The sequence below is a fragment of the Pseudomonas phenolilytica genome, assembly GCF_021432765.1.
GTDB classification, from domain to species: Bacteria; Pseudomonadota; Gammaproteobacteria; order Pseudomonadales; family Pseudomonadaceae; genus Stutzerimonas; species Stutzerimonas phenolilytica.
Window position 1 is genome coordinate 2,380,001 of the sequence record NZ_CP058908.1, and the last position, 227,929, is coordinate 2,607,929.

At 62.8% G+C, this 227,929-nt stretch carries 206 protein-coding genes, 1 tRNA gene, 2 rRNA genes and 1 pseudogene (2 of these 210 cut by a window edge); 122 read left to right on the forward strand and 88 right to left on the reverse strand.

All coding sequences use genetic code 11. The features are described from left to right. A 23S ribosomal RNA gene (locus tag HU825_RS11520) occupies positions 1-2,001 on the forward strand; it begins 890 nt to the left of the window's first position. Positions 2,002-2,130: 129 nt separating this feature from the next. After that, positions 2,131-2,246: ribosomal RNA gene (rrf, locus tag HU825_RS11525) — 5S ribosomal RNA — on the forward strand. A gap of 986 nt (positions 2,247-3,232) precedes the next feature. On the opposite strand, the gene HU825_RS11530 is transcribed toward rrf, so the two are convergent. The 11 genes from HU825_RS11530 to HU825_RS11580 all read right to left on the reverse strand — a co-directional run bounded on the left by HU825_RS11530 (position 3,233) and on the right by HU825_RS11580 (position 16,807). After that, positions 3,233-4,333: a polysaccharide biosynthesis/export family protein gene (locus HU825_RS11530; RefSeq protein ID WP_008566939.1), complete on the reverse strand. Its 1,101-nt coding sequence runs from the start codon at positions 4,331-4,333 to the stop codon at positions 3,233-3,235. 364 nt (positions 4,334-4,697) lie between these two features. Further along, positions 4,698-5,465, reverse strand: a complete 768-nt coding sequence (locus HU825_RS11535; protein WP_043299536.1) for a WecB/TagA/CpsF family glycosyltransferase — start codon at positions 5,463-5,465, stop codon at positions 4,698-4,700. Then, positions 5,455-6,333 (reverse strand): glycosyltransferase family 2 protein, encoded by an 879-nt coding sequence (locus HU825_RS11540; RefSeq protein ID WP_043299537.1) that lies wholly within the window; start codon positions 6,331-6,333, stop codon positions 5,455-5,457. Before HU825_RS11540 ends, HU825_RS11535 begins: the two co-directional genes overlap by 11 nt. Continuing rightward, a complete protein-coding gene (locus tag HU825_RS11545; RefSeq protein ID WP_043299538.1) occupies positions 6,293-7,546 on the reverse strand; it encodes a hypothetical protein in 1,254 nt (417 codons plus the stop codon). Before HU825_RS11545 ends, HU825_RS11540 begins: the two co-directional genes overlap by 41 nt. A gap of 44 nt (positions 7,547-7,590) precedes the next feature. Continuing rightward, positions 7,591-8,841 carry a Coenzyme F420 hydrogenase/dehydrogenase, beta subunit C-terminal domain gene (locus tag HU825_RS11550; protein WP_043299539.1) on the reverse strand — a complete coding sequence of 417 codons (1,251 nt, stop codon included), beginning with the start codon at positions 8,839-8,841 and terminating at the stop codon, positions 7,591-7,593. A 61-nt stretch (positions 8,842-8,902) separates the two neighbouring features. Further along, on the reverse strand, positions 8,903-10,132 hold the full coding sequence (locus HU825_RS11555; RefSeq protein WP_234302065.1) for an oligosaccharide flippase family protein: 1,230 nt from the start codon (positions 10,130-10,132) through the stop codon (positions 8,903-8,905). 2 nt (positions 10,133-10,134) lie between these two features. Then, entirely contained in the window at positions 10,135-11,322 is a 1,188-nt protein-coding gene (locus HU825_RS11560; RefSeq protein WP_077682513.1) for a polysaccharide pyruvyl transferase family protein, read from the reverse strand. 20 nt (positions 11,323-11,342) lie between these two features. Next, positions 11,343-12,416, reverse strand: coding sequence for a glycoside hydrolase family 5 protein (locus HU825_RS11565; RefSeq protein WP_077682514.1), 1,074 nt, complete (start codon positions 12,414-12,416; stop codon positions 11,343-11,345). Positions 12,417-12,546: 130 nt separating this feature from the next. Continuing rightward, positions 12,547-14,760, reverse strand: coding sequence for a polysaccharide biosynthesis tyrosine autokinase (locus tag HU825_RS11570; RefSeq protein ID WP_077682515.1), 2,214 nt, complete (start codon positions 14,758-14,760; stop codon positions 12,547-12,549). Positions 14,761-14,775: 15 nt separating this feature from the next. After that, positions 14,776-15,213 carry a low molecular weight protein-tyrosine-phosphatase gene (locus HU825_RS11575; RefSeq protein WP_234302066.1) on the reverse strand — a complete coding sequence of 146 codons (438 nt, stop codon included), beginning with the start codon at positions 15,211-15,213 and terminating at the stop codon, positions 14,776-14,778. 160 nt (positions 15,214-15,373) lie between these two features. Then, complete coding sequence (locus HU825_RS11580) at positions 15,374-16,807, reverse strand: undecaprenyl-phosphate glucose phosphotransferase (RefSeq protein WP_234302067.1); 1,434 nt, start codon at positions 16,805-16,807, stop codon at positions 15,374-15,376. A 378-nt stretch (positions 16,808-17,185) separates the two neighbouring features. Here HU825_RS11580 and yegS point away from each other — a divergent pair, with 378 nt between their 5' ends. From yegS to HU825_RS11595, 3 genes are all read left to right on the forward strand, one after another. Then, complete coding sequence (yegS, locus tag HU825_RS11585; RefSeq protein WP_156716469.1) at positions 17,186-18,085, forward strand: lipid kinase YegS; 900 nt, start codon at positions 17,186-17,188, stop codon at positions 18,083-18,085. A 122-nt stretch (positions 18,086-18,207) separates the two neighbouring features. Then, the gene (locus HU825_RS11590) at positions 18,208-19,140 is read left to right on the forward strand and encodes a chemotaxis protein CheV (RefSeq protein ID WP_043299547.1); all 933 of its coding nucleotides are present in this window, start codon (positions 18,208-18,210) and stop codon (positions 19,138-19,140) included. Positions 19,141-19,186: 46 nt separating this feature from the next. Continuing rightward, complete coding sequence (locus tag HU825_RS11595) at positions 19,187-19,987, forward strand: MOSC domain-containing protein (RefSeq protein ID WP_234302068.1); 801 nt, start codon at positions 19,187-19,189, stop codon at positions 19,985-19,987. Positions 19,988-20,026: 39 nt separating this feature from the next. Here HU825_RS11595 and HU825_RS11600 read toward each other — a convergent pair whose 3' ends face one another. Next, positions 20,027-21,949: a transglycosylase SLT domain-containing protein gene (locus HU825_RS11600; RefSeq protein ID WP_234302069.1), complete on the reverse strand. Its 1,923-nt coding sequence runs from the start codon at positions 21,947-21,949 to the stop codon at positions 20,027-20,029. Positions 21,950-22,161: 212 nt separating this feature from the next. On the opposite strand from HU825_RS11600, the gene HU825_RS11605 reads away from it, so the two are divergent. Further along, positions 22,162-24,075 (forward strand): ATP-binding cassette domain-containing protein, encoded by a 1,914-nt coding sequence (locus tag HU825_RS11605; RefSeq protein ID WP_234302070.1) that lies wholly within the window; start codon positions 22,162-22,164, stop codon positions 24,073-24,075. A 133-nt stretch (positions 24,076-24,208) separates the two neighbouring features. Beyond that, the gene (locus tag HU825_RS11610) at positions 24,209-24,901 is read left to right on the forward strand and encodes a DUF6901 family protein (RefSeq protein WP_234302071.1); all 693 of its coding nucleotides are present in this window, start codon (positions 24,209-24,211) and stop codon (positions 24,899-24,901) included. 30 nt (positions 24,902-24,931) lie between these two features. Here HU825_RS11610 and HU825_RS11615 read toward each other — a convergent pair whose 3' ends face one another. Then, the gene (locus HU825_RS11615; protein WP_008566959.1) at positions 24,932-25,372 is read right to left on the reverse strand and encodes a universal stress protein; all 441 of its coding nucleotides are present in this window, start codon (positions 25,370-25,372) and stop codon (positions 24,932-24,934) included. 197 nt (positions 25,373-25,569) lie between these two features. Between HU825_RS11615 and HU825_RS11620 the strand changes: the two genes are divergently transcribed. The 3 genes from HU825_RS11620 to HU825_RS11630 are packed head-to-tail and all read left to right on the forward strand — an operon-like array spanning position 25,570 to position 27,359. Continuing rightward, positions 25,570-26,037 carry a hypothetical protein gene (locus tag HU825_RS11620; protein ID WP_054095185.1) on the forward strand — a complete coding sequence of 156 codons (468 nt, stop codon included), beginning with the start codon at positions 25,570-25,572 and terminating at the stop codon, positions 26,035-26,037. A 30-nt stretch (positions 26,038-26,067) separates the two neighbouring features. Further along, complete coding sequence (locus HU825_RS11625; protein WP_054095186.1) at positions 26,068-26,850, forward strand: class II glutamine amidotransferase; 783 nt, start codon at positions 26,068-26,070, stop codon at positions 26,848-26,850. Next, entirely contained in the window at positions 26,844-27,359 is a 516-nt protein-coding gene (locus tag HU825_RS11630) for a DUF2937 family protein (protein WP_213663015.1), read from the forward strand. Before HU825_RS11625 ends, HU825_RS11630 begins: the two co-directional genes overlap by 7 nt. A gap of 40 nt (positions 27,360-27,399) precedes the next feature. Here the strand turns inward: HU825_RS11630 and HU825_RS11635 are convergent, their stop codons facing one another. From HU825_RS11635 to HU825_RS11650, 4 genes are all read right to left on the reverse strand, one after another. Then, positions 27,400-28,578, reverse strand: a complete 1,179-nt coding sequence (locus HU825_RS11635) for a vWA domain-containing protein (RefSeq protein ID WP_234302072.1) — start codon at positions 28,576-28,578, stop codon at positions 27,400-27,402. A gap of 46 nt (positions 28,579-28,624) precedes the next feature. Further along, positions 28,625-29,023, reverse strand: a complete 399-nt coding sequence (locus HU825_RS11640; RefSeq protein ID WP_043299556.1) for a GFA family protein — start codon at positions 29,021-29,023, stop codon at positions 28,625-28,627. Positions 29,024-29,075: 52 nt separating this feature from the next. Further along, positions 29,076-29,924, reverse strand: coding sequence for an AAA family ATPase (locus HU825_RS11645; RefSeq protein WP_043299557.1), 849 nt, complete (start codon positions 29,922-29,924; stop codon positions 29,076-29,078). 141 nt (positions 29,925-30,065) lie between these two features. Then, the gene (locus tag HU825_RS11650) at positions 30,066-31,136 is read right to left on the reverse strand and encodes a DUF748 domain-containing protein (RefSeq protein WP_234302073.1); all 1,071 of its coding nucleotides are present in this window, start codon (positions 31,134-31,136) and stop codon (positions 30,066-30,068) included. A gap of 125 nt (positions 31,137-31,261) precedes the next feature. Here HU825_RS11650 and cysK point away from each other — a divergent pair, with 125 nt between their 5' ends. Continuing rightward, positions 31,262-32,236, forward strand: coding sequence for a cysteine synthase A (gene cysK, locus HU825_RS11655; protein ID WP_008566970.1), 975 nt, complete (start codon positions 31,262-31,264; stop codon positions 32,234-32,236). 61 nt (positions 32,237-32,297) lie between these two features. Here cysK and HU825_RS11660 read toward each other — a convergent pair whose 3' ends face one another. Continuing rightward, positions 32,298-33,212: a DMT family transporter gene (locus tag HU825_RS11660; RefSeq protein WP_054095189.1), complete on the reverse strand. Its 915-nt coding sequence runs from the start codon at positions 33,210-33,212 to the stop codon at positions 32,298-32,300. A gap of 156 nt (positions 33,213-33,368) precedes the next feature. Here HU825_RS11660 and aceK point away from each other — a divergent pair, with 156 nt between their 5' ends. Next, the gene (aceK, locus tag HU825_RS11665) at positions 33,369-35,087 is read left to right on the forward strand and encodes a bifunctional isocitrate dehydrogenase kinase/phosphatase (protein WP_043299560.1); all 1,719 of its coding nucleotides are present in this window, start codon (positions 33,369-33,371) and stop codon (positions 35,085-35,087) included. Between the two features lie 194 nt (positions 35,088-35,281). Beyond that, positions 35,282-35,407, forward strand: coding sequence for a PA1414 family protein (locus HU825_RS18780; RefSeq protein WP_284692194.1), 126 nt, complete (start codon positions 35,282-35,284; stop codon positions 35,405-35,407). Positions 35,408-35,423: 16 nt separating this feature from the next. On the opposite strand, the gene HU825_RS11670 is transcribed toward HU825_RS18780, so the two are convergent. After that, positions 35,424-36,101: a glutathione S-transferase gene (locus tag HU825_RS11670; protein ID WP_043299561.1), complete on the reverse strand. Its 678-nt coding sequence runs from the start codon at positions 36,099-36,101 to the stop codon at positions 35,424-35,426. Between the two features lie 87 nt (positions 36,102-36,188). Between HU825_RS11670 and HU825_RS11675 the strand changes: the two genes are divergently transcribed. Further along, positions 36,189-36,770: a tRNA-uridine aminocarboxypropyltransferase gene (locus HU825_RS11675; protein ID WP_234302074.1), complete on the forward strand. Its 582-nt coding sequence runs from the start codon at positions 36,189-36,191 to the stop codon at positions 36,768-36,770. A gap of 52 nt (positions 36,771-36,822) precedes the next feature. Here the strand turns inward: HU825_RS11675 and HU825_RS11680 are convergent, their stop codons facing one another. Genes HU825_RS11680 through HU825_RS11690 form a run of 3 tightly spaced genes read right to left on the reverse strand, consistent with a single transcriptional unit; the run spans position 36,823 to position 41,759 of the window. After that, positions 36,823-38,175 (reverse strand): HlyD family type I secretion periplasmic adaptor subunit, encoded by a 1,353-nt coding sequence (locus tag HU825_RS11680; protein WP_234302075.1) that lies wholly within the window; start codon positions 38,173-38,175, stop codon positions 36,823-36,825. A 49-nt stretch (positions 38,176-38,224) separates the two neighbouring features. Next, a complete protein-coding gene (locus HU825_RS11685) occupies positions 38,225-40,375 on the reverse strand; it encodes a type I secretion system permease/ATPase (RefSeq protein WP_234303393.1) in 2,151 nt (716 codons plus the stop codon). A gap of 31 nt (positions 40,376-40,406) precedes the next feature. Then, positions 40,407-41,759 (reverse strand): TolC family outer membrane protein, encoded by a 1,353-nt coding sequence (locus tag HU825_RS11690; RefSeq protein WP_043299569.1) that lies wholly within the window; start codon positions 41,757-41,759, stop codon positions 40,407-40,409. A gap of 427 nt (positions 41,760-42,186) precedes the next feature. On the opposite strand from HU825_RS11690, the gene HU825_RS11695 reads away from it, so the two are divergent. Continuing rightward, positions 42,187-49,650 (forward strand): retention module-containing protein, encoded by a 7,464-nt coding sequence (locus HU825_RS11695; RefSeq protein WP_234302076.1) that lies wholly within the window; start codon positions 42,187-42,189, stop codon positions 49,648-49,650. A 58-nt stretch (positions 49,651-49,708) separates the two neighbouring features. Then, complete coding sequence (locus HU825_RS11700; protein ID WP_234302077.1) at positions 49,709-50,053, forward strand: tryptophan synthase subunit beta; 345 nt, start codon at positions 49,709-49,711, stop codon at positions 50,051-50,053. An 87-nt stretch (positions 50,054-50,140) separates the two neighbouring features. Here HU825_RS11700 and HU825_RS11705 read toward each other — a convergent pair whose 3' ends face one another. From HU825_RS11705 to HU825_RS11720, 4 genes are read right to left on the reverse strand one after another with little or no spacing between them, the layout of a single operon-like run. Beyond that, on the reverse strand, positions 50,141-52,078 hold the full coding sequence (locus HU825_RS11705; protein ID WP_234302078.1) for an EAL domain-containing protein: 1,938 nt from the start codon (positions 52,076-52,078) through the stop codon (positions 50,141-50,143). Between the two features lie 25 nt (positions 52,079-52,103). Then, positions 52,104-52,814, reverse strand: coding sequence for a cysteine protease LapG (gene lapG, locus HU825_RS11710; RefSeq protein ID WP_234302079.1), 711 nt, complete (start codon positions 52,812-52,814; stop codon positions 52,104-52,106). 44 nt (positions 52,815-52,858) lie between these two features. Next, positions 52,859-53,278, reverse strand: coding sequence for a YbaN family protein (locus tag HU825_RS11715; RefSeq protein ID WP_008570124.1), 420 nt, complete (start codon positions 53,276-53,278; stop codon positions 52,859-52,861). A 16-nt stretch (positions 53,279-53,294) separates the two neighbouring features. Further along, complete coding sequence (locus HU825_RS11720; protein WP_043296699.1) at positions 53,295-53,882, reverse strand: UPF0149 family protein; 588 nt, start codon at positions 53,880-53,882, stop codon at positions 53,295-53,297. Between the two features lie 154 nt (positions 53,883-54,036). Here HU825_RS11720 and recQ point away from each other — a divergent pair, with 154 nt between their 5' ends. Then, positions 54,037-56,163, forward strand: a complete 2,127-nt coding sequence (gene recQ, locus HU825_RS11725) for a DNA helicase RecQ (protein ID WP_234302080.1) — start codon at positions 54,037-54,039, stop codon at positions 56,161-56,163. 174 nt (positions 56,164-56,337) lie between these two features. Beyond that, positions 56,338-56,778, forward strand: coding sequence for a MarR family transcriptional regulator (locus tag HU825_RS11730; RefSeq protein WP_043296698.1), 441 nt, complete (start codon positions 56,338-56,340; stop codon positions 56,776-56,778). Here HU825_RS11730 and HU825_RS11735 read toward each other — a convergent pair. Continuing rightward, positions 56,775-58,958: a patatin-like phospholipase family protein gene (locus HU825_RS11735; protein WP_234302081.1), complete on the reverse strand. Its 2,184-nt coding sequence runs from the start codon at positions 58,956-58,958 to the stop codon at positions 56,775-56,777. The two genes, HU825_RS11730 and HU825_RS11735, sit on opposite strands and share 4 nt — an antisense overlap. A gap of 70 nt (positions 58,959-59,028) precedes the next feature. Here HU825_RS11735 and HU825_RS11740 point away from each other — a divergent pair, with 70 nt between their 5' ends. Continuing rightward, positions 59,029-59,310, forward strand: coding sequence for an Rdx family protein (locus HU825_RS11740; protein ID WP_043296696.1), 282 nt, complete (start codon positions 59,029-59,031; stop codon positions 59,308-59,310). Between the two features lie 3 nt (positions 59,311-59,313). Here HU825_RS11740 and HU825_RS11745 read toward each other — a convergent pair whose 3' ends face one another. From HU825_RS11745 to HU825_RS11755, 3 genes are all read right to left on the reverse strand, one after another. Next, on the reverse strand, positions 59,314-60,174 hold the full coding sequence (locus tag HU825_RS11745; RefSeq protein WP_234302082.1) for a DMT family transporter: 861 nt from the start codon (positions 60,172-60,174) through the stop codon (positions 59,314-59,316). 107 nt (positions 60,175-60,281) lie between these two features. Next, positions 60,282-61,028 carry a helix-turn-helix transcriptional regulator gene (locus HU825_RS11750; protein ID WP_156716703.1) on the reverse strand — a complete coding sequence of 249 codons (747 nt, stop codon included), beginning with the start codon at positions 61,026-61,028 and terminating at the stop codon, positions 60,282-60,284. 29 nt (positions 61,029-61,057) lie between these two features. Continuing rightward, positions 61,058-62,446 carry an adenylate/guanylate cyclase domain-containing protein gene (locus HU825_RS11755; protein WP_234302083.1) on the reverse strand — a complete coding sequence of 463 codons (1,389 nt, stop codon included), beginning with the start codon at positions 62,444-62,446 and terminating at the stop codon, positions 61,058-61,060. Positions 62,447-62,757: 311 nt separating this feature from the next. Here HU825_RS11755 and HU825_RS11760 point away from each other — a divergent pair, with 311 nt between their 5' ends. Continuing rightward, entirely contained in the window at positions 62,758-63,687 is a 930-nt protein-coding gene (locus HU825_RS11760; RefSeq protein WP_234302084.1) for a DUF808 domain-containing protein, read from the forward strand. Here the strand turns inward: HU825_RS11760 and HU825_RS11765 are convergent, their stop codons facing one another. Next, positions 63,688-65,139 carry a TrkH family potassium uptake protein gene (locus HU825_RS11765; RefSeq protein ID WP_043296692.1) on the reverse strand — a complete coding sequence of 484 codons (1,452 nt, stop codon included), beginning with the start codon at positions 65,137-65,139 and terminating at the stop codon, positions 63,688-63,690. Positions 65,140-65,315: 176 nt separating this feature from the next. Between HU825_RS11765 and HU825_RS11770 the strand changes: the two genes are divergently transcribed. Both HU825_RS11770 and HU825_RS11775 read left to right on the forward strand, forming a co-directional pair. Next, entirely contained in the window at positions 65,316-65,687 is a 372-nt protein-coding gene (locus tag HU825_RS11770) for a YkgJ family cysteine cluster protein (protein WP_008570111.1), read from the forward strand. A gap of 76 nt (positions 65,688-65,763) precedes the next feature. Continuing rightward, positions 65,764-66,327, forward strand: a complete 564-nt coding sequence (locus tag HU825_RS11775; RefSeq protein WP_043296691.1) for a nitroreductase family protein — start codon at positions 65,764-65,766, stop codon at positions 66,325-66,327. On the opposite strand, the gene HU825_RS11780 is transcribed toward HU825_RS11775, so the two are convergent. The 6 genes from HU825_RS11780 to ispZ all read right to left on the reverse strand — a co-directional run bounded on the left by HU825_RS11780 (position 66,328) and on the right by ispZ (position 70,265). Continuing rightward, positions 66,328-67,647 carry a sensor histidine kinase gene (locus HU825_RS11780; protein ID WP_234302085.1) on the reverse strand — a complete coding sequence of 440 codons (1,320 nt, stop codon included), beginning with the start codon at positions 67,645-67,647 and terminating at the stop codon, positions 66,328-66,330. A gap of 66 nt (positions 67,648-67,713) precedes the next feature. Further along, positions 67,714-68,136 (reverse strand): Spy/CpxP family protein refolding chaperone, encoded by a 423-nt coding sequence (locus tag HU825_RS11785; protein WP_054095199.1) that lies wholly within the window; start codon positions 68,134-68,136, stop codon positions 67,714-67,716. Positions 68,137-68,280: 144 nt separating this feature from the next. Further along, a complete protein-coding gene (locus tag HU825_RS11790) occupies positions 68,281-68,958 on the reverse strand; it encodes a response regulator transcription factor (protein WP_077683892.1) in 678 nt (225 codons plus the stop codon). Positions 68,959-68,965: 7 nt separating this feature from the next. Continuing rightward, positions 68,966-69,310, reverse strand: coding sequence for an SH3 domain-containing protein (locus HU825_RS11795; RefSeq protein ID WP_234302086.1), 345 nt, complete (start codon positions 69,308-69,310; stop codon positions 68,966-68,968). A gap of 65 nt (positions 69,311-69,375) precedes the next feature. After that, positions 69,376-69,675: a YciI family protein gene (locus tag HU825_RS11800; protein WP_043296687.1), complete on the reverse strand. Its 300-nt coding sequence runs from the start codon at positions 69,673-69,675 to the stop codon at positions 69,376-69,378. A 2-nt stretch (positions 69,676-69,677) separates the two neighbouring features. Then, positions 69,678-70,265, reverse strand: a complete 588-nt coding sequence (ispZ, locus tag HU825_RS11805) for a septation protein IspZ (protein ID WP_234302087.1) — start codon at positions 70,263-70,265, stop codon at positions 69,678-69,680. 244 nt (positions 70,266-70,509) lie between these two features. On the opposite strand from ispZ, the gene HU825_RS11810 reads away from it, so the two are divergent. The 9 genes from HU825_RS11810 to HU825_RS11850 all read left to right on the forward strand — a co-directional run bounded on the left by HU825_RS11810 (position 70,510) and on the right by HU825_RS11850 (position 78,927). Then, positions 70,510-71,376 carry a PHP domain-containing protein gene (locus HU825_RS11810; protein WP_155552811.1) on the forward strand — a complete coding sequence of 289 codons (867 nt, stop codon included), beginning with the start codon at positions 70,510-70,512 and terminating at the stop codon, positions 71,374-71,376. Positions 71,377-71,389: 13 nt separating this feature from the next. Then, a complete protein-coding gene (locus HU825_RS11815) occupies positions 71,390-72,013 on the forward strand; it encodes an L-threonylcarbamoyladenylate synthase (protein ID WP_234302088.1) in 624 nt (207 codons plus the stop codon). Positions 72,014-72,089: 76 nt separating this feature from the next. Beyond that, the gene (locus HU825_RS11820) at positions 72,090-73,265 is read left to right on the forward strand and encodes a tryptophan--tRNA ligase (protein WP_232249141.1); all 1,176 of its coding nucleotides are present in this window, start codon (positions 72,090-72,092) and stop codon (positions 73,263-73,265) included. Between the two features lie 142 nt (positions 73,266-73,407). Beyond that, entirely contained in the window at positions 73,408-74,106 is a 699-nt protein-coding gene (locus HU825_RS11825; protein ID WP_234303394.1) for a segregation and condensation protein A, read from the forward strand. A 19-nt stretch (positions 74,107-74,125) separates the two neighbouring features. Next, complete coding sequence (scpB, locus tag HU825_RS11830) at positions 74,126-74,887, forward strand: SMC-Scp complex subunit ScpB (RefSeq protein ID WP_003289453.1); 762 nt, start codon at positions 74,126-74,128, stop codon at positions 74,885-74,887. A gap of 165 nt (positions 74,888-75,052) precedes the next feature. Continuing rightward, positions 75,053-75,976, forward strand: coding sequence for an ABC transporter ATP-binding protein (locus HU825_RS11835; protein ID WP_077683897.1), 924 nt, complete (start codon positions 75,053-75,055; stop codon positions 75,974-75,976). Then, positions 75,973-76,704, forward strand: coding sequence for an ABC transporter permease subunit (locus HU825_RS11840; protein WP_234302089.1), 732 nt, complete (start codon positions 75,973-75,975; stop codon positions 76,702-76,704). Before HU825_RS11835 ends, HU825_RS11840 begins: the two co-directional genes overlap by 4 nt. A gap of 9 nt (positions 76,705-76,713) precedes the next feature. After that, positions 76,714-78,549, forward strand: coding sequence for a GldG family protein (locus HU825_RS11845; RefSeq protein WP_156716488.1), 1,836 nt, complete (start codon positions 76,714-76,716; stop codon positions 78,547-78,549). Between the two features lie 168 nt (positions 78,550-78,717). Next, entirely contained in the window at positions 78,718-78,927 is a 210-nt protein-coding gene (locus tag HU825_RS11850; RefSeq protein ID WP_003289458.1) for a cold-shock protein, read from the forward strand. 77 nt (positions 78,928-79,004) lie between these two features. Here the strand turns inward: HU825_RS11850 and HU825_RS11855 are convergent, their stop codons facing one another. Genes HU825_RS11855 through dapE form a run of 3 tightly spaced genes read right to left on the reverse strand, consistent with a single transcriptional unit; the run spans position 79,005 to position 81,348 of the window. Next, the gene (locus HU825_RS11855; protein ID WP_234302090.1) at positions 79,005-79,376 is read right to left on the reverse strand and encodes a hypothetical protein; all 372 of its coding nucleotides are present in this window, start codon (positions 79,374-79,376) and stop codon (positions 79,005-79,007) included. Positions 79,377-79,402: 26 nt separating this feature from the next. Then, entirely contained in the window at positions 79,403-80,206 is an 804-nt protein-coding gene (locus HU825_RS11860) for a putative RNA methyltransferase (protein ID WP_234302091.1), read from the reverse strand. Then, positions 80,200-81,348 (reverse strand): succinyl-diaminopimelate desuccinylase, encoded by a 1,149-nt coding sequence (dapE, locus tag HU825_RS11865; protein ID WP_043296679.1) that lies wholly within the window; start codon positions 81,346-81,348, stop codon positions 80,200-80,202. Before dapE ends, HU825_RS11860 begins: the two co-directional genes overlap by 7 nt. Positions 81,349-81,476: 128 nt before the next feature. Here dapE and tcdA point away from each other — a divergent pair, with 128 nt between their 5' ends. The 3 genes from tcdA (at position 81,477) to HU825_RS11880 (ending at position 85,023) form a co-directional block, all read left to right on the forward strand. Further along, entirely contained in the window at positions 81,477-82,286 is an 810-nt protein-coding gene (tcdA, locus tag HU825_RS11870) for a tRNA cyclic N6-threonylcarbamoyladenosine(37) synthase TcdA (protein WP_138299623.1), read from the forward strand. Positions 82,287-82,482: 196 nt separating this feature from the next. Beyond that, entirely contained in the window at positions 82,483-83,811 is a 1,329-nt protein-coding gene (locus tag HU825_RS11875) for an OprO/OprP family phosphate-selective porin (RefSeq protein ID WP_008570089.1), read from the forward strand. 84 nt (positions 83,812-83,895) lie between these two features. Beyond that, positions 83,896-85,023 carry a GNAT family N-acetyltransferase gene (locus HU825_RS11880; protein WP_234302092.1) on the forward strand — a complete coding sequence of 376 codons (1,128 nt, stop codon included), beginning with the start codon at positions 83,896-83,898 and terminating at the stop codon, positions 85,021-85,023. A 42-nt stretch (positions 85,024-85,065) separates the two neighbouring features. Here HU825_RS11880 and HU825_RS11885 read toward each other — a convergent pair whose 3' ends face one another. From HU825_RS11885 to HU825_RS11895, 3 genes are all read right to left on the reverse strand, one after another. Then, positions 85,066-85,485 (reverse strand): DUF6306 domain-containing protein, encoded by a 420-nt coding sequence (locus HU825_RS11885; RefSeq protein ID WP_003289468.1) that lies wholly within the window; start codon positions 85,483-85,485, stop codon positions 85,066-85,068. Positions 85,486-85,590: 105 nt separating this feature from the next. After that, positions 85,591-86,145 (reverse strand): peptidylprolyl isomerase A, encoded by a 555-nt coding sequence (locus HU825_RS11890; RefSeq protein WP_003289470.1) that lies wholly within the window; start codon positions 86,143-86,145, stop codon positions 85,591-85,593. Between the two features lie 29 nt (positions 86,146-86,174). Continuing rightward, positions 86,175-87,080 (reverse strand): LysR family transcriptional regulator, encoded by a 906-nt coding sequence (locus tag HU825_RS11895; RefSeq protein ID WP_054095214.1) that lies wholly within the window; start codon positions 87,078-87,080, stop codon positions 86,175-86,177. Positions 87,081-87,142: 62 nt separating this feature from the next. Here HU825_RS11895 and HU825_RS11900 point away from each other — a divergent pair, with 62 nt between their 5' ends. Beyond that, positions 87,143-87,463 (forward strand): hypothetical protein, encoded by a 321-nt coding sequence (locus HU825_RS11900; protein ID WP_008570086.1) that lies wholly within the window; start codon positions 87,143-87,145, stop codon positions 87,461-87,463. A gap of 16 nt (positions 87,464-87,479) precedes the next feature. Here the strand turns inward: HU825_RS11900 and HU825_RS11905 are convergent, their stop codons facing one another. Beyond that, positions 87,480-87,911, reverse strand: coding sequence for an anti-virulence regulator CigR family protein (locus HU825_RS11905; protein ID WP_077683905.1), 432 nt, complete (start codon positions 87,909-87,911; stop codon positions 87,480-87,482). Between the two features lie 147 nt (positions 87,912-88,058). Between HU825_RS11905 and HU825_RS11910 the strand changes: the two genes are divergently transcribed. Next, positions 88,059-89,393 carry a DEAD/DEAH box helicase gene (locus HU825_RS11910; protein ID WP_008570083.1) on the forward strand — a complete coding sequence of 445 codons (1,335 nt, stop codon included), beginning with the start codon at positions 88,059-88,061 and terminating at the stop codon, positions 89,391-89,393. Between the two features lie 16 nt (positions 89,394-89,409). Here the strand turns inward: HU825_RS11910 and HU825_RS11915 are convergent, their stop codons facing one another. Next, positions 89,410-89,691 carry a hypothetical protein gene (locus HU825_RS11915; protein WP_043296672.1) on the reverse strand — a complete coding sequence of 94 codons (282 nt, stop codon included), beginning with the start codon at positions 89,689-89,691 and terminating at the stop codon, positions 89,410-89,412. Positions 89,692-89,848: 157 nt separating this feature from the next. Here HU825_RS11915 and HU825_RS11920 point away from each other — a divergent pair, with 157 nt between their 5' ends. Then, positions 89,849-90,235, forward strand: coding sequence for a transcriptional regulator (locus HU825_RS11920; RefSeq protein WP_234302093.1), 387 nt, complete (start codon positions 89,849-89,851; stop codon positions 90,233-90,235). Between the two features lie 2 nt (positions 90,236-90,237). Here the strand turns inward: HU825_RS11920 and HU825_RS11925 are convergent, their stop codons facing one another. The 4 genes from HU825_RS11925 to HU825_RS11940 all read right to left on the reverse strand — a co-directional run bounded on the left by HU825_RS11925 (position 90,238) and on the right by HU825_RS11940 (position 94,690). Next, on the reverse strand, positions 90,238-91,989 hold the full coding sequence (locus tag HU825_RS11925) for a S8/S53 family peptidase (protein WP_234302094.1): 1,752 nt from the start codon (positions 91,987-91,989) through the stop codon (positions 90,238-90,240). Between the two features lie 2 nt (positions 91,990-91,991). Then, positions 91,992-92,954 carry an L-histidine N(alpha)-methyltransferase gene (gene egtD / locus HU825_RS11930; RefSeq protein ID WP_054095221.1) on the reverse strand — a complete coding sequence of 321 codons (963 nt, stop codon included), beginning with the start codon at positions 92,952-92,954 and terminating at the stop codon, positions 91,992-91,994. Between the two features lie 2 nt (positions 92,955-92,956). Next, positions 92,957-94,252, reverse strand: coding sequence for an ergothioneine biosynthesis protein EgtB (gene egtB, locus HU825_RS11935; protein WP_234302095.1), 1,296 nt, complete (start codon positions 94,250-94,252; stop codon positions 92,957-92,959). A gap of 132 nt (positions 94,253-94,384) precedes the next feature. Next, positions 94,385-94,690, reverse strand: coding sequence for a hypothetical protein (locus HU825_RS11940; protein WP_003289481.1), 306 nt, complete (start codon positions 94,688-94,690; stop codon positions 94,385-94,387). A 117-nt stretch (positions 94,691-94,807) separates the two neighbouring features. Here HU825_RS11940 and HU825_RS11945 point away from each other — a divergent pair, with 117 nt between their 5' ends. After that, positions 94,808-99,124 carry a DEAD/DEAH box helicase gene (locus HU825_RS11945; protein WP_234302096.1) on the forward strand — a complete coding sequence of 1,439 codons (4,317 nt, stop codon included), beginning with the start codon at positions 94,808-94,810 and terminating at the stop codon, positions 99,122-99,124. Here the strand turns inward: HU825_RS11945 and HU825_RS11950 are convergent. Beyond that, positions 99,099-99,977: a DUF6279 family lipoprotein gene (locus tag HU825_RS11950; RefSeq protein WP_234302097.1), complete on the reverse strand. Its 879-nt coding sequence runs from the start codon at positions 99,975-99,977 to the stop codon at positions 99,099-99,101. The genes HU825_RS11945 and HU825_RS11950 overlap by 26 nt on opposite strands. Before the next feature lie 155 nt (positions 99,978-100,132). Here HU825_RS11950 and HU825_RS11955 point away from each other — a divergent pair, with 155 nt between their 5' ends. Then, a complete protein-coding gene (locus HU825_RS11955; RefSeq protein ID WP_037020703.1) occupies positions 100,133-100,321 on the forward strand; it encodes a hypothetical protein in 189 nt (62 codons plus the stop codon). Positions 100,322-100,328: 7 nt separating this feature from the next. On the opposite strand, the gene HU825_RS11960 is transcribed toward HU825_RS11955, so the two are convergent. From HU825_RS11960 to HU825_RS11975, 4 genes are all read right to left on the reverse strand, one after another. After that, a complete protein-coding gene (locus HU825_RS11960) occupies positions 100,329-100,889 on the reverse strand; it encodes a hypothetical protein (protein ID WP_234302098.1) in 561 nt (186 codons plus the stop codon). Between the two features lie 73 nt (positions 100,890-100,962). Beyond that, positions 100,963-101,730, reverse strand: a complete 768-nt coding sequence (locus tag HU825_RS11965) for a type 2 periplasmic-binding domain-containing protein (protein ID WP_156716496.1) — start codon at positions 101,728-101,730, stop codon at positions 100,963-100,965. Between the two features lie 158 nt (positions 101,731-101,888). Further along, entirely contained in the window at positions 101,889-102,614 is a 726-nt protein-coding gene (locus HU825_RS11970) for an RNA pseudouridine synthase (RefSeq protein WP_077683912.1), read from the reverse strand. A gap of 88 nt (positions 102,615-102,702) precedes the next feature. Then, a complete protein-coding gene (locus HU825_RS11975) occupies positions 102,703-102,879 on the reverse strand; it encodes a hypothetical protein (RefSeq protein WP_008570070.1) in 177 nt (58 codons plus the stop codon). A 157-nt stretch (positions 102,880-103,036) separates the two neighbouring features. Here HU825_RS11975 and HU825_RS11980 point away from each other — a divergent pair, with 157 nt between their 5' ends. From HU825_RS11980 to HU825_RS11990, 3 genes are all read left to right on the forward strand, one after another. Next, complete coding sequence (locus HU825_RS11980; protein WP_234302099.1) at positions 103,037-104,182, forward strand: PQQ-dependent sugar dehydrogenase; 1,146 nt, start codon at positions 103,037-103,039, stop codon at positions 104,180-104,182. Positions 104,183-104,281: 99 nt separating this feature from the next. Further along, positions 104,282-106,615, forward strand: a complete 2,334-nt coding sequence (locus HU825_RS11985; RefSeq protein WP_234302100.1) for a membrane-bound PQQ-dependent dehydrogenase, glucose/quinate/shikimate family — start codon at positions 104,282-104,284, stop codon at positions 106,613-106,615. A gap of 49 nt (positions 106,616-106,664) precedes the next feature. Further along, positions 106,665-107,501 carry a CvfB family protein gene (locus HU825_RS11990; protein ID WP_234302101.1) on the forward strand — a complete coding sequence of 279 codons (837 nt, stop codon included), beginning with the start codon at positions 106,665-106,667 and terminating at the stop codon, positions 107,499-107,501. 10 nt (positions 107,502-107,511) lie between these two features. Here the strand turns inward: HU825_RS11990 and HU825_RS11995 are convergent, their stop codons facing one another. Both HU825_RS11995 and HU825_RS12000 read right to left on the reverse strand, forming a co-directional pair. After that, on the reverse strand, positions 107,512-108,096 hold the full coding sequence (locus tag HU825_RS11995) for a DUF488 domain-containing protein (RefSeq protein WP_234302102.1): 585 nt from the start codon (positions 108,094-108,096) through the stop codon (positions 107,512-107,514). 7 nt (positions 108,097-108,103) lie between these two features. Further along, the gene (locus tag HU825_RS12000) at positions 108,104-108,313 is read right to left on the reverse strand and encodes a hypervirulence associated TUDOR domain-containing protein (RefSeq protein ID WP_008570065.1); all 210 of its coding nucleotides are present in this window, start codon (positions 108,311-108,313) and stop codon (positions 108,104-108,106) included. A gap of 510 nt (positions 108,314-108,823) precedes the next feature. On the opposite strand from HU825_RS12000, the gene HU825_RS12005 reads away from it, so the two are divergent. The 5 genes from HU825_RS12005 (at position 108,824) to HU825_RS12025 (ending at position 113,399) form a co-directional block, all read left to right on the forward strand. Next, a complete protein-coding gene (locus tag HU825_RS12005; RefSeq protein ID WP_234302103.1) occupies positions 108,824-110,914 on the forward strand; it encodes a glycoside hydrolase family 5 protein in 2,091 nt (696 codons plus the stop codon). Between the two features lie 424 nt (positions 110,915-111,338). Continuing rightward, entirely contained in the window at positions 111,339-112,070 is a 732-nt protein-coding gene (locus tag HU825_RS12010) for a hypothetical protein (RefSeq protein WP_234302104.1), read from the forward strand. After that, on the forward strand, positions 112,067-112,492 hold the full coding sequence (locus HU825_RS12015) for a phage holin family protein (protein ID WP_043296656.1): 426 nt from the start codon (positions 112,067-112,069) through the stop codon (positions 112,490-112,492). Before HU825_RS12010 ends, HU825_RS12015 begins: the two co-directional genes overlap by 4 nt. Next, positions 112,492-113,256: a DUF3618 domain-containing protein gene (locus HU825_RS12020; RefSeq protein ID WP_043296655.1), complete on the forward strand. Its 765-nt coding sequence runs from the start codon at positions 112,492-112,494 to the stop codon at positions 113,254-113,256. The genes HU825_RS12015 and HU825_RS12020 overlap by 1 nt, the downstream gene beginning before the upstream one ends. Positions 113,257-113,323: 67 nt before the next feature. Continuing rightward, a tRNA-Thr gene (locus tag HU825_RS12025) sits at positions 113,324-113,399 on the forward strand. A gap of 75 nt (positions 113,400-113,474) precedes the next feature. Here HU825_RS12025 and HU825_RS12030 read toward each other — a convergent pair. The 8 genes from HU825_RS12030 to HU825_RS12065 form a co-directional block, all read right to left on the reverse strand. Beyond that, positions 113,475-114,071: a putative adenosine monophosphate-protein transferase Fic gene (locus HU825_RS12030; protein WP_234302105.1), complete on the reverse strand. Its 597-nt coding sequence runs from the start codon at positions 114,069-114,071 to the stop codon at positions 113,475-113,477. Beyond that, the gene (locus tag HU825_RS12035) at positions 114,071-114,241 is read right to left on the reverse strand and encodes a YhfG family protein (RefSeq protein WP_083674913.1); all 171 of its coding nucleotides are present in this window, start codon (positions 114,239-114,241) and stop codon (positions 114,071-114,073) included. The genes HU825_RS12030 and HU825_RS12035 overlap by 1 nt, the downstream gene beginning before the upstream one ends. A gap of 50 nt (positions 114,242-114,291) precedes the next feature. Then, positions 114,292-115,290 carry a phage integrase gene (locus HU825_RS12040; RefSeq protein ID WP_200631131.1) on the reverse strand — a complete coding sequence of 333 codons (999 nt, stop codon included), beginning with the start codon at positions 115,288-115,290 and terminating at the stop codon, positions 114,292-114,294. Then, positions 115,287-116,567, reverse strand: a complete 1,281-nt coding sequence (locus HU825_RS12045; protein WP_234302106.1) for a hypothetical protein — start codon at positions 116,565-116,567, stop codon at positions 115,287-115,289. Before HU825_RS12045 ends, HU825_RS12040 begins: the two co-directional genes overlap by 4 nt. A 67-nt stretch (positions 116,568-116,634) precedes the next feature. After that, entirely contained in the window at positions 116,635-116,916 is a 282-nt protein-coding gene (locus HU825_RS12050; protein ID WP_234303395.1) for a hypothetical protein, read from the reverse strand. A gap of 108 nt (positions 116,917-117,024) precedes the next feature. Further along, on the reverse strand, positions 117,025-117,414 hold the full coding sequence (locus tag HU825_RS12055) for a hypothetical protein (RefSeq protein ID WP_234302107.1): 390 nt from the start codon (positions 117,412-117,414) through the stop codon (positions 117,025-117,027). Next, positions 117,407-117,661: a hypothetical protein gene (locus tag HU825_RS12060; protein WP_008570048.1), complete on the reverse strand. Its 255-nt coding sequence runs from the start codon at positions 117,659-117,661 to the stop codon at positions 117,407-117,409. Before HU825_RS12060 ends, HU825_RS12055 begins: the two co-directional genes overlap by 8 nt. After that, on the reverse strand, positions 117,654-117,932 hold the full coding sequence (locus HU825_RS12065) for a MerR family transcriptional regulator (RefSeq protein ID WP_234302108.1): 279 nt from the start codon (positions 117,930-117,932) through the stop codon (positions 117,654-117,656). Before HU825_RS12065 ends, HU825_RS12060 begins: the two co-directional genes overlap by 8 nt. 473 nt (positions 117,933-118,405) lie before the next feature. On the opposite strand from HU825_RS12065, the gene HU825_RS12070 reads away from it, so the two are divergent. The 3 genes from HU825_RS12070 to HU825_RS12080 all read left to right on the forward strand — a co-directional run bounded on the left by HU825_RS12070 (position 118,406) and on the right by HU825_RS12080 (position 120,560). After that, the gene (locus HU825_RS12070) at positions 118,406-118,969 is read left to right on the forward strand and encodes a hypothetical protein (protein WP_234302109.1); all 564 of its coding nucleotides are present in this window, start codon (positions 118,406-118,408) and stop codon (positions 118,967-118,969) included. A gap of 187 nt (positions 118,970-119,156) precedes the next feature. Next, positions 119,157-119,606, forward strand: coding sequence for a hypothetical protein (locus HU825_RS12075; RefSeq protein ID WP_234302110.1), 450 nt, complete (start codon positions 119,157-119,159; stop codon positions 119,604-119,606). 135 nt (positions 119,607-119,741) lie between these two features. Further along, positions 119,742-120,560: a hypothetical protein gene (locus HU825_RS12080; RefSeq protein ID WP_234302111.1), complete on the forward strand. Its 819-nt coding sequence runs from the start codon at positions 119,742-119,744 to the stop codon at positions 120,558-120,560. 106 nt (positions 120,561-120,666) lie between these two features. Here the strand turns inward: HU825_RS12080 and HU825_RS12085 are convergent, their stop codons facing one another. From HU825_RS12085 to HU825_RS12110, 6 genes are all read right to left on the reverse strand, one after another. Then, on the reverse strand, positions 120,667-121,077 hold the full coding sequence (locus HU825_RS12085; RefSeq protein ID WP_234302112.1) for a DUF4279 domain-containing protein: 411 nt from the start codon (positions 121,075-121,077) through the stop codon (positions 120,667-120,669). 539 nt (positions 121,078-121,616) lie between these two features. Continuing rightward, complete coding sequence (locus HU825_RS12090) at positions 121,617-122,093, reverse strand: nuclear transport factor 2 family protein (protein WP_043296654.1); 477 nt, start codon at positions 122,091-122,093, stop codon at positions 121,617-121,619. A 61-nt stretch (positions 122,094-122,154) separates the two neighbouring features. Further along, positions 122,155-124,203: a pyridoxamine 5'-phosphate oxidase family protein gene (locus HU825_RS12095; RefSeq protein ID WP_234302113.1), complete on the reverse strand. Its 2,049-nt coding sequence runs from the start codon at positions 124,201-124,203 to the stop codon at positions 122,155-122,157. A gap of 50 nt (positions 124,204-124,253) precedes the next feature. After that, positions 124,254-124,880 (reverse strand): glutathione S-transferase family protein, encoded by a 627-nt coding sequence (locus tag HU825_RS12100; protein ID WP_234302114.1) that lies wholly within the window; start codon positions 124,878-124,880, stop codon positions 124,254-124,256. Between the two features lie 165 nt (positions 124,881-125,045). Continuing rightward, positions 125,046-125,951, reverse strand: coding sequence for a LysR family transcriptional regulator (locus HU825_RS12105; protein WP_077683921.1), 906 nt, complete (start codon positions 125,949-125,951; stop codon positions 125,046-125,048). A gap of 2 nt (positions 125,952-125,953) precedes the next feature. Beyond that, positions 125,954-126,850, reverse strand: coding sequence for a LysR family transcriptional regulator (locus HU825_RS12110; protein WP_234302115.1), 897 nt, complete (start codon positions 126,848-126,850; stop codon positions 125,954-125,956). Between the two features lie 257 nt (positions 126,851-127,107). On the opposite strand from HU825_RS12110, the gene HU825_RS12115 reads away from it, so the two are divergent. Then, on the forward strand, positions 127,108-128,535 hold the full coding sequence (locus HU825_RS12115; RefSeq protein ID WP_234303396.1) for a sensor domain-containing diguanylate cyclase: 1,428 nt from the start codon (positions 127,108-127,110) through the stop codon (positions 128,533-128,535). Between the two features lie 52 nt (positions 128,536-128,587). Here HU825_RS12115 and HU825_RS12120 read toward each other — a convergent pair whose 3' ends face one another. Next, positions 128,588-129,367 carry an IclR family transcriptional regulator gene (locus HU825_RS12120; protein ID WP_234302116.1) on the reverse strand — a complete coding sequence of 260 codons (780 nt, stop codon included), beginning with the start codon at positions 129,365-129,367 and terminating at the stop codon, positions 128,588-128,590. Between the two features lie 98 nt (positions 129,368-129,465). Here HU825_RS12120 and hmgA point away from each other — a divergent pair, with 98 nt between their 5' ends. Both hmgA and fahA read left to right on the forward strand, forming a co-directional pair. Further along, positions 129,466-130,770 (forward strand): homogentisate 1,2-dioxygenase, encoded by a 1,305-nt coding sequence (gene hmgA / locus HU825_RS12125; RefSeq protein WP_156716514.1) that lies wholly within the window; start codon positions 129,466-129,468, stop codon positions 130,768-130,770. Between the two features lies 1 nt (position 130,771). After that, positions 130,772-132,091, forward strand: coding sequence for a fumarylacetoacetase (gene fahA, locus HU825_RS12130; protein ID WP_234302117.1), 1,320 nt, complete (start codon positions 130,772-130,774; stop codon positions 132,089-132,091). Positions 132,092-132,176: 85 nt separating this feature from the next. On the opposite strand, the gene HU825_RS12135 is transcribed toward fahA, so the two are convergent. Then, the gene (locus tag HU825_RS12135) at positions 132,177-132,854 is read right to left on the reverse strand and encodes a TIGR04211 family SH3 domain-containing protein (RefSeq protein WP_008570026.1); all 678 of its coding nucleotides are present in this window, start codon (positions 132,852-132,854) and stop codon (positions 132,177-132,179) included. A gap of 403 nt (positions 132,855-133,257) precedes the next feature. On the opposite strand from HU825_RS12135, the gene ihfB reads away from it, so the two are divergent. The 21 genes from ihfB to HU825_RS12240 all read left to right on the forward strand — a co-directional run bounded on the left by ihfB (position 133,258) and on the right by HU825_RS12240 (position 156,751). Beyond that, entirely contained in the window at positions 133,258-133,542 is a 285-nt protein-coding gene (ihfB, locus tag HU825_RS12140) for an integration host factor subunit beta (RefSeq protein ID WP_003291410.1), read from the forward strand. 149 nt (positions 133,543-133,691) lie between these two features. Beyond that, the gene (locus HU825_RS12145; protein WP_234302118.1) at positions 133,692-134,960 is read left to right on the forward strand and encodes a Wzz/FepE/Etk N-terminal domain-containing protein; all 1,269 of its coding nucleotides are present in this window, start codon (positions 133,692-133,694) and stop codon (positions 134,958-134,960) included. A gap of 294 nt (positions 134,961-135,254) precedes the next feature. Then, on the forward strand, positions 135,255-136,541 hold the full coding sequence (locus HU825_RS12150) for a Wzz/FepE/Etk N-terminal domain-containing protein (protein WP_234303397.1): 1,287 nt from the start codon (positions 135,255-135,257) through the stop codon (positions 136,539-136,541). A gap of 565 nt (positions 136,542-137,106) precedes the next feature. Continuing rightward, positions 137,107-138,378 carry a lipopolysaccharide biosynthesis protein gene (locus HU825_RS12155; protein ID WP_234302119.1) on the forward strand — a complete coding sequence of 424 codons (1,272 nt, stop codon included), beginning with the start codon at positions 137,107-137,109 and terminating at the stop codon, positions 138,376-138,378. Between the two features lie 17 nt (positions 138,379-138,395). Beyond that, entirely contained in the window at positions 138,396-139,394 is a 999-nt protein-coding gene (pseB, locus tag HU825_RS12160; RefSeq protein ID WP_234302120.1) for a UDP-N-acetylglucosamine 4,6-dehydratase (inverting), read from the forward strand. Positions 139,395-139,396: 2 nt separating this feature from the next. Beyond that, entirely contained in the window at positions 139,397-140,554 is a 1,158-nt protein-coding gene (gene pseC, locus HU825_RS12165) for a UDP-4-amino-4,6-dideoxy-N-acetyl-beta-L-altrosamine transaminase (RefSeq protein WP_234302121.1), read from the forward strand. A gap of 5 nt (positions 140,555-140,559) precedes the next feature. Beyond that, entirely contained in the window at positions 140,560-142,170 is a 1,611-nt protein-coding gene (locus tag HU825_RS12170) for an aldo/keto reductase (RefSeq protein ID WP_234303398.1), read from the forward strand. Between the two features lie 5 nt (positions 142,171-142,175). Beyond that, complete coding sequence (locus tag HU825_RS12175) at positions 142,176-142,976, forward strand: SDR family NAD(P)-dependent oxidoreductase (RefSeq protein ID WP_234302122.1); 801 nt, start codon at positions 142,176-142,178, stop codon at positions 142,974-142,976. Positions 142,977-142,980: 4 nt separating this feature from the next. Further along, positions 142,981-144,108, forward strand: a complete 1,128-nt coding sequence (pseG, locus tag HU825_RS12180) for a UDP-2,4-diacetamido-2,4,6-trideoxy-beta-L-altropyranose hydrolase (protein ID WP_234302123.1) — start codon at positions 142,981-142,983, stop codon at positions 144,106-144,108. Further along, a complete protein-coding gene (gene pseH / locus HU825_RS12185) occupies positions 144,105-144,620 on the forward strand; it encodes a UDP-4-amino-4,6-dideoxy-N-acetyl-beta-L-altrosamine N-acetyltransferase (protein ID WP_337957717.1) in 516 nt (171 codons plus the stop codon). The genes pseG and pseH overlap by 4 nt, the downstream gene beginning before the upstream one ends. Before the next feature lie 11 nt (positions 144,621-144,631). After that, the gene (gene pseI / locus HU825_RS12190) at positions 144,632-145,702 is read left to right on the forward strand and encodes a pseudaminic acid synthase (RefSeq protein WP_234302124.1); all 1,071 of its coding nucleotides are present in this window, start codon (positions 144,632-144,634) and stop codon (positions 145,700-145,702) included. Further along, positions 145,695-147,092 (forward strand): capsular polysaccharide export protein, LipB/KpsS family, encoded by a 1,398-nt coding sequence (locus tag HU825_RS12195; protein ID WP_234302125.1) that lies wholly within the window; start codon positions 145,695-145,697, stop codon positions 147,090-147,092. Before pseI ends, HU825_RS12195 begins: the two co-directional genes overlap by 8 nt. Continuing rightward, positions 147,089-148,345 (forward strand): hypothetical protein, encoded by a 1,257-nt coding sequence (locus HU825_RS12200; RefSeq protein ID WP_234302126.1) that lies wholly within the window; start codon positions 147,089-147,091, stop codon positions 148,343-148,345. The genes HU825_RS12195 and HU825_RS12200 overlap by 4 nt, the downstream gene beginning before the upstream one ends. Further along, complete coding sequence (gene gmd / locus HU825_RS12205; RefSeq protein WP_234302127.1) at positions 148,327-149,445, forward strand: GDP-mannose 4,6-dehydratase; 1,119 nt, start codon at positions 148,327-148,329, stop codon at positions 149,443-149,445. Before HU825_RS12200 ends, gmd begins: the two co-directional genes overlap by 19 nt. A gap of 2 nt (positions 149,446-149,447) precedes the next feature. Then, positions 149,448-150,425 (forward strand): GDP-L-fucose synthase, encoded by a 978-nt coding sequence (gene fcl / locus HU825_RS12210; RefSeq protein WP_284692195.1) that lies wholly within the window; start codon positions 149,448-149,450, stop codon positions 150,423-150,425. A gap of 16 nt (positions 150,426-150,441) precedes the next feature. Further along, positions 150,442-150,933, forward strand: a complete 492-nt coding sequence (locus HU825_RS12215) for a GDP-mannose mannosyl hydrolase (protein WP_234302128.1) — start codon at positions 150,442-150,444, stop codon at positions 150,931-150,933. A gap of 1 nt (position 150,934) precedes the next feature. Then, positions 150,935-152,344 (forward strand): mannose-1-phosphate guanylyltransferase/mannose-6-phosphate isomerase, encoded by a 1,410-nt coding sequence (locus HU825_RS12220; RefSeq protein WP_273526409.1) that lies wholly within the window; start codon positions 150,935-150,937, stop codon positions 152,342-152,344. Between the two features lie 9 nt (positions 152,345-152,353). Then, positions 152,354-153,106, forward strand: a complete 753-nt coding sequence (locus tag HU825_RS12225) for a glycosyltransferase family 2 protein (protein WP_234302129.1) — start codon at positions 152,354-152,356, stop codon at positions 153,104-153,106. After that, a complete protein-coding gene (locus HU825_RS12230) occupies positions 153,103-154,047 on the forward strand; it encodes a UDP-glucose 4-epimerase family protein (RefSeq protein ID WP_234302130.1) in 945 nt (314 codons plus the stop codon). Before HU825_RS12225 ends, HU825_RS12230 begins: the two co-directional genes overlap by 4 nt. Positions 154,048-154,067: 20 nt before the next feature. Continuing rightward, positions 154,068-154,619, forward strand: coding sequence for a sugar transferase (locus tag HU825_RS12235; RefSeq protein ID WP_234302131.1), 552 nt, complete (start codon positions 154,068-154,070; stop codon positions 154,617-154,619). 128 nt (positions 154,620-154,747) lie between these two features. Continuing rightward, entirely contained in the window at positions 154,748-156,751 is a 2,004-nt protein-coding gene (locus HU825_RS12240) for a polysaccharide biosynthesis protein (protein ID WP_234303402.1), read from the forward strand. 360 nt (positions 156,752-157,111) lie between these two features. Here the strand turns inward: HU825_RS12240 and HU825_RS12245 are convergent, their stop codons facing one another. Both HU825_RS12245 and HU825_RS12250 read right to left on the reverse strand, forming a co-directional pair. Then, complete coding sequence (locus HU825_RS12245; RefSeq protein ID WP_138299673.1) at positions 157,112-157,519, reverse strand: PA2817 family protein; 408 nt, start codon at positions 157,517-157,519, stop codon at positions 157,112-157,114. Positions 157,520-157,655: 136 nt separating this feature from the next. Continuing rightward, a complete protein-coding gene (locus HU825_RS12250; protein ID WP_234302132.1) occupies positions 157,656-160,103 on the reverse strand; it encodes an acyl-CoA dehydrogenase in 2,448 nt (815 codons plus the stop codon). A 149-nt stretch (positions 160,104-160,252) separates the two neighbouring features. Between HU825_RS12250 and HU825_RS12255 the strand changes: the two genes are divergently transcribed. The 5 genes from HU825_RS12255 (at position 160,253) to HU825_RS12275 (ending at position 164,440) form a co-directional block, all read left to right on the forward strand. Continuing rightward, positions 160,253-161,128, forward strand: a complete 876-nt coding sequence (locus HU825_RS12255; protein ID WP_003290446.1) for a YihY/virulence factor BrkB family protein — start codon at positions 160,253-160,255, stop codon at positions 161,126-161,128. A 164-nt stretch (positions 161,129-161,292) separates the two neighbouring features. After that, positions 161,293-162,408, forward strand: coding sequence for an N-acetylglucosaminyl phosphatidylglycerol synthase (locus HU825_RS12260; RefSeq protein ID WP_003290444.1), 1,116 nt, complete (start codon positions 161,293-161,295; stop codon positions 162,406-162,408). Beyond that, positions 162,401-163,162, forward strand: coding sequence for an N-acetylglucosaminyl phosphatidylglycerol deacetylase (locus tag HU825_RS12265; protein ID WP_167137596.1), 762 nt, complete (start codon positions 162,401-162,403; stop codon positions 163,160-163,162). Before HU825_RS12260 ends, HU825_RS12265 begins: the two co-directional genes overlap by 8 nt. Further along, the gene (locus HU825_RS12270) at positions 163,159-164,157 is read left to right on the forward strand and encodes a glucosaminyl phosphatidylglycerol flippase (RefSeq protein WP_043296628.1); all 999 of its coding nucleotides are present in this window, start codon (positions 163,159-163,161) and stop codon (positions 164,155-164,157) included. The genes HU825_RS12265 and HU825_RS12270 overlap by 4 nt, the downstream gene beginning before the upstream one ends. 91 nt (positions 164,158-164,248) lie before the next feature. Beyond that, entirely contained in the window at positions 164,249-164,440 is a 192-nt protein-coding gene (locus HU825_RS12275; protein WP_003290440.1) for a CsbD family protein, read from the forward strand. Positions 164,441-164,501: 61 nt separating this feature from the next. Here HU825_RS12275 and fdxA read toward each other — a convergent pair whose 3' ends face one another. The 3 genes from fdxA to qhpR form a co-directional block, all read right to left on the reverse strand. After that, positions 164,502-164,825 (reverse strand): ferredoxin FdxA, encoded by a 324-nt coding sequence (fdxA, locus tag HU825_RS12280; RefSeq protein WP_008570000.1) that lies wholly within the window; start codon positions 164,823-164,825, stop codon positions 164,502-164,504. Positions 164,826-164,956: 131 nt separating this feature from the next. Beyond that, a complete protein-coding gene (gene mutS, locus HU825_RS12285; RefSeq protein WP_234303403.1) occupies positions 164,957-167,524 on the reverse strand; it encodes a DNA mismatch repair protein MutS in 2,568 nt (855 codons plus the stop codon). Between the two features lie 285 nt (positions 167,525-167,809). Then, entirely contained in the window at positions 167,810-168,898 is a 1,089-nt protein-coding gene (gene qhpR, locus HU825_RS12290) for an AraC-like transcriptional regulator QhpR (RefSeq protein ID WP_054094656.1), read from the reverse strand. Positions 168,899-169,186: 288 nt separating this feature from the next. On the opposite strand from qhpR, the gene exaC reads away from it, so the two are divergent. The 7 genes from exaC to recX all read left to right on the forward strand — a co-directional run bounded on the left by exaC (position 169,187) and on the right by recX (position 176,830). Continuing rightward, positions 169,187-170,707 (forward strand): acetaldehyde dehydrogenase ExaC, encoded by a 1,521-nt coding sequence (exaC, locus tag HU825_RS12295; protein WP_043296601.1) that lies wholly within the window; start codon positions 169,187-169,189, stop codon positions 170,705-170,707. A gap of 135 nt (positions 170,708-170,842) precedes the next feature. After that, positions 170,843-172,126, forward strand: a complete 1,284-nt coding sequence (gene eutH, locus HU825_RS12300) for an ethanolamine utilization protein EutH (protein ID WP_054095341.1) — start codon at positions 170,843-170,845, stop codon at positions 172,124-172,126. A 122-nt stretch (positions 172,127-172,248) separates the two neighbouring features. Continuing rightward, entirely contained in the window at positions 172,249-173,643 is a 1,395-nt protein-coding gene (locus tag HU825_RS12305) for an ethanolamine ammonia-lyase subunit EutB (protein ID WP_043296598.1), read from the forward strand. Between the two features lie 26 nt (positions 173,644-173,669). Further along, positions 173,670-174,479 carry an ethanolamine ammonia-lyase subunit EutC gene (gene eutC, locus HU825_RS12310; RefSeq protein ID WP_043296596.1) on the forward strand — a complete coding sequence of 270 codons (810 nt, stop codon included), beginning with the start codon at positions 173,670-173,672 and terminating at the stop codon, positions 174,477-174,479. 240 nt (positions 174,480-174,719) lie between these two features. Further along, entirely contained in the window at positions 174,720-175,217 is a 498-nt protein-coding gene (locus HU825_RS12315; protein WP_043296584.1) for a CinA family protein, read from the forward strand. Positions 175,218-175,301: 84 nt separating this feature from the next. Then, positions 175,302-176,360, forward strand: coding sequence for a recombinase RecA (recA, locus tag HU825_RS12320; protein WP_008566840.1), 1,059 nt, complete (start codon positions 175,302-175,304; stop codon positions 176,358-176,360). A 5-nt stretch (positions 176,361-176,365) separates the two neighbouring features. Next, the gene (gene recX / locus HU825_RS12325) at positions 176,366-176,830 is read left to right on the forward strand and encodes a recombination regulator RecX (RefSeq protein WP_156716538.1); all 465 of its coding nucleotides are present in this window, start codon (positions 176,366-176,368) and stop codon (positions 176,828-176,830) included. Positions 176,831-176,934: 104 nt separating this feature from the next. Here the strand turns inward: recX and HU825_RS12330 are convergent, their stop codons facing one another. Then, the gene (locus HU825_RS12330; protein WP_054095332.1) at positions 176,935-178,026 is read right to left on the reverse strand and encodes an LOG family protein; all 1,092 of its coding nucleotides are present in this window, start codon (positions 178,024-178,026) and stop codon (positions 176,935-176,937) included. Between the two features lie 123 nt (positions 178,027-178,149). After that, on the reverse strand, positions 178,150-179,559 hold the full coding sequence (locus HU825_RS12335; protein WP_077683968.1) for an MBL fold metallo-hydrolase RNA specificity domain-containing protein: 1,410 nt from the start codon (positions 179,557-179,559) through the stop codon (positions 178,150-178,152). Between the two features lie 129 nt (positions 179,560-179,688). Here HU825_RS12335 and HU825_RS12340 point away from each other — a divergent pair, with 129 nt between their 5' ends. Next, positions 179,689-182,094, forward strand: a complete 2,406-nt coding sequence (locus tag HU825_RS12340) for a phosphoketolase family protein (protein WP_234302133.1) — start codon at positions 179,689-179,691, stop codon at positions 182,092-182,094. 22 nt (positions 182,095-182,116) lie between these two features. Here HU825_RS12340 and HU825_RS12345 read toward each other — a convergent pair whose 3' ends face one another. Then, complete coding sequence (locus HU825_RS12345; RefSeq protein ID WP_177325149.1) at positions 182,117-182,515, reverse strand: PA3611 family quorum-sensing-regulated virulence factor; 399 nt, start codon at positions 182,513-182,515, stop codon at positions 182,117-182,119. 174 nt (positions 182,516-182,689) lie between these two features. Here HU825_RS12345 and HU825_RS12350 point away from each other — a divergent pair, with 174 nt between their 5' ends. Then, complete coding sequence (locus HU825_RS12350) at positions 182,690-183,406, forward strand: tRNA-uridine aminocarboxypropyltransferase (protein WP_043296573.1); 717 nt, start codon at positions 182,690-182,692, stop codon at positions 183,404-183,406. A gap of 9 nt (positions 183,407-183,415) precedes the next feature. Here the strand turns inward: HU825_RS12350 and HU825_RS12355 are convergent, their stop codons facing one another. Further along, a complete protein-coding gene (locus HU825_RS12355) occupies positions 183,416-184,309 on the reverse strand; it encodes a DMT family transporter (protein WP_043296571.1) in 894 nt (297 codons plus the stop codon). Between the two features lie 163 nt (positions 184,310-184,472). Between HU825_RS12355 and erdR the strand changes: the two genes are divergently transcribed. Continuing rightward, positions 184,473-185,123 carry a response regulator transcription factor ErdR gene (gene erdR, locus HU825_RS12360; RefSeq protein ID WP_043296569.1) on the forward strand — a complete coding sequence of 217 codons (651 nt, stop codon included), beginning with the start codon at positions 184,473-184,475 and terminating at the stop codon, positions 185,121-185,123. Between the two features lie 24 nt (positions 185,124-185,147). On the opposite strand, the gene HU825_RS12365 is transcribed toward erdR, so the two are convergent. Further along, positions 185,148-186,074, reverse strand: a complete 927-nt coding sequence (locus tag HU825_RS12365) for a LysR family transcriptional regulator (RefSeq protein WP_054095326.1) — start codon at positions 186,072-186,074, stop codon at positions 185,148-185,150. A 118-nt stretch (positions 186,075-186,192) separates the two neighbouring features. Here HU825_RS12365 and fpr point away from each other — a divergent pair, with 118 nt between their 5' ends. Then, positions 186,193-186,969, forward strand: coding sequence for a ferredoxin-NADP reductase (gene fpr, locus HU825_RS12370; protein WP_008566852.1), 777 nt, complete (start codon positions 186,193-186,195; stop codon positions 186,967-186,969). 82 nt (positions 186,970-187,051) lie between these two features. On the opposite strand, the gene HU825_RS12375 is transcribed toward fpr, so the two are convergent. Together HU825_RS12375 and HU825_RS12380 are read right to left on the reverse strand one after the other, a co-directional pair. Then, complete coding sequence (locus HU825_RS12375) at positions 187,052-187,537, reverse strand: YchJ family protein (protein ID WP_043296566.1); 486 nt, start codon at positions 187,535-187,537, stop codon at positions 187,052-187,054. Positions 187,538-187,539: 2 nt separating this feature from the next. After that, on the reverse strand, positions 187,540-188,031 hold the full coding sequence (locus tag HU825_RS12380; protein WP_043296564.1) for a DUF6231 family protein: 492 nt from the start codon (positions 188,029-188,031) through the stop codon (positions 187,540-187,542). Between the two features lie 409 nt (positions 188,032-188,440). Between HU825_RS12380 and HU825_RS12385 the strand changes: the two are divergent. Further along, positions 188,441-188,794 (forward strand): annotated as a pseudogene (locus HU825_RS12385) (OmpA family protein); the annotation flags it as partial. An 82-nt stretch (positions 188,795-188,876) separates the two neighbouring features. Here HU825_RS12385 and HU825_RS12390 read toward each other — a convergent pair. Beyond that, positions 188,877-189,341, reverse strand: coding sequence for a CopD family protein (locus tag HU825_RS12390; RefSeq protein WP_008566856.1), 465 nt, complete (start codon positions 189,339-189,341; stop codon positions 188,877-188,879). Positions 189,342-189,427: 86 nt separating this feature from the next. On the opposite strand from HU825_RS12390, the gene dinG reads away from it, so the two are divergent. The 4 genes from dinG (at position 189,428) to pdxH (ending at position 194,458) form a co-directional block, all read left to right on the forward strand. Continuing rightward, positions 189,428-191,572 (forward strand): ATP-dependent DNA helicase DinG, encoded by a 2,145-nt coding sequence (gene dinG, locus HU825_RS12395; protein ID WP_008566857.1) that lies wholly within the window; start codon positions 189,428-189,430, stop codon positions 191,570-191,572. Positions 191,573-191,655: 83 nt separating this feature from the next. Then, positions 191,656-192,804 (forward strand): serine hydrolase domain-containing protein, encoded by a 1,149-nt coding sequence (locus HU825_RS12400; RefSeq protein WP_156716540.1) that lies wholly within the window; start codon positions 191,656-191,658, stop codon positions 192,802-192,804. Positions 192,805-192,937: 133 nt separating this feature from the next. Beyond that, positions 192,938-193,624 carry an OmpA family protein gene (locus tag HU825_RS12405; RefSeq protein ID WP_234302134.1) on the forward strand — a complete coding sequence of 229 codons (687 nt, stop codon included), beginning with the start codon at positions 192,938-192,940 and terminating at the stop codon, positions 193,622-193,624. A gap of 186 nt (positions 193,625-193,810) precedes the next feature. Then, positions 193,811-194,458 (forward strand): pyridoxamine 5'-phosphate oxidase, encoded by a 648-nt coding sequence (gene pdxH, locus HU825_RS12410; protein ID WP_234302135.1) that lies wholly within the window; start codon positions 193,811-193,813, stop codon positions 194,456-194,458. A 51-nt stretch (positions 194,459-194,509) separates the two neighbouring features. Here the strand turns inward: pdxH and HU825_RS12415 are convergent, their stop codons facing one another. Next, positions 194,510-194,758, reverse strand: coding sequence for a hypothetical protein (locus HU825_RS12415; RefSeq protein WP_234303404.1), 249 nt, complete (start codon positions 194,756-194,758; stop codon positions 194,510-194,512). 119 nt (positions 194,759-194,877) lie between these two features. Here HU825_RS12415 and HU825_RS12420 point away from each other — a divergent pair, with 119 nt between their 5' ends. The 7 genes from HU825_RS12420 (at position 194,878) to HU825_RS12450 (ending at position 201,253) form a co-directional block, all read left to right on the forward strand. Next, positions 194,878-195,339, forward strand: coding sequence for an outer membrane lipoprotein (locus tag HU825_RS12420; RefSeq protein WP_043296552.1), 462 nt, complete (start codon positions 194,878-194,880; stop codon positions 195,337-195,339). A gap of 194 nt (positions 195,340-195,533) precedes the next feature. Continuing rightward, positions 195,534-198,326, forward strand: a complete 2,793-nt coding sequence (locus HU825_RS12425; RefSeq protein WP_234302136.1) for a monovalent cation/H+ antiporter subunit A — start codon at positions 195,534-195,536, stop codon at positions 198,324-198,326. Continuing rightward, the gene (locus HU825_RS12430) at positions 198,326-198,655 is read left to right on the forward strand and encodes a Na+/H+ antiporter subunit C (RefSeq protein ID WP_008566867.1); all 330 of its coding nucleotides are present in this window, start codon (positions 198,326-198,328) and stop codon (positions 198,653-198,655) included. The genes HU825_RS12425 and HU825_RS12430 overlap by 1 nt, the downstream gene beginning before the upstream one ends. Next, positions 198,652-200,160: a monovalent cation/H+ antiporter subunit D gene (locus tag HU825_RS12435; RefSeq protein WP_234302137.1), complete on the forward strand. Its 1,509-nt coding sequence runs from the start codon at positions 198,652-198,654 to the stop codon at positions 200,158-200,160. The genes HU825_RS12430 and HU825_RS12435 overlap by 4 nt, the downstream gene beginning before the upstream one ends. After that, the gene (locus tag HU825_RS12440) at positions 200,157-200,660 is read left to right on the forward strand and encodes a Na+/H+ antiporter subunit E (protein ID WP_234302138.1); all 504 of its coding nucleotides are present in this window, start codon (positions 200,157-200,159) and stop codon (positions 200,658-200,660) included. The genes HU825_RS12435 and HU825_RS12440 overlap by 4 nt, the downstream gene beginning before the upstream one ends. After that, the gene (locus tag HU825_RS12445) at positions 200,645-200,914 is read left to right on the forward strand and encodes a K+/H+ antiporter subunit F (protein ID WP_054095318.1); all 270 of its coding nucleotides are present in this window, start codon (positions 200,645-200,647) and stop codon (positions 200,912-200,914) included. The genes HU825_RS12440 and HU825_RS12445 overlap by 16 nt, the downstream gene beginning before the upstream one ends. Positions 200,915-200,923: 9 nt before the next feature. Then, positions 200,924-201,253 (forward strand): Na+/H+ antiporter subunit G, encoded by a 330-nt coding sequence (locus HU825_RS12450; RefSeq protein WP_043296540.1) that lies wholly within the window; start codon positions 200,924-200,926, stop codon positions 201,251-201,253. Positions 201,254-201,277: 24 nt separating this feature from the next. On the opposite strand, the gene HU825_RS12455 is transcribed toward HU825_RS12450, so the two are convergent. After that, entirely contained in the window at positions 201,278-203,980 is a 2,703-nt protein-coding gene (locus tag HU825_RS12455; protein WP_234302139.1) for a [protein-PII] uridylyltransferase, read from the reverse strand. A 33-nt stretch (positions 203,981-204,013) separates the two neighbouring features. Next, positions 204,014-204,796 (reverse strand): type I methionyl aminopeptidase, encoded by a 783-nt coding sequence (map, locus tag HU825_RS12460; protein ID WP_234302140.1) that lies wholly within the window; start codon positions 204,794-204,796, stop codon positions 204,014-204,016. Positions 204,797-205,068: 272 nt separating this feature from the next. Between map and rpsB the strand changes: the two genes are divergently transcribed. The 20 genes from rpsB to kdsA all read left to right on the forward strand — a co-directional run. Further along, entirely contained in the window at positions 205,069-205,809 is a 741-nt protein-coding gene (gene rpsB, locus HU825_RS12465; RefSeq protein ID WP_008566876.1) for a 30S ribosomal protein S2, read from the forward strand. A 124-nt stretch (positions 205,810-205,933) separates the two neighbouring features. Next, entirely contained in the window at positions 205,934-206,797 is an 864-nt protein-coding gene (tsf, locus tag HU825_RS12470) for a translation elongation factor Ts (protein WP_054095316.1), read from the forward strand. A 193-nt stretch (positions 206,798-206,990) separates the two neighbouring features. Continuing rightward, positions 206,991-207,734: a UMP kinase gene (gene pyrH / locus HU825_RS12475; protein WP_043296530.1), complete on the forward strand. Its 744-nt coding sequence runs from the start codon at positions 206,991-206,993 to the stop codon at positions 207,732-207,734. Continuing rightward, positions 207,731-208,288, forward strand: coding sequence for a ribosome recycling factor (gene frr, locus HU825_RS12480; protein ID WP_043296528.1), 558 nt, complete (start codon positions 207,731-207,733; stop codon positions 208,286-208,288). The genes pyrH and frr overlap by 4 nt, the downstream gene beginning before the upstream one ends. A gap of 135 nt (positions 208,289-208,423) precedes the next feature. Beyond that, on the forward strand, positions 208,424-209,185 hold the full coding sequence (gene uppS, locus HU825_RS12485; RefSeq protein WP_043296526.1) for a polyprenyl diphosphate synthase: 762 nt from the start codon (positions 208,424-208,426) through the stop codon (positions 209,183-209,185). Beyond that, a complete protein-coding gene (locus HU825_RS12490) occupies positions 209,179-209,994 on the forward strand; it encodes a phosphatidate cytidylyltransferase (protein ID WP_043296524.1) in 816 nt (271 codons plus the stop codon). The genes uppS and HU825_RS12490 overlap by 7 nt, the downstream gene beginning before the upstream one ends. Continuing rightward, positions 209,979-211,181 carry a 1-deoxy-D-xylulose-5-phosphate reductoisomerase gene (gene ispC / locus HU825_RS12495; protein ID WP_043296522.1) on the forward strand — a complete coding sequence of 401 codons (1,203 nt, stop codon included), beginning with the start codon at positions 209,979-209,981 and terminating at the stop codon, positions 211,179-211,181. The genes HU825_RS12490 and ispC overlap by 16 nt, the downstream gene beginning before the upstream one ends. Before the next feature lie 13 nt (positions 211,182-211,194). Beyond that, on the forward strand, positions 211,195-212,547 hold the full coding sequence (rseP, locus tag HU825_RS12500) for an RIP metalloprotease RseP (RefSeq protein WP_234302141.1): 1,353 nt from the start codon (positions 211,195-211,197) through the stop codon (positions 212,545-212,547). Positions 212,548-212,616: 69 nt separating this feature from the next. Then, positions 212,617-215,004: an outer membrane protein assembly factor BamA gene (gene bamA, locus HU825_RS12505; protein WP_043296517.1), complete on the forward strand. Its 2,388-nt coding sequence runs from the start codon at positions 212,617-212,619 to the stop codon at positions 215,002-215,004. A gap of 46 nt (positions 215,005-215,050) precedes the next feature. Further along, positions 215,051-215,554, forward strand: a complete 504-nt coding sequence (locus tag HU825_RS12510) for an OmpH/Skp family outer membrane protein (RefSeq protein WP_003290720.1) — start codon at positions 215,051-215,053, stop codon at positions 215,552-215,554. Beyond that, entirely contained in the window at positions 215,554-216,615 is a 1,062-nt protein-coding gene (lpxD, locus tag HU825_RS12515) for a UDP-3-O-(3-hydroxymyristoyl)glucosamine N-acyltransferase (protein ID WP_156113655.1), read from the forward strand. The genes HU825_RS12510 and lpxD overlap by 1 nt, the downstream gene beginning before the upstream one ends. 101 nt (positions 216,616-216,716) lie before the next feature. Beyond that, a complete protein-coding gene (gene fabZ, locus HU825_RS12520) occupies positions 216,717-217,157 on the forward strand; it encodes a 3-hydroxyacyl-ACP dehydratase FabZ (RefSeq protein WP_043296514.1) in 441 nt (146 codons plus the stop codon). Then, a complete protein-coding gene (lpxA, locus tag HU825_RS12525; RefSeq protein ID WP_008566889.1) occupies positions 217,154-217,930 on the forward strand; it encodes an acyl-ACP--UDP-N-acetylglucosamine O-acyltransferase in 777 nt (258 codons plus the stop codon). Before fabZ ends, lpxA begins: the two co-directional genes overlap by 4 nt. Before the next feature lies 1 nt (position 217,931). Beyond that, positions 217,932-219,065 (forward strand): lipid-A-disaccharide synthase, encoded by a 1,134-nt coding sequence (gene lpxB / locus HU825_RS12530; RefSeq protein WP_054095312.1) that lies wholly within the window; start codon positions 217,932-217,934, stop codon positions 219,063-219,065. Beyond that, positions 219,065-219,706, forward strand: a complete 642-nt coding sequence (gene rnhB / locus HU825_RS12535; RefSeq protein WP_043296511.1) for a ribonuclease HII — start codon at positions 219,065-219,067, stop codon at positions 219,704-219,706. The genes lpxB and rnhB overlap by 1 nt, the downstream gene beginning before the upstream one ends. A 100-nt stretch (positions 219,707-219,806) precedes the next feature. Beyond that, positions 219,807-223,328 carry a DNA polymerase III subunit alpha gene (dnaE, locus tag HU825_RS12540; protein ID WP_054095311.1) on the forward strand — a complete coding sequence of 1,174 codons (3,522 nt, stop codon included), beginning with the start codon at positions 219,807-219,809 and terminating at the stop codon, positions 223,326-223,328. A 188-nt stretch (positions 223,329-223,516) separates the two neighbouring features. Next, complete coding sequence (locus HU825_RS12545; protein WP_043296507.1) at positions 223,517-224,467, forward strand: acetyl-CoA carboxylase carboxyltransferase subunit alpha; 951 nt, start codon at positions 223,517-223,519, stop codon at positions 224,465-224,467. 101 nt (positions 224,468-224,568) lie between these two features. Further along, complete coding sequence (tilS, locus tag HU825_RS12550) at positions 224,569-225,876, forward strand: tRNA lysidine(34) synthetase TilS (RefSeq protein ID WP_054095342.1); 1,308 nt, start codon at positions 224,569-224,571, stop codon at positions 225,874-225,876. 152 nt (positions 225,877-226,028) lie between these two features. After that, the gene (locus HU825_RS12555) at positions 226,029-227,660 is read left to right on the forward strand and encodes a CTP synthase (RefSeq protein ID WP_043296505.1); all 1,632 of its coding nucleotides are present in this window, start codon (positions 226,029-226,031) and stop codon (positions 227,658-227,660) included. After that, positions 227,657-227,929, forward strand: the 5' end (the start) of a protein-coding gene (kdsA, locus tag HU825_RS12560) for a 3-deoxy-8-phosphooctulonate synthase (RefSeq protein ID WP_043296503.1). The gene runs 573 nt beyond the window's last position; the window shows 273 of its 846 coding nt (coding positions 1-273); its start codon is at positions 227,657-227,659; the stop codon falls past the right edge of the window. Before HU825_RS12555 ends, kdsA begins: the two co-directional genes overlap by 4 nt.

The following is a 227,929-nucleotide window of genomic DNA, read 5'->3' on the forward strand; positions in this document are numbered from 1 at the left end:
ACCGATGCAAACTCCGAATACCGGCAAGTGTCAGCACGGGAGACACACGGCGGGTGCTAACGTCCGTCGTGAAAAGGGAAACAACCCAGACCGTCAGCTAAGGTCCCAAAGTCATGGTTAAGTGGGAAACGATGTGGGAAGGCTTAGACAGCTAGGAGGTTGGCTTAGAAGCAGCCATCCTTTAAAGAAAGCGTAATAGCTCACTAGTCGAGTCGGCCTGCGCGGAAGATGTAACGGGGCTCAAACCATGCACCGAAGCTACGGGTTCAACGCAAGTTGAGCGGTAGAGGAGCGTTCTGTAAGCCTGTGAAGGTGAGTTGAGAAGCTTGCTGGAGGTATCAGAAGTGCGAATGCTGACATGAGTAACGACAATGCGAGTGAAAAACTCGCACGCCGAAAGACCAAGGGTTCCTGCGCAACGTTAATCGACGCAGGGTGAGTCGGTCCCTAAGGCGAGGCTGAAGAGCGTAGTCGATGGGAAACGGGTTAATATTCCCGTACTTCTAGTTACTGCGATGGGGGGACGGAGAAGGCTAGGCCAGCAAGGCGTTGGTTGTCCTTGTTTAAGGTGGTAGGCAGAGATCTTAGGTAAATCCGGGGTCTTAATGCCGAGAGCTGATGACGAGCTTTCTTTTAGAAAGCGAAGTGGTTGATGCCATGCTTCCAGGAAAAGCCTCTAAGCTTCAGGTAACTAGGAACCGTACCCCAAACCGACACAGGTGGTTGGGTAGAGAATACCAAGGCGCTTGAGAGAACTCGGGTGAAGGAACTAGGCAAAATGGCACCGTAACTTCGGGAGAAGGTGCGCCGGTGAGGGTGAATGATTTACTCAGTAAGCCCATGCCGGTCGAAGATACCAGGCCGCTGCGACTGTTTATTAAAAACACAGCACTCTGCAAACACGAAAGTGGACGTATAGGGTGTGACGCCTGCCCGGTGCCGGAAGGTTAATTGATGGGGTTAGCGCAAGCGAAGCTCTTGATCGAAGCCCCGGTAAACGGCGGCCGTAACTATAACGGTCCTAAGGTAGCGAAATTCCTTGTCGGGTAAGTTCCGACCTGCACGAATGGCGTAACGATGGCGGCGCTGTCTCCACCCGAGACTCAGTGAAATTGAAATCGCTGTGAAGATGCAGTGTATCCGCGGCTAGACGGAAAGACCCCGTGAACCTTTACTATAGCTTTGCACTGGACTTTGAATTTGCTTGTGTAGGATAGGTGGGAGGCTTTGAAGCGTGGACGCCAGTTCGCGTGGAGCCATCCTTGAAATACCACCCTGGCAACTTTGAGGTTCTAACTCTGGTCCGTTATCCGGATCGAGGACAGTGTATGGTGGGTAGTTTGACTGGGGCGGTCTCCTCCTAAAGAGTAACGGAGGAGTACGAAGGTGCGCTCAGACCGGTCGGAAATCGGTCGCAGAGTATAAAGGCAAAAGCGCGCTTGACTGCGAGACAGACACGTCGAGCAGGTACGAAAGTAGGTCTTAGTGATCCGGTGGTTCTGTATGGAAGGGCCATCGCTCAACGGATAAAAGGTACTCCGGGGATAACAGGCTGATACCGCCCAAGAGTTCATATCGACGGCGGTGTTTGGCACCTCGATGTCGGCTCATCACATCCTGGGGCTGAAGCCGGTCCCAAGGGTATGGCTGTTCGCCATTTAAAGTGGTACGCGAGCTGGGTTTAGAACGTCGTGAGACAGTTCGGTCCCTATCTGCCGTGGACGTTTGAGATTTGAGAGGGGCTGCTCCTAGTACGAGAGGACCGGAGTGGACGAACCTCTGGTGTTCCGGTTGTCACGCCAGTGGCACTGCCGGGTAGCTATGTTCGGAAGAGATAACCGCTGAAAGCATCTAAGCGGGAAACTCGCCTCAAGATGAGATCTCACTGGAGCCTTGAGCTCCCTGAAGGGCCGTCGAAGACTACGACGTTGATAGGCTGGGTGTGTAAGCGTTGTGAGGCGTTGAGCTAACCAGTACTAATTGCCCGTGAGGCTTGACCATATAACACCCAAACAATTTGGCTGTTAGACGGTAAGTCGACAAACAAACCGAAAATTTGCAAGAATTCGCGTTACCAGCATCACATACCCAACTCGCTGCAGCGGCTAAACCGAGGCAGCAACCGAATTGCTTGACGACCATAGAGCGTTGGAACCACCTGATCCCATCCCGAACTCAGTAGTGAAACGACGCATCGCCGATGGTAGTGTGGGGTCTCCCCATGTGAGAGTAGGTCATCGTCAAGCTTCTATCCCAAACCCCCGATCCGCTTGCGCGGTTCGGGGGTTTGTCTTTGTGCGGAAGAAATTACCTGCGATGCAGCACTAGGTTGACCAGGTGAACGTTGGAGGCGAACAGCTACCGAGTTGGCGCAGTCGTGGGCGGCCCTGCAAGTCCGTACGGATGGGACGTTTTGCGAGTAGTCCTAAAGATGCTTGGAATGCCAAGCAACCCACCACGGTACGCGGGGCGGCGATCCAGCTTGGCTAGCCGGCCGATAGCATTCGATTAGAATGACTTCTTTATCTGGATAGCGTGCATGTCGACCGCAGGCTGCGTAGAGTGACCACTCCATTGGCGAGTTTTCCCAGCAGATGCCGCGACGGCTCATGTTCCGTCGATATCAACACAGCTGTCGTCGAAACAGGCAGTTGGCGTATTGCCCTAATCGGATGAAACAGGATTTGGCGGCTTGCCTCGTCGCTCATGTGCCATATCCAAAAGTGTTGATAACCTTTTTCTGCATCCGACGGAAAGCGCCCAGGCGACCACTTGCTTGGATGCGATCTACTACCGCCGCCAGGTAAAGCCAGCAGCCCTGCGTCAAGATATAAGTAATTTGGCGGACCACACCTACTGGGACCTTTTAGCGTGAGCTCGCGGTTCAGTTGGTAGGAATTGCGTAGCCTGGCTGTAGGCCGAGCTTGCAGGATCCAGCTTCACGTATCAACCGACGCCCGCGGAAGCGGGCGATGCTTACGCCATCCGCCCATAGTCCGAACTACTCCGGCTGCCAGTGGGATGTTGGCCACGGCGGCATCGAATGCGATGCCCGTAGCAGCAAGAGCGCGCCGAAGGTCGAACAGACCACTTCCACCGGCTCTCGCTCACTCGATTGGGTTCCAGCACAAGGGACTCAGCTATGACCTACGAGAGGCGGATAACTGGCTTACTGAATAAAAAAGCCGCAGATCAACCAAGTTGATCTGCGGCTTTGGGGTTCAACCAGCCCTTACTTGGACAGGTTGTACTCGGCTGCAGCGCCGGTGCCAATCACGCTGGCCGAAGGTAGCAGCTGGCTGATGAAGCGGTTCCAGCGGGTGATATTCGCTGGGCCGACGAACACCACGTCCTGGGGCTGGAGCGGGAAGTGCTTCGCCAGGGCAAACGCGGTAGGCGACTTGGCATTCAGCTGAAATACCTTGGCTGGTTCTTTGGCCATGTCTTCTGCGCCGCGAATGACATACAGCGCCTCGCCGTCGGCGGTTTCCTGAGCGATGCCGCCTGCGGTGCCGATCGCATCCATCAGATTCATGCTGGTTGCCTTGAAGGAAAGAGCCTGTGGCTGCCTGACTTCGCCCAACACGTAGATTTTGCGCTGGTCGTTGTAGGGCAGGTGGAGCTGATCGCCATCCTTCAAGTAAACCTGATGCAGCCAGGAGTCCGGGCGATTGAGTGAGTCGACGTCCAGCATGTACTCGCGACCGTCACGCTTGAGCATCAGGCCGGTGAGGTCGGCGGTTTCGGTGTCGACGCCGGCCTGGCCGATTGCCTGAACGATCGTCATCGGCGCGGTGGTCACCGGAACTTCACCAGCGGTGTCGAATGCACCGGAAACGATTACGCGCTGGCTGCCAAAGCGCAGGATGGAGACGTCGACCTGCGGGCTGTCGATGTAGTTGGTCAGGCGCCGGGCGATGGTCGAGCGCAGCTCTTCGATGGTCTTGCCTGCCGCTTCGACGTTGCCGATATAGGGGTAGAACAGTGTGCCGTCCGGCCGGACGAGGCGGCCGTTGGCGTCGAGTTGCTGCTGCGGACCGGACGGGGCGGTCAGTTCAGGATGGTCCCAGACGGTGATATAGAGCAGATCGTTCGGGCCGATGCGATACGCCGATGGTTTGTAGCTCAGCAGTTCCTGCTTGCTCGACGTACCCGCGTCAGAGGCGAGGTCCCCCTTAAGCATCTCGGGAGTGATTCGGATCAGATGCACGGTGCCGTGTTCCGCTTCGGCGCCTTCGGTGAACTCATCCGGATCGAGATACTGGCCAGGCGCGAAGGCACAGCCCTGAAGCGCCAGGGCGGAAGTCAATGCAAGAGCGGTAAATGCTTTCATGGGTATGTTCATCCTTGACGGAGTGGTTTTTGTTCAAAGAGTGAGACGGCATGTTTCACTGGTCTGGGTAAGGCATCGCGTTCGTTCTGCCTGGCAAAGACGACAGCCAAAATTTCTCTCCTTCTGACCGTTCCTTCCTCGCCGGGTGCGCAGCGAAGAAAGGGTCTGTTTCTGAGTAGCCTCCGCGCTACCAGCGTCGGCGGTTGAAGGGCAGGAATCCCGGATATCTCGGGCGTTAGAAAGCGCTCAAACGACAATGTCGAAACGCCATTCCTGCCATTCGCTTCAGTACGGATAGACCGTCTCGCTTTAGTCTGGTTCAAATCACTTTCGTGTCGTTACGCCAGATTTTTCGATGTTTTCGCTACAGATCCTGATTTATCGGCGCGGCCCGTTGAGTACGATTGCTTTTCTCCCTGCGATAGGCCGGGACGATGAACAGCGCATCGTGAACGTAGCGCCGGACCAGCCGGCGAGGCTCGGAAAGCATGCGGTGCAGCCATTCCAACTTGCAGTTCTGCATCCAGCGCGGCGCCCGCTTGATACTGCCGGTGGCGAAGGAAATGGACGCGCCGATGCAGAAGCCCATGCCTGTACGCTCATGACTTTCGATGGAGCTGGCCAGAATCTCTTGGCGCGGCGCCCCGACGGCATAGAAGACCAGCTCGGAAGGATGTTGGCGGATAAACTCCAGGCAGCGCCTGACTTCATCGGGTCGGTCGATGAAGCCCATCGGCGGGTTGTGGTGATAAACCGTGATTCCCGGATAGAGGTTTCGCAGCTTGGTGCATTCCTCGTTCGACGCGCCGACCAGGACAATCCGCAGCCGCTCGCTATCGGCCCAGCGAAGCAGGTCGATGGTCAGATCGCTGCCCGGAATCACCTCTTCCACGGCCACGCCCAAGCGCTGCAGCAGTGGCATCAGCACGCGGCTATCGCACAGTCGCAGCCGGGCTTTCGAATAGGCTGCGCGCAGTGCCGCGTTGTGCTGCAGCTGAGCAAGGTGGTCCACGTTGGGCGTCACCACGAACGAGTAAGGCTGTTTCACCCCCTCGCGGACAGCGGCGAGCAGAGCCGCCTTGCTACCGGTGTAGAAGGACACGCCGAAGGCATGGTTCGTATCATTCGACACGCATCGTTACTCCCTTGAAAGCGCCCTTGATGCCCGACCATGCGAGGCCGGGATGGTTGAATTCCTTCATGACGGTTATCGCCGACAGGAAACACGCGGAGGCCAGCGCGAACGGCGCGCCGTAGAAGCGTTTGTTGAAGCGCGTGGCCGCGCGATTGCGGTAGTAGTGGTAGAACGCCGAGCGCCCGCCCGAACTGAGCGAGCCGTAATGGAACAACCGGCTCTGCGGTACGACCTGGATGGAGACGCCGAACTTCTTGGCGTGGTATTGCCAGTCCACTTCCTCGGAGTACATGAAGTAGGCCTCGTCCATCATGCCGATGCGCGCGAGCAGGGCCGCGGAGAACGCCAGGCTGCACCCCATCAGATAATCGGGCTTCTCCTGGGTTTGCTGCATGGCTTCCAGGGTCTGGTCCTTGCCGAGCAGCTTCGCCTTGCCCAGCAGTGGATAGAGCTTGCCGCCGCCGTAACACTCCAGACGGCCGCTATCGGCGCTGAGGATCACCGAGCCGACGAACTGGTTGTCGTTCTGCTTCAGCGCCTGCAGCAATGGCGCAAAGGCATCGGAGTCAACGTAGGTGTCATTGTTGACGATCCAGAAATACTCGGGCTGTAGGTTCTCCAGCGCCCAGCGCAGGCCATAGTTGTTGCCGCCGGCGTAGCCGTTGTTCTGCGGGTTGGCGAGGACCGTGACGTTCTGCAGCCCCCGGTCTTCGCGCCACTGAGTGAAGGCTGCGAAGGAGCCGTCCTGCGAGTCATTGTCGATGACCACCACATGGTCGACCGCCGGGCAGTGCGCGAGCAGACTCTCTACGCAACTGATCGTTTCAGTAGCAGCTTTGTAGTTGAGAATAAGTGCGACGTTCATGGATTCGTTCCTGGCTGCGGAGGTGGCGAGCTTTCAAGGCGTGGATGACAAAGAGCATGGCGATGACGGGTTGCCCGTACTCCATCAGGCCATTGAGCGGCCAGATGACGAAGTACGCGAGCATGACGGGGTAGATGAAACTCATGTCCGGACTGATGTTCTTGGCGATCCGGCGATAGATCATCAGCGTCAGCGGAATCACCAGGAAGGTCAGAAAGCCGAAGCGGAATAGCGTGCCGATGATTCCGACGTCGGAAAGGAAGAAGTGTTCCCCGAAGTAGGGGATGAAACCGTCCTGCCACATCAGCGATAGCGAGCCGCTGGGCAGCCAGTTGACGATATCCAGATGGTTCATGATCGCCGCGATGGTGATCGAGCGCGCACCGTCCTCCACGCTTTCCAGCGAGCTGTCGTAGAACTCGACGTTGAGGCCCAGTAGTTCGAGCAGGCTTGGATAGAAGTAGAACGGCGACAACAGGATGGTCAGCGACGCGGCCCAGATGATCGCCTTCGCGCGCAGGCAGAACAGCGTGAATGCCAAGCAGAGCACGATCAGCTGGCGGGTCTGGGTGGCGAATACCAGCGTCAGCAGCAGCAGGGCGGCCAGCACCAGATACAGCGTCTTGCTGCGCGCGGCGCCGGAGATCGGCGAGGCGCCCTTGGACCAGATCTGGATGCAATAGAAGTAACCGAAGCAGATGAGGAAGGGGCCGATGGATGAGCGGTCCGGGCGGTCATCCGAGCGCACTTCCGGACGCATGTCGGGAATCACGCCGAATTTGAAGCACCACGAGAAGAAGGCGGCGAACAAGGCGGCATAGATGAAGGCGCGTTCGAACTGCAGCGTGCTGACCCGTTTGGAAAGAAACAGCACGGGTGCGAAGCCCAGGCAGAACAGCACGCGCCGCTCTTCGATCAAACCGTAGACGATCGGTTGCCCATAGGTGAAGTAGGCAAATACCGCCGGCAATACCCAGAACACCACCATGCTGTACAGGCAGTAGTACATCAGGACGCGGAATTCGCGCGGTGCCTCTTCTGCCGAAGCGAGCACCAGCAACAGCGCGAAGATGATGCAGATCGCCAGGTACAGCTCGTTCACCCCCTTCAGACCGTAGGGGTTGTGCGGGCTGTCGCCGAACACGGAGAAATGCAGCACGATCACCAGGAACAGCAGCGGGAAATAGAAGAAGCGCGAAGTGAATGTGTTCATCAACCTGAATCCTTAGGTTTGAGGTCCCTGTCCGCAGGGCTGCTTCATGCGGACTCCAAAGTCCGCCGCTTGATCTTCTTGCGCCGTACCAGCAGGCCGGTGAACGCCTTGAAGCTCTGGTAGAGACCGATTTCTCTGATCCCCTTGCCCAGCTCGAACCCCTTGTAGCTGGGCGTCTTGAGCATCAGCAGCTTCATGGCCCACAACCGCGGCAGGATCGTGGTGCGCCGGTAATACTGGAACGGCTGGATCGCGAAGATGCCGGCCGTATCGAAAGCTTCCGCTTGGACAACGCCATTGGCCTCGGCGTTGCGAAACAATTCGCGCCCCTTGTCGGTGCGGATCAGAATCAGCGAATTGCCGTCGCGCTCCTCGAACGACGGGTAGCCTTTTTCGTCGCCTTCCCAGCCGTCCGCACAGACGATATCGGCGAACTCGCCGATGCCGTCCGGGCAGATCTTGCAGCGGGTCTGCAGATGGCGGTTAAGCACCTTTCCCCAGGAATCGTTGTAGGTCATGGTGCGCGCGTCGCCGTTCTTCAGCGTCGCCTTGGTCAACCCCGGCCAGCCGTCGCCGCGATAGCGGAAGCTGGTAACGTCGTCGCGCTCGACACCCAGCTGATCCAGAACCTGCTCGGTACCGTGCAGGCTCGGCGTGCCGGCGCACATGAACGACACCACGTAGGGGATGTTCTGTTTCAGGCGCGGGTCGTGCGCCTGCATCTGGCGTACCGCGGCCACGTCGCAGGGCTTGCCGATAAACAGGTACTTCTCAGTGGACATCGCCACCCACTTCAGCGCCTGAGCCGGCGAGGCCGGCGCGTAGCGCGAACCCGACGAGGCGATGATGTTCTGCCGCGAGCGGCTGATGGTGGCGACGTTCTCCAGCGGATCGGTTTGCGACGCCTGGATCTGGATCACCCCGTCGACCAGTTTCTGCTCCAGGCAGTATTGCGCCAGTGCCGAAATCACCCCGCCGGAAGAGCCGGCCTGACGCACTTCGTTGTCCAGCGCGTGGCCCTTGAGCGTCTCGAGGATTTCGCCCCATACCGGGTGATAGTTGGCCGTTTTGTATGGGCGGATATCGAGGTTGAGCGCCGGGCAGGACTTGGCGAAGGCGCTGCTGGCCTCCTCGCTGGCAATCGACTTGCCCGCGTAGGCCTTGTTCAGCACCGGGCGGTGGTAGCCATCGGCGTTCAGCCGGATCTGTACGGCATCGTCCGAGGCAACCGAGCTGCACATGCCGCAGCCGCTGCACAGGTCGTTCTTCAGGACGCGATTCAACAAAGCTTTCATACCAGCCTTCCCTTGAGCTGCGGGACGCGCGCGAAGCGGTCCCGGTGTTTGACGATGCCGGTCATGCGTTGCGCTGCCTGCGGTAGATGTTCTGCACCGCATAACCGTAAATGAGGGTCAGCACCGCCATGCCCAGAGTGGACACCCAAGGTGCTGCTTGTATCCCGTGGCCGGGAATGAAAATCCAGTAACAGGCGACCGTGATCACCCCGGAGAAGATGATTCCGAAGGTGCGCAGGAAGCCGGTGCCCATCGCCATCAGCTGCACACCGAGGCCCGCGGCGACGAAACGGGCGAAGGTGAAGCAGGCGAAGGCCAGCCACAGCGTGTTGAGCTCGGCGTAGCTGGCGCCGAGGAAGTAATCGGTGAACAGCGGACCGATGAAATAGAAGGCGAGGGCGAATATCAGGCCCATCGCGACGTACTCGCCGAGGATGCGCGCGCCGTAGCGCACCAGTTCGCGGCTCTGGTTGTGCAGCCGGTAGGCGAAGCGCGGGATATGTACGCTGGCCAGCAGCACGCTGAACGGTACCGCGCCCTGCAGCAGGCGCGAGCCGGCAAAGTAGATACCTGCAGCCTCGCGTCCGGCCAGGTGGTTCACGAGGATGACGTCCAGTTGCGCGAAGATGTTGGTAGCGCCACTGTCCACGGCAAAGCTGGTCGAACTCTTGAAACGTTCGGCCAGCACCTGCCAGGAATTGCGCACGATGCCTGCCAGATGGGCGATCTTCGCCAGCGCGCGCAACGCGCCGGCCGCATAGATCAGGCGCGAGACCAGGAACGCCAGGCCGATTGCGACCACATCGTTACGCAGCACGATGGCCAGCCCGATCAGCACGAAATGAATCAGTGCGGTGACGACCACAATGCGCGTCTCGCGCTGGAACTGACCGATGCTGCGAAACACCGTCAGCGCCAGATCGCCATACGACGAGGCCAGCGTGCCGAGCAGGAACAGCACCGAGGCCACGCGCTCGGCCATGCTCAGGTCCAGCACGAACAGAATCACCGGCAACAGGAGCACGCACGCCGGCAGCACCAGCAGCGTCTTCGCCGCCAGGCTGGCCGACATGATCGCTCCGGCACGCTCGCGCTCGGCGCCGATGTCGCGCAGCGCGCGCATGCCGAAGCCGTAGTCGGTCACCAGCGCGACGATGGTCGACCAGGTGATCACGATCGAGATGAACCCGAAGTCGGTGGGGCCGAGCGTCCGTGCCAGGATCAACAGCGTGCCCAGCTGCACGGCAGTCCGGGCCGCCGTGGTGACTCCCATCAGGGCGTGGTCGCGCATGCTTATCTCTGGTACGCGGGCTGGCCCTGGTTCAGCGAAACCAGGATTTGCTCGAGCCCGAGGCTGTAGGCATCGAGCTTGCGGCGGATGATCGCGCCGCTGGCGGCGACTTCCGCTTTCAGCTGCTCGCGGTTGTCCAGGTACTCCAGCACCGCTTCCAGTGCGCTGGCGGTCGACTCGGTCTTGAGGTCCACCACGCGGTGGTAGTCGAGCGACTGGTAGAGTCCGGAGAATTTGCGGCTATAGGCCAGCGGCACCACCGGCACGCCGGCAGAGAAGGCGGCGATGGTTGCGTGCATGCGCGCGCCGACGAAGAAGTCCAGCCCGCTGATGTACGACTTTGCCTCGATCGGCCCCTTGAAGCGCGGCGCCAGTTTCAGCTCCGGATAACGCTGCTGCAGTTGCAGGGATACCGTGTAGTCGTCTTCGGCGGGAAAGCCGATGGGGATCACGTGCGGCACCAGATGCACCTCATGGCCGCGTGCCAGCAGCGCGCGGATCAGCTCATCGGTGAGCTGCTTGTAATCGGCACGCAGGCCGAACTGGTTGGCGCTGCCTTCGTAGCCGCCGTGATGTAGCAGCGCCGAAACGCTGATGCCGATGGCCAGCCGGTCCGGCTGACGCTCGCGCACCTGGCGCTCGAAGGGAAGGTGGAAGGCGACGTCGATCACCTCGTCACGGTTAACGATGCCGAGCTGCTTGAGCACATCGAACGACTGGTGATCGCGGGCGAACACCAGCGTGCTCTTCTTCATTACCCAGGCCGACGCCTTGGTGCCCCAGCCCGACTTGAACGGGCCGATGGTCTGCGGCGAGAGGATCAGCGGCACCCGTGCACCCAACGCCATGCCCTTGCTCACCAGCAGCTTGATCAGCCGCTTGGCACCGTAGATATCGGAGAAGCTGTCGCCCTCGCCGATATCGAAGATCGCGTCGCACGAGGCGATCGCCCGGTACAGGCCGTGCGGGTTCTTCAGCAGGTTCTGCTCGTTGAACTCGATGAATTCGTACTTGAAGCGCTCGGTCGACGGCGGGTAATCGCAGGGGCCCGACGAACCGATGATGAGGAATTCAGGGGTGATGCCACATTTACGCGCCGCCTCGTCGATCAGCAGCATGTTGGAAATGCTCAGCGCGCCGACGCCGAGATTGCCGGAAGAGAACGAGTGCCAAAGCAGTCCGAATTTCATGTTGATCACTCCAGAAAAAGTCAGGGCCGGTTAGCGGGCGCGGGGCCGATGGCCGTGCAATCGTTAGCGAGGTGCTTGCGCATGAGCGCCATCTGCGGGCGGTCCTGGCCGTTGCGCGGCTCGACCGCCAGCTTGTAGCGGCCCCAGCCAGGGCCGCCGGCCCAGTAGGCGCTGGGTATGCAGTGTTGGTTGAGGTAGGCGAGCAGGTTGTCCATGGCCACCGCCGCCTCGGGGTTGTCGTCGGGAATCCCGTATTCGCCGAGAAAGCCCTTCTGGCCGTGCTTCTGCAGCCACTCGACGAATGGCTGGGCGCGTTTCACGCCGAGCATCGGGTCGATGTTGCGGCTCTTGCCCGGCAGGTACTTACCGGAGAAGTCCTCGTCGAAATACAGGTGCGCCTCGTAGACGATGCGCCCGGCGGGGTCGTCGATCAGCAGGTTGGCGTTCACCAGCGGCCAGTGGTAGGCGCTGGCCCAGCGCTCGCCCTCGATGAAGATCAGTGTCTGCCCGTCCACCTCGCGGATGGCATCGACCGCCGCCTGCGCCGCGCCGGGCCAGAGCCCGACGGTGCCATGCGGTTCGTTCATGATGTCGTAGCCGTACAGCGCCGGATGGTCCTTGAAGCGCTCGGCGAGCTTGCGCCAGACGTCGGCGTACGCGGCGTAGGGCACCGCCGCCGAGCCGATCAGCTCGCCCTGGTAGCGGCCGTAGTTGTGCATGTCGAGGATGACTTTCTGGTCATGCTGCATGGCCAGGTCGAGGGTCTTCTTCAGCAGGCGCACCTGGTCGAAGTTCAGCCCTTCGCCCTGGCGGTGCTGCACGCGCTCCCAGAGGAACGGGAAGCGAATCAGGCGGATGCCTTGCTGACGGTAGTAGGCGAAGTGCTTTTTCTCGGGATAGAAGTAGTGCGTGCCGTTCTTGCCTGGCACGACGTGCGGTGCGAAACCGGCGCCGGACAGGTTCACGCCGATCAGGTCGATACCGCGCTGCGCGTCCTCGGCCGCCTGCACGGGCAGGGCCACGAGCAGCAGCGCAGCGAGGGCGGCAGCCAGTCGTGTCGCCTGTTTCGGTCGCGGGCGGGAGTGGAGCGTCATTGCGTTACACCTGTCGATCGGCAAAAGGAGGTCCGCCGAGGCACGCAGCCTCGCAGCGGGGAACGGGAAAATTGGGCCGACTATGCGGCGCGGACAGGCACCGCAGCCCTCGGGCCGCGGTGCCGTTGCGTCATTTGTTGCTTACGTATTCGTACTGGTAGTAACCGTACTCGCCGTAGGTGGAGGCTTTGCGGATCACTGCGTTGAAGATCACGCCCTTGACCAGCAGGCCGTTCTGCTCGAGGCGGCGCTTGGCGGCCTCGATTTCCTTGATGCCGTTCATGCCGTAGCGGGTGACCATCAGCGTGGTACCGGCCTGGCTGCCGACCAGTGCGGCGTCGGTGACGGCGAGGATCGGCGGCGTGTCGAAGATCACCAGGTCGTACATGGTGCTGATTTCTTTGACGAACCGCGCGAAGTTCTCGTGCATCAGCAGTTCCGACGGGTTCGGCGGTAGCTGGCCGTGGCTGATCACGTGCAGGTTGTTCAGCTGGGTCTTCTGGATCGCATCGAACAGGGTGATGCGGCCGGAGAGGATATCGGACAGTCCCTTTTCGCCGTCGGCGCGCATGACCTTGTGCAGGTAACCCTTGCGCATGTCGGCGTCCACCAGCAGCACGCGCTTGCCGGATTGGGCGATGACCGCGGCCAGGTTGGTGGTGACGAACGACTTGCCGACCGCCGGGCTCGGACCGGTGATCATCAGCACGTTGTTCTTCGCCTCGATCATCGCGAAGTGCAGGCTGGTGCGCAGGCTGCGCATGGCTTCGGTGGCGAGATCGGCCGGGTCGTTGACCGTCAGCAGGTAGGAGGCCGTGCTCTTGTCGCGCTTGAAGTTGGCCAGGCGCTTCTCCAGACCGGCCTGCTTCTCGCTGAACGGAATCGCCGCGTAAACCGGGGTGCCCGCGCGCTCGATGTCTTCCGGGTTCTCCACGCCACGCTTGAGTGCTTCACGCACGTAGACGAACGCCACGGCGAGCAGCCCGCCGAGCAAGGTGGCGACGATGACCACCAGCGGCTTGTTCGGCTTGACCGGGTTTTCCAGATCGGCAGCGGCATGGTCGATGATGCGCACGTTGCCCACGGTGCCGGCGCGGATGATGTCCAGCTCCTGGGTCTTGTTCAGCAGCATCGAATAGGTTTCCGACGACACTTCGACGTCGCGGTTCAGGCGCAGCAGCTCCTGCTGGGTCGACGGCAGCGTGCCGATCTGCTTCTCCAGTTCAGCCTTCTGCGTCTGCAGCTGGTTGATCTGGTTGATCAGTGCCTGGAAGTTCGGGTGCTGCCGGGTGAAGCGGCGCTCCATCTCGGTACGCTTGAGATTCTGCTCGGAAATCTGCGCTTCCAGATCGACGATGCGGTCGAGTACCGACTGGGTTTCGGCGGTGATGTCGACGGTCTTGGAACCGGTCTGGTACTTGTTCAGGGCGGTCTGAGCAGCTTCCAGCTGCTTGCGCACAGCCGGCACCTGCTCGTTGAGGAACTCCAGGCTCTGCGTGGCTTCGGCCGCGTTGCGCGCGACGTTCTGCTCGACATAGCGCTGCGCGACTTCTTCGAGCACGCGGACCGCTTCTTCCGGGTCGGTGTCCTCCAGCGTCACGTTGACGATGCCGGACTGCTTGCCGTGCTCAGCCGCGGACAGACGCTGCTGGTAGCTTTCGGTGGTGTTGTAGGTGCGGTTCTTGATCACCGTGAAGGTGGTGCCGGGACGGGCGATCAGCTTTTCCACGTTGACGCGGAATTCCTCGGTTTCCACCGGCTCGCCGACCACGCCCTGGACCACGACTTCGTCGTCCGGGTCGCGCAGGATGAAGCCGTTGTTTTCCGCTGCCTCCAGAACCAGTTCCTCGCCGTGCAGCTGGTCCGGCACGTCCAGCTGAGTGATCTTCAGCTGTTCGCCACCCCAGGCGTACGACTCGAAGCCGTCCGGGTACCAGCCCAGCTCGCCTTCTTCCTTGGGCTCGAAGCGGCGAGCCATGAAGCCGCCGATGATCGGGAAGTGATGCGGCTCGATGATGATGTCCAGATTCAGGCTTTGTACCGCGCCACCAACCACCGAGCGCGATTTCAGCAGGGCGATCTCGGTCTGTGCCGGCGAAACCGGCGGATTGGTGTTGACCACGTCGGTCAGGCTGGGCAGGCCGTTCTTCGGTTCGATCTGGATCATCGCGCTGGCGAGATACACCGGGGTCGACAGCAGCGCGTAGGCGATGCCCAGCGCGGCGAAGAAACCGGTGATCCCCATGATCAGCGCACGGTTGTTGAGGAAGGTGTCAAAGAGGTGGGCCAGGTCGATGTCCTTGTCCTCTTTGGTTTCATAGATCGGGCGGGGCATGGTTGTCATCGAAGTTCCTTCTTCTTATTTCAGGTAAGGAAGCCAGCTTTCGACGGCTTGCGTCAGAAGCGTGTGTACGTGTTCAAAGGCGGGCCGGGACTGGCGATAGGGATCGGGGATCTCTAGCTCGTCCTGCCACTTGCCGATCAGGAATGTCTTGCCATGCACTTCCGGCGCGATCTGGCGGATATGCTGGATATGGCTGTGCTCCATCGCCAGGATGAGGTCGGCCTCGTGCAGCATGTGACTGTCGACCTGGCGGGCGCGGTGGGCGGTGAAGTCCAATCCGTGCTCCTGCAGTACGTCATGCGCGGTTTTGTCCATCGGGTTACCTACTAATGCACCGATACCTGCCGAACCGATCGTCAGGCTTTGTCCGCTGAGTCTGTGGGTCAGCAACGCCTGCGCTGTGGGGCTGCGGCAGATGTTTCCGACACAGACGATCAAGATGTTTTCAAACATGTGCGTTCCGCCTTTCCGGCTGGTTGCCGGCCACGGCGGAGCCCGCCGGTGCTGAACGCCAAAGTGAGATAGTGGTGGGATTCATTAGTTCCTTCCTGCCGCGCCCGCCGCGCCCTGGGCATCGCTGCCCATGAAACGCGGCCCGGCGGGCGCATGCGGATCAGTAGACGTCTTTGTTGAAGAGCAGCGCCGGAACGGTGCGAAAGAGGATGTAAAGGTCGAACCAGACCGACCAGCGTTCGATGTAGTCCAGGTCGTACTCGACGCGTTTTTCGATCTTTTCGAGGGTGTCGGTTTCACCGCGATAGCCGTTGATCTGCGCCCAGCCGGTGATGCCTGGCTTGACCCGGTGGCGTGCCGAGTATTCGGCCACGGCATCCTCGAACAGCACGCCGGCGGCTTTGGTGGCAGTGGCGTGCGGACGCGGACCGACCATCGACATGCTGCCCAGGAACACGTTGATCAGCTGCGGCAGCTCGTCGAGGCTGGTCTTGCGGATGAAGCGGCCGACGCGGGTGATGCGATCGTCGTGGCGCGTGGTCTGGCGGTCGGCGTTGGCGTCGCTCTTCTCGTGGTACATCGAGCGGAACTTGAACACCTCGATCAGCCGGTTGTTGTAGCCGTAGCGCTTCTGCTTGAAGAACACCGGCCCGCGCGAGTCGAGCTTGATCGCCAGCGCGATCAGCAGCATCACCGGTGCGGCGGCCAGCAGGGCGATGCTGGACAGCACGAGGTCTTCCAGGCGCTTGAACAGCGGCGACCAGCCACGCAGCGGCAGGTCCGAGGCGATCAGCGTGGGCAGACCGGCGACTTCGGTGATGCGCTTGTTGGCGTGGCGGAAGGCGACCATGTCCGGCACCAGCAGCACGTTGACCGGCAGCTTGCGCAGTTCATTGATGACCTGGCCGATGCGGCTGTCAGCGAACCAGGGCAGGGCGACCAGCACCTGGGTGACCTTTTCCTCGCGAATCATGCGCTCCAGATCACGGGTGTTACCCAGCAGCGGCAGGTTGCACAGTTCGCTCGGCAGGCGCTCCAGGCGGTCATCGATGAAGCCGAGCACGCCGGTGCGGATGTCGCGGTTGTGCTGCAGGTATTCGGCGACGCGCTGGCCGTTCTCCGTGCCACCGAGAATCACCGCGTTCTGCAGATACATGCCGCGCGCCATCAGACGGCGGAACAGAGCGAGCATCGCCAGACGCTCGGCACCGAACAGCACCGCGCTGGTGACGAACCAGAACGCCAGATGCTCGGTGTCCAGGTAGCTGAACAGGCCCATGCCCTGGTGCATGAAAATCAGCAGGCTGAACGCAGCGGCCCAGGCCAGCAGCATGATGCGAAAGCGCAGCAGGGTGCTGAACACTTCTTCGCTGTAGATGCCGACCGATTGGAAGATAACGATGCTCAGCACCCCGAAGAACATCAGGAATGCACTGAACGCGCCGCCGCCAGCCGGCAGGTCCTGTAGGAACATCAGCAGCAGCAAACCCGGCAGAATGGCCGTCAGGCCGTGGATCAGGCGGACGCTGGCGAGAAAGTAATCGACGAAACTGGGGTGAGCGTACTCAAGTGTTCCCACGGACTGTAAACGCATTACAAGGCTCCCTTCCTCAGCTACTACGGCTGGTCTTTGCTCGTTTCGAATCGCCGCGGCACGCACTGCCTGATGGCAGGCGGCTATCGCAACCTCATTTAGGACAATGGCTCCGACCGTCCTCGGTGAAATGAGTTCATTGGCCCGCAAGGCTCCGCCAGGAATCTGTAAAAATTCTGTTCTGTCCTGTAACTCGTTGATTTTTATTGGGTGTCGCTATTCCGGCGCACCCTCAAGGTTGCGCCGGAGCGGCGAGGGCTGCCGACCGGTGGCCGCACCTATCGAAGTTTTGGGTTAATCCCGAACGAGCCGCCGGCTACAACTTTCCACCGGCGCGACGGGTCTGATCTGCGTATCCGACAAGAAGGAAGCGCTTTCATGAGCCAGCCCAAAGCCTTGCTCATCCTGCACGGCAAGCAGTCGCTCAATGACGAGGTGCGCGCCGCCGTGGACCGGCAGCGCGAACTCGGCTGGGATCTGGCCGTGCGCGTTACCTGGGAGGCCGGGGATGTCGAGCGGCTGGTCCGCGAGGCGCTCGACGCCGGCCATCGCCTGCTGATTGCCGGTGGCGGCGACGGCACGCTGCACGAGGTGGCCGAAGCCATGTTGCGGCATCCGGCCGACGCCAGTCTGGCGTTGCTGCCGCTGGGCAGCGCCAACGATTTCGCCCGCGCCGCGGGAATACCTTCCGAACCGTTCGACGCGCTGGGACTGCTGGATCAGCCGGCGGTGGCGATCGACATCGGTGAAATGAACGGCAGTCCATTCGTCAACATGGCCACTGGCGGATTCGGCTCGAAGGTCACAGCTAACACCTCGGAAGATCTCAAGCGTGTGCTCGGCGGCGGTGCCTACCTGCTGACCGGGCTGACTCGCTTCGCCGAGATCCACTCTGCCTATGGTCGTTTCCGCGGACCGGATTTCGAGTGGGAGGGCGACTTCCTCGCGCTCGGCATCGGCAACGGTCGTCAGGCTGGGGGCGGGCAGCTGCTCTGCCCACAGGCGCTGGTCGATGACGGCCTGCTGGATGTCTGCATCGTGCCGGCGCCGGAGGACGCCGTGGGCACGCTGGGTACGCTGCTCAGCGGCGGGTTGCGTGGCGTCGAGGCCGTCTCGGTGAACGCGCGGTTGGCTTGGCTGGAAGTCGAGGCGCCGGAGCCGATCGACATCAATCTGGATGGCGAGCCGGTGGCCCAGGCCAACCTGCATTTCCGCGTGCGACCCGGCGCGTTACGCATGCACCTGCCGGCGGATTCGCCGCTGCTGCGTCAGGATTGAGCCGCTGCGCGGCGGGCGAGAACGGATCTGGCGGTCGATTTCACCAGCGGATCGACATCGTGCTTAAAGGGCGCGGCAATGTGGCCGATATCACGATATCCATTTCGTCCAAGGAGCCCGCAATGGCCGGCATTCTCGATTCAGTCGATCAGCGCACCCGCTTGGTGGGCCAGAACCGGCTGGAAATCCTCATGTTCCGCCTGTCCGGGCGGCAACGGTTCGCCATCAACGTGTTCAAGGTGCAGGAAGTCGTCCAGCTGCCGAAGATGACGCTCATGCCGCATCGTCACAGCTCGGTATGCGGGGTGGTCAACCTGCGCGGTCAGACGCTGCCGGTGATCGATCTGTCGCGCGCCATCGGGCTGCGTCCGCTGGTGCCGGACGAGCGCAGCACCATCATCGTCACCGAGTACAACCGCACGGTGCAGGCCTTCCTGGTCGGCGGCGTCGACCGCATCCTCAACCTGAACTGGGAGGAAGTGCTGCCGCCGCCGGGAACCGCCGGACGCCAGCATTACCTCACGGCGATCACCAAGGTCGACGACGAACTGGTCGAGGTCATCGACGTGGAGAAGGTCCTGGCCGAGATCGTCCCTTACAGCACCAGCATTTCCGCCGATCGCCTGGCCGATCCGCTGCTCGAGCGCGCGCGCGGCCGCGAGGTGCTGTGCGTCGACGATTCCAGCGTCGCCCTGGCACAGCTGCGTGAAACGCTGACCCAGCTCGGCCTGACGATCCATACCGCCAGCGATGGCCTCAAGGGCCTGAATCAGCTCAAGGCCTGGGCCGACGCCGGCGAGGTGCTGACCGACAAGCTGCTGATGGTCTTCACCGATGCCGAGATGCCGGAGATGGACGGCTACCGGCTGACCACCGAGATCCGCCAGGACCCACGCATGCGCGATCTCTACGTGGTGCTGCACACCTCGCTGTCGGGCAGTTTCAACCAGGCGATGGTGCAGAAGGTCGGCTGCGACAACTTCCTCTCCAAGTTCCAGCCGGAGAAGCTGGTCGACGTGATCCGCGAGCGTCTGCTGCGCGACGAACCGGCCTGATCCGCTCTGCTATGCTGCTGCGCTTTCCGCTCGCTGGAGGCGCAGCATGCACCTGTCCTCGCTGTACCGTTTCCCCCTCAAATCCGCCGCCGGCGAATCCTTGCAGCGCTGCGCCAGCGACTCCCTCGGCCTGATCGGCGATCGACGCTGGATGGTGGTCGCGGCCGGTACCGGGCGCTTCCTCAGCCAGCGCGCGGTGCCGCGCATGGCGTTGCTGCGTGCGCACTGGCAGGACGATACGGCGCTGCAACTGGCGGCCCCGGGCATGCCCGAGCTGCTGGTAAGCGTGCCGGGTGACCAGCTGATGCGCTGCGTGCAGGTCTGGAACAACCACCCGGTGGTGCCGGATGCCGGTGAAGCCGCAGCCGCCTGGCTGTCGGATTTTCTCGGCCAGGCCTGTCGTCTGGTGTACCTGCCGGAGGATTACGGCATCCAGGTCGACCTCGACTATGCGCGACTCGGCGAGAACACGGCCTTCAGCGACGGTTTCCCCTTTCTGCTGATCGGCCAGGCCTCGCTCGATGACCTCTGCGCACGCGTCGGACGGCCGCTGGAGATGCTGCGCTTTCGCCCGAATCTGGTGGTCGCCGGCGCCGCGCCCTATGCCGAGGATGACTGGAAGCGCATCCGCATTGGCGCGCTGACCTTCCGCGTGGTCAAGCCCTGTTCGCGCTGCGCGATTCCGACCATCGACCTGCACACCGCCGAGCGCAGCGCCGACAGTGAGCCGCTGGCGACGCTGCTGGGCTATCGCAAGCGGGCGGGCGGCGTGTTCTTCGGCCAGAACCTGATCGCCGAAGGCAGTGGGCTGCTCGAAGTCGGCATGCCGGTGGAAATTCTCGAATGATTCGGCCGGGGCGGCGCTTGCTGCCGCCCCGGCAGCGCCTCACTGGTTCTCGAAATAGCGCTCGTGCCACTCCACCAGCGGCTGCGGCGCGTTGAGCTTCTGCCCGTAGATCACCGAATAGGTGAGCACGTTCTGCACGTACTGGCGGGTCTCGTCGAACGGGATGTTCTCCACCCAGACATCGAACGACAGGTGCCCGGCATCGCGCAGCCATTGCCGTACGCGGCCGGGGCCGGCGTTGTAGGCGGCCGAGGCCAGCACGCGATTGCCGTTGAACTGCGCGTAAATCTGGCTGAGATACGCCGCGCCGAGCTGGATGTTGACGTTCGGGTTGAGCACCTGCTGCGGCGAGGACAGCGGAATGCCGAAGCGCCGCGCGGTTTCCTTGGCCGTGGCGGGCATCAGCTGCATCAGCCCGCTGGCGCCGACGTGCGAACGCGCATCGGCCATGAACGCGCTTTCCTGGCGGGTGATGGCGAACACCCAGCTCGGGTGGATTTCCCGTGCCTTCGCCGCGTTGACCAGCGTGCTGCGGTGCGCCATCGGGAAGCGGATGTCGAGGTCGTCCCAGTACTGTGCCTGGCTGATGCTGCGGATCGCCGGGAAATACCAGCCCATCTCGTAGGCCAGTCGCGCCTGGGCCACCAGCTCGTCGCGGCTGAACAGCCGGCTGACGTGATACCACTCGCGCCGGCCATCGACGATCTGCCCACGCGCATGGAATTCCAGCGCGCGGCGAATGCCGGCAGTGTTGCGGACCTTCTGCACCAGCTTCGGCGGCAAGGCCAGCGGCTGGTGGTTGAGCTTGTACGGCGCCTGGATGCGATCGGCCGAGAGGAAGCCATAGAAGTCGCGCTCGGCGGCGACCGGCTGGTACAGCGAGATCGCCTGCGGGCTCTGCGGCTTGGCCAGCTCCAGGCTGCGCGCCCGCCAGTAGCGCCAGCGGTTGCTCTTGGCCAGATCGTCGGGGAAACGCTGGGTCAGGGCGTAGACATCCTCCCAGCGGCCCAGGCGCAGCAGCAGGCGCGCCCGCCATTCGCTGACGGTGTTGTCGCGCAGCTCCGGGTCGTACTCGGCCATCACCTGCAGCGCGCGGCTGTCGAAGCGCTTGGCCAGCGTCAGGCCGATCTGCCGGGCGATCGCCACCTTTTCTTCGGCGGAGAAGGCGTGGCGCCGGGCATAGCCGTCGAGCAAGGCCAGCGCCTTCTCCGGGTCCTGGCGGGCGAGGCGGCGCAGGCCAATGGCGACCACGTCGGCCATGGCCGGATGGCTGCCGGAAAAACGCGCGGTCTGGCTCAGCATCTGCGGCTTCTGTGCGACCTCGACGAGTAGCTCGCCGTGGCCACGCAGGCTCGACAGGTTCTTGCTGAGGAAGCTGGCCAGCCCGTAGTTGCCGGCCTCCACCGCGAGCTTGGTGCGTTTCCAGCGGCGCTCCTCGGTGAGCGCGCCCTTGGCGGTCCATTGCGTGAACAGCACGTCGCAGGCTTCGGGCTGCGATTTGCCGACCAGCCAGAGGCGCTCGGCGGTGGCATCGCCTTCAGGCAGGCCGCGGCCGAGCTGATACTGGCCGAACAGGCAGTCCAGCTCGGTGAAGTTCAGCTTCGGATCGTAGTACTTGAGGAACGTGGGCCAGTCGCCGCGCGCTGCCAGAAGACGCAGCCAGCGCAGTTTCATCCAGCTGATCTGCGGCAGGTCGCCGTGTTCGGCGAGAAACTTCTCGATCTCCGCGGTGCTCGCGGTCTTGAGCCGAGCGGTCAGCTCGTCGTAGGCCAGGTACGGTTCCAGCGGATAGTCGCGCAGTGCGCTGGCGTGGCGCCGGTACGGTGCGCTGTCGCCCTTGGCCAGGGCGCGCTTGGCTTCATCGTAGAGTTGGCGCTGCTGAGTCAGGCTGGCGGCCGAGACATCCACGGCCAGCGTTGAAAAACACAGGCAGAGCAGCAGGTTGGAGAGTCGACTGCGCATGAGACTTCCGGGAAGAGGCGGGTGTATTACGGCGCTAGCTTAGCCTGCCGGGACGGCCAGTTAAATGCGCTTTGGACGAGTGCCGGGAACTATTGCGCGGCGTCTGGCCGAAGCTTGCGCGAGCTGCTCCGGATACGCCTTCGGGATGGGCGTATCCGCGGCCGGCAGGCGCGCATCTGCTAGACTGCGCGCCCTGTTTTCCGGAGGTAGTCATGACCCTGCTCAAGTTCACCGATGTATCCCTGGCCTATGGCACCACGCCGCTGCTCGACGGCGTGTCCTGGCAGATCGCGCGGGGTGAGCGGGTCTGCATCATCGGCCGCAACGGCACGGGCAAATCGAGCATGCTGCGCCTGGTCAAGGGCGATCGCAGTGCCGACGACGGCGAGATCTGGCGCGCGCCGGGGCTGAAGATCGGCGAGCTGCCGCAGGAGCTGCCGCGCGCCGATGACCGTACGGTGTTCGATGTCGTTGCCGAGGGCTTGGAAGGCGTCGGCGAACTATTGGCCGAGTACCACCACCTCAGCCTGAACATCCAGGACCAGGCCGATCTCGACAAGCTGATGCACGTGCAACAGGCGCTGGAAGCCAAGGATGGCTGGCGCCTGCAGCAACTGGTCGAAAGCACCCTGAGCCGCCTGCAGCTACCGGCCGACCGTACCTTGGCCGAGCTTTCCGGTGGCTGGCGGCGTCGCGTGCTACTGGCCCAGGCGCTGGTTTCCGAGCCCGACCTGCTGCTGCTCGACGAGCCGACCAACCACTTGGACATCGGCGCCATCGCCTGGCTGGAAGAGGCGCTGACCGGCTTCAACGGGGCGGTGCTGTTCATCACCCACGACCGGGCGTTCCTGCAGAATCTGGCCACGCGCATCCTCGAACTCGACCGTGGCCATCTGATCGACTGGAACGGCGACTACGCCAGTTTCCTGGTGCATAAGGAGCAGCAGCTGGCGGCAGAGGAAACCGCCAATGCGCTGTTCGACAAGAAGCTGGCCCAGGAAGAAGTCTGGATTCGCCAGGGCATCAAGGCGCGCCGTACCCGTAACGAGGGCCGCGTGCGCGAGCTGAAGGCGCTGCGCGTCGAGCGCAGTCAGCGCCGCGAGCGGCAAGGTAAGGCGACTTTCCAGCTGGAAAGCGCGGACAAATCCGGCAAGCAGGTGATCGCTGCCGAGCAGGTGAGCTTCGCCCATCCGGGTGGCGAGCCGCTGATTCGCGATTTCTCCATGGTCGTGCAGCGTGGCGACCGGATCGGTCTGCTCGGCGCCAACGGCACCGGCAAGACCACACTGCTCAAGCTGCTGCTCGGCGAGCTGCAGCCGACCGCGGGCAGCATCGAGATCGGCACCAAGCTCGAAGTGGCGTATTTCGACCAATTGCGTCACCAGCTGGAGCTGGAAAAGACGGTGATCGACAACCTCGCCGAGGGGCGCGAATTCATCACCATCGACGGACAGAACCGGCACGTGCTGAGCTACCTCGGCGACTTCCTGTTCAGCCCGCAACGTGCGCGCACGCCGGTCAAGGCGCTGTCGGGGGGCGAGCGGGCACGCCTCTTGCTCGCCAAGCTGTTCAGCAAGCCGGCCAACCTGCTGGTGCTGGACGAGCCGACCAACGACCTCGATGTCGAGACGCTCGAGCTGCTCGAAGAGGTGCTGCTGGGCTTCCCGGGCACGGTGCTGATGGTCAGCCACGACCGGGCGTTCCTCGACAACGTGGTGACCAGCACGCTGGTGTTCCAAGGCAACGGCGAGGTGCGCGAGTACGTCGGTGGATATCAGGACTGGCTGCGTCAGGGTGGTTCGCCGCGCCTGCTTGGGGTGGGTGAAGCCGCCGAAAGCAAGGCCAGCGCCCAGCCGCGGACGGAGCCTGCGCCTGTGGCACCGGCGGCTGCCGAATCGGCACCGGCGAAGAAGAAGCTCAGCTACAAGCTGCAGCGCGAGCTCGAGGCGTTGCCGGGGCAGATCGACGCAGCGGAGCAGGCTATCGCGGCGTTGCAGGCGCAGGTGTCCGATCCGGCGTTCTACCAGCAGCCAGCCGAGGTAACGGGCGCGGCACTGGCGCGCCTGGAGGCACTGCAGCAGGAGCTCGATCAGCTGCTGGAGCGTTGGGCCGAGCTGGAGGACTGAGACCGCCTCAGGGGCGCCGGTCGTGCTTGAAGATGTTCGCGGCGCGCAGCGGGCTTCCTGAGGTGGATCAATACCTTACGGAGGCCTGCTGGTTAACTTCGCTGCGGTTGGCAGTCATGACGATGGAGTATTGATGGCTATTGAATACCGCATCACCCTGGATGATGAGCACGATTTCAGTTACCGGATCGAACTGGATCGCGCCTACGACAAGGAAGCTGCCGCGCAGGCACCGAAGTGGACACGGCTGGAGCATCAGCGTTGCAGCAATTGTCCGCTGAGTCAGAACGAATTCAGCCATTGCCCGGCTGCGGTCGACCTGCACCGGGTCATCGAGGACTTTCAGGGCCTGCCGGCGATCCAGAAGGCGCTGGTCTGGGTACGCACACCGGAGCGCGAATACACCAAGCTGGTCGGTCTCGAAGAGGGCCTGCGGGCGCTGCTCGGGGTGATCATGGCCACCAGCGCCTGTCCGGTGCTCGGCCGGCTCAAGCCGATGGCCCAACAGCACCTGCCATTCGCCAGCAATCGCGAGTTCGTGCTGCGGGCGGTGTCGCTGTACCTGGCCCGTCAGTATTTCAACCTGCGTGAAGGGCGGCATGCCGACTGGGAACTGCGCGGGCTGGTGCGTTCGTTCCAGCAGCTGCAGCTGGTCAATCAGGCATTCTGGCAGCGGATCGTCGATACCTGCGAGGGCGACAGCAACCTCAAGGCATTCCTCAGCTTCTTCTCGATGGCTTCGAGCCTGACCTACTCACTGGAAACCCAGCTGCAGAAGATCCGCCCGCTGGTGATGAGCGCCGGCGAGGGAGCCGAAGCGCTCTGAGCGGGACTTGGCCCGCTCAGGCCGACTCGATCAGTCGACTTTCTTCAGGCGTACCGCGAGCACATCGCATGGCGCGCCATGCAGAATGTCGTTGGCCGTCGAGCCGAGCAGCAGCGCCAGCCCGTGGCGGCCGTGGCTGCCGACGACGATCAGGTCGCACTGCTGTTCCTTGGCCAGCCGATGTACTTCCTGACGCGGCTGACCGTAGGCCAGGTGGCGCTGCTCCGGCGTGAGGCTGGGGTAGATATCGGCGAAGCCGTCCATCCGTTCGCGGGCTTGGTCGAACTGCTGCTGTTGCAGCATCGACAGGTCCATCGGCACGTCGCCGCCGAAGGCCATCGCCATCGGCTCGATGATATGGACGAGTGTCAGCGTGGCGCCGGTAGTGGTGGCCAGGGCCTGGGCTCGCGCGACTACCGCGTGGCACTCGTCGGTCAGGTCGACGGCGACCAGAATGTGCTGGTAGGGCATGATGACTCCTCCTGAGCGGGTCGGCCTGGGCAGTGCGGTGGGCCGACGGGGTTGGCAATGAACCGATGTATTGAAGGGTTATACGGCGTTGCCGATGGCTTCGCCAGTGCCCGTTGCGCCGCTCAGGGCGCGCCGGGCTGTTATCATGCTGCGTCGCGCCAGCCGGTCGGTCCGGCAGGCTCACCGAGAGAATTCCGATGTCGATGCCATACACCGATTATTCCCTGGCCTGGGCCGTCTACGGCGTGGCCGCGCTGGGCTGTCTGCTGGTCTGGTTCCGCGCGACGCGCTGGATGTGGCGCTGGCTGCGCGAGCCATTGCGGTTGCTGGCGGCGATCCTGCTGCTGACGCCGACCATTGTCGATCCCGCCAAGGAACTCTTCGCCCCCGCCGTGGCCATTACCGCAATGGACGTGTTGCTCAAGGTCGGCAACAACGCCTGGCGCGCAGTAGCCGATCTGGCGCTGTACGGCCTGATCGCGTTCGCGCTGTACCTGTTGCTGGTGGCTATCCGCTGGCCGCTGGAGCGGCGCAAGCGCGCCGACAGGCCGACTGCCGCGCCCGATGACGATCCGCGAACCCTGCGCGAGCGCATGGCCGACGACGAGGATGACGACTATTTTCCGCAGCCGGGTCGCCGGGTGCGAACCGAACCGCGCCTGTAATACCTTCGCGTTTTCACGGGGAATCAACCTATGTGCGAATTGCTCGGCATGAGCGCCAATGTCCCCACCGATATCGTCTTCAGTTTTACCGGACTCATGCAGCGCGGTGGCCGGACCGGCCCGCACAAGGATGGCTGGGGCATCGCGTTCTACGAAGGACGCGGCCTACGGCTCTTTCAGGACCCGGTGGCCAGTTGCGAGTCGGAAGTGGCGAAGATGGTCCAGCATTATCTGATCAAGAGCGAGGTGGTAATCGGCCACATCCGCCATGCCAATGTCGGCAGGGTCACGCTGGCCAACACCCATCCATTCATGCGCGAGCTGTGGGGGCAATATTGGTGCTTCGCGCATAACGGCCAGCTGAGCGATTTCGAGCCCTCGGGCAGCTTCTACCGGGCGGTGGGCGAGACGGACAGCGAGGCGGCGTTCTGCGATCTGCTCAACCGTATCCGCTCCGACTTCCCCGAGCGCGTCGAGGCCGAGGCGTTGCTGCCGACGCTGCTGGCGGCCTGCCGGCATTACCGCAGCAAGGGCGTGTTCAACTGCCTGCTGAGCAACGGCGAATGGCTGTTCAGCTTCTGCAGCACCAAGCTGGCGCAGATCACCCGGCGCGCGCCGTTCGGCCCGGCGCAGCTCAAGGATGCCGAGCTGACGGTGGACTTCCAGGCCGAGACCACGCCGCGCGACGTGGTGACCGTGCTCGCCACCGAGCCGTTGACCGACAACGAATGCTGGACCATCCACGAACCTGGGCAGTGGAGCCTGTGGCGGCGTGGCGAGTGCGTCGCGCAGGGGCGGGACGCCGCATGCTGAGGAGCTATCTGCGCCTGTTGGTGTTCGCCTTCGGCCTGCTGGTCGGCGTGCAGGTGCCGGGCTTCATCGACGCCTATGCGCAGCGCGTCGAGGCGCATCGGCAGGAGGCGCAGCGCGGCCTGCAGGGCTTTCGCGATACCGCGCAACGCTTCTTCGACGGCGATCTGAATGCACTGGTCGAGCACTACCGTGCCAGCGACGATGCGGTGATCCAGAGCGATGCACGCAGCCTGGAGGCGCTGGTGCAGCGCGTGCGCCTGCTGGATCGCGAATGGCAGGCCATGCAGCAGCCCTGGTTCGTGCGCAGCTGGCACGTGCTGCTCGGTGCCGATGCGGAACTGCGCCGGGAGACGCTCGCCGGCTACCGCTATCAGGTGCTGCTGGCGCCGGAGGCGATTGCCTGGGGGCTCGGATGCGCGCTGCTGCTGGCCTGGCTGGTGGAAAGCGTATTGTTGGCGCTGAGCTTTCCGCTGCGCCAGCGTCGGCGTCGCCACCGGCTGTATCGCTGAGCGGGCGTCGTTTCGCGACCCGCCCGGCGTCAGCCCTGATTCATTTGGCGAGAAAGCGCATGCCGTCTTCCAGCCCGCTCAGGGTCAGCGGATACATACGGTCTTCCACCAATTCGCGGATGATGCTGGTGGACGCGGTATAGCCCCAGGTGTCCTTCGGGTAAGGGTTGATCCAGATGAGCTTTCGGTATTTCTCCATGAAGCGCTGCATCCACACGTAACCGGCTTCCTCGTTCCAATGCTCGACGCTGCCGCCCGGCTGGGTGACCTCGTAGGGCGCCATAGCCGCGTCGCCGACGAACACCACCTTGTAGTCCGGGCCGTACTTGTGCAGCAGGTCGAGCGTGGAGGTGCGCTCGGAGGTGCGGCGGAAGTTGTTCTTCCACACCGACTCGTAGATGAAGTTGTGGAAGTAGAAGAACTCCAGGTTCTTGAACTCGGTGCGGCAGGCCGAGAACAGCTCCTCGCAAACCTTGACGTGCGCGTCCATCGAGCCGCCGATATCCATCAGCAACAGCAGTTTGACTGCGTTGCGTCGTTCGGGACGCATCTGGATGTTGAGCAGGCCGGCGTCGCGCGCGGTGTGGTCGATGGTGCCGTCGATGTCCAGTTCTTCCGCCGCGCCCTGGCGGGCGAACTTGCGCAGGCGGCGCAGGGCGATCTTGATGTTGCGTGTGCCCAGCTCGACCTGGTCGTCGAGGTTCTTGTACTCGCGCTGGTCCCAGACCTTGACCGCGCGGCCCTGACGCTTGCCGGCATCGCCGATACGGATGCCTTCCGGGTTGTAGCCGCCCGAGCCGAACGGGCTGGTGCCGCCGGTGCCGATCCACTTGTTGCCGCCGGAGTGCTTTTCCTTCTGCTCTTCGAGACGCTTCTTGAATTCCTCGATCAGCTTGTCCAGCCCGCCGAGAGACTGGATCTGCGCGCGTTCCTCGTCGGTCAGGCTGCGCTCGAATTCCTTGCGCAGCCATTCCTCGGGAATCAGCGCTTCCAGATGCTGGTCGAGGTTCTGCAGGCCGTTGAAGTAGGCGCCGAAGGCCCGGTCGAACTTGTCGAAGTGGCGCTCGTCCTTGACCATCACGGTGCGCGCGAGGAAGTAGAACTCGTCCATGTCGGCGAACACCACGCGGTGTTTGAGGGCGTCGATCAGGTCGAGCAGTTCACGCACCGAGACGGGAACCTTGGCGGCACGCATTTCGTTGAACAGGCCAAGCAACATGGCAGAACCTCAGGCGCGCACTTGGCGGTGCGCGATGGCGATGGGGTTAAAGATCACGGTCGTGCTGGGGCAGGCCGTCGCGAATCTCGTACCAGTCGGCCTTGGAACCGACGAAGATGTGCGATTGCGCAGGTACCGGCAGCGGCGAATCGAGCGTGCCGGCAGCGACGCCGACCTCGTGCTCGCGGTTGTCGACGAACAGCAGGTTGGCGCCGCAGCGGATGCAGAACGTACGCGTGACATGCTCGGAGGAGTGGTAGACGCCGAGCTGATCCTTGCCGGACATGAAGTGGAAGGCCTCCAGCGGCACGCTCGCGTAGGTGGCGAAGGCGGCGCCGTGGGCCTTGCGGCACATCTTGCAGTGGCAGTGGGTCAGCGCGTCGATGGGGGCGTCGATGCGATAGCGCACGACGCCACACAGGCAACTACCGGTATGCGTTTGCATGGTTTCTTCCTCCAGTGAGTGCGCGGCCGGCTCCACCGGAAACCGGCGTCGATCAGCGGCTGTTGGCGCGTCGGCTCATGAAGGCTAGACGCTCGAGCAGCATCACGTCCTGCTCGTTCTTGACCAACGCGCCGGCCAGCGGCGGAATGGCTCGCGTCGGATCGCGCTCGCGCAGCACGGCTTCGCCGATGTTGTCGGCCATCAGCAGCTTCAGCCAGTCGACCAGCTCGGAGGTCGAGGGTTTCTTCTTCAGCCCCGGCACCTTGCGCACATCGAAGAACACGTCCAGCGCCTCGCTGACCAGCGACTGCTTGATGTTCGGGTAGTGCACGTCGACGATCCGCTGCAGCGTCTCGCGATCGGGGAAGGCGATGTAGTGGAAGAAGCAGCGGCGCAGGAAGGCGTCGGGCAGCTCCTTCTCGTTGTTCGAGGTAATGATGATGATCGGCCGCTGGGTGGCCTTGATGGTTTCGTTGGTCTCGTAAACGTAGAACTCCATCTTGTCGAGTTCCTGCAACAGGTCATTGGGGAACTCGATGTCGGCCTTGTCGATCTCGTCGATCAGCAGGATGACCCGCTCCTCGCTCTCGAAGGCCTCCCACAGCTTGCCCTTCTTGATGTAGTTCTTCACGTCGTGGACCTTGTCCACGCCCAGCTGCGAGTCGCGCAGGCGGCTCACCGCATCGTATTCGTAGAGGCCCTGGTGCGCCTTGGTGGTGGATTTGATGTGCCAGGTGATGAGCTTGGCACCGAAGGATTCGGCCAGCTGCTCGGCGAGCATGGTCTTGCCGGTGCCGGGCTCGCCCTTGACCAGCAGCGGACGCTGCAGGGTGATGGCGGCGTTGACGGCGAGCTTGAGGTCGTCGGTGGCGACGTACGACTGGGTACCTTCGAATTTCATCGCGGATTCCTTGGGCCGGCCTGGCACGCAGGCGCTTGGTGTGGAATGAAAGAGCCCGACTATAAGTGATGGGCCGTCGCCTGTGAACGCGAGGGGATTATTCAGTCACTGAATGATCGTTGCTGCGGATTTCGGCCAGATTCAGCGATCGTCGTTTGAGGAACGCTCGAAGCGGGCGGTGAACGCTTCGACGAAGGCGTTGCGCAGTATGGCAATGATCGCCTGGAACGGGCTGACGTCCGCATCGCGCGTGCTGCCGGACAGCTCGATACGCGTGGCGAACTGGTCCTCGCGCTGGTTCTGCAACGCTTCCTGGCCGCCGCCGACCACCGCTTCCCAGAGTCCGCGCAGCAGGCTCTTGTCTTCGTTTTCCACGTCCTGTTCGAGATCGAACACATCGACATTGCGGAACAGCGGCTTGATGTAGCCGTTCAGCCGGCCGTCGGTGGCTTGCACCTCGACGACCAGGTCGCCGCTGCCGCCGGCGAAATCGAACTTGCCGTAAGCGCGGCTGAAGTCGTTCAGCTGTTTGAGCGCGATATCGGTGGCGCGCAGGTTCAGCTCGAAATCCTCCCACTCGGTGAACGGGTCGAAACGTGCCGTGGCTTCTATGGGCGAGCGGTTGAACAGCCTGCCGGTACCTTCGAACGTCGCCACCCGACGGCCTTGCGCGTCGGTGGTATTGGTCAGGTTGTAGAGCGTGGCGTTGATGCCGCTGGCATAGACGTGTACCGGCGGTTCGGCGGTGAAGTTGCGAAACGACAGCTGGCCCTCGATCACGCGGATTTCGTTCAACGTGATCGGCAGCAGGGCGTCCAGCTGGTCGCGCCAGTCGACGCCTTCGCCGGTTTGCGACTCGCCTTTGTCGCCACCGTCGACGAAGTTCAGTGTCGGCCGCTCGAATTCCACCTCGCCGACCACCGCATGCTCGTGCCACAGCGCGCGCCAGCTGATGGCGATATCGATGCCGGGCGCGGTGAACAGCGGCGCCTGCACCTGCTTGTCCTTCTTCTCGATCAGGAGCCCCTCGATGCGGTAGGCACCGCGCCACCAGGCCAGGTCGACATCTTCCACCTGGCCGCGGTACTCGCCCATGTCGGCCAGGTTCTGGTTGAGGTAGTGGCGCACCAGCGGCGGCAGCGCCAGGTGCAGCAGCACCAGCAGCGTGGCGAGGACGAGCAGCAGCCACAGTGGCAAATAGCGTCGTTTCATGGCGATCCGGTAGCGCGGTCTGTTCAAGATGGACCGCCGGCCCGCGCGGCGAGTTCGGCTGGACGACGCGCAGGAGTGCGCATAGGCTTTCTGGCCTTGGTTTTCTTTCGCGCAGGGACAGACTGATGAGCCGCATCTACGCCGACAACGCACGCTCCATCGGCAACACGCCGCTGGTAATGATCAACCGCCTGGGTCCCAAGGGCGTGAGCATCCTGGCCAAGATCGAAGGCCGCAACCCCGGCTATTCGGTCAAGTGCCGCATCGGCGCCGGAATGATCTGGGACGCCGAGGAGACTGGCCGTCTCAAGCCGGGCATGACCATCGTCGAGCCGACCTCCGGCAACACCGGCATCGGCCTGGCCTTCGTCGCCGCCGCGCGCGGCTACAAGCTGATGCTGACCATGCCGGCATCCATGAGCCTGGAGCGGCGCAAGGTGCTCAAGGCGCTCGGCGCCGAGCTGGTGCTGACCGAGCCGGCGCTCGGTATGAAGGGCGCGATCGACAAGGCGACCGAGATTGCCGCGTCCGATCCCGAACGCTACTTCCTGCCGCAACAGTTCGAGAACCCGTCGAACCCGGGCATTCATGAGCGCACCACCGGTCCGGAAATCTGGAACGACACCGACGGCGGCGTCGATGTGCTGGTCGCCGGCGTGGGCACCGGCGGCACCATCACCGGCGTTTCACGCTACATCAAGAACACCAAGGGCAAGCAGATCGTCAGCGTGGCGGTCGAGCCGACCAGCTCGCCGGTGATTACCCAGGCCCTGGCGGGTGAGGAGATCAAGCCGAGTCCGCACAAGATCCAGGGCATCGGCGCCGGTTTCGTGCCGAAGAACCTCGACCTGTCGCTGATCGACCGCGTCGAGCTGGTGGATGACGAGGAGGCCAAGAACATGGCCCTGCGTTTGATGCGCGAGGAAGGCATTCTCTGTGGCATTTCCTGCGGCGCGGCGATGGCGGCTGCCGTGCGCCTGGCCGAGCGCCCGGAAATGCAGGGCAAGAACATCGTGGTGATCCTGCCGGACTCGGGCGAGCGCTACCTGTCGACCATGCTGTTCGCCGACCTGTTCAGCGAGCAGGAGCTGGTGCAGTAACCCCTCCCCACGGCGGGCTTGGGACGCATGTGTCTGCGTCCACTGGCTCGCCCGGCGGCGTTCATGTCCGTCCATCCGTGGCGGGCACCGGTTGCGCCGGCGCCTGCTTCAGGACCAGCCACAACGCCAGCGCTATCAGCGCGCCACCATAGACGTAGGCCCAGGACAGCGGCTCGCCGAGCAGCAAAGCGCCCCAGAACACACCGAACGGCGGAATGATGAAGGTGACGGTCAGGGTCTTGACCGGGCCGATATCGGCGAGCAGGCGGAAGTACAGAATGTACGCAAACGCCGTGCAGACCACGCCGAGGCCGATCAGGCTCAGCCATACGGAACCGCCGCCCCAGCTTGCCGGCGGCGCCTGCAGGAGCGATACACCGAACAGCGGAAGCAGGCAGAGCGTGGCACCGGCCTGACTGCCGAACGCCACCAGCTCGCTACCGAGGCCGCCGTGATGGTTGATCCAGCGCCGCGTCAGAAAGCCACCGAGCCCGTAGCAGGCGGTCGCGCCGAGGCAGGCGAGGGCGCCGATCAAAAGATCGGCATCGAATGACACCGGCCCGGTGCGCGTCAGCACCATCACGCCGGCCAATCCGCAGAGCACCCCGACGACCTTGGCCAGCGTCAGCTCCTCGGCGAAGAACAGCGCGCCGATGAGCACGCCCATCAGCGGCGTCGTCGCATTGAAGATCGCCGAATAGCCGGCCGGCAGCAGCTGGGCGGCGAGCGCGTACAACGCGAAGGGAACGCCGGAATTGATCACGCCGAGCAATAGGCACAGGCCGAGCTTGCCGCGAAAATCCCAGCGAGTGCGCCACGCCAGCAAGATCACCAGCAGCCCGAGGGTGGCCAGCACAACGCGGAAGAAGGCGGTGGGAAAGGTCCCGAGCACCGGGGCGATCACCCGCATGAACAGAAAGCTGGCACCCCAGATGGCGGCCAGGCTGATGAGGCGGAACAGGTCGATGGCTCGCATGTGGCGCTCCTGTCGCGGAGCGGCAAGTGTTGTCGGTGCCCGCGCAGCCGGCAAGCCGGAAGCGACTTTCAAAGCCAGTGCCTGACGGTCGGCCGACTTTCCTTGCGCGGGGGCACTGGCTAAGCTCGCCATTCCTTCCTTGCCGCAGAGACTCCCATGGAGCAGCAACCGGCTACCGAAATCGCCCGGCAGATACTGCTGGGCTTCGATGACTACCGCGAGCAGTTCCGCCTGATTACCGAGGGCGCGCGGGCGCGCTTCGAGCAGGCGCAGTGGCAGGAGGCGCAACAGGCCTCGGCGGCACGGATCGCGCTCTACGAGCAGAAGGTCAGCGAAACCCACCGCCGCCTGCTGGCGCGTTTCCCCAAGGAGCCGCTGCTTCAGGTCGAGTACTGGCCGCAGATCAAGAGCGCCTACATCGAACAAATCAATCCGCGCTTCGACGATGAGCTGTCCGAAACCTGGTACAACTCGATCTTCTGTCGGCTGTTCAGCCACGATTGCATCAGCGACGGCACCATGTTCATCCATACCACCCGCCCGTCGGCTCAGGCCCGCCAGCGGGTGGCGCAGACGCGCAAGTATTTGCCCAAGGGCGATCTGACCGGCGCGCTGGAGCAGATACTCGACGACTTCGCCTTCGCCGTGCCCTATGCCGACCGAGCGGGCGATCTGGCGCGGCTGCAGGGGCAGCTCTGCGATTCGCTGCCGGACTGGGTGTGCAAGGACCCCGAGCTAACCATCGAGCTGTTCGCTTCGGTGCTCTACCGCAACAAGGGCGCCTACCTGATCGGCCGCATCTTTACGCGTGACGAGCAATGGCCGCTGGCGATCCCGCTGCTGCACCGCGAGGGCAAAGGCATCGTCGCCGATGCGCTGATCACCGACGAGGCGGAAGTGTCGATCATCTTCTCCTTCACGCGCTCGTACTTCATGGTCGAGGTGCCGATTCCGCTGGAGTTCATTGGCTTCCTCAAACGCATCCTGCCCGGCAAGCACATCGCCGAGCTGTACACCTCGATCGGCTTCTACAAGCAGGGCAAGTCGGAGTTCTACCGCGCGCTGATCAACCACCTGGCCGGCACCGACGACCGATTCATCATGGCGCCCGGCGTGCGCGGAATGGTGATGAGCGTGTTCACCCTGCCGGGCTTCAACACAGTGTTCAAGGTCATCAAGGACCGCTTCTCGCCGATCAAGAGTGTCGACCGCGCCACCGTGATCGAGAAGTACCGCTTGGTGAAGAACGTCGACCGGGTAGGGCGCATGGCCGATACCCAGGAGTTTGCCGATTTCCGATTTCCCGTTTCCAAGTTCGACCCCGATTGCCTGGCCGAACTGCTGGAGGTTGCGCCGTCGACCGTGCAGGTACAGGACGACACGGTGCTGGTGCGCCACTGCTGGACCGAACGACGCATGACGCCGCTGAATCTCTACCTGGAAAACGCCAGCGAACAGCAGTGCATCGAGGTACTGGAGGACTACGGACTGGCGATCAAGCAGCTGGCGGCGGCGAATATCTTTCCCGGCGACATGCTGCTGAAGAACTTCGGCGTCACCCGCCACGGCCGCGTGGTGTTCTACGACTACGACGAAATCTGCTTTCTCACCGAGGTGAACTTCCGACACATCCCGCCGCCACGCTACCCGGAGGACGAGATGGCCTCCGAGCCCTGGTACTCGGTCGGTCCCAACGACGTGTTTCCCGAAGAGTTTCCGCGCTTTCTCTTCACCGATCCGGCGTTGCGTCGGCTGTTCGCGCGGTTGCATGGCAACCTGTACGACGCCGATTACTGGAAGGGGCTGCAGGAGGCCATTCGCGCCGGCAAGGTGATCGACGTGTTCCCGTATCGTCGCAAGGGTGAGCGCTACTGAGGCGCGTGCCGGCGAGCGATCTTTGAACGCTTGCGCACGGGCGGCGGTCGCAACTAGCAGGAGGCGCGGCTCATGCGTGGCCGAGGAGCACCGCTTGCGTTACGAGGCGGGCAATTGGCCCCGAGTTGGATTACGCTGTTGATGAAGCCGGCATGGCTCCGATGTGGCCCGTTATCAAGCAGGAGGGTTCGACCATGAAAGCAAGGCTCAGAGAAATGTGCTGGAAGCTGGCTGTTACGCTCGGGCTGGTCGAGCCGCCGCGCATGCAGCCCATCCCCATCCGCGCGGAACGCGACCCCGCCGCACAACGGCGCCGGTAAGCCGATAGCGCAATCGTCAGCCCTGCCGTTGCGGTTGCGCCGGTCCGCCTCGTTCGGTGGCACGCTGGTAAGCCGGGCGTTGGCGGATGCGCTGGAGAAAATCCATCAGACGTGGACGGCTTGCGTCCAGGCCGGCGCGGGCCTGCGCCGCCTCTAGCGGAAAACTCATCTGAATGTCGGCGGCGCTGAACGCATCGCCGGCAAACCACTTCGATTGTTCCAGCGCCGCTTCCATGTGATCCAGATGCGTTTTCAGCTGCGGCCCGATGAAGGCCGATTGCGCGCCTTTGGCGATGGCGCGCGCCACCGGCCGCACGAAGAACGGTAGCGGCCCCTCGGCGATCCGGTCGAAGACCAGCTTGAGCAGCAGCGGTGGCATCGCCGAGCCTTCGGCATAGTGCATCCAGTAGCGAAAGCGCAGGTGCTCGGCGCTGCCGCTGGGTGGCATCAGGCGGCCATTGCCGTAGCGCTCCAGCAGGTATTCGAGGATCGCCGCCGATTCGGCGAGCGTCAGCTCACCGTCCGTCACCACCGGCGATTTGCCGAGCGGATGAACGGCCTTCAGCTCCGGCGGAGCGAGCATGGTCTTCGGGTCGCGCGCATAGCGTTCGACTTCGTAGAGCAGTTCCAGCTCTTCCAGTAGCCACAGAACGCGGTGCGAGCGGGAATGCTCCAGATGATGGACGGTGATCATGGCGTTTCCTCGTGACGGCCCGCGGCAAGCATAGACGGCCTGCGCCGATCGGCTCGCTATGGCAGACTGCGCCGCCGAGGTGAAGCCATGTCCCGACCCCGCTGCCCGCGCTGCCAGCGCCCCCTGATGCAGTGCCTGTGTGCGCTGATTCCGTCGCTCGAGAGCCGAACGCAAGTGCTGATCGTGCAGCACTCGAGCGAGGCCGGGCACGCGCTCAATACCGCGCGGCTGGCGGCGCTCGGTCTGCGTAATGCGCAGTTGCTCGTCGGCGAACACTTCGAAGAGCCGTGCGGCGATGGCCGTCCCACCTATCTGCTGTTTCCCGGCGAGGATGCGCTTGAGCTGGGCAGCCTGGCCGGCCGCGCGGAGCCGGTGCGCCTCGTCGTGCCGGACGGCACCTGGCGCAAGGCGCGCAAGCTGCTGCATGTGAATCCCTGGCTGGCGGCCCTGCCGCGAGTGGCGCTGCCGCCTGGACAGCCGTCGCGCTATCGCCTGCGCAAGGCGCCGGCGGCCGATGCGCTGTCGACCGTCGAGGCAGTGGCCTTTGCGCTGAACGGGCTGGAGAGCACCACGCGTTTCGAGGCGCTGTTGCGGCCGTTCGACGCGTTGATCGAAGGGCAGATTGCCGCGATGGGCGAGGAGGTCTATCGCCGCAACCACGCGCGCTGACAGCCTTGTGAGGCTGTTGGTGCATAAGCTGCCTCGCCCTTTCAACAACCGGTTAGCGCTCGCGTAGCGCCTCGTAACGGGCCTTGAGCACCGGCTTGAGCATGTAGTCGAGGACGCTCTTCTGCCCGGTGATGATGTCCACCGTGGCGACCATGCCGGGAATGATGACCAGCGGACGCTCGGGCGAACCCAGGACGTTCTTCTCGGTGCGCACCTGGATCAGGTAGAAGCTGCGGCCTTCGCGGTCGGTGATGGTGTCGGCGCTGATCAGCTCCAGGTTCGCCTTCAGGCCGCCGTAGATGGTGTAGTCATAGGCGCTGAATTTCACCATCGCGCGCTGGCCCGGATGCAGGAAGGCGATGTCCTGCGGGCGTACGCGCGCTTCGATCAGCAGGTTGTCTTCCAGCGGCACGATCTCCAGCAAGTTGCTGCCCGGTTGCACCACGCCGCCGATGGTATTTACGTTCAGCTGCTTGATCACGCCGTGCACCGGCGAGACGACGGAGGTGCGGCTGACGCGATCCTGAATCGCCACGCTGGTCGCGGTGATCTTCTGCAGGTGCGTGCGGGTCTCGTTCAGTTCCTTGAAGGCGTCGGCGCGAAAGGCCAGTTCGGACTGCTCGATGCGGCTCTGGATTTCCTTCGCCGCCGCTTCGGCGCGCGGCAGGGCGAGGGTGGTTGCATCCAGCGCGCCGCGCACGTCCACCATGCTGCGGCGCAGGCGCAGGATCTCCACTTCCGATACCGCACCGGCCGCAACCAGCGGGCTGGACATGTTCAGTTCCTGCTGGATCAGCCCGAGACTGGCGCGGTATTGCTGCTGCTTGGAGCGAAACTCCGCGACTTCCTGCTGCTTCTGTGCCAGTTGCTCGCGCAGGATGCTCTGCTCGCTCTGCAGGCGCTGCTGGCGTGACTGATAGAGCGCCATCTGATCCTCGGCCAGCTGCGGCTGGGCGCGCGTGATCGCCTCCGAGAGCACCAGCGGCGTGCCTTCGGCCTCCGCGGTGAGCCGCTCGACGTGGGCTTGCAGGGCGAGGCGCTCGACTTCCGACTCCTCCTGATTTGAAAGAAAACGGGTGTCGTCCAGGCGCAGCAGCATGTCGCCCTTGTTCACCACCTGGCCCTCACGCACGAAGATTTCCGCGACGATGCCGCCTTCCAGGTTCTGGATCGTCTGCACCTTGCTCGACGGAATGGCCTTGCCCTCGCCAGTGGTGACTTCGTCGAGCACGGCGAAGTGCGCCCAGGTCAGCGCGGCGGCGATCAGCAATGCCACCAGCCATACCGTCAACCGGCTGATCCACGGCGAGTCCTCGAGGATCGCGCCCTGTAGCGCCGGCATGAACTCGGCGTCCTGCCGCGTTCGCGCGGCGCCGGGGAAATAGACCCAGGGAAAGAACCTCATGCCAAAACTCCCGCAGACAGGGCACAGGGATACCGCATGGCACAGACCGTCATACCGACGCCTGACCGATATGGCCTTTGCGCAGCGCCTCGATCACCGCCGCCTTGGGGCCATCGGCGACCACGCGGCCGTGGTCCAGCACGACCAGCCGCTCGACCAGGCTCAGCATGGACATGCGGTGGGTGATCAGCAGCAGCGTCTTGCCGTTCGCCCAGGCCTGCAGGTGCTGGCGCAGGGTATCTTCGGTGCTGTTGTCCAGCGCACTGGTCGGCTCGTCGAACAGCAGAATCGGCGGATCGAGCAGCAGCGCGCGTGCCATCAGCACCATCTGCCGCTGGCCGCCGGAAAGCAGCTGTCCGCGCTCGCCCACCGGGCGGTCGAAACCCAGCGGATGCTGGCGCGCCAGTTCGTGCGCGCCGGTCAATTGGGCAACCTCGAGCATGCGTTCGTCGCTGACGTAATGCGCGCCGAGCGTGAGGTTGTCGCGCAGGCTGCCGGCCAGCAGGGGCATGTCGTGGGAGACATAACCGATCTGGCTGCGCAGGTCGGCGACATCGATCTGCCGCAGATCCAGTCCGTCGAGCAGGATCTGCCCCTCGGTGGGCGTATGCAGGCCCATGATCAGACGCGCCAGCGTGCTCTTGCCCGAACCGCTGCGGCCGATGATCGCGACCCGCTCGCCGGGGGCGATGCGCAGGTTGATGCCACGCAGCGACGGCGTGTCCAAGCCGGGATAGGTGAAGTTGAGCTGCTGGATATCCAGCGCGCCCTTGAGGCGGGTGCGCTCCAGCGGCCGCTGCTTGTCCCTGCGCTCCTGCGGCAGGGCCATCAGCGCATCGGTGCTCTTCATGGTCAGCCGCGCCTGCTGCAGACGGGTGATCAGGCTGGCGATCTGCCCCAGCGGCGACAGCACGCGGCTGCCGAGCATGTAGCAGGCGACCAGCGCACCGACGCTGAGCTGGCCGGCGATGATCAGGTACACGCCGCCGACGATGGTCGCCATGCCGGCGAACTGCTGCAGGAACAGCGTGCCGTTGATCGCCACCGCCGACAGCAGGCGGGCATCGCTGTCCAGTCGGGTGAGCGCGCCGTGGGTGGCTTCCCAGCGGTGCTGGCGCTCGCTTTCGGCCCCGCAGGCTTTCAGGGTTTCCAGTCCGCCAAGGGTTTCCACCAGCAGCGCCTGACGTTCGGCCGCCAGCGTCAGGCTTCGGCGCACGGTGTCGCGCAGGCGCGTCTGGATGATGAAGGCAAACAGCGCGGTGATTGGGAAGGCGAGCAGCGGAATCACCACCAGCCAGCCGCCAATCAGACCAATCACCAGGATGATCAGCAGGGCGAAGGGCAGGTCGATCAGGCTCGTCAGCGTGACGGCGGTGAGGAAGTCACGCAGCCCCTGAAAGTCATGGATGCTCTGCGCGAAGCCGCCGACGGTGGCCGGTCGGGCGCTCATGTTCATGCCGGTGATGCGCTCGAACAGTGTGGCCGAGAGCACCATGTCGGTCTTCTTGCCGGCGGTATCCAGCAGATGCGCGCGTAGTACGCGCAGCAGCAGCTCGAACGAGGTGCCGATGAACAGGCCGATCGCCAGGACCCAGAGCGTGGCGGTGGCCTGGTTGGGCACCACGCGGTCGTAGGTCTGCATGACGAATAGCGGCACCATCAAGCCGAGCACGTTGATCAGCAGGGACGCCAGCATGGCGTCGGCATACAACCAGCGCGACAGCTTGAGCGTATCGCGAAACCACGCGTGCACTCGCGGCAGCAGCGGGTTGTGCGCTTCTTCGAGTTCATGTTGCGGGCGGGCGAAGAACGCGTAGCCGCCGTACTCGGCCTGCAGGGCGGCGATTTCGACCCATTCCTCGCCGCCGTCGGCCTCGCACGGCAGGATCAGCGCCTTGCCGTTGTCGCCCCACTTGCTGAGCACCGCGCTGGTGCCGTCACGCAGCAGCAACAGCACCGGCAGGTTGAGCGGATTGATTGCCGTCAGCTCGCGCTTGAGCACGCGCCCCTGCAACCCCGCGCGCGCCGCGGCGCGGGGTAGCAGGGCCGCCGACAGGCGCTGCTCGGGCATCGGCAAACCAGCGCTGAGGCTGGCGCGGCTGGCGACGCAACCGTGTTGCCGACACAGGATCAGCAGGCCGTCCAGCAACGGATCGTCATGACTGAGCCGCGGATCGGCCGAAGGTGCTACCCGCTCCATCGTGGTCAAGTTGCGTACTCCAGTCGAACAATCAGCGCAGATCGGGCAGTTGCGCCTCGCTTCTCACTTCCGTGAGCGCGGTGGCTTCGGTTGGAGCCACAACGTTCTTCATCCGCAACAGATCACCCATCGCGGCGACCACGCGGTACATCGAGTACTCCTCGGTGTAGCGCACGTCGGTGTAGCGACGGTTGGCGGTGAACAGTTCGTTTTCGCTGTCCAGCAGGTCGAGCAGCGTGCGCTGCCCGAGGCCGAATTGCTGCTGGTAGGCCTGGCGGACGTTGCTGGTGTAGTCGGCGTACTCGCGAGCCTTGGGCGTTTGCAGGCGGGCGTTTTCCATCGCGTTCCATGCCAGCGAGAGGTTCTCGTTCAACTGGCGCAGGGCGTTGTTGCGAATGTCCATGGCCTGGTTGATCTGGTGTGAGGTGGCACGCAGGCGGGCCTTATCGCGATTGCCGTTGAACAGGTTGTAGTTCATCACCACGGCGGCCCGCCACTTGTTGTAGTGGCCTTCCTCGCCGCTGATATTGTCGTTGGCCATCGTCGCCAGCTCGATATCGAAGCGCGGATAGAACGGCGACTTGGCGATCTCGTACTGCTTCTCCGCGGCCTGGACGTCGGCCTGTGCGGATTTCAGGTAGGGGTTGTTCTCGACCACCCGCTGCCTGGCTTCCAGCACATTGCCCGGCATCTCGCCACGCAGCGATGGCGGTGCTTCCAGCTCATCGGGGATACGGCCGACCACGCTGATGAAATTGGCTTCGGCGTCGGCGAGATTCACCTGCTCGGTGTACAGGTTGTTCTCGGCCAGCGCGCGACGGGCCTCGGACTGGTCGGAGTCGGCGCTGCTGCCGACGCCGCGCTGGCGACGCAGGCCGATCTGATCGTTGATTCGCTGGTGGGCTTTCAGGTTGTTCTCGGCCAGCGCAACCATCTCGCGACGCTTGAGCACATCCAGATAAACCTGAACGGTGCGCAGCGCCAGGCTTTCCGTCGTTCCCAGCACCTGGTAGGCGCGCGCGTTGACGACGGCCTCGGTGCGATCGACTTCGTTCGGCGTGTTGAAACCGTCGAACAGCATCTGCCGCAGACGCAGCTCCGCATTACGCGCATTGAGCGTTTCGGAGTGATTCCCGCCGATGCGTGTGCTCGGACTGTCGGTGTTCTCCCGGCCATATCCCAGCAGCATGTCGACGGTCGGCAGGTAGCCACCCTTGGCCATCTTCGCCTGTTCATCAGCCGTCAGCCGGCTGTTGATGTCCGCGCGTAGTTCGGGGTGATTGGTCAGCGTGCTCTGGATGGCTTCCGTGAGGTTCATGGCCTGCGACTCGGAACAGGCCATAGCAATCAGCATCGCGCTCCAGAGGGGGGTCAGTTTACGCATTTTTCGAGCCCTACCTGTTGAGTAAAAGAAGCAGATGATCGATTAGTTGAGGCTATCGATCGTTGTTTCGTTTTGTGATTAATTCCACATTGTTGTTTTTAGTATATGTGGAGCTAAATAAGGTTTGGTTATGAAAAATTTTCCTATAAAAAAACTTTTGATAGCGATTTGATATGCATCGTAGGCCCCGTAAACACGGGGCTGCATTGATTCATATCATTGTCTGGATTTCTTTGGGAGATAGCGTGAAAGCATGGAAACCGATGCTACGGTATTAATTGAATTCGTTTAAAACGAGGTAGTCGTCAATCTGCGTAAATGTTTCTGAAATAGTGATTATTAATTAATTGGTTCAAATTAAAAGCAGAACGCCACTATTGCGCTATTACGGTATGGCGTTCATCGCAGAGGCGATTCGGAGGGCAACATGGCCAAGTTGATCGGTACCGTCAGGCAGGTTGTGGGTGAGGCTTTCGCGGTCGGTGAGGACGGCGTACGCCGGTTGCTTATCGAGGGCGATCGTCTGTATGCCGGCGAGCGGGTGATAACCAGCGCAGGCGGGGCGGTGGATATCGACCTGGTCGGAGCGGGCGAACTCATGCTGGGGCGCGAATCCGACCTGCTGCTCGACGAGCAATTGCTGGTCGCTGCCGAGGGCGGTACCCAGGCGGCACCACCGATCACATCGGCGACCGAGCTGGCCGACGTCGAGGCTCTGCAGCGCGCCATCGCGGCCGGTGAAGACCCGACCCTGGTCGCTCCAGCCACGGCCGCGGGTCCGGCAGCTGGTGGCGCGGGTGGCGCCGGTGGTGGTAATTCCTTCGTGCTGTTGAATGAAGTCGGTGGGGCTATCGATCCCACTATCGGTTTCCCGACCCGGGGCCTGGGCGGTATCCCGGAGTTTCCCGATCTGGAAGTGGCACCGCTCGAGGAAACGCCCGAGCCGGTAGATGGCGTTCCCCTGGCTGTCGATGACCTGACGCAGATCAGCGAGGACACACCGAGCATCGCAGGCAATGTGCTGAGCAACGACCAACCGGGCAGCGATGGCGGTATCCGCGTCGTTTCGGTCGGTACCGTCGCCGGCACCTTCGGTCAGCTGGTTCTCAATGCCGACGGTACCTACAGCTATGCGCTTAACAGCAGCCTGCCGGCCGTACAGGGCCTGGACGAGGGCGAAACCCTCACCGAAACCTTCACCTACACCATGCAGGACGCCGACGGCGATCCGTCCAGCGCAACGCTGACCATCACCATCACCGGCAGCAACGATGGCCCGACCCTGAGCCTTGTCGCCACCGACAGCCTCGTCGACGAAGCCGGTCTGAGCAGCGGTTCGGCGGCGGCTGGCGACGGCGAGTTCGCCTCCGGCAGCTTCACCCTGGCCGACACCGATGGCCTGGACGACCTGCAGAGCGTGACCATCAACGGCAAGACCGTGGCGATTGGTGACCTGCAGGGCGAAACCTTCGCCGGCGACCACGGCACCCTGACGGTCACCGCCTACAACGCCGCCACCGGCGTGGCGAGCTACACCTACGAACTGACCGAAGCGACCACCGACGGCGCCGGCACCGAGACCGACACCTTCAGCCTGAGCGTGACCGACGGCACCGGCAGCTCGACCCCGGCCAGCCTGGTCATCGAAATCGTCGACGACGTCCCGCACGCCGTGGCCGACAGCGCCAGCGTGGGCGAGGACAGCGTCACCGCGATCACCGGCAACGTGCTGACCAACGACCTGCACGCCAACGGCCAGCCGGGCGCCGACACCCCGACCAGCTTCGTCAACTGGACCAGCACCACGGCGGCGCACGGCACCTTCACCGACCTGGGCGGCGGCAACTACAGCTACCTGATCAACCCGGCCGATGCCGCGGTGCAGGGCCTGGACGAAGGTGAAACCCTCACCGAGACCTTCACCTACACCATGCAGGACGCCGACGGTGATCCGTCCAGCGCAACGCTGACCATCACCATCACCGGCAGCAACGACGGCCCGACCCTGAGCCTTGTCGCCACCGACAGCCTCGTCGACGAAGCCGGTCTGAGCAGCGGTTCGGCGGCGGCTGGCGACGGCGAGTTCGCCTCCGGCAGCTTCACCCTGGCCGACACCGATGGCCTGGACGACCTGCAGAGCGTGACCATCAACGGCAAGACCGTGGCCATTGGTGACCTGCAGGGCGAAACCTTCGCCGGCGACCACGGCACCCTGACGGTCACTGCCTACAACGCCGCCACCGGCGTGGCGAGCTACACCTACGAACTGACCGAAGCGACCACCGACGGCGCCGGCACCGAGACCGACACCTTCAGCCTGAGCGTGACCGACGGCACCGGCAGCTCGACCCCGGCCAGCCTGGTCATCGAAATCGTCGACGACGTCCCGCACGCCGTGGCCGACAGCGCCAGCGTGGGCGAGGACAGCGTCACCGCGATCACCGGCAACGTGCTGACCAACGACCTGCACGCCAACGGCCAGCCGGGTGCCGACACCCCGACCAGCTTCGTCAACTGGACCAGCACCACGGCGACGCACGGCACCTTCACCGACCTGGGCGGTGGCAACTACAGCTACCTGATCAACCCGGCCGATGCCGCGGTGCAGGGCCTGGACGAGGGCGAAACCCTCACCGAGACCTTCACCTACACCATGCAGGACGCCGACGGCGATCCGTCCAGCGCAACGCTGACCATCACCATCACCGGCAGCAACGATGGCCCGACCCTGAGCCTTGTCGCCACCGACAGCCTCGTCGACGAAGCCGGCCTGAGCAGCGGCTCGGCGGCGGCCGGCGACGGTGAGTTCGCCTCCGGCAGCTTCACCCTGGCCGACACCGATGGCCTGGACGACCTGCAGAGCGTGACCATCAACGGCAAGACCGTGGCCATTGGTGACCTGCAGGGCGAGACCTTCGCCGGCGACCACGGCACCCTGACGGTCACTGCCTACAACGCCGCCACCGGCGTGGCGAGCTACACCTACGAACTGACCGAAGCGACCACCGACGGCGCCGGCACCGAGACCGACACCTTCAGCCTGAGCGTGACCGACGGCACCGGCAGCTCGACCCCGGCCAGCCTGGTCATCGAAATTGTCGACGACGTCCCGCACGCCGTGGCCGACAGCGCCAGCGTGGGCGAGGACAGCGTCACCGCGATCACCGGCAACGTGCTGACCAACGACCTGCACGCCAACGGCCAGCCGGGCGCCGACACCCCGACCAGCTTCGTCAACTGGACCAGCACCACGGCGACGCACGGCACCTTCACCGACCTGGGCGGCGGCAACTACAGCTACCTGATCAACCCGGCCGATGCCGCGGTGCAGGGCCTGGACGAGGGCGAAACCCTCACCGAGACCTTCACCTACACCATGCAGGACGCCGACGGCGATCCGTCCAGCGCAACGCTGACCATCACCATCACCGGCAGCAACGACGGCCCGACCCTGAGCCTCGTCGCCACCGACAGCCTCGTCGACGAAGCCGGCCTGAGCAGCGGCTCGGCCGCGGCCGGCGACGGCGAGTTCGCCTCCGGCAGCTTCACCCTGGCCGACACCGATGGCCTGGACGACCTGCAGAGCGTGACCATCAACGGCAAGACCGTGGCCATTGGTGACCTGCAGGGCGAGACCTTCGCCGGCGACCACGGCACCCTGACGGTCACTGCCTACAACGCCGCCACCGGCGTGGCGAGCTACACCTACGAACTGACCGAAGCGACCACCGACGGCGCCGGCACCGAGACCGACACCTTCAGCCTGAGCGTGACCGACGGCACCGGCAGCTCGACCCCGGCCAGCCTGGTCATCGAAATTGTCGACGACGTCCCGCACGCCGTGGCCGACAGCGCCAGCGTGGGCGAGGACAGCGTCACCGCGATCACCGGCAACGTGCTGACCAACGACCTGCACGCCAACGGCCAGCCGGGCGCCGACACTCCGACCAGCTTCGTCAACTGGACCAGCACCACGGCGACGCACGGCACCTTCACCGACCTGGGCGGCGGCAACTACAGCTACCTGATCAACCCGGCCGATGCCGCGGTGCAGGGCCTGGACGAGGGCGAAACCCTCACCGAGACCTTCACCTACACCATGCAGGACGCCGACGGCGATCCGTCCAGCGCAACGCTGACCATCACCATCACCGGCAGCAACGACGGCCCGACCCTGAGCCTCGTCGCCACCGACAGCCTCGTCGACGAAGCCGGCCTGAGCAGCGGCTCGGCCGCGGCCGGCGACGGCGAGTTCGCCTCCGGCAGCTTCACCCTGGCCGACACCGATGGCCTGGACGACCTGCAGAGCGTGACCATCAACGGCAAGACCGTGGCCATTGGTGACCTGCAGGGCGAGACCTTCGCCGGCGACCACGGCACCCTGACGGTCACTGCCTACAACGCCGCCACCGGCGTGGCGAGCTACACCTACGAACTGACCGAAGCGACCACCGACGGCGCCGGCACCGAGACCGACACCTTCAGCCTGAGCGTGACCGACGGCACCGGCAGCTCGACCCCGGCCAGCCTGGTCATCGAAATTGTCGACGACGTCCCGCACGCCGTGGCCGACAGCGCCAGCGTGGGCGAGGACAGCGTCACCGCGATCACCGGCAACGTGCTGACCAACGACCTGCACGCCAACGGCCAGCCGGGCGCCGACACCCCGACCAGCTTCGTCAACTGGACCAGCACCACGGCGACGCACGGCACCTTCACCGACCTGGGCGGCGGCAACTACAGCTACCTGATCAACCCGGCCGATGCCGCGGTGCAGGGCCTGGACGAGGGCGAAACCCTCACCGAGACCTTCACCTACACCATGCAGGACGCCGACGGCGATCCGTCCAGCGCAACGCTGACCATCACCATCACCGGCAGCAACGACGGCCCGACCCTGAGCCTCGTCGCCACCGACAGCCTCGTCGACGAAGCCGGCCTGAGCAGCGGCTCGGCCGCGGCCGGCGACGGCGAGTTCGCCTCCGGCAGCTTCACCCTGGCCGACACCGATGGCCTGGACGACCTGCAGAGCGTGACCATCAACGGCAAGACCGTGGCCATTGGTGACCTGCAGGGCGAGACCTTCGCCGGCGACCACGGCACCCTGACGGTCACTGCCTACAACGCCGCCACCGGCGTGGCGAGCTACACCTACGAACTGACCGAAGCGACCACCGACGGCGCCGGCACCGAGACCGACACCTTCAGCCTGAGCGTGACCGACGGCACCGGCAGCTCGACCCCGGCCAGCCTGGTCATCGAAATCGTCGACGACGTCCCGCACGCCGTGGCCGACAGCGCCAGCGTGGGCGAGGACAGCGTCACCGCGATCACCGGCAACGTGCTGACCAACGACCTGCACGCCAACGGCCAGCCGGGCGCCGACACCCCGACCAGCTTCGTCAACTGGACCAGCACCACGGCGACGCACGGCACCTTCACCGACCTGGGCGGCGGCAACTACAGCTACCTGATCAACCCGGCCGATGCCGCGGTGCAGGGCCTGGACGAGGGCGAAACCCTCACCGAGACCTTCACCTACACCATGCAGGACGCCGACGGCGATCCGTCCAGCGCAACGCTGACCATCACCATCACCGGCAGCAACGACGGCCCGACCCTGAGCGTCGTGGGGGCCAACGTCTCCGAGCTCGGCTTGCCGTCCGGCTCGGATGCCACGGGCTACAGCGAATTTGCCACGGGTACCTTCACGTTTGGCGATGTGGATGGCCTGGACGACATCCAGACCGTCACGATCGGCGGTACCGCGGTGAATATTGCCAATCTGATCGGCAGTAGTTTTGCCGGCGCGTACGGTGTGCTGAACATCCTCGGCTACAACGACGAGACGGGTGTGGTCAGCTATCAGTACCAGTTGACCAGTCCGACGACCGATGTGGATGGCGTGACGGAGGCCGATACCTTCACGATCAGCGTGTCGGATGGCGCGGCCAGTACGTCGAGCGATCTGGTTATCGGTATCGCCGATGATCTGCCGTCGCTTGGTGCTTTTGTCGCCGCGACGATTCCCAACGAAGTCGGCACGGTCAACGGCACCTTTGCGGTAGTACCGGGGGCAGATGGGCTGGGCGGCTTCGAGATCACCGGGCCGACGCTGGACGGCGTGACCTATCAGACCACGCAGAATTTCAGTGGTGGCATGTTCGTCAGCACCACGCTCACGGCGCTGACGGACACCAACCAACAGGTCTTTACCTTGACGGTGAGCGCAGACGGCACCTACAGCTTCCAGCTGATCGCGCCGGAGGCGGGTTACACCGAGGCCATCGACTTTACGAGCCTGGAACCTGGCAAGCCGATTTCCGTGGCGTCCAGCATCGAGAATGGTTGGACGTTCGACGGCCTGCTGTTCAGCGGAACCTCCCCAACGACATTTACCAACCCCGATAGCGGCAGCGGCTCCAATAGCGATCTGCTCAACATCTCGGGAAATGGGTTCGGCTTGGGGAGTGCGAGCTCCGTTCCGGACAACGCCGGTTTCCTCTACACCCAGCAGGGCGGCGCGGATAGCTTGCGTTTCTTCGCCGATATTTCATCGAGCCTGGAAGGAAAGGGCACTGTACAGATTTCCTGGGCTGCCTATGGCAGCACCGTCGGCGGTACGCCGCTGGCCGTCAGCACGCAGAGCATAACGCTGACTGCAGATGGCTGGGTCACCATCGACCCGGGCGTCTCGTTCGAGAATCTGGTGGTACGTGTCGACGTGATCGGCGCGAACACTGGCGGGATCCGGGTGCAGGATTTCTCTTATTCCCGTGAAGTGCTGCCGGACGACCAGAGTCTGTCCTTCGGCATCGTGGCGCAGGACGGTGATGGCGACCTGAGTGCGCCGTCTACCCTCGATGTACAGATTACGGCGGCCGACTCGTCAGATGCCTTCACCTTGATCGGAACGGCAGGCGACGATGTCATCGCCGCCAGCAGCCTGACCGACAGCATCAGCGGCAACACCGGCTTCGATATCGTCGACTACGGCGACGCGACCACGGCCATTGCGGCCAGCCTGCTCAGCGGGACGGGCACGCTGGGGGACGCACTCGGTGATAGCTACACGGGCATCGAAGGCCTGGCCGGCGGGACGGGCGACGACGTGCTGACCGGCAATACGCTGGACAACTACCTGGCCGGCGGCGCTGGCAGCGATACGCTGGTGGGCGGTGAGGGCGACGATGTTCTCGACGGCGGGATCGGAGCCGACATTCTGCAGGGCGGTATCGGCGATGACGTGCTGATCGGCGGGGCAGGAACGGACGCGCTGGAAGGTGGCTCCGGCATGGACATCGCCGATTACAGCGCCGACGGCGTCGGCATCACGGTCGATCTGGAGAGCGGCGCACCGGGTATTGGCGGCCTGGCTGCGGGTGATACCTACCTCGACATGGAGGGCGTGATAGGCGGCAGCGGCGACGATCTGCTGGCTGGCGACACGCAGGACAACTATCTGGACGGCGGGCTGGGCGACGACGTCCTCTCCGGTGGTGGTGGCGACGACGTCCTGATCGGCGGGTTGGGTGACGACAGCATGACCGGCGGCGCCGGCCGTGACACCTTCGTCTGGCGGGCGGGTGACAATGGCAGCGATACCATCAGCGACTTCCATATCGACCCGGCCGGTGTCACCTCGGACGTGCTCGATCTGTCGGAGCTGCTATCCGGAGTGGATGCCGACAGCGCTACGCTGGACAATTACCTGACGTTCGCCTTCGGCAACGACACGGTCATTTCGGTCAGCGTTACGCCGGGCGGTGCGCCGGTGCAGGACATTACCCTGGCCGGTGTGGATCTGGCAGATCTGTACGGCACCACCAACGAGGCGGCGGTGATCGATAGCCTGCTTGCCGACAACGCCCTGAAGGTCGACAACACCTGAGGGTACGCAAGCCCACCGTTCGCAGGAGCGGTGGGCTTGCCTTTGCTGGAGGAACTTCATGCTCTATATCGCGCGAGGACCGGACGGGCAGCTTCGGCGGGTCGAGGCCGAGCCATTCGATGAGATGACCGGAACGATTCCCGCGGGTTGCGATGAGGCGCTGAGCTGGTTCGCAAGCAGTGAAGATGAGCACACGCAGCGGGTCGGCTTGCAGGCATCTGACCTGGAGATGGTGCGGGTTCTGGAAGACCTGATCGGCGTGTTGATCGATCGCGGCGTGATCCGTTTTACCGACCTGCCGGAAGTGGCCCAGCGCAAACTGCGCGCCCGCCAGCAGACCCGTGCTCGACTGGGTGGGCTGAGCGCTCTGTTGAGCGACGATGAGGAGCCGCGGCTGCCTTAATCGGTCTGTCCGTTTCGTTCGCTGAGACCGTCACAGACTCTGAGTTTCCCTTCCCACCTACCGCCGTTGGCCGTCGCGACCAGCTCCCTATTGCCACGGGCGGGGCGTGCCAACCGCGTGACCCATGACGCCATGCACGCCGAGCGCAGCCAGCGTCGTGCGTTCGCCTTCGGTCTCCACCATCTCGGCGATCAGCGGCAGATCGATGCTGTGTGTCGTGCGGTAGAGCGCCTCGATGAAGTCGCGCTTGTCGCCGTCCTGGTCGATGTTGCGGATGTAGGTTCCGTCGATTTTCAGATAGACCAATGCCAGCCTCAGCAAACTGCCGAGCTTGCTGAAATCGCCGCCGAAATGCTGCAGGCCGATCTGCGCGCCGGTGTCGCGCAGCGCCTGGCTGCAATGTTGCAGCGTGGCGTTCACCGGCAGGTGACGGGCGTCCAGTTCCAGGCAGAGCAAGCGGGTTTGCTCGGGATGGTCACGCAGCAGTTGGATGATGGGTTCCAGGCCGTCCGGGTCGCGCAACGTGGCGCTGGAAAGGCTGACGGCCAACGGAGTGGGCGCCTGGCGCAGGCGTTCGATGGCCAGTTCGAGCATCAGCCGGTCGAAGCGCGCCGTCCAGCCCAACCGTTCCAGCCACGGCAGAAAGCTGCCGGCAGTGAGGACGACGCCATCGGCGATCGGCAGGCGCGCCAGCAACTTCTGATGCACGAGCTGCTGCGGGTTGTCGGCCAGTACCACCGGTTGCACGAAGACGGCCAGGTCACGCTGCTCGAGCGCCTCGTCGAGCGCGCGATACCACTCGTGCTCGCTGTGCAGAAGCGCCGTCGCATGGCTGCATTCCCACCATGCGCGGTCGCTACCCAATGCCTGCGCCAGCGCATGGTCGGCCCGCTCCAGCACCGCCGCGGGTGAATCGCCGATGTGAAAGGCGGTATAGCCAATGTGAACCAGCGGGCCCTCGTCGTGCGTACCGCGCGGTCGCAGCGCTTGCAGATCGGCGCTCAGCGTTTCGGCGAGGCGGGCGGCATGCGCTTCGTGCAGCCCGGGTGCCAGCAGGACAAAATCACCGCCGCGGCTGCGCGCGGCGAGCCAGTGAGGTTGGCCCTGTTCGTCCGGTACGCGCCCGAGGCGGGCACCGACCGCGGCGACGAGCTGATCGGTCTGTTGGCTGCCGAGCTGCTGGTTGAGACGGTTCAGATCGTGGATGCGGATCAGCAGCAGATAACCGCCGCCGTGATGCTCTGCTGGCGTCAGCTGGATCGCCAGGCGCTGGTCCAGCAGGCGCCGGTTGGCCAGCCCGGTCAGCTCGTCGCGGAAGGCCTGCTGATGGAGCCGCTCACTGCGCGCCGCCTCCTCGGCGAAGAGGGCTTGCAGCTTGGCGACCATCTGATTCATCGCTTGCACGACGCGCCGTAGCTCCGGGGTGCGCGGTAGCTCGGGCAGGGTGACGAACTCGCGCCGGGTGATGGCCTGCGCCTGCTCCACCATGCGATCGAGCGGGCGCAACTGGCTGCGCAACAGCCAGCCGCCCAACAGCGCGCTGACCACGCCGCAGCCCAGCAGCCAGTAAAGCGTCGCCACGGTGCTGTCCCAGACCTTGGCTAGGGCGAAGGCAGGGTGACTGATCACTTCCACGCGCGCCGCCTGCTCCCAGCCGCGCATGATCAGTGCGTCGCCGCCCTGTGCCGGCAGATCCACCAGTGCGGCGAACCAGTCCGGCACCTGCTCGGTGACGATGTTGCTGCTGCGTTCGACGATCGGTTGGCCATCGGCGATCGAGACGATACGGATGCTGCTGAAATAGCCGCTGTCGAAGATCGAATTGACCAGCAATTCGAGCATGACCGGATCATCGACATGCGGCGTCATCGACAGCGCCAGTGCGGTGGCGGCGTCCTGGGCATGGGAGCGAAGCTGGCTGATCGACTGTTCGCGCGAATGCTCGATGCTGGCGAAGAAGCTCCCGGCGAAGGCCACGACGAGGAACAGGCAGATGGCGAGAAACAGCTGCTTGAGTAACGACATACTTCCCTCCTGAAACCGCTCTCGACTAGCCCTCGCCGACCACGAATCCTTCGGCACGCATCTTTCGCAGAACGTCCTGCCAGCGTGACAGCCTTTTGCCATCTCCGCTACGTTTACCACCGCCCGCACCGGGCAGATACAGCCCTTCGGCATTGAAGGCATACACCGGCAGCAGGTCGCTGCGCTGCGAGGCGGGGCGGATGGTGCCGTCGATGTTATCCAGCACCAGCGGATCGGCGCCGGGCGTCGCGTAGTAGGTCAGCACCATGTGCGCCTGATTCAGCCGCAGCGCCTTGACGTAGGTGATGCGCAGCTTGTCGCTGGGCACGCCCAGCCGACGCAGGGTGAAGTACTTGGCGAGGGCGTAGTCCTCGCAGTCACCGGCACCGCGGATCAGGGATTCGACAGGCGTGGCCCAGTAATCGTCCTGCTCCCAGACCCAGATGTCGTCGCTGAACTGAATCTGTCGGTTGAAGAAGCGGTTGACCTCGGCGAGCTGCTCCCGCTCGGGCAGTGCGCCGCTGTCTCGCAGAAGCTGCTGCCAGGCCGCTACCCGCGGCAGCGCATCCTCCGCGGCCCCGTAGCGCTTTTTCAGAACCGGGTAGATGCGCTCGAAATCCCACTGTTGCCAGTTGGACGAGCGCGCCAGATTCCATAGCGGTGCGCTGAGCAGGGCGAGCGCGAAAAGCAGCACCAGCGGGCGGCGGCTTGCACGACCAGACTGCAAAGACTGCATGGGCTGCTCTCCATAGCGAATCCTGCCGGTGGGCGGATTCGTGCTCACTGGCGTGGTTTGGCTTCGACCGTGTGCAGGGTTTTCTGTTTGACGATGTACAGCGTGACCAGCGCAGCGCTGAGCAACATGGCGATGCGTGCCCAGACGAGCGGCACCAGCCAGCAGGAAATTCCGATACTCACCCACATGGTGAGGATGGTGTAGGCCTTGCCCTTGAGCGGAATGCCGTTGCCTTCCAGGTAGTCGCGGAACCAGGGGCCGAGGCGCGGGTGCTCGACGAGCCAGACGTAGAAACGCTCCGAGCTGCGCACGAAGCAGGCAGCTGCCAGCAGCATGAAGGGGGTGGTCGGCAGCACCGGCAGGAAGATCCCCACTACGCCAAGCGCCACCGCGAGCCAGCCGACCGTCAGCAGCGCATAGCGCACCACGGCGTTGCGCTGCTGGGGAATATCGCGGTGCGCCACGGCGGCTACCCGGTCATCAGTGACGGCGCGGTTTGAGCAGCGCCGGCTTTTCCTCGGGAGCGTGGCAGAGCAGGTACAGCGCGGTCAGGATTTCCGGAATCTGCGCGACCATCTCGTCCACCAGCTCGGGGCTCTCGGCGATCTCGGCGAACTCCGGCTGCTCGTCGAACAATCCCGAGCCGACCATGATCGGCAACAGCAATTCGCTGACTTCCTCCTCGGAATCCTCGAACCAGGCCTCCTCGCGCATGAACACGCCTTCCATGAAGCCGATGCACCAGCCGCGCAGATCGGACTCGTCCGGCTCCTCGCCGAGGTCCAGCTCGCAGGGCAGCTCCATGTCTTCGTCGCTGGCCAGCTGGCGGGCGATATGCGCCTTGAGCTGGACCAGCGTTGCCTCGATGGCGTCGCGTTCGGTGTCGTCCTGGTACTTCGGTGGCTCGGAGAACAGCGCATCGATCCATTCGCGCTCCGGTACCGCTTCGGAGCAGATGCTCAGAGCCGTCAGGTAGCCGTGGGCGGCGATGTAATCCAGCGCCTCTTCATGCAGGTCGTCGGCATCGAGGAAAACCTGCAGGCGGGTGAGTTGCTCGGCGAAAGACATCGGGAACTACCTTGGGGTGGGAAGACAAGCGGGATTCTAGACGAGGCGCGGGATGCAGGCTACTTCGATGGCCGTTGCGCCGCCGTGGCCGACCACCGCGCCTGAACTCCGGCAGGTGCTCGCGTATACTGCGCGCCTTGTTTCGGAGACCGGCATGCTCGACCAGGCACAGCGCATCCTCAAAGACGTATTCGGCTATGACGCCTTTCGCGGCAACCAGGGCGCGATCATCGAACAGGTCGCCGACGGCGGCGATGCGCTAGTGTTGATGCCTACCGGTGGCGGCAAGTCGCTGTGCTATCAGGTGCCGGCGCTGCTGCGCGACGGGCTGGCGGTGGTGGTGTCGCCGCTGATTGCGCTGATGGACGATCAGGTCGCCACGCTCGACGAGCTGGGCGTGGCGGCGGTGGCGCTTAATTCCACGCTGAGTGCCGACGAGCAGCGCGAGATTGCCGAGCGCATTCGCCGCAACGAGATCAAGCTGCTCTATCTTGCGCCGGAGCGACTGGTGCAGCCGCGTATGCTGGCGTTCCTGCAGCGGTTGCAGATCGCGCTGTTCGCCATCGACGAGGCGCATTGCGTGTCGCAGTGGGGTCACGATTTCCGTCCCGAGTACCTGCAGCTCGGCCAGCTCGCCGAGCTGTTCCCCGGCGTGCCGCGCATCGCCCTGACCGCCACGGCGGACATGCGCACCCGCGAGGAAATTGTCCAGCGCCTGCATCTGGAGAACGCCGAGCGGTTCCTGTCCAGTTTCGACCGGCCGAACATCTTCTACCGCATCGTGCCCAAGGAGCAGCCACGCAAGCAGCTGCTGGGCTTTCTCGCCGAGCGGCGGGGCGATGCCGGCATCGTCTACTGCATGTCGCGCAAGAAGGTCGACGACCTGGCGGCGTTTCTCACCGAGCAGGGCTTTCCAGCGTTGCCGTATCACGCCGGGCTGCCCAACGAGCTGCGCGCCTATCACCAGAAACGCTTCCTCAACGAAGAGGGGCTGATCATGGTGGCGACCATCGCCTTCGGAATGGGCATCGACAAGCCTAACGTGCGCTTCGTCGCTCACCTGGACCTGCCCAAGTCGCTCGAAGCCTATTACCAGGAGACCGGGCGGGCAGGGCGCGACGGCCTGCCCGCCGACGCCTGGATGGCCTACGGCCTGCAGGACGTGATCTTCCTCAAGCAGATGCTCAACAACTCCGAGGGCGACGAGCGCCACAAGCGCATCGAGCAACACAAGCTCGACGCCATGCTCGCGCTATGCGAGGAGACCCGCTGTCGGCGCCAGGTGCTGCTGGCCTATTTCGACGAAGACCTGCCGCAGCCGTGCGGACATTGCGACAACTGCGCGGACGATGTGCAGACCTGGGACGCCACCGAACCGGCGCGTCAGGCGTTGTCGGCGATCTACCGCAGCGGGCAGCGCTACGGCGTCGGACATCTGGTGGACATCCTGCTGGGGCGCGACAACGACAAGGTGCGCGGCCTCGGCCATCAGCATCTTTCCGTGTTCGGCGTCGGCAAGAGCCTCGCCGAGGGCGACTGGCGCTCGCTGTTCCGCCAGCTGGTGGCACGCGGGCTGGTGGATGTCGATCTGGAAGGCTTCGGCGGCCTGCGCTTGAGCGACAGTTGCCGACCGTTGCTGCGTGGCGAGGTAAGCCTGGCGCTGCGCCGCGATCTCAAGCCGCAGCAGGCGGCCAAGGGGCAGAAGAGCCCTGCCAGCCAGCTGGTGCGAATCGAGGAGCGCGATACCTGGGAAGCGTTGCGCGCGCTGCGCCGGCGCCTGGCCGAGGAGCACGGCGTGCCGCCCTATGTAATCTTCCCCGACGCCACGTTGCTGGAAATGCTGCGCAGCCAGCCGGCTTCGCTGGCGGATATGGCGCGCGTCAGCGGTGTCGGCGCGCGCAAGCTGGAGCGCTACGGTGCGGCGTTCCTCGAAGTGCTGCAGGGTACGTCGGAACCCGCCAGGTCGCCGATCGATCTGCGTCACGAACTGGTCACGCTGGCGCGTGCGGGCATGACACCGGCGCAGATCGCGCGCCAGCTCGATTGCAGCGAGAAGAACGTCTACGCCCTGCTGGCCGAGGCGATCGGCCAGCAGCAGCTGAGTCTGGAGCAGGCGCTCGACCTGCCCGAAGACCTGCTTGGCGAGATTCAGGAAGCTTTCCTCGACGGCGAAGGCGAGCTGCCGTTGGTCGCCGAGATCGCCGCGCAGTTCGCCACGCGGGTGCCGGAAGCGGTGCTGTACTGCGTGCGCGCGGCCTTGCAGGCCGAGTTCGAGTTGTAACCGGCTGCGTCACCGCCGCGCGCACGCCGGCGCGGCGCAATCCCGCGTCCTGGCGGGGCGGCCGAGTGTTTCCGCGTACCGAAGGAGGGCGGTGACTGGCCGTTGGTAGGCTTGCCTGCATATCGAAGCTGTGATTAGCTCGCTAATAATTGTTTTTGCAGGAATGCAAGCTTCATGTACGCCGAGCAACATCGCTTCGCCATGCAGTTGGCGCAACTCTCGCGAGGCTGGCGCGCGGAACTGGATCGGCGTCTCGCCGATCTGGGACTGTCGCAGGCCCGCTGGCTGGTGCTTCTGCACCTGGCCCGTTTCGACCATTCACCCACGCAGCGCGAGCTGGCGCAAAGCGTCGCCGTCGAAGGGCCGACGCTGGCCCGTCTGCTGGACGGCCTTGAGGCGCAGGGATTGATTCATCGTCAAGCTTCGCTCGAGGACCGCCGCGCCAAGCTCATCCTGCTCGGCGCGCCGGCGCGTCCGCTGATCGAACGCATCGAGGCGATTTCGACGCAGGTCCGCGAGGAGCTGTTCGACGGCATTCCCGAGGAGGACCTGCGCAAGTGCCAGCAGGTGCATGCGCGCATCCTCGCCAATCTGAATAAGACCCGGGCGCTCTAGAAACTGCGGCCGAGGTTCAGATAGAGCGCCTGCTCGTCTTCGTCGTTGGCACCGTAGCCGAGGTTCAGCGGCCCCAGCGGGGTGTCGTAGCCGATGAACACGCTGGCGGCGTTGATGTAGCCGCTGTCGAATTCGTTGTCGTTGTTCCAGGCGCGGCCGCGTTCCAGCGAGCCGCCAAGGTACAGCGGGAAATCCAGCGGCAGGAATCCGCGTGGCGTCATGCGTCGGTAATACACCACCCGGCCGAGGCTGATGTTCTGCCCCGACAGTGCGTCCTGGCGAAAACCTGACAATTGGCGGGCGCCGCCGAGCAGGAAGCTGGAGGTCACCACCTCGGTGTCGTCGAGCGTGCGTCCGTAGCGGCCGCCCAGCAGCCAGGTGTGCGGTCCATAGCCGAGCGCCTTGTCCAGGCGGAGGTGCCATTGCCGGTAGCGTTCATCCGAGCCCAGCCCGGGTGTGTACTGGCGCAGCGTCAGACTGATGTCCTCGCCCTCGTGCGGGAAATCCACGTCATCGAGCGTATCGAACGAGTACTGCAAGGCGTAGTAACCCTCGCTGAAACTGAAATCCGGCAGGTCGCGCTCGCCGACGCGCACGTCCGCCTCGCCCCACGCCTGGCCGACGCCGAAGCGGATCTCGCCGTTGTTGGCAATCTGTCGGCCGAGGTTCAGCCCGTAACCGTAGCGGCGCAGACGGTACTCGGCGATCGGGTCGTGCTCCAGCGTCGCCTCGACGTTCTGTGCCTCGAGAAACGCATTCGGCGCGACGAACCAGCGCGAACCGGCATCCAGCGGTTGGTAGAACTCACTGAACAGCTCCTGGCGATCGCCCAGTTGCGCCCGCGTCAGCCACTCGGCGCCCAGCTCGTTGATGCCGTTCATGCGGTAGCTGGCGCCGATATTGAAGGCGCTGTCGCCCTGGAAATCGTCGGACAGGCTCAACCCGAGGCGCAGGTAGTCGGTGCCGGAGCGCTTCTCGCGTGTGCGGATCACCAGCGTGTTGCCCAGCTTGCCGTGGGCGACGCGGTATTCGACGCGGTCGAAATAGTCCAGGCCATACAGCGTGCCCATGTCCTTCTGCAGGTCGGCGAGGTCGAGCGGCTCGCCGAGACGCTGGCGGATGTGGCGGCGGATCACCGCATCGCCGACCTTGGAGTCGTTCTCGATGCGCACCGCGGTGATCACCGGCGTACGCGGATCGTTCGAGCGCGCCAGGCTCAGCGCCGGATTGCCGCCGCTGGACGGCGCGAAGCCGGCCAGACGCCCTTCGAGCGCGCGGGTGGCGCGGTAGCCGGCGTCGATCAGCTGCGCCGCGCTGCCGAAATCGGTCGAGCCGTAGGCCGCCAGAGGCGGCTCGATCAACAGGTCTTCGGCGCGCAGGGTGGCCAGCTGCTCCTCGGAGTTGCGCCGCGTCATCATGGTGGTGGTCTGGTTGAGCACGTCGAACACGGTGAGCAGGTCTTCGCGGCGCATCAGCGGCGTGCCGATGTCGACCACGATCAGCCGGTCGACGCCCATGTCGCGCGCCACGTCCATCGGAATGTTGTCGACCATGCCGCCGTCCACCAGCAGGCGGCCGTCGAGCTCGACCGGCGCGAACACCGCCGGGATCGACATGCTGGCGCGAATGACTTGCGGCAGGTGGCCGCTGCGGAACACCACCTTCTCGTCGTTGGCGATGTCGGTCGCCACCGCGCGGAAGGGGATCGGCAGCTGGTCGAAGTCGCGCGTATCGCTGGCATGCACCAGCAGGCGTTCGAGCAGCAGGGCGAGGTTCTGCCCCTGGATCACGCCCAGCGGCAGGCCGAGGCTGCCGTCGTCGCGAAAGCTGAGCTTGCGTTTGACCAGGAAGTCGCGGTCGTCCTGCTTGCGCCGGAATGGCACGTCCTGGCGGGCCGGATCGTCGGACAGCACCTGCTGCCAGTCCAGCGTCATCGCCAGTTTCTCCAGTTCGTCGACGGTGTAGCCGGCGGCGTACAACCCGCCGATCACCGCGCCCATGCTGGTGCCGGCTACCGCGTCGATGCGCACGCCTTGTTCTTCCAGCGCCTTGAGCACACCGATATGTGCCAGCCCGCGCGCCGCGCCGCCGGAAAGCACCAGCCCGGTCTTCGGCGCCGCAGTGTCGGCGAGGCCGCTCAGTGGCAGACAGAACAGCAGGACAAGCAGCAGGCGACGCATGACGGATTCCGGGTACGAAGGAAAAGGCCGCTATTATAGGCCGCTCCCATTACCAGCCAGGGTCGCGCGCATGTCCAACGGCAAAGCGGAAATCGTCATCGTTTATTGCACCCAGTGCCAGTGGTTGCTGCGCGCCGCCTGGCTCGCCCAGGAGCTGCTCTCGACCTTCGCTGACGATCTTGCCCGGGTCGCGCTGGAGCCGGGCACCGGCGGGGTGTTCCGCATCACCTGCGACGGCGAGCAGATCTGGGAACGCACGCTCGATGGCGGCTTTCCCGAAGCCAAGGAACTCAAGCGGCGGGTGCGCGACCGCATCGATCCACAGCGTTCGCTGGGCCACAACGATCGTTGAGATTCAGGCCGCCGGCGGACTCTTCAGGCGGCTGGTGATGACGCTGGCGAGAATGATCAGCGCGCCGCCGCCGAGCATGCGCAGCGTCGGCTGCTCGTCGAACAGCCACCAGGCGAAGATGATGCCGTAAACCGGTTCGAGGGCGAAGATCACCGAGGTGGTGCGCGCCTTGAGCACCCGCAGACTGGCGACGAACAGGCTGTGCGCGAGGCCGGTGCAGAGTACGCCGAGCAGCGCCAGCCAGAGCCAGTCCTGTGCCGGAATGGCGGGTACGCCCGCCCAGGCGAACGGCAGCAGGCCGAGCAGGATCGCCAGGTTCTGCCACAGCGCGGCCTGCACGGCGTCGATGCCGCGGGTGACTGCGCGGTTGAGCAGCGACAGCAACGCGAACAGCAGACCCGACAGCACCCCATAGAGCAGTCCGCCGGTCGCTGCGCTGGATACGTCGAAGCTTGGCGTGACCAGCAGGAGGCCCAGGCAGACCAGACCAACCATTGCATACTCGATCGCCCGGGTGCGTTCGCGAAACAGCAACCCTTCCAGCAGCACAGTGAACGCTGGAAAGCTGGCAAAACCGAGGGTGGCGATGCCGACGCCGGCGACTTTCACCGCGATGAAGAACGTCAGCCAGTGCGCGCCCAGCAGGATGCCGCCGAGCATCAGGCCGCCGCGGCGCTTCCAGTCGGGGCGCGCGCCGCTGGGCGGCAGCAGCAAGGCTACCGCCAGCAACGCGAGGACGGCGAACAGTGCGCGGCCGAAGGTGATCATCAACGGCTGGCTCTGCGCGAGTTTGCCGAGCACGCCGGACAGGCCGAACATCAGCGCGCCGAGGTGAATCGCCAGCAGGGCGTTGCGCGGGGTCATGTGTCGATACCGCGGGTCAGCGATGGGTACGAAGGGGGCATGCAGTTACCGCGACGGAGATGGCAGGGCGATCATGCTAGGACAGTCGCGTACGCGCGTCTGTCGCGTCAGCCGGCGGTTTTGTCGCGCAACTCTCGCGGCGTGCAGCCGTGTACTCGAACCAGCGCCGCGGTGAAGGCGCTCTGCGAGGCGTAGCCGACCTGTGCGGCAATCTCGCCGACCGACAGCCGGGTGCCGCGCAGCAACGCTTCGCCTCGCTGCAGACGCCGCTGGCGCACGTAGTTCATGGGCGTCTGTCCGGTCTCATCGAGAAAGCGCGCATGCAGGCGCGCCACGGACAGCCCGGCGACTCGCGCCAGATCCGCGACCTGCAACGGATGGGCGAGGTGCCGGTCGATGTAGGCGTCGAGCGCCGTAAGCGTCAGCGGCGGCCTGTTGCCGAGCGGCGCGCAACCGCTCCCCAGCGTTGCCAGCAGCAATACCGTGCCTTGTTCGGCGATCAGCGGATCGTTCAGCGGGCTGGCGGCCAGCCACTCCACCAGGCGCTGCTGCGTGGCGGTCAGGCGCAGTGAGTCGGGGCGTTCGAGCAGCCGCAGGCTGGCGGCCCCGTGCGGGCCGAGACGCTCGCTGATCCAGGCCGGATGCGCAATGTCGAGCACCAGACAGTGGCTGCCGCGCGCGCTGCCACAGGCATGATGGGTGAATGGAGGAACGACTGCCAGGCATTGCTGGCCGATGCGGCTGCCGCGTCCGGCGATCTCGAATTCTAGTTGGCCGCGCAGGCCGAAGACCAGTTGCACGTGATCGTGGCTGTGAGCGATCTGGTCCTGGTTGTAATGCCGAAGGGACAGCATCTGCATCGCGGCCTCGCTGCGGTATCCGCTCAGAGGATGACCTTGTCGCGCAGTTTCTCCGCGGCCTCCTGCAGGGCCTGGATCACGCGTTCCTTGTCGAAGTTCTGCACGCCGTTGGTGTCTAGGTACATGGAGAAACCCGGCAGCTCGGTCTCGACGAAACTGCAGGTGGCGCCGAGGTCGCGGCGGAAATCGACGACCTGATAGATCTGCACTGGCCGGGTGAATCCCTTGACGCCGATCTGGCCCTTGTCGCGGCACATGATCACGTCCTTAACCAGCGAATAGGTTTCGTGGGAGATGAGGATTTCGCTGGTTTCGGCGGCGCTTTCCAGGCGGCTGGCGAGGTTCACCTCGCGCCCGATGATGGTGTAGTCCATCCGGGTGTCGGCGCCGAAGTTGCCCACCGTGCAATAGCCGGTGTTGATCCCCATGCGGATCTCCATCGGCCGGGTGATGCCCTGTGCGCGCCATTGCTGGCGCAGCACCTTCATGTGTTTGCGCATGGCGATGGCCATCGACACGGCGGCCACGGCGTCCTTCTTCGCGCCCTGGCTGGTCGGGTCGCCGAAGAACACCATCACGCAGTCGCCGACGAACTTGTCGATGGTGCCGCCGTACTTCAGCGCGATCTTCGACATTTCGTTCAGGTAGTTGTTGAGCAGGTCGGTCAGCGCCTCGGCTTCCAGCTCCTCGGACAGTTCGGTGAACCCCTTGATGTCGGAGAAGAACACCGAGAGCTTCTTGCGCTGGGTCTCCAGGCGCACGCTGCGCTTGCCGGAGAAGATCGATTCCCACACCTGGGGCGACAGGTACTTGGCCAGATTGCGCGCCAGCCGCGCGGCCTTGGTCTGCTCGGCCTCGATGTCGCGCCGCGCCTGGGCCAGGCGCAGGCCCTGCTGGTGTACGAAGTAGGCCGTGGCACAGATGTACAGCGAAGCGAACAGGATGCTCACCAGCGAGACCAGTTGCGGCGTGGCGCCGCGAAGCTCGAGCGGTACCAGCGCGCTGCCCAGGCCGATACCACCGGCCACACCGAGCACCGCCAGCAGCAGGTGCTGCAGGCTGCCGGTAACCAGTGCGCTGAAAAACAGCGTCAGCAGGAACATCAGGCTGGGCACGATGGGCGCGCCGAGCAGGATGATGGCGACGCCGGTGTTGAGCGCATCCAGGCACAGCAGCACTTGCGAGGTACGCTGCGGATGATCGCGCTTGAAGCGGTAACCGAGGTGGTAGGCCAGATGCGGATAGAGCAGCGCATAAGGCACCATCCACAGCAGGTCGAGGGGAAAAAACTGCGTATAGGTTCCGGCCGCGAGAGTGGCGGCGCCGGCCAGGTAGGCGAACACACGGGAGTAGTACTCGCGCAGCGTGCGATTGGCGAGACCGTTGCGGCGCTCTGCCGTGGCGGAAGTCATGTGCTTACGTTCCCTTGTAAAATCGACGCCTTTTTCTAAGCGCCTTGCTGACTGAAGCGCCCACGCGCCGAACGCTTGGAAGGGGCCTTGCCGGTGGCGGTGCATTGCGCTGTTCTGCCGTGGCGCACGCCGAGCCGGTGGATCATAACCAAGCCGCGTCGCGCAGCCAAACCGCAGGCGACAAAAGCCGTGTGGCGATGGGGCGTGGTGACTGGCAGAGGCGCCCCCAGCGGAACCCGCCGAGGCGAAAGCGCCCTAAACTACAGCGGCGCCGCGCGCCTCTTTCTTCTTTCCACGAACAGGATTTCCCTTTGGCTACCAGCTTGCTTGCCTTGATCGACGATATCGCGACGGTTCTGGATGACGTATCCGTGATGACCAAGGTCGCCGCTAAGAAAACCGCCGGCGTACTGGGTGACGACCTGGCGCTCAACGCCCAGCAGGTCAGTGGCGTCAAGGCCGACCGTGAATTGCCGGTGGTCTGGGCGGTCTGCCGGGGTTCGTTGAAGAACAAGCTAATCCTGGTGCCGGCGGCGCTGCTGATCAGCGCATTCGCGCCCTGGGCGATCACGCCGTTGCTGATGCTCGGCGGCGCGTTTCTTTGCTACGAGGGTTTCGAGAAGCTGGCGCATCGCTTCCTGCATGACGATGCCGCCGCGCACGCCGAAACCGCCAAGGCGCTGGCCGATCCGGCGGTGGACATGGTGGCTTTCGAGAAGGACAAGATTAGCGGCGCGATCCGTACCGACTTCATCCTGTCCGCCGAGATCATCGCGATCACCCTGGGCACCGTGGCCAATGCCAGTTTCACCCAGCAGGTCATGGTGCTGGCCGGCATCGCTGTGGTGATGACCATCGGCGTCTATGGGCTGGTTGCCGGTATCGTCAAGCTCGATGACCTGGGGCTGGCCTTGAGCAAGGCGGCGAGCGGAGCGGTACAAGCCGTCGGTCGTGGCATCCTGTGGCTGGCGCCGTGGCTGATGAAAACGCTGTCGATCGTCGGCACCGCGGCGATGTTCATGGTCGGTGGCGGCATTCTCACCCACGGCATCGGCGTGGTGCATCACTGGATCGCCAACAGCGCCGAGCAGACCCAGCATTTGCCGTACATCGGCGCGGTGCTCGGTGGGCTGCTGCCGACGCTGCTCGACGCGGTATTCGGCATCGTCGCCGGTGGCGTGATTCTGGCGGTGCTGACGCTGGGCGGCCGCCTGTTCGGCAAGCGCGGCGCGGCGTCCTGATCAGTGGCGCCAGAACGCGGGGGTCAGCACCACCAGCACGGTGATGATCTCCAAGCGACCCAGTAGCATCCCGAGCGACAGCAGCCACTTGGCCGCATCCGGCAGCGGGCTGAAATTGCCGGCCGGGCCGATGATCGGCCCCAACCCCGGACCGACGTTGCACACAGCCGATGCCGCGCCGGTCAGTGCGGTGATCAGATCCAGTCCGAGCAGCGCCAGGCATAGCGCGAGCGCGCCGATGGTGATGGTGATGAAGAAGGAAAAGGTCAGGATAGACCGGACGATATCCTCATCCAGCGTGTGGCCGTTGTACTGCTGGCGAATGACTGCGCGCGGATGGATCAGCTGCTTGAGGTTGGCCCGCAGCAGCGCGTAGGCGACTTGGAAACGGAAGATCTTCAAACCGCCGGTCGTGGAGCCGGAGCAGCCGCCGATGAAGGTCAGGTAGAAGAACACCATCATCGCGAAACCGCCCCACTGGGTGTAGTCGCCCGAGGCGTAGCCGGTGGTGGTGACCACCGAAACCACGTTGAAGGTCACGATGCGCAGCGCGTACAGCCAATCGGCATCGTGGGTGAGCCAGTACCAGCCGCTGAACAGCACGCTGCTGACCACCACCAGGACCAGGAAGCCGCGTACCTGTTGATCGCGGATCAGCGCCTTGCGGTGGCCGCGCAGCGTGGCGACGTACAGGGTGAAAGGCAGGCTGCCGAGAACCATGAAGAACACCGCCACCCAGTGCGCCGACGGGCTGAATTTACCCATCGAGGCATCGGAGGTGGAAAAGCCGCCGGTGGATACCGTGGACATCGCATGGTTGATCGCATCGAACAGGCTCATGTCCGCCAGCCAGAAGGCCGCCACGGCCGCCAGCGTCATTCCCACGTAGATGGCGATCAGGTACTGCCCGGCGATGTGTGAGCGCGGCACGACCTTTTCCGACCAGTCCGACGATTCCGTCTGGAACAGGCGCATACCACCGATTCGCAACAGCGGCAGGATCGCTACGGCCATACCGATGAAACCGATGCCGCCCAGCCAGTGCAGCATCGAGCGCCACATCAGCAGGCCGGGCGAGGCGTCGTCGAGGCCGGTGAGGATGGTGGAACCGGTGGTGGTGATGCCCGACATGGTTTCGAAGAATGCGTCGGTGTAGCTGATGTGCCGGCTCAGCATCATCGGCAGTGCGGCGAAGCAGCAGACCACCAGCCAGCTGGCGGTCGTCAGGAAGTACATGTCGCGCGGCCGCAGCTTGGCGTTGGCCGGACGCCCCGGCGCGACCAGGGCGACGCCGCAGCCGCCGGTGATTGCGCTGGCCCAGATGAATGCCTGCAGGTCGTCGGTACGCTCGAACGCCAGCAGCGTGAGCATCGGCACGACCATGCCGATCGCCAGGGTGATGAGGAAAATGCCGAGGAGAAAACCGATGATGCGCAGCGTCGGTAAGGCCATTGGGTGCAACTCGGCGCCAGAAAATGAGGGCCGCCATTCTACCTGTGTCGGCCCGCCAGTAAACCGCCTGCAGCTTGCCGACAGGCGTATGTCTGGGGCCTCTTCACAAGCGCATGGCGATGCATAGAATAGCGGCCCGGCGCCGGCCGGTTCCGGCATCTGCGCGTGTTGCCTCCATGTCCGTCGACAATCCCTGTCTCACCTGTGGCGCCTGCTGCGCCTATTTTCGTGTGTCCTTCTTCTGGGGCGAATGCACGTCGTCCGGCGGCACTGTGCCCGAGCAACTGGTGGTGCAGGTCAGCCCCTACCACGTGGCGATGCAGGGCACCGAGGCCAAGCCAGCCCGCTGCGTCGGCCTGCTGGGTGAAGTCGGTTGTGGCGTGCGCTGCACGCTGTACGAGCAGCGCTCGAGCACCTGTCGTGAGTTCGAAGCCGCCTGGAGCAATGGCGAGCCCAACCCGCATTGCGACGCGGCGCGCGCGGCGCATGGCCTGCCGCCGCTGGTGCCGCCGCTGCAGCCGCACCTGTCACCCGATCGCGTCGCCTGAGGCGCACGCCTGCACGAGAGTTGCCCTGGCGGCGCCATCGGCCTCTAGAATGTCCGCTTCGTTCTGGAGGTAATGGATGGACGCTCTCGACCTGTTGCTCAACCGTGTTTCGGTTACCCGGCTGTGCGATCCGGCTCCCGATGCCGCGCAGCTCGACCTGCTGTTTCGCGCCGCGCTGCGCGCGCCGGATCATGCCCAGCTGCGACCCTGGCGTTTCCTGACCATCGCGGGGCCGGCCCGTGACCAGCTGGGCGAGTTGTTCGCCACGGCACTGCAGGCGCGCGACCCGCACTGCGCGCAAGAGGCCCTGCACAAGGCGCGCAGCATGCCGTTGCGCGCGCCGTTGCTGGTGGTGGTGATTGCGCATCTGCAGGCCCATCCGAAGGTGCCCGAAGGCGAGCAGCTGCTCGCCGCCGGCTGCGCGGCCCACGGATTGCTGCTCGCCGCTCACGCTCAGGGCATTGGTGCGGTGTGGCGTACCGGTGATTTCGCCTATGACGCGCAGGTCGCCGCTGGCCTTGGTCTGGCGGCGAACGAGCGCGTGCTGGGTTTTCTCTATCTGGGCACGCCGGAAGGGCGGGTACGCGCGGCGCCGGTGCTCGATCCGGCCGACTTCGTCAGCGCCTGGCCGTCGCGCTGATTAAGCGAGCGGCAGGCGCAGGCTGGCGATGAACCCGCCGGCCGGGTGGTTGCCCAGCTGCAGCTGGCCGCCGTGGCGTTCCGCCGCGCGACGGGCGATGGCCAGGCCCAGGCCATGACCGGCGGCGGTCTGCCCCGGCGCGCGGAAGAACGGCTCGCTCAACTGCGACAGATGCGCGGCATCCACGCCCGGACCGTGGTCGCGCACGCTGAGCGTCAGCCAGTCGCCCTCCCGGTGCGCCTGCAGTTCGATGGGCTGATCGGCCGGATTGAATCGCAGGGCGTTGCGCAGCAGGTTGTCGAGGGCACGTTCGAGCATGTCCGGCCAACCGCGCAACGTGCTGTCGGGGTCGATGTGGCTGTCGATGCGCTGATCCGGTGCGACGATGCGCGCGTTGTCCTTGAGCTGCTCGAAGATCGTCGGCAGGTCAATGGTCTGCGCCGAGCCGGGCTCGGCATCCATCCGGGCCAGTTCCAGCACCTCGCCGATCAGCGCTTCCAGGCGATCACACTCCTTGGTCAGGCGCGGCCAGAGCGCCTCGCGCTCGGCCGGTGTGGCGCGTTCGGCCAGCGCAAGGGCGATGCGCAGGCGTGCCAGCGGTGAGCGCAATTCATGGGACACGTCGCGCAGCAGCTGGCGCTGGCTGCCGATCAGCGTCTGCAGGCGGGCGCCCATGCGGTTGAAGTCGCCGGCCAGCACGCCCAGTTCATCGCGTCGCCTGGCCAGGCGCGCCAGCGAGTTCTGCTGATAGGTGGTCTGGCCAAGATCGTGGACGGCGCTGCGCAGGCGATCGAGCGGCCGCGTGATGGACAGCGTCAGCAGCAGGCTGAAGCCGCTCAGCACCACCAGCGCGATCGCTAGCGCGCTGAGCGGCCAGAACAGGCTGCCGCGGTGCCAGGCCCGTAGCTCGGGATGCGGAATACGGTAGATGAACAGGTAGGTATCGCCGCTGGCTGGGCTGGTGTAGTCCTCGGTCAGCCGGCGCCAGGGCAGCGAGTGATCGCGGTCGCGTTGACGTGCCTCGAACGCTGCGGCGCGTGGCGGGAAGGTGCCGCGAATGACCGGCTGGCCGTTCTCGCCCAGCACTTGCACGTCGATGTGCGCGCGATGCCGGTGCTGCTCCAGCAGGCGCTGGGCCGCAACTGCACCCTGTTGCTCGTAGACCCGGGTCCAGGTCTCCGCGAGGCCGCTGACAGCGGGGTGGCGGCTGAGAATCCAGGCGTCCTGGTTCAGCGCATGCCCGAGCAGCAGTGCCAGGCCGGCGACCAGTGCAATGGCGAGCCAGAAGGTTGCGAGAATGCGCCAGAACAGTGATCGCACGGCTGTCTCCACGGCGAAGCCCGGCCGGAGCGTGCGCACCGGCCGGGCGGTTGGTAAGTGCGACGATCAGTTCTGCTGATCGCGCTCGGCTTTCCACTTGAGGAACTCGGCGCGTTCGGCGCGCCTTTCTGCCATCTTCTTCAGGCTTTCGTCGAAGGCCTTCTGCTGCTCGGGCTTGAGCAGCGCGCGCATCTGCTTGTGAATGTCATCGCGGCTCTTCTGGATCTCGTCCTGCATGGCCTTGCGTTCGGCTTCCGGCAGCTTGTCCAGGTAGCGCTGGGTGACGGCTCGACGCTGTTGCATCTGCTCGCCCATCAGCTTGTGCATTTCGCGTTGCTGTTCGCGGGTCAGGTCCAGTTCCTGAAACATCCGCGGGCCCTGTTTGCCGCCCATTGGGCACTGGCCGCCGTCCCGCATGGCGCCGGGCATGGCCATGACGGCAGTGGGAATAGCGGTGACGAACAGCAGGGCGATGAGGGATTTGCGCATCTTGGTTACTCCTGTGATGAAAGCCGGTTCGCGGACTCTGCGCCGGGTTTTCCGGGCGGCGGCTGGTCTGTGACCGGATGAGTTCAGTCTAGGGAGGGCAAGGTCAAGCGCGGTCAGCGTCGGGTAAAGGCTCGGTAAAGACGCTCAGCCGGCGTACAGGTAGCCGCGTCCGCGCAGCGCGACGATGCGCGGGCTGCCGTCGGCATGCGGACCGAGCTTGCGCCGCAGGTTGCTGACATGCATGTCGAGGCTGCGGTCGTAGAGGGTCAGTTTGCGTCCCAGGGCATGCTGGGCGAGGGCCTGCTTGTCCAGCGGTTCGCCGGGCTGGGCGAGCAGCGCTTCGAGGATGCGGCCCTCGGATAGCGTCAAGCTGACATCGTGTCCGCCGATACTGGCGACGCCGCGCGCCGGGCTGTAGCACAGGTCGCCACGTTCCAGCTGGCTGGGCGTGGCCGGCGGCAGGCTGCGGCGCAGCACGGCACGCAGGCGCGCCGTGAGTTCGCGTGGGTCGCAGGGCTTGGCCAGGTAGTCGTCGGCACCAAGCTCTAGGCCGAGGATGCGGTCCAGCGGTTCGCCGCGCCCGGAGAGCATCAGTACCGGCAGACCGGGATGTTCGCTGCGCAGCTGCTTGAGCAGCTCCAGGCCGCTGCCGTCGGGCAGCATCACGTCGAGTACCACGGCGGCCGGCTGGAATTCGGCCAGCGCGGCGCGGGCGCTCTGACCGTCGTGACAGGCGTGGGCGACGAAGCCTTCCTGCGCCAGCCAGCTGATCAGCAGCTCGCACAGTTCGTGGTCGTCATCGATCAGCAGCAGTTCGTTCATGAATGATTCAGTTCAGCCATTGGCGACGCCGGCGCCCGCGGGTCACCAGCAGGCCGAGCAGGAAGCTCGCGACGCCGACGCTGCCGCCGACGGCGAACCATTTCTGTTCCTCGCTGAGCAAGGGCAGCGGGGCCTGGCTCTGCGCTTCCTGCAGCTGCAGGCGTAGGCGCTGGTTCTCCTGCCGCAGGCGCTGCAGGGCCAAAGTGTCGATTGTCGGCGCATTATCGGTCGCTGCCGGGGCGGCGTCTTCGCTCGTCTGCTCCTCCACATCCGCTGCGGGGGCTTCCTGGGCGTGAACGGTCGGTGCGAGCAGGCTCACGGCCAGCAGCAGGGGAAACAGGGCACGATGCATCTGACTACCTTCTCCTTGGTGCTGGCCACGGTGAATCCGCAGCCAGGCTGATCCTTGTGTTTCGGTCAGGGCAGCACTTTCTTGAACGGCTTGACCAGCACATCGCTGTAGACGCCGGCGGCCTTGTAGGGATCGGCTTCGGCCCATTCCTGCGCGGCTTGCAGCGAGTCGAACTCGGCCACCACCAGGCTGCCGGTGAAGCCGGCCGCGCCCGGATCGTTGCTGTCGATTGCCGGATGCGGCCCGGCGAGTACCAGTCGGCCTGCTTCCTTGAGCGCTTCCAGGCGGGCGAGATGGGCCGGGCGGGTGGCAAGGCGTTCCTGCAGGGAGTTCGGGGCGTCGGTGGCGATGATGGCGTACAGCATGGTTACTCCTTGGACGGTGCGGGAGTCGTCTGCATGTGGCGGACGAGGTAGAAACTCTGGCCGATCATGAACAGCAGGGTCAGGCCCAGGCTGCCGAAGACCTTGAAATCGACCCAGATGGCCGGGAAGGTGAACGCGACGAAGAGGTTGGCGCCGCCGCAGACGAGAAAGAAGGCGACCCAGGCGGCGTTCAGCCGGGCCCATTGCGCGGCGGGTAGCTCGGCCACATGGCCCATCAGGCGCTGAACCAGCGGCTTGTCGCCGAACAGCTGACTGCCGGCGAAAGCCAGCGCGAACAGTGCGTTGACCACCGGCGCCTTCCACTTGAGCACGGTTTCGCTGTGAAACGCCAGGGTCAGCCCGCCGAACACCAGGCAGGCGGCGAGGGTGATCAACTGGCTCTTGTCCAAGCGCCGTTGCTTGGCCAGGAGCGCGCCATAGACGAGCAACGAGCTGAGGATCAGCACTGCCGTTGCGCTGAAAATGCCGCCGAGGGCGAACTCATGCCCGGCGATTTCGAGGCTCCGTGGCTCGATCTTGTAAACCGCGAAGAACAGCAGCAGCGGGATGAAATCGATGAATTGTTTCACGATGCGGGCCGGCAACCTTGAGTGGGCGGCATAATAGCAAACCGGATTGTCGGCGGAACGCATGCGCCGAACGCGCAGCACCAAGCCTTTGGCGGGCGGTCTCAACGACAACGTTGGCCCGCGTGCGCGCCAGACGCCCCTCTGGCGGCGTACACTGACGCACTGTTCTTTCCGGTGCGCCAGCGCCGCCGGCCACCACGGCCTTCCGGCTTCCCGATCCGTTTCTTGAGTAACGAGCCCTCTGATGATTGTCGACCTGCATTGCCACAGCACCGCTTCCGATGGCGTTCTTGCGCCGTCGCTGGTAGTGGAGCGCGCGCACGGGCGCGGCATCGAGCTGCTGGCACTGACCGACCATGACACGCTCGAAGGGCTCGACGAGGCGCATGCCGCCGCCAGCGCGCTGGGGGTGCGGCTGATCAATGGCATCGAGCTTTCGTGCCTGTGGAACGGGGCTACCATTCATGTGCTGGGCTATGGTTTTTCCCGCACGGCGCCGGCGCTGCTGCACGCCATTGCCGCGCTGCACGATGGCCGCTGGCGGCGTGCCGAGCTGATCGCCGAGCGTCTGGCGGCCAAGGGCATGCCCGGCGCGCTGGACGGCGCGCGGGCAGTGCAGCAGGAGCTGGGCGACAGCGGCAACGCGCCGGCCCGGCCGCATTTCGCCGAATTCCTGGTGCGCGCCGGCCATGTGCGCGATCGCGCGGAGGCGTTCCGCAAGTGGCTGGGGGCGGGCAAGCTGGGCGATGTGAAGCAGCACTGGCCGAGCCTCGAACAGACCGTGACAACGCTGCGTGAAGCCGATGCCTGGATCAGCCTTGCGCATCCCTGGCAGTACGCCTTCACACGCAGCAAGCGCCGCCGACTGGTGACCGATTTCGTCCAGGCGGGCGGCCATGCGCTGGAAGTGGTCAACGGTATGCAACCGCTCGACCAGGTGGGCGGGCTGACGATTCTGGCGCGCGAGTTTGGCCTGAAGGCCAGTGCCGGCAGCGATTTTCACGCGCCGGGCGATTGGTCCGAGCTGGGGCTGTACCGCCCTTTGCCGGAGGATTTGTCGCCGCTATGGAGATGTTTCGATCATGAGTGCCGCAGATCTGCTGCCAGCTGAACAGGGAGTCGCCATGAGTCAGTTTTTCCAGATTCACCCGGATAATCCGCAACCGCGGCTGATCAAGCAGGCCGTGGAGATCATCCGCCAGGGTGGGGTGGTGGTCTATCCGACCGATTCGAGTTATGCCGTGGGCTGCTCGATAGGCAACAAGTCCGGTATCGAACGCATCCGCCGGCTGCGCCAGCTGGACGACAAGCACAACTTCACCCTGGCCTGCCGCGACCTGTCGCAGCTCGGCATGTTTGCCAAGGTCGATACCGCAGCCTTCCGGCTGCTCAAGACGCACCTCCCGGGGCCATACACCATCATTCTTTCGGCCACCCGCGAAGTGCCGCGCATGCTCCTGCATCCCAAGCGTCGCACCATCGGTCTGCGCGTACCTGCACAGCCGATCGCCCAGGCACTGCTGGCGGAGCTGGGCGAGCCGCTGATGAGCGTCAGTCTGATCCTGCCGGGTGACGAGCTGCCGATGAGTGATCCGTACGAGATGCGCGACGCCCTCGAGCATCAGGTGGACCTGATCATCGACGGCGGTTACGGTGGAGTCGAAGCCTCCACCGTGGTCAGTCTGGTGGATGACCAGCCGCAGGTGATGCGGGTCGGCTGCGGCGATCCCGCGCCGTTCATGGCCTGAGCCCGTTGCGTTCTCTCCATCCGACAAGGACCGCCTTTTGAGTTCCATCGATTCGCAGCGGCGTGTGGTATCCGGCATGCGCCCCAGCGGCCGTCTGCACCTGGGCCACTACCACGGCGTGCTGAAGAGCTGGACCCGCCTGCAGCACGAGTACGAGTGCTACTTCTGCATCGTCGACTGGCACGCGCTGACCACCGACTACGAAGCCAGCGGCGCGATTGCCCAGCACGTGATGGACATGGCGGTGGACTGGCTGGCTGCCGGCGTCAGCCCGAGTTCGGCGACCCTGTTCATCCAGTCTCATGTGCCCGAGCACGCCGAGCTGCACCTGCTGTTGTCGATGATCTGCCCGCTGGGCTGGCTGGAGCGGGTGCCGTCCTACAAGGAGCTGCAACAGCACCTGCAGCACAAGGAGCTCGATACCTACGGTTTCCTCGGCTATCCGCTGCTGCAGGCGGCGGACATCCTGCTGTACAGAGCTGGGTTGGTGCCGGTGGGCGCCGACCAGCTGCCGCATATCGAGTTCGCCCGTGACGTGGCCCGACGCTTCAATCACCTGTACGGGCGCGAGGCAGATTTCGAGGACAAGGCCGAGGCGGCCATCCGCAGGCTCGGCAAGAAGACCGCCAAGCTCTATACCAGCCTGCGCAAGAGCTATCAGGAGCAGGGCGACGTGGAGGCGCTGGGCACCGCGCGCGCCATCATCAAGGAGCAGCAAACCATTACCCTCAGTGATCAGGAGCGGTTGTACGGTTACCTCGAAGGCTGTGGCAAGCTGCTGCTGCCCGAGCCGCAGGCTCTGCTGAGCGATGCGCCGAAGATATCCGGCCTCGACGGCGGCAAGATGGCCAAGTCCAACAGCAACGCGATCTTCCTGCGCGACACGTCCGAGGAGGTCGCCGAGAAAATCCGCCGCATGCCCACCGATCCGGCACGCGGACATCGCCAGGACCCGGGCGAACCGACGCGCTGCCCGGTGTGGCAGATGCATGTCACGCATTCGGACGAGGCGGTGCGCCAGTGGGCCGAGCAGGGTTGCCGCAGTGCCGGTATCGGCTGCCTGGAATGCAAGGCGCCGCTGATCGACGCCATTCGCGCCGAGCTGGCGCCGCTGCAGGAGCGCGCGCTGGACTACGAGCAGAACACCGATCTGGTGCGCAGTATCCTTGCCGACGGTGCCGAGCGTGCCCGCGACGAGGCGCGCGAGACGCTGGTCGAGGTCCGCCAGGCAATGGGCCTCGGCTATCGCTGAGCCGCGCGCGGAGACTTCCATGCAAAAAACCGAGACGCCTGACGTCGAATCGAGCCAGCCCGGCGAGCAGCTGCGCCTGGCGCTGGTGTACGGCGAGGCCGTCACCGAGCTGCCGCTGGACCTGTACATTCCGCCGGATGCGCTGGAGGTGTTCCTCGAAGCCTTCGAGGGGCCGCTCGACCTGCTGCTGTACCTGATCCGCAAGCAGAACATCGACATCCTCGATATTCCGGTGGCGGAAATCACCCGCCAGTACATGGGCTACGTCGAGCTGATGAAGAGCGTGCGCCTGGAGCTGGCCGCCGAATACCTGGTGATGGCCGCCATGCTCGCCGAGATCAAGTCGCGTATGTTGCTGCCGCGCTCGGCCGAAGCCGCCGAGGAGGAAGACGATCCTCGCGCCGAGCTGATCCGCCGTCTGCAGGAATACGAACGCTTCAAGGCAGCCGCCGAAGATCTGGATGAGCTGCCGCGCGTCGGTCGCGAACTGCACATGCCGCGCTTGGATGCCCCCGAGGCGCGTGCGCGCAAGCTGTTGCCGGATGTCAGCCTGGAAGAATTGCTGGTGTCGATGGCCGAGGTGCTGCGTCGCGCCGACATGTTCGAGAGCCATCAGGTGACGCGCGAGGCGCTCTCGACCCGCGAACGCATGAGCGAAGTGCTGGAACGGCTCAAGGGTGGCGCTTTCGTGCCGTTCGTCGCGCTGTTTCGTGTCGAGGAAGGGCGCCTCGGCGTCGTCGTGACCTTCATGGCGGTGCTCGAACTCATCAAGGAATCGCTGGTCGAGCTGGTGCAGAATGAGCCCTTCGCGCCGATCCACGTGCGCAGCCGTACCGAATAGCTCAAGTCAGGAGTCATCCGTGGACCTGTCCGATCCCAAGGACCTCGCTTCGCTGCTCGAAGCCTTTCTGCTCGCCTCGGGCAAGCCGCAGTCGCTGGAACGCCTCGCCGAGCTGTTCGAGGAGGCCGAGCGGCCATCTTCGGCGCAGCTGAAGAAAGCGCTGGACGTGCTGGAAAAGTCCTGCAAGGGCCGCGCCTTCGAGCTGAAGGAGGTTGCCAGTGGCTACCGCCTGCAGGTGCGCGAGCGTTTCGCACCGTGGGTCGGCCGCTTGTGGGAGGAGCGCCCGCAGCGTTACTCGCGCGCGCTGCTGGAAACCCTTGCGCTGATCGCCTATCGCCAGCCGATCACCCGTGGCGAGATCGAGGACATCCGCGGCGTGGCGGTCAACAGCCAGATCGTCAAGACGCTGCTGGAGCGCGAGTGGATCCGCGTGGTCGGTCATCGCGACGTCCCGGGGCGGCCGGCGATGTTCGCCACCACGCGCCAGTTTCTCGACCACTTCAACCTGAAGAATCTCGACGAACTACCGCCGCTGGCGGTGCTGCGCGAAATGGAGCCGGAACTGCGGCCGGTGGTGGATGAGGAAGACGCGGCCGTGCCGGCCGATCTGCAGGCACGGGCCGATCTGGCCGCCGAGGAACCACAGGACGAGCCGCGCGAGCAGACCAGTTTTCGCAGCCTGCTCGCCGAGCTGGACGGCATGGAGCAGGGACTCAAGACCGATTTCGACGATCTGCTGGAACCTGCAGTCCCCGACGCGGACGACGAATCCGCGCCGTAACCGCTTACCACGCAGGGCGAAACGCTCAATGCGGGCGGCTGACGGTCCGCGCACGCGCGGCCGTTGCAATGCTGTCCGGCCTCTCCTTATAGTCCTGCCCGCATCGGGTCGTCTCGACGAACGGGGCGGACCTTCCAGCAGGGTGAGAGCCAGGAACAGACCCTCATGATCGAATTAAGAAGTCTGACGAAACGATTCGCCCAGCACACGGCGGTGGATGCCTTGTCGTTCAGCGTCCAGCCGGGCGAGGTGCTGGGCTTTCTCGGCCCGAACGGCGCCGGCAAGTCCACCACCATGAAGATGCTGACCGGTTTTCTCGCGCCGACCTCCGGCAGCGCCAGCATCTTCGGCCACGATATCCAGACGCAGACGCTGCAGGCCCAGCGCCAGATCGGCTATCTGCCCGAAGGCGCGCCCTGTTACGGCGACATGAGCGTGCGCGGCTTCCTCGAGTTCATCGCCGAGGTGCGCGGCTTCCGCGGCGCAGCCAAGCGCCAGCGGGTCGAGGCGGCGGTCGCGCAGGTGGAGCTGGAAAAGGTGCTCGGCCAGTCCATCGAGACGCTTTCCAAGGGCTTCAAGCGCCGGGTCGGACTGGCACAGGCGATCCTCCACGATCCGCGCGTGCTTATCCTCGACGAGCCCACCGATGGCCTCGACCCGAACCAGAAGCATCAGGTGCGCGAGCTGATCCAAGGGCTGGCACATGACAAGATCGTGATCATCTCCACGCACATTCTCGAAGAGGTCAGTGCCGTGTGCACCCGCGCGCTGGTGATCGCCGGCGGCCGACTGGTGGCTGACGGTACGCCGCTGGAGCTGGAAGGACGCTCGAAATACCACCAGGCGGTAACGCTGGTCGGCGACGGCGCGCTGGATGCCGATGCGCTGGCGGCGCTGCCGGGTGTCGCCGGGGTGGAGACCAACCGCAGCGACGCCAGCCTGACCGTGCTGGCGCAGCCGGGGCAGGTGATCTTCCCGCAGGTCAATGCGCTGATCAGCCAGCGTGGCTGGGCGGTGAAGGAGCTGGACGTCGAGCGCGGCCGGCTGGATGAGGTGTTCCGTACTCTGACCCGCGGGGAGGCGCAATGAGCCAGTTGCCGATTATCTTCAAGCGCGAGTTGGCCAGCTATTTCGCCACGCCGCTCGCCTACGTGTTCATCCTGATCTTTCTGGTGCTGTCGGGCGTGTTCACCTTCTACCTGGGCGGCTTCTACGAGCGCGGCCAGGCCGATCTCACGCCGTTCTTCAGCTTCCATACCTGGCTGTACCTGTTCCTGATTCCGGCCGTCGCCATGCGCCTGTGGGCGGAGGAGCGCAAATCCGGCTCCATCGAGCTGCTGATGACGCTGCCGATCACCCGTTTCGAGGCGGTGACCGGCAAGTTCCTCGCCGCCTGGGTGTTCGCCGGTATCGCGTTGCTGCTGACCTTTCCGATGGTCATCACCGTCAACTACCTGGGCGAGCCGGACAATGGCGCGATCGTCGCGGGCTACTTCGGCAGCTGGCTGCTGGCCGGCGCCTTCCTGGCCATCGGCTCGTGCATGTCGGCGCTGGCGAAGAACCAGGTGATCGCCTTCATCCTCGCGGTTGCGGTGTGCTTCCTGTTCATCGTCAGCGGCCTGCCGATGGTGCTCGATGCCTTTGCCTGGGCACCGCAGTGGCTGATCGATGCAGTCGCTTCGCTGAGCTTCCTGGTGCGCTTCGACTCCATCAGCAAGGGCGTGATCGACCTGCGCGACTTGCTGTATTTCGTCACGCTGATCGTCGCCTGGCTGGCCGCCACCGCTGTGGTCGTCGATCTGAAGAAAGCCGCCTGAGGAACCGCCATGAAACGAGTCATCTATTCCGGTGCCGGGCTGCTGCTGATCGCGCTGGCATTCCTGGTGTTCAACGGGCTGTCCGGCGTGCTGTTCACCAATGCACGGCTGGATCTGACCGAGCAGAAGCTCTACACCATCTCCGAGGGCACCGAGCGCATTCTCGACAGCCTGCAGGAGCCGATCGAGCTGCACTTCTTCTATTCCGATGAAACCGCCAAGGAGCTGGTGCAGCTGCGCAACTACGCGCGGCGCGTCGAGGAAATGCTGCGCGCCTACGAGCGCGCCTCGGGCGGCAAGCTGAAGCTGCAGGTGATCGATCCGCAGCCGTTCTCCGAGGACGAGGATCGCGCCGCCGAGTTCGGCCTGCAGGCGGTGCCGCTGAACCAGGGTGGCGACAAGATTTACTTCGGCCTGGCCGGGCGTAACGCCGAGGGCATGACGCAGATCATCCCGTTCTTCCCGCTGGACCAGGAGGAGTTTCTCGAATACGAGATCAGCCGTCTGGTGCAGAGCCTGGCGAAGGCCGAACTGCCGGTGGTTGGCGTGCTTTCCGACCTGCAGATCAACGGTGGCTTCGACATGCGCACCCAGCAGGCGACGCCGCCGTGGATGGTGCTGGAGGAAGTGCGCCAGCTGTTCCATATCGAGAGCCTCAAGCGCGACATCGACATGATCCCGGCGAATGTCTCGGTGCTGCTGCTGATCCATCCCAAGCAGCTGCCGGAGCAGACGCTGTACGCCATCGATCAGTTCGTGCTGCGCGGCGGCAAGCTGCTGGCATTCGTCGATCCGTTCAGCGAAGCCGATCCGGGCATGAGCTTCGGTCCGGGCGAGGCGGCCGAGGATCGCGCCTCCGATCTGGAGCCGCTGCTCAAGGCCTGGGGCGCGCGGTTGCTGCCGGGGCAGGTGATTGCCGATGCCTCCTACGCGATGTCCGTGGGCGTGGGCGCCGAACGCCGACCGGTGCGCCATCCGGGCTGGCTGAGCCTGCCACACGCGGCCGTCGACGCGCAGGACGTCACCACCGCCTCGCTGGAAAACCTGACGCTGGCCAGCGCCGGTATCCTCGAACCGCTGGAGGGCGCCGGAACGACCTTCACGCCGCTGCTGCACAGCTCGACCTACGCCATGCCGGTGGAGGCGCAGCGCTTCGTCACGCTGGACAACCCGGAAACTCTGCTGCGCGGCTTGGACCCGAGCGGCCAGCGTTACACGCTCGGCGCGCGCATCCAGGGGCCGGCGAAGACGGCATTCCCCGACGGCATCGAGGGGCGCAAGGACGGCCTTGCCGAGAGCGAGCGCATCAACGTGATCGTGATCGCCGATACCGACCTGCTCAGCGATCGCATGTGGGTACAGGTGCAGGACTTCTTCGGCCAGCGCGTGCCGCAGCCGTGGGCCGACAACGGTGCCTTCGTGATCAACGCGCTGGACAACCTGTCGGGCACCGACGCGCTGATCAGCGTGCGTTCGCGCGGTCGCTTCACGCGGCCGTTCGTGGTGGTCGAGGAGCTGCAGCGTCAGGCGGAGAACCGCTTCCGCGAGCAGGAAGAGGTGCTCCAGCAACGGCTGGCCGCCACCGAGCAGAAACTAGCCGAGCTGCAGAGCAGCGACCCGGAGCAGGCGCTGGAACTGACTGCCGAGCAGGAAAGCGCACTGCAGCAGTTCCTGCAGGAAAAGCTGCGTATCCGCAAGGAACTGCGCGAGGTGCGCTACCAGCTCAATGCCGATATCGAGGCGCTGGGGCGGACGCTCAAGTTCGCCAATATCGTGCTGGTGCCGTTGCTGCTGACGCTGGCGGCGCTGGCCCTGTGGCTCTGGCGCCGGCGCAGGGCGGCCTGAACCGGCGGCCCTGGCCACCGCCCGATACCGGGAGAAATGGGGGCTGACAGCCACGGGCGTTGTTTTATACTCCGGCGACGGTGGCTGCCCGTCTCAGTAGCCTCTATGGCGCAGCACCGATAAGCCCCTCGTCAGAGGAATAACAAAAAGCGAGTTGGAGTGTGGGTAATGGCTGAACGCGAGACCGGAACCGTCAAGTGGTTCAACGATGCAAAAGGCTATGGATTCATTCAGCGGGGTAACGGTGCCGACGTGTTCGTGCATTACCGCGCGATTCGTGGCGAGGGCCACCGCTCGCTGACCGAGGGTCAGCAGGTGGAATTTTCGGTGATCCAGGGCCAGAAGGGCCTGCAGGCCGAGGACGTTGCCGGCGTCTGAGCTTCGCTCGCGCAAACGCAAAGCCCGTCTTGATGACGGGCTTTGTGCTTTTCAGGGGCATCGGCGCCAGCCGCGGATCAGCCCGTGCGCCAGACGATTTCCTGCTCGCCATCGGTGCTGATGCGTATCCAGCGATCGGCTTCGTCGTCGGCTTCTTCTTCCTGCCAGCCGCCTGGCGCACAACGGATTTCCACGCCCAGCGCCTGGTGTGCGGCACGCGCGCAGGCGAGGTCGTCTTCCCACGGTGTGGCGTCGCTTTCCAGCAACAGGCAGTGCCATTTGCCGACCGCCTTCGGCAACCAGAGCACCGGAATGCCGGCGGCGCTGCACTTGAAGGTCTGACCTTTCTGCTGCCAGGGCGTACAGGCGCCGATGGCCTGTTCCAGCCAAGCGCCGACAGCGTCCTGGCTGGCGTCCCTGAGGTAGATCTCGATGTCCGGTTGACGCATGTCGGTGGCCTTGTATGGGGCGGAGGTCAGTCGCGCTGGATCAGGTCGTAGCGTATCGCAACCCGCACGCTCAGCGCTGTATCGATCACCGCGGCGCGGCGCTCGGCGCTGGCGCGCCAGCCGTGCGGCGTCATCGCCAGCAGGTCGGCGCGCGCCTGCGCATCGTCCAGTTGCAGCGCGTAGCTGAGCGTTTCGCTATGCGCCAGGTGCATGCCGTCCGGGATCAGCGCCAGGTGCTTTTCGTCATCGTAGTCGCGCACTTCGTCATACAACCGTGCGCGCAGCTCCCAGAGGTGCTCGCGCGTCGGCCCCATACGCAACAACACGCCGCCGGATGTCAGCACGCGGCGGGCTTCGTTCCAGTCGAGCGGGCTGAACACGCTCGCCGCCAGATCGCAGCTGGCGTCGGCCAGCGGCACGCGGGCCATGCTCGCCACCAGCCACTCGAGTTGCGGCGCCCGCTTGCAGGCACGCTTGATCGCCTCGCGGGAAATGTCCAGTGCATAGCCCTCAGCCCGCGGCAGCGCCGCTGCGAGCTGGGCGGTGTAGTAGCCCTCGCCGCAGCCGATGTCCAGCCAGCGCCGCGGTGCGCGTTCGGTCGCAAGTTCGGCCAGACGCCGGGCCAGCGGCGCGTAGTGGCCGCCGTCGAGGAAGCGTCGGCGCGCCTCGACCATCGCCTGGTTGTCGCCCGGATCGCGGCTGTTCTTGTGTTGTACCGGCAGCAGATTGAGATAGCCCTGGCGCGCACGGTCGAAACGGTGATTGGCCGGACAGATGACCCCATTGTCGACCGCACTCAGCGGCGCCTGGCAGATCGGGCAGATCAGCATGCGAGCAGGTTCACCAGGGTCTGGTAGTAGATTTCGGTGAGCAGATCGAGGTCGCTGGCGAGGATGTGCTCGTCGACCTGATGAATCGTCGCGTTGACCGGTCCAAGCTCGACCACCTGGGTGCCGAGGGTGGCGATGAAGCGTCCGTCCGAGGTGCCGCCGCTGGTGGACGGCGTGGTCTCGCGACCGGTGACGCTGCGGATCGCCTTGGCCACGCCGTCGAGCAGCGCACCCGGCTCGGTAAGGAAGGGCAAGCCCGACAGTGCCCAGTCGATGCTCCAGTCCAGGCCGTGCTTGTCGAGAATGGCGGCGGTGCGCTGCTGCAGCTGCTCGACGGTGGATTCGGTGGAGAAACGGAAGTTGAACACCGCTTCCAGCGTGCCGGGGATGACATTGGTCGCGCCGGTGCCGGCGTTGAGGTTGGAAATCTGGAAGCTGGTCGGTGGGAAGAACGCATTGCCATCGTCCCAGTGCTCGGCGGCGAGTTCCGCGAGCGCCGGCGCGGCCAGGTGGATCGGGTTCTTCGCCAGGTGCGGATAGGCGACATGGCCCTGCTGGCCGCGCACGGTCAGCGTGCCGCCGAGCGAGCCGCGGCGACCGTTCTTCACTACGTCGCCGACCAGTGCGGTGCTCGACGGCTCGCCGACGATGCACCAGTCCAGCCGCTGGCCACGTTCGCGCAGGCGCTCGACCACCGCCTTGGTGCCGTGGTGCGCGGGGCCTTCCTCGTCGCTGGTGATGAGGAAGGCGATCTGTCCCTGGTGCTGCGGATAGTCAGCAGTGAAACGCTCCACCGCGACGATCATCGCCGCCAGGCTGCCTTTCATGTCCGCGGCGCCGCGCCCGTGGAGCATGCCCGCGTCGTCGATGCGCGCGCTGAACGGCGGATTCTGCCAGGCCTGCAGCGGGCCGGTCGGCACCACGTCGGTGTGGCCAGCGAAGCACAGCACCGGGCCTTCGTTGCCGCGGATCGCCCAGAAATTCTCCACGTCCTCGATGTGCATCGGCTCGATGGCGAAGCCGCAGGCCGCCAGGCGCTGGCTCATCAGCTGCTGGCAGCCTTCGTCCAGCGGCGTGACGGACGGACGGTTGATCAGCTCGCAGGCGAGTTCGAGCGTCGGGGAGAGGGCGGGGGCGGTCATCACGGCTCCGGTACGGCGGGGAAAGGGCGCCATATTAAAGCAAAGCCGTGGCGGCGGTGACGCTCGGCTGCGGTGGTTGTGGCGCGGCGAGGTCTTATAATCGGCGGGTCTTTTTCCGGGGAGTCGGCATGTCTATCGATGAACAGCGTTTCGGCGGCATCGCCCGCTTGTATGGCCGCATCGGTCTCGAGCGGCTGGCGGCTGCTCACGTCGCGGTGGTCGGCATCGGTGGAGTCGGCTCCTGGGTGGCCGAGGCGCTGGCGCGCAGCGGTGTCGGCGAGATCAGCCTGTTCGATCTGGACGACGTCTGCATCACCAACACCAACCGGCAGATCCAAGCCGTCGAGGGGGCCGTGGGCAAGCCCAAGGTGGACGAAATGGCTGCGCGCATTCATGCCATCAATCCGTCTTGCCGCGTGCATGCGGTGGCGGACTTCGTCACCCGCGAGACGATGGCCGAGTACATCACCGAAAACCTGGATTGCGTCATCGACTGCATCGACAGCGTGCCGGCCAAGGCGGCGCTGATCGCCTGGTGCAAGCGGCGCAAGATCCAGATCGTCACCACCGGTGGTGCGGGCGGGCAGGTGGACCCGACGCAGATCCAGGTCGCCGACCTGAACAAGACCTTCAACGACCCGCTGGCGGCCAAGGTGCGCGCCCTGCTGCGTCGCGAATACAACTTCTCGCGCACGCCGGGACGCAGCTACAGCGTGCCCTGCGTGTTCTCCACCGAGCAGCTGCGTTACCCCAAGCCCGATGGCGGCGTGTGCCAGAGCAAGAGCTTCGTTGGCGAAGGCGTCAAGCTCGACTGTGCCGGTGGTTTCGGTGCGGTGATGATGGTCACCGCCAGCTTCGGTATGGCGGCGGCGGCCAAGGCAATCGACAAGCTGGTGGCCGGCGCACGGCGGCCGGCCGAGCGAAAGTCGGCCGACTGATGGCGCCGCTGCGGCGCCTCAAGAGGGCTGCCGACCGTGCCAGGACGCTCTGGAATGCGCCTCGCAGGAAAGTTCCGGTGTCATAAAACCTTTATCTAACAGCCACTTGGCTGCAATAAGTCGTCGCCAAGATTCCCCCCAACACAAAGAGCCCATCTCGTGTGTTTCCGACGCTAAACATAAAGGGGAATTTTGGATGATCCGTAAGCACTTCGCCGGTTTCGCCGCCAGCGCTCTGGCTCTGGCCGTTTCCGCCCAGGCTTTCGCCGGTACCGTCACCACCGATGGCGCCGATATCGTTATCAAGACCAAGGGTGGCCTGGAAGTAGCCACAGCGGACAAGGAATTCAGCTTCAAGCTCGGTGGTCGCCTGCAGGCCGACTACAGCCAGTTCGACGGTTTTTACACCGAAGATGGCGGCAGTCAGGATGCCTCCTATTTCCGCCGTGCGTTCATCGAAGTTTCGGGCGTCGCCTACAAGGACTGGAAGTACCTGCTCAGCTATGACCTGGCGCACAACGCCGGCAGCAGCGACGACGGTTACTTCGACGAAGCGTCGATCACCTACACCGGCTTCAAGCCGGTCGAAATCCGCTTCGGCCGCTTCGACCCCATCTTCGGTCTGGAGAAGGCCACCAGCTCCAAGTGGGTCACCGCGCCGGAGCGCAACTCGGTTTATGACCTGATGGAATGGGTCAACGGTCACCAGAACGGCATGGGTATCGAAGTGGCCGCCACTGCTGGCGACTCGCTGTTCGGTGCCGCAACCCTGAGCGCCAAGGACAACGGCGATGACAACGGCCAGAGCACCAAGCAGCTCAACCTGCGCGGTGTCTTCGCCCCGCTGCACGAAGCCGGCAACGTCCTGCACCTGGGTCTGAACTTCGCCCAGCGCAACGCCGACGACGATGGCTACGATGCACGCTTCCGCAGCCGCATGGGCATGCGCGGTGTGGATACCGAAGGCGGCACCGAAGCTAACAGCGGCAACCGCGGCGCGTTCGGTGGCTACAACAACTCCGATGCCGGCGACTGGGACAAGGACACCGCCTGGGGTGCTGAACTGGCCTGGGCAACCGGCCCGCTGTCCCTGCAGGGCGAGTACATGAAGCGCACCCTGGAGGCCGATAACGCGGCAGAAGACATCGAAGCCGATGGTTTCTACGTACAGGCTGCCTACACCCTGACCGGCGAGGCCCGCGGCTACAAGCTCGGCAAGTTCGACGCGATCAAGCCGGAGAACAAGCAGATCGGCGCGTGGGAAGTGTTCTACCGCTATGACGATTTCAGCGTTGAAGACGACAACGGCGTCGGCGCCGTGGCCGGTGTGGTCGATTACGGCACCGGTCTGCGCGATGTCGGCGAAGTCGACGGCAAGACGCACAACCTGGGCGTCAACTGGTACGTCAACGAAGCGGTGAAGCTGAGCGCCACCTACGTCAAGGCCAAGACCGATGGCATCACCAACTACGAAGGCGACGACGACGGCGACGGCTTCGTGATCCGTGGCCAGTACGTGTTCTAAACATCACTTCATCCGTGATGCTCCCTTGAGCCCCGCCCCAGGCGGGGCTTTTTTTCGTCTGTGCGACGGGCCAGACTGCCCGGCATGCCTATCCAGACCCTTTCCCGACTCGTCGACCTCGACCCCGCCAGCTGGGACGCCTTGCTGCCCTCGGCGCAGCCGTTCGTACGCCATGCCTTCCTCTCGGCGCTGGAGGATAGCGGCAGTGTCGGCGCCGGTACCGGCTGGCAGCCGGCGCATCAGCTGCTGCGCGATGCGCGGGGCGAGCTGCTGGCGGCGCTGCCGTTGTACCGCAAGAGCCACTCCTACGGCGAATACGTGTTCGACTGGGCCTGGGCCGATGCCTGCCAGCGGGCCGGCATCGCCTACTATCCCAAGCTGCTCTGCGCCGTGCCGTTCAGCCCGGTGCACGGCGCGCGCCTGCTGGGTGATCTGCCGGCGCACGGCGCGATGCTCGACGAGCTGACGGAAACGCTGCCCAGCCAGGGCGTTTCCGGGCTGCACCTGAACTTCACCGATGCGGCGGCCGACGCGGTGCTGAGTGGACGTGCCGGCTGGCTGGAGCGGATCGGCTGCCAGTTTCACTGGCACAACCGGGGCTATCGCGATTTCCAGGATTTCCTCGACGCGCTCGCATCGCGCAAGCGCAAGCAGCTGCGCAAGGAGCGTGAGCAGGTGGCGCTTCAGGGCGTCGAATTCGACTGGCTGGGCGGCGACCAGCTCAGCGAGGCACAGTGGGATTTCGTCTACGCCTGTTATGCCAATACCTACCACGTGCGCGGGCAGGCGCCGTACCTGACGCGGACATTCTTCAGCCTGCTGGCCGAACGCATGCCGCAGGCCATTCGCGTGGTGCTGGCGCGCCAGCATGGGCGGCCGGTCGCGATGGCCTTCAGCCTCACCGATGGCGAGGTGTTATACGGCCGCTACTGGGGCTGCCTGGGTGAGTTCGATCGGCTGCATTTCGAGACCTGTTTCTACCAGGGCATCGAACAGGCGATTGCCGCCGGCTGGCAGCGTTTCGATGCCGGCGCCCAGGGCGAGCACAAGCTGATTCGCGGTTTCGAGCCAGTGATCACGCGCTCCTGGCACTATCTGGCGCATCCCGGCTTGCGTGCCGCGGTGGCCGAATTCCTCACTCAGGAACGCGCGGGTGTACAGGCCTATGCCGAGGCGGCACGCCAGGCGTTGCCGTATCGGCAGGCTGACTGACGGCGCAATAGGCACGCACCGACTAGGCGCGAAGAGAAAAAATCAGTGCGACGCTGCGCTGTTCTCTTCGTGAATACGCAGCATCTGCTCCAGCTCGCTGCGCAGCAGCGGGTCGTCGCAGCCGGGCAGGTACTCACGCAGTTTGCGGATGACCCACTGCTGACCGCGATCGACGAAGGGCAGGCGCTCGTCCAGCGATTCGATGGCCATGGCCTTGCCGTAGAAGGCGCCGGTGTCCCGGTTCGGCTCCAGACCCAGGTGCTTGAGGCAATTGAGCAGCAGCTTGCAACTGTCGATCTCGCCCTGGCGAATCTGCTCCAGCAGCTCGCGCTGCTGCGGATCGGTGGCCTGCTGCAGCGATTCGCCGGCAACCTTGGCACCGGCACGCTCGGCGCTGAGCAGGTCCTGTAGCAGCTGGGCCTGGCCTTCGGGGGTATTGAGGGGGCTTTGTGGGGCACTCATTACGCGATCTCCTGTAGCAGAGCAGTGCGCGGATGGGCGCAGCGGCTCGGCCGCCGCGTCGTTGCCGCAAGCGAGATGACCGGCGAGGCCGGTCATCGGAGGGGGTCAGAGCTTCTTGGCGCTGACGATCTTCACCGGCGTCAGCGGCACGTTCTGCATCATGCTGCGATTGCCGGTCGGTACCTGGGCGATCTGGTCGACCACGTCCATGCCGCGCACCACCTTGCCGAACACGGCGTAGCCGAAATCGCGCGCGCCGTTGTCGAGGAAGTCGTTGTCGCGGTGGTTGATGAAGAACTGGCTGGTCGCCGAGTTGACGTTCTGCGTGCGCGCCATCGCGATGGTGCCACGCACGTTGTGCAGGCCGTTGTCGGCCTCGTTCTTGATCGGCTCGCGAGTAGGCTTCTGGTTCAGCCCTTCGCCAAAGCCGCCGCCCTGGATCATGAAGCCGGGAATCACACGGTGGAATACGGTGTCGTCGTAGAAACCGCTTTCCACGTAACCGAGGAAATTCTCGACACTGATCGGCGCTTTCTCGGCGTCGAGTTCCAGCTCGATTTCACCCAGGCTCGTGGTGAGCAGGACGTGCGGATTGTCGGCGGCCAGCAGCTGGCCGGCGAGCAGCATGGAACAAGCGGCGAGGGCGAGGCGTTTGAGCATGGTGGTTTTCCTGATGGTGGCAATGACGATCAGCCGCTGGCGGCAGATTGCTCACCATCGTACGTCCTGAATAGCTCGATGAGAATCCGTGTGGCGGGGCCGAGCGGCTTGTCGGGGTTGGTGTAGAGATAGAACAGCGGCCGGCGGATGCCGCCCTGAATCAGCGGCAACGGCACCAGCACACCCTCGGCCAGCTCGCGCAGGATCATGTGCCGCGGCAACCAGGCGAAGCCCAGGCCGCTGCTGACGAACGCCACGGAGGTCGCCAGGCTGCCGACCGTCCAGCGCTGCTCGGCGCCCAGCCAGCCACTGTCGCGCGGCTGGCGTGCGCCGGTGTCGCGCACCACCACCTGCATCTGGCTCTGCAGATCCTGCACACTGAGTTTGCGGCCCAGTTGATGCAGCGGGTGTTGGGCGTGCGCCACGGCAATGAACTCGACGGTGCTCAGTTCCGCGCCCAGGTAGCCGGTGATATCGAGCGCGCTGATCGCCAGATCGGCGGAGCCGTCCTTGAGCACGTCCTCGACGCCGGACAGCACTTCCTCGCGCAGACGCACCCGGCAGCCGCGGCTCTTGGGCATGAATTCGGTGAGCGTGTGGATCAGCTTGGCGTTGGGATAGGCGGCGTCAACCACCAGCCGTACCTCGGCCTCCCAGCCCTGCTCCATGTGGTGGGCGAGTTCTTCCAGCTGACTGGCCTGGGTCACCAGTTGTCGCGAGCGACGCAGCAGCACTTCGCCGGCTTCGGTGAGCGCTGCCTTGCGGCCTTCGATGCGCAGCAGAGGCACGCCGAGCTGTTCCTGCATGCGCGCGACGGTATAGCTGACGGACGATTGCGAACGGTGCAGCACTTCCGCCGCCTGGGCAAAGCCGCCGTGGTCGATCACCGCCTGCAGGGTGCGCCATTGCTCCAGTGTCACGCGAGGCCCTTTCATTCCCTGGTCTTCCTGTGCCGTAGGTCTGTTACGCTGGCCGCCCCCTGTTGGAGACAGCCGAAATGAAACGACGTTGCTACCTGTTGCTGGCCTGGCTGCCGCTCACCGCGCTGGCGGCGACCTATCCAGTCGACCTCGACCAGCAGCTCAACGGGGCCGAGATCATGGCCTCTGCCGAAACCATCGACCGCGACATGGCCGGCCTGCAGCTGCATAACCACGGGCAAACCGTCGCACGCTGCACCGTGGTGTTCCGCAATGGACCGGAGGCGCCGCGAACCCGCCGCACCGAGATCCAGCCCGGCGAGCAGAAGATCCTGACCGCCAAGTTCAAGCGCGAGATTCTCCGCCTGCGCATCCAGCTCACCTGCGAGCCGCGCTGAGCGCCAGCGGCGCCGCTCAGTCGAGTACGTTGTCCAGAATCTCGTAGACGATGCCGGTGGCGATGGCGATCAGCACCACATCGCGGCCGACCTGACGCCACTCGTAGCCTGGGTAGTAAGGCAGGTGGCTCAGCAGGCGGCCGTCCATCTTCTTCGCAATACCCGGCGGCAGCGGCTTGCCGCGCGCCAGATTCTTCGAGATGCCCGGCGGCAGAGCGGAAACCGGCGCCAGCAGATCGCGATGGCTGCGCAGGGTGATGCGTACATCGCCGAGATCGACCGACGGGCCGTGGCGGCGATAGTCCTGATCATAACGCGGCGCATGATTGTTGCCCTTTTCGCCCCGGCCTGGTTTGCCGTCGTGCGGCGGCTGAGCCTGGACCGCAGGGATTGCACCGAGCAGGGCGGTCAGAGCGACCGCAACGCCGATACGCGTGTGCTTGAGCATGTTCGGTCCTCATGGAATTAAGCCGTGTGCTCAGCTTAGCGTCAGTTGCGCTTGCAGAATATGCCGCCGTTACGTAATCGCGCCTTTGCCAGGCAGACGGGTTAACCTATGCCACCGTTTTTATCCGACTTTTCCGAGGTAGCACCCTTGTTCGACCAATTCGCCCTGCACGAACGCCTGCTCAAGGCAGTCGCCGAACTCAAATTCGTCGAGCCGACCGCCGTGCAGGTCGCCGCCATCCCCCCGGCGCTGGAGGGCAAGGACCTGCGCGTGACGGCGCAGACCGGCAGTGGCAAGACCGCTGCCTTCGTGCTGCCGATGCTCAACCGGCTGATCGGCGATGCACAGCCGCGCGTCGATGTGCGGGCGCTGATCCTGCTGCCGACGCGTGAACTGGCGCAGCAGACGCTCAAGGAAGTCGAGCGCTTCTCGCAGTTCACCTTCATCAAGTCCGGGCTGATCACCGGCGGCGAGGATTTCAAGGTGCAGGCCGCCATGCTGCGCAAGGTGCCGGACGTGCTGATCGGTACGCCCGGACGGCTGATCGAGCACCTGAATGCCGGCACGCTGATCCTCAAGGACGTGGAAATCCTCATCCTCGACGAAGCCGATCGCATGCTGGACATGGGTTTCGCCGAAGACGTGCAGCGATTGGTCGGCGAGTGCGCCAAGCGCCAGCAGACCCTGCTGTTCTCCGCCACCAGCGGCGGTGCGAGCCTGCGCGAGATGGCCGCGCAAGTACTGCGCGAGCCGCTGCACCTGCAGCTCAACCGTGTCAGCGAGCTGAACGAGGGCACGCGTCAGCAGATCATCACCGCCGACGACATTGCGCATAAAGAAAAGCTGGTGCATTGGCTACTGGCCAACGAGACCTACCAGAAGGCCGTGGTGTTCACCAACACCCGCGCCCAGGCCGACCGCCTCTACGGGCACCTGGTTGCCGCCGGCACCAAGGTCTTCGTACTGCACGGAGAGAAGGACCAGAAGGAGCGCAAGCTCGCCATCGAGCGCCTCAAGCAGGGCGGCGTCAAGGTGCTGGTCGCCACCGATGTGGCGGCGCGCGGGCTGGATATCGAAGGCATGGACCTGGTCATCAACTTCGACATGCCGCGCTCCGGCGACGAGTACGTCCACCGCATCGGCCGTACCGGGCGGGCCGGCGGCGAAGGTCTGGCCATCTCGCTGATCTGCCACAACGACTGGAACCTGATGTCCAGCATCGAGCGCTACCTCAAGCAGCGTTTCGAGCGCCGGGTGATCAAGGGGCTCAAAGGCACCTATCAAGGGCCGAAGAACCTCAAGGCCTCGGGCAAGGCCGCCGGCAGCAAGAAAAAGAAGCTCGAGAAGAAGAAAGGCAGCGCCGACAAAAAGGCCAAGCCGGCCGCCAAGCGGCCGAAGAACTCGCCGCGTCCGGCGCCGTCGCCGGTGGTCAGCCAGGACGGGCTGGCGCCGCTCAAGCGCAAGAAGCCGGCTGCGGAGTGACAGCCGGCGATCGTGCTCACTCCTTGGTCTGCACCTTCGATTCCGCCTGCTCGATCTGCTGCAGGCGCTTGTCGTAGGCCTGGCATTCGTCGCCCAGTTGGTCGGCGGTGCGCTTGGCCTGCATCTCGCGGATTTCCTCGTTGATCTCTTTGGCGCGCTGCGGGTCGCTGCGCGCCAGCTGGTTGACGCGCTCGGCCAGCTGTTCGGCCTTGGCCGTGACCTCATCCGGGGTGCAGGTGGCGTAGGCGCCCGGGCTGGCGAGCAGCGCGACGGCGAGTGGAACGATCAGATGGCGCATGGCGGTTCTCCTCGGTTCGGCGTTCTGCAACGGTGGATCGCCACGTACACGCTTTAGTTCAGCGCCTGGCGCGCGGCGAACCCTCGTCGCGCCGACTAGTCCCAACTGCAGACGCCTCGTTTTCCGCGGGGCGATGACCAGCCACGGGAGACGAGCCATGAGCTACAACTGGGACCTGCTGCTGCGCCTGCTGCACGAAGTCCGGCAGTCCGCCAACGACAGCTTCAAGCCGCGCCGCTACGCCGAGGACTACGCCGCCGAGCTGGAGAGCGCCGGGCGACCGCTGCCCAACCTCGACAGCCTGCGCGCCGAGGCGGCGGACTACGAGCGTCTGCTGTTCGAGGGCGGCTTCATCGCCTCGCGGCCCGAGGAGGCTGGTGGCAACGGCGAAAACTTCGTGCTGACCGAACGCGGCTCGCGCCTGCTGGCGATTCTCGAAGGCCGGGAGCCGGGCAGCGATACGCTGCGCCAGCGCCTCAGCGAACAGGGCGAGGGTGCGCTGGTGCCCGAGCTGTTCGACCGTCTGGCCGCCGGCGGCCACTAGCCTCAGCGGCGGTGCCGCAGGCTGTCGGCGGCGAGCTCCAGTGCCTTGCGCATGTCCAGCCGGGCCGAGCGACCGACGTCGCGGTTGTCCAGCTGGTAGTTGCGCTCGGACGGCAGGATCGGTGCGGTCAGGTCGTCCGCTTCGGCGGCCTCGAAGTCCGCGCCGATGGTCATCGCGCTGCGGCGTAACAGCTCGCGCAACTGCTCGGGTTGCAGGCGCGGGTTGATCGACAGCATGGCCGCCACCGCGCCGGCCACCAGCGGCGTGGCGTAGGAGGTGCCGCAATGCACCTCGCCCGGCTCGCCGTCGTACGTCGCGGCGCGAATGCAGGCGGCGGCGGTGATGTCGACGCGCATGTCGACATTGGACGACTGGCGTTTTTCCACCGAGCGCGGGTCCTCGACCGGCAGGCCGCGTCGCTTGCTGAGCTGATGGCCGCCGACCACCAGCAGCTGCTCGGTGATGAACGAGGAGGGCAGGCGGTAATCGTCGTGCCCGGAGCGGGCCGAGCCGTTGCCCGCCGAATTGATGACCACCACGTCAGGATGCTCGTGGCGCAGCCAGAGGAAGAATTCCTCCAGCAGTTCCTCGTACCCGCTCATGGCGATACCCGAGCGCAGCAATGAGTCCACCGGCTCGCCTTCGACGTTCAGCGTGCCGATGCGATGGATGCCCCAGCTCCAGTTGAGAATGCGCGCGCCGTCCTGCACCAGATTCACCGAGGCGGCGATGTTGGCGGTGATGCCGGCGTCGGAGTTGCGCTCGACGATCACCTCGAAGCCGGGGCCGGTTTCATCCAGCGCACTGAGAAAACCGCTGTCGTGCGCCTCGCCACGCGCCGCGAGAATGCCGGCCACGCTGCTGCCGTGGCCGTCGGGCTGGCGGGCGTCACGGGCGTAGAGGCAGGTGCGGCCCGCCGTCGGGTCGCACGGTTGCAGGTAACCGGCGAAGCCCGGCGCATCGAAATCCACGTTGCGCTCGATCACGCCGATGCGGATCGGCTCGCCTTCGCCGGTTGTCGCACGCGGCGGAAGATGCCGGCGATAGAAGTCCACCGCATCGAGGAAACGGTTGGCCGCCCACTCGGGGTTCTGTCGGCGCGCGCGGCCCGGCTCCGCTTCGCCGCTCTCGGCGCCGGATTCCTCGATCACCACGGCATCGACGCCGACCTCGCTGCCCAGGCGCAGCAGCATGGCATCGCGCTCGGTCAGGTTCGTCACCGGCAGGCGCAGCTGGTAGGTGTTGAGCGGCGCGATGGCACCGACGACCTTCGCGCCGTACTTCTCGGCCAGACGTTGCGCGGTGGCGAGCCCGTCCTGATCTTCCTCGATGATCAGGCTCGCCAGATCGACGTAGGTGGTCAGCCCGTCCATGTTTTCGGCGACTTCCTTGTCGCTGGCGGCGAGCACCTGGCTGCGCCCGCGCGACAGCCACACCGGATTGCTCCGTTGACCCTCACGTTCCAGCCATAGCGGCGCGCTGGGCTGCCCGGCCGGCAGGGTCAGGCGCAGGCGCGCACCATCGCGTTCGAGCTGATCGGCGGGTATCGGCTGGCCGCCGAGCAGCACCCGCACATCCTCGTCGAGCGGGTCACTGGCCTGCAGGCACCAGCTCGATGGTCCTTTGGCAAGCAGATCGCCGCAGCGCTGCAACTGGGTGATGCGCAGCTCCGGCTGCGCGGCGGGCAGCGTCGCGCTGGCGCAGAGGCCGAGCAGGCCGAGGCAGAGGCCGCGGAGGCGGGACGCGGACCGCATGTTCACCGGCGCTGCAGGTAGTGCACGCTGAACAGCTCGCGCGGGTCGGTCCACTGCGCGCGGCAGTCGAAGCCGGCGCCATCGGCCAGCGCGGCGAAGGAGTGCAGCGTGTATTTGTAGGAGTTTTCCGTATGCAGGCTTTCGCCGGCGTCGAAATGGAAGCACCGGCCCTCGACGGTCACATCCTGCGCCTGGCGGCTGACCAGATGCATCTCGATGCGCGACTCGGCCTCGTTGAAGAAGGCGTGGTGGGCGAAGCGCGACGGGTCGATATCGCTGTCCAGCTCATTGCCGATGCGCTGCAGCAGATTCAGATTGAAGGCAGCGGTGACTTGCGCGCGGTCGTTGTAGGCCGCTTCCAGCACCGCGCGCGGCTTGACCAGATCGACGCCGATGAGCAGTCCGCCGCCGACCGGCAGCACTTCGTGCAGGTGGCGCAGCAAGGCCGCGGCTTCCTCCGGGGTGAAGTTGCCGATGCTCGAGCCGGGAAAGAACACCAGCGGATGCTCGCTGGCAAAGTCCTCGGGTAGCGCCAGTTCGTGGGAGAAATCGGTGCAGGCGGCGTGCACCTCCAGCCACGGGTAATCGGCGGCGAGGCGCTGAGTGCTGCTGCGCAGGAAGTCCTCGCTGATGTCGATGCCCAGATAGCTGGCAGGGTGCAGCGCTTCGAGCAGCAGGCGCACCTTGCGGCTGGCGCCGCTGCCCAGCTCGATCAGATCGCTGCGTGGCCCGGCGATCTCGCGGATATCGCCCGCCGCGTCGGCCAGGATGCGCTCCTCGGTACGGGTGAGGTAGTACTCCGGCTGTTGGCAGATCTGCTCGAACAGCTCGGAGCCGCGTCGATCGTAGAAGAACTTGGGCGACACCCGTTTCGGCGTGGCGGCGAACCCGCGCAGGGTTTCCTCGCGAAGCGAGGCCGCATGCGGTTGTTGCAGTCGATCATGGAAATGAATGGCCAGCGCCATCTTCAGAGCCCCCTGGCCAGGCGCAGCCCGGCGAACTGCCAGCGCATCGCCGGCTGGAAGAAATTGCGGTAGGTGATCCGCAGGTGCGATTGCGGCGTCGCGCAGCAGCCGCCACGCAACACCATCTGGCCGGACATGAACTTGCCGTTGTACTCGCCGAGGCTGCCGGGCAGCGGGCGAAAACCCGGATAGGGCAGGTAGGCGCTGGCAGTCCATTCCCAGACGTCGCCGAACAGCTGCTGCGGGCCGTCGTGTGTGCTGGGCGCGGCGATCGGCTGCAGGTAGTCGCTCTCCAGAAAGTTGCCCGTCAGCGGCTGGTCGGCTGCGGCCACTTCCCATTCCGCCTCGCTCGGCAGTCGGGCGCCGGCCCAGCGGGCATAGGCGTCGGCCTCGTAATAGCTGACATGGCAGACCGGCGCGTGCGCGTCCAGCGTGCGCAGTCCGCCGAGGGTCATCTCCAGCCAGGCGTCGTCGGCACGCAGCCAGTACAGCGGCGCGTGCCAGCCGGCCTGCTGGATCAGGTCCCAGCCATCGGATAGCCACAGCTCCGGGCGCGCATAGCCGCCGTCGGTGATGAATGCCAGGTATTCGGTATTGCTCACCGGCCGCTCGGCGAGCTGGAAGTCCTCGACGAACTGGCGATGCCGTGGCGTTTCGCAATCGAAGGCGAAGCCGCCGCCGGCGTGGCCGATGTACTGCACGCCGCCGGCATGCTCGTGCCAGCGCGGCCGTTGCGGCGTGGCGCTGGGTGGCGGTTGCAGGTCGTCGCGATAGACCGGGTGCAGCGGGTTCTGCGCGAGGATGTGCTTGATGTCCATCAGCAGCAGCTCCTGGTGCTGCTGCTCATGCTGCAGGCCGAGTTCGACGCGCCGGGCGATCTCGCCGGCCTGTGCAGGCGGCAGGGCAATCAGCAGCTCCCCCATCGCCTGGTCGACATGCCGGCGGTAGCGGTAGATCTCATCGACCCCCGGGCGCGACAGCACGCCGCGCGAGGCGCGCGGAAACGGCGTGCCGTGGGTCTGGTAGTAGGAGTTGAACAGGTAGTCGTAGGCGTCGTTCAGGCGCCGATAGCCGGGCAGGTAGGGCAGCAGCAGGAAGGTCTCGAAGAACCAGCTGACATGCGCCAGATGCCATTTCGGCGGGCTGACGGCAGGCATGCTCTGGATCACGTAATCCTCGACCTGCAGCGGCGCGCAGAGCGCCTCGCTGGTGGCGCGCACCTGCCGGTAGCGGTCGAGCAGACCGCCTGGCTGCGACGCTGCCGGATGCGCCCGCGCCTGTCCTGCCAGATTGATCATGAGCGTTCCCCCTGCCGTTCGTGCGGTCGCGGCCGCCTCCAGATAGCGACTCGAAGCGCAGCGCAAAAGTTCGCGCGCAGGCCGCCCCGTTTGAGAAAAGCAGCAGATCGCCCGTTGCGAAAGCCGGGGCGCTCAGTAGTTCGGCGTGGTTTCCGGGATCGCGCTGTCATCGGTGATGAAGGGCATCGTCCACGGCTCCAAGGTGCAGCCCTTGGCGAGCAGCTCCTGGCGGGTCTGCTCGATCACCTGGGCCATGCGTAGCGGATCGGCGTAGTCGCGCACCTGCGCCACGCGCGCCAGCTCCGCGCCGCTGCCACTCATCACGGTGAAGCCGAAACTGTCGTCAGCGGGGTTGGCGCTGGTCACACAGCCGCAGGGCAGGAAGGCTTCGGCGGCCAGTTGCATGGCGTTGTCGAGGCTGAGCGGGGTGGTGGTCATGACGGGCTCCGTGGCGTGGCGATGTCAGAAGGTTGACCGCCATATCGCGATGCCGTTTCCGCGCCGCCGACCGGCTGTCGCTTGTGCCGCATCCTGCGCGGCAGCATATTCGAGCGCATGAACACCTCGCGCACCGATCTTCTGAGCCTTTTCCATCCCGCTGTGGCGGGCTGGTTCGCCCGCAACTTTCCGGCACCGACGCCGGCCCAGGCCGCGGCCTGGCCGTTGATCCGCGCGGGACGCTCGACGCTGGTGGCCGCGCCGACCGGCTCGGGCAAGACGCTGACCGCATTTCTCGCTGCCATCGACGCACTGGTGCGCCAGGGACTGGCCGAGGGCGGGCTGGTCGACGGCACGCAGGTGCTCTACGTCTCGCCGCTCAAGGCGCTGTCCAACGACATCCATATCAACCTGGAGCAACCGCTGGCCGGCATCGGCGCCGAGCTGGAGCGCCTCGGCCTGCCGCCGGTGGCCATTCGCACCGCTGTGCGCACCGGCGACACGCCGCAGGCCGAGCGCAACGCGATGCGCAAGCGGGTGCCGCACATTCTGGTCACCACCCCGGAATCGCTCTACGTGCTGCTCGGTTCGGAGTCCGGGCGGCAGATGCTGCGCGATGTGCGCAGCGTGATCGTCGACGAGATCCACGCCATCGCCGGCAACAAGCGCGGCAGCCACCTGGCGTTGTCGCTGGAGCGCCTGGAGGCGCTCTGCGAACGGCCGCTGGTGCGCGTCGGGCTATCGGCGACGCAGAAGCCGATCGAGGCGGTGGCACGCTTTCTGGCCGGCACCGGACGGCCGTGCGAAATCGTCGATATCGGCCACGGCCGCGCGCGCGATCTTGCGCTGGAAGTGCCGCCGGTACCGCTGGAAGCGGTGATGAGCAACGACGCCTGGACGCTGGTCTACGACCGTCTTGCGGCGCTGGCCGGCGAGCATCGCACCACGCTGGTGTTCGTCAACACGCGGCGCATGGCCGAGCGCACCACGCGGCATCTGGCCGAGCGGCTGGGCAGCGGCGTGGTGGCCGCGCACCACGGCAGTCTGGCGCGCGAGCAGCGGCTGACGGCCGAGCAAAAGCTCAAGCGCGGCGAACTGCGGGTGCTGGTCGCTACCGCCTCGCTGGAGCTGGGCATCGACATAGGCGACGTGGAACTGGTCTGCCAGCTCGGCTCGCCGCGTTCGATCGCCGCCTTTCTGCAGCGCGTCGGCCGCGCCGGGCATCAGGTCGCGGGGATCTCCAAGGGGCGGCTGTTTCCCAGCTCTCGCGATGACCTGATCGAATGTGCCGCGCTGCTCGATGCGGTGCGCCGTGGCGAGCTGGACGTGCTGCGCATTCCGCAGGCGCCGCTGGATGTGCTGGCCCAGCAGATCGTCGCCGAGGTGGCCTGTCGCGAATGGCCGGAGGCGACGCTGCTGGCGCTGATCCGCCGCGCCATGCCCTACGCCGCGCTGGACGAGGCCAGTTACCAGGCATTGCTGACGATGCTCGCCGAGGGCTACACGACCCGCCACGGCGCCCGCGGCGCCTATCTGCATCGCGACCTGGCGACGCGCAGCCTGCGCGCCCGTCGCGGCGGCCGGCTAATCGCGCTGACCTCCGGCGGCACCATCGCCGACAACGCCGACTACGCGGTGCTGCTTGAACCCCAGGGCCTGAACATCGGCACGGTGAACGAGGACTTCGCCGTGGAGAGCCTGGCCGGTGATGTGTTCCAGCTGGGCAATACCTCCTATCGCATCCTCAAGATCGAGCCGGGGCGGGTGCGCGTCGAGGACGCCCAGGGCACACCGCCGAACATCCCGTTCTGGCTCGGCGAGGCGCCGGGCCGCAGCGACGAGCTGTCCTTTGCCGTGGCGCGCCTGCGCGAGGAGATCGACCAGCGCCTGGCCGCGGCCGAGCAGGCCGGCGATGCGCGCCTGGAGCCGGCCATCGCCTGGCTGCTGGATGTGCTCGGTCTCACCGAGCCGGCGGCGCGGCAGATCGTCGAGTACCTGGCCCGCGCGCGCTCGGCGCTGGGCGCGCTGCCGACCCAGCGGCGGCTGATCATGGAGCGTTTCTTCGACGAATCCGGCGGCACCCAGCTGGTCATTCATTCGCCCTACGGCAGCCGTATCAACCGTGCCTGGGGACTGGCGCTGCGCAAGCGCTTCTGCCGCACCTTCAACTTCGAGCTGCAGGCGGCGGCGACCGAGGATGCGATCATCCTGTCGCTGTCGACCAGCCACAGCTTTGCGCTGGATGAGGTCTGGCGTTACCTGCATTCGGCCAGCGCCGAGCAGGTGCTGATCCAGGCGCTGCTCGACGCGCCGCTGTTCGGCGTGCGCTGGCGCTGGATCGCCACCACCGCGCTGGCGCTGCCGCGTATGGCAGGCGGGCGCAAGGTGGCGCCGCAGCTGCAGCGGATGAAAAGCGAAGACCTGCTGGCCACGGTGTTTCCCGATCAGGTGGCCTGCCTGGAGAACATCGTCGGCGAGCGCGAGATTCCCGAGCACCCGCTGGTGCGCCAGACCCTCGACGACTGCCTGCACGAGGCGATGGACAGCGAAGGCTGGCTGGCCTTGCTGCGGCGCATGGAAAGCGGCGAGGTGGAGCTGCTGGCGCGCGACCTGCCGGCGCCCTCGCCGCTGGCGATGGAGGTGCTTGGCGCGCGTCCCTACGCCTTTCTCGATGACGCCCCGCTGGAGGAGCGCCGCACCCAGGCGGTGCTCGCTCGGCGCTGGAGCGACCCGCAATCGGCCTATGACCTCGGCGCGTTGGACCCGCTGGCGATTGCCGCCGTCAGCGAGGAAGCCTGGCCCGAGGCGCGCTCGGCCGACGAGATGCACGAGGCGCTGATGGCGCTGGGCTGCATCGCCGAAACCGAGGCCGCCACGCAGTCGCAATGGCCCGACTGGCTCGCCGAGCTGGCGCGCGGCGGCCGGGCGACGCGCCTGCAGGTCGCCCATGATCGCGCGCTATGGGTGGCGCTGGAGCGGCTGGCATGGCTGCGCGCGATCTACCCGCAGGCGCCGTGCGAGCCCGAGCTGCAGCCACCGATTGGCTACGACTGCGAGCTGGCGGAAGAGGATGCGCTGGTGGAGCTGCTCCGTGCGCGGCTGAGCGGCTTCGGCCCGCTGCCGGTGCCGTTGATCGCCCGGCCGCTGGCCTTGCCGGCCTCGGTCGTGGCGCAGGCGCTGACCCGTCTGGAGGCCCAGGGCTATGTGTTACGCGGCCGCTTCACCCCGGGAGCGAGCGAGGACGAGTGGTGCGAGCGGCACCTGCTGGCACGCATCCATCGCTACACGATCAAGCGTCTGCGACGCGAGATCGAGCCGGTGGAGCGCGCCGAATTCATGCGTTTTCTCGCCGACTGGCAGCACCTGTCCGCCGCGTCGCGCATGCAGGGGCGCGAGGCGCTGGACCTCTTGGTCGAACAGCTCGAAGGCTTCCAGGCGGCTGCGAGCGCGTGGGAGAGCGATCTGCTGCCGGCGCGCCTGCAGGACTATGGCGGCCACTGGCTGGACGAGCTGTGCCGTTCGGGGCGCATCGTCTGGACGCGGCTGGCCGGGCGCCTGAAGGCCGGCGGCGGGCCGGTGCGCGGCACGCCCATCGTGCTGCTGCCGCGGCGCCAGCTCGCGGTCTGGCAGGCGCTGGCCAGCGGCGCGCCGGTGGCCCAGCTGTCGTCGCGGGCACAGCGGGTGCTCGATTGTCTGCAGGCGCACGGTGCGCTGTTCTTCGACGAGCTGCAGCACGAGGCACACCTGCTGCGCAGCGAGCTGGAGGATGCGCTCGGCGAACTGGTGGCGGCGGGGCAGGTGAACGCCGACAGCTTCGCCGGCCTGCGTGCGCTGCTGACGCCAGCGAGCAAGCGTGCGCGCACCACGCGCCGCAGCCGCGGCGGCGCGTTCATCGGTGGCATGGCTGACGCCGGTCGTTGGGCGCTGGTGCGCAGGCCAGTGGCAGCCGAGGCGCTATCGGCCAGCCGATCCGCTGTCGATGGCGAGGCACTAGAGCATATCGCCCGGGTGCTGCTGCGCCGCTACGGCGTGGTGTTCTGGCGACTGCTGGCGCGCGAGGCGGACTGGCTGCCGCCCTGGCGTGAGCTGTTGCGGGTGTATCACCGGCTGGAAGCGCGTGGCGAGATTCGCGGTGGGCGCTTCGTTGCGGGCGTGGCCGGCGAGCAGTTCGCGTTGCCGGACGCGCTCGGGCTGCTGCGGGAGGTGCGCAAGCGCCCACCCTCCGGCGAGCTGCTGGCGGTATCGGCGGTCGATCCGTTGAACCAGCTGGGCACGCTGCTGCCTGGCAACAAGGTGCCGGCGTTGTCGGGCAACCGCATTCTCTACCGCGACGGCGTGCCGCTGGCGGCGCTGGTGGCAGGCAAGCCGCAGTGGCTGGTCGAGCTGCAGGCGCCGGAGCAGGAGCTGGTCAGGCGCGCGCTGGCGCGGCGCTAGCCGGTAAGCATTCCAGGCCGGCGAGGTCCTGGCGCATCTGCTGCAAGCGCTGGACAAGGTGCTCGCGCTGGCGCGCGTCGGCCATGCCGTGCAGATCGGCCAGCAGGACCAGGGCGGCGCGTTCGGCGTGCTGCAATGCGGCACGGTCGGCGTCACCGAGCAGCGCTTCGCGATCCTGCAGCAGTCGTGCGATGCGCGCTGCGAAATCGGCCTGATCGCGCTGGCGCACAGTGTCGAGCAGCTCGCGCTGCCATTGTTCGCGGTTGTTCAGCCAGCGTGCGTTCTGCTCGCCCAGGCTGTGCGACCAGGCCAGCACGCGCTGGCGTTGCGCCGCATCGAGCGGGCCGAGCCAGTGTTCGAGGCGTTCGCCCATGCGCTCGGCACGTTCGCGAATCTGCTGGGGCAACGGCGGCGCCAGGTATTGTTCGCGATGTTCGCGTTGATCCGCTTCCAGCGCCTGCGCCAGTTCACGCACCTGCGCGTCGTCCAGGGCGCGCAGAAGTTCGGTGGCGGTGGGGGTGATCTCTACCGCGATGGCCTGGATCGCCTGGCGGATGTCCCGGTAGTACGGCTGCAGCTGGTCACCGTCCAGCCTGCGGTGGGTGCTGTCGTGTTGCAGGCGCTGCAGGTCGTCGAGCAGGTCCGGTAGCTGGCTGCGGCAATGCCAGGCCAGATGCGTCCTGATCCGCTCGCGAAGCCGGTCCTGCTGTGCGCGGTTCAGGTCGAGGTAGTCGTTGAGCGACCACGGCACCAGCACGTCGAGGTTGCGATAGACCAGCGTCGCGCGGCTGCAGCCGGCCAGCACAACGCTGCAGAACAGTAGCGACAACAGTACCCGGCAGGTGCAGTGCATCGTCGGTCCTCGTCTGTTCATCATCCGCGCGCGCCTGGGCCGGGGTTTCGTCGGGCGACAGGTGAGAACCCGCCGCGCACGCGGTCACTTCTAGCGTAGGCCGCGCCCCGGCGCGGTGCGATTCATTCAATCAACGCGGGAGAAATATCATGACCGTGCGCGCACAGATCAAGCACCTGAGCGGTGAGGATGTTCCCAAGGCCTGGCGCCCGACCTGGGCAGTGTGCTGGGTCGTGGAGCTGGATGGCGCGGTGATCGGCGGGCCTTACGCCAGCGAAGCGCAGGCCCGTGCGGTGGCCGACGGCGACGAGGAGCCGCGTCTGTCGCAGACGCCGGCACCCTGACCGGCGTTCAGCGCGGCTGTTGCGCCTGCTCCAGGCAGTACTGCGGGCAGGGCGCGCGGTACTCGGCGGCTGGCGGCGGCGGTTCGACCAGTTGCGACACCAGCGCCAGGGCCTTCTCGAAGGACGGGTAGCCGCTCTGGGCGACGTCGAGCTGCCCATAGGCTTCGCGGTAGGCGTCCGCCTTGGCGATGTCGCGCTCCTCGATCAGATAGGGCTCCATGTAAATCTTGTAGAGCAGGGCAACCGCGTGCGGATGGCCCTTGTCCTTGGCCTTCTCCAGCAGGTGCAGCACCTCGGACGGCTCCGGACCGAGGCGGATCATCAACAACGCCTGGTAGAACTCGGTTTCACCGCGCCGATCCTGCGGCGCGCTGCGGTCGAGCAGTGCATCGGCCAGCTCGTAGCCTTCCTCGTCTCCAGACGCGATCAGGATCTTCGCCTGCAGCAGATCGTTCTGGTACAGCAGGCGTTCCGCCCGGCAGCGGCTGTCGCTCCAGGGCTGGTCGCACGATTGTGAAGCGCAGCCGCCGAGCAACATCAGCAGCGCAATCGCCAGCGCATGTCTCATTGTGAACTCGCTCTCCTTTTGAGGTTCGCCAGTATGGGCCGTGCGCACCGCGCTTCGCCAGAGTCGTTTGCGCTCAGTAGGTGGTGCAGGGGGCGTTCATCCGCTGCAGTCCATAGCGGCGCAACAGGCCCTGCCAGCGGGCGCTGTGCGGCAGATCGGTGATCAGCTGCTGGATGAACTGGGTCGCGGCCGGGTTGAGGCTGGAGGTGATGAGGATGTGGCGCTGGAAGGTGTAGAGCGGTACGTCCGACACGTGCAGACGTGCTGGCGGTATTTCGGTGGTTTCGTAGAAGTAGCGCGCCGAGCGCGGCAGCAGTGCAACGTCGATGCGCCCGGAGAGCAGCTTGTGCAGGTTCTGCAGATCCGAATGCACGTCCTCGCGACGAATCCGGCCCTTGTCGATGTCGTCCTGCAGGGTCTGGTAGTAGTGTCCGAGCACGCCGCCGAGGCGTTGTCCATATAGCGATGCGGGGCCTTCGTAATCGAAGGGATGGCTCGCTGGCGAAACGAAGTCCTGGGTGTCGCAGAGCAATGGGGACGTCCATCGCGCGCGGGCCACCAGCTTGGGCGGGAAGAATGTTGGCGTTGCCCACAGCAGCACACCGGGACGGTTTTCGGCGAGCCGCGCATCGAGCCGTCGGCGTGGCAGTTGGCTCAGCGCGAAGAAATAGCGGGCGTGGTTGGAGGGATGCTCGTTGAGCAACTCTACCAGTGCTTCCGAGAGGCCCGTGCTCTGCTCATTGGCGAACGGCGGTGACGTGTGATAGGTCCAGACCTCGATCCGCTCGGTCGCCTGGGCGTTCAAAGAACAGAAAATCAGCAGCGCAAGCAGTCTGAACATCGATGATCCGCCGGAGGGAAGCGAATCCGCCGCGACGGATTCGGTGGCAATGCTGTCGTCGGACAGCGCTCCGCTTGGACTGGTTCAGCCGGCGGATGCTGCAAGCGAGCGTACGGGTTGCCAGCGCTTCTGGTAAAGCCAGCCGCCGAACGGTGGGCTCAGAAGCGCTCGTGTTCGCCGAGAAAGCGCCACTGGCCCAGCGGCAGCTTGGCCATCGACAGCCGGCCGATGCGAATGCGCTTGTAGCCGAGCACGCGCAGGCCGATGGCTTCGCAGAGCATGCGCAACTCGCCGGGTTGCGGTTGTTTGACGGCCACGCGCAGGTGGGTTTCGTTCTGCCAGCTGGCCTTGGCTTTGGGCAGAATCCGGCCGCGATGGCCGATGCCTTTGCCGAGCAGTGCCAGGCCGTCCGCTTCCGGTTCGCCGCTGACCTCGACGATGAATTCCTGCTCCAGCTTGCTGCGCGCATCGCTCAGCAGACGGATCACTTCGCGTTGCTGGCTGAACACCAGCAGTCCGCTGGCTTCGTCCTCGAGCGGCAGCAGCACGTTCTGGCGCAGCAGGTGGCGTTGCAGCGGGGCGGTGGTGCTCGGGTCCTCGGCCCAGTGGCCGACGGCCGAGAGCAATTGCAGGGCGGCCGCGGCATCGGTCGGCACGGACGCGCCGGCCGGCTTGTGCAGCAGCAGTGTGACCGGTGCAATCTCGTTTGCGGTGGCGCCCGGCAACAGGGTCAGTCGCTGCGCTGGCTGGACCTTGAAGAACGGCGCCTGCACCACCTGGTCGTCCACCGTCACCCAGCCGCCCTCGATATACAGCTCGGCTTCGCGCCGGGAGCAGCCGAGCTGGTCGGCGAGGCGTTTGGACAGGCGTACGGGGTCGGTCATGATGGGCTCGGAAGGGGGTAAAAAAACGCGGCGAGCCGTTGCGCGGATGGCAGGGCTCGCCGAGGGGCGTTTCAGCGGGAGGAGCCGATCACTTCTTGCTGATGGTGATCTGACGCGACGGCCCTTGGGTCTGGCCGCTGACTCCGTTGGGAATCTGCTGGATTTCACCGCCGGCCTTGAGGAAGGCGGCCATCTGGTCGGCCAGGGACTGGCTGGTTTCGAAAGCGGGTTCGGGCTTGCGCTTGGCAGCGGCTTTGGTGGCCATGATCACTTTTCCGTATATCAGTCGAACCGGGCATTATACAGATTCTGTTGACTTTTGTTGGATTTTCCGCTGAGCAGTCGGGCGCAGGGGCAGGGTGCGCGCCCGCTGGCTTTGTTCTTTACTGAGGCGGTCGTCGGCTCGAACTGTGGAGAAACTCATGTCGCATCCCCTCATTGCCGTTGTGTTCGTCGCCCTGTTTGCTTCGGCCCCGGTTATCGCCGCCGAGCCGCAACGGTACCGCAGCGAACTCGGTCAGCTGCGGCTGGAGGAGGTGGCGGCGGGGCTGGAAAACCCCTGGGCACTGGCGTTCCTGCCCGATGGTGAGCACCTGCTGGTGACCGAACGGCCCGGCCGGTTGCGCCTGGTGGGGCTGGACGGCTCGCGCTCGGCGCCGCTGGCTGGCGTGCCGGAGGTGTTCGCCAGTGGCCAGGGGGGATTGCTCGATGTGGCGCTGTCGCCGACGTTCCTGAGTGACCGGCTGGTGTATCTCAGCTATGCGGAGACTGGCGAAAACGGCCGGGCCGGCACCGCGGTCGGGCGCGGGCGATTGAGTGAAGATCGCACGCGGCTGGAGGATTTCCAGGTGATCTTTCGTCAGCAGCCCAAGCTGTCGACGGGCGTGCACTTCGGTTCGCGGCTGGTGTTCGATCGCAACGGCTATCTGTTCATCGCGCTCGGCGAGAACAACCAGCGGCCCACCGCGCAGGAGCTGGACAAGCTGCAGGGCAAGCTGGTGCGCCTTTATCCCGATGGCCGCGTGCCAGAGGACAACCCCTTCGTCGAGCGCAAGGGCGCGCGGCCGGAGATCTGGTCCTACGGCCACCGCAACCAGCAGGGCGCAGCGCTCAACCCCTGGACCGGGCAACTCTGGACCCACGAGCACGGCCCTCGCGGCGGCGACGAGATCAACATCCCCCGGCCGGGGAAAAACTACGGCTGGCCGCTGGCCACGCACGGCATCAACTACAGCCTGCTACCGATCCCCGAAGCGAAGGGCACGACCGTGGAAGGCACCGAGCCGCCGCTGTACGTCTGGAAGAAATCCCCCGCCATCAGTGGCATGGCCTTCTACGATGCCGAGCGCTTCCCGGCCTGGAAACACAACCTGTTCATCGGCGCACTGTCGGCGCAGGCACTGATCCGCCTGCAGCTCGACGGCGACCGTATCGTCCACGAGGAGCGCTTGCTGGAATCCATGGGCGAACGTATCCGCGACGTTCGTCTCGGGCCGGATGGCTATCTGTATCTGCTGACCGACGACAGCGATGGCCGGCTGCTGCGGCTGGGGCTGGAAGGGAAGTGAATTACCTGCCGTCCAGGGAGCGATTGCGCCACATGTCGGTCCACTGACCAGGGGCCGCCATGGCGGCCGCGTGCGCAATGCACTGGACAGGAGGCAGCGGTGGCGGTCGTTATCAGCGGTGTGTTCGGCATTCTTCTTGGGCTGGTACTCCTCGTCGGCGGGATATGGGTGTTCGATCTCGGTGGCACCTGGTACTTCGCCGCAGTCGGCGCGGGATTTCTGCTGGTGGGCATTTTGCTGCTCAAGCGCCAGCGCGCGGCGCTCTGGCTGTATGCGCTGTTGATGCTTGCGGCACTCGGTTGGGCGCTTTACGAGGTCGGGCTGGACTGGTGGCAGCTGGCGCCACGCGGCAGCCTCATCGCGCCGTTCGGCCTGTGGTTGCTGATGCCCTGGATCGTTCAGCGCCTGAGCTGGCAGCACTTCGGCCTGCGCGCCTGGGGCGGCGCGGCGCTGCCGCTGCTGCTGGCCGTCGTGCTCTGGGGCGCGACGGCGGTACTGGCGCTCGGGCGCGACGCGAATGACGTCAAGGGCATGCTGCCGCCGCCGCTGGCCGAGGCGACGGCACCCGGAGAGGGTGAGGAACCTGACGGCGACTGGCACGCCTATGGCCGCACCCAGCTGGGGCAGCGTTATTCGCCGCTGGCGCAGATCACGCCGCAGAACGTCGAGCGGCTCGAGCCGGTCTGGCACTACCACACCGGTGACCTGCGCCGGCCCTCCGACCCCGACGAGACCACCTACGAAGTCACGCCGCTGAAGATCGACGACGCGCTCTACCTCTGCACGCCGCACAACTTCGTCATCGCGCTCGACGCCGAAACCGGTGAGGAGCGCTGGCGTTTCGATCCGCAGGTGAGCGACTCCAGCAATCGCCAGCATCTGACGTGCCGGGGCCTGTCCTATCACGTCGAGCGGCAGGCGCCGGCCGGGCAACAATGCCGCCAGCGGCTGTTCATGCCGACTGCCGATGCCCGTCTGCTGGCGCTGGATGCGAAGACCGGCAAGCTCTGTCCCGGGTTCGGTGAGGGCGGACAGGTAAACCTCTGGGCCAACATGCCCAACGTCAAGGAAGGCTTCTATTACTCCACCTCGCCGCCGGTGGTGGCGCGTGGGCTGGTCATCATCGGCGGGGCGGTGAACGATAACGTGCGCCGCCACGAGCCGTCCGGGGTGATCCGCGCCTACGATGTGCGCAGCGGCGAGCTGCGCTGGAACTTCGACCCCGGCAACCCGGAGCGGACCGAGCCCATCGCCCCCGGCCAGACGTACAGCCAGAGCACACCGAACAGCTGGAGCATCTCCAGCGCGGACGAGGCGCTGGGGCTGGTTTACGTGCCGTTCGGCAATCAGGTGCCCGATCAGTGGGGCGGGCGGCGCGGCGAGAACAGCGAGCGCTTTTCTTCCTCGGTGGTGGCGCTGGAGATCGAGACCGGGCGCCTGCGCTGGGTGTTCCAGACGGTACACCACGACCTCTGGGACATGGACGTACCGGCGCAGCCGAGCCTGGTCGACATCCAGACCGATGCAGGCCCGGTGCCGGCGCTGGTGGCCCCGACCAAGCAGGGCGATATCTATGTACTGGACCGTCGCAGCGGCGAGCCGATCCTGCCGGTGCGCGAGGAGCCGGCCCCGCAGGGCGCGGCCGAAGGCGACTGGAGCGCACCGACGCAGCCGGTGTCGGCACTGTCCTACCAGCCGCCGAAGCTGACCGGCAAGGACCTCTGGGGTGCGACACTGATCGACCAGATGCTCTGCCACATCCAGTTCCATTCGCTGCGCTACGAGGGCCGCTACACGCCGCCTTCGACCCAGGGCACGCTGGTCTATCCGGGCAATTTCGGCGTGTTCAACTGGGGCGGGGTGGCGGTCGATCCGGTCCGCCAGATGGTCTTCAGCGCGCCCGCCTACCTGGCGTTCACCTCGACGCTGGTGCCGCGTGAAGACGACAGCAGCACGCTGGTGTCCGACAAGCCGCCTTACCTCAACGAGAATTTCGGCTCGCCCTTCGCCGTCGAGCTCAAGCCGTTCGTCTCGCCGCTCGGCCTGCCTTGCACCGCGCCGCCGTGGGGGTACGTCGCCGGCGCGGACCTGCGCACCGGCAAGACCCACTGGCTGCGCACCAATGGCACCGTACGCGACCGCGCGCCGCTGCCATTGCCGTTCAAGATGGGCGTGCCGAGCCTCGGCGGGCCGATGCTGACCGCCGGCGGCGTGGCCTTTCTCAGCGGCACGCTGGACTATTACCTGCGCGCCTACGACAGCACCTCCGGGCGCGAACTGTGGAAAGCCCGCCTACCGGCCGGTGGACAGGCGACGCCGATGACCTACCGCAGCCCCTCGGGACGGCAGATGGTGGTGGTGGTCGCCGGCGGCCACGGCTCGCTGGGAACCGAGGCCGGGGATTCGGTGATCGCCTACGCATTGCCGCGCTAACCGCGCGGCGCTGCTAGAATCGCTGCCTTTGTACAGACAGGGCAGGACCATGGCCGCTATCGGGCGCTACAACAGCATGCAGGTCGTCAAGCACACCGGTTTCGGCCTCTACCTCGACGGCGGCGCGGACGGCGAAATCCTCCTGCCCAAGCGCTACATCCCGAAGAACACGCCGACCGAGGTGGACGACTGGCTCAACGTGTTCGTCTACCTCGACAGCGAGGACAAGCTGATCGCCACCACCGGCAAGCCCAAGGTGCAGGTCGGTGAGTTCGCCAGCCTCAAGGTGGTGGAGATCAACCGCGTCGGCCTGTTCCTCGATTGGGGCCTGCCGAAGGACCTGCTGCTGCCGCATTCGGAGGAGAAGCGCCCGTTGCAGGTCGGTGATTACTGCGTGGTTTATGTCTACGTGGACAAACGTACGCGCCGCATCACCGCCACCGCACGGCTCGACCGCTACCTGGACCGGACGCCGCCGGACTACGCCATCGGCGAAGCGGTGGATCTGCTCGTGGTCGAGGCCACCGAGCTGGGCTTCAAAGCCATCATCAACGGTCAGCACTGGGGGCTGATCCACAAGAACGAAGCGTTCAAGTTCCTGCGCCCGGGTATGCACGAGCGCGGTTTCATCAAGGAACTGCGCGCCGACGGCAAGATCAGCCTGAGTCTGCAGCCGGTGGGCAGCGAGGCGCTCGACGCGCTGCAGGCGCTGATTCTGCAGAAGCTGGAAGAGGGGCAGGGCGTGCTGGCGCTGAGCGACAAGAGTGAGGCCGAAGAGATCGCGCGCCAGTTCGGCGTCAGTAAAGGCAACTTCAAGAAGGCCATCGGCGGCCTGTACAAGCAGGGGCGCATCGTCATCCATCTGGATCGCATCGAGCGCGCCTGAGCGCCGCACGCTAGATATCAAGGCGCGCCTGCCGTCCGCTGTCGGCATCCCGCCGCAGGGGTTCTCCCGCGTCTTGTGCGTAACTCAGCTCGCCATCAACCAGCCGCGCCGGCGCCGTGAACGGGTGTGCGATCAGATGCTGCTCGTCCTGGATGTGCAGCACCTCGATACCGCGCACCTTCAGCACATCGGAAACCAGCGAGCGGTGGCAGCGCCACCACAACACCTCGGCGCACATCATCGCGGTGCGCCGCTCGCTGGCTAACGCCAGCAGGTGCTCCAGGCCACGGGCAAACTCTGCGCTGGCCAGATGATCGGCATAGCCACGAAACGAAGCGTTGCGCCACGCCTGGTTGACCGAATCGGCCGCGGCGCGACGGCGGCCGCCCAGTTCCGGCAACCATTCATAGGCGATGCCGCGGTCAGCGAGCGCCTCGCGCAGGGCGTCCGAGCCGAACTGGGGCAAGCGACGCGAACCGGGATGACGGCGCACGTCGGCGATCCCTTCAATGCGGTAGTGCTCGAGCAGGGCGATGAACTGCTCGAGCGGGCGCGTCGAATGTCCGATGGTCCAGGCCGTGGCCGGCATGTTCATGCCCTCATCAGTCCAGCTTGGTGAGCGCGCCGGGTTTGTGCATGGCGATGTGATCGGTCTTATCGCTCTTGATCTCGTACTGCGGCTCCTCCGGGCTGGCGCGCCGGGTATGACCTTTGTACTGCGTATCGGCCGTATGGACCTTGATGATGGTACCGCTGACCCGCCCCGCTTCGGAATTCCAGCTGACGTGATCGCCCACCTTGAATCGATTCATGGCCTTGCTCCGTGGTGACCTCGGTTCTGTTGGGACAGCGCCTGCCAATGGAAGATTCGCAGCGGTTTTCTCGCCCAGATAAATCGCCGTTTGTCGGAAAAGATTGGACTTTGAATTGAAACAAACTTTACCGCCAATTCAAAAAAATGACGCCTCTAAACGGTTAAATGCGTTCTAACGAGCCGGTAATTAATCCCTTAGATTGCTGGCAAGTTGCTATTTAGCAGTGGCGAATTAATAGCAAATCTCAAGCTACGTCGATATTTTGGCGACTGCAAATGGTCGTTTGGATTTCCATTATTTTTTGGAACCTATTATAAAGCCGCCACGCAACGATTAATTCGGATTGTTCAGGGGTGGAACAGCGGGTTTTCCGATTGCTGACTGGTTCATTCAGTTGTGACAAAGCGGCTTCCCGACAAGCAGTGCCACCCACGACTCAATTGACCTCCCGCACTTTTTTAAAGGCCGCGAAAGCGCCTTTAGACGTATTAAGTTTCGGAGAGAAAGATGTCTATCAACGTTTTTGCCGGCTCCCGTAAGGCGCTCGTAGCTTCCATTGCCCTGGCCGCCGTACTGGGCAGCGTTGCCGCTTCCTCTACCGTGTTCGCCGCCGATGCGCTCAGCGCTGCGTCGACCACCGTGACCCTCAGCGCGAAGATCAACGGCTTCACCAATACCGATTGGCTCAATGGCGTCTGGCGTGCCGCGCCGGCCCTGTCGATTCCGGCCTCCACTGCCAACAATGCCGCGTTCAAGGTCGGCGCCAGCGTGCGTCTGGCGGATGGGCAAGTGCGCAAGGTGACCAAGGTCTATGTGGTGGGCAGCAACCTCAGCGTGTTCCTCGATGGCGCGGTTCTGGACGGCAACAAGGTGGGGGCGCCGAATGTGCTGAGCGCAGTGACCATCGCGACCGCGACCACCAGTCCGACCACCAGCAGCGGGTCCTCGACCACCGTTTCAAGCGGTATCGCTTATGCGTCCGGTATCAACAACTTCACCAATACCGATTGGCTCAACGGTGTGTGGCGCAAGTCCGCCGGTTTCTCCATCCCGGCAACTAGTGCGAGCAAGAGCGCATTCATTGTTGGTGCTACGGTAAAACTGGCCGATGGCCAGCTGCGCAAGGTCAAAACTGTGCAGGTTGTCGGTTCCAACATGAGCGTCTTTCTCGATGGAGCGGCAGTAAACGGCAGCGCGGTTGGCTATCCGAACAAACTGACCGCTGTTTCCGGAAATAGCACCGAAACGGCAATTACCGCACCGACTCAAACCACACTCGCCACCAGCGGCCTCAACAACTTCACCAACACCGACTGGCTCAACGGGGTATGGCGCAAGTCGCCCGGTTTCTCCATTGCTGCCACGGCTGCCAACCAGGCTGCGTTCAAGTTGGGCAATTCGGTGAAACTGGCCGACGGTCAGGTACGCAAGATCACTGCCGCCTATATTTCCGGCAGCAACATGAGCGTCTATCTGGATGGCGCGGTTCTGGACGGCAACGCGGTGGGCTATCCGAAGACCATTTCCGCCATCAGCGGCACCAGTACTTCCGGCACTGTCACCAGCCCGACGCCCTCGGCGCCCGTCGTGAGCGCACCGGCTGAATCCACTGCGCCTGCCGACACCACCAATGGCCAGCCGCGCCTGGTCGGCGTCAACCTGTCCGGCGCCGGCTTCGGCCCGTCGGTGGTGCCGGGTGTGCACGGCACCAACTACACCTATCCGGCAGAGTCGTACTACAAGAAGTACGCCGATCTGGGCATGAAGCTGGTGCGCCTGCCGTTCCTCTGGGAGCGCATCCAGCCCAAGCTGAACACTCCGCTCAATGCCACCGAGCTGGCGCGTCTGAAGCAGTCGCTGGACTTCGCGCACAAGCACGGCGTGAAGGTCATCCTCGATCTGCACAACTACTACCGCTACTTCGGCAAGCTGATCGGCTCCAGCGAAGTACCCATCAGTTCGTTCGCCGGCGTGTGGAAGCAGATTGTTCAAGAGGTCGTCAGCCACCCGGCCGTCGAGGGTTACGGCCTGATGAACGAGCCGTACTCCACCAACGGACTGTGGCCGCAGGCCGCACTGGCCGCTGCCAAGGCGATCCGCACCCTGGACAGCCAGCGCTGGATCTACGTGGCAGGTGATCGTTGGTCGAGCGCCTACCACTGGCCGCACTACAACACCCAGCTGATCAACGATCCGTGGATGCGCGATCGCAAGAACAACCTGGTGTTCGAGGCGCACATGTATGTGGACAAGGACTTCTCCGGCAACTACTTCGACAAGGCCGAAGTATTCGACCCGATGATCGGCGTGAATCGCGTCAAGCCCTTCGTCGAGTGGCTGAAGAGCAACAACCTGCGTGGCTACATCGGCGAGCACGGTGTGCCGGACTTCTCGCCCTCGGCCATCGTCGCCACCGACAACCTGCTGGCTTACCTGCGGCAGAACTGCATCCCCAGCACCTACTGGGCGGCAGGTCCCTGGTGGGGTGAGTACGCGCTCTCGCTGGACGTGACCAGTGGCAAGGCGCGTCCGCAACTGCCGGTGCTGCAGAAGCACGCCAAGACCGCCAACAGCTGCAGCAGCATCGGCCCGCTGTAAGCCGACTCCGCAGCGCAAACAGGAACGGGCCTCAGGGCCCGTTTTTGCGTTTCTGGCGGACGCGCCGCATGCAGTTCGTCGGGGCGCGTTGCGCTGAAAATGACTGGCTGGTCATGCGGCGAGCTGAACTCTGCCGTTTCGCTTGGCCTGCCGCCCAATCGCCGCAGGCCGCGGTTGGCGCCGCTTTGGCGCGCTGGGCGGGTGATCCGCGCAGGGATTGCCGAGCAGACGGGCGCTTTGCCTCGCGCCGATCGCCCTCGTCAGCCCCCGGACCGCTGGGCCAGAACCACGGAACTCGAAAAATGGGGTCCGGTCACCTTCTATGTGCACGCCGTGAACCGCGCGGCTCGTGGCGGGATAAGCCCGCAACGCTGTGTTTCAGCGGACACAGTCATTCGGCCAAACTCATAGAAGGTGGATCAACATGACGACACCCGATGAAGACATCACAGGTTATGGCGGCCTGCCGCAATCAGGCTCGACGCCGGACAGCGCCGCTCCCGTCAGCTCGCATGGCGCCGCGGATGCCGATCTGAAGGCCAAGGCGCGAGAAGTTGGCGACGAGGTGAAGCAGCAGGGCAAGGCGCAGCTGGACAGCTACCGCGGCACGGCCGCCGACGAGCTGGAAAAGGTCGCACGCAGTGCCCAGGCCGCGGCGGACGAGCTGCAGCAACAGGACAACGGCCTTTCAACGTACGTCTCGGAGATGGCGCAGGGCATGGTCGAGTTGGCCGACAACCTGCGGGGCAAGAGCGTCGACGAGCTGGTCGGCGAGGTCAACCGTCTCGCCCGCAACAATCCGGCGCTGTTCATCGCCGGCAGCATCGCCGTCGGCTTTGGGCTGACCCGCTTCGCCCGTGCCTCCGGGCAGCGCGCGCAGGCGCATGAGCCAACGGTCGACTACGGCCATTCGGACGCCCTGCGGCCGCATCCGACCTCGCCGCTCGGACGCGCCAGCACGACGCCGGGTACCCCCGATCTGCCGAGCCAGATGGAGCTCGACGAGCGACTGTCCAGCGGCCAGCCGGCCGCTCCGGTGGGCAGCATCAGCAACGCCGGTGCCACCACGACGCCCGCCGGTGCACGCCGGCATGATTCCGGCGCGACCAGCTATCCCACCAATGGCAAAGGCACTGACGGAGGGCTGATTCGATGAACGAGCAACGCAACCTCAATACGCCATACGAACCGCTGCACACCGAACAGGACACCTCCGTCGGCGGCCTGCTGCGCCAACTGACCCGCGAGGTGCCCTCACTGTTCACCAAGGAACTGGCGCTGGCCAAGGCCGAACTGAGTGAATCGCTTCGCGCCACCAAGGCAGGCGCCGCCAGCGTGGCGACCGGAGGCGCGGTGCTGCTCGCTGGGTTCATCATTCTGTTGCTGGCGGCGGTGTATTTCCTCGCCACGATGATGGAGCCCTACCTGGCGGCACTGATCGTCGGCGGGGTGGTGGTGGTCATCGGCCTGATCATGGTCTCGGCTGGCAAGAAGAAGTTCGAGGCCTCGTCGCTCAAGCCCGACCGCACCCTCCATTCCATCCAGAAGGATAAAGAAGCCGTCAGGGGGCATGCATGATGAGCACGCACAACCAGATCGACGTAGAAGCGCAGAAGGACCCGGACACCCTCGAACGGGAAATCGACCAGCAGCGCGCCGAGATCGGCAACATCGTCCATGCGCTGGAAAGCAAGCTGTCGCCCGGCCAGATGATCGACACCGCGCTCGGTTACGCCAAGGGCGGTGGGGGTGAATTCCTGCACAACCTCAGCGATACGCTGAAGGCCAATCCGGTGCCGACGGTATTGACCTCGGTCGGCCTGCTCTGGCTGATGGCGGGCCAGAATCGCCGCCCGGATTACCAGGCCGCCAGCGGCCCGTCCGCTACCGACAAACTCGCTGCCAAGGCCTCTAACCTGAAGCAGCAGGGCGTCGGCATGAAGGACCGCGCCAGCCAGCTCGGACACAGCGTATCGCACTCGCTGGGCGATGCACGCAGCCGTGTCGGCGAATCCGGCCGGCATGCCGCCGACAGCCTCAAGCACACGGCGGCGCGCGCTCGCGGCGGTTTTTCGCAACTGCTTGACGAGCAGCCGTTGGCCGTCGGCGCGATGGGCATCGCCCTTGGTGCGCTGCTCGCCGCCACGATGCCGCCGACCCGTCGCGAAGACGAGCTGATGGGCGAGACCAGCGACAGGTTGACCGGCAAACTGCGCGACAAGGCGCGGGCGGGCTATGCCCAGGCGAGCGAAATGGGCAGGGAGGTGGCGGATGAGGTGGTCGGCAAGGTCAAACAGGACATCCACCACGACCCGAGCCGTCCCGCCTCCGGCCCGCATTGAGGTGGCAAAGAAGTTATCGGTCGGGCTTGAGTCCGACCGCATAACCCCCGATAATCCGCCGCCTGGCGCCGGTGTAGCTCAGTAGGTAGAGCAGCGCATTCGTAATGCGAAGGTCGCAGGTTCGACTCCTGTCTCCGGCACCAATGAAATCAAAGGGTTAGCTTCGGCTAGCCCTTTTGTTTTGGGCTGGTGTCCCACAAGTGTCCCTTTCTTGTCCCCTAGCGGATCGCTTGACCGATACAGCGTTGGAAGATATTGGTCATCGCCTGATAGTCACAGGTTACCGCGTCGATGTTTGCTTGGATCCACTCGCCCTCATCGACCTGCCACCAGCTGATCTCGTAGCCGGCGTTCACAATGATGTGATCAAACAGGATCCGCTGCGCGCGTCCGTTTCCTTCCCGGAAAGGGTGGACCATATTCAAATCGCCATAGAGTTCAGCGACGGCGGAGACCAACTGTTGCCGTGACATCCCTTCATACCAGTTGGCCGCCTCCAATTGTCTGAAGAGCTTCGTAGCCTCCGGCCCGATTCGGGTGACGTTGCAGAAGTGCGTACCGCCCTTCGATATGTCCACGGTACGTAGTTCTCCCGCCCATTCGTAAACATCTTCGAAGAGAGTGCGGTGGATCCGTTGCAGATAGGTGAGATCGTAGGGAGGAAGGGCGAAGTCTATTGAGCCTGCAGCGATTTCGGAAAGCGTGCGCTCAGCATCGTGAAGCGCTTGGTCATCGGTCAGGTCCAGGCGGTTGCGTAGAACCGTGGTGCCTGGATAGCAGAGAGGATCCTGACCGACACCGTACTTATCGAGCATCAGGCCTGCCGAGCGCGCAAGGCTCTCAGGGCAGCTTCGCGAGTTGGGAGTTTGCGTTTAGCGTCAGCTGGTGTGGTATCGAAGCCCTCCAGGCGCAGGCTGGCGGCATAGTTCGATTGGCGGACCTTCGCGTAGTAGGCCTTCTTCTCTTCCAAGGTCAGATCGGGCATAGCAAAACCTCGTTCGCGGTGTGCGGGTCATTATAGCGGAATAGCGGATGCTAATTCGCAGCGTCTTGCCGGTCCTTCTGGCCGAGCAACGCCAGCGGCGAATGACTGAGAACAGTCGCGAAGTGATCCGGCGCTAGGTGCGAGTACCGCATCGTCATCTTGATATCGCCGTGGCCCAGGATTCGTTGCAGCGTGAGGATGTTGCCGCCCTGCATCATGTAGTGGCTGGCAAAGGTGTGCCGCAGAATGTGGGTCAGCTGGCCGGGTGTGTGCAAACCGGTGCGTTCGTAGGCTTTGCGGAACGCCGATCGACAGGAGCTGAACAGCCGGCCCGATCCTGGGTAGCCACGCTCAAGCATCAGCTCCACCAGATCATCCGGCACGGGGATGGTCCGCACGCGGCCATTCTTCGTCCTGGCGAAGCGGACTTGCCCGTTCAGCAGCTGGCTACGGGTGATCGACTCCGCTTCATCCCATCGAGCACCAGTAGCCAGACAGAGCTTGGCGACGGGCAGGGTGTGGCTATTGGTCGACGCGGCGCATTCATCCAGTACCAACCGGCATTCGTCCAAGGTGAGATAGGTCAGCTCGGTTTCATCGACGCGCAGTTGCCGCAGCTTGGCGACCGGGTTGGCTTCATGCCAGACGCCCAGGCGGATCAGCTCGTTGAACACGGCTTTCAGGTAGCGATGTTCATGGTTCACCGTTGCCGGGGTGCAGCTCTTGAGGCGTTCGGCCCGATAGCGGCTGAAATCCAGAGCGGTAAAGCTGGAGGCAATCGGGTTGCCCAAGGCTTCGACTATCGCCAGGGTGCGCCCGTAGCGCTTCTGATCCTTGAGCGTCGCGCCATGCAGTTCGTACCAGACCTGCACCAGATCGGCGAGGCGTTCGCCCGGGTCGCGGCCACGGTGGCTGTACTCCCGGCGCATATCGACTACCCAGCGTTCAGCCTCGCTCTTGGTGCGGAAGCCACGCTTGCGCTTGCGGATGCCGGCTGTTCTATCCAGCCAGAAATCCACGTCCCAGCCGGTTGGTCCCTTGGTGATCAAACAGCACGCCCCCAGCGAACGTGGCGCTCCTCGAGCAGTGCCTTGATGTGCTTGTACAGGTCACGCTCGGTCATTTCCTTGGCGGCGTAGTGGTCACGGATCACCGGCCAGCAGTCCCATTGCTGCAGCGTCTCAAACGCCTTTTTTGCGCCCACCCGCTCCCTTGCCAGCAGGCTTACGAAGTTTCCCAGGAACAGCTCCACGTTCTTGCCGGAGAAGCCTCGAGAGGTCTTGTAGTAGCGCTTGTATTCGGTGTCATCCACCAGCGAATCCACGGCCACATCCACCCGCACATCATCGCGCATCAGTGTCCAGATCGGCTCGTAGTAACCAGGGCGAGCAATGAGCTTGAATTGGCGCAGGCCGTAGCGCCACAGGCCGTCCAGATGGGCCGAAAAGGCGGCGAAGGAGTCCGTGTCGATGGCTTCCCCGGTCTTGACGTCAATCGAGCCGCTGGCGAATTGCTGGATAACCGAGTGGTGGTAGCGCAGCTCGACCCGCCACACGTCCTGGGTTGGATCGTAGTTGTCCGGATCAGCCGCATCGAACGAATCCCGACGCCGCCAGACGCTTTCCCAGAAGTCGAGCTTGTCCGTCGCGCGGGCCTGTTCGGTCTTGTTGTAGATACAGAGTTGAACGCCACCGGCCGAGCCGAACATGGACGTTTCCCCGCGCCCGTAGACGCTGGACTTGGTGGCCCACTCCACCTGGCTGATGCCCGAGATATCCCGGTGCGTTCTGGCCCGGCAATGCAGACGTGCCACCAGATCGACCGGAGGCTTCCAGCCTTGCAGGTCCAGGGCGAGGTGGACGGCACACTGGTTGCGCTCCCGGTTGGTCATCACCGCAGCGGGGTAGTAGTCCATCCGCTCTTGCAGCCGTTCCGGCGACAGCGCGTCGATCGCGTGCGGTGATACCTCGATTTTCAGGTGCGGCCCGATGTGCTCCAGCTTCGCGTTGAAGTTCTTGATGAGCAGGATGAAGCCCAGGTCTGCGTTCTGCAGCTTGTACTGGTAGCCCGAGTCCCGGCCCACACGGCCCGAGTGCCAGATCTCCCCGGCAAACTCGACCATCGCGCCCGGCTTCTCGAACAGCGCCATGATTTCCGGGCGGATCAGCCCGCGATACAGCTGGCGGACCGTATCGACGCCGCAGCGCAGCAGGCGAACGCCTGTCAGGTCCTTGAAGCCCGTATAGCCAATGTCCAGAAACAGCCGGCCGTTGCTGCTTTCCTCGCCGGTGGTTCGATCAACGCGGATGAAATCTTTAACTTGCATCGGTTTTACCTTTATTGAGCTTTTGCCACTGAACCCACAACTGGTTATCTGACGTGTTACAGGGACGTCAGCGGGGCGGCGCGCGCACGCCGGCACAGGCGACGCGCTCGCTACGCTCGGCGTAGAACTGTGCTGCCGTGCGCGCGCTCATTAGCTGCCATGCAGTAACGGCGTCGATGAAGAACTCGATTGGGTCATCCAGGCAGGGTTGATCCTGGGTGAATGGCGGGAGGTAGGAACGGTCGGGTGGCGGCGTGCCGGCAAGGGCAATGCAGAGCACGAGGCTGGCCAGCCCGAGAAGCAGGTGCGGAAGGCAAAGATAGGCGCGGCGCGCGAGAACTAATAACACCAAGGGCGCTGCCCTTGTCATCCCGCTCTTGCCGCCGAGGGCTCGGGAGCGTGGGGTGGAAAAGCTACCCCACACTCCCAGCGATAGGCTGTTCATGGTCGTGCAGGGTCAAGGGTGCGCTGCGCCCGTGCTTCCGTTCGCCGGAACGGTGAAGCTGTTCCGACGAGCCGGGAGCGCGGCCCTTGACCTTGCAGAGTTGGGAAGGGCGATACGGCCCAGTACGTTGCCGGAACTGTGCCGGTCGCGGTGCCGCATCACCCTGATCGTGCGAATGTCCGAAAAGAACACTTCGTTCGGGTAAGGGGCATCCCGGTTCATATCGAAGGTCAGGAAATACCCGTGGTCGTACACGCCTTCCATCGGCACCACCATGCCGACGATGTGCAGGCACTGCCAGTAGGATTCCGGCTCATCGTCCCAGTGCAGTTCAACCAGAACGGTCTGGCCGATGAAGTCCTGGGCGGTGGAGGCATCCACAACGGCGTGCTGGCTAGTCATGGCTGTAATCCCCCGCGGCGAAGCTCTCCTTGCCGCTGAGCAGGTCGGCCCGCAGCTTGCCCACGTTCACCATGCGGAAGTCCGAGAAGGTGACGCTGGGTAGCGTGCCGTTCTCTACCCACTCGGTGACTTCCTCCACCGGAATGCCACTGGCCGAGGCGAAGGTCACGATGCTGCACAGGTTGCTGATGGCCGCGCCCAGGGGCACAACATTGCTGCCGGTTTGGTCTGCGTTCGGCTTACTCATCGGTGTAGTCTCCCTGGGCGAAGATGGTTTTGCCCTTTGCCAGATCGGTACGAATCTGGGCGAGGTTGACCACGCGAGGCCGGCCCATTTTTACGCTGGGGATGGTGCCGCTCTGCATCCAGGCAATTACGGTATCGACACTTACGCCAAGCATCGCCCCGTAGACCTCCTTGCTGCACATGAGGGCGTTACGGCAATCGAGATAGATCACTCGCTTGCCGTCCAGATCAAAACTCACGTCGAATGGTGGTTCGTTTAGGTGCGTAGTCATCGCCTATCCCTGCCTCTGAAATGCTCATAAACTGTGGTTAATGGGTGTTTCGAGCTGTGGAAATATTCCACTGGCGGAGGAACTATAACACTGCGACGATAGTCGTGGAATAATTCCACAGAGAGTTTTTAGAAGAAATGGAGCTAACTCAAGACAGAGTTAGAGCGCTTGTGCATATGTTGGGGCATAAGGCCGTATCCCAGGCGACTGGGATCAAAGAAGAACGGCTGAAGACCATCAGGTACAAAACTGATGCGAACGTTCGGACGATTGAGCTGGACATGATCGCGCACGCTTATCAGCAATACAGCTTGTGGTTGAGAACAGGCGAGATAGATCTAGCCAAAGGCCAAATCAGTCCGGCGTACGCCGAAGCGGACCTAAAGTTGGAAGGACAAAACGCGGGCAGCAAATAACAGCCGAAGCGGCCCGGCGATGGTTCAGCCGAACGACATGATTCCAGGGAGAAGGGCATGGGAAACATCATCGACATGGCAAGCTTCGAGCATCTCCGCAGGTCAAACACGGATGACCGCTACACATGCCCGAAGACCAACGTAACGTTCCCCTATATCTACAAAGTGCTAGTGCCTGAGGGCGAGCTGGTAGACGAGGTGCCGGTCTTCGTCGGCACCTACAGCACCGAATACCGGCTCAAAGAGCCATCAAACCTAGAGCAACTTCCAGACTTTCCCCCTCTGATCGTAACCAAGATCAGCACACTCGATGCTGACGCCGAAATCTATCTCGACGTTATCCACTTCACCAATAAAGAAAGAGCGATTGGCTTCAGGCAGGCATGTGCCCATCTAGGGATAGAGCCAGAATCTGTTCGTGGATGTGAGAATGATCAAGGTGTTTTCATTCTACTGCGAAGAGATAAACCCTCAAGGAAACAGGGGCACATAATCTATCGGAGCAGCAAGCTTCAACACTTTGATCAGTTAGGCGCCGAGATTGAATGTGACTATGTCGCTGCATTCAATGATCGCGGAGTTATCGTGCCGCTCGCTGATATCGAAGACATTGTGGAGTAGCTGGTAAAGGATGGCGAGACAGAAAGAAGAAAATAACGGCGGAAGCGGCCCAGGATGGTTCGGCAAATAATGAAAGCTTAAAGATGTTAAGAATATATTGTTTGCAAGTCGAAGCTGATATGCGCGATCTTCGTATATTTCAACCGTTTTTGTTTATTAAGTTTGATTCGGAAGGGGAGGGGTAAGGATGCAAGGCGTAAGTATTAGTTTTAATCTGGCAGAAAATACATTAATTGAAGACGTTTTTAGTGAGTGTCTTAATTGGATTTTAGACTCTCCTCATACGAAAATTGCTCAAGAAGAGCTGGCGCGCTTTGATTCTAAGGGGGAGTTCTCTTTTAAAAAAGACGAGGAGGAGATTGGTTATTCTCGGGCGGAGGATGAGTTTGGAAATTCTGCGCACTCTTTGCGATATAAGAAAGGAAATGAAAATCTTAAATGGATAACTGAAATATCCTATATTAAGAGTTCTGATGATTTTTTAGTGAGTGTAAAGGCTGGCCAGGAATCCTCCAGTGCAGTCTCTAACTATGGTGAGGTAAAAAAACCGGTAATCGTTATTCGGTTGTTGGACCGCTTCGGTGGCGGGCTTGACGGTGATTTGCCGGTCGCTATTGATCCGATTTATCTTAAATAAGGTGAGGTTGGCTTTAGATTAGCTGAGGCGTTGATTAATGGCGAATCTATAAATCGCTTGCCTGTGGTATATGTTAGTGCCTCTAGAATAGGGCACCGTTTGATACCTGGTCGGCTGGCCAGAAAGCTATCTGGCATGGCGCACGTTATTGTAGAGCCGTCACGCGAATTCTCTAATAAAATTCGAGCCTCCGTTAATTCAAGAAACGTATATGGCGGTGCTGTCGGAATATACTGGCCCGGCGGCAGTGGCGTAACCCTTTTTAGAAGGGATAAGTTGGATGCAAAAGAATTTGAGAACGAAATCTACGAAAAAATTTGTTCAGCCCTTCTAACGCTGAGTCCCGGAAAGAAATGCAGTTGGGATGAGGTTGGTCATATTAAGAATAGGAACGCTATTCGAAATCTGAAGAGGGATGGAGATTCTGCTACCGAACTGGTCGCTCTCTATGAGAACGAGCTGGAGGAAAAGGAACAGACTATTAAGACTCTGTCTCACGATATTGAAAGGCTTGGTGCGAAAATTAGATCCCTTGAGTCAAAAAACCTAGTTCAAGGGGGGCTTGTTTTAGCTAAGGGTGACGAGGATGATTTCTTTGATAATGAGATACTGTCCGTAGTTATTGACGCTTTAAAAGATCATCTAGAAAAGAGTGTGCACCCAAATTCGCGAAGGGCGCATATCTTGAAGTCAATATTGGATAGTAACTTGGTTGAAAGTGATCATGATGAAAGAATCGCTTCGATCAAGGCTGCTTTGAGAGGCTACAAGGATATGAATAAGAAAATTAGGGGTGTTTTTGAAGAGCTCGGATTTAGTTTGGCTAGCGATGGAAAACATTGGAAAATAATTTATCAGGAAGATGACCGTTATAGCTACGTCCTTCCCAAAACAGGAAGCGATCATAGGGGAGGGCTAAATGCCGGGGCGGATATAACAAACATTGTTTACTAATCGCTGCAGTCGCGCCAACTTCCGACTGCTCTGCAACGACTAGAGGCCAGGCTACGCTACGAATTGATGATACATCGTACAGTGCTTGGCCTCTTTTTACGTTTTATCAGGAGCCGTCATAGATATCCAGCGAAAGTGATATGCCTCGGTCGGCTAGGCGCTTTAGCGTTGAAGGATGAATGTCTAATCCTTCGTTACTCTCCAGCAGGAACAAACCGCAGAAGAGGTCACATCTGTAGGACTCTGATAGCTTGCTCCAGATATCGAGGTCATCTGTGAGCTGATCAAGTATCTCTTTTGCTTGACCGTCTATATCCTCAGGCTCATGAGCTTGAGCGGACAGCGACCAATGACCTGATTTCCTTGTTACGGTCCTACCTGTGGCTTTGATTGTGTATATCTCGCCTTTGGCATACATCGTTGTCCCTTCTCGGCCGAGAAGCTTCGATATCTCCAAGGGATTCAGGCTGTCACCGATTATTCTCAGTGACGCCTTTGACCGGCTGACGTGTGCCATGAGGTGCTTCTCGTTATCTGACGAGGATGAGCCGACTCGTAATGCTGGTTGTATATCGAGCAGCTTCGGATTGGGGAAGTGTCCCCTTGCGCCCCAAAAAATCCAAGTAGCGCATATTAACCAACGAATAGTAGTAGCTGACCCCACGATTTTACTGGCTTCCAGCTTCTGCCGAGGGAAGTGACGCTTATTCGTAATGCGAAGGTCGCAGGTTCGACTCCTGTCTCCGGCACCAATGAAAATCAAAGGCTCGCAGCGATGCGGGCCTTTTTCGTTTCTGAGGGTGCCGACGCGGGTCGGTTAGACGAGGTTGGCAGCAGCGGGGTCTGCGTGGCGATGCTGGACGGCTTTTCACGGGGCCGCCATGAATCGAAGCCCGTGCGTGACACCGTGCGTAGCACCCGCTATTGCCGACGACCGTCGCCAACCGCGTTGATGTGACTGGCCAGGGTCGACTCCGAAACGAGACGGCCGGCCTACACCGCTTCGATCAGCTTATTGCGGCGGACCACGCCGCATGCGTTCGGCACCCGTAGTGGTTACAGACCGAGTTCCGACAGCCCCGGGTGATCATCCGGGCGACGTCCCAGTGGCCAGCGGAATTTTCGTTGATCCTCGGTAATGGGCAGGTCGTTGATGCAGGCGAAGCGGCGCGCCATCAGGCCGTTCTCTGCGAACTCCCAGTTCTCGTTGCCGTAGGAGCGGAACCAGTTGCCGGAGTCGTCATGCCATTCATAGGCGTAGCGCACTGCGATGCGGTTCTCCGTGAATGCCCATAGCTCCTTGATCAGGCGATAGTCGAGTTCCCGGTTCCATTTGCGCGTGAGAAACGCCTGGGCTTCGGCGCGGCTGCTGGCGAACTCGGTACGATTGCGCCAGCGGGTGTCGGCGGTATAGGCGAGGGCCACTTTGGCCGGATCGCGGCTGTTCCAGCCGTCTTCGGCGAGTCGTACCTTGAGCACGGCGGTCTCGCGGGTGAAGGGAGGGACTGGCTGACGGATTTCCGAAGTGGACATGGTGGTTGCTCCTTTGGCGGGAAATAAAGCCCTGGGCGGCGAGGTATCGGCGCCGGTCACCTCAGAGATCGAGAACCAGGGGTTGGGGATCGCCCTCCGATTGCGCCGGTACCGCGCAGCAGATCAGCACCTGATCGCTGGCGGGCATCTGTGCCGGTGGGGTGGGGTAATGCACGCTGCCGCTGATCAGCCGGGTGCTGCAGGTACCGCAGGAGCCGCCACGGCAGCTGAACTCGGGGTTAAGGCCGCGGCTTTCCGCCAGTTCCAGCAGGCTGCCGCTGTCGGGTGTCCAGTGTGCTTCGGTGGCTGATGCGCGAAAGTGCACCGGCACCGGTGCGCTGGCTGCAAAGGACTGCTCCGGCGGCCGCCCGGTTTCGGCGCGCCGCAAGGCCGACGGGCCGAATGCCTCGGCATGGATGCGCTGGTCCGGGATGTTCACGCTGCGCAGGCCGTCGTACATGTCCTGGAGAAAGCCCGCCGGGCCGCACAGGTAGAAGTCGTAATCATCCAGCGGCAGTCGCGCCTTGACCTGCGCGAAGTCCAGGCGGCCCGCCATCTGGTAATCGCGCTCCGGCTGCGCCGAGCCGGGGATGCTCAGCGCGCGGTGGATGTGCAGCAGTCCGTTGGAGCGCTGCCGCAGTTCGCTGAGTTCTCTCTGGAAGGGCAGGTCGGCCAGGGTTCTGGCGCTCTGGAACAGATGAATCGCACGCGCCTTGCGCTGCGGCCGGTTCTGCGCCACCCGTTCTCGGGCCATCGAGATCAGCGGTGTGATGCCGACACCGGCGCTCAGCAATACCACTGGCCGTTCGCTGTCATCGTGCAGGGTAAAGTTGCCCAGTGGGGGCCGTACCTCCAGCCGGTCGCCCGCCCGCAGCTCGTCATGCAGATGCGCGGAGGCCCGGCCTTGCCGCTTGACGCTGATGCGGATGTAACCGTCCGACGGCGCGCTGGAAACGCTGTAGGTTCTGACCAGGGCATCGCCCTCGGCGGTGTGGATGCGGATCGGTAGGTGCTGGCCCGCGGCGAATGGCACGGCAGCGCCGTCCGGCGGCTCGAGGAAGAACGAGCGGATGTCGCGGCTCTCCTGTTGTACATGGGTGACCCGCCATGACTGCCACTGCCGGTGTTGTGCCTGCCGATGCAGCTGCTGGTCAGCTTCCGCCCAGGTGCCGGTTGCCAGGCTGGTGGGGGCGTAGCCGTGAAACTGCCAGCGGATCGTCAGCGCGCCCGGGCGCAGCACTGCCTGTTCGACTTCAAAGGCCCAGAGCCGCTCGGCGCCCTCGAAGGCGTCGAGCGAGGGGCTGTCCAGCAGCAGTTCGGTGCGGCCTGTGAGTTGCAGCAGGTCGCCAGTGGTGAAGTCGATGAACAGCAAGCCCGCGACCGGATTGGTCTGCAGGTTGCCCAAGGTGTTGAAGAACCGGTTGCCGGCGTAATCGGGGATAGTCAGGCGGTTGCCTTCAACCTTGATGAAACCGGCACGGCCGCCGCGATGAGAGACGTCCACGGCGCGCGCCTTGCTGTCACGCGCGACGTAGCTGGCGACGAAGAAGGTGTCGGCGGCACGGATGAGCGCGCGGGTGCGTTCGTCCAGCGTGCTGAAATTCTGGCGCGGCGCGATGCCGTCTGCCGGGGGCGGCACGCGGGCATAGGAGCGCTCCTGAATGTACTTCGGGCAGTTGCCGTAGGACTGCTCGACCATCACCTCAAAGCCATCGGCCGCTACGCGCCGGATCACGCCGTTCATGCGATTGCGCCGGCGCGTATGCAGCTCGATGCCGAGCAGGCCGATCGCCTGGTTCGCCCGCAGCCCGGCAGCTGCCGGGTCTTGCGGGTCGGCGTGCGCCGCCAGAAACAGGTGCTGCGGGTCGGCGGAGGTGACAAAACCTTCCGGCCCTTCGAGCAGGGTGGCCCAGGGACGATTATCGGCGTCCACCGCGCCGACCACCATGAATGGCAACTGCTGGAAGAACTCGCGGTGCTGCTCAGGCATGTAATCGCGGATGACTTGCCGCCCGAGTACGGCCAACCGTTCGGCTACGTTGAAGCGCTCCTGCAGCGCTCTCTCACCGGCATGCCAGGGTGACGCCGGGTGTTCGGGCAGATGATCCATGACTCACGCTCCTCGAAAACTGCCGGAAGGCCCGGCAGTCCGGTACTTACTCAGGCGGCTTGCAAACCTATGACGGTGCGCTGCATGGGTACGAAGCCGGGCAGGGCCTCGATGCGTTGCAGCCAGGCGCGCACATTGGGGTAGGGCTCGAGCGAGACGTTGCCCTCCGGCGCATGAGCGATGTAGCTGTAGTTGGAGACGTCGGCGATGCTCGGTTCGGCGCCGGCCAGGAAGGGGCTGTGGGCCAGTTCGGCGTCCATAACCTTGAGCAGCGTGTGGGCGCGAGCGATGACCTCTTCGGCATTGAATGATGCACCGAACACGGTGATCAGTCGCGCCGCCGCCGGGCCGTAGGCCACCTGGCCGGCGGCCACCGACAACCAGCGCTGGATGCGCGCTTCGGCGAGCGCGTCCTGCGGCTGCCAGCTGTCGCCGCCGTAGCGCTTGGCGAGGTAGACCAGAATCGCGTTGGAGTCGCTGATGAAGGTGCCGTTGTCATCGATGACCGGCACTTGGCCGAAGGCGTTGATGGCGAGGAACTCGGCAGATTTGTGTTCGCCGTTGGCCAGGTCGACAGACACCAGCTCATAGGGGAGCTGCAGCAGCGAAAGCATCAGTTCGACGCGGTGGGCATGCCCGGAGAGCGGGTGACGGTAGAGTTTGATCGGCTGAGACATGGTGCTGGCTCCGCAATGGATTCAAAGGGGGTGGCGCAGCGGCAATCCTGCGCTGGCGGAGCCATGCTGCGCCCTCGCCGGGTTGAGCAGAATCACCATGCGGCGCAATCCATAATTTCGTTTTCTGGAATAACGCCAGGCGCGGCGCGGCGGAAGAACGCTCGGTCAGCGCGCTTGGAAGGCGGGATGGGCGCGAAGCTGCGGCGCCGCGAAGTCGATAAAGGTCCGCACGCGTGCCTCGGCGCGGCGGCCATGGCGGTAGATCAGCTGCACCGGTACGTCGGGACCGGCAAACGCGCTCAGTACCGGCTCCAGCAGGCCACGCCGCAGTTCGTCGTGGGCTTCGTAACTCATGCAGCGAATCAACCCCAGCCCCAGGGTGGCCGCATGGATGGCCGCCCGCTGGGTGGTGCAGGTGAGGGCCGGCGTGGGTTTTACCGAGCGGATGGAACGGCCACAGCGGAAATGCCAGTGCGCGTCGTAGCCCGCCGCATTCGTGGCCACCGCGCGATGTGCTTTGAGGTCTTCGGGCGTCGACGGTCGACCCCATTTGCCGAGATAGGCGGGTGAGGCGCAGACAATCGGCCTGACGGCGCCCAGCGGCACGGCGAACTCCGATGAGTTGGGTAACTGGCCGAGAACCAGCGCTATATCGATGCCTTCCTTGAGCAGCTTGGGTACGCCTTCGCAGGAGCGAATATCCAGCCGCACGTCAGGAAAGGCGTTCAGGTAGGCCACGGCGATGGGTGTGAATACCTGCAGATCCATCAGCAGCGGCAAGGCCACCGTCAACTGCCCGTCGGGGCTGGCATGCATGCCGGCGGCGGAGCGCTCGGCCTGCGCCGTTTGCTCCAGGACGAGCCGGCAGCTTTGTGCGAACTGCTCGCCAGCAGGGCTCAGCGCGACGCCGCGCGGTCCGCGCATCAGCAGGCTGGTCTGCAGGCGCGCCTCCAGCGCGGCAATGGTGCGCATGACGGTCGCCGGCGACTGTCCCAGCTGGCGCGCCGCGGCGGCCAGGCTGCCAGCCTGTGCCACGGCCGCGAAGGTCTGTACCTGGCGATATCGACTCACGGTCAGGTTACCGGCATGGCCTGCAGTGCCGGGTCGGCGAGGAATCGGCTGGCGCAGTGATCGACGAAGGTACGCACCTTGGCGGGAACCCGGTTCCCTCCCTGATACAGCACATGCACCGGCAGCGCCGGGGTCTGGAATGCCTCGAGGACGATCTCCAACTCGCCCTTGGCCACCCACTCGGCGGCCTGGTAGGACAGCACCCGCGTGAGTCCCCAGCCCAGGCGCGCCGCATTGATCGCCGCCTGATTGGAGCTGACCGTCAGGCGCGGTTCGGGATGCAGGGCGATGGCACGGTCGCCGACCCTGAACTGCCAGTCGGTGAGCAGGGTGCTGGTCGACGACATCACCGTCGGCAGCGTCAGCACGTCCTCCGGTTGTCGCGGTCGGCCGACGTGTTCGAGAAAGCCTGGCGAGGCGCATATCACCGGCCGGATATGCCCGACCTTGATGGCTTGCAGGTTGCTCTGCGGCAGTTCGCCGATACGGACGGCGACATCCACGCCCTCATCGACCATGTTCACCACGCGATCCACCAGTACGGTGTTGAGCGTCACCTCGGGCTGAGCCGCCAGGTACTCGGTGATCAGCGGTATGAGGAACAGCTCGCCAAACATCACCGGCGCCGTCACCGTCAGGTTGCCGCGGACGCGAACCGCGCTGCCGGCCGCCAGCTCTTCGGCTTCTTCGAGGTCGAGCAGGATGCGCTTGCAGTCTTCGACATAACGCCGGCCCGCTTCGGTCAGGCGCAGGCTGCGCGTACTACGTGCCAGCAGCAGGGTGCCCAGGCGGTTTTCCAGGCCGGCGATCACCCGCGTCACGCTTGGCGGCGACATGCCCAGCAGCCGGGCGCCGCCGGCGAAGCTGGCCGCCTCCGCAACCGCGACCAACACCTTCATTTCCTGAAACCTGTCCACGTTCACCGCCAGCTTGCAGAGTTGAGCCGACCACAGGGTAGCGGCTGACGGGCGCCTCGCACACCGCCTCCTTCAATGATGGCCATTGCACATTATTTTGTGGCCGGCCGAGGTCGTCGCGCGTCGTAGAGTCACGAGAATGCCTGCCATGTGGGGCGTGGCGCGAGCGGAGCAAAGCGTTGAAAGACAGAGCAGCCGGGTTTCTAGCATCGACCATGCTGCTGCTTGCGCTGGTGCCGATGTGGGCGTTCGTGCTGGGCGAGATCCGGCATGAGCGTGCGTTGGCCGGAGCGGCCGCGCGCAAGGATGCGATGAACCTGGCGACTGCCTTCGAGGCGCATGTGCGCAGCACCATCCGCTTGATGGATATCGTGCTGCTGGATATGCGCGAGGACGTGCTCGAACAGCCGGACGACTTTCAGAATCACGTGAAGGAGGAGCTGCAAGCCTATGGCAGCTTCGTCTCGCAGTTGGGCGTGATCGATGCAAGCGGCCAACTGGTGTTTTCCAATCTCGCGCCGATCAGCAAGCCGATCGACCTCAGCGATCGCGAGCACTTTCGCGTACACCGCGACAATCCGCAGGCCGATCGGCTGTTCATCAGCAAACCGGTGCTCGGGCGGCTGTCGCATCGGTGGTCGATCCAGTTCACCCGGCCGATCTTCGATGGCGGGAAATTCGCCGGTGTGCTGGTGCTGTCCGTGCCGGCCGATCTGTTTTCCGACTATTTCCAGCAGATCGACGTCGGTGCCAATGGCAGCATCGTGCTGCTGGGCACTGACCGCAGCATCCGCGCCATCGCCTCCGGCGCGCCAATCCCCGGACGCTACGGGCGCTTCAAACTACCCGAGGACAAGCCCTACTTCGTCGATGGCGCGCGGGTTGGCTTCTACGAGGGTGTCAGTTCGCTCGATGGCGAGTACCACCTCGCTGCCTATCGGCGCCTGGAGGACGAGGGTGTCCTGGTGCTCGTACTGCTGTCGCCGAAGGATTTCATGGCGGCGTTCGAGGAACATCGCAAGCTGCTGATCGTCTCGGCAAGCATCATTTCCCTGCTGCTACTGGCAGTCGCGCTGCTGATATATGCGTTCAGCCGCCGGCATTTCCGCAATACCGCCAGGCTGCGCGAGGCCCACGAGCAGATGACGCAGCTGGCCAACACCGACGTGCTCACGGGTGTCAGCAGCCGCCGCTCGTTCTTGGCCGGTTGCGAAGCGGAGCTTTCCCGGGCGCGGCGGCATGGTGAGGATGTCAGCCTGCTGATGCTCGATATCGATCACTTCAAGCGCATCAATGACACCTACGGTCATCCGATAGGTGATGAAGTGCTCACGGCGTTCACGGCGACCTGCTCTCGGGTGCTTCGCGCGCACGACCTGCTCGGCCGGCTCGGCGGTGAGGAGTTCGCCATCGCGTTGCCGAGCACGGATCTCGAGGGCGCGTTGTCCGTAGCGGAGAAAATTCGGCGTGCAATCGCCGAAGCGCCGATCCCGACCTCGGCCGGCCCGATTCCCCTGACCGTGAGCATCGGCCTGGTGAGCTCGCCGGCTGGCCGCGACGACCTCCAGCCGTTGTTGGCCAAGGCCGACGGTGCGCTCTACGACGCCAAGCAGAATGGGCGTAACCGCGTCTGCGCGGCGCGTGAAGGTGGGGTTGCCGGCGCCTAGCCAACATCGCAGGCTGTGCGGCGCAAATGGCCGGCCGCGCGGGGACTTCCCCTCAGAACGACGCGCCCATGCGTTCGCTGATTGCGCGTGCCGTTGCGAGCAGGCGCTGCGCCGCATCGCCATTCACTTCCGCCATGAAGCCTGGCGCCGTACCGACGACGGTGATTACCCCCGCCAGGCGCCGGTCGCCGCTGAACAACGGTGCCGACAGTGCATTGACGCCGGCCATCAACAGGCCGTGTACCGCTTGCACGTGGCGGTGCTGCAGCTCGCTCATCTGTTGCGTCAGAGCCGCGGAGGAGGGTGCCGCTGGCAGCTGCAGTTCCGCTTCGCGTAGCGGCGCTGTTTCCAGGTTCGGCAGGAAGGCGTTGAACACCAGGCCGGTGGACGAACCCAGCAGCGGCAGCACCGAACCGATCTGGGTGACCAGTGTGACGGCCCGTACCGCCTGCTCGACGTGCACGACGGTCGGTCCGCAGTTGCCCCAGACGGCGAGGAAGCAGGTTTCGTTGAGATCATCGCGCAGCTGTGCCAGGTGCGGCGTCGCCAGGCGAACCACATCCAGCCGCCCGAGCGCGGCCAGCCCGACGAACAGCGCAGCGCGGCCCAGACCATAGTGATTGGTCTGGGCATCCTGCTCGGCGAAACCGCTGGCGATCAACGCCTGCAGATAACGATGGACTTTGCTGGCCGGCATGCCGACGTGCTCGGCCAGGCGAGACAGCGAGGTCGCCGGCGCGAGTTCGGCCAGCGCGGTGAGGATATCGGTGCCGACCTCGGCGGCCTGTACTTTCTGGCGACTGGGCGCGGTGACGGCGTTGCGGTCTGGCATGCGAGGCGGTCCGGTGGCAAAGGCGCTGTTTATAGCTTGACGTCGTGGGGAGTTCAAATTACGTTTTGCGTAATCTAATTACAAAAAAAGAGGTTGCCATGCGATCCCAGCCACAATCTGCAGCGCCTGCCGGCTATCTGTCCGGTTTCGGCAATCAATTCAGCAGCGAAGCCCTGCCCGGCGCGTTGCCGATCGGGCAGAACTCGCCGCAGAAGGTGCCCTACCGGCTCTACACGGAGCTGTTGTCTGGCACCGCCTTCACCGTGCCACGCAGCGAAGCGCGCAGGACGTGGCTGTACCGCATGCGTCCGTCCGCCGCCCACGGTCCTTACCAACGCCTGGAACGACAGCTGGATGCCGGGTTGGGGGCGATCACGCCCAATCGCCTGCGCTGGAATCCGCAGCCCATTCCGGCCGTGCCAACCGATTTTCTCGACGGTCTGTCGTGCCTGGCGGCAAACGCCGAGGCCGATCAAACGAGCGGTGCGAGCCTGTATTGCTATGTGGCCAACCGCTCGATGCAGCGCGTGTTCTTCGATGCCGACGGCGAGTTGCTGATCGTCCCGCAGCAGGGGGCGCTGCGGCTGGTCACCGAGCTCGGCGTGCTCGACGTCGCGCCGCTGGAAATCGCCGTGATTCCGCGCGGGATGCGTGTGCGTATCGAATTGCTGGACGCGTCGGCGCGCGGCTATGTCTGCGAGAACCATGGCTGCGCGTTGCGCCTGCCGGAGCTCGGACCGATCGGCAGCAACGGTCTGGCCAATCCGCGCGACTTCCTCGCGCCCGTGGCGTGCTACGAGGAGCATGACGGGCCGGTTCAGCTGGTGCAGAAGTTTCTCGGCGAATTCTGGATGACCGAACTGGATCACTCGCCGCTAGACGTGGTCGCCTGGCATGGCAACAACGTGCCTTACAAATACGATCTGCGGCGTTTCAATACGATTGGCACGGTCAGCTTCGATCATCCCGATCCGTCGATCTTCACCGTGCTGACCTCGCCGAGCGCCGTTGCGGGCATGGCCAATATCGACTTCGTGATCTTCCCGCCGCGCTGGATGGTCGCCGAGCACACCTTCCGTCCGCCGTGGTTCCATCGCAACCTGATGAACGAATTCATGGGCCTGATCGACGGCGCCTACGACGCCAAGGCCGATGGCTTCCTGCCCGGCGGCGCCTCGCTGCACAACTGCATGAGCGCGCACGGGCCGGATCGCACCTCTACGGAACAGGCGATCAATGCGGCACTCGAACCCCACAAGATCGATAACACCCTGGCGTTCATGTTCGAGACCGGTCAGGTACTGCGGCCCACGCGCCAGGCGCTGCAAAGCCCGCAGCTGCAGGCCGACTACGACAGCTGCTGGGCCGGCCTGGATAAAACTTTCGACATGCAGGGGAAATGACATGAGCGCACAGACAGAGCTACGCAGCTGGGTCGAATCGGCCAACGGCCACCCGGACTTTCCACTCGCGAACCTGCCGTTGGGTGTGTTCAGCCAGGGCGGCGACGAGCCGCGCGGTGGCGTGGCCATCGGTGATTACATCTTCGATCTGGCCGCGGCCTGCGATGCGGGACTGTTCGCGGGAGCGGCACTGGAGGCGGCGCGGAGCGCGGCGGGCAGCAGCCTCAATGCGTTCTTCGCGCGCGGTGCCTCGGCGCGCATGGCATTGCGCACCGGTTTGTGCGAGTTGCTTGGTGAGCACAGCGCGCAACGTACGCGACTGCAGGCGATGGGCGAGACGTTGCTCAAGCCCATGAGCCAGTGCCGATTGCACTTGCCGGCGAGAGTCGGCGACTACACCGATTTCTACGTGGGCATTCATCACGCCAACAACGTCGGCAAACTGTTCCGTCCGGACAATCCGTTGCTGCCGAACTACAAGTACGTGCCCATCGGCTATCACGGGCGCGCGTCGACCATTGACGTATCGGGAGCGCCCGTTCGGCGGCCCAACGGCCAGACCCTGCCGGCGGGCGCGAGCGAGCCCGTCTTCGGCGCGAGCAAGCGGCTCGACTACGAGCTGGAGCTGGGAATCTGGATCGGACCGGGTAATGCGCGTGGCGAGGCGATTCCGATCGGCGAAGCGGCCGCGCACGTGGCGGGCTTCTGCCTGCTGAACGACTGGTCGGCGCGCGATCTGCAGGCCTGGGAATATCAGCCGCTGGGGCCGTTCCTGTCCAAGAGCTTCGCCACCAGCGTGTCGCCGTGGGTGGTGCTGCCGGAGGCGCTGGCGCCGTTCCGCTGCGCACAACCGCCGCGCCCGGCCGGCGACCCGCAACCGCTGCCTTATCTGTTCGATGAGCAGGACCAGCAACTGGGCGCGCTGGACATCGAGCTCGAGGTGCTGCTGCTCACCGAGGCCATGCGCGCGCAGGGCCTGCCAGCCCAGCGCATTGCCCTGAGCAGCACGCAGAACATGTACTGGACCGTGGCGCAGATGGTCGCGCACCACAGCGTCAATGGCTGCAGCCTGCAGCCGGGTGACCTGTTCGGTTCCGGCACGCTGTCGGGGCCGAGCGCCGACAGCTGTGGCAGCCTGCTGGAAGTCACCGAAGGCGGCAAACGTGCGCTGGAGCTGCCCAGTGGCGAGACGCGTACCTTCCTCGAAGACGGCGACGAGATCATCCTCAAGGCGCGCTGCCGCCGCGAGGGATATCCATCGATCGGCTTCGGCGAATGCCGTGGGCGCGTGCTGCCGGCGAGCGCGGCGGCAGCGCGCTAGATCAGCGAGGCAAGGGGCGGGGCGATGAACCTGCCGAGTCAGCAGCCCGTGCCTCGCGTGCAATGAGAGGCGCGGGGCGCTGGTATCAGAACCAGCGGTCGTTGCGTTTACGCCCGCGCGTCATCGCCGGCAGGATCAGGCCCAGCAACAGGCCGGCACCGGCGATGCTGCCGCCGTAGACCATGTAGCGCATTAGCACCTGCTTGTTCTCATCGCCCAGCCGCGCCTGTGCTTCGCGCAGCTCGGACTGGCTCTGGCTCAGCGCGCTGTCGAGTTGCTGGCGGCGCGCCTCCAGCTCATCGATCAGCGTCTTGCGCGCATCCAGCGTCTCCTGCATTCCCTGCACGCGGGCCTTCCAGTTGTCATCGATGGTGCGCAACTGTTCATCCAGCTCGGCTACGCGCTGTTCCAGCTGCGGTACCCGTTCGGCGTGGCCAGGCACGTTTTGCAACTCGCGGGTGGGAATCCACACGGTGTCGCCATTCTCGCTGCGGACCTGGCTGAAATCGCCCTTGCTGGTGATCAACTCCACCGGCTGCCCCGACTGCAGCGTGCCAACGATGCGATACCCCTCGGTCGGACCGCTGCGCACATAGGTGCTCAGCGTGTCGCTCACCCAGCGCTGCGAGTCGCTGGCTTGCTGTGCGTGTGCCGGTGCGCTGGCAAACCAGGCCCCGAAGATGAAAACACCCAGGGTGCGATATAGGGGCAGGCGCGCAGTGCGCGCTCGAAGGGATACAGAACGGTAACGAGATATGAGCATGCAGGCGTTCAACATATATATAGGAAGAGAACAAAGGCCCCGATGACCGGGCCGGTGAGCGAGTAGACGATGCAGCGATTGGCTGCCGGCACGCCGCCGGGGCGGTCCGAGAGCGGGTAGAGGGGCAGCAAAGATGTACTGCGTAGATGTGGTTCTGCCGCGCCGTCCGGGTAGTCCGTCAGGGGACAGACAGTTCGCGGTAACCCGAGTTCCCCGGCAGCGGAAGCTGAATCATGCCGTTCGAGAGCGCGTCGGCATGCTCCAAAGATCCACTCAATCGCGTACGCGCTATACAAAGAACGCCGCTGCCCGTCAATCCCGTTGGGCTGTTCAAAGTCTGAACAACATGCTACAAACGACCGCAACCCGAATCATCTAGCCGCTTGAAAACGAAGGGAAAACCATGACCAAGTCGGAGTTGATCGAGCGTATCGTCACCCAGCAGGGGATGCTTTCTTCGAAGGATGTCGAGCTGGCCATCAAGACCATGCTCGAGCAGATGGCACAGGCGCTGGCCACTGGCGACCGCATCGAGATTCGCGGTTTCGGCAGCTTCTCCCTCCACTACCGTGCCCCCCGCGTAGGCCGAAACCCCAAGACCGGCCAGTCCGTCAGCCTGGATGGCAAATTCGTCCCGCATTTCAAGCCGGGGAAAGAACTGCGGGATCGGGTGAATGAGGAGGAGTGACGGTTCGAAGGCGCTGTTTATGGGTTTTTGGGAAGTGCGTCACATGACGCAGAAAAATGTGCGAATCCGCTATAACGTAAGGAACTTTTTGTCGCTATCTCGTACGAATTCCGCTCCGATTGCTTTACAGCCCATAACAAGGAAACCGGATGATCGTGCAGCCCCAGCCTTTGGCAAATGATGAAATTGATCTGGTTGAGCTATTTCGTGCGCTCTGGCGACAACGCCTCCTTATAGTTGGTGTGACGTTCGCAGCAACCCTGATCGCGGCCGCTTACGCTTTTCTTGCAACTCCGTACTACCAAACCAAAACCTACCTTCGACCTGTTCCGCAGAGCACGCTTGATCAGCTCAACGAGACCGGTATCTACAAGCTCACGCCCGAGGATGCACTCAGCAGGGTGGCGAGTGGGCTTTCGTCCTACGACAAACGTCTGGATTATTTTCTTAGCAACCAAGCGCTGTTCCAGGCGATTGAGCCGAAGGGGGACTCACCTGAGCAAGCCTTCGCTGATTTCAATGAGCAGGCGTTTGAGATGCTTCACCCGGATCCCAAGAAGACCGAGAACCGCAGTGCCTATGTGGGGCTGAAGCTTACTTATCCTAAGGGCATGGAGGGTTCGGCGATCGTGAACGGTTTCGTTGACTACGTACTCGAACTTGAGCGTAAGGAAATCGCCGAGGATCTCAAAAGTCTGATCGCCAACCGCCTGGCGAGCCTCGATATGAACATGGAGGCGCAACGAGCGAACTACTCTGCCTCCAAAGAGGCGAAGATTGCGACATTGCTCGAAGACGCAGCTCTGAAGCGCGCTCAACTTCAAGACGAACTTGCCGCATTGCGTGCCGAGTTGAAGATACGCAGGAACAACCGTATCCAAGAGCTGAATGAGGCGATAATCATTGCCGACTCGCTGGGCATTCGTACTCCAACGAGTCCGTCAGCGATGACTGCGTCGGCACGTTCTGGTACTCAGGTCATCCGCACCGAAGTGACCAATCAGGAAGCGCCACTTTACTTCCTGGGCACCGAAGCGCTTACGGCAGAGCGCGATGCGCTGAAGAATCGCACGTCCGACGACTTTGTTGAGCCGCGCATCGCGGAAATCCAGTCGGAGCTGACGCTGCTGGAGAACAACCGCGAAGTGGAGATTTTGAAGGCGCGCGAAGGAGAGGACCTTTACTTGACCAACCTTGCGCAGCTTAGAGAAGAAGCCTCTCGGCTGAAGGGCATCAAGCTCGACACCGAGCGATTGCGCCTTGTTCGCTTGGATCAGCCTGCCCTGCAATCGCTCAACCCAATCAAGCCGAAAAAGGCGCTGATTTTGGCGCTCGGTCTGGTACTCGGTGCAATGCTGGGTATCTTCGTTGCATTGGTACGCAGCCTGATGAATCGTGATTGTGCGTATTCGATGTAACTGCGTTGAAGTTTAAGGCGGTTAGGAGCAGCTAACCGCCTTTGTCTGTTTTCTCTTTCTTGATTGGGCTGCGATGGTCTACGTTGCCTAAAGTTGCGCCCAATGGCATTCCTTGCGTTTAGTCAATGCAAGCCTTCTACTGCGCGGGTTAGGGCCTCTTTGCGACGCCAAGTAGCGCTTGCATTAAATCTGTGTGGTGGCAAAATGCCGTCCGTCAAAGTTGACGTGCTTCTCATTTTTGCCGCCCAGCCGAAGCCCGGTTGGCAGGCCTCTCTGCTCAAAATGGAATTTGACGTGAACGCCGTTACACCTCCGCAACATCTCGCCACCGCCGTAAATAATGAAATCGACCTGATTCAATTGGCGCGCGCTCTTTGGCGTCAAAAAGGACTGATCATCGCGATAGCCGCGCTGGTTGGCCTGATAGGGCTTGCCTACGCGTTGGTCGCAACGCGTTACTACACGGTCCAAAGCGTACTACGGCCCGCAGCCATCAAAGACCTCGATGAGCTCAATCACTTGGGTATTTACAAACTTTCACCCAAGCAAGCAATGGCGCAGGTGGGCGCCGCGCTAGATTCCTACGAAAATCGCCTGAGCTTCTTCCGTAAAAATGAGCCGCTATTTGCTGTGCTCGCCCAGCCCGGTCGCAGTCTCGAACAGACCTTTGAAAGCTTTAACGATGAAGCATTCAAGCTTCTACAGCCCGACGCCAAAAAGGGCGAAAGCACGACCACACCTTTCGTTGGAATCCAGCTGACCTATCCGGATGGAATCGACGGCGTGAAAGTCGTTAACGAGTTTGTGCAACACTCCATTAATGGCGTCCGCCAGCAGATCGCTGCGGATCTGGATATTCTCATCGGCAATCGACTCAACCAGCTTGAGAGGAAGATCGCCGCCGCACGCGCCAGCTATGAAGCGGGTAAGGAAATCAAGATCGCCAAACTCAGCGAAGCCGATGCCCTTAAACGTGCACAGCTCAACGATGAACTGGCAGCCCTGCGTCAACAGCTCAAGACCCGTCGCAACAATCGCATCAATCAATTGAACGAGGCGATTCGTATCGCCGACTCATTGGGGATCAGCAAACCCACTACCCCTTCATCCCTCGGCGCCGCTGAAGTCGCCACCCAGGGCAGCGTGATCCGCACCGAAGTCAACAATCAGCAGATCCCGCTGTATTTCATGGGCACCGATGCTTTGGAAGCCGAGCGCAAAGCTCTGCTGGCACGTCGCTCGGACGACTTCACCGAGCCGCGCATCGCGCAAATCGCCCGCGAACTCAAGTTGCTTGAGCACAATCGTCAGATCGAAGTGCTCAACAGCCGGGAAAACGAAGACCTATTCCTGAAAGACCTCGCCGGCTGGCGTGAAGAGGCCGCGCGCCTGCGCGCCCTGCAGTTCGATACGGCATCGCTCAAGCTGGTGTCCATCGACCAGCAAGCAGTCGAGCCGAGTGCGCCGATCAAACCTAGGAAGGTGATGATCGTCGCGCTCGCATTGGTGCTAGGCGGTATGCTCGGACTATTTGTGGCATTGGTACGTCATATGGCCCAAGGCCATCGCGTAACTGCCTAATATCCGCCGATCAGAATCACCGCTTCGTTGCACCCGCTTTGCTGCAATGTGCATGTCGGGTGCGCGCTAGGTAGACGGTAGCGTGCCCATCCGATGTGCTCGTTCAAGGACTGATCATGCACCGTTATATCCATTCACCGCAGCGCCCTGTTTCCTTCTCTTTGTCGGTTACCAGTCCCGCGGTACCCCCGGCCACGCCATTGAGCAATACGGTCCCTGGGGCGGCTACGTAGTTTTGGACGGCGAATGCTTCGATACCCGGCCAAAGGTAACCAGCATCGGCGGGTATTCGGCGCATGCCGGATCAGAACGGATCGCTGCAATTTGTGACCGGCATGCGGGAGTGGTCGACTGTTATACGGGGGCGCATGGAGAGGCAACGGCCAAGCGAGAGTTGGCAGCTGTGCTGCAACAGCGCTATGTCGTTTCCGGCAAACTATTAACCCTGCATGCCTGAATAGCATGCCAATACACAAGGTACGGAGCCGGCATTCATGGCCGCATTTAGCTGCGTTAAGGCCTACGGCATTAGTCATCGCTTCAGTGCGGGGCCAAGGTGCGCTTGATGACAGCATCTAACTCTCAGCGCCTACTCAATGTGGCCTTGCGCGGGATGACCCTGGTTAGCAAGTTCCTGCTGATCTTCTTCCTGGCCCGCTTTCTCGAGCCGGCCGAGCTGGGTATTTATGGTCTGTTGGTAGTTACCATCGGGTATGCCCTCTATCTGCTGGGCTTTGACTTTTATAGCTACACGACGCGTGAGTTGCTCAAGCGTGAGCGTAGCGAGTGGGGAAGCCTGCTCAAGGGGCAGGGCGCACTTTCCTCTGTCCTCTATGCGGTGTTCCTGCCACTGCTGAGCCTGATCTTTCTCAAGGGCCTGCTGCCCTGGAGCCTTGCAGGTTGGTTCTTCGTCCTATTGATACTTGAGCACCTGACCCAGGAACTGGGCCGTCTGCTGATTGCCATCTCTGAGCAACTGCTGGCCAGCTTGATACTGTTCCTGCGCTCGGGAGCCTGGGCGGTTGTAGTGACTGCTTTGATGTTCATCGAGCCCGAGTCGCGCAGTTTGGATTTCGTATTGGGTGCCTGGGCACTCGGCGGCTTGGCCGCGTTACTGTTGGGTATCTGTCGAGTTAGCCGACTGGAAATCGGGGGCTGGCGTAGGCAGATTGACTGGCATTGGATTGGCAGCGGGCTGAAAATCGCCATCCCCCTACTGGTCGCTACCTTGGCCGTTCGTGGAGTGTTCACTCTCGACCGCTACTGGTTCGAGTGGCTGGCTGGCCTCGAAATATTGGGTGCATACGTGTTATTCATGGGCTTCAGCAGTGCGTTGATGTCGTTTCTGGATGCTGGGGTATTTGCCTTCAGCTATCCTGGCTTGATCAGCGCGTACAGTCAGCAGAATGTCACAGCCTTTCGCCAAGGCTTGTACAGATTGCTTGTACAAACACTGGTACTAGCCGCAGTCTTTGCTGTGATCGCGTTGCTATTGATCGGCCCACTGCTGCAGTGGCTCGACAAACCGCTTTACATCGAGCATCAAAATCTTTTTCCCTGGCTTCTAGTGGCTACGTTGCTTTATGCCGTCAGTATGGTGCCCCACTATGGGCTATATGCTCAAGGTCATGACCGGCCGATTATTTATAGCCATATCGCCAGCCTATTGTGTTTTATCCCGGTAACTTGGCTGTTTTCTTTACATTGGCCGCTATTGGCCGTGCCGCTCGGTCTATGTACCACCTTTATGCTCATGCTGTTATGGAAGGTTTGGGCTTTTTTCTGTATGACACCTGTTCACTATCGCCAACTCGAAACAACCAAGCATCAAGTTTGAATCAAGGAACTCATTGAATGCTCAGTAACAAAACGATTCTTATCACCGGCGGTACCGGCTCCTTCGGCAATACGTTTGTGCCGATGACACTTGCCAAATACAACCCGAAGAAGATCATCATTTTCTCCCGCGACGAAATGAAACAGTGGGACATGGCCAAGAAGTTCGAGGGCGACAAGCGTGTGCGCTTCTTCATCGGTGATGTGCGCGATAAGGATCGCCTGTACCGCGCGCTGGATGGCGTCGATTACGTGGTACATGCCGCGGCTACCAAGATCGTTCCCACTGCCGAATACAATCCCTTCGAGTGCGTCAAGACCAATGTCGACGGTGCCATGAACCTGATCGATGCCTGCATCGACAAGGACGTGAAGGGAGTGGTTGCCCTGTCCACCGACAAGGCGAGCAGCCCGATCAATCTGTATGGCGCCACCAAGCTAGCGTCCGACAAGCTGTTCGTCGCCGGCAACTCGTATTCCGGTGAACACGGCACCCGCTTCTCCGTGGTGCGCTACGGCAATGTGATGGGGTCGCGCGGCTCGGTGATCCCTTTTTTCATGTCCATCAAGGACAAAGGTGTGCTGCCGATTACCGACGAGCGCATGACTCGTTTCATGATTTCGCTGGAAGAGGGCGTCGAGCTCGTCTGGCATGCATTCGAAGACATGGAAGGCGGTGAGATCTACGTGAAGAAGATCCCGTCGATGAAAGTCACCGATTTGGCCCGCGTGGTTGCTCCAGAGGCGCGCCAGGAAATTATCGGCATTCGTCCTGGTGAAAAGCTGCACGAGCAGATGATCAGTGCCGAGGACGCCTACTACACGTACGAGTATCCAGAGCATTTCAAGATCCTCCCGACTATTCACAGTTGGTCCACTTGCCCGAAGCGCATCAAGGACGGCAAAAAAGTCCCAGAAGGCTTTGTTTACGCCAGTGATAACAACAGCGAGTGGATGAGCGATAGCCAACTCCAGGCATGGATTGACGCGAACCGCGAAAAGATCGGGAGCATCTGAAGATGATTCCCTACGGTCGCCAGGACATTACCCAGGATGATATCGACGCTGTTGTGAGTGTGTTGCAATCCGACTTCCTGACGCAGGGGCCGATGGTGCCGCGCTTCGAGCAGTCCGTGGCGCAGCATGTCGGCGCCAGCCACGCTCTGGCAATGAATAGTGCTACCTCGGCGCTGCATGTTGCCTGTCTGGCGCTGGGGCTTGGTAATGGCGACTGGCTATGGACAACGCCTATCACGTTCGTTGCTTCGGCAAACTGCGGTTTGTATTGTGGCGCGCAGGTCGATTTCGTCGACATCGATCCCCAAACCTACAACCTCTGCCCGCAGGCGCTGGCGCGCAAGTTGGAGCAGGCCGAGCGGGACGGAAAGCTGCCTAAGGTCGTGGTGGCAGTGCACCTGTGCGGCCAGCCCTGCGACATGCTGGCCATCCATGCTCTCGCTCAGCGCTACGGCTTCAAGATTATCGAAGATGCCTCACACGCCATCGGCGGCAAGTATCAGGGCGGGTTCATCGGCAACTGCCGTTACAGCGATATCACCGTGTTCAGCTTTCACCCGGTGAAAATCATCACCACCGCCGAAGGCGGCATGGCGCTGACCAACGATGCCGAGCTGGCCGCCAGGATGGAACTGCTGCGTAGTCACGGTATCACCCGCGATCCGGCGCAGATGACCCATGAAAGTGACGGCCCCTGGTATTACCAGCAGATCGATCTCGGCTTCAACTACCGCATGACCGAACTGCAAGCGGCTCTTGGTGTTACCCAGATGGAGCGTCTGGACCAGTACGTCGCGCGTCGCCACCAACTGGCGCGGCGCTATGACGATCTGCTGGCCGGCTTGCCGGTCACTACGCCCTGGCAGCATCCCGACAGCTACTCTGGCCTGCACCTGTATGTGATCCGCCTGCAACTGGGCAAGATCACCAAAACCCACAGTCAAGTATTCGAAGCCCTGCGCGAGCGGGGCATCGGCGTCAACCTACACTACATCCCGGTGCATACCCAGCCGTATTACCAGCGTATGGGCTTCGGCGTTGGTGACTTCCCCGAAGCGGAGCGCTACTACGCCGAAGCGATCAGCCTGCCGATGTTCCAGACTTTACGTGAGGAGCAGCAGCGTCAGGTAACTGCCGCTCTGCAAGCGGTGCTGGCTTGAAGAGCGTGGCGGTGTTGCAGGCTCGTACTAACTCCTCGCGATTGCCTGGAAAAGTACTGCTCCCAGTTAACGGTGTTCCGCTAGCGGTCCTTGCTGCGAAACGTGCTTCCAACACGGGTAGAGAAGTGGTCATCGCAACGTCTTGGGAGTCGACAGATGATGCGCTGGCTGAGCTAGTGTCCGCTCACGGCATCCGCTGTTACCGAGGTAGCCTGGAAAACACCCTAGGCCGAATTGTCGCGGCGCTCGATGAGTATCAAGACGAAACGCTCGTTTTCCGCTTGACGGCAGACAACGTATTTCCAGACGGGCCGCTTCTGGATGAAATGGAAGAAGAGTTCGTTAAATACGGTTTGGACTATCTTTGCTGTAATGGTGAAAAGTCGGGCTTGCCGTATGGTATGAGTGCTGAGCTGACGCGGCTTTGCCACTTACGCGAAGCTGCGATCTCCGCATATAGTAAGCATGACTTGGAACATGTTACGCCCTTTGTTCGTCGCAAGTTTGGTGAGAATTACTTCGAAAAATATAAGGCTCTTGGCAAGGGAGATTTTAGGTGTACGGTTGATTGCCTAGATGATTATGTTGCCGTTACGAAGGTGTTTTCCGCTGTAGACGATCCTGTGCAAGTCTCGGCTTTTGAGTTGGTGCGGCGGCTAAGCTTTGTTCAGTATCAGCCAATTCAATCGAAACAAGTTAAAAAGCTGGTTCTAGGTACTGCTCAGCTTGGTCTAAGCTACGGCATTGCTAACCAGTTAGGGAAGCCAGACCAAGCAACAGCAGAAAAGCTGGTAAAAACTGCAATTGTCAATGGTGCAAGCTATATAGATACGGCGCGCGCTTATGGTGATAGTGAAGAAGTTATAGGTAATGCTCTTAAATCTGGATGGGAAGGAAGAGCACGGGTCATTACAAAGCTGTCTCCATTGGCCGATTGCCCGCCCGATGCCGCTTCACAAGTTGTTGATGCTTTCATTGATGCAAGCATCTATAAATCCTGCACCGCCTTGCGCATGCAAAGCCTAGATGTGCTGATGCTGCATCGGGCTGCACACATGAGGAGCTGGAGTGGTCGGGCTTGGGCTAGGCTTTTGGAGTACAAAGCTTGCAGTGCTGTGAAGGCGCTTGGTGTGTCTGTTCAGGATCCCCAAGAACTGAATATGGCCCTAGATGCACCTGATGTTGAACTTATCCAAATGCCATTCAATGTGCTTGATTGGCGCTGGGATCATCTAGTACCCAAGATCAGAATGCAAAAAAAGCAGAGGCCTTTATTGATCCATGCTCGCAGCGCCTTATTGCAAGGTTTGTTACCGAGTAGAAGCGTAGATGATTGGCAAAAAGCAAATGTTTTGGAGCCGGAGCTATTCATCAATTGGCTTGATGAGCAATGCAGAAGAACAGGAAGGAGCTCTATTGCAGACTTCTGTTTGAGCTTCGTTAAGTCTCTCGACTGGGTGGATGGTTTGGTTGTTGGAATGGAGTCATTGGGACAACTACAAGAGAACATTAAGATACTTGATAGTGCAGATTTCTCTCGAGAAGACCTTGAAGCTATTCTGGCTGATCGCCCGAGCCTCGGGGTGGAGTCATTGAACCCGGCCTGCTGGAGATAGATCGAATGAGCAAAGGTGTGGAGATATTTTCCCTTAATGGAAAGACCGCATTGATCACTGGCGCCGCTGGATACTTGGGTTCCGCAATGGCATTCATCTTGGCCGAGGCTGGAGCGAACGTGCTAATAAATTCACGCTCGACGGAACGTAGCCAAGATTTGGTAGCTCGTTTGCGCGACCAGGGCCTACAGGCGGAAAGTGCTGTTTTCGATGTGACCTCTCAAGATGCGGTAGATAGCTTTGTGTCCAGCATACACGGGCGAGCGCTACATGTTCTTGTAAACAACGCATATGTGGGAAAATCGGGCAGCATCAAACTGAGCGAGGCCGGAGTTTACTCAGATACATATGACGTAACCGTAGTGGCGGCACATAGGTTGCTGAAGTCGTTGCTTCCCAATTTACGTAAAGCTGTACATCTAGATAATGATGCTTCCGTCATCAATCTTGCTTCTATGTATGCTTTGGTCAGCCCGGATCAACGTATTTATGAAGCAGAAAGCGGTGTTAATCCGCCTTTTTACGGTGCTGCCAAGGCTGCCTTGCTGCAGTGGACGCGCTATGCCGGGTGCGAGTTCGGAAAAGAAGGAATTCGAGTCAATGCGATTTCGCCTGGTCCGTTTCCGTCTGAAGAGGTACAAAGGACCAATCCTGCTTTTATCTCATCCCTGAGTAATAAAGTTCCAATGGGACGAATAGGTTCCGCCGAAGAGCTCAGAGGTCCAACTTTGTTCTTAGCCTCTAGTGCATCCTCTTTCGTGACTGGTGCCAATCTCGTCGTCGACGGCGGCTGGACTTGCTGGTGAGACGATGAATCGAGTTGTTGTTTTCCGAGTCGATGCTTCGCTTCAGATGGGTACGGGCCATGTGATGCGCTGCTTAACCCTAGCTGATGCGCTCAGAGTTGCTGGGGCTAAATGCGAATTCATCTGCCGGGCACATCCCGGCAACCTACTTGATCTGATCCGCAGCCAGGGCTACATCACCCATGAACTGGCTGTTGTTCAGGATCGGTCAGGAGCGGACGTGTCCGGTTACAAGGCGGAGAGCGGCGAGCAGTCTACCGCTCATGGTGATTGGCTCGGTGCCAGCCAGGCTGAAGATGCTGCAGCTTGCGAACCGATTGTCGCGAAACTGCACCCCGATTGGCTGGTTGTAGATCACTACGCGCTGGACGCGCGCTGGGAGCAGGCGCTCAAGCACCACTGTCACAGGCTGATGGTCATTGATGATCTGGCCGACCGGTCGCATGTGTGCGACCTGCTTTTAGACCAGACGTTTGGTCGCCAGGGCAAGGACTACCGCGCGCGAATGCCTGGCGACTGCCAATTGCTCTGTGGTTCGCAATATGCGCTGCTTCGCCCGGAGTTTGCCGCACAACGTCCCTATAGCCTGCAGCGCCGCGTGAAGCCGCAGTTGCGTCAGCTATTGATCACCATGGGCGGCGTCGACAAGGACAACGCTACAGGCCGAGTGCTGGACGCGCTTCGCGGCTGTCCGCTCCCAGACGATTGTCGAATCACCGTGATCATGGGGTCGACTGCCCCTTGGCTGAGCGAAGTGAAGCAGCAGGCAATCAGCATGCCTTGGGCTACCGAAGTTCTGGTTGGCGTCAGTGATATGGCCCGCCTGATGGCTGATAGCGATCTGGCGATTGGCGCGGCAGGCGCGACTTCCTGGGAGCGCTGCTGCCTCGGGCTGCCAACAATCATGCTAGTGCTAGCCGACAATCAGCGGCAGGTCGCGCAAGGTCTAGAACAGAGTAAGGCGGCCCGGATTATCGAGAAGTTGCAAGATATCGGCTCGTGCCTCCCCGGCTTGTTACGGCACCTGACTCAGCATCCGGCGTCCCTGCAGTTCATGAGCCGATCGGCTAGACGGATCGTCGATGGGAGGGGCGTGAACACTGTTGTCCATCTAATGGAGTCATTGCCGTGACGTTGATTTTGCAACCACGGGTACGGCCGATGGCTGCTACCGATCTCGCAACCATCCTTGCTTGGCGCAACCACCCGGATGTGCGCCGTTATATGTACACCCAGCATGAAATTTCGCTTGACGAACATCGGCGCTGGTTCGAACACGCTTCGCTGGACCCAAGCCGCCACCTGTTGATATTTGAAAACGAAGCCACCCCAATGGGCTTCATCAATCTTCACCAAATAGCTGCAGGCGGAATAGCAGACTGGGGTTTCTACGCGGCGCCAGATGCCGCAAAGGGGACCGGGAAACAGCTGGGACAGGCTGCCCTGCAGTACGCGTTCTCGGTGGTGGGCGTACACAAGCTCTGCGCCCAGGCCCTCCACTTTAACGAACGCTCCGTCCGCTTCCACCTGAATCTGGGCTTCCAGCAGGAAGGTATCCTCCGTGACCAACATTTTGATGGCCAGAATTACCACGACGTAGTGTGCTTTGGCCTGCTTGCTAGCGAATGGCAAGCGAACCTATGAGAGAACCGATCATGTCGAATGTTCCTAGCATTAGCATCGCCGGACGCCGTATCGCGGCTGACGAACCGCCTTACATCATTGCCGAACTTTCCGCCAACCATAACGGTAGGCTGGAAACTGCGCTGAGGATCATCGAAGAAGCCAAAAAGGCCGGCGCCGATGCGATCAAACTGCAGACCTACACCGCCGATACCATCACCTTGAATTGCGACTCAGAAGAGTTCCAGATCCATGGCGGCCTGTGGGACGGTAAGACCCTCTATCAGCTCTATCAAGAAGCCCATATGCCTTGGGACTGGCATAAGCCACTGTTCGAGCACGCCCGCACGCACGACATCACCATCTTTAGCTCGCCGTTCGACAACACGGCCGTCGACCTGTTGGAGGATCTAAACGCTCCGGCCTACAAGATCGCCTCTTTCGAAGCGATCGACCTACCGCTGATCAAGTACGTCGCCGGTACCGGCAAGCCGATGATCATCTCAACCGGCATGGCTGATGCCGAAGAAATACAAGAAGCGATCGACGCTGCCCGCGAAGGCGGCTGCAAGGAACTGGCGATCCTCCACTGTGTTAGCGGCTACCCCGCCCCGGCAGAGGATTACAACTTGCACACCATCCCAGACATGATGCGGCGTTTCGGCCTGGTTACAGGCCTGTCCGATCACACCTTGGACAACACCACAGCTATCGCCAGTGTGGTGCTCGGTGCCTCCATAATCGAAAAGCACTTTACCCTCGACCGCAACGGTGGTGGTCCAGACGATAGCTTCTCGCTGGAGCCGGCAGAGCTCGCGGCCCTGTGTCGTGATAGCAAAATAGCGTGGTCTGCGTTGGGGGAAGTGAACTATGGAAGGAAATCCAGCGAGGAGGGGAATGCGCAGTTTCGGCGGTCACTTTACTTCGTGAAGGATTTGAAAGCGGGGGACGTAATAACACCTGACGCGATCCGAAGTGTAAGGCCAGGATTTGGATTAGCGCCTAAGTTCTGGGATTGCGTAGTTGGCTCGGAACTAGGCGTTCCGGCATGTAAAAACTCAGCAGTCCACGCGCGCATGCTTAAGGTAAATAATATTGAATAAATTAGATTCTGGAAATGTATTTTGCTACGTTCGGCCATGGAACGTAGATCAGTTTACATATCTCGGTGAAAAAATAGCACCTAATGCTAAAGTGATTCGTGTAAGTGAACATGTAAAATTTGATGAGGGGGCAATCGTTTCTAATTATTACGAAAATCTAAAGCGAATTCCGCGCGAGGCGATTAGTTGTATCGGTTTTAGTCTCGATGAGCAAGTCGACGTTATAGTTCGTTGCAGGTTGCTGCGTCGCCTTCCTAGAGACGTTGCGAATCGTCATCTTCTTGCAATGTTTGAGGCGATTAGTGCTTCGTTTGATAAATATAAGCCGTGTCTTGTGCTGTCGCTAACGGTTGATTCGTATGTTATTGACCTGCTTCGTATTGTTTCACGATTGAGGGGGGTGCCATTCGTAGGATTCATAGGAACTTTTGTAAATGGTTACTATAGAGTGAGCGCTAGGGGAGAGAGCACAAAAGGTAACAGTGTGGATGTTCTCGCGATTGAAGAGCTTAGGGATAGGCTGCTTGGCGCCAATTACACTCCTAGCTTTAATAAAAAGTCAGTTTCACGTCCTCGCTATTCGCTGCTTCGTCGTTGGGCTGCTAATTTGGCTAGAGTTCCATATTTCTTTGCTAAGAGGTTGGTAAGTGGTGATTATTATAATTACCATTATTGGGCTTCTCACCTAATTTCGAGTGATCACTTTCACTTGGTTCCTCCTTCTGACCCGGGTAGAGCTGATTGGGAGCAGGTATTAGAAAGGTCTGGCCTGCCAACTTTATATATTCCGCTGCAGATGTTTCCAGAGTGCACTGTAGATTACTGGTGCAGCAATGCTGATGTCATCAGCTATTACGATACCTTGTTTGAAGTGATAGACCGCCTTTCTGTAAAGTTCTCGATAGTGGTCAAAGAGCATCCTTCAGTATTTGGCAGTAGGCCTGCCTGGTTTTATAAGAAGCTGAAAAGCAGTGCTGTGATTATTGCACCAACTTTTGTCGCATCAAATGCTCTGGTAGAAAAAGTAGACGCGGTGCTTGTTTGGACTGGTTCTGTGGGGTTTGAGGCTCTATTGCGCGGAAAAGCTGTTTTCGGTCTTGCTAGGCCCTTTTATGCATCAGGTCCAAGGTTTTTCCCGATAAAGATAAACCCTGATTTGGATGATATGCTTTGTAAGCTCGAATTTTGTAAAAGAAATCCGATTAGTGAAGTTGAACAAAATAAGCTTATTTCATTTTTGCTTGCTCAGTTGCTGAAGGGTGATTTTATTAATGATGGGAGTTGGTCGGCAGATAGTTTGGAGCATAGAAAGAAAATAGAAGAGATAGCGGTGTCTTTTTGTCTGGCTTGTGAAGGTGATGTGCTGGGATCGCTTAGGGGGTCTGCTTGAGTTTTTATTTGAGGAATAAAAAATGGAGTTTTTTATCCTTTGTCGGGATTTTTGTTTTCATTCTGTATTCGACTTACTCGCTTGCCTACTATGGTGTTATAAGTTATTCTTCGTTGAATTATGTAAAAGGTGCGGTGTTTTTATTGTCGTTCGTGTTTTTTTGTTCGTGCATATCTCGTTCGGCGCATAGTGTATTGGTATTTTTTTCTTTTTTTGCCGTTTTATTTGGCTTGTATGGCTTTCTAGTTGGAGTTTATTTTCGTGGCATGCATGCGGGTGCTGGTGTGCATCTTGTGTATTATGTTTTTTTCTGTTTGTTCATGTTTTTAGGTTCTTTGGTTGGTAGGGAGTTGTTTCGATGTAAAGAAGCTTTTAGCCAATTCTATGAGCAAGACGCGATTTGGCGCTACGGAGTTATTTTTGCTTTATTTGGTTTGTTGTTTGTGCATTTTTTTAGGGGTGTTGAGCATAACCCTTCAATAACGTTTCCGTTTTTGTGCATGGCTTTTTCGTTTTTTTTGTGGAAAAGGAATTGGTTTTTTTTGTTGCTCTGTTTGCTTGCGGTGATGCTTACTCTTAAGAGAGGTATGTGGGTTGCTTTTTTTTGCTTGTCTTTAATGGTTGGGTTGCGCGAGTTTTTATGGCTGCTGAGGTGCGGGCATTTTAAATTAAACTCAGGGATTATATTTCTTGTGGCTTCGCTTGCTGGGCTGCTTGCAGTCTTGGTGGGTTATTCCCAGGGAGGGGTTGTGCTTGATAACCTTTTCCTTCGGATATCTATGAGTATACCCTCGGGGCTTAGTTATGCTGATATAGATGCGGCATCTTCTGGGAGGGCCGGAGATTTGGTCGCCGTGCTTTCAAAGGTGTCTGATGACTGTGGTGTTTTGGTAGGGTGTGGCTTTGGCGCGGAATATAATTATTTTGATTATAATGAGGCTTGGAAGATCACGTCTAGTTGGATAAAAAACGGAAGTGATGTGATGTTTTTGCACTTCTATCTGTTGTTTGGTTTGCCGGGTCTTTTGGTTTATTTTTTGCTTTCAGTGGTTTTTCTTTTTTCGTTGCGCGACCTGTTTTCTTCCCGTTGGGCATCGTTGTTGTTTTTTGCAAGTTGTAGTTATTTCTTGGCATTTATTGTTTGTCTTTTTTCGTTCTCTTTTTTTGATCCGTTATTTCCAGTGCTGTTAGGTTTTTATCTAGCTGTTTCTATGATTTTTAGAAGGAGAGAGTTGTGCGTCGAGCGCTTATAACAGGCATTACTGGTCAGGATGGCTCCTATCTAGCTGAGCTTTTGTTGGAAAAAGGCTATGAAGTCCATGGGATAAAGCGTCGAGCTTCGCTGTTTAATACGCAGCGTGTAGATCATATTTATCAGGATCCGCATGTAAATAATCGAAATTTTGTGCTTCATTATGGAGACCTAAGTGACTCGTCCAACCTGACACGTATCATTCAGGAAGTGCAACCTGATGAGGTCTACAATCTGGGTGCTCAGTCTCATGTGGCTGTGAGTTTTGAATCCCCGGAATACACGGCCGACGTCGATGCGATGGGCACACTCCGACTGTTGGAGGCCATTCGGCTACTTGGCTTGGAGAAGAAAACGCGGTTCTACCAAGCTTCTACGTCGGAGCTCTATGGCCTTGTGCAGGAGATTCCACAGAGGGAGAGCACACCTTTCTATCCGCGTTCGCCCTACGCGGTAGCGAAACTCTATGCTTACTGGATCACTGTGAATTATCGAGAAGCCTATGGCATGTATGCATGCAACGGCATTCTTTTCAATCACGAATCTCCACGACGTGGCGAGACTTTCGTAACCCGCAAGATCACACGTGGATTGGCGAATATCGCTCAAGGGTTGGAACAGTGTTTGTTCATGGGCAATCTGGACGCGCTGCGCGATTGGGGCCACGCCAAGGATTACGTACGTATGCAGTGGATGATGCTGCAGCAGGAAAAGCCGGAGGACTTCGTTATCGCTACGGGCGTCCAGTACTCTGTGCGGCAATTCATTGAGTGGTCGGCAAAGGAGTTGGGTATCACGCTGCGCTTCGAAGGTCGAGGCGTCGACGAGACTGCCGTCGTCCAATCCATCGAAGGTGACAAGGCGCCTGCGCTTAACGTTGGCGATGTGATCGTCCGGGTTGACCCGCGCTATTTCCGTCCTGCCGAAGTGGAAACGTTGCTGGGCGATCCTACCAAGGCGAAAGAAAAGCTGGGCTGGGTGCCGGAAATTACAGTCCAGGAGATGTGTGCCGAGATGGTTCGCGAGGATCTCACCGCGGCACGCCGCCATGCGTTGCTCAAGCAGCATGGTCATGACGTACCGGTGTCGATGGAGAACTGATTGTGGCCCCTGAATTGAACCAGACCATATTCGTGGCAGGCCATCGCGGCATGGTTGGCTCGGCGATTGTCCGCCGTCTTCGGGCATCGGGGTACGACAATATCCTGACTGCCGGACGGGACGAGCTTAATCTGCTCGATCAGCAGGCGGTGCACGCCTGGTTTCAGTCCCATGCGATCGATCAGGTTTATCTAGCCGCAGCAAAGGTCGGTGGCATACACGCCAACAATGTCTTCCCGGCTGATTTCATCTACGAAAATCTGATGATCGAGGCCAATATCATTCACGCGGCGCATGTGCATGGCGTGCAGAAGCTGTTGTTTCTCGGCTCCTCATGCATTTACCCCAAGCACGCCGACCAACCGATGAGAGAGGAGTCGTTACTGACCGCTACTCTCGAACCGACCAACGAGCCTTATGCAATCGCCAAGATTGCCGGGATCAAGCTCTGCGAAAGCTATAACCGACAACATGGGCGCGACTACCGCAGCGTCATGCCGACCAACCTTTATGGCCCGCATGACAACTTCCACCCCGATAACAGCCATGTGATTCCCGCATTGCTACGGCGTTTCCACGAAGCTGTTCAGCGCGGCGACAAAGAAGTGGTGATTTGGGGAAGCGGTAAGGCGATGCGTGAGTTCTTGCATGTCGATGATATGGCTGCAGCCAGCGTCCATGTCATGGAGCTTGATAAGGCCGCTTACCAAGCTGCAACGCAACCAATGCTTTCGCACATCAATGTTGGTACCGGCTTGGATTGCACTATTGGAACGCTGGCGGAAACTATCGCCAGCGTCACCGGCTTCAAGGGACAGCTGACATTCGACAGCAACAAGCCGGACGGTGCGCCTCGCAAACTGATGGATGTCGCTCGTCTCAAGAGTCTCGGGTGGGAAGCCAGCATCACGTTGGAAGATGGTTTGCGTAACGCCTATGGATGGTATGTCGCGAATGTCGAACAGGCACGGTCGCAGTGACTGCAGGAGTGCTTGCATGTGGCTAGACGAGGATACTTTTCGGGGCGTAGTGGCTTCTACTCCGTTGGTTTCCATTGACCTTGTTGTTCAGAACGAGCATGGCGAGCTGCTTCTCGGCCATCGTCTGAATCGTCCGGCTCAGGGCTTCTGGTTCGTGCCAGGTGGTCGTATCCAGAAGAACGAGACTCTCGATGAAGCGTTCCGACGTCTCACTTCTGGCGAGCTGGGAAGTGCTTTCGACCGTGCTTCTGCGGGACTGCTTGGCATATACGAGCATTTCTATACAGATAGCGTTTTTGGTACGGCCGAGGACGGCATTGATACCCACTATGTAGTGCTTGCCTATCACCTGCAATTGCCTATTGATCATTTGCTCAAGGCGCCTATTGAGCAGCACAGCGCCTATCGCTGGTGGCCAATCATTGAAATTGAGGCCAGCGCCAAGGTGCATAGTAATTCACGTGCATATTTGGATGCGCTGCGTATGCATATGTGCAAAGGAAAATAAAATGCTTCTACCAGTAATTATGGCCGGCGGTTCGGGCTCGCGTCTGTGGCCGTTATCGCGGCAGCTGAATCCCAAGCAATTTCTGGCGTTGACCGATGCGCAGTTATCCATGCTGCAGTCGACCATCCGCCGGCTGGATGGTCTCGAAGCGGGTTTGCCTCTGCTGATCTGCAACGAGCAGCATCGGTTCCTCGCTGCAGAGCAGCTCCGCCAGTTGGGCATGGAGCAGGCCAGTATTCTGCTCGAGCCTGTTGGACGGAATACCGCACCGGCAATCGCCTTGGCTGCGCTGCAGGCAACACAGGAGGGCGATGACCCGATTCTGCTCGTGTTGGCCGCGGATCACCTGATTCAGGATGTGGACGCCTTCCACTCCAGTATCCAAGCGGCGATGCCGTTCGCTATCGGCGGCAAGCTCGTTACGTTCGGCATCGTTCCGACGAATCCGGAAACCGGGTACGGCTATATAGAGAAAGGCAAGGAGCTTGGCGAGGGCGGCTTTGCGGTGAACCGCTTCGTGGAAAAGCCGAGTCTGAAGATTGCAGAGGAATACTTGGCGAGCGGTGAATATTTTTGGAACAGCGGTATGTTCATGTTCCGAGCTAGCCGATATCTGGAGGAGTTGGAGCGTCATCAGCCGTCAATACTGGCGGCCTGCCGTGAGGCGCTCGCGGCAGGCACGCGGGATATGCATTTCGTTCGAGTAGATGCAGCCACATTTGCGGCCTGTCCGGAGGATTCCATCGACTATGCGGTGATGGAGAAGGCTGATGACGCAGTCATGGTGCCGCTGGATGCTGGCTGGAGCGATATTGGATCATGGGCAGCGCTTTGGGAGACCAGTAAGAAGGATGCCGAAGGAAATGTGTTCAAGGGAGACGTTCTGGGTCATAGGACTCGCAACTCCTTTGTTCACGCCGACAGTCGCTTGGTGGCAACGGTAGGCGTCGAGGATCTGGTGATCGTGGAAACCAAGGACGCGGTGCTGGTCGCCCACAAAAGCCAAGTGCAAGACGTGAAGAAAATCGTCAAGCGCATCAAGGCTGATAACCGCCATGAGCACCTTAATCATAGGGAGGTCTATCGCCCGTGGGGGGTATATGACGCCATTGATAGCGGGCACCGTTATCAAGTCAAGCGCATTACCGTTCAGCCGGGCGCCAAGCTATCTGTACAAATGCATCATCACCGGGCGGAGCATTGGGTCGTGGTCAGCGGGACTGCGCGGGTAACTAACGGCGACAAGACTTACTTGGTCACCGAAAACCAATCGACCTATATACCCGTAGGCCAAGTACATGCACTGGAAAACCCCGGGGTCATTCCGTTGGAGCTAATTGAAGTTCAGTCGGGTTCCTATCTGGGTGAAGACGATATCGTGCGGCTCGAAGACCAGTATGGGCGTGCCTAAGGTGACAGCTTGAAGATTTCAGTAATTACGGTGGCATACAACAGCTCTGCCACTATCGGAACGACACTCGACTCGGTACAGGCACAAGGCTATCTGGACCTGGAATATATCGTGGTCGATGGCGGTTCTACTGATGCGACACTGGATGTGGTACGTAACTATCCCGGACTGGTTACTCAGCTTATTTCCGAGCCTGACCGCGGGATCTACGACGCGATGAATAAAGGTGTCCAGCGGGCGACAGGGGAAGTTGTAGGTATCCTCAACTCAGATGATTTCTATCGCCATTCACGGGTGCTGCAAGAGGTCGCTGAAGCCTTCGCGGCTGATCCAGAGTTGGAAGTATTGATGGGGGATGTGGATTTCGTGTCAGACGAAGATCTGCAAAGACCGGTGAGAACTTATCGCGCGACGGACTTTCGACCGTGGATGTTTCGTCTGGGGTTTATGCCACCACACCCTGCGATCTTTATACGGAAAACTGCCTATGAGAGCGTAGGGCTTTACAAGCTAGGTTATAAGATCGCGGCGGATTTTGACTTGCTCGTAAGATTGTTGCTAATCAATCGAGCGAAGTATCAAGTAACAGGTGCTTGCTGGGTGAGAATGCGTACCGGCGGAGCGAGCACTGCGGGTTGGAAAAGTAACTTGGTTTCTACTCGCGAGATGCTGCGTTCTCTGCGGGAGAATGGCATTTTTTCATGTCTGCCGATGCTGTTGATTCGATTGCCTGTAAAATATATTAAGCAGGTATTTCTATGAGGGTCCTGTTGACCGGTGCGACTGGTTTCTTGGGGCGCGCGGTTGTCGCTCATCTATATCGGCAGAATCAGATCACCCTTTCGTCCGCGGTGCGCTCGCCTCTAGCCCAAGATGGAAGGAATGGAAGGTTTTTTGTAGGAGACCTTTGTGCCTCGAACGATTGGTCGGAGGCTCTGCTTGGTCAGCAGGTGGTAATTCATGCGGCCGCGCGGGCTCATATTATGAAAGACGAGGTGCACAACCCTCTGGCGGAATACCGTAGAGTGAATGTTGATGGCACTTTGAATCTTGCTAGGCAAGCAGTGGCCGCAGGTGTTAAGCGATTTATTTTCATTAGCTCGATTAAGGTCAATGGTGAGACCACAGCGCTTGGGAGGCCCTTTTCAGCCAACGCTGTTCCGGCACCGGAGGACCCGTATGGCATTTCCAAGCTCGAAGCCGAGCAGGGCTTGATGCAGCTAGCTGCCGAAACCGGTATGGAGGTAGTCACCATTCGACCTCCGCTGGTCTATGGCCCCGGGGTAAAGGGAAATTTCGCCAGCATGATCAAACTTGTAGATAAAGGGATTCCCTTGCCTTTCGGCGCGGTCGGCAACAAGCGCTCACTGGTTGGCATCGACAATCTAGTCGACCTGATTATCCGCTGCATTGATCATCCCGCTGCTGCCAATCAAGTGTTCCTCGCGGGGGATGGGGCGGATCTATCGACAACTGAGCTGTTGCGTGGTGTGGGCGGTGCAATGGGTAAGCCTGCTAGGCTGATTCCCGTTCCTGCCGGGATGCTCCAGCTCGGCGCTACGCTGTTGGGCAGAAAGGCTATGGCCCAGCGATTGCTGGGTTCGCTGCAAGTAGATATCAGCAAGACGTGCGAGCTATTGGACTGGAAGCCGCCCTACACGGTGGAAGAGGGTCTGCGGCGTTGCTTTGAACCCTCAAATTGACTGTGTTGTAGGTGACCGGTGTGATTCGTGTTTTCGATTTTGTATTCGCGCTTCTAGGCTTGCTTCTCGGCTTCCCCGTACTGGCGGCGCTGACGATCATTGGGTTGTTCGATACGGGCTCGCCGATTTTCCGGCAGGTGCGGGTTGGGCGTAATCAAAAGCCTTTTACCTTGGTCAAGTTCCGTACGATGAAACTGGATACCGCATCGGTTGCCACTCATCTGGCCAGTAGTGCTTCCATTACCCGCTTCGGACATTTTTTGCGCAAGACCAAGCTGGATGAGCTGCCACAGCTCTGGAATGTGCTCAAGGGCGAAATGAGTCTGGTGGGACCGCGTCCCGGCCTGTTCAACCAGGCTGAGTTGACGGCCGAGCGCGCCAAGCGTGGTGTGTTCGATGTACGCCCCGGCATTACCGGGTTGGCGCAAGTCAATGAGATCGATATGTCTACCCCGGCCTTGCTGGCGGAAACGGACCAGAAGATGATCCAAAGCCTAACCGTGGCGGATTATTTCAAATACATCTTTATGACGGTGGCTGGCAAAGGTTCGGGAGACCGGGTCGTGCGTTGAGCGGTCGCGCTCTTGGGGGCGTTTGCCGCAGCCGGTCCATATCCCATGAGCTTGTGCTTTGCTTTGATCGTTGCTGTGTTCTGGCTTTCAGTGGTTTGCGCTTAAGGAAGGGGCCTGATGTGTTGAGGTTGGCTGAAAAACTGCGTGCTCGACTGGTCTCGCTACCGCGGCGCTACAAGCGCCTTATCCAGGTGGCTACGGATATCGTGCTGGTATGGGCGGCGCTCTGGCTGGCGTTCGTGGTGCGGCTGGGTGACTCGAAGAATATCGAGCCGCTTGACGGCCATGCTTGGTTGTTCGGTATCGCCCCGCTGATTGCCATTCCCTTCTTCATCCGCTTCGGTATGTACCGCGCAGTGATGCGCTATTTCGGCAATGACGCGCTGATGGCTATCGCCAAGGCGGTGACGCTCTCGGCGCTGCTGCTGTCGCTTGCGGTCTACTGGCGCACCGATGCGCCCAAGCTGATTCCGCGTTCGATGGTGTTCAACTACTGGTGGCTCAGCCTGGTCTTGATTGGTGGCCTACGATTGGTCATGCGTCAGTACTTCATGGGGGATTGGTTTTCTCCCGTGTCGCTTACGAAGTTCAAAGGCAAGGATGCCGGGTTGCCCAAGGTTGCGGTGTACGGTGCAGGTGCGGCGGGCAATCAGTTGGTGGCGGCCTTGCGTATGGGCCGGGCGATGCGGCCGGTGGCGTTCATCGACGATGACCCGAACCTGCATAACCGTTCCATCGCCGGGCTGCGTGTCTATTCGGCCAAGCACATTCCGCAGATGGTGGACGAGACCGGAGCCGGCCAGATTCTGCTGGCGATTCCTTCTGCCTCGCGCGCACGGCGGCGCGAGATTCTGGAGATGCTTGAACATTTGCCATTGCACGTGCGCAGCGTGCCGGGCTTCATGGATCTGGCGAGCGGTAAAGTGCAGGTCGAGGACATTCAGGAGGTGGATATCGCCGACCTCCTGGGTCGTGATGCCGTGCCGCCACAGCAGGCGTTGTTCGAGCGCTGTATTCGTGGCCAGATCGTGATGGTGACTGGGGCGGGTGGGTCGATCGGTTCCGAGCTGTGCCGGCAGATCTTGGCGAACGCGCCGGAAACGCTGCTGCTGTTCGAGCATAGCGAGTTCAACCTGTACAGCATTCATATGGAGCTGGAGCGGCGAATCGAGCGGGAGGCGCTTTCCACCCGGCTGGTGCCGATTCTCGGGTCGATCCGCAATGCTGATCGCCTGCTGGATGTGCTGCAGACCTGGAAGGTCCAGACGATCTACCACGCGGCCGCCTACAAGCATGTGCCGATGGTTGAGCACAACGTCGCCGAGGGCGTACTGAACAATGTGCTGGGTACCCTGAATACTGCCCAGGCAGCCGTGCAGGCTGGCGTGGCGAACTTCGTGCTGATCTCCACCGATAAGGCGGTGCGGCCGACGAATGTCATGGGCAGCACCAAGCGCGTGGCGGAGATGGTTCTGCAGGCGCTGAGTCGCGAAGCGGCGCCGGTGTTGTTCGGTTGCGACGATGCGGTGCATCACGTCAACAAGACGCGCTTTACGATGGTGCGCTTCGGGAATGTGTTGGGCTCTTCGGGTTCGGTGATTCCGCGTTTCTACCAGCAGATTCGCTCTGGCGGCCCGGTGACGGTCACTCATCCCAAGATCACGCGCTACTTCATGACCATTCCCGAGGCCGCGCAGCTGGTGATTCAGGCCGGCTCTATGGGGCAGGGAGGCGATGTGTTCGTGCTGGACATGGGTCAGCCAGTGCGCATCGCCGAATTGGCCGAGAAGCTGATCCACCTTTCCGGCATGAGCATTCGCTCGGAGAAATGTCCGCATGGCGATATCGCCATCGAATACACGGGGCTGCGCCCTGGCGAGAAGCTTTATGAGGAGCTGCTGATCGGCGACAACGTCAGCCCCACGGAGCATCCGATGATCATGACCGCGAACGAGGAGTACCTCTCGTGGGATCAGCTAAAAGTGCTGCTCAGCCGCTTGATGGCGGCTGTCGATGAAGATGACTACCCGCAGGTGCGTCAGCTGCTGCGTGAAGTGGTGAGTGGCTACAAGCCGGAGGGGGAGATCGTCGACTGGATTTATCAGCAGCGACGAGCGGAACCGGGGGAGTGAAGGGCGTTCTTTTCGGTTGAGGTACTTCCGGGTGCAGTGTGTAGGGTGGGCTAAAGCCCATCGCTGCGTGTCTCGGCCATGCGCCCTGGCTTTGGCGCCGGCCCCTTGGTGGGCTGAAGCCCACCCTACAAGCGTACTTGTCCGGCCCGGGTGGACAATCGCGCAGCGTTTTTCACCCGCCCTCGTCCGCAAACCGCAAGCGCTGGTCGGGCTTCCCGTTGCAAGGCATGGTGGACAAGCTTCGCGTTGTCCACCCTACCGGGGGCGGCTGGCATATGCGTAGGGTGGAAAACCGCGCGGCGTTTTCCACCACCACTACCACCACCACGCAACCGCAAGCGGCCGGCGTTGCCCGAATGATTAATGCCGCGGGCTTTCTTCCGGCAGGCTGAGCAGCTGCTTTTCATGGTTCCAGTCGAACGGCTCGTCGTTCTGCTCGGCTTCGTAGCGGCGTTCTTCGAGTTGCTGGAATATCGCGATTTCTTCGTCAGGCATGAAGTGCAGGCAATCGCCGCCGAAGAACCACAGCAGGTCGCGCGGGACGAGATGGGCGATCTGCGGGTAGCGGTGGAAGACTTGGCAGATCAGATCCTGGCCCAGGTGACGCTCTTCCGGCACGTTCTGCAGGTTCATGATCAGTTCATCGAAGCGTTCGAGGAACAGCGCGTGGCTTTCTTCCGAAACCTGCTCGGCTTCGCCCATCGCGAGCAGGATGCCGCGCAGATGGGCCAGCAGGGCAAGGTTGTGATCGTGATAAGAGTTGGCCATGTGTGCACCTGTGTCGGGTTTCTGGGGGCGCGATTATAGACAGGCGCGCCGTCGGGCGGGCCTGTTCGATTGACTCGCGGGCGTGCCGAGGGTTCGGCACGCGGCGCCAGCTGAGATGCTGCCTCGTCAGGTGCCGCTAACGCACGCATCCGGGCGGCAGCCGCAGTTCCTCCTGGCTGAAGTCGTCCACATCGATAACACGTCGGCGGGCGGCTTCGGCGGCGTACAGGCTGTTTGCCTCGTTCTCGTCGAGAATCCCCGCCTCCTGCGCGGCCGCGAGCGGATCGCTGCCCGGTGCCGGTTTGAGCGAGCCGCTCTTGAGCGCCTGGTGCAGTTTCTTCGCCGCCGGCTGGCTGGCTATCAGGCTATGCAGGGCATGGTGCAAGCTGCCCAGCGGCTCGTCCGCGCTCTGCGGTCGATAGAAACCATCGAGCACGCGTGCCAGCGCCGGATCGCCTTCGGGACGACCGAGGATGGTCGCGACCTCGGCATCCAGCGCATCCGACGGGCCTGGATGGCGCGCGCCGAAGGGGAAGACCAGTGCGCCCAACAGGCAGCCCAGAATGCGATTGGGGAAGTTGCGCAGGATGTCGCGCAGAGCGGTTTCGCATGTGTGTAGGCAGTCTTCCAGCGCCCATTGCAGCAGCGCCTCCTGATCGGCGGGCTGGCCCAGATCGTGGTAGCGCTTGAGCGCCGCCGAGGCGAGGTAGAGGTGGCTGAGTACATCGCCCAGGCGCGCCGACAGGCGTTCGCGACGCTTGAGTTCGCCGCCCAGCAGCAACATCGAGAGGTCGGCGAGCAGCGCGAAGGCGGCGGCGATACGATTCAGCGCCAAGAAGTATGGGCGGCTCAGGTCGTTGCCTGGCGCCTTGCCGAAACGCCCGAACGTCAGGCCGAGCACCAGGGTGCTGGCGGCGTTGCCGACGGCGAAGCCGATGTGTTGCATCAGCAGTCCGTCGAACTTGCTGACGGCGGCATCGCGATCCGGTTCGTGGACCAGCGCCATTTCCTTGAGCACGAACGGATGGCAGCGAATCGCACCCTGACCGAAGATCATCAGATTGCGCGAGAGGATGTTGGCGCCCTCGACGGTGATGGAGATCGGTGCGGCCTGCCACAGGCGGCCGAGGTAGTTGTTCGGCCCGAGGATGATGCCCTTGCCGCCGTGGATGTCCATCGCATCGCGCACGCACTGGCGGCCGCGCTCGGTGAGGTGGTACTTGAGGATGGCCGAGAGCACCGAGGGCTTCTCGCCCAGGTCCACCGCGCTGGCGGTCAGCGTGCGCGCGGCGTCCATCAGCCAGGCGTTGCCACCGATGCGCGCCAGCGGCTCCTGGATGCCTTCGAAGGCCGCCAGTGGCACGCCGAACTGCTCGCGGATCTGCGCGTAGCGACCGCTGGCATAGCTGCACACCTTCGCCGCGCTGACGCCGGTGGCCGGCAGCGAGATCGAGCGACCGACCGACAGGCAGTTCATCAGCATCATCCAGCCCTTGCCGATCATGTCGCGTCCGCCGATCAGCGCATCGAGCGGGACGAAGACGTCCTTGCCCCGGTTCGGGCCGTTCATGAATGCCGCGCCGAGCGGCAGGTGGCGACGTCCGATCTCGACCCCGGGGGTGTCGGTGGGGATCAGCGCCAGGCTGATACCCAGCTCGTCCGCCTCGCCGAGCAGATGCTCCGGGTCGTAGGCCTTGAAGGCGACACCGAGCAGGGTGGCGACCGGGCCGAGGGTGATGTAGCGCTTCTCCCAGTTCAGCCGCAGGCCGAGCACTTCCTCACCCTGCCACTGGCCGCGGCAGATCACGCCGCTGTCGGGCATCGCGCCGGCGTCGGAGCCGGCATAGGGGCCGGTGAGCGCGAAGCAGGGCACGTCGGTGCCGCTGGCCAGGCGCGGCAGGTAATGGCTGCGCTGCTCGTCGGTGCCGTAGTGCAGCAGCAGTTCGGCCGGGCCGAGCGAGTTGGGCACCATCACGGTGCTGGCCAGATCGCCGCTGCGCGTGGCGAGCTTCATCACGATCTGCGAATGGGCGTAGGCGGAAAACCCCTTGCCGCCATATTCCTTGGGGATGATCAGGCCGAAGAAGCCTTGCGTCTTGATGTAGTCCCAGGCTTCGGGAGGCAGGTCGAGGCGCTGGGCGATGTCCCAGTCGCTGACCATCGCGCAGAGCGTTTCGGTTGGGCCGTCGAGGAACGCCTGTTCCTCGTCCGTCAGGCGGGCCGGCGGATAAGCGAGCAGGACGTTCCAGTCCGGCCTGCCGCTGAACAGTTCGCCATCCCACCACACGGTGCCGGCCTCGATGGCGTCGCGCTCGGTATCAGAGATCGGCGGCAGCACGCGCTTGAACCAGTCGAACAGCGGCTCGCTCACGTAGCGGCGGCGGATATCGGTAATCACCAGCGGCACCGCGATGACGGCCAGCAGCAGCCAGAGCAGGGCGACCAGCCAGCCGGACACCTCGTCGGCGGCGCTCATCGCCAGCAGATAGAGCGTAACCAGGGCCAGACTCGGGACGAGCGCCAAGCGCAGATGTGCGATGACGACGAGGCCAAGCAACAGGACCAGCAACCAGATCAACGTCATGGAGAGCGTTCCTTTATCGACGTGGGTGTGCTGACAGCATAGGCGTCCTCGCCGCATGCCGGTGCGATGCGTGCCCGGCGGTGATCTCGCCCGAACTCTTGCGCGGGGCTATCGTCCCAGTTCAGACAGATCAGTTGGCGGGGAGCGGTATGGCATTTCTGGATACGCGTGGCATCGGCTTCGGCACGTTGCTCAAGCGCACGATCAAGGAATTCAGCAACGACGACATGTCCACCTACGCCTCGGCGCTGGCGTACCGGGCGTTGTTCTCGCTGTTTCCGTTCCTCCTGTTTCTCATGGCCCTGCTGGGCTTTCTCAACCTCTCGGAGTTCTTCGCCTGGCTGCGTGAACAGGCGGCGCTGGCACTGCCCGCGGTGGCGATGGAGCAGGTCAATCCGGTGATCGACCAGCTGCAGGAACAGAAAAGCGGGCTGTTGTCGGTCGGTATCCTCGTGGCGCTGTGGACGGCGTCGGCGGGCTTCCGTTCGCTGATGAATGCAATGAACCGGGCCTACGACGTCGACGAGGGGCGGCCCAGCTGGAAGCTCATGCTGTTGTCGCTGCTCTATACGATCGGCACCGCCGTGATTCTGCTTGCCAGCGCCGGGCTGATGATCGTCGGTCCGCAAGTGATGGAGTGGCTGGCCGATCTCGTCGGCCTGAAGGAGACGATCGTGCTGCTCTGGGCATGGTTGCGCTGGCCGGTGGTGGTGTTCCTGATGATGCTGCTGGTGGCCGTGCTGTACTACGTCACGCCGGATGTGGAGCAGGAGTTCCGCTTCATCACGCCCGGCTCGGTGCTGGCGGTGATCGTCTGGATCGCCGCATCGGTAGGTTTCGGCATCTACGTGCAGAACTTTGCCGACTACAACGCCACCTACGGCAGCATCGGCGCAATCATCGTGCTGCTGTTGTACTTCTACATTTCCGCCGCGGTGCTGCTGCTGGGGGCCGAGCTGAATGCGGTAATCGAGCACCACTCGGTCGAGGGCAAGGACCCGGGCGAGAAAACTGCCGATTCCTGACCGGCCCGCCCGGCGAGCGGTACGGCGAACGTCTATTCTGCAGAAGGGTCCATACCGTTCATTACAGAATTCCTGCGAGCTGCAGCGGCATGGCGGGGCGGCCGACCAGCGGCGCCGAGGCAATTCCGGGGTTCTGGGCCGAAACCGGATGGAGACGTTGCATCTTGCACATCGCCGATATGACCATGTTTTACGCGCCGGCCAGTGGCGGCGTGCGTACCTACCTCGAGGCCAAGCACCGCCGCCTGCAGCTTTATTCCGGCGTTCGTCACAGCATTCTTGTCCCTGGCAGCAGCTATCAGCAGCATGCGGGCATCTACGAGGTGCCAGCCCCGGCCCTGCCGTTCGGCAAGGGTTATCGCTTTCCGATTCGTCGCGGTCCCTGGCGTAATCTGCTGCGTTCACTGCGCCCCGATCTGATCGAAGTGGGCGATCCGTACATGACCGCCTGGGCGGCGCTGGATGCCGGGCGCCGGCTGGATATTCCGGTGATCGGCTTCTACCACTCCGATCTGCCCTTGCTGGTCAGCAACCGCATCGGTGGCTGGCTGGGTACCAACATGAACGGCTATGTCTCGCGGCTGTACGGCAGTTTCGACCGCGTGCTGGCGCCCAGTCAGGTCATGGCGGATAAGCTGACGGCGCTGCGGGTGCGCAACGTGTATGTGCAGCCGCTGGGCGTCGATCTGGAAACGTTCAGCCCGACGCGTCGCGACGCACATCTGCGAAGCGAGCTGGGGCTGGAGGAAGATTGCCGCCTGCTGATCTTCGCCGGACGCGGCTCGCGCGAGAAGAACCTGCCTGTCCTGCTGGAGACCGCGCGCATCCTCGGCCGGCCGTATCACCTGTTGCTGGTAGGATCGAGCATGCCGCACCGGGTGCCGGGCAACGTCACGGTGATCGACCAATTCTGTCCGGCCAGCGAGGTCGCGCGGCTGCTGGCCAGTAGCGACATGCTGCTGCATGCCGGCAATCAGGAGACATTCGGCCTGGTAGCGTTGGAAGCGATGGCCAGCGGCATTCCGGTGGTGGCCGCGCGTGCTGGTGCGTTGCCGGAACTGGTGCCGCCGCACACTGGCCGTCTGTGCCGGCCGTTGGACGCGCGCTCGATGGCGCTGACCGTGCAGGAGCTGTTCGAGGATGATCCGCAGCGGCTCGGCAGGCAGGCGCGCCAGCATGTCGAGGCCCATCACGCGTGGGATGCGGTGGTCGCCGGCCTGCTCGCTCACTACCATGCCGTGCTGGGTATGGCCGATCTGCCGGTGGCGGTACATGGCTGAACCAGTGCTGATGCTGGTGCTGCACGATGTGGCGCCGCAAACCTGGCCGGACTACCGGCCATTTGTCGAGGCCGTCGATGCGCTCGGCACGATCCCCATCACCTGGCTGGTAGTGCCGGACTTCCACCGGCGCAATCCGCTGCAGGCGCACCCGTGGTTTCTCGACCTGCTCGGTGAGCGCCTGGCGCGCGGCGACGAGCTGGTGCTGCATGGCTACTACCACGCCGACGACGCGCCAGCGCCGCGCACGCCGCGCGACTGGTTCATGCGCCGCATCTATACCCATGAAGGGGAGTTCTACGCGCTGGCCGAAGCCGAGGCACGCCGACGGCTGGAGCAGGGCATGCAGCTGTTTGCCGAGCAGGGCTGGCCGCTGCATGGCTTTGTCGCGCCGGCCTGGCTAATGAGCGTCGGTACCCGGCAGGCCCTGCGGGGCAGTGGCCTGAGCTATACCAGCGATCCGCAACGGTTCTACCGCCTGCCGGACTTTGCGCCGATCACCGCGCCAGGGCTGGTTTGGAGCGCGCGCAGCGCCTGGCGTCGCGGGCTGTCGCGACTGGTCTGCGAGCAACAGCTGCGCAAGCACAAAGCGGCGCCGCTGCTGCGTCTGGGCCTGCACCCGGTGGATATGCGTCACGAGTTCTCCCGCCACTACTGGCTGCAGCTGCTGCAACGCCTGCTCGCGGAGGGGCGGCGCCCGGTCAGCAAGATCGAATGGCTGCGCCAGCAGCCGCTGATGAGTCAACCGGCATGAACCGCAGCGCCTGGCTGTTGCTCGGTGCGTTGCTCGCCGCGGCACTGGTGCCACTGCTGCTGGGTGGTACCGGCTTGTTCGAGCGACTGTTGCGCTTTCCACCCGGGTTGCTGCTGGGCATGCTCGGCATGGTGCTCGCCGGCTGGTATCTGAATGCCTGGCGCCTGCGCTTGTTGGTCGGCCGGCGCACGCTCGGCCAGCGGCGTGCGCTGGGCATCGTGGTGGCTACCGAGTTCGCCATCTGCGCGACGCCCGGCGGTGCTGGCGGGCCGCTGACCGCAATGGCTCTGCTGATGCGCCAGGGCGTGACACCGGCAAGAGGCACGGCGACCTATGCGGTGGAGCAGCTCAGCGACCTGCTGTTCTTCGCCTGCGCGCTGGTCGGCGTGCTGATCTATGCCATGACCCATGCCTTCAATGCCTATGTTGGCAGTCTGCTGGGCTTCAGCGCGGCGCTGCTGCTCGGTGTGCTGATACTGCTGGGGCTGCTCGGGCGTTTCCATCGCCAGGTGTTTCGCTTCAACGGTTGGCTGGTCAGGCACCTGGGAATGCGGGCGAAGCGGCGGCGACGCTGGGCGCGCAAGGTGTTGGGGTTTCGCAATGCGCTGCTCGATTGCTTCCGCTTGCCGCGCCGGGTGCTGCTCGGTGTATTCGTGCTGACCACGCTGCACTGGCTGCTGCGCTTCAGTGTGCTGTATCTGACGCTGCGCGGATTGCAGAGCGAGATCGCCTGGGCCTGGACCTTCGTGGTGCAGATTCTGGCGCTGACGGCTGGTCAGCTCAGCCTGCTGCCTGGCGGCGCCGGCAGCGCCGAGCTGGCTTCGGCCGCGCTGCTGACGCCGATGGTGGGTAAATCCAGCACGGCGGCGGCGATCCTGATCTGGCGCTTCGTCACCTATTACTTCTACCTGATCGTGGGTGCCCCGGTGTTCCTGCAACTGGCCGGGCGACCGTTGCTCAATCGACTGATGCGCAGCCGGCGAGCGACGACCTGACGCGCCGTTCCGATGGCCGGGAGGAAACTATCGGCGCGCGCACCCGGTCCACCCTTTGTAACCGATCACTCAGCAGCAAAGGGGAGCCGCCATGAGCAGCACCGAAGACAAGATCAAGGGCAACACCAACGAAGCTGTCGGCAAGATCAAGCAGGGTATTGGCGAGGCCACCGACAATCCGCGGCTGAAGGAGGAAGGGCAGCGTCAGGAGATCAAGGGTGACGCCCAGCAGGTCAAGGGTGACGTCAAGGATACGCTGAAGAAGGGCATCGACCGGGCCTGATCGGTGCGCTGCACACATGAAAATGCCCGCGAATGCGGGCATTTTTCGTCGCAACGGGCGATCAGCGCTCGAGGTACTGCAGCTTGTCCTTGACGCCGTCCCACTCTTCGGCATCCGGCAGCGAGTCCTTCTTCTCGGTGATGTTCGGCCAGACTTCGGCCAGATCGGCGTTCAGCGCGATGTATTCCTGCTGATCGTCCGGCACTTCGTCTTCGGAGAAGATCGCCTGGGCCGGGCACTCCGGCTCGCACAGGGCACAATCGATACACTCGTCCGGGTGAATCACCAGGAAGTTCGGGCCTTCGTAGAAGCAGTCCACCGGGCAGACTTCCACGCAATCGGTGTATTTGCACTTGATGCAGTTGTCGGTGACGACGAAGGTCATTTCTAGCTATCTCCTCAGGCGGGTCAGGCAGCGTTGGCAGACGCTCCTGTGCGGCAGCAGACAGGGTGGCACCAGGCAAACGCCACCGTATCCAAAAAAATTGCGCGCGATTCTACCAGTTTATTGGCGCATCAGGCTTGCGATTTAAGGCTGTATAGCAGGTCCAGCGCCTGTCGCGGAGACAGATCATCGGGATTGATTCGACGCAATTGCTCGATCACAGGATGCGGCAAACTGGCGAAAAGATCGCTCTGCACCGGAGGCGCGGACTGGCCAGCTGCCATTCTCGGCGCTTCGTGGGGCAGGCTGGTGGTTTCCAGGCGCGACAGATGGTCGCGGGCGCGCTGGATGACCTCGCCCGGAACGCCTGCCAGCTGCGCCACCGCCAGGCCGTAGCTCTGGCTCGCCGGCCCCGGCAGCACATGGTGGAGGAAGACGATGCGCTCGTTGTGCTCGGTGGCCGACAGGTGCACGTTGGCCACCACGGGCTCGCTTTCTGGCAGCACGGTCAGCTCGAAGTAGTGAGTGGCGAACAACGTGAAGGCGCGCAGCTTCGCCAGCTGCTCGGCGGCTGCCCAGGCCAGCGACAAGCCATCGAAGGTGCTGGTGCCACGGCCCACTTCGTCCATCAGCACCAGGCTCTTGTCACTGGCGTTGTGCAGGATGTTGGCGGTTTCGCTCATCTCCACCATGAAGGTCGAGCGCCCGCCGGCGAGATCGTCCGAAGAGCCGATGCGGGTGAAGATGCGGTCCACCAGCGACAGCTCGCACGCCGCCGCCGGCACGAAGCTGCCAATCTGCGCCAGCAGCACGATCAGCGCGGTCTGGCGCATGTAGGTGGACTTACCGCCCATGTTCGGCCCGGTGATGACCAGCATGCGGGTGGCGTCGTCGAGGGCGAGATCGTTGGCGACGAAGGGCGTCTCCAGCACCTGCTCGACCACCGGATGGCGGCCCTGCTCGATGCGCAGGCAGGGTTGCTCGACGAAGCGCGGGCGGTTCAGATCGAGATTCAGCGCCCGCTCGGCGAGGTTGCTCAGCACGTCCAGCTCGGCCAGTGCGGCGGCGCTTTCCTGCAGGGGCGGCAGATGGCCGATGAGCAGTTCCAGCAGCTCGTCATAGAGCAGCTTTTCACGGGCCAGAGCACGGCTCTTGGCCGACAGCGCCTTGTCCTCGAACTCTTTGAGTTCCGGGGTGATGAAGCGCTCGGCGCCCTTGAGCGTCTGCCGGCGGATGTAGTCGGCCGGCGCCGATTCGGCCTGCTTGCTCGGCAGCTCGATGAAGTAGCCGTGCACGCGGTTGTAGCCAACCTTGAGGTTGGCCAGCCCGGTGCGCGCTTTCTCGCGGGTCTCCAGATCCATCAGGTACTGGCCGGCGTTCTCGGAGAGCGACTGCAGCTCATCCAGCTCGGCGTCGTAGCCGGTCTTGAGCACACCGCCGTCGCGAATCACCGCAGGCGGATTGTCGATGATGGCGCGCGCCAGCAGGTCGGCCAGTTCCGGGTAGGTGCTGATGCTTGTCGCCAGTCCGAGCAGATGCGGTGCCACCAGATCCTGCATGCCGGCCTGCAGCTGCGGTAGCGCAGCGAGCGCGTCGCGCAGGCGCGCCAGGTCGCGCGGACGGGCGTTGCGCAGGCCGATACGGGCGAGGATGCGTTCCAGGTCACCGATGTCCTTGAGCTGCGGCTGCAGCTGCTCGAAGCGGTAGTGCTCGAGCAGGCAGGTGATCGAGTCCTGGCGTGCTTCGAGGACCTCGCGGTTGCGCAGCGGGCGATTCAGCCAGCGGGTCAGCAGGCGCGAGCCCATGGCGGTCTGGCAGCGGTCCATGACCGATTGCAGTGTGTTCTCGCGACCGCCGGCCAGGTTGACGTCCAGCTCCAGGTTGCGCCGGCTGGCACCATCGAGGATCACCGTGTCATCGAGGCGCTCGTGGCGCAGGCTGCGCAGGTGGGGCAGGGCGGTGCGCTGGGTTTCCTTGGCGTAGGCGAGCAAGCAGCCGGCGGCGCCGATGGCCAGGGTCAGGTTCTCGCAGCCGAAGCCCTTGAGGTCCTGAGTGGAAAATTGCTGGCAGAGGCTCTTGAAGGCCGAGTCGCGATCGAAATCCCAGGGCGCGCGACGGCGCACGCCGCGGCGTTTCTCCAGCGGCAGGCCCTGCGGCCAGTCGTCGGGAATCAGCAATTCTGCCGGGCTCAGGCGCTCCAGTTCTGCGAGCAGGGTTTCCCAGCCCTTGAGTTCCTGCACGCTGAAGCGGCCGCTGGCGATGTCCAGCACCGACAGGCCGAACAGCTTCTCGTCGCCGACTACCGCCGCCAGCAGGTTGTCGCGGCGCTCGTCGAGCAGCGCTTCGTCGCTCACCGTGCCCGGCGTGATGATGCGTACCACTTGGCGTTCCACCGGCCCTTTGCTGGTGGCCGGGTCGCCGATCTGCTCGCAGATCACTACCGATTCGCCAAGCTTGACCAGTCGCGCCAGGTAGCCCTCGGCGGAGTGGAACGGAATGCCGGCCATGGGGATCGCCGTTCCCGCCGACTGACCGCGCGCGGTGAGGGTGATGTCGAGCAGCGCCGCGGCCTTCTTGGCGTCGTCGTAGAACAGCTCGTAGAAGTCGCCCATGCGGTAGAACATCAGCTGGTCCGGATGCTCGCGCTTGAGCTTCCAGTACTGTTGCATCATCGGCGTGTGCTGCGAAAGATCGGAAATTGCCTTGTTCATCAGGTGCTTAGAAATGGGTGCTGGACTGGGTGGAGCAGAGTTGGGGCGAATCACGCGGTGGACTGCGTACCTGACCCGATGTATCGCAGCTCGTTGGCGGACTCGTCGTCCAGCCATCTGGCGTACACCTGGGCCAGCCTCGTAAAGTCCTCGTGCTTCATCTGCTTGGCGATGAACGCAAGGTTACCACGCGCTACCGGGCACTCGCAGGCGCACCAGACGTGCGCGTTTGGGCTCGTTCTAAGGTTCGCGTTCCACGCAAACCAGGCGCAGCTACGGCTGCCGGGTGTCGACCAGATCGCTGTGCTGGCGCCACTGGCGGGGACTTACGCCGAACCAGCGGCGGAATGCACGGGAAAAGGCACTGGTCTCGGAATAGCCCAGCAAGGGTGCCAGCTCCGAAATGGGCAGCTGCTGCTGGCGCAAGTAGTAGGTCGCCAGCTCCTGGCGCTGCTTGTCCACCAGCGCGGAGAAGCTCAGCCCTTCCTCGCGCAGGCGACGCTGTAGCGACCAGCTGCTCATGCCCATCTGCTCGGCGATATCTTCCAGTCCCGGCTCGCCCAGCATCAGACGCTGGCGGATCTGCGCGCGGGCATCATCGACGACGTCCGGCTCATCGCCGCCCGCCAGGCTGAGCTGGCGCAGGGAATCCTGCATGACCATCAGCAGGATCGGGTCGCTGCCCGGCATCGGGCGGTTCAGGCCGACCTTGGGGATCAGCAGCGAGTTGTACGGTTGCTCGAAGTACACCGGCGCATCGAAGACCTTGCTGTGCTCATGCCAATCAGCCGGGCGCGGGTGCTCGAAGTGCACCGCGCGCGGCGCCCATTGGCTGCCGAGCACGTGACGAATCAGGTTGCGGGCCATGCCCAGGGTCAGCTCGGCGTCCTGCCGCCGGCAGAGGATGGCGCCGTGGCGGACCTGATAGTCGAAGCGATAGCACTCCCCATCATCGACCAGACGAATCAGGCTGTTGCGTTGGTGCAGTGGGAAGGCGCGGGCGAAATTGATCAGCGCCTGCTCGACCGTTGCCGAGCACAAGCCGATATAACCCAGCAGTCCCAACGCCTGTGGCTTGAACTGCTGGCCATAGTACAGACCGAAATTGTCACAGCCCGATTGCCGCGCCGCTTCTTCCAGCACCTGGCAGTAGTTCGGGAGCGCAAGGCTCAGGGTCGGATGCTGCAGCAATTGCGCATCGATGCCCGACACGCCGAGCACCCGCTCGGCGTCGCCTCCCTGCCGCTCGATGAAGGTGCACAAGCCGCTGGCCGCTGCGGCCAGCACGCCGGCATGTTTTTGCCCGCTGGTGACAAGCGCCAGGCCGGCCGACGCATCCGTCTGCTCGAATAAGGAACTCATCGAAGTCTCCACAACGTAACGTTCCGCGACATGAAGCCAGAGCAACCGGGCGCGCCAGAGCACTCGTGCTCTTAAGGCGCGCGCTTGCGAGCGTCACGCCAAAACGCGCAGCAAACAAAGCGCTCGTCCAAGACCTGCGACATTTCGTCACGAAGTTGACTGTAGGCGACAGCAGAGCTTTGTTCGGGTCAAGTCGCACGCATGAATCTGACTCAAGATCAATATGAGCCGTGCTGAGATTCGGCCAGTGCATCGATTATTACAAGAGTCATCCTTCGGAGAATTCCCATGATCTACGCCCAACCCGGTACTCCAGGCGCCGTCATTTCCTTCAAGCCGCGCTACGGCAACTATATCGGTGGCGAATTCGTGCCGCCGGTCAAGGGGGAGTATTTCGTCAACACCTCGCCGGTAAACGGTGAGGTGATCGCCGAGTTCCCGCGTTCGGGCGCCGAAGACGTGGAGCGTGCGCTGGACGCTGCCCATGCCGCCGCCGATGCCTGGGGCAAGACCTCGGTGCAGGACCGTGCGCTGATCCTGCTGAAGATCGCCGATCGCATCGAAGCCAACCTGGAAAAGCTCGCCGTCGCCGAAACCTGGGATAACGGCAAGGCCGTGCGCGAAACCCTGAATGCCGACGTGCCGCTGGCTGCCGACCACTTCCGCTACTTTGCCGGCTGCATCCGTGCGCAGGAAGGCAGCGCCGCCGAGATCAACGAACACACCGCCGCCTACCATTTCCACGAGCCGCTGGGCGTGGTCGGGCAGATCATCCCGTGGAACTTCCCGCTGCTGATGGCCGCCTGGAAACTCGCGCCGGCGCTGGCCGCCGGTAACTGCATCGTGCTCAAGCCGGCCGAGCAGACGCCGCTGTCGATCATGGTGTTCATCGAGGTGGTTGGCGATCTGCTGCCGCCGGGCGTGCTGAACATCGTTCAGGGCTTCGGTCGTGAAGCCGGCCAGGCGCTGGCCACCAGCACCCGCATCGCCAAGATCGCCTTCACCGGCTCGACCCCGGTTGGCGCGCACATCATGCGTTGCGCGGCCGAAAACATCATTCCGAGCACCGTCGAGCTGGGCGGCAAGAGCCCGAACATCTTCTTTGAAGACATCATGAATGCTGAGCCGGCGTTCATCGAGAAGGCCGCCGAAGGCCTGGTGCTGGCGTTCTTCAACCAGGGCGAGGTGTGCACCTGCCCGTCGCGCGCGGTGATTCAGGAATCGATCTTCGAGCCCTTCATGGAAGTGGTGATGAAGAAGATCAAGGCGATCAAGCGCGGCAACCCGCTGGATACCGACACCATGGTCGGCGCTCAGGCCTCCGAGCAACAGTTCGACAAGATTCTGTCCTACATGGACATCGCCCAGCAGGAAGGCGCGCAGATCCTCACCGGCGGCGCCGCGGAGAAGCTCGAAGGCGGTCTGGCCAGCGGTTACTACGTGCAGCCGACCCTGATCAAGGGCCACAACAAGATGCGCGTGTTCCAGGAGGAAATCTTCGGGCCGGTGGTGGCCGTCACCACCTTCAAGGACGAAGCCGAAGCGCTGGCGATCGCCAACGACACCGAATTCGGCCTGGGCGCTGGCGTCTGGACCCGCGACATCAACCGCGCCTACCGCATGGGCCGTGGCATCAAGGCCGGTCGCGTGTGGACCAACTGCTACCACCTCTACCCGGCACATGCCGCGTTCGGTGGCTACAAGAAGTCCGGCGTCGGCCGCGAAACCCACAAGATGATGCTCGACCACTATCAGCAGACCAAGAACCTGCTGGTCAGCTACGACATCAATCCGCTGGGCTTCTTCTAAACGCAGACCACCGGGGCTGGCTTGCGTGCGTTCAGCCCCGGCGCATCGAACTCCGTGATTCCTTATCCAGCGGTAGCGAGCTGCCGCTGAGGATGGGTCTCTGGCGCCTGGTAAAAACAATAAAAGGGCAAAGCAATGGATCAGATCGGCAATTACGTCCTCTACGTCATCATGTTCTGCGCGGTCCTCGGGGCCTTCGCAGCCATTCGAGACAGCGAAAAAGGCCTCGGCCGCGAATTCATGGAAGGTATCCATGCCACCGGGCACATCTTCGTCCCGGCGGCTGGAATCATGGCCTCCATTCCCTACCTGACGGTGATGATCGAAAGCGTCTTCGGGCCGTTCTTCGGTGCGCTGAACGCCGACCCGGCGCTGGCAGCGACGATGATCATCGCCTCGGACATGGGCGGCTACCATCTGGCCGCCGCGCTCACGGAAAGCAAAGAAGCGCTGATCATGGCGCTGATCACCGGTTTCATGGGCGGCGCGACCATCGTCTTCTCGATCCCCATGGGCCTGGCCATGCTCGACAAGCGTGACCACAAGTACATGGCGCTGGGCATCATGTCCGGCATTCTCAGCATTCCGGTCGGGGTGCTGATCGCCAGCGTCGTGCTGATGCTGAGCAACCCCGCGGTGCGCGAGGTGGTTGCGACCAACGGCGAGGCCACTTATCAGCTGGCGATGGGCCTTGGCGGCATCTTCGCCAACCTATTGCCGATCATCGTCTTCGTGGTGGCGCTGGCTGCCGGCCTGCGCTTCCTGCCAGACCTGATGATCAAGGGCTTCATCGGCTTCGGTCGCGCGCTGGATGCCATGATCAAGCTGGTGCTGGTGTTCTCCATCGTCGAATACTTCACCGGCTTCTTCACCCTGATCTTCGGCAGCTGGGGCTTCCACCCGATCATCGCCGATGCCGAGGATCAGACCCGCGCGCTGGAAACCGCCGGCTACATCGGCATCATGCTGGCCGGTGCCTTTCCGATGGTGTACCTGCTGCGCAAGTACCTCGGCGGGCCGCTGGAAACGCTCGGCAGCAAGGTTGGCCTGAGCGCCGTCGGCAGCGCCGGGATGCTGGCGACCATCGCCAATATCCTCGCGATGTTCCGTCTGGTGCGCTTCATGCCGCCCAAGGACAAGGTCATCAACATCGCTTTCGGCGTGTGCGCGGCTTTCCTGCTGGGCGATCACCTGTCGTTCACCGCCAACTTCCAGCCGACCATCATCCTGCCGGTGCTGATCGGCAAGATCCTCGCCGGCTTCACAGCCGTGGGGCTCGCCTACTGGTTGTCGGTGCCCAAGGCGCTGCAGCTGGAGCAGCAGGATCGCGCCGCCGGCATCATCGAGGCGGGTGAGTATCCAGGCTCATCGCTGCACGAAAGCCCGCTGCCGATCCCGAAAGAAGCCGTCCAGGCCTGAACCGCCCGCAACCCTGAAACCGGCCACGGCTGCGATAGAGGCTTAGCTTCCTTTTAGTGCAGCGGTCTCTATTTGTAACCGTGCTCGCCGGGTTGCTTCCACCCCGAGACAGGAGCCTGACCATGGCAACCTATTCCCACAGCATCGGTGGCCAGACCTGGCGCTTCGACAGCCTGCGCGAAGTCCTGGCCAAAGCCAGCCCGCTGCGCTCCGGCGACTGCCTGGCGGGCGTCGCCGCCGCCAGCGACGCCGAGCGCGCCGCCGCGCAGATGACCCTGGCCGACGTGCCGCTCAAGCAGTTTCTGCTCGAAGCGGTGATTCCCTACGAGCGCGACGAAGTCACCCGGCTGATCATCGACACGCATGACGCCAGCGCTTTCGCCGCGGTCAGCCACCTGACGGTGGGCGGCCTGCGCGACTGGCTGCTGAGCGACCATGCCGACGAAGCCAGCCTGCGCGCCCTGGCACCCGGCCTGACGCCGGAGATGGCGGCGGCGGTGTCGAAGATCATGCGCGTGCAGGACCTGATCCTGGTGGCGCAGAAGATCCGAGTGGTCACTCGCTTTCGCAACACCCAGGGCCTGCGCGGGCACATGTCCACCCGTCTGCAGCCCAATCACCCGACCGACGACCCGGCGGGCATCGCCGCCAGCACGCTCGATGGCCTGCTCTACGGCAACGGCGACGCGATGATCGGCATCAACCCGGCCACCGACAGCATGGGCTCGATCTGCACGCTGCTGGAAATGCTCGACGCCGTCATCCAGCGCTACGAGATTCCCACCCAGTCCTGCGTGCTGACCCATGTCACCAGCTCCATCGCCGCCATCGAACGCGGCGCGCCGCTGGATCTGGTGTTCCAGTCAATCGCCGGCACCGAGGCGGCTAACGCCAGCTTCGGCATCAGTCTCAAGGTGCTGCAGGAAGGTTACGAGGCCGGCCTGAGCCTCAAGCGCGGCACGCTGGGCAACAACCTCATGTACTTCGAGACCGGGCAGGGCAGTGCGCTGTCGGCCAACGCCCATCACGACGTCGATCAGCAGACCTGCGAGGCCCGCGCGTATGCGGTGGCCCGGCACTTCAACCCGTTCCTGGTCAACACCGTGGTCGGTTTCATCGGTCCGGAATACCTCTACAACGGCAAGCAGATCATCCGCGCCGGGCTGGAGGACCACTTCTGCGGCAAGCTGCTCGGCGTGCCGATGGGCTGCGATATTTGCTACACCAACCATGCCGAGGCCGACCAGGACGACATGGACATGTTGCTGACCCTGCTCGGCGCCGCCGGCATCAACTTCATCATGGGCATCCCTGGCTCCGACGACGTGATGCTCAACTACCAGACCACCTCCTTCCACGACGCCCTCTATGCCCGCCAGGTGCTCGGCTTGCGCGCGGCACCGGAGTTCGAGCAGTGGCTGGCGCGCATGGGCATCTTCCAGCAGCGCGACGGCCAGCTACGCCTGGGTAACGAGCTGCCATCCGCCTTCCGCCAGGCACTGGCGCAACTATCCTGAATTCGCGCATTCATGCAGAGGTACGCATGCCTGATCACACCCCCGCCACCGAGAACCCGTGGCAACAGCTGCGCCAGCTGACCCCCGCACGCATCGCCCTGGGCCGCGCCGGCACCAGTCTGCCGACCCACGCCCAACTGGATTTTCAGTTTGCCCACGCTCAGGCCCGCGACGCCGTGCACTTGCCGTTCGACCACGCTGGGCTGCGTGAGCAACTGCACGCCCTCGGCCATAGCACGTTGCTGCTGCACAGCGCCGCCAGTGACCGCCACACCTACCTGCAACGCCCCGACCTGGGCCGGCGTCTGGACGAGGCGTCCGCTGCCGTACTGCACGATCACGTCAAGCAACACGGCGGCGGCCATGACCTGGCCATCGTCATTGCCGACGGTCTGTCATCCCTGGCGGTCAGCCGCCACAGCCTGCCATTCCTCCAGCGTCTGCTCGAACAGGTGACAGCTGAGGGCTGGTCGCTGGCGCCGATCACCCTGATTGAGCAAGGCCGGGTGGCGGTGGCCGACGAGGTGGGCGAGCGGTTGGGGGCAAAGATGACGGTGATCCTGATTGGCGAACGGCCCGGCCTCAGCTCGCCGGACAGCCTCGGCCTGTACTTCACCTGGGCCCCCCGCGTTGGCCTCAACGATGCCTATCGCAACTGCATCTCCAATGTCCGTCTGGAGGGCCTGAGCTACGGCATGGCCAGCTTCCGCCTGATGTACCTGATGCGCGAAGCCTGCCGGCGGCAACTCTCCGGTGTCGATCTCAAGGACGAAGCACAAGTACCGACCCTGGAAAATCAGGGGCCTGGCAACTTCCTGCTGCCGGACAACGCTTGAGCGCGTGCGGCCTTTACCGATTGCTCGGCTTGCCGCCCATCCGGTCGTGCAAGACGCCAGCGTCAGCGCAGGGGGATAAAAATCGGGCTAGTAACACTACGTCCTTACCCAGGACACCCGACAGTACCGCTCAGACCTGCGTGCCGCGCACGCGCTTGCGGCGGTGAGCGATGACCGGAGGGGCGAGTCAGGAGAGAGCTGGTGTAGGGTAGCGGCTGTCCACAGCTATGGAGGCAGACGATGAACCTGACCGAACTGGCGACTCGCCTGGGAATGCAGTTATCGGCGCTCAGCGCGCAGGTGACCACCGCGGAATCCTGCACCGGTGGCGGAATTGCCGAAGCCATCACTCGGGTTGCGGGAAGTTCGGCGTGGTTCGAAGCCGGCTATGTCACTTATTCCAACGCGCAGAAGACGCGGCAGCTCGGGGTACCAGCCGAACTGTTCGAGACGATCGGCGCGGTCAGCCGCGAGGTGGTCGAGCGCATGGCGAGCGGCGCGCAACGGGCCAGCGGCGCGCGCTTCGCCGTGGCGGTCAGTGGCATCGCCGGACCGGGCGGCGGAACGCCGGAGAAGCCGGTGGGAACGGTCTGGATCGCCTGGGCGGATGGCGAGCGGCTGTTCGCCCGGCGCTGCCTGTTCGATGGCGATCGCCAGGCGGTCCGCGGTCAGACGGTCGAGACAGCGTTGCTCGGATTGATTCGTCTGGTAGCCGGAGAAAATCCGCTGCAGGGCTAGGCGGAGCATTTTCCCTATGCTCTAATACTGTCTACTTATACAGTTGTCGTGGCCTTTGGCCCTCTTGATCAAGTGAGGATGGTAATGGACGAGAACAAGAAGCGCGCCTTGGCCGCAGCTCTGGGCCAGATCGAAAAGCAGTTCGGCAAGGGCGCGGTGATGCGCATGGGCGATCATGATCGCCAGGCGATTCCGGCGATTTCCACTGGCTCGCTGGGGCTGGACATCGCGCTGGGCATTGGTGGTCTGCCGAAAGGCCGCATCGTCGAAATCTACGGCCCGGAGTCCTCAGGTAAAACCACCCTGACCCTGTCGGTGATCGCCGAAGCGCAGAAGATGGGGGCCACTTGTGCCTTCGTCGACGCCGAGCACGCGCTGGACCCGGATTACGCCGGCAAGCTGGGCGTCAACGTCGACGATCTGCTGGTTTCGCAGCCCGATACCGGTGAGCAGGCGCTGGAAATCACCGACATGCTGGTGCGCTCCAACGCGGTGGATGTGATCATCGTCGACTCCGTGGCGGCGCTGGTGCCCAAGGCGGAAATCGAAGGTGAGATGGGCGATGCCCACGTCGGTCTGCAGGCGCGCCTGATGAGCCAGGCGCTGCGCAAGATCACCGGTAACATCAAGAACGCCAACTGCCTGGTGATCTTCATCAACCAGATCCGCATGAAGATCGGCGTGATGTTCGGTAGCCCGGAAACCACCACTGGCGGTAATGCGCTGAAGTTCTACGCCTCGGTGCGTCTGGACATCCGCCGCACAGGCGCGGTGAAGGAAGGTGACGAGGTGGTCGGTAGCGAAACCCGCGTCAAAGTGGTGAAGAACAAAGTGGCGCCGCCGTTCCGCCAGGCCGAGTTCCAGATCCTCTACGGCAAGGGCATCTATCGCAACGGCGAGATCATCGACCTCGGCGTGCAGCAGGGCCTGGTCGAGAAATCCGGCGCCTGGTACGCCTACAAGGGCAACAAGATCGGTCAGGGCAAAGCCAATGCCGCCAAGTATCTCGAGGACAACCCCGAGGTAGGTCGCGAGATCGAACAGCAGATTCGTGACAAGCTGCTGGTGGTTTCCGGCAACAAGGCGGCCGGTGCCAACGCAGGTGCCGTGGTCAGCGAAGACCTGGCCGACGTCGACTTCTGATCGCTATGCCCGCCGTGCTCGACAGCCCAGCCGCGGTGCGGCGGGCCGCGATGGACCTGCTGGCACGCCGCGAGCACGGGCGTGTCGAGCTGACCCGCAAGCTGCGCCAGCGCGGCGCAGCTGCCGAGCTGATCGAAGCGGCTCTGGATCGTCTGAGCGACGAGGGGCTGCTTTCGGATTCGCGCTATCTCGAGAGCTTCGTCAGAAGCCGTGCGCTTGCCGGCTACGGACCGTTGCGCATTCGCGAAGAGCTGGCGCAGCGCGGGCTGGCGCGTGATGCCATCGAGCGGGCATTGCGTGACAGCGACTTCGACTGGAACGCACAGCTGCGCGAGGTCTGGCAGCGCAAGTTCGCCGGGCAGCTGCCGGGCGATGCGCGGGAGCGCGCCCGGCAGGGGCGTTTCCTCAGTTATCGAGGTTATTCGCTGGAGATGATCGGGCGTCTGCTGCGCGGTGTGGCGGACGACTGATGTGCTCCCCACCCGGTGCCGTGTCGCGCACCGGGACGGGCAAGGTGCCGCGTTCCGGGCAGACGATAACGGTGGCGTTATCGACTGCAGGCAGGTGCCGTTGCTCAGTCCTCGGAAGGTAGCGGGGTCGCCCAGCTTTCCGTTTCGTTGATGTAGTCCGTCAGTTCGCGCAGGCGCCCGTAGTCCCGTCCGTTGAATGCGAAGCTCAGGCGAGGCAAGCGCTGCAGTTCCGGCTCATCCAGCTCGTGCTCGCAGCAGGGTTGCTGTTCATAGCAGCCGCTCAGGCACAGATCGGTGAAGGTCGTGTTGATGTATTCCAGCGCTGCATCGCTCAAGGGATGGTTCATCCGCATCACGAAGTGATCCTTCAGCCAGCGGCTGGAGTGGAAGTTGCGGTAGAACGTGGTGATCTCCTGAGCCACCTCTTCGGCGCTGTAGACCTGACGCACCAGGCGCAGGTCGGTGGGCAGGATGTAGCGGTTGTCGACCAGCTGCCGGCGCATGAACTGCAATGCATCCGTCCAGAACGAGCCGCCTGGCTCGTCCAGCAATACCACGGGAACCAACGGACTCTTGCCGGTCTGCACCAGTGTCAGCACTTCGAGTGCCTCATCGAGGGTGCCGAAGCCGCCGGGGCACAGCACCAGTGCATCGGCTTCCTTGATGAAGAACAGCTTGCGCACGAAGAAGAAGTGGAACGACAGCAGATTGCTGGTGCCGCCCACGGTGGCATTGGCGTGCTGTTCGAACGGCAGGGTGATGTTCAGCCCCAGGCTGTTGTCCAGCCCGGCGCCCTCATGGGCGGCCGCCATAATGCCTCCGCCGGCGCCGGTAATGACCATGAGGTCGTAGCGCGCCAGTGTCTCCCCGAGCTGGCGAGCCAGGGCATAGAGAGGATGCTCGACAGGAGTACGTGCCGAGCCGAACACAGTGACCTTGCGCCGACGCTTGAACTGATCGAGACGACTGAACGCGTGCTCCATTTCGCGCATGGTCTGCAGCAGGATCTTGGCATCCCAGCGGCTGCGATCGGCCTGGGCCATGCGAATCACGGTGACCAGCATCTCGCGGTATAGCGACAGGTTAGGGCTGGTGTCCGAGACGACGAGTGACACGAGCTCGTCGATCTTGCTGGACAGATCCACGGCGCTGGTTTTGAAGTGCCGGGAAAGATAGTCGTCCGGTTCGAAGGACATACAACTTCTCCATGTATGGGCTTGTGCGTTCAGGCTATAGGTGCAATGCCGGGCGCTTCAAGCGCCAAGCCGCGCCCGGTGGTAAACGCGGGCGCGGCTTGGGCTGGGAATATCTGCGTTGTGTCAGAGTGCGATACGGTCGCCGGGTTCCGGAATGGCCGCGTCCCAGTTCAGGCGTCGTTTCAGTGCCTGCTGCAGCGCCTGCATCCGGTCAAGCTCACCGTGCACGAGGTACAGCTCGGGGCGTTTGTCGAAGTGGCTTACCCAGTCAATCAGTTGCGATTGGCCGGCATGTGCCGAAAAACCGCCGAGCGTGTGAACCTTTGCATTCACTGCGATGCGCTGGTGCAGGAGCTTGACGCTCGACGCGCCATCGACGATCGCGCGGCCAAGGGTGCCTTGCGCCTGGAAACCCGGAATCACCAGATGGCACTCCTCGCGCCACAGGTTGTGCTTGAAGTGATGAAGAATGCGCCCGCCGTTGCACATGCCACTGCCGGCAATGATGATCGCGCCGCTTTTGAAGCGGTTGATCGCCATTGATTCCTCGGGGGTGGACGTGCTCTTGAGAATCGGCAGCCAGCGCTCGGCATAGAGCTTGCTTTTGCTGGAGGCGATTGCCGGAGAGATGCCGTTGAGGTCGAGCTGATCCTTGAAGTGCGCATAGATGGCGTTGGCGCCGATCGCCATCGGGCTGTCGAGGAACACCACCTGCTGCGGCAAGCGCCCTTCGCGATAGAACCGTCCCAGGTAATAGATCAGGTCCTGGGTACGTCCGACGGCGAACGATGGCATCAGCACGTTGCCGCCGTCGCGGTGGGCCTGCTGCAGGATATCGGCCAGCTCCTCGATGGTCGCGTCGTGGTCACGGTGATCGCGATCGCCGTAGGTCGACTCCATCAGGATCACGTCGGCTTCGGTAAGCGTGGTCGGCGGGTACATCAGCGGCGAGCAGGTATTGCCCAGGTCTCCAGAGAACACCAGCTTGCGGGTCTGACCGAAATCGGTGACATCGGCCTGGACGATTGCCGAGCCGAGAATATGCCCGGCATCGTGGAAGGTGATGCGCACGCCCGGCGCCACTTCGAACGTTTCGGCGTAGCTGTGCGGTTCACGCTGCGATAGCGCGCGCTCGGCATCCACACGGGTGTACAGCGGCTGGATCAACGGCTTGCCGATGCGAGCGCGCCATTTGTTCTCCCATTCGGCGTCCTTCTCCTGGATTTGTGCCGAATCCAGCAGCATCAGCTCAAGCAGTTCGGCGGTGGCATCGGTGCAGTGAATGCGGCCGCGGTACCCTTCCGAAACCAGTCGCGGCAGCAGGCCACTGTGGTCGATGTGGGCGTGGGAGAGCACCACGGCATCCAAACTGCTCGGGTCGAAAGGAAACGGGGCGCTGTTCTTATCCTCGTTCTTGCGCTGCCCCTGATGCATCCCGCAATCGAGCAGAACTCGTGCGCCGGCGTGTGTCTCAATCAGGTAGCAGGAGCCGGTGACCTCTTGAATGGCACCGAGAAAACTGAGCAAAGCCATAATGCCTCCCTGTCTGTAGGATGTTTCCAAAGGTGCTCGCTTATGCGCCGGCTCGCCTTGATACATGTCAGAGGTGGTGGAGCTGGTGCTGCCTAGACTATCGCAACCGGTCAGTGATGGAGTAATCCCATGAGTCAGCTTCTGCCCAGCCTTGTCGAGCTGGAGCAACACGCCGAGGCCCAGCCCGCATTCGCCACTTGGCGCGCCGGCTGCGGTCCGCTCGAACACACGCTGGAAACCCAGGCGGCGGTGTTCCGTCTGGCTCATCAGCTGGTGCAGGCTGGCTTGCAGCCGGACCTCGCCAGCGTGTATCGCCTGCTGCAGGCGCTCGATCACGTTACCTGCGCGGGATTGTGGCTGGTGGTGCACATGACCTATGCCCAGCAGGTCCATCTCGATGGCACACCGCTCGCGGCCGAGGACTTCAAGCGCACGCCCGAGGGGCATACCGGCGGCGCGCTCAACATGGTGCCGGCCTATGCCGGCTACCTGGCGCTCAACGCCCTCACCGGGCACACGCGGGGTTGGTTGATGGGGCAGGGGCACTGCGTCGCTGCCATCGATGCGCTCAATCTGCTGACCGGTAACCTGCATGCCGAGCAGGCTCAGGCCTACGGTGGCGGGGAAACGGGTATCAACCGCATGCTGCAGGATTTCTATGGCTACCGGCAGGCCAGCGACGGAAGTCCGCTCGCGCCGCTGGGTAGCCACGTCAACCCGCATACCGCCGGTGGCATTGCCGAGGGGGGCTATCTGGGCTTCGCGGAATTGCAGTACGCGCACATGCCGTTGCCGGGTGAAACGTTGGTAGCGTTCCTGTCGGATGGGGCCGCGGAAGAACAGCGCGGCAGCGACTGGATGCCGCGCTGGTGGCGCGCGGAAGACTGTGGCGCAGCGCTGCCGGTGATGATCGCCAATGGCCGGCGCATCGAGCAGCGCACTGCGCTGGCAACCGATGAGGGACTGGTTGGCTTCCGCCAGCACCTGAGCCACTGCGGTTTCGATCCGATTCCGTTCGATGGCCGTGACCCGGCGGCATTCGTGGCCACGCTGTGGGAGATGGAACAGCGTCTTGCGCGTCGGGTCGAGGAAAAGGAACGGGGCATTCTCAACTACCCGCTGCCGATCCCGTACGGTATCGCCGAGACCATCAAGGGCTTCGGCTTCTACGGCGCAGGCAGCAACGCCGCGCACAACTTGCCATTGCCGGGTAATCCGCGACTGGATATCGAGTCGCGCGAGCTGTTCAACCGGCACGCGGCGGAACTGTTCGTGCCGCAGGAGCAGCTGAATGCCGCGCTGACCCTGTTCACCCAGCATCGTCGCGGCCGCCCGTTGGAGCGTGACAACGCACTGGCGTTGCGCCGCCCGGCCGCGCCGGTAATCCCCAGGCTTCACTACCGTGACGATGCGTGCTCACCGATGTCCGCCGTAGATCGCTTTTTTGTCGAGCTGACCCAGGCCAACGCCGGTTTGCGGCCACGCGTCGGCAACCCCGACGAACTGGCGAGTAACCGTCTGGGCGGCGTGCTCAAGGCGCTCAAGCATCGCGTCATCGACCCGGAAAGCGAACTGGAGGCAATTGACGGCAACATCATCACCGCGCTCAACGAGGAGGCCGTGGTGTCTGCCTGCCTGGCCAACCAGGGCGGATTGAACCTGGTGGCCAGCTATGAAGCCTTCTGCGTGAAGATGCTCGGTGCCGTGCGCCAGACCCTGATCTTCGCGCGCCAGCAGAAAGAGGTCGGTCGTCCTGCCGGGTGGCTTGGCTGGCCGTTGATTGCCACTTCACACACCTGGGAAAACGGCAAGAATCAGCAGTCGCACCAGGACACCACCTTCTGCGAAGCGCTGTTGGGCGAAATGAGCGACATGGTGCGCGTGCTATTCCCGGCCGACCACAACAGTGCGCTGGCGCTGCTGCCATCGATCTATCAGGCACGTGGCGAGCTGGCCTGTCTGGTTATGCCCAAGCGCGAGCGGCCATGCTATTTCGATCAAGCCCAGGCCGAGCAGCTGGCACGTGATGGAGCGATCGTCGTCGATGAAAGCCGTGGTCCGGAATCGTTGCTGCTGATCGCCAACGGCAGCTATCAGCTGGGCGAAATGCTGCGTGCGGCCGAACGGTTGAAACAGGCGGATTGCGCCTATCGGCTGGTCTATCTGCAGGAGCCGGGGCGTTTCCGTGCGCCGCGCGATCATTGGGAAGCCGAGGTGCATGCCGACGATGAGCTGGTGACACGGCTATTCCCGGACAGCATGGACATGCGCGTCATGCTCACGCATATGCGGCCGGAAGTGGCGCGCGGGCACCTGTGGCCGATCCTGCCGGACGCGCGGCGCAGCTCGGTGCTGGGCTATCGCAACCGTGGCGGCACGCTGGATGTGGACGGCATGCAGTTTGTCAATCGCGCCTGCTGGGCTAACGTGCTGGCCGCCTGTGCACGCCTGCGCAGCGTTCCACGTACAGCACTGCTGACACGCGAGGAGGCAGCGGCGGTAGCCGGCAAGGGCAACCCCGACTGCTTGCGCTGATGGGGCGGTTGCGCGCGCAACTTCAGCGTGCGCAATCGGTGGCGCGATAGCGCTCGGTCGCGATTGGCCGGTTGCTCTTGTACTCGCTGAATTCGTAGCGCAGTACCGCGCCCTTGCTCAGCAGCGTACGCAGGCCTTGGTTGCCGCAGACGCTGACCGCCAGCTGGCTGCGCACTTGCTCGGGGTTGTCGCGCATCTGCGCGGCATGACGCGGTTGGACGCTGAGGTGATTGACCAGCTCGTTGCCATCGACCGTGTAGCCCTGGTCGAGGATGTCCTCATTGATGGCGCGCGGCGTGCCGACACTGCTCTGCTGCGCGACCTGCTCGAGCAGTTGGCCCAGCTGCTGCTCCTGCAGCGATGCGGCGTGAGCATAAGGCAGCGCGAGGCTGAGAAGCAGCAGGGGGGTAAGACGGTACATGGCGATCTCCTTTTGACTGCGCTCGTTCGACCGGTAGCGGGCGACGCGGTTCATTGCCATTTTTTCTGAGGGCCGGTAGGTTGCGCCGGCTTCGCGACGATCGCAAACGGTACATCGAAACGGAATCGAAGTGCTGAACCGCGGCGTCTGCCTTCAACTCTCTGCGAGCCGACCATGCCTCATGCCGTATCCCGCCTGCGCGACGAGCGCCTCGCGCGCAGCCTCAAGCCGTTCGTTGCGCGAGGTTCGCGCACGCAGCGCTGCCCACGCTGCCGGGTTGCCGTCAGCCACTGCCTGTGCCGCTGGCTGCCGCAGGTGCCGTCGCATTGCGGGGTGTGCCTGCTGATGCACGATATCGAACCCCTGAAACCCAGCAATACCGGCTGGTTGATCGCCGACGTAGTGGCAGACTGCTACGCGTTCACCTGGCAGCGCACCGACGTCGATCCGCGCCTGCTGGAACTGCTGGCTGATCCGCAGTGGCAGCCGTGGGTGATCTTTCCAGGGGAATACGCCGAGCCGTCGCGGGTGGTCGAGCGGGTCACGCTGCCGCCGGGCAAGCGACCGCTGTTCATCCTGCTCGACGCGACGTGGACCGAGGCGCGCAAGATGTTTCGCAAGAGCCCGTATCTCGATGCGCTGCCCGTACTGAGCCTGCAGCCGGAAGCGTTGTCGCGCTATGCGTTGCGACGCTCGACCCGAGGCGAACACCTGTGTACCGCCGAGGTTGCCGCCCTGTGCCTCGAGCTCGCGGGTGACCTGCAGGCGGCGCGGGCGCTCGATGCCTGGCTCGACGTCTTCACCGAGCATTATCTGGATGCCAAGCACCACCGTGTGACCGACCTGCAAAGCGCGGCACATCATGCGCTCGCCGCCAGCGCCCGAACCTGAGCGCTCCGCTCAGGCGTTCGCCGGCTGCTCCGCGCGCGGCCACAGCTGCGCGGTGAGCATGCCGATGAACATCAGCGCACAACCGAAATAACCGCGTGGGCTAAGACTCTCGTCGAGAAACAGCGCGCCAGCGATCGCGGCGAATACCGCTTCGAGCGACAGGATGATTGCAGCGTGTGAGGCGATCGCATGCTTCTGCGCGACGACCTGCAAGGTATAGCCGACTGCCACGGCGAACAGACCGCCGTACAGCAGCGCCGGGGCGGCCAGCCAGACAGCCTCGAGACTCGCGTCCTCGAATAGCGCGGCGAGCATCAGGCTGACCACCGCGCAGGTTGCGAATTGCAGGAATGCCAGGCGGATGGCGTCGTGGCGGCTGACGAAGAAGCTCACCAGCAACACGTGCAATCCCCATACGAACGCGCCGGCCAGCTGGATCCAGTCACCGGAAGCGACCTGAAAGTTCTCGCCGATGCTCAGCAGCGCCATACCGCCTACTGCCAGTACGGCGCCGAGCCAGGTACCAAGTCCGGTACGGTTGCCGATGATCAGGCCGAGCAGCGGCACGACGATGACGTAAAGGCCGGTGATGAACCCGGAGTTGGTCACGCTGGTGAACAGCAGGCCGACCTGCTGCAGATTGATGCCGAGCGTCAGTGCCAGCCCCATCGCCAGCCCGCCGAGCAGCAGCCCGCGTTGCATGAACGGCTCATGGCGAGCAGCATGGCGCCCCTGATACAACAGCAGCGGCAGCAATGCGAGCGCGCCGAGCGCGAAGCGCAGCCCGGTAAAAAGGAAGGGGCCTATATTGTCCATGCCTACGCGCTGGGCTACGAATGCCGTGCCCCAGATCATGGCGGTAATCAGCATCAGGAAATCGGCACGGAGGGCTTGGCTACGCATGTTTGAGCTCTATGCAAAGGAGCCGCAAACTTTGCAGCAAAGCATCGCGCTTGACCACTTATTCTGCGGTCGGCATGCTTGCGCCGCTTGAGGTTTTCCGGCAACTCCCGGGATCGACTGACACAGTTGGTCAAAGCGCCAATAAAAAATACAGGTCTGCCCAATGGCTGCTTACGAAATAATCATTGCCGATGATCACCCGTTGTTTCGTAGCGCCTTGCAACAGGCGCTGACCATGGGGCTGGGCGACAACGTTCGTCTGGTCGAGGCGGCGAGCATCGCCGAACTCGAAGCCCTGCTTGACCAAGGCGCCAACTGGGATCTGGTTCTGCTCGACCTGAACATGCCCGGCGCCTACGGCTTTTCCGGTCTGGTGTTGTTGCGCGGACAGTATCCGCACCTACCCGTGGTCATGATCTCGGCGCAGGAAGATGCCGCAGTGGTCTCGCGCTCCCGCGAGTTCGGTGCCAGCGGTTTCATTCCGAAATCCAGTTCGCTGGAAACCATCCAGGAGGCGGTTAGGACCGTGCTCGACGGGGACGTGTGGTGGCCGAGCAACATCCAGGACGTCGGTCATGTCAGCGACGAGGCGAAAGCCGCGAGCGCCGGACTTGCCAGCCTGACACCGCAACAGTTCCGTGTGCTGACCATGGTGTGTGACGGTTTGCTGAACAAGCAGATCGCCTACGAACTCAACGTGTCGGAAGCCACCATCAAGGCGCATGTGACCGCGATCTTCCGCAAGCTAGGTGTGCGCACGCGCACCCAGGCCGCACTGCTGCTGCAGCAGATGGGCTCTATTCCCACCGCCTGACGGCTCATCTTGCCACCGACGCAGTCAGGCGATCGGTGGCAGGATGATTTCATCGCTGCGACGCACTCCGTAAGTCAGCGCCCGACACTGCTCGAGAAACTCGCGCATTGCTGCAGTCTGGTACTTGTGCGAGTGCCAGATGAACGAGAACTGCCGGCTCAGATCCAGTTGCGGCGTGTCCACCGGCACCAGGCTGCCGCGCCGGAATGCATCCCGTAGCGCCAAGCGAGAGATGCAGCTGATCCCCAATCCCGACTCGACTGCGCGCTTGATCGCCTCGGTATGCTCCAGCTCCAGGCGGACGTTGAGGCGGCCCGGTCGGTGGCGCATGGCCTGGTCGAAAGCCAGGCGAGTTCCCGACCCCTGTTCGCGAAGAATCCAGGCCTCACGCGCCAGTTCGTCCAGATCGACGATACCGCGGCTGGCCAACGGATGCTGCGGAGCGCAGAACACTACCAGTTCGTCTTCGACCCAGGGTTCGACGATCAAGTCAGGGTGCTGACAGTCGCCTTCGATCAGACCCAGATCAAGGTCATGCTGCGCGATCTGCTGCACAATATGCGCCGTGTTGTGGACATGCAGTTTTACTCTGCAGTCGGGATGGCGCTGCATGAAGCCGCCAATCAACAAGGTGGCGAGATAATTGCCGATGGTCAGTGTCGCGCCCACGGCCAGCGAGCCGAAGCCGCTTTTGCCGTTGAGCAGATCCTCGATGGCGCGCGCCTGGTCAAGCAGGGCCACGGCCTGCGGTAGCAGTTGCTGGCCCAGCGCATTAAGCGCCAGTCGCTTGCCGGCGCGATCGAACAGCAGGCAACCCGACTGCCGCTCCAGCTCCGCCAGCGAAGTACTGGTCGCCGACTGTGACAGCGATAGGCTCTCGGCGGCGCGAGAGACGCTTTCCAGGCGGGCGATGGCAGAGAAAACCTGCATTTGTCTCAAGGTAAAATGCATATCGATATAACCGATAACCCATATCTTAATTATTTAATTAACGGATAAGCGATCTGTATATAAACTGGCGCTCATCCGCGCAAGACGCACTATCCGTTGTAAACGAGGAACTCGCAGCATGAGCAACCTGAACGTGGAACGTGTCCTCAGTGTGCACCACTGGAACGATACGTTGTTCAGCTTCAAAACTACCCGCAATCCCGGCCTGCGGTTCGAAAACGGGCAGTTCGTCATGATCGGTCTGGAAGTGGGTGGGCGTCCGCTAATGCGCGCCTACAGCATCGCCAGTCCGAACTATGAGGAGCATCTGGAGTTCTTCAGCATCAAGGTGCAGGACGGTCCGCTGACCTCGCGCCTGCAGCACCTGCAGGAAGGCGATCAGCTGATGGTCAGCCGCAAGCCGACCGGGACGCTGGTGCTTGACGACCTGCTGCCGGGCAAGCATCTCTACCTCCTCAGCACCGGCACCGGGTTGGCGCCGTTCATGAGCGTCATCCAGGACCCCGAAACCTACGAGCGTTTCGAGAAGGTCATCCTGGTGCATGGTGTGCGCTACGTGAATGAAGTGGCGTACCGCGAGTTCATCACCGAGCACCTGCCGCAGAACGAGTTTTTCGGCGAGGCGGTCAAGGAGAAGCTGATTTACTACCCGACGGTGACGCGCGAACCTTTCGAGAATCAGGGACGACTCACCGATCTGATGCGCAGCGGCAAGTTGTTCAGTGATATTGGTCTGCCACCGATCAACCCTCAGGACGATCGCGCAATGATCTGTGGCAGCCCGAGCATGCTCGAAGAGACCAGCCAGGTGCTGGATAGCTTCGGCCTGAAAGTTTCGCCGCGCATGGGCGATCCGGGCGACTACCTGATTGAACGCGCATTCGTCGAGAAGTAAACGCCGAGGTTGCGTCAGGCCAGCGCACACGACGGTGCGCTGGCCTGATGATGAAGCAGGCCGCGGCTAGCGATTCGACTCGCTACAGATAGGCCGCACAGCATTTCTTGAATTTCAGTCCGCTGCCGCAAGGGCAGTTGTCGTTGCGTCCGACCTTGAGCGGTACCGTCGGATCGATGAAATACCAGCGGCCCTCCCGCTGGACGAATGCCGAACGTTCCTGATGACTATGTTCGCCGCTCTGGTCGTGCCAGCGCGCGGTGAAGGTCACCAGCGCATGCTCCGGCTGACCACCCAGCACAGTGCTCTGCTCGATCTCCAGCCCCAGCCAGGTGCTTTCCAGGCTCCACTGGCGGATCGACTGCAGGTTCAGGAGTGGCTGTTGCACCGGCAGCGTGGTGGCTTGCAGGTAATCGATCAGGCCGAGCACATAGGCGCTGTAGCGCGAGCGCATCAGCAACTCGGCGCTGGGCGCAGGCGTACCGGCGTGATAGCGGCCACAGCATTGGGCCAGGGTGTTTGCGCTGCCGCAGGGGCATTGTTCGGTTTGCGCTGCCAGTATGTTCATCATTACCACCAGTATTTGCCGAACATTTGCGGATTGGCCCAGAACTTGGCGTTCAGCCAGTCGGGAATCTGCTTGTAATCCAGCAGGTCATAGGTGAATAGCGTGAGGGTCTGCGCGTCTCGTTGGAAGCGATCGGCTATCTGCAGGCCGAGCGAAAAGAAATCGGTGGATTGCCAGTCGCTTGCCTCCAAATCGATTAAAACCGCCAGGCGGCTCGCATGGAGATTGCGAATACCGCCCAGCAGCTCACGGCCGTGACGTTTCGGTAGGTGTTCCAGGCAATCCACGATCAGCGCGAGATCGTAGCGCTGCTGCACGACATTCGGGGCCGGCGAGGCGCCGTCGATGTGGTCCGCCCGGCTGTGCGGATGGCCCGCCAGATAAGCGTCGAGCGCCGGCGGACGGCTTTGACCGACCTGAAGGACATGTTCTGGCTGGTACTGCTCGAGCAATGCGGCGAGCGCTTGCTGCGGCGTGCGGGCGTTGGCAATCACGCGAAAAATCCTCGACAAGAGGCGCAAGACTAGCGTGGTCACCGATCGCGGCCTAGTCTCAAAGCAACCGGAGCCGCCTGAGGTCGAGCAGGTGGTGGTTCTGGACGAACCCACAGCGGAGGTTTTATCGATGAGTACCCTACGGACAGCAGTACCCGTGATTGTAATGACCACGTTCCTGGCCGGTTGCGCGGGCGTGCAGAAGCAGGACTGGCCTACCTGTGCCGCAGTTGGTGGCGTCACGGGTGCCGCGCTTGGTGCGATCGAGAGTTCCACCTATGCCGGTTGGGGCGCCGTGATCGGCGGTGGTGTCGCGGCGGCCTATTGCTGGGCGAACGGCACCGAGGAGCAGACGGTCGCGGTGGTCGAAACCGTCGAGCCGATGCCGGCCGAGGAACCGGAGCCCGCAGCCGAGCCAGTGCGCGTCGAGCTTGACGTGAAGTTCGACTTCGACCGTGCGGTCGTCAAACCTGACAGCTACGGAGATATCCAGAATCTCGCGGACTTCATGAAGGAGTACGGGCAGACCACCACGGTGCTGGAAGGCCATACCGACTCGGTCGGCACCGATGCCTACAACCAGCGGCTTTCCGAGCGTCGCGCCAATGCTGTGCGCGAAGTGCTGGTCAACCAGTACGGCGTGGAGGCTGGTCGGGTGGATGCGGTCGGTTACGGTGAGTCGCGCCCGGTAGCGGATAATGCGACCGATGCCGGACGGGCAATCAACCGTCGAGTGGAAGCGGAAGTCGAAGCGCGACCCTGATCCCAGATGTACAACCGAGCCGGGCACTGCCCGGCTTTTCTTTGCGCACCGTGGTGTGCCGGAAGACACGGCACTTTTGTGCTCAGAACACCGGGCGCGCGCTGGCTATCGCGATGAGTGCAAGGCCGAGCAGCAGGTTCAGCCCCACCAATGCTCGAATCTTCCCCAGGACCGCACCGCCTGCCGGCCAATCCTGGCCGTCCACAGCGCGTCGGAGCGCCGGTAGCTGCAGCAGTACTAGCCGCAGAAACAGCGCCAGCATGACCAGATACAAGCCGGTCATCACATGTACGTAGCGAGGGGCGCTGGCCATCGCACCGAAGCGCAGATGCCACATACCGATGCCGCTGATTGGCAGCACTGCCACCGCGATCCAGACCCATTGGACGAACCGGCGGAACACCTCGGCCCACAGCCGCAGGCGTTCGGGCGCCTGCAATACGGCAACGGCCGCCGGGCGCAGAACCATCCAGGCGAAGAACATACCGCCCACCCACAACACGGCGGCCAATACGTGCAAGGCATAGAGCGAGGCAAATGGGGTCATGGCAAATCTCCGCTGGCGATCGGGGCGACGCGCGTTATCATAGCCGCCCATTTGAAGTACTGAAAATATATACAGCATCAGCGCCCATGCTCAGCACCGAACTCAAGTCCCAGATCCAGGGCGCCTATTCCCGTTTTCTCGAGGCCAAGGGCCTCAAGCCGCGTTACGGTCAGCGGTTGATGATCGCCGAGGTAACCAAGGTGCTGGGCGCCATCAAGGCCGATGACGAGGGCCGTCGTGAAGGCGAGCCGGCGGTGGTGGCGGTGGAAGCCGGCACGGGCACTGGCAAGACCGTGGCCTACAGCATTGCGGCGATTCCAACGGCGAAGGCTGCCGGCAAGCGCCTAGTTATTGCTACCGCGACCGTTGCGCTGCAGGAGCAGATCGTCAACAAGGATCTCCCTGACCTGATGCGCAACAGCGGGCTGAATTTCAGCTTCGCCTTGGCCAAGGGGCGCGGGCGCTACCTGTGCCTGTCGAAGCTGGATCTACTGCTGCAGGAAGGGCACGCGCAGACGGCCACCGCTCAGCTGTTCGAGGAGGAGGGCTTTCGCATCGACGTCGACGAGCGCAGCCAGAAGCTGTTCACCGGCATGATTGAAAAGCTCGCCGGCAACCGCTGGGATGGCGATCGCGACAGCTGGCCCGAAGAACTGGACGATGCCGACTGGTCGCGTCTGACCACCGATCACAGCCAGTGCACCGGCCGACATTGCCCCAACTTCCAGCAATGCGCGTTCTACAAGGCCCGCGAGGGCATGACCAAGGTCGATGTCATCGTCACCAACCACGACATGGTGCTAGCCGACCTGGCGCTCGGCGGCGGTGCGGTGCTGCCCGATCCGCGTGACACGCTATACGTATTCGACGAAGGCCATCACCTGCCGGACAAGGCGATCGGCCATTTTGCGCATTTCACCCGTCTGCGTTCGACCGGTGAGTGGCTGGGGCAGGTGGAGAAGAATCTGACCAAGCTGCTCGCCCAGCATCCGTTGCCCGGTGAGCTCGGCAGGCTGATCGAAGGCGTGCCGGAGCTGGCGCGCGAGCTGCGCAGCCAGCAACAGTTCATGTTCAGCGCCTGCGAGCAACTGGCTGATTTCCGCGCCGGCGAGGATATGGAAGGGCGCGAGCGGCCGCGCCATCGCTTTGTCGGTGGTGTGGTGCCGGAACACCTGATCGAGCTGGGCGTAGAGTTGAAGAAGGGCTTCGCGCGCCTGACCGACCTGTTCACGCGCATCGCCGAGCTGCTCAAAGAGGCGATGGATGGCGAGGCGGGCGGCGGCATCGCCAGTCACCAGGCGGAAGAGTGGTATCCACTGTTTGGCAGTCTGCTGACCCGCGCCCAGGGAAACTGGGAGTTGTGGACGGCGTTTACCGTCGAAGACCCGCAGGACAGTCCCCCAATGGCGCGCTGGCTGACGCTTGCCGATGGCGGTGCGTTGTTCGATATCGAGGTCAATGCCAGCCCGATCCTGGCGGCCGAGACGTTGCGGCGCAATCTCTGGAATGTCGCTTACGGTGCACTGGTAACCTCTGCCACGCTGACGGCGCTCAACAGCTTCGACCGCTACCGCATGCGCGCAGGCCTGCCGCGGTCTGCCGTTACTGCCGTGGTGCCGAGTCCGTTTCATCATGCGGACGCCGGGGTCCTGCGGGTGCCAAACCTGCAAGCTGATCCGCGTGACGCGGCTGCGCACACCGCGGCGATCGTCCGCGAACTGCCGGGTCTGGTGGAGCATTCACGCGGTACGCTGGTGCTGTTCTCCTCGCGCCGGCAGATGCAGGACGTATTCGATGGCCTCGAGCGTGACTGGCGTCGCAGGGTGCTGATTCAAGGCAACCTGTCCAAACAGGAAACTCTGAACAAGCACCGCAAGCGGGTTGATGACGGAGAGTCCAGTGTGCTGTTCGGCCTGGCGAGTTTCGCCGAAGGGGTCGATCTGCCCGGTGCCTATTGCGAGCATGTGGTGATCGCCAAGATTCCCTTCGCAGTGCCGGACGATCCGGTGGAAGCGGCGCTGGCCGAGTGGATCGAAGCGCGGGGCGGCAATCCGTTCATGGAAATTGCTGTGCCGGATGCTTCGCTGCGACTGGTGCAGGCCTGCGGTCGCCTGCTGCGCACCGAGGCCGACCGCGGCACCATCACCTTGCTCGACCGACGAGTGGTGACACAGCGCTATGGCAAGGCGATTCTCAATGCGTTGCCGCCGTTTCGTCGTGAGATCGACTGATTCCTTCCGACACATTCGTGCGGTTTTCTTCCGGTGAGGCTGCTGGAACAATGCGCCGATAACATCCGATCACAGGTGGCAGCGTGCAGATACAAGGTTATTTCGATCTTCGTTTCGAGGCGGTGCGAGATGCATTCGCCGCGCTTTTCGAGCACACCCAGACCCGCGGTGCGGCTGTCTGCGTGCAGATCGCCGGCGAGACGGTCGTCGATCTGTGGGCTGGCGTGGCTGACAATGCCGGTGAGCTGCCATGGCACGGCGATACGCTGGTCAACCTGTTCTCTTGTACCAAGACCTTCACCGCCGTCGCGGCGCTGCAATTGGTCGCCGAGGGCAAACTGCAGCTCGATGCGCCGGTTGCCGACGTCTGGCCGGAGTTCGCCGCCAACGGCAAGGCGCGCATCACGCTGCGCCAGCTGCTCTGCCATCGCGCGGGTCTGCCTGCCCTGCGCCAGCCATTGCCGCCCGAGGCCCTGTACGACTGGAATGCCATGATCGCCGCAATAGCCGCGGAGCAGCCCTGGTGGACGCCCGGCGAGGCCCAGGGCTACGCCGCGATGACCTACGGCTGGCTGGTGGGAGAGGTGATCCGACGAGCCGACGGATCGGAGCCGGGAGCTGCCATCGTGGCCAGAACGGCCACCCCGTTGGGGCTGGATTTCCATATCGGCCTCGATGACGAAGAGTTTCACCGCGTCGCTTACCTGACCCGCGCCAAAAACGAGTTCGGCGATGCGGCGGCGCAGCGGCTGTTCAAGGTCTTGATGAGTGATCCGGCATCGTTGAGCGCGCGTGCCTTCAACAATCCACCATCGATCATGAACAGCGGTAACAAGCCCGAGTGGCGGCGCATGGCGCAGCCCGCGGCGAACGGACATGGCAACGCGCGTTCTTTGGCAGGCTTCTATTCCGGTCTGCTGCTGGGGCGTTTGCTGGACACGGCCGTGCTCGATGAAATGCGTCGTGAGCACAGCGCTGGCGAAGACCTTACGCTGTTATCCCAGACCCGCTTCGGGCTTGGCTGTTGGCTCGATCAGCCAGAGGTCGCCAACGCGACTTTCGCGATGGGCCCGAGGGCTTTCGGCCATCCGGGAGCCGGCGGTAGTATCGGCTTCGCCGACCCCGACAGGGACCTGGCGTTCGGTTTCGCCACCAATACGCTCGGCCCTTATGTGCTGATGGACCCCCGTGCGCAGGCCCTGGCGCGAAGTGTGGCGCAATGCATCGGTTAACCGCTCGTCAGTTCTGCATGGCAAGGCTTTGCAGGGCAGGGACTTGCGGCCACAATTTGATCAATCTCTTCAATTATTGCCGGCTGGGCTGCCTGGCGAGAATCTGAACTCAAACGTCTGACGGAATCCGCACATGAACATGCTGAAAAGCGCTTCTCTGATTGTCTGCCTGATGGTGGTCGGCTGCAGCTCCAAGGATGAGAAGCCCACCGAGGCCGCGGCTGCGGCGCCTGCCGTGGCGAAGGTCGATACGGCCTGGATGGACGATTACGAGCCGCGTTTGCGCGAGGCGATCAAGGATAGCCGCTTCGAGCTGGAGCGCCGCGACAACCTCTTGGTGATCACTGCTCCGGTGGATTCCTCATTCAATCCTGATCGTCCCGGCATGCTGTTGCCGGTCACGCTGGGTCCCATCACGCGGGTAGCCAAACTGGTGGAAAAGGACAGTAAGGCCGCCGTGGTTATTCTCGGCCACGCCGATAGCACCGGTTCCGACGAGATCAATCGCACCATCAGTCGCGAGCGGGCCGGCGCAGTGGCCGCCATATTCCGCCTCAGCGGTTTGAAGCACGATCGCCTGCGCATCCGCGGCATGGGGTCGGACAAGCCGCGGGCTGCCAATGACAGCAAGGACGGGCGCGCGCTGAACCGTCGTGTCGAGATGCTGTTGACTCAGCAGGTCAGCTTGCTGGCGACGGTAGCCGAATATAACGATCCGACTGCGACTGCGACTGCGACTGCGACTGCGACTGCCGCTGTAGCAGCACCGGCCGCGGCTACGCAGGTTGCGGTTGCCAAAACCGCCAAGGGCGAGAAGTAGCAGCACGGTAGTCGCATCATCGACGGGCCTTTTCAGGCCCGTTTGCTTTTGCGTTGAATCAAGCGCGCGGCCTGGTTGCAGGGATAAGCTAGGCTCCGGGCGGCTGCGCGATGGCCGCCACCCGTGAGGCGAGTGCGCCGTGCGCTGCCTTCGATCCGGCCCGTTTGACGAAGAAGGAACCCGCGAATGATCCAGTCCCTGGCCGATATGCGCCGCGACTACACCCGTGAAGGACTCAGCGAAGCGAACGCTCCTGACGAACCGTTCAGCCTGTTTCGCCAGTGGTTCGGTGAGGCGATGAAGACCGAGCAGGCGCCGGTCGAGCCCAATGCCATGTCGCTGGCGACCGTGGATGAGGCGGGCCGGCCGCACTGCCGGATTCTGCTGCTCAAGGCGCTGGATGAACGTGGTTTCACGTTCTTCACTAACTACGACAGCGACAAGGGGCAGCAGATGAGTCGGCAGCCTTTTGCCGCGATGACGTTTTTCTGGCCGACGCTGGAGCGCCAGGTGCGTATCGAGGGGCGGGTAGAGAAGGTCAGCGTCGAAGAGTCGGACGCCTACTACCATGTGCGGCCACTGGGTAGCCGCCTGGGCGCCTGGGCGTCGCCGCAGAGCCGGGTGATTGCCGATCGCGCAGAGCTGGAACGCCTGCTCGCCGCAACCGAACAACGCTTCCTCGATCAGGCACCGCACTGTCCGCCGCACTGGGGCGGCTACCGGTTGATACCGGAGCGTATCGAGTTCTGGCAGGGCCGTCCGAGCCGCCTGCATGACCGGCTCGATTACCGCTGCGTGGCCGGTGGCTGGGAGCGTCGGCGACTGGCACCCTGAAGCGTTCTTGAGTGAGCCGTCGACCGGGCTGCGAGCGGCGGTCGACTGGGCTTATTGCTGAGTGCGATGGGTTGGATAGTGCTGGATTTCACGCTCCAGCCACGCCTGCAGATCCCGCCGCTTGATCTTCTGCGCTTTGGCTTCGCCCAGTCGGCTCAGCAGCCACGCTCGCTTATCGGGATCGCTGCCGGCGATCGAATAGGCGAGGTCGCGTTCGATCCAGCGGCGAAAGCGGATGAACAGCCAGGCGTGGAAAGCCAGGCCGGCGAAGGTGGTGACGGCTATGATGAAATAATCCACGGACATTCTCGTTCGGTTGAATACGATCTGACGGCTCATGCATGCCGCCAAGCAGCGAGAATGCTGCGGCAGGGCCGGTTGGTTGCCAAGCGATTCGTTCGTTTTTCAGGAGAGAACTCATGCGCAAGTCAATTTATATCGCTTCACTCACTGCCGTAGCGCTCGCGGTCGGCGGCTGCGCGTCCAGCCTGACGGGCGACACCTATTCGCGTGACGAAGCGCGCGCCGTCCAGACTGTTCGCTATGGAACCATCGAGTCGCTGCGACCGGTCAAGATCGAAGGAACCAAGACGCCGATCGGCACCGGTGCTGGCGCCATTGTGGGCGGAGTGGCCGGCAGCGGTGTGGGCGGCGGGCGCGGCAGTGCTGTTGCGGCGGTCATCGGTGCGGTAGCGGGCGGTATGCTCGGCGCGGCGGCGGAGGAGGGTTTCACCCGCACGCAGGGCGTCGAGATCACCGTGCGTGAGGACGACGGCAATATCCGCGCTTATGTGCAGGAGGTTGAGCCGAACCAGGTGTTCAGGGTCGGCCAGCGGGTACGCATCCTGAGCGTAAGCGGAACCAGTCGCGTCACACCCTGACGGCGGGACCCTACAAAAGGCGCGGCTTCGCTTTGCGGCGGGGCGGCGCCTTTTTGTTTTTCGTAATACATGGACCCATGACGTTCACTGCGGTGATATGGATAATCGAGCGCATCTATGTGTGCGCGCGAGCTGATAGTCAGTTCGCTTAGAAGAAGAAATGCCGTCGAGCCGGACGGCCCAGAGAGAACCCCATGACGCTTGCGTTGATCATCGCTTTGCCTTTCTTGGGCATTTGTCTGCCGTTGCTGCTGGAGCGCGCCGGCCGCTCGGCGTGCGCCTTCGGAGCCGGCATCGGGCCGTTGGCCGCGCTGGTGTTGCTGCTCTCCGAGCGCTCCGCAGTGTTCGCCGGGAAGGTACAGATCGTGCAGGTGCCCTGGTTGCCGGAGTTGGGGCTGAATCTGAGTCTGCGTCTCGATGGTCTGGGCTTTCTATTTGCGCTACTGATTCTCGGCATTGGCCTGCTGGTCATTCTGTATGCGCGCTACTACCTGGCCAAGCGCGACCCAATGGGACGCTTCTTCGGCTTCTTCCTGCTATTCATGGGCTCGATGCTGGGCATCGTGCTGTCGGAAAACCTGCTGCTGATGCTGATGTTCTGGGAGCTGACGAGTCTGTCGTCGTTTCTGTTGATCGGCTACTGGAACCACCGCGCCGATGCCCGCCAGGGGGCCCGCATGGCACTGGCGGTCACGGGTGGCGGCGGTCTGGCGCTGCTCGCCGGGGTGCTGCTGATCGGTCAGGTGGTCGGCAGCTTCGAACTCAGCAGCGTGCTCGACGCAGGCGAGGCGATTCGCAACAGTGCGCTCTATCCGGTGATCCTGGTGCTGGTGCTTTTGGGCGTTTTCACCAAATCGGCACAATTTCCGTTTCACTTCTGGTTACCACAGGCGATGGCGGCGCCGACACCAGTCTCGGCTTTCCTGCACTCGGCGACGATGGTGAAGGCCGGGGTGTTCCTGCTTGCGCGCCTGTATCCGGCGTTAGCGTACTCGGATTTGTGGTTCTATCTGGTGAGCATGACCGGCCTGGCGACCCTGCTGGTAGGTGCGGTGATGGCACTTTTCCAGCATGACCTCAAGGGGCTGCTGGCCTATTCCACTATCAGTCACCTGGGCCTGATCACGCTGTTGTTCGGGCTGGATTCGCGGTTGGCAGCGGTGGCGGCGATCTTCCATATAATCAACCACGCGACCTTCAAGGCCTCGCTGTTCATGGCCGCGGGCATCATCGACCATGAAACCGGTACGCGGGACATGCGGCGCATCAACGGTATGTGGAAGTACATGCCGCACACCGCGATGCTGGCAATGGTGGCGTCGCTGGCGATGGCCGGTGTGCCATTGCTCAACGGCTTCCTCAGCAAGGAAATGTTCTTCGCCGAAACGCTGGATCAGCATCTGCTCGGCAGCTTCTACTGGATCATCCCGGCACTGGCGACGATTGCCAGCGCCTTTTCGGTGGCATATTCGCTGCGCTTCATCCATGACGTGTTTTTCAATGGCGAGCCGATCGACCTGCCGAAATACCCGCCGCATGAACCGGCGCGCTACATGAAGATTCCAGTGGAGGTGCTGGTGCTGCTCTGCCTGCTGGTGGGCATGTTGCCCGCCTATACGGTAGCGCCGCTGCTGGCATCGGCCGTAGCGGCAAGCCTGAACAGCGAAGCGCCGCAATACAGCCTGGCGATCTGGCACGGATTCAACCTGCCGCTGATCATGAGCTTTCTGGCGCTGACCGGTGGCGTGCTGATCTATTCGCTGCGTCGTTGGGTGTTCCGCTGGTACGAGGGGCTGCCGGTGGTCGATTCGCTGATGGTCTTCGAGCGCGCCATGGGTGCACTCACGGCAGCGGCACGCAAGCTCACCGATGGCCTGGATAACGGCTCGTTGCAGCGCTACCTCGCACTGATGTTGTCCAGTACGCTGGCGCTGGTGGTGTTCGCGCTGTCGACACTGGACTCCTTCCACGGCAGCGTCGCGATGACCCCGTACGATGGCGTGACAGTGCTGGGCATGGCGATCCTCGCGCTGGCCTCGCTGCTGACCGTGCTCTTTCACCGTCGCCGGCTGATTTCGCTGATGGTGCTCGGGGTGGTCGGGCTGATGGTGTCACTGGCATTCGCTCGCTATTCGGCGCCCGATCTGGCGCTGACCCAGCTGTCGGTCGAGGTGGTGTCGATCATCCTGTTGATTCTGGCGCTGTTCTTCATGCCTGACCGGACCCCGGCCGAATCCAGCAGTCTGCGTAGCTTGCGCGATCTGCTCCTCGCCGGTGGTTGCGGCACGATGGTCGCTTTGCTGGCCTACGCGGTTCTGACCCGTCCATACGAAAGCATCGCGGGGTTTTTCCTGGAGAACAGCGTGTCCGGGGGCGGCGGGGCCAACGTGGTCAACGTGATTCTGGTGGATTTCCGCGGCTTCGATACGCTCGGTGAGATCAGTGTGCTGGCAATCGCCGGCGTGGCCATCTACGGCCTGCTATATGGCCTGCATTTGCCGCATCCGTTGCGCGACTATGGCGGCAGGCCGTGGTCGCTGGACAGCCATCCGATGATTCTCGACGTGTTGGCGCGGGCTCTGCTGCCGCTGGCCATGCTGATTTCGGTGTTCATCTTCCTGCGCGGACACAATCTGCCAGGGGGGGGGTTCATCGCTGGATTGATCACCGCCGCAGCGCTGATCCTGCAATACATCTCACACGGGGTCGCCTGGGCGCAGGAGCGTCAGCCCGTGAGCTATCACGCGATCAGTGGCGCCGGGCTGCTGATCGCCGGGCTGACCGGGCTTGGCAGCTGGCTGTTCGGCTATCCGTTCCTGACCTCGACGTTCGGACATTTTCATCTGCCGCTGGTGGGCGAGTTTGAGCTGGCGACTGCGATGCTGTTCGATCTCGGGGTTTATCTGGTGGTCGTCGGCGCGACGCTGCTGATCCTCTCCAACATCGGCCATGTCGGTCAGGACGAAACGAGCAGGGAGGTGCTCTGATGGAAGCCTTGTTTGCCATCACTCTGGGGGTGATGACCGCCAGTGGCGTTTACCTGCTGTTGCGGGCGCGGATCTTTCCGGTGGTTGTGGGGCTGACGCTGATCTCTTATGCAGTCAACCTTTTCATTTTTTCGATGGGCCGTCTGGCGACCGGAGTGCCCGCAGTGATCGGACAGAGCGCCGAGTATGGCGACCCGTTGCCACAGGCGCTGGTGCTGACTGCGATCGTCATCGGTTTCGCCATGACTGCGTTCGTGGTGGTACTGGCTTTGCGTGGGCTCGGTGAGCTGCGCACGGATCATGTGGATGGTCAGGAGCCACGCGAATGAATCACGTGCTGATCATGCCCATTCTGCTGCCGCTGTTCATGGGTGCGGTGTTGCTGTTTGGCCATCGGCTGGGTAGCTCCAGCAAGCGTCTGCTATCGCTGCTGGCGACCTGGGCGCTGGTGCCGCTTGCGCTCTGGCTGCTGTTGCTTGCCGGTGACGATCAACTGCGCGTGTATGCGCTGGGTAACTGGCAGCCGCCGTTCGGTATTGTCCTGCTGCTGGATCGCCTGAGCGCGTTGATGCTGGTGGTGACGGCGCTGCTCGCCGGTTTCGCGCTGCTGTACGCCTGTCGTGGCGACGATGAGCGCGGACCGAATTTCCATGCGCTGTTCCAGTTCCAGCTGCTCGGCATCAACGGCGCCTTTCTCACGGGCGATCTGTTCAACCTGTTCGTGTTCTTCGAGATTCTGCTGATCTCGTCCTATGCGCTGCTGGTGCATGGCCATGGCCCGTCGCGCATTCGCTCGGGCATGCATTATGTGGTGTTGAATTTGCTGGGCTCGTCGTTCTTCCTGTTGGGCGTGAGCATGTTGTACGGCGTACTGGGTACGCTGAACATGGCGGATCTGGCCTGGCGCACCTCGCTGCTCGATCCGGCGCAGGCACCGCTGGTAGCCGCCGCCGGTTTCCTGTTGCTGGTGGTATTCGCCCTGAAGGCGGCGATCCTTCCGCTGTATTTCTGGTTGCCCCGTGCCTATGCGGCGGCGACGGCTCCGGTGGCGGCGCTCTTCGCAATCATGACGAAGGTCGGGCTGTACGCGATCCTGCGCGTATTCACGCTGATCTACGGCAGCGAGGCCGGCGAGCTGAGCAACTTGGTACAGGTCTGGCTCTGGCCGTTGTCGTTGCTCACGCTGGCGGCGGGCGTCATTGGTGCGCTGGCGGCGCGCAACCTGCAGGTCTTGCTGGCCTATCTGGTCGTGGCTTCGGTCGGCACCTTGCTGGCGGGCATTGCGCTGGGCAGCGCCAGTGGCATCGCAGCGGCGCTGTACTACCTGCTGCATAGCACGTTGATCGCCGGGGCACTGTTCCTGTTGGCCGATCTGATCGGCCAACAACGCGGTGCGATTGGCACGGATCTGATCTCCGCCGGGCCGCTGCGCCAGCCGCTGCTGCTGGGCATGCTGTTCTTTCTCGGGGCAATCTCAGTGGCGGGGCTGCCGCCTTTTTCCGGCTTCCTCGGCAAGCTCATGCTGATGCGGGCGGTGGAACTGAGTAGTCAGGCGGCCTGGCTGTGGTCGGTGCTGCTGGTTGGTGGGCTGGGCATGCTGATCGCCCTCAGTCGCGCCGGAAGTCTGGTGTTCTGGCGCACCAATGACGAGTGCCCGGCCATTGCCGGTGCGGGTGCCGATCCGATCAGGCTGCTGGCGACCCTGGGCTTGCTCTCCGCCAGCTTGCTGCTGGTAGTGCTCGCGCAGCCGGTGCAGGGCTATCTGCAGGCGACGGCGAGTCAGCTGCTGAATCTGCAGCCCTATCTGCAGACGATTACCGGAGGTGGCGCATGAAGAAGTCACGCTGGCTGCCTCATCCTGCCCTCAGCGTATTGCTCACGCTGCTGTGGCTGATGTTGAACAACACCTTGAGCGCCGGTCATGTGGTGCTCGGTGCTGTGCTCGGTTGGGGCCTGCCGCTGCTGCTGCGGCGTTTTCTCATCGAAGTTCCGACGGTACGCAAACCGTTGCTGCTGTGCCGCTTCATCGCCCTGGTGTTCTACGACATCGTGGTGGCGAATCTGCATGTCGCCAAACTGGTGCTCGGACCGAAGAGCCGGCTCGCCCCGGCGTTCGTCGAGGTGCCGATGGCGATCGAGGATGATTTCGTGCTCGCGGTACTGACCAGCATCATCTCGCTGACTCCGGGCACGGTATCGGCCGGTCTGAGTCCGGATCACAAGACCCTGCTGTTGCACGCCCTGGACGCGCCGGACGCCGAGGCGCTGGTGCACGAGGTGAAGTCGCGCTACGAGGCGCCGCTGCTGGAGATTTTCGAATGCTCACGTACGTGATACCCATCTGCCTGGCGATCATGTCGCTGGCGGCGGTACTTAACCTGGCACGTCTGATCATTGGCCCGGAGATGCCGGATCGGGTGCTGGCGCTGGATACGCTCTACATCAACGCGCTCGCGCTGATCGTGCTGTTCGGCATCTGGCTGGCGTCGGAGCTGTTCTTCGAGGCCGCTCTACTGATCGCGGTGATGGGGTTCATCAGTACGGTCGCAGTAGGCAAGCACCTGCTGCACGGCGACATCATTGACTGAGGATTGCGCATGCCTTTCTGGATCGAGTTGCTGGTAAGCATTTGCCTGATCGTCGGCAGTCTGTTCGCGTTGGTCGGTGCCATCGGCCTGTACCGCCTGCCGGATTTCTATACCCGTCTGCATGGCCCGACCAAGGCGACCACCCTGGGGGTTGGCGGGATCGTCATTGCATCGATGATCTTCTTTGGCAGCCGGACCGAGGGGCTGAGTCTGCACGAGTTGCTGATCACCCTGTTTCTCTTCCTCACCGCCCCGGTGAGTGCCCACATGCTGGCCAAGGCCGCGATGCAGCAGAAGCTGCCGTTCATCGAGCGCACGCGCGGCAAGCCCTGGCAGTAAAGCTGTCGCGCAGCGTCGCCAGCGTCAGATGGTGAAGCTGCTCGGCGACGGCTGATGCTCGTTTTCCTGCTGCAGTTGCGCGATCAGCGCCTGCTGCAGCTGCGTGCAGAGCTGTGGGTCCGATAGCGGCTGATTGTCGGCGTTGGTGACGAAGAACACGTCCTCGACCCGCTCGCCCAGTGTGGCGATCTTGGCGTTCTGCACCGACAGATCGAAGGCCAGGAACAGCTGCCCGACGCGGGCAAGCAGCCCGGGACGATCCGGCGCGATGATCTCAATGATCGTCTGCGGGCGCTGGGTATCGTTATGGATCGTGACCTGCGGCGGGAAGGCGAAGTGCTTGAGCTGGCGCGGCACGTGGCGCTGGATGATGGTGAGGTACTCGTCGGGATTGCGCACTGCGTCGATCAGGCCCTGGCGAATTTCCTCGATCCGCTCGCGGTTGTCGCCGATCGGCGTGCCGTCGGCGTCCAGCACGATGTAGGTGTCGAGCGTGAACTGGCTGCTCGAAGTGATGATGCGGGCATCGTGGATGTTCAGGTTGAGCTGGTCCATCGCCGCCACTGTCACGGCGAAGAAGTCGTGCTGGTCCGGCGCATAGATGAAGATCTGCGTGCCGCCCTCGAATTCGCGCTGCGTGGTTTCCTTGATCAGCACCAGCGGGCCGTTGTCTTCGCCGTGCGCGAGGATCGCCGCGGTATGCCAGGCCACGTCGCTGGCCGAGTGGCGCATGAAATAGTCGTCACCCAGTTGCGCCCAGAGCTGCTCGGCCTCGTCGGGGTCGCTGCCGTTGCGAACCAGTTCGTCCAGTGCGGCGCGCTGGGTCTGGCGGATCTGCTCCTCGCGCCCCAGCGGATTCTCCAGGCCGCGCTGCAACGCGCGCTGGGTGGCGGTGTGCAGCTGGCGCAGCAGGCTCGCACGCCAGGAATTCCACAGCGTCGGATTGGTCGCGTTGATGTCCGCGACGGTCAGCACGTAGAGATAGTCGAGATGCGTCTCGTCGCCTACCTGCTGAGCGAAATCGATGATCACCTGCGGATCGGAAAGGTCCTTGCGCTGGGCGGTCGTGGACATGACCAGGTGATTCTGTACCAGCCAGACGACCAGTCGCGTATCCCAGGCCGGCAGCTTGTGCCGGTTGCAAAACTGCTCAGCGTCCACTGCGCCCAGCTCGGAGTGATCGCCGCCGCGGCCCTTGGCTATGTCGTGATAGAGCCCCGCGATATAGATCAGCTCCGGCTTGGGCAGGCGCTCGATCAGCGCGCTGGCCAGCGGATACTTCTCCGCCACGCCCGGCTTGGTTAGCTTGCGCAGGTATTTGATGACATTGAGCGTGTGGGCGTCGACCGTATAGATGTGGAACAGGTCGTGCTGCATCTGTCCGACGATATGGCCGAATTCCGGGAGGTAGCGGCCGAGAATGCCGTAGCGGTTCATTCGCCGCAGGTTGCGATGGATGCCTTCCTTGCACTTGAACAGCTCGATGAACAGGCTGGTGTTGCGAATGTCGCTGCGAAAATCGTCGTCGATCAGGTAGCGATGATCGCGTAGTAGGCGGATGGTGTTGGCGCGTACGCCCTGAATCTGCGGATGCTGGGCGAGCAGGACGAACGTTTCCAGGATTGCGAACGGGGTGCGCTTGAAGACCGCCGGGTCGCGGACTTCGAGATAGTCGTCGCGCACCAGGAAACGGCTGTTGAGCTTGGTGCTCGGGCCGGAGTCGCCTTCCCAGAGGATGACCTCGGCGAAGTGCTGGCCGACCAGATCGCTCAGCTCGGCGACGCTCATCACCACCCGATAGTACTTCTGCATGAAGCGTTCGATGGCCAGCTTGGCGTCGCTATCCTCGTAGCCGAGCAGGGCGGCGAGCGAGCGCTGGTGGTCGAACAGCAGGCGATCCTCCGCACGTCCGGCCAGCATGTGCAGGCCGTAGCGTACCTTCCAGAGAAACTCCTGAGCGGCGGTCAGCAGGCTGAGTTCGCCCTCGGTGAGGAAGCCCTGATCGACCATGGCCTGCAGATCGAGCGTGCCGAATTGCCGACGGGCGATCCAAAGAATCGTCTGGATGTCGCGCAGGCCGCCAGGCGAGCGCTTCACGTTCGGCTCCAGGTTGTATTCGGTGTTGTTGTACTTGGAATGCCGCTGGCGCTGCTCGTTGCGCTTGGCGAGGAAGAAGTCTTTGCTTGGCCACATCACATCGGGTCGGGTGACTTCCAGCATCTTTTTACGCAGATGCTCGGGACCGGCGATGGTACGGCTTTCCATCAGGTTGGTGATGACGGTGAGGTCGGCACGCGCCTCTTCGGCGCACTCGGCGATCGAGCGCACGCTCTGGCCGACTTCCAGCCCGATGTCCCAGAGCAGGGTCAGAAACCCCTCGATCGACTCTCGGAATATCTCGTGATCGCTATCGTCGAGCAGGATCAGCAGGTCGATGTCGGAGTAGGGGTGCAGCTCGCCGCGACCGTAACCGCCCACCGCAACCAGGGCGATATCCGCGCCCTTGCTCCAGTCGAAGCGGCTCCAAGCGGCGCGCAGGATCTGATCGGTGAACCAGGCGCGGTCTTCGATCAGCCGGCGAATCTCTCGGCCGTCCCGAAAGCGTCTGTCGAGGACTTCGCGGGCCTGGCGGATGGCTTTCTTGAATGCGGCAATCGGGCTGGCCTTGAGCGCCAGTTCGGCCTGGAACTGGCTACGATCGAACAGCTCTGGATCAACCTGAGGCATGCGTACCCCCCGATGCCGTTAGAAATGGAAAGTTCAGGCCGAGGTGCGCGCGATGGTGTCGTCCCGGCGCAGGGTAAAGATCTCGTAGCCGCTGGCGGTGACCAAGATGGTGTGCTCCCACTGTGCGGACAGCTTGCGATCCTTGGTAATCGCGGTCCAGCCGTCACCGAGCAGGCGTGTTTCGGCGCGGCCCTGGTTGATCATCGGCTCGATGGTGAAGGTCATGCCTTCCTTGAGTTCCATGCCTGTGCCGGCGCGGCCGTAGTGCAGCACCTGAGGCTCCTCGTGGAAGACCTTGCCGATGCCATGGCCGCAGTACTCGCGCACGACGGAGAAGCCGTTCTTTTCGGCGTGTTTCTGGATCGCCTCGCCAATGTCGCCCAGGCGAACACCGGGACGGACCATTTCGATGCCTATATATAGGCACTCCTGAGTCACCTTGCACAGCCGCTGCGCCCATTCCGGCACTTGGCCGACGATGAACATCCGGCTGGTGTCGCCGTGGTAGCCGTCCTTGATCACGGTGATATCGATATTGAGGATGTCGCCATCCTTCAACGGCTTGTCGTTTGGAATTCCGTGGCAGACGACATGATTGAGCGACGTGCAGATCGATTTGGGGAAGCCCTTGTAGTTGAGCGGCGCCGGAATCGCCTGTTGCACGTTGACGATGTAGTCGTGGCAGAGGCGATCCAGTTCATCGGTGGTGACGCCGGCCTTGACATGCTCTTCGATCATTTCCAGCACCTCGGCGGCGAGCCGGCCGGCGATACGCATTTTCTCGATGTCTTCGGGCGTCTTGATGGTGACTGTCATGGGAACTCTCGGGCACGAAAGGAAAGGGCGGTATGGTAGCAGCTTGAGGCAGCAAGCCTGAAGCTGGGCGCTCGCCGTCGCTGGCCCGAGCCGCGCATCCAGCGTTCGCTTGTAGCCCGCGCAGGTTTTCTATGCTATAAAACGCGCCGCTCAGCGGGGACCTCCCCGTTGCGCTTGAACCCACACACGCGTCGACACGGTATCCTGGGTGCTCGAAAGAGTTGGATATCGGGACGCGTGGAGGCCTAACCCGACTTATTCGAGGACGTATCATGTCTCAAGTCACCATGCGCGATATGCTGAAGGCCGGTGTGCACTTCGGCCACCAGACCCGTTACTGGAACCCGAAAATGGACAAGTACATTTTCGGCGCGCGTAACAAGATCCACATCATCAACTTGGAAAAGACCCTGCCGATGTTCAACGACGCTCTGCGTTTCGTTGAGAAACTGGCAGCTGGCAAGAACAAGATTCTGTTCGTCGGTACCAAGCGTTCCGCCGGCAAGATCGTCCGCGAAGAAGCCGCTCGTTGTGGCTCGCCGTATGTCGATCATCGTTGGCTGGGCGGCATGCTGACCAACTACAAGACCATCCGCGCCTCGATCAAGCGTCTGCGTGAGCTGGAAGTCCAGTCCCAGGACGGCACCTTCGACAAGCTGACCAAGAAAGAAGCCCTGATGCGCACCCGCGACCTCGAGAAGCTCGAGCGCAGCCTGGGCGGTATCAAGGACATGGGCGGTTTGCCGGATGCGATGTTCGTCATTGACGTCGACCACGAGCGCATCGCCATCTCCGAAGCCAACAAGCTGGGCATTCCGGTCATCGGCATCGTCGATACCAACAGCAGTCCGGAAGGCGTTGACTACATTATCCCCGGTAATGATGACGCCATCCGCGCCGTGCAACTCTATCTGGGCTCGATGGCTGACGCTGTCCTGCGCGGTCGCCAGAATGCTGGTGCCGGTGCCGATGAGTTCGTCGAGGAAGTCGCTTCCGAAGCCGCTCAAGGCTGAGAGTGACGCTCTAGCGTGACACCCGATGGACAAAAAGGGGGCTAGGCCCCCTTTTTGCCACTTCCGAATTGATCGTCCGCGCTGTCGGGCGAATGGTTAGAAACCAATCGAGAGGATTCCGAACATGGCAGAAATCACTGCGGCGATGGTCAAAGAACTGCGCGAGCGCACCGGCCAGGGCATGATGGAATGCAAGAAGGCGCTGGTCGCTGCTGGCGGTGACATCGAGAAGGCCATCGACGACATGCGCGCTTCCGGCGCCATCAAGGCGGCCAAGAAGTCCGGCAACATCGCGGCCGAAGGCGCCATCGCTGTTCGCGTTGAAGGCGGTCGTGGCCTGATCATCGAAGTCAACTCGCAGACCGACTTCCTGGCCCTGCAGGACGACTTCAAAGCGTTCGTCAAGGACAGCCTGGACGAAGCTTTCGAGCAGAAGCTGACTGAAGCCGCTCCGCTGATCGCTTCGCGCGAATCCGCTCGCGAGGCGCTGGTTGCCAAGTGTGGCGAGAACGTCAACATTCGTCGTCTGACTGCGGTCGAAGGCGAAGTGGTGGGAGCTTACCTGCACGGCCATCGTATCGGTGTGCTGGTCACTCTGAAGGGCGGCGACGCTGAGTTGGCCAAGGACATCGCCATGCATGTGGCGGCCAGCAATCCGGCTGTTCTGAGCCCGGCGGACGTTTCCGAGGAGCTGATCGCCAAGGAGAAGGAAATCTTCCTGCAGCTCAACGCCGATAAGATCGCCGGCAAGCCGGAGAACATCGTCGAGAACATGATCAAGGGCCGTATCAACAAGTTCCTGGCTGAAGCCAGCCTGGTTGAGCAGCCTTTCGTCAAGGATCCGGAAGTCAAGGTCGGCGATCTGGCCAAGAAAGCCGGCGCACAGATCGTTTCCTTCGTTCGCTACGAAGTGGGTGAAGGCATCGAGAAGGCTGAAGTCGACTTCGCTGCGGAAGTGGCCGCTCAGGTCGCAGCCAGCAAGCAGTAATACCTCGGTTCCGCTGTCCCCGAAGAGGCTGCCCGCTTACGCGCGCGGCCTCTTTTTCAGAGAAGCGCACAAATTGTATTTACGCTTTATGCTCGCCGCCGGGCACCAAACTGCTCACGCAGTGTCCTAGCGCAGATATTTTTTGTCTGGCCAATCAATCTAGTCATTTGAACGCCGCAGGAGACACATGCCAATGGCTCAGCAGATGAGTTCACGCAATCCTCGCTACAAGCGCATTTTGCTCAAACTGAGCGGCGAGGCCCTGATGGGGTCCGAAGACTTCGGCATCGATCCCAAGGTGCTGGATCGTATGGCGCTGGAAGTCGGCCAGCTGGTCGGCATCGGTGTGGAGGTCGGCCTGGTCATCGGTGGGGGCAACCTGTTCCGCGGTGCCGCGCTTTCCGCTGCGGGCATGGATCGCGTCACTGGCGACCACATGGGCATGCTGGCAACGGTTATGAACGCGCTGGCGATGCGTGATGCGCTGGAGCGTTCGAATATCCCGGCATTGGTGATGTCTGCGATTTCCATGGTTGGTGTGACCGATCATTACGACCGGCGCAAGGCGATGCGCCATCTCAAGTCTGGCGAGGTCGTGATTTTCTCGGCTGGCACCGGCAATCCGTTCTTTACCACCGATTCGGCAGCCTGCCTGCGCGCCATCGAGATCCAGGCGGATGTCGTGCTGAAGGCGACCAAGGTGGACGGCGTCTATACAGCCGATCCATTCAAGGATCCAAACGCCGAGAAATTTGCGCAATTGACCTATGATGACGTGCTTGACCGCAAGCTGGGTGTCATGGACCTCACAGCCATCTGCCTGTGCCGCGACCACAACATGCCGCTGCGCGTCTTCAATATGAACAAGCCTGGGGCCCTGCTGAACATTGTGCTCGGTGGCGCCGAAGGAACCCTGATCGAGGAATCGAACGAATGATCAACGAGATCAAGCAAGACGCGCAGGAGCGCATGAAGAAGACTCTGGAATCGCTGGATAACGCGTTTTCCAAGATTCGTACCGGCCGAGCGCACCCAAGCATTCTCGACAGTGTCATGGTGTCCTACTACGGCGCCGATACGCCGCTGCGCCAGGTTGCCAACGTGATCGCCGAGGATTCGCGTACGCTTGCTCTGACCGTGTTCGACAAGAGCATGATCCAGGCGGTCGAGAAGGCGATCATGACCTCCGATCTCGGGCTTAACCCGGCAACCGCTGGTACCACCATTCGCGTACCGATGCCGGCGCTTACCGAAGAGACCCGCAAGGGCTTCACTAAGCAGGCTCGCGCCGAAGCGGAGAATGCCCGCGTCGCCGTGCGCAACATTCGCCGGGATGCTCTGGCGCAGCTCAAGGAGCTGGTGAAAGAGAAGGAAATCAGCGAAGACGACGAGCGCCGCGGGCAGGATGATGTCCAGAAGCTCACCGACAAGTTCGTTGCAGAGATCGACAAGGCGCTGGAAAGCAAGGAAGCCGATCTGATGGCGGTCTAATCGCCATCCTCGATCTCTAGCCGGCACAATGGACGAAACCGCTGCCGGACGCGGCAGTCCAATCGATGCATTTGGCCGGCTTTTGCTGCGCCTCTCATCGTTCGAAGCGTGTTTCAGCGCAAGTAGAGTTGTTTGATGGAAAAGGTCAGGCAGATCGCTGGGCGGAATATTCCCCGTCACGTGGCGATCATCATGGATGGCAATAACCGCTGGGCAAAGAGGCGCTTGTTGCCGGGTGTGGCTGGGCACAAGGCGGGTGTCGACGCGGTGCGCGCGGTCATCGAGGTGTGTGCCGAGTCCGGCGTGGAGGTGCTGACCCTGTTCGCTTTCTCCAGCGAGAACTGGCAGCGTCCCGCCGACGAGGTCGGTGCGCTGATGGAGCTGTTTCTCAGAGCGCTGCGCCGAGAAGCGCGCAAGCTGAACGACAATGGTATCCGCCTGCGGATTATCGGCGACCGCTCGCGATTCCACCCCGAATTGCAGGCGGCGATGCTCGAGGCCGAAGCGATTACCGCGCACAACCATCGTTTCATCCTGCAGGTCGCGGCCAACTATGGCGGGCAATGGGACATTCTCCAGGCCACGCGTCATCTGGCGGCCGAGGCTCAGGCCGGTCGCTTGAATCCGGATGAGATTACGCCTGCGCTGTTTCAGGGCTACCTCGCCACGGGCGATCTGCCGCCACCTGACTTGTGCATCCGCACCGGCGGCGAGCGACGCATCAGTAATTTCCTGCTGTGGCAGCTGGCTTACGCGGAGCTCTATTTCTCCGATCTGTTCTGGCCTGACTTCAAGCATCAGGCGATGCGTCGCGCCCTGGTCGATTTCGCCTCGCGTCAACGCCGTTTCGGCAAGACCGGCGAACAAGTAGAAAACGAGGTTAGAGCCGAATGCTGAAGCAGCGGATCATCACGGCGGCGCTATTGCTGCCCGTTGCCATCGTGGGTTTTTTCTATCTCGATGGCATCGCCTTCGCACTATTCATTGGGCTGGTCGTGACACTGGCCGCCTGGGAGTGGGCGCATCTCGCGGGTTTCAATGCACAGCCGGCACGCGTGGCTTACGCTGTTCTGGTCGTACTGCTGCTGGCGATGCTTTATCAGCTTCCAGCGCTGGCGCCCTGGTTGTTGGTTGCGGCGGTGCTCTGGTGGGGCGCGGCGACCGCGCTGGTGATCGGCTATCCGCGGAGCCGACGTTTCTGGGGTGGAGCGCCAGGCAGTCTGCTGATCGGTTTGCTGATTCTGCTGCCGGCCTGGCAGGCACTCCTGATACTCAAGCAATGGCCGTCCGGCAACTGGCTGATTATCGCGGTGATGGTTCTGGTCTGGGCGGCGGATATCGGTGCGTACTTTTCCGGCAAGGCATTCGGTCGGCGGAAGCTGGCGCCCGCGGTTAGTCCGGGTAAGAGCTGGGAAGGCCTCATCGGCGGCCTGCTGGCCAGTCTGGCCATCACGCTGGCAATCGGACTCAATCGTGACTGGAGCGCACGCGAGTTGGTGCTGGCCCTGCTTGGGGCGGCGTTGGTGGTGAGTGTTTCGGTGATTGGTGACCTGACCGAAAGCATGTTCAAGCGTAGCGCCGGAATCAAGGACAGCAGTCAGCTCCTGCCGGGCCATGGCGGGGTGATGGATCGCATCGATAGCCTCACCGCGGCCATTCCCCTGTTCGCAGTGCTGCTTTGGCTGGCAGGATGGGGTGCAAGGTGACGCGACCGCTGCTCGTTACGGTGCTGGGCGCTACCGGCTCTATCGGACTCAGCACGCTCGATGTGGTGGCGCGCCATCCGGAGCGTTACCAGATCTTTGCCCTGACGGCATTCACACGGATGGCTGATTTGCACAAGCTGTGCTTGTTGCATCAGCCACGCTACGCGGTGGTGGCGGAGGAGGCGCAGGCGCGTGTCCTGCAGTCGGAACTGGCGCGCGATGGCGTGTCCACGCGGGTTTTGGTGGGTGAAGGCGGGCTGTGCGAGGTGGCGGCTCATCCGGAGACGGATGTGGTGATGGCTGCGATTGTTGGCGCCGCCGGCCTGCGTCCCACCCTGTCTGCCGTACAGGCTGGCAAGCGCGTCCTGCTTGCCAATAAGGAAGCGCTGGTGATGTCCGGCGGTCTGTTCATGCAGGCGCTGCGTGACAGTGGAGCGGTGCTGTTGCCTATCGACAGCGAGCACAACGCGATCTTTCAGTGCCTGCCGCGCGATTATGCGCGGGGTATGGCTGAGGTCGGTGTGCGACGGATTCTGCTAACCGCATCCGGCGGTCCTTTTCGCGAACTACCGGCAGCGGCTCTCGCCAGTGTCACGCCCGAGCAGGCATGTGCGCATCCGAACTGGTCCATGGGACGCAAGATATCGGTCGACTCCGCCAGTATGATGAATAAAGGGCTCGAACTGATCGAGGCGTGCTGGCTGTTCGATGCCCGCCCTGATCAAGTCGAAGTGGTAGTGCACCCGCAAAGCGTGATTCATTCGATGGTCGACTATGTCGACGGCTCGGTGCTCGCGCAGTTGGGTAATCCCGATATGCGTACGCCCATCGCCCATGCGCTGGCCTGGCCCGAGCGTATGGATTCTGGCGTATCCGCGCTCGATTTGCTGCGCATCGGTAGGCTCGAGTTTCAAGCTCCGGATGAACAGCGCTTTCCTTGTCTACGCCTCGCCCGACACGCCGCGGAGGCGGGCGGTACCAGTCCGGCGATGCTCAATGCGGCCAACGAAGTGGCTGTCGACGCGTTTCTCGATCGGCGAATTCGTTTCACTGAAATCGCGGGTATCATCGGTGATGTGCTGGATCGCGAGGCATCGGTTCCGGCTCGCTGCCTTGAGGACGTACTGACAGCAGATCGGCAGGCTCGGGCTCTCGCCGGATCCTGGCTCGATCGTCACGGGCGTTAGCCTGGAGGATTCGATGGGCACGCTTTACATGATTGTCGGCACTCTGGTCGCCCTGGGTGTGCTGGTTACGTTTCACGAGTTCGGGCATTTCTGGGTAGCGCGGCGCTGCGGCGTCAAGGTCCTGCGCTTTTCGGTCGGCTTCGGTAAGCCGCTACTGTGCTGGTCGGATCGTCACGGCACTGAGTTCGTGATTGCCGCGATTCCCTTGGGCGGCTACGTCAAGATGCTCGACGAGCGAGAGGCCGAGCTGCCGGAGGCATTGCTCGGTGGTGCGTTCAATCGCAAGTCCGTGCGTCAGCGCTTCGCTATCGTTTCGGCCGGACCTCTGGCCAATTTTCTACTCGCTCTGGTGTTCTTCTGGCTGCTGGCAATGCTCGGCAGTGAGCAGGTGAGGCCCGTCATCGGCGCGGTAGAGGCAGGCAGCCTTGCCGAACAGGCGGGGCTGGCGGCAGACGAGGAAATCCTGGCCGTCAATGGCAAGCGGGTGGCGGGCTGGGGAGAGGTCAATCTGCAGCTGGTTCGGCGTCTCGGTGAAAGCGGCCAGCTGGACCTGACGGTGCGCGAGCTGGGCGCTTCGCAGGAGCAGCACCGCCGGATTGTGCTGCATGAGTGGCTGAAGGGTGTCGAGGAGCCGGACCCGATCGGTGCGCTCGGTATTCGTCCGTGGCGTCCTCAGGTGGTCCCTGTAATCGCGCAGCTTGACCCCGAGGGGCCGGCACAAGCGGCCGGCGTCGCTCTTGGCGATCGTCTGCTGAGCCTGAATGACCAGTCGCTGGGAGACTGGCAGCAGGTTATCGACCGGGTCGGGAGCCTGCCAGGTCAACCGGTTCGCTTGATTGTTGAGCGGGAAGGCCGACAAGAGGAAATCACATTGACGCTCGGCGTCCGCGGCGAGGGGGCGGCTGCTCGGGGTTATCTCGGTGCGGGTGTCGCTGCGGGCGAGTGGCCCGCCGAGATGCTGCGCGAGGTTAGCTTCGGCCCGCTCGAGGCATTGGCCGAAGGGGGCAGGCGAACCTGGGCAATGAGCCTTCTGACGCTCGATTCGCTGAAGAAAATGCTGCTCGGAGAGCTGTCGGTAAAAAACTTGAGCGGCCCGATAACCATTGCTAAAGTGGCGGGCGCTTCTGCCCAGTCGGGTCTGGGGGATTTCCTGAATTTCCTCGCCTATTTGAGCATTAGTCTGGGGGTTCTCAATCTTCTGCCTATCCCGGTACTCGACGGGGGCCATCTGCTCTTCTATTTGGTCGAGTGGGTTCGAGGCCGGCCTTTGTCGGATCGAGTCCAGGGGTGGGGGATGCAGATCGGTATCACACTGGTCGTCGGAGTGATGCTGCTGGCGCTGGTCAACGATATCGGCCGTCTGTGACGCGGGCTTCTGAATGTCGTTGCACCAATCGCGAGTTCATTTTTTCAGGTTTGAATAAGAAAGGACTTCATGAAACGTCTGCTGCTACCTGCGGTAATTTCCGCGTTGATGATCGCCGAAGTTCACGCTGAGTCCTTTACCATCTCCGATATCCGGGTCAACGGTTTGCAGCGGGTTTCCGCCGGTAGCGTATTCGGCGCGCTGCCGCTGAATGTAGGCGATGCCGCCGATGACGGACGCCTGGTCGAGGCCACCCGCGCGTTATTCAAGACTGGCTTCTTTCAAGACATCCAGCTCGGTCGCGAAGGTAACGTGCTGGTAGTCAGCGTGGTCGAGCGACCATCGATTTCGGCCATCGAAATCGAAGGCAACAAGGCAATCAAAACGGAGGACCTGCTAGCCGGACTGCAGCAGTCGGGTCTTGCCGAGGGCGAGATCTTCCAGCGCGCCACCCTCGAGGGAGTACGCAACGAGCTGCAGCGTCAGTACGTCGCGCAAGGCCGCTACTCGGCTACCATCGAAACCGAGGTGGTTGCGCAACCACGCAATCGCGTGGCCCTCAAGATCAAGATCAATGAAGGCTCGGTCGCCGCCATCAAGCACATCAACGTCGTAGGTAATACGGTTTTTCCTGAAGAGGACCTGATCGACCTGTTCGAGCTGAAGACCACCAACTGGTTGTCCTTCTTCCGCAACGATGACAAGTACGCCCGCGAAAAGCTCTCCGGCGACCTCGAACGGCTGCGCTCCTATTACCTGGATCGCGGCTACATCAACATGGATATCACTTCTACCCAGGTATCCATCACCCCCGACAAGAAGGATGTCTACGTCACGGTCAACATCGCCGAAGGCGAGCGTTATACCGTGCGAGAAGTCAAACTCAGCGGTGACCTCAAGGTGCCCCAGCAGGAGGTAGAGGCACTGCTGCTGGCCAAGGAAGGGCAGGTCTTCTCACGCAAGGTAATGACCACTACGTCCGAGCTGATCACTCGTCGTCTGGGCAACGAGGGCTACACGTTCGCCAACGTCAACGGCGTGCCGCAGGCACATGACGAAGACAATACCGTTTCGATCACCTTCGTGGTCGATCCGGGTAATCGTGCCTATGTCAATCGCGTCAACTTCCGAGGCAATACCAAGACCGAGGACGAAGTGCTGCGGCGTGAAATGCGCCAGATGGAGGGTGGCTGGGCCTCGACCTATCTGATCGATCAGTCCAAGACCCGTCTGGAGCGTCTTGGTTTCTTCAAGGAGGTTAACGTCGAGACTCCGCAGGTGCCGGGCACCGAGGACCAGATCGACGTCAACTACAGCGTCGAAGAACAGCCGTCCGGCTCGATCATGGCCAGTGTTGGTTTCGCTCAGAACGCCGGCCTGATCCTGGGTGGTTCGATCAGCCAAAACAACTTCCTGGGCACTGGTAACCGTGTGTCACTCGGTCTGACGCGCAGTGAATACCAGTCGCGCTACAACTTTGGTTTCGTCGATCCCTACTGGACCGAAGACGGTGTCAGCCTGGGCTATAATGCGTTTTATCGCACCACTGACTACGATGAGCTGGATTACGACGTTTCCAGCTATTCCGTCGATAGCTTGGGTGGCGGTGTGAATATCGGCTACCCGATCAGTGAAACGGCGCGCCTGTCGTTCGGTTTGTCGGTGCAGCAGGACGATCTGGACACCGGTCGTTACACGGTCGATGAAATCTACGACTTCATGGACGAAGAGGGCGATAGCTTCCTCAATTTCAAGGGTTCGATAGGCTGGTCGGAATCGACGCTCAATCGCGGCGTTCTCGCCACGCGCGGTCACTCGCAGAGCCTGGTCTTCGAAACGACGCTACCGGGCAGCGATCTGTCGTTCTACAAGCTCGACTACAACGGCCAGCTGTTCGTTCCGATGAGCAAGGATTACACGCTGCGCATGCACACCCGTCTGGGTTACGGTGACGCCTACGGCTCGACCTCGCGGCTGCCGTTCTATGAGCACTACTACGCAGGCGGTTTCAACTCCGTGCGCGGCTTCGAGGACAGCAGTCTTGGACCACGCAGTACGCCAAGCCGAGCGTATGATTCTTCTGGGAACCTGCTGCCGGAAGGCTCCTGTGACTCCTCGGGGCGCTGCACCGATGATCAGGATCCATTGCCCTTCGGCGGCAACGTGCTCGTCCAGGGCGGTCTGGAGGTGCTGTTCCCGATGCCGTTCGTCAAGGATCAGCGCTCGCTTCGCACTTCCGTGTTCTGGGACGTCGGTAACGTCTTCGATACCAACTGTCCTTCTGGCTCGGAAGATTGCAGCGACATCGACTTCGGCGATATGGCCAGCTCGGTGGGCGTCGGTCTGACCTGGATCACGGCGATGGGGCCGCTGAGCTTCAGCCTGGCGATGCCGGTGATGAAGCCGGACGATGCCGATACCCAAGTCTTCCAGTTCTCGCTTGGGCAAACATTCTAATACTGCAGCGCTGCGCTTCAGTGTCTTTTCAGGAGTGGTGTATACCGTGCGTAAGTTGACTCAGTTGTTCCTCGTCGTCGCGGCTCTGGTTGCGACTCCGGCCTTCGCCGAGATGAAGATCGCGGTGATGAACTATCAGATGGCTTTGCTCGAATCCGATGCGGCCAAGCGTTACGCAGTGGATGCCGAGAAGAAGTTTGGCCCCCAGCTGAACAAGCTCAAGACCTTGGAGAGCGATGCCAAACGCATCCAGGATCGTCTGGTCAAGGATGGCGACAAGATGCAGCAGGCGGAGCGCGAGCGTCTGGAGCTGGAGTTCAAGCAGAAGGCTCGCGACTTCCAGTTCCAGTCGAAGGAGCTGAACGAGGCCAAGGCGGTTGCTGATCGGGACATGCTCAAGCAGCTCAAGCCGAAGCTTGATCAGGCCGTGGAAGAGGTCATCAAGAAGGGTAATTACGATCTGGTGTTCGAGCGTGGCGCGGTGGTCGATGTCAAACCCCAGTTCGACATCACCCGCCAGGTCATCGAGCGTATGAACCAGCTGCGCTGATCATGTCTTCTATCGTGTATACGCTCGGCCAGCTGGCCGAGCTGTTGGGAGCCACGCTGAGTGGCGATGCGGCTCTGCCGATCCACGGTCTGGCCACGCTGCAGGACGCGGGACCGCAGCATCTCACCTTTCTGGCCAATGCCCAGTATCGCAAGTTCCTTGAAGATACCTGTGCCGGCGCGGTGCTGCTAACGCCGGAGGATGCCGCCGGCTATAGCGGCGCCGCATTAGTTATCGAGAACCCCTATCTGGCCTACGCCCGAGCCTCGCATCTGTTCGAGACGCGACCGGCGGTTGCGGCCGGCATTCATCCGAGCGCGATCATTGCAGCGGACGCTCAGGTCGATCCTTCGGCCTGCATCGGTGCCTATGCGGTAATCGAGGCGGGCGCCTGGATCGGCCCTGATGTGGTAATCGGCGCCCAGTGCTACATCGGTGCACGCTGCCGCATCGACGAGGGTGGGCGGTTGGCGCCGCGTGTCACGCTGTACCACGATGTCAGAATCGGCAAGCGGGTGGTTATTCAGTCCGGCGCGGTGATCGGCGGCGAGGGCTTCGGCTTCGCCAACGCAAAGGGCGTGTGGCAAAAGATCGCTCAGATTGGCGGCGTTACCATCGGCGATGATGTTGAGATTGGCTCCAATACCACCATCGATCGCGGAGCGTTATCCGATACGCTGATCGGCAACGGCGTCAAGCTGGATAACCAGATCATGATCGCGCACAACGTGCAGATCGGAGACAACACCGCTATGGCGGGCTGCGCGGGTATCTCCGGCAGCACCAAGATTGGCCGTAACTGCATGATCGCGGGCGGTGTCGGCATGGTTGGACACATCGAAGTCTGCGATAACGTCTTCGTGACCGGTATGACGATGGTGACGCGTTCGATCACCGAACCGGGCAGCTATTCGTCCGGTACGGCGATGCAAACGGCAGCCGAATGGCGCAAGAGCGCGGCGCGTATTCGCCACCTCGATGATATGGCGCGTCGCCTGCAACAGTTGGAAAAGCGCCTCGCCGCCGTGACCCCGGATGGGGATACGGCTTCTGATGCCTGAGCTATCTCCCCGATCGCCGTCTTTTTCAAGGGTAGTGCCTGCCTGCGCCGGCGGCGCGGGCGATGGCGGCTCCCATACTCATTTACGGGCTTTTTGCTGACATGATGGATATCAACGAGATTCGCGAATACCTGCCTCACCGCTACCCGTTCCTGCTGGTAGACCGTGTGGTCGAGCTGGATACGGACGCCAAGCGCATTCGCGCATACAAGAACGTGACCATCAACGAGCCGTTCTTCAATGGCCATTTCCCGCAGCATCCGATCATGCCGGGCGTTCTGATCATCGAGGCGATGGCGCAGGCCGCCGGTCTGCTGGGCTTCAAGATGATGGGCGCGACGCCTTCGGATGGGACCTTGTACTACTTCGTCGGTTCCGACAAGCTGCGCTTTCGCCAGCCGGTGCTGCCGGGCGACCAGCTGGTCCTCGAGGCGAAGTTCCTCAGTGTTAAACGCGGCATCTGGAAGTTCGAGTGCCAGGCCAGCGTCGATGGCAAGGCGGTTTGCTCGGCCGAAATCATCTGTGCGGAACGCGAACTATGACTTTGATCGACCCTCGTGCCATCGTCGATCCCACGGCCAGACTGGCGGATGACGTCCAGGTCGGACCGTGGTCAATCATCGGGCCGAATGTCGAAATTGGTGAGGGAACGGTGATCGCGTCGCACGTGGTCATCAAGGGGCCGACCGTGATCGGCCGGCATAACCGGATCTTCCAGTTTTCCTCCGTCGGCGAGGATACGCCGGATCTCAAGTACAAGGGCGAGCCGACACGGCTGGTGATCGGCGATCACAATGTGATTCGTGAAGGCGTGACGATCCATCGCGGTACCGTACAGGATCGTTCCGAGACGACGCTCGGCGATCACAACCTGATCATGGCCTACGCGCATATCGGCCACGACAGCGTGATCGGCAACCACTGTATTCTGGTCAACAACACGGCACTGGCGGGCCATGTCCACGTTGGCGACTGGGCGATCCTTTCCGGCTACACGTTGGTGCATCAGTTCTGCCATATCGGCGCGCACAGCTTTTCCGGCATGGGAACCGCCATCGGTAAGGACGTGCCGGCGTTCGTCACCGTGTTCGGCAACCCTGCCGAGGCGCGCAGCATGAACTTCGAGGGCATGCGCCGGCGCGGCTTCAGCGATGAGGCCATTCATGCGCTGCGCTGTGCCTACAAGGTGGTTTACCGCAAGGGGTTGACTGTCGAGGCGGCGCTGGCGGAGCTGGCGGAGGACGCCAAGACGTTTGCGGAGGTGGCGATGTTTCGTGACTCCATCCAGGCCTCGACCCGCGGTATTACCCGCTGATATGCGCGTGCCGCTGAAGGTTGCGCTGGTTGCCGGTGAGTCGTCCGGTGACATTCTCGGCGCCGGATTGATGCAGGCGCTCAAGGCGCGTCATCCTGATGTGCAGTTCATTGGCGTCGGTGGCGCTCGAATGGAAGCCGAAGGCCTGACGTCGTACTTTCCGCTCGAGCGTCTGGCAGTGATGGGGCTAGTGGAGGTGCTGGGGCGACTTCCCGAGTTGCTGGCGCGACGCCGGCGGCTATTGCGTGACCTGCTTGAGGCGCGACCGGATGTGTTCATCGGTATCGATGCACCGGACTTCAATCTGGATCTCGAGCTCAAGCTTCGTCGTGCGGGTATTCGCACCGTTCACTACGTCAGTCCCTCGGTGTGGGCCTGGCGGCAGAAGCGGGTCTTCAAGATTCGCGATGCCTGCGACCTCATGCTGACGTTGTTTCCGTTCGAGGCAAAGTTCTATGAGGAGCACCGGGTTCCGGTGCGCTTCGTTGGACATCCGCTGGCCGACACGATTCCGCTGCACACCGAGCGTGAACCGGCGCGTCAGGCGCTGGGTCTGCCTGCGCAGGGAATGGTTGTTGCCTTGTTGCCGGGAAGTCGGGGCGGCGAAGTGGCACGTCTCGGCGAGCTGTTCCTGGCTGCGGCCGAGCGCCTGCGTGCGGTGCGTCCGGGGGTGCGTTTTGTGCTGCCCTGTGCCAGCCCTGAACGTCGTACGCAGCTGGAGGCCATGCTGGCCGGGCGTGACCTGCCGCTGACCCTGGTGGATGGGCGTTCTCACGAAGCGCTGGCAGCGTGCAACGCTGTGCTGATCGCGTCGGGCACGGCAACGCTGGAGGCCTTGCTGTTCAAGCGCCCTATGGTTGTCGCCTACAGTGTGGCACCGTTGACTTTCCGTATTCTCAAGCGGCTGGTGAAAAGCCCTTACGTGGCCTTGCCTAATCTGCTGGCGCAGCGCCTGTTGGTGCCTGAGCTGCTGCAGGAAGCGGCGACCCCCGAGGCGCTGGCCCAAGCTCTGTCACCGCTGCTCGACAACGGCGATGTGCAGACCGAGGACTTCGACCGGATCCACCGCACCCTGCGCTGCGAGGCCTCCAGCCAGGCGGCCGACGCGGTGCTTGGCCTGATCGGGCAAGGCTGATGCAGTTAGGACTCGACTTCGATCTGGTGCAGGAGCTGGTGGCTGGCGTCGACGAGGTCGGGCGCGGCCCGCTGTGTGGCCCGGTGGTCACCGCGGCGGTGATCCTCGATCCATTGCGACCGATTCAGGGGCTCAATGATTCGAAGAAACTCAGCGAAGCCCGGCGTGAGGTGCTGTTCGACGAGATTCAGGAAAAGGCGCTGGCATGGTGCATCGCTCGCGCCGAGGTGGAAGAGATCGATCGACTGAACATTCTGCACGCCACCATGTTGGCAATGCAGCGAGCGGTAGAAGGGCTCAGTGTGTTGCCGCGACTGGCGCTGATCGATGGCAACCGCTGCCCGGTTCTGTCGGTGCCCAGCGCGGCGGTGGTGCAGGGCGATGCCAGCGTGCCGGCGATCGCTGCCGCCTCGATTCTCGCCAAGGTCAGCCGCGACCGGGAAATGCAGGCCCTGGATCTGGTTTACCCGGGCTACGGGCTGGCCGGTCACAAGGGGTACCCGACTCCGGCGCATCTCCAGGCGTTGGAAAGTCTAGGGCCGACGCCCATCCATCGGCGCTCCTTCGCGCCGGTGCGCGTGCTGCTTGAGCGAGCCGCACTCACATGCACCGCCGCGGCGGTTGGCGAACTGGTCAGCTGATCGCCAGCTGTCACAGCGCCTTCTGGCGCCATTCCGCGGCCCGTTGACCGGCTTTCCGTTACAATCGTCGGCTTGTCACCGTCGCTTCCGGGATTCGTTCATGTCTGTTTCGTTCGTCCATCTTCGTCTGCATACCGAGTTTTCGCTGGTCGACGGTCTGGTGCGCGTCAAGCCACTGACCAAGGCGGTCGCCGGCACCGGCATGCCGGCCGTGGCGGTGACGGATCAAAGCAACATGTGTTCGCTGGTCAAGTTCTACAAGGCGGCGCAGGGCGCCGGGATCAAGCCCATCTGCGGCGCCGACATCTGGCTGGCCAGCCGTGAGGAGGATGGTCCGCTGAGTCGGTTGACGTTGCTGGTGATGGACGCCAAGGGGTATCGCAACCTCACCGAGCTGGTTTCCCGTGGCTGGACCGAAGGCCAGCGCAATGACCTGGTCGTCATCGAGCGCGACTGGGTCAAGCAAGCGGCGGAAGGTTTGATCGCACTGTCAGGAGCCAAGGAGGGGGAGATCGGCCAGGCCCTGCTCAATGGTGACGAAGGGCTGGCCGAGGCGTTGCTGAAGGAATGGAGCGAGGTGTTTGCCGAGCGCTTCTACCTGGAAGTGCAGCGCACCAGCCGGGTCAACGACGAGGAGTATCTCCATGCCGCGGTGGCGCTCGCCGGGCGCTGCGGTGCGCCGCTGGTGGCGACCAATGACGTGCGCTTTCTCCGGCAGGAAGATTTCGAGGCCCATGAGACGCGAGTCTGCATCGGCGAGGGGCGCACCCTCGATGACCCGCGTCGCCCGCGCAACTATTCCGACCAGCAGTATCTGAAGACCCCGGAGGAGATGGCCGAGCTGTTCGCCGATCTGCCGGAGGCACTGGAAAACACCGTCGAAATTGCCAAGCGCTGCAACATCGAAGTCCAGCTGGGCACCTACTTCCTGCCCAACTTCCCGGTGCCCGCCGGGATGACCATTGATGACTACTTGCGCCAGGTCTCTTACGAGGGGCTGGAAGAGCGTCTGGAAGTCCTGCTGCCCAAGGACACGCCCGATTACGCGGCGAAGAAGCAGGTGTACATCGACCGCCTCGAGTTCGAATTGGGCACCATCATCCAGATGGGCTTCCCAGGGTACTTCCTGATCGTAATGGACTTCATCAAGTGGGCGAAGAACAACGGCGTGCCGGTGGGGCCTGGCCGGGGTTCGGGCGCTGGCTCGCTGGTTGCCTACGTGCTGAAGATCACCGACCTCGACCCGCTGGCCTACGATCTGCTGTTCGAGCGCTTCCTCAACCCCGAGCGGATTTCGATGCCCGACTTCGACGTCGACTTCTGCATGGATGGCCGCGACCGTGTGATCGACTACGTGGCCGAGGCCTATGGGCGCAACGCCGTGAGCCAGATCATCACCTTCGGCTCGATGGCGGCCAAGGCAGTGGTGCGCGACGTCGCGCGGGTGCAGGGCAAGTCCTATGGTCTGGCCGATCGCTTGTCGAAGATGATTCCCTTCGAAGTCGGTATGACCCTGGAAAAGGCCTACGAGATGGAGGAGCCGCTGCGCGATTTCCTTGCCGTCGACGAGGACGCCCGGGAAATCTGGGACATGGCGCTCAAGCTCGAAGGCATCACCCGCGGCACCGGTAAGCACGCTGGCGGTGTGGTCATCGCTCCGACCAAACTCACGGATTTCGCGCCGATCGCCTGTGACGAGGAGGGTGGCGGCCTGGTGACCCAGTTCGACAAGGACGATGTCGAGCAGGCCGGCCTGGTCAAGTTCGACTTCCTCGGCCTGCGCACCCTGACCATCATCAAGTGGGCGCTGGAAACCATCAACCGCGAGCAGACTAAGAAGGGGCTGGAACCGGTCAATATCGACTTCATCCCGCTGGACGACAAGCCGACCTACCAGCTGCTGCAGAAGGCCGAGACCACGGCCGTGTTCCAGCTCGAATCGCGCGGCATGAAGGAGCTGATCAAGAAGCTCAAGCCCGACTGTCTGGAAGACCTCATCGCACTGGTGGCACTGTTCCGCCCCGGCCCGCTGCAGTCGGGCATGGTGGACGATTTCATCAACCGCAAGCACGGTCGTGCCGAAGTTTCCTATCCGCACCCGGACTACCAGTACGCGGGCCTGGAGCCAGTGCTCAAGCCCACCTACGGCATCATCCTGTATCAGGAACAGGTGATGCAGATCGCCCAGGTCATGGCCGGCTATACCCTTGGCGGCGCAGACATGCTGCGTCGCGCCATGGGCAAGAAGAAGCCGGAAGAAATGGCCAAGCAGCGCGGCGGCTTTATCGAGGGCTGCGCCAATAACGGTATCGATGGGGAGCTGGCGGGCAACATCTTCGATCTGGTGGAGAAATTTGCCGGCTACGGTTTCAACAAGTCGCACTCGGCCGCCTACGGCCTGGTCTCGTACCAGACCGCCTGGCTCAAGGCGCATTACCCCTCGCCGTTCATGGCCGCAGTGCTCTCGGCGGATATGCACAACACCGACAAGGTGGTGATCCTCATCGAGGAATGCCGCAGCATGAAGCTGCGCATCGATCCGCCCGATGTGAACGTCTCCGAGTTCAAGTTCACCGTCAACGACGATGGCCGCATCGTCTACGGCTTGGGCGCGGTCAAGGGCGTCGGCGAAGGCCCGGTCGAAGCGATCGCCGAGTGCCGCGCCGCAGGCGGACCATTCAAGGATCTGTTCGATTTCTGCAGTCGCGTGGACCTGAAACGCATCAACAAACGCACGCTGGAAGCGCTGATCCGTTCCGGTGCGCTGGATCGCCTCGGGCCGTACTTCCATGAGGAAGCCAAGGCCTATCAAGCCAACATCGACCGTAATCGCGCGGTGCTGCTGGCGGCGATGGAAGAGGCGGTGCAGGCCGCCGAGCAGACGGCACGCAGCGAAGAAAGCGGCCACATGGACCTGTTCGGCGGGCTGTTCGCCGAACCCGAGGCGGATGTCTACGCCAATCACCGCAAGGCGCGTGAACTGTCGCTCAAGGAGCGTTTGAAGGGGGAGAAAGATACCCTCGGGCTGTATCTCACCGGCCATCCCATCGACGAGTACGAGGGCGAGGTGCGGCGCTTCGCCCGGCAGCGCATCGTCGACCTGCGGCCGGCGCGTGACACCCAGACCGTCGCCGGGCTGATCGTCAACCTGCGGGTGATGAAGAACAAGAAAGGCGACAAGATGGGGTTCATCACTCTTGATGACCGCTCCGGACGTATCGAGGCATCGCTGTTCGCTGAAGCCTTCAACACCGCTCAGGCGCTGCTGCAGACGGATGCGTTAGTGGTGGTTGAAGGCGAAGTCAGCAACGACGATTTCTCTGGAGGCCTGCGCCTGCGGGCCAAGCGGGTGATGAGTCTGGAGGAGGCGCGTACCGGGTTGGCCGAAAGCCTGCGGGTCAAGGTTGCCAGCGAGGCGCTCAAAGGCGATCGGATGCGCTGGCTTGCCGATGTATTCGGGCGGCATCGTGGTGCCTGTCCAATCACGCTCGAGTACACCGGGGCCGATGCGCGTGCGCTGCTGCAGTTCGGCGAGAACTGGCGTATCGATCCGGCAGACAACTTGATTCAGGCGTTGCGTGACCAGTTCGGACGCGACAACGTCTTCCTGCAATACCGATGACGGGTGGTCGCTGCCGAGCACCCTGATCCTCTTGGCACTGCTCGCGTAGTGCCAGAACGGCCCGGTCTCGATCGGGTCATGGTTCCGAACAATTTTTGTTCGACCTCGAAGCGCCGCTCCCGTAAGGTATGGCGCAAAAAACGGAACAGCCTCCCGGCCGCCTGGCCGTCGACGCATGACGGATGCCTATGAACCCGAATTTTCTCGATTTCGAACAGCCGATTGCCGACCTGCAAGCCAAGATCGAAGAGTTGCGCCTGGTCGGCAACGATAACTCGCTGAACATCGGCGACGAGATTGCCCGCCTGCAGGACAAGAGCGAATCGCTCACCGAAAGCATTTTCGGCAATCTGACCAGCTGGCAGATTGCCCGCCTGGCCCGCCACCCGCAGCGTCCTTACACGCTGGATTACATCAATCATTTGTTTACCGAGTTCGAAGAGCTGCACGGAGATCGTCATTTCTCCGATGACGCGGCCATCGTTGGTGGCACGGCTCGCCTGAACGGTCAGCCGGTAATGGTGATCGGTCACCAGAAGGGTCGTGAAGTGCGCGAAAAGGTGCGCCGCAATTTCGGCATGCCGCGTCCAGAAGGCTATCGCAAGGCTTGCCGCCTGATGGAAATGGCCGAGCGCTTCAAGCTGCCGATCCTGACCTTCATCGACACTCCAGGCGCCTATCCGGGCATCGACGCCGAGGAGCGCAACCAGAGTGAGGCTATTGCCTGGAATCTGCGTGTGATGGCGCGCCTGAAGACGCCGATCATCGCCACGGTAATTGGCGAGGGCGGTTCCGGCGGTGCGTTGGCCATTGGCGTCTGCGACCAGCTGAACATGCTGCAATATTCCACCTACGCGGTCATCTCGCCGGAAGGCTGCGCCTCGATTCTCTGGCGCACCGCCGAGAAGGCACCGGAGGCGGCCGAGGCGATGGGTGTGACCGCTGAGCGTCTGAAGGACCTGGGCATCGTCGACAAGGTGATTCCCGAGCCACTCGGCGGCGCACATCGCAATCCGGCGGCGATGGCGGCCTCGATGAGCCAAGAGCTGATCAAGCAGCTCGATATGCTCAAGTCGCTGGACACCGACAAGCTGTTGGCGCGTCGTTACGAGCGTCTGATGAGCTACGGCATCGCCTGATTGCGCCGTCATCCAGGCGATACCAACGGACAGGTGCACTGATGTGCCCTGTCCGTTTTCATTTGGGGCATTGCGCTCTGTGAATTTGCGCCGTGATCGATATGTCTCTTGAAGCCCGTTTGTCGTCTGCGTTGAGTTGCGCCCGTCATGCGCCGCGTTGGTGCGTGGCGTTCTCCGGCGGGCTCGACTCCACGGTGCTGCTGCAGCTCTTGGCCGACCTTGCGCGGCGCGAAGCGCTTCCCCCGTTGCGGGCGATCCATGTTCATCACGGTTTGCAGTCCGCGGCGGATGCCTGGCCTGAGCACTGCCGGCGCGTTTGCACGGCGCTTGGGATTCCGCTCGAGGTGGTGCGCGTGCAGGTCGAGGCGGGGCGCAGCCTGGAGCAGGCGGCGCGGCAGGCACGCTACACCGCCATCGAAATGCGCCTCGAAGAAGGCGAGGTGCTGCTGACGGCCCAGCATCGCGACGATCAGGCCGAAACGTTGCTGTTCCGCCTGCTGCGCGGTGCCGGTGTGCGCGGGCTGGCTGCCATGCCTGCCAGGCGCCGGCTCGGTCGCGGTTGGCTGATGCGGCCGCTGCTTGATGTAAGCAGGGGCGAGCTGGAGGCTCATGCTCGGCGCCTGGGACTTGCCTGGGTCGAGGATCCCAGCAATGACAGCCTAGATTTCTCACGTAATTATCTGCGTCATCAGGTGATGCCACTGCTTGCGCAACGCTGGCCGCAGAGCGTAACGACGCTGGCGCGCACAGCCGCGCACATGACCGAGGCGCAGAGGTTGCTGGACGAGCTGGCGGAGATGGATCTTGCGATGATGGCGCCGCCCGCCGCTTACGCTTGGCTGCCGGTGCCGAGCCTTATGCTTGGGCCCATGCTGTCGCTCAGTCCCGCCCGGCAGCGCAATGCATTGCGACACTGGCTGGCGTCGTTCACCGCCTTGCCTGACAGCGAACATTGGCAGGGCTGGGAGTCGCTGTGCAGCGCTGCCGTGGATGCGACGCCCGTGTGGCGATTGGCCGCTGGCGAACTGCACCGCTGTGGCGATCGCCTGTGGTGGCTGTCGGGATGCTGGTTGCGCCCGGTGGTCGGTCCGGTCTTCTGGCATGATCCCAATCAATCGCTGCAACTGCCTGACAACGGCTCGGTGCGGATCGCGGGTGTCGCCGCGCCGGCGCGTTACGAGGTGCGCTACCGGCAGGGTGGTGAAGTGCTGCAGGTGCCGGGGCGGGGTAGCCGCGACCTCAAGCGCTTGCTCAATGAGGTGGGTGTGCCGCGGTTCGTCAGAGCGCGCCTGCCATTGCTCTACGTTGATGGCCAACTGGTCGGCGTGGCGAATCTGCCCGGTCTGCGCGCGCGGCCGCTGGCGTTCGACTGGCAGCCGCCGCCGGACGACGCAGGTTTGAGCTGGTAGGTGCTTTCCAGTAGACTACGCTCCCGTCTCAATACAGCTTCTGCGGTTTCTTCGAATCCGTGGTAGTTGCGCTATTGCCGCCCGGTGCGCAATGGCATCTTCGCTTTCCCCCGGCGGCGCTGGCCGCTTAACGCAGACTTCTAGGGTTTTTCATGACGCGCTACATCTTCGTCACGGGTGGTGTTGTTTCTTCTTTGGGGAAAGGCATCGCTTCGGCTTCATTGGCGGCCATCCTGGAGGCGCGGGGCCTGAAGGTCACGATGCTCAAGCTGGACCCTTACATTAACGTCGATCCAGGCACCATGAGCCCGTTCCAGCACGGTGAGGTGTTCGTCACCCACGACGGCGCCGAGACTGACCTGGACCTGGGCCACTACGAGCGGTTCATCCGCACGCGCATGACCCAGAACAACAACTTCACTACCGGACGCGTCTACGAGGACGTACTGCGCCGCGAGCGTCGGGGTGATTATCTGGGCGCGACCATTCAGGTCATTCCGCATATCACCGACGAGATCAAGCGCCGCATCATCAAGGGCGCTGGCGATGCCGACGTGGCGCTGGTGGAAGTCGGCGGCACCGTCGGTGACATCGAGTCGCAACCCTTCCTCGAGGCGATCCGTCAGCTGCGTGTGGAAGTGGGCGCCAAGCGCGCCATGCTGATGCACCTGACGCTGGTTCCGTATATCGCCACCGCCGGCGAAACCAAGACCAAGCCGACTCAGCACTCGGTGAAGGAATTGCGCTCCATCGGCCTGCAGCCGGACGTGCTGGTTTGCCGTTCCGATCGCGCCATCGATGTCTCCTCGCGGCGCAAGATCGCGCTGTTCACCAACGTCGAAGAGCGCGCGGTGATCAGCCTGCCGGACGCCGACACCATCTACAAGATTCCGGGCATCCTGCATGCGCAGGGCCTGGATGATTACGTCGTCGAGCGCTTCGATCTCAAGTGTGGCGGCGCCGATCTCTCCGAATGGGACCGCGTGGTCGATGCCAAGCTGCATCCTTCGACCGAAGTCACCATCGCCATGGTCGGCAAGTACATGGAACTTCTCGATGCCTACAAATCTCTGATCGAGGCCATGAGCCACGCTGGCATCCAGAGCCGTACCAAAGTGAACCTGCGCTATATCGACTCCGAAGACATCGAGAACCAGGGCACCGGCTTGCTCGAAGGGGTAGATGCCATCCTCGTACCCGGCGGCTTCGGTCTGCGTGGCGTGGAAGGCAAGATCACCACGGTCAAATATGCCCGCGAGAACAAGATTCCGTACTTGGGCATTTGCCTCGGTATGCAGGTGGCGGTCATCGAGTTCGCGCGTGACGTGCTGGGCTGGACGGACGCCAATTCCACCGAGTTCGACAAGAACAGTAATCACCCGGTAGTGGGGCTGATCACCGAATGGGAAGACGCCAGCGGTGCGGTGGAAAAGCGCTCCGACTCCTCCGACCTCGGCGGCACCATGCGTCTGGGGGCGCAAGAGTGCGGTCTGGAACCGGGCTCGAAGGTGTTCGAATGCTATGGCCAGGAGCGCATCGTCGAGCGCCATCGCCATCGCTACGAAGTCAACAACAATCTGCTGCCGCAACTGCAGGCTGCGGGCCTGAAGATTACCGGCCGCTCCGGCGACGGCGCGCTGGTAGAAGTGGTCGAGGCGCCGGATCACCCGTGGTTCGTCGCTTGCCAGTTCCACCCGGAGTTTACCTCCACCCCGCGTGACGGCCATCCGCTGTTCAGTGGTTTCGTCAATGCGGCGCTGGAATACAAGGCGAGCAAGGCATGACCCAGAAAACCATCCGCGTCGGTAATATCGAGATCGCCAACGACAAGCCGTTCGTGCTGTTCGGCGGTATCAACGTGCTCGAGTCGCGCGACCTCGCCATGACGGCCTGCGAGGAGTACGTGCGGGTCACCGAGAAGCTCGGCATTCCCTACGTGTTCAAGGCCAGCTTCGACAAGGCCAACCGTTCCTCGATCACCTCGTTCCGCGGCCCGGGCCTGGACGAGGGCATGAAGATCTTCGAGGAAGTGAAGAAGACCTTCGGCGTGCCG

What these genes read in the sequence shown, in the direction of transcription:
- HU825_RS11530 (WP_008566939.1), bottom strand. Translation starts at nt 4,333, where the DNA reads ATGAAAGCATTTACCGCTCTTGCATTGACTTCCGCCCTGGCGCTTCAG.
- HU825_RS11540 (WP_043299537.1), bottom strand. Translation starts at nt 6,333, where the DNA reads ATGAACGTCGCACTTATTCTCAACTACAAAGCTGCTACTGAAACGATC.
- HU825_RS11545 (WP_043299538.1), bottom strand. Translation starts at nt 7,546, where the DNA reads ATGAACACATTCACTTCGCGCTTCTTCTATTTCCCGCTGCTGTTCCTG.
- HU825_RS11550 (WP_043299539.1), bottom strand. Translation starts at nt 8,841, where the DNA reads ATGAAAGCTTTGTTGAATCGCGTCCTGAAGAACGACCTGTGCAGCGGC.
- HU825_RS11555 (WP_234302065.1), bottom strand. Translation starts at nt 10,132, where the DNA reads ATGCGCGACCACGCCCTGATGGGAGTCACCACGGCGGCCCGGACTGCC.
- HU825_RS11560 (WP_077682513.1), bottom strand. Translation starts at nt 11,322, where the DNA reads ATGAAATTCGGACTGCTTTGGCACTCGTTCTCTTCCGGCAATCTCGGC.
- HU825_RS11565 (WP_077682514.1), bottom strand. Translation starts at nt 12,416, where the DNA reads ATGACGCTCCACTCCCGCCCGCGACCGAAACAGGCGACACGACTGGCT.
- HU825_RS11570 (WP_077682515.1), bottom strand. Translation starts at nt 14,760, where the DNA reads ATGACAACCATGCCCCGCCCGATCTATGAAACCAAAGAGGACAAGGAC.
- HU825_RS11575 (WP_234302066.1), bottom strand. Translation starts at nt 15,213, where the DNA reads ATGTTTGAAAACATCTTGATCGTCTGTGTCGGAAACATCTGCCGCAGC.
- HU825_RS11580 (WP_234302067.1), bottom strand. Translation starts at nt 16,807, where the DNA reads ATGCGTTTACAGTCCGTGGGAACACTTGAGTACGCTCACCCCAGTTTC.
- yegS (WP_156716469.1), top strand. Translation starts at nt 17,186, where the DNA reads ATGAGCCAGCCCAAAGCCTTGCTCATCCTGCACGGCAAGCAGTCGCTC.
- HU825_RS11590 (WP_043299547.1), top strand. Translation starts at nt 18,208, where the DNA reads ATGGCCGGCATTCTCGATTCAGTCGATCAGCGCACCCGCTTGGTGGGC.
- HU825_RS11595 (WP_234302068.1), top strand. Translation starts at nt 19,187, where the DNA reads ATGCACCTGTCCTCGCTGTACCGTTTCCCCCTCAAATCCGCCGCCGGC.
- HU825_RS11600 (WP_234302069.1), bottom strand. Translation starts at nt 21,949, where the DNA reads ATGCGCAGTCGACTCTCCAACCTGCTGCTCTGCCTGTGTTTTTCAACG.
- HU825_RS11605 (WP_234302070.1), top strand. Translation starts at nt 22,162, where the DNA reads ATGACCCTGCTCAAGTTCACCGATGTATCCCTGGCCTATGGCACCACG.
- HU825_RS11610 (WP_234302071.1), top strand. Translation starts at nt 24,209, where the DNA reads ATGGCTATTGAATACCGCATCACCCTGGATGATGAGCACGATTTCAGT.
- HU825_RS11615 (WP_008566959.1), bottom strand. Translation starts at nt 25,372, where the DNA reads ATGCCCTACCAGCACATTCTGGTCGCCGTCGACCTGACCGACGAGTGC.
- HU825_RS11620 (WP_054095185.1), top strand. Translation starts at nt 25,570, where the DNA reads ATGTCGATGCCATACACCGATTATTCCCTGGCCTGGGCCGTCTACGGC.
- HU825_RS11625 (WP_054095186.1), top strand. Translation starts at nt 26,068, where the DNA reads ATGTGCGAATTGCTCGGCATGAGCGCCAATGTCCCCACCGATATCGTC.
- HU825_RS11630 (WP_213663015.1), top strand. Translation starts at nt 26,844, where the DNA reads ATGCTGAGGAGCTATCTGCGCCTGTTGGTGTTCGCCTTCGGCCTGCTG.
- HU825_RS11635 (WP_234302072.1), bottom strand. Translation starts at nt 28,578, where the DNA reads ATGTTGCTTGGCCTGTTCAACGAAATGCGTGCCGCCAAGGTTCCCGTC.
- HU825_RS11640 (WP_043299556.1), bottom strand. Translation starts at nt 29,023, where the DNA reads ATGCAAACGCATACCGGTAGTTGCCTGTGTGGCGTCGTGCGCTATCGC.
- HU825_RS11645 (WP_043299557.1), bottom strand. Translation starts at nt 29,924, where the DNA reads ATGAAATTCGAAGGTACCCAGTCGTACGTCGCCACCGACGACCTCAAG.
- HU825_RS11650 (WP_234302073.1), bottom strand. Translation starts at nt 31,136, where the DNA reads ATGAAACGACGCTATTTGCCACTGTGGCTGCTGCTCGTCCTCGCCACG.
- cysK (WP_008566970.1), top strand. Translation starts at nt 31,262, where the DNA reads ATGAGCCGCATCTACGCCGACAACGCACGCTCCATCGGCAACACGCCG.
- HU825_RS11660 (WP_054095189.1), bottom strand. Translation starts at nt 33,212, where the DNA reads ATGCGAGCCATCGACCTGTTCCGCCTCATCAGCCTGGCCGCCATCTGG.
- aceK (WP_043299560.1), top strand. Translation starts at nt 33,369, where the DNA reads ATGGAGCAGCAACCGGCTACCGAAATCGCCCGGCAGATACTGCTGGGC.
- HU825_RS18780 (WP_284692194.1), top strand. Translation starts at nt 35,282, where the DNA reads ATGAAAGCAAGGCTCAGAGAAATGTGCTGGAAGCTGGCTGTTACGCTC.
- HU825_RS11670 (WP_043299561.1), bottom strand. Translation starts at nt 36,101, where the DNA reads ATGATCACCGTCCATCATCTGGAGCATTCCCGCTCGCACCGCGTTCTG.
- HU825_RS11675 (WP_234302074.1), top strand. Translation starts at nt 36,189, where the DNA reads ATGTCCCGACCCCGCTGCCCGCGCTGCCAGCGCCCCCTGATGCAGTGC.
- HU825_RS11680 (WP_234302075.1), bottom strand. Translation starts at nt 38,175, where the DNA reads ATGAGGTTCTTTCCCTGGGTCTATTTCCCCGGCGCCGCGCGAACGCGG.
- HU825_RS11685 (WP_234303393.1), bottom strand. Translation starts at nt 40,375, where the DNA reads ATGGAGCGGGTAGCACCTTCGGCCGATCCGCGGCTCAGTCATGACGAT.
- HU825_RS11690 (WP_043299569.1), bottom strand. Translation starts at nt 41,759, where the DNA reads ATGCGTAAACTGACCCCCCTCTGGAGCGCGATGCTGATTGCTATGGCC.
- HU825_RS11695 (WP_234302076.1), top strand. Translation starts at nt 42,187, where the DNA reads ATGGCCAAGTTGATCGGTACCGTCAGGCAGGTTGTGGGTGAGGCTTTC.
- HU825_RS11700 (WP_234302077.1), top strand. Translation starts at nt 49,709, where the DNA reads ATGCTCTATATCGCGCGAGGACCGGACGGGCAGCTTCGGCGGGTCGAG.
- HU825_RS11705 (WP_234302078.1), bottom strand. Translation starts at nt 52,078, where the DNA reads ATGTCGTTACTCAAGCAGCTGTTTCTCGCCATCTGCCTGTTCCTCGTC.
- lapG (WP_234302079.1), bottom strand. Translation starts at nt 52,814, where the DNA reads ATGCAGTCTTTGCAGTCTGGTCGTGCAAGCCGCCGCCCGCTGGTGCTG.
- HU825_RS11720 (WP_043296699.1), bottom strand. Translation starts at nt 53,882, where the DNA reads ATGTCTTTCGCCGAGCAACTCACCCGCCTGCAGGTTTTCCTCGATGCC.
- recQ (WP_234302080.1), top strand. Translation starts at nt 54,037, where the DNA reads ATGCTCGACCAGGCACAGCGCATCCTCAAAGACGTATTCGGCTATGAC.
- HU825_RS11730 (WP_043296698.1), top strand. Translation starts at nt 56,338, where the DNA reads ATGTACGCCGAGCAACATCGCTTCGCCATGCAGTTGGCGCAACTCTCG.
- HU825_RS11735 (WP_234302081.1), bottom strand. Translation starts at nt 58,958, where the DNA reads ATGCGTCGCCTGCTGCTTGTCCTGCTGTTCTGTCTGCCACTGAGCGGC.
- HU825_RS11740 (WP_043296696.1), top strand. Translation starts at nt 59,029, where the DNA reads ATGTCCAACGGCAAAGCGGAAATCGTCATCGTTTATTGCACCCAGTGC.
- HU825_RS11745 (WP_234302082.1), bottom strand. Translation starts at nt 60,174, where the DNA reads ATGACCCCGCGCAACGCCCTGCTGGCGATTCACCTCGGCGCGCTGATG.
- HU825_RS11750 (WP_156716703.1), bottom strand. Translation starts at nt 61,028, where the DNA reads ATGCTGTCCCTTCGGCATTACAACCAGGACCAGATCGCTCACAGCCAC.
- HU825_RS11755 (WP_234302083.1), bottom strand. Translation starts at nt 62,446, where the DNA reads ATGACTTCCGCCACGGCAGAGCGCCGCAACGGTCTCGCCAATCGCACG.
- HU825_RS11765 (WP_043296692.1), bottom strand. Translation starts at nt 65,139, where the DNA reads ATGGCCTTACCGACGCTGCGCATCATCGGTTTTCTCCTCGGCATTTTC.
- HU825_RS11770 (WP_008570111.1), top strand. Translation starts at nt 65,316, where the DNA reads ATGTCCGTCGACAATCCCTGTCTCACCTGTGGCGCCTGCTGCGCCTAT.
- HU825_RS11775 (WP_043296691.1), top strand. Translation starts at nt 65,764, where the DNA reads ATGGACGCTCTCGACCTGTTGCTCAACCGTGTTTCGGTTACCCGGCTG.
- HU825_RS11785 (WP_054095199.1), bottom strand. Translation starts at nt 68,136, where the DNA reads ATGCGCAAATCCCTCATCGCCCTGCTGTTCGTCACCGCTATTCCCACT.
- HU825_RS11790 (WP_077683892.1), bottom strand. Translation starts at nt 68,958, where the DNA reads ATGAACGAACTGCTGCTGATCGATGACGACCACGAACTGTGCGAGCTG.
- HU825_RS11795 (WP_234302086.1), bottom strand. Translation starts at nt 69,310, where the DNA reads ATGCATCGTGCCCTGTTTCCCCTGCTGCTGGCCGTGAGCCTGCTCGCA.
- HU825_RS11800 (WP_043296687.1), bottom strand. Translation starts at nt 69,675, where the DNA reads ATGCTGTACGCCATCATCGCCACCGACGCCCCGAACTCCCTGCAGGAA.
- HU825_RS11810 (WP_155552811.1), top strand. Translation starts at nt 70,510, where the DNA reads ATGATTGTCGACCTGCATTGCCACAGCACCGCTTCCGATGGCGTTCTT.
- HU825_RS11815 (WP_234302088.1), top strand. Translation starts at nt 71,390, where the DNA reads ATGAGTCAGTTTTTCCAGATTCACCCGGATAATCCGCAACCGCGGCTG.
- HU825_RS11820 (WP_232249141.1), top strand. Translation starts at nt 72,090, where the DNA reads ATGCGCCCCAGCGGCCGTCTGCACCTGGGCCACTACCACGGCGTGCTG.
- HU825_RS11835 (WP_077683897.1), top strand. Translation starts at nt 75,053, where the DNA reads ATGATCGAATTAAGAAGTCTGACGAAACGATTCGCCCAGCACACGGCG.
- HU825_RS11840 (WP_234302089.1), top strand. Translation starts at nt 75,973, where the DNA reads ATGAGCCAGTTGCCGATTATCTTCAAGCGCGAGTTGGCCAGCTATTTC.
- HU825_RS11845 (WP_156716488.1), top strand. Translation starts at nt 76,714, where the DNA reads ATGAAACGAGTCATCTATTCCGGTGCCGGGCTGCTGCTGATCGCGCTG.
- HU825_RS11850 (WP_003289458.1), top strand. Translation starts at nt 78,718, where the DNA reads ATGGCTGAACGCGAGACCGGAACCGTCAAGTGGTTCAACGATGCAAAA.
- HU825_RS11855 (WP_234302090.1), bottom strand. Translation starts at nt 79,376, where the DNA reads ATGCGTCAACCGGACATCGAGATCTACCTCAGGGACGCCAGCCAGGAC.
- HU825_RS11860 (WP_234302091.1), bottom strand. Translation starts at nt 80,206, where the DNA reads ATGCTGATCTGCCCGATCTGCCAGGCGCCGCTGAGTGCGGTCGACAAT.
- dapE (WP_043296679.1), bottom strand. Translation starts at nt 81,348, where the DNA reads ATGACCGCCCCCGCCCTCTCCCCGACGCTCGAACTCGCCTGCGAGCTG.
- tcdA (WP_138299623.1), top strand. Translation starts at nt 81,477, where the DNA reads ATGTCTATCGATGAACAGCGTTTCGGCGGCATCGCCCGCTTGTATGGC.
- HU825_RS11875 (WP_008570089.1), top strand. Translation starts at nt 82,483, where the DNA reads ATGATCCGTAAGCACTTCGCCGGTTTCGCCGCCAGCGCTCTGGCTCTG.
- HU825_RS11880 (WP_234302092.1), top strand. Translation starts at nt 83,896, where the DNA reads ATGCCTATCCAGACCCTTTCCCGACTCGTCGACCTCGACCCCGCCAGC.
- HU825_RS11885 (WP_003289468.1), bottom strand. Translation starts at nt 85,485, where the DNA reads ATGAGTGCCCCACAAAGCCCCCTCAATACCCCCGAAGGCCAGGCCCAG.
- HU825_RS11890 (WP_003289470.1), bottom strand. Translation starts at nt 86,145, where the DNA reads ATGCTCAAACGCCTCGCCCTCGCCGCTTGTTCCATGCTGCTCGCCGGC.
- HU825_RS11895 (WP_054095214.1), bottom strand. Translation starts at nt 87,080, where the DNA reads ATGAAAGGGCCTCGCGTGACACTGGAGCAATGGCGCACCCTGCAGGCG.
- HU825_RS11900 (WP_008570086.1), top strand. Translation starts at nt 87,143, where the DNA reads ATGAAACGACGTTGCTACCTGTTGCTGGCCTGGCTGCCGCTCACCGCG.
- HU825_RS11905 (WP_077683905.1), bottom strand. Translation starts at nt 87,911, where the DNA reads ATGCTCAAGCACACGCGTATCGGCGTTGCGGTCGCTCTGACCGCCCTG.
- HU825_RS11915 (WP_043296672.1), bottom strand. Translation starts at nt 89,691, where the DNA reads ATGCGCCATCTGATCGTTCCACTCGCCGTCGCGCTGCTCGCCAGCCCG.
- HU825_RS11920 (WP_234302093.1), top strand. Translation starts at nt 89,849, where the DNA reads ATGAGCTACAACTGGGACCTGCTGCTGCGCCTGCTGCACGAAGTCCGG.
- HU825_RS11925 (WP_234302094.1), bottom strand. Translation starts at nt 91,989, where the DNA reads ATGCGGTCCGCGTCCCGCCTCCGCGGCCTCTGCCTCGGCCTGCTCGGC.
- egtD (WP_054095221.1), bottom strand. Translation starts at nt 92,954, where the DNA reads ATGGCGCTGGCCATTCATTTCCATGATCGACTGCAACAACCGCATGCG.
- egtB (WP_234302095.1), bottom strand. Translation starts at nt 94,252, where the DNA reads ATGATCAATCTGGCAGGACAGGCGCGGGCGCATCCGGCAGCGTCGCAG.
- HU825_RS11940 (WP_003289481.1), bottom strand. Translation starts at nt 94,690, where the DNA reads ATGACCACCACCCCGCTCAGCCTCGACAACGCCATGCAACTGGCCGCC.
- HU825_RS11945 (WP_234302096.1), top strand. Translation starts at nt 94,808, where the DNA reads ATGAACACCTCGCGCACCGATCTTCTGAGCCTTTTCCATCCCGCTGTG.
- HU825_RS11950 (WP_234302097.1), bottom strand. Translation starts at nt 99,977, where the DNA reads ATGCACTGCACCTGCCGGGTACTGTTGTCGCTACTGTTCTGCAGCGTT.
- HU825_RS11960 (WP_234302098.1), bottom strand. Translation starts at nt 100,889, where the DNA reads ATGAGACATGCGCTGGCGATTGCGCTGCTGATGTTGCTCGGCGGCTGC.
- HU825_RS11965 (WP_156716496.1), bottom strand. Translation starts at nt 101,730, where the DNA reads ATGTTCAGACTGCTTGCGCTGCTGATTTTCTGTTCTTTGAACGCCCAG.
- HU825_RS11970 (WP_077683912.1), bottom strand. Translation starts at nt 102,614, where the DNA reads ATGACCGACCCCGTACGCCTGTCCAAACGCCTCGCCGACCAGCTCGGC.
- HU825_RS11975 (WP_008570070.1), bottom strand. Translation starts at nt 102,879, where the DNA reads ATGGCCACCAAAGCCGCTGCCAAGCGCAAGCCCGAACCCGCTTTCGAA.
- HU825_RS11980 (WP_234302099.1), top strand. Translation starts at nt 103,037, where the DNA reads ATGTCGCATCCCCTCATTGCCGTTGTGTTCGTCGCCCTGTTTGCTTCG.
- HU825_RS11990 (WP_234302101.1), top strand. Translation starts at nt 106,665, where the DNA reads ATGGCCGCTATCGGGCGCTACAACAGCATGCAGGTCGTCAAGCACACC.
- HU825_RS11995 (WP_234302102.1), bottom strand. Translation starts at nt 108,096, where the DNA reads ATGAACATGCCGGCCACGGCCTGGACCATCGGACATTCGACGCGCCCG.
- HU825_RS12000 (WP_008570065.1), bottom strand. Translation starts at nt 108,313, where the DNA reads ATGAATCGATTCAAGGTGGGCGATCACGTCAGCTGGAATTCCGAAGCG.
- HU825_RS12005 (WP_234302103.1), top strand. Translation starts at nt 108,824, where the DNA reads ATGTCTATCAACGTTTTTGCCGGCTCCCGTAAGGCGCTCGTAGCTTCC.
- HU825_RS12010 (WP_234302104.1), top strand. Translation starts at nt 111,339, where the DNA reads ATGACGACACCCGATGAAGACATCACAGGTTATGGCGGCCTGCCGCAA.
- HU825_RS12015 (WP_043296656.1), top strand. Translation starts at nt 112,067, where the DNA reads ATGAACGAGCAACGCAACCTCAATACGCCATACGAACCGCTGCACACC.
- HU825_RS12020 (WP_043296655.1), top strand. Translation starts at nt 112,492, where the DNA reads ATGAGCACGCACAACCAGATCGACGTAGAAGCGCAGAAGGACCCGGAC.
- HU825_RS12030 (WP_234302105.1), bottom strand. Translation starts at nt 114,071, where the DNA reads ATGCTCGATAAGTACGGTGTCGGTCAGGATCCTCTCTGCTATCCAGGC.
- HU825_RS12035 (WP_083674913.1), bottom strand. Translation starts at nt 114,241, where the DNA reads ATGCCCGATCTGACCTTGGAAGAGAAGAAGGCCTACTACGCGAAGGTC.
- HU825_RS12045 (WP_234302106.1), bottom strand. Translation starts at nt 116,567, where the DNA reads ATGCAAGTTAAAGATTTCATCCGCGTTGATCGAACCACCGGCGAGGAA.
- HU825_RS12055 (WP_234302107.1), bottom strand. Translation starts at nt 117,414, where the DNA reads ATGACTAGCCAGCACGCCGTTGTGGATGCCTCCACCGCCCAGGACTTC.
- HU825_RS12060 (WP_008570048.1), bottom strand. Translation starts at nt 117,661, where the DNA reads ATGAGTAAGCCGAACGCAGACCAAACCGGCAGCAATGTTGTGCCCCTG.
- HU825_RS12065 (WP_234302108.1), bottom strand. Translation starts at nt 117,932, where the DNA reads ATGACTACGCACCTAAACGAACCACCATTCGACGTGAGTTTTGATCTG.
- HU825_RS12070 (WP_234302109.1), top strand. Translation starts at nt 118,406, where the DNA reads ATGGGAAACATCATCGACATGGCAAGCTTCGAGCATCTCCGCAGGTCA.
- HU825_RS12075 (WP_234302110.1), top strand. Translation starts at nt 119,157, where the DNA reads ATGCAAGGCGTAAGTATTAGTTTTAATCTGGCAGAAAATACATTAATT.
- HU825_RS12080 (WP_234302111.1), top strand. Translation starts at nt 119,742, where the DNA reads ATGGCGCACGTTATTGTAGAGCCGTCACGCGAATTCTCTAATAAAATT.
- HU825_RS12085 (WP_234302112.1), bottom strand. Translation starts at nt 121,077, where the DNA reads ATGGCACACGTCAGCCGGTCAAAGGCGTCACTGAGAATAATCGGTGAC.
- HU825_RS12090 (WP_043296654.1), bottom strand. Translation starts at nt 122,093, where the DNA reads ATGTCCACTTCGGAAATCCGTCAGCCAGTCCCTCCCTTCACCCGCGAG.
- HU825_RS12095 (WP_234302113.1), bottom strand. Translation starts at nt 124,203, where the DNA reads ATGGATCATCTGCCCGAACACCCGGCGTCACCCTGGCATGCCGGTGAG.
- HU825_RS12100 (WP_234302114.1), bottom strand. Translation starts at nt 124,880, where the DNA reads ATGTCTCAGCCGATCAAACTCTACCGTCACCCGCTCTCCGGGCATGCC.
- HU825_RS12110 (WP_234302115.1), bottom strand. Translation starts at nt 126,850, where the DNA reads ATGAAGGTGTTGGTCGCGGTTGCGGAGGCGGCCAGCTTCGCCGGCGGC.
- HU825_RS12115 (WP_234303396.1), top strand. Translation starts at nt 127,108, where the DNA reads ATGTGGGCGTTCGTGCTGGGCGAGATCCGGCATGAGCGTGCGTTGGCC.
- HU825_RS12120 (WP_234302116.1), bottom strand. Translation starts at nt 129,367, where the DNA reads ATGCCAGACCGCAACGCCGTCACCGCGCCCAGTCGCCAGAAAGTACAG.
- hmgA (WP_156716514.1), top strand. Translation starts at nt 129,466, where the DNA reads ATGCGATCCCAGCCACAATCTGCAGCGCCTGCCGGCTATCTGTCCGGT.
- fahA (WP_234302117.1), top strand. Translation starts at nt 130,772, where the DNA reads ATGAGCGCACAGACAGAGCTACGCAGCTGGGTCGAATCGGCCAACGGC.
- HU825_RS12135 (WP_008570026.1), bottom strand. Translation starts at nt 132,854, where the DNA reads ATGCTCATATCTCGTTACCGTTCTGTATCCCTTCGAGCGCGCACTGCG.
- ihfB (WP_003291410.1), top strand. Translation starts at nt 133,258, where the DNA reads ATGACCAAGTCGGAGTTGATCGAGCGTATCGTCACCCAGCAGGGGATG.
- HU825_RS12145 (WP_234302118.1), top strand. Translation starts at nt 133,692, where the DNA reads ATGATCGTGCAGCCCCAGCCTTTGGCAAATGATGAAATTGATCTGGTT.
- HU825_RS12155 (WP_234302119.1), top strand. Translation starts at nt 137,107, where the DNA reads ATGACAGCATCTAACTCTCAGCGCCTACTCAATGTGGCCTTGCGCGGG.
- pseB (WP_234302120.1), top strand. Translation starts at nt 138,396, where the DNA reads ATGCTCAGTAACAAAACGATTCTTATCACCGGCGGTACCGGCTCCTTC.
- pseC (WP_234302121.1), top strand. Translation starts at nt 139,397, where the DNA reads ATGATTCCCTACGGTCGCCAGGACATTACCCAGGATGATATCGACGCT.
- HU825_RS12175 (WP_234302122.1), top strand. Translation starts at nt 142,176, where the DNA reads ATGAGCAAAGGTGTGGAGATATTTTCCCTTAATGGAAAGACCGCATTG.
- pseG (WP_234302123.1), top strand. Translation starts at nt 142,981, where the DNA reads ATGAATCGAGTTGTTGTTTTCCGAGTCGATGCTTCGCTTCAGATGGGT.
- pseI (WP_234302124.1), top strand. Translation starts at nt 144,632, where the DNA reads ATGTCGAATGTTCCTAGCATTAGCATCGCCGGACGCCGTATCGCGGCT.
- HU825_RS12215 (WP_234302128.1), top strand. Translation starts at nt 150,442, where the DNA reads ATGTGGCTAGACGAGGATACTTTTCGGGGCGTAGTGGCTTCTACTCCG.
- HU825_RS12220 (WP_273526409.1), top strand. Translation starts at nt 150,935, where the DNA reads ATGCTTCTACCAGTAATTATGGCCGGCGGTTCGGGCTCGCGTCTGTGG.
- HU825_RS12230 (WP_234302130.1), top strand. Translation starts at nt 153,103, where the DNA reads ATGAGGGTCCTGTTGACCGGTGCGACTGGTTTCTTGGGGCGCGCGGTT.
- HU825_RS12245 (WP_138299673.1), bottom strand. Translation starts at nt 157,519, where the DNA reads ATGGCCAACTCTTATCACGATCACAACCTTGCCCTGCTGGCCCATCTG.
- HU825_RS12250 (WP_234302132.1), bottom strand. Translation starts at nt 160,103, where the DNA reads ATGACGTTGATCTGGTTGCTGGTCCTGTTGCTTGGCCTCGTCGTCATC.
- HU825_RS12255 (WP_003290446.1), top strand. Translation starts at nt 160,253, where the DNA reads ATGGCATTTCTGGATACGCGTGGCATCGGCTTCGGCACGTTGCTCAAG.
- HU825_RS12265 (WP_167137596.1), top strand. Translation starts at nt 162,401, where the DNA reads ATGGCTGAACCAGTGCTGATGCTGGTGCTGCACGATGTGGCGCCGCAA.
- HU825_RS12270 (WP_043296628.1), top strand. Translation starts at nt 163,159, where the DNA reads ATGAACCGCAGCGCCTGGCTGTTGCTCGGTGCGTTGCTCGCCGCGGCA.
- HU825_RS12275 (WP_003290440.1), top strand. Translation starts at nt 164,249, where the DNA reads ATGAGCAGCACCGAAGACAAGATCAAGGGCAACACCAACGAAGCTGTC.
- fdxA (WP_008570000.1), bottom strand. Translation starts at nt 164,825, where the DNA reads ATGACCTTCGTCGTCACCGACAACTGCATCAAGTGCAAATACACCGAT.
- qhpR (WP_054094656.1), bottom strand. Translation starts at nt 168,898, where the DNA reads ATGAGTTCCTTATTCGAGCAGACGGATGCGTCGGCCGGCCTGGCGCTT.
- exaC (WP_043296601.1), top strand. Translation starts at nt 169,187, where the DNA reads ATGATCTACGCCCAACCCGGTACTCCAGGCGCCGTCATTTCCTTCAAG.
- eutH (WP_054095341.1), top strand. Translation starts at nt 170,843, where the DNA reads ATGGATCAGATCGGCAATTACGTCCTCTACGTCATCATGTTCTGCGCG.
- HU825_RS12305 (WP_043296598.1), top strand. Translation starts at nt 172,249, where the DNA reads ATGGCAACCTATTCCCACAGCATCGGTGGCCAGACCTGGCGCTTCGAC.
- eutC (WP_043296596.1), top strand. Translation starts at nt 173,670, where the DNA reads ATGCCTGATCACACCCCCGCCACCGAGAACCCGTGGCAACAGCTGCGC.
- HU825_RS12315 (WP_043296584.1), top strand. Translation starts at nt 174,720, where the DNA reads ATGAACCTGACCGAACTGGCGACTCGCCTGGGAATGCAGTTATCGGCG.
- recA (WP_008566840.1), top strand. Translation starts at nt 175,302, where the DNA reads ATGGACGAGAACAAGAAGCGCGCCTTGGCCGCAGCTCTGGGCCAGATC.
- recX (WP_156716538.1), top strand. Translation starts at nt 176,366, where the DNA reads ATGCCCGCCGTGCTCGACAGCCCAGCCGCGGTGCGGCGGGCCGCGATG.
- HU825_RS12330 (WP_054095332.1), bottom strand. Translation starts at nt 178,026, where the DNA reads ATGTCCTTCGAACCGGACGACTATCTTTCCCGGCACTTCAAAACCAGC.
- HU825_RS12335 (WP_077683968.1), bottom strand. Translation starts at nt 179,559, where the DNA reads ATGGCTTTGCTCAGTTTTCTCGGTGCCATTCAAGAGGTCACCGGCTCC.
- HU825_RS12340 (WP_234302133.1), top strand. Translation starts at nt 179,689, where the DNA reads ATGAGTCAGCTTCTGCCCAGCCTTGTCGAGCTGGAGCAACACGCCGAG.
- HU825_RS12345 (WP_177325149.1), bottom strand. Translation starts at nt 182,515, where the DNA reads ATGTACCGTCTTACCCCCCTGCTGCTTCTCAGCCTCGCGCTGCCTTAT.
- HU825_RS12350 (WP_043296573.1), top strand. Translation starts at nt 182,690, where the DNA reads ATGCCTCATGCCGTATCCCGCCTGCGCGACGAGCGCCTCGCGCGCAGC.
- HU825_RS12355 (WP_043296571.1), bottom strand. Translation starts at nt 184,309, where the DNA reads ATGCGTAGCCAAGCCCTCCGTGCCGATTTCCTGATGCTGATTACCGCC.
- erdR (WP_043296569.1), top strand. Translation starts at nt 184,473, where the DNA reads ATGGCTGCTTACGAAATAATCATTGCCGATGATCACCCGTTGTTTCGT.
- HU825_RS12365 (WP_054095326.1), bottom strand. Translation starts at nt 186,074, where the DNA reads ATGCATTTTACCTTGAGACAAATGCAGGTTTTCTCTGCCATCGCCCGC.
- fpr (WP_008566852.1), top strand. Translation starts at nt 186,193, where the DNA reads ATGAGCAACCTGAACGTGGAACGTGTCCTCAGTGTGCACCACTGGAAC.
- HU825_RS12375 (WP_043296566.1), bottom strand. Translation starts at nt 187,537, where the DNA reads ATGAACATACTGGCAGCGCAAACCGAACAATGCCCCTGCGGCAGCGCA.
- HU825_RS12390 (WP_008566856.1), bottom strand. Translation starts at nt 189,341, where the DNA reads ATGACCCCATTTGCCTCGCTCTATGCCTTGCACGTATTGGCCGCCGTG.
- dinG (WP_008566857.1), top strand. Translation starts at nt 189,428, where the DNA reads ATGCTCAGCACCGAACTCAAGTCCCAGATCCAGGGCGCCTATTCCCGT.
- HU825_RS12405 (WP_234302134.1), top strand. Translation starts at nt 192,938, where the DNA reads ATGAACATGCTGAAAAGCGCTTCTCTGATTGTCTGCCTGATGGTGGTC.
- pdxH (WP_234302135.1), top strand. Translation starts at nt 193,811, where the DNA reads ATGATCCAGTCCCTGGCCGATATGCGCCGCGACTACACCCGTGAAGGA.
- HU825_RS12420 (WP_043296552.1), top strand. Translation starts at nt 194,878, where the DNA reads ATGCGCAAGTCAATTTATATCGCTTCACTCACTGCCGTAGCGCTCGCG.
- HU825_RS12425 (WP_234302136.1), top strand. Translation starts at nt 195,534, where the DNA reads ATGACGCTTGCGTTGATCATCGCTTTGCCTTTCTTGGGCATTTGTCTG.
- HU825_RS12430 (WP_008566867.1), top strand. Translation starts at nt 198,326, where the DNA reads ATGGAAGCCTTGTTTGCCATCACTCTGGGGGTGATGACCGCCAGTGGC.
- HU825_RS12435 (WP_234302137.1), top strand. Translation starts at nt 198,652, where the DNA reads ATGAATCACGTGCTGATCATGCCCATTCTGCTGCCGCTGTTCATGGGT.
- HU825_RS12440 (WP_234302138.1), top strand. Translation starts at nt 200,157, where the DNA reads ATGAAGAAGTCACGCTGGCTGCCTCATCCTGCCCTCAGCGTATTGCTC.
- HU825_RS12445 (WP_054095318.1), top strand. Translation starts at nt 200,645, where the DNA reads ATGCTCACGTACGTGATACCCATCTGCCTGGCGATCATGTCGCTGGCG.
- HU825_RS12450 (WP_043296540.1), top strand. Translation starts at nt 200,924, where the DNA reads ATGCCTTTCTGGATCGAGTTGCTGGTAAGCATTTGCCTGATCGTCGGC.
- HU825_RS12455 (WP_234302139.1), bottom strand. Translation starts at nt 203,980, where the DNA reads ATGCCTCAGGTTGATCCAGAGCTGTTCGATCGTAGCCAGTTCCAGGCC.
- map (WP_234302140.1), bottom strand. Translation starts at nt 204,796, where the DNA reads ATGACAGTCACCATCAAGACGCCCGAAGACATCGAGAAAATGCGTATC.
- rpsB (WP_008566876.1), top strand. Translation starts at nt 205,069, where the DNA reads ATGTCTCAAGTCACCATGCGCGATATGCTGAAGGCCGGTGTGCACTTC.
- tsf (WP_054095316.1), top strand. Translation starts at nt 205,934, where the DNA reads ATGGCAGAAATCACTGCGGCGATGGTCAAAGAACTGCGCGAGCGCACC.
- pyrH (WP_043296530.1), top strand. Translation starts at nt 206,991, where the DNA reads ATGGCTCAGCAGATGAGTTCACGCAATCCTCGCTACAAGCGCATTTTG.
- frr (WP_043296528.1), top strand. Translation starts at nt 207,731, where the DNA reads ATGATCAACGAGATCAAGCAAGACGCGCAGGAGCGCATGAAGAAGACT.
- uppS (WP_043296526.1), top strand. Translation starts at nt 208,424, where the DNA reads ATGGAAAAGGTCAGGCAGATCGCTGGGCGGAATATTCCCCGTCACGTG.
- HU825_RS12490 (WP_043296524.1), top strand. Translation starts at nt 209,179, where the DNA reads ATGCTGAAGCAGCGGATCATCACGGCGGCGCTATTGCTGCCCGTTGCC.
- ispC (WP_043296522.1), top strand. Translation starts at nt 209,979, where the DNA reads ATGGGGTGCAAGGTGACGCGACCGCTGCTCGTTACGGTGCTGGGCGCT.
- rseP (WP_234302141.1), top strand. Translation starts at nt 211,195, where the DNA reads ATGGGCACGCTTTACATGATTGTCGGCACTCTGGTCGCCCTGGGTGTG.
- bamA (WP_043296517.1), top strand. Translation starts at nt 212,617, where the DNA reads ATGAAACGTCTGCTGCTACCTGCGGTAATTTCCGCGTTGATGATCGCC.
- fabZ (WP_043296514.1), top strand. Translation starts at nt 216,717, where the DNA reads ATGATGGATATCAACGAGATTCGCGAATACCTGCCTCACCGCTACCCG.
- lpxA (WP_008566889.1), top strand. Translation starts at nt 217,154, where the DNA reads ATGACTTTGATCGACCCTCGTGCCATCGTCGATCCCACGGCCAGACTG.
- lpxB (WP_054095312.1), top strand. Translation starts at nt 217,932, where the DNA reads ATGCGCGTGCCGCTGAAGGTTGCGCTGGTTGCCGGTGAGTCGTCCGGT.
- rnhB (WP_043296511.1), top strand. Translation starts at nt 219,065, where the DNA reads ATGCAGTTAGGACTCGACTTCGATCTGGTGCAGGAGCTGGTGGCTGGC.
- dnaE (WP_054095311.1), top strand. Translation starts at nt 219,807, where the DNA reads ATGTCTGTTTCGTTCGTCCATCTTCGTCTGCATACCGAGTTTTCGCTG.
- HU825_RS12545 (WP_043296507.1), top strand. Translation starts at nt 223,517, where the DNA reads ATGAACCCGAATTTTCTCGATTTCGAACAGCCGATTGCCGACCTGCAA.
- tilS (WP_054095342.1), top strand. Translation starts at nt 224,569, where the DNA reads ATGTCTCTTGAAGCCCGTTTGTCGTCTGCGTTGAGTTGCGCCCGTCAT.
- HU825_RS12555 (WP_043296505.1), top strand. Translation starts at nt 226,029, where the DNA reads ATGACGCGCTACATCTTCGTCACGGGTGGTGTTGTTTCTTCTTTGGGG.